Genomic DNA, 226,450 nt, shown 5'->3' on the forward strand with positions numbered 1-226,450 from the left:
TTCAACAAGTCCAGCCCAAGTCGCGGTGAAAAAGCCGCCTCAACCATCCGCGCCGGCTCGCTGGCGGCAAACGCGCAATCGCGCTCATGAATAAGACGGGCTAGTCGCAGGCGACCTTGAAGATGCCTTGGTCCATTTCACACACGCAAGAAAGGTAGAGAAGCTGGAAAAAGCTCCCGCTAGCCACAAAGCCAGACCTACATGGGAGTATGTCGACTACATCGAAAAAATGAAAATATCTGAAGCAAAAAACCTTTACTCCGAACTATGTTCAATAGTTCATCCCGCCGCTGATTCTGTCTCGATGCTATTTTCATCCGACGGCGATTTCTTTACGGCGTCTCCGAATCATGAAAAAAGGATATTAGAACACAGCGTTGCCAAAAGCCGGGGTGTGCTCTCCGACGTACTGATGGCGTCTTGCAATCCGCCACTGCTGATATTGAAAGTGCTCCACAAATTCAAATTGTTTACGCCGTTGCATAGCCTGAATAGCTACAGCTTCGACAATATTACAATTTGGCCAAAAATCGAAAAGGCTTTGCGCAATTAAATCTGTTGAGCGAACACGCTTCCGACTCGGCATCCAGCGCGGTCACAGTTTCGCCATTCCTTCGACAGATGCCAATTGTGACAACGACATCCTAAACAAAAACAATGGTAGACACGCTCACCCCCGCCGAGCGCTCGGAGCGCATGTCCCGTATCCGATCATCGGATACCTCACCCGAGCTATCAATTCGCAAGGCGCTGCATAGGCTCGGCTTGCGCTATACGCTTGCAAACAGGGACCTGCCAGGTAAGCCGGACATCGTTTTCCGGCGCAAGCGTATCGCGGTGTTCGTGCACGGCTGCTTCTGGCATCGCCATGAGAACTGCAGGGTCGCCAACATGCCCAAATCAAATACAGCTTTTTGGCAAGAAAAATTCGACCGCAATGTTGCGCGAGACCAGAGGGCTCGCGCGCAACTCCAGAAATTAGGCTGGAGGGTCGAAATCCTCTGGGAGTGCGAGCTTGGCCCCACGAACGTCGCACGGATAGCGAATTTGCTTGCATTAATCGTAAGAGCTAATGAACCGCAATAAAAACTGTATCCGCAGTACTTTTCTCTAGACTTTTCCCAAGCACTATCGAAGTTTAGGCGCTTGGGGGAGCGATGGCGGTGACGCCACTATCTTTTGGGTCGGTCAACGACGCGATAAACGACATCTTTTTCGATGGGCGCTTTTCTGCGCAGCCCGTTTACTTGTCCATGGACAACGGCATGCGCAGCGAGTTCGCTGAGCGCTTTGGCATTGACCCTAATACGGCCGAATCCGCGATTTGCGACAGTGTCAGGCCGACATTGGCGCGTGCGGGCGACCCCTACGCAAGGTATGCTCTCGACACGCGGATATGGAAGCGGTCTGGAATGCGGAGGCCACCGCCGTTCTCAGCGCTCCTCTTTTCGTTGGCCTACGCCGCCGAGCTTATGGAAGCCGAGGGTGACTTCGCCAACAGCAATTACTATTACCGGCTCTCGCAAGTCACCGGCATCGAGCGCGATATCCTGAAGCGCTACCGCAACTCGCCCGAGCCCCTTTGGCTCGCGTTGAACGATTGGCTCGTGGCCAACAACCATCTCCTTGGACGCCCAACCGCACGACCAATGAGTTCGACATGGCGATACGTCGGATGGTCGATCTCGCAAGCGATTGTGCGCGCAAGCGACCGGGACCTTTTTCACGACCTGTTCGAGGGCTTCGGATTCTCTGGAAGCGAGGCGATTTCGAAGCGGGACATGGTCCACTACCTCGCCAACTGGATGCTGACGAGCAGGCCAAATGCGCGCCTCAAGAACGCCTGGAGCAAGCGTGAGCTAAGAGAGCGTGTAGCCGAGGCCGCAATCGCGGAGCTTGCCAGCTGGAACAGCGGCTCGGGCACGACCATAGCAGGAACGCAGGCACGCGCGACAAGGCTCTCGCTGCTCGCCAACCTCGTCCCGCGGCTTGCGGGCCCAGTCCTCGAACTCCATCTTGGCCACCTCGGCGAGGAAGCCAGCCCAGCGACCCTTGTGAATGAAGTCGGGTCCTTTCAGATAGCCAACGACGAATTCGGCAACTTCGCAACAATTAGCCCATCACCATTCCTCGCCGGGGACGCGGCGCTCGGGCAGCTGCATGCGTTCAAGCAAATCGGCTCCGCCCGCAGGCTTGAATGGCAACCACGACTGGTCGTCCCCTTCGCCAAGCCGGAACAAGGCGCCCTATGGGTCGAGGCAACGCGAGTAGGCTTCGGCGTACAGCACCTCCTGCTTGTCCGCGATACAGGCAGACTGCCAAAAATGGTGGAGTCCTACCTTATGAAGGCAGCGTCGCGGCTGCCGACTATTGCAACGGCAGGGAAGCTTAAGGGCCTGCCCGCTGGCTGGATACTCTATGGCGACGTCCAGATCAGCCGGACAGATATTCACCCGGACTCATATGACCTCGAATGCCTTGTGCCGTTCGGCGAAGGCAGCGTCCTCGACTTCCAAGGCGGCTTGCAGCTACTGCCTAGCTTTTACCATTCCAAGTCCAGTCCGGTTGCTCGTCTTGCCGTGCCAGCCGGACCCGCGCGCCTCGAGGCAGCCGCGCCAGTTGCGGAAGGCACTATCGCGTCCACGCCATCGGCAGGCAAGGAAGTCGAGCTACGGCTTGGCTCCAACATGGGCGAAGCCCTAGTGCTGCGTGGCTATGAGGGAGAGGAGCTAGTTGAGGAAACGGAGGTCTTTTTCAGGGACGCAGACAATCCCACGCCGTTGCATCGCGATGGCCGCGGCCAATTGGAATATGCCTCCATCTTGTCAACGGGCAAGCCCGCGTTCACGCCATCGGTTGCCGTCCGTGGCATGTCGGTCGCGGGCGAGGTCACGCATCCAGGCAAGGTCGACCAAGGAAGCGGTGAACCGGCCGCCGTGCTACCCGAAGGCGGCGCTGTGGAAGATGTCCAGGATGCTACCTACTCGCGTGCGGTCGAGCAACATGTGGCCCGCGAAGCGTGCATAGAGAACGGCTACCACGTTTGGCGCTTCCCCATGATTCCCGCGGACACGCCACGCGGGACGCCGGTCGAGGGACGCTGCACGAGCTGTTCACAATCGCTGGTCATCGTGTACCGGCAAAGGAAAAAGGTGCTGCCGGCGGCGGCCTTGGCTGCCCGCATACCACTCCCTCCCATGCCGTTGCCTACGAACGATGACACTCATCCAGTCGACCACGACTTGCTCCTAGATGCCTTGTCATTCTTCGGTAGCGGATCGTGGAGCAAGTTCGTGGCCTTGCTGGATGCGCTTACGACGGAACCGCAATTCGCACGACAGGTTGCCGAAGAATACGCGGCACTCGGCCTCGTTGATGTCGAGCTGAGGCCAGGTTCCAGCGCCATCCGGTCGTGGAGTGTGCCTGCGCCTGCCATTAACTTCTTCGGCGATAGGCAGGCCTTCCTTTCTGGATTCCGTTCTGGCGACCTAGTCCAGCAGCTACAGCAAGCTGTGGTGGATGCTGGAGGCAAACTTTCAAGCGCGCCGCAGGGTGGCGGGCCCTCGGCCCTCTTCTTCGAGGGCATCGACGACAGCGTCTTGCGGACAGCCATCGATGGAATCCATGACCCGCACGGCCGGCAGGTTGCGATCAACGTGCAGCCGGCACTTTCCATCGCGGGTGCGTGCCTCGCGATGCCGCCGTTGGAACAAAGCCTTGTCCCGGTATCCATAGGGCGCGCAAGAAACCTCCAGCAGTTCAACCCGCAGTCCGCACACTGGAAGGACGTTGAAGGGGTCCGTGGCAACGGTTGCTACCGATGGAACGAGGGTTCCCAGGCCTACGCATATGTAGGTGCCGACGGAACCGCCAAGGGCGGCCCATACCAAATCACCAAGTTACTCGCCGCGCGCGCGTCGCGGATGCGGCTGCACGCATACGATGCGAGCAAGCACGCGTTCCGGTCGACACTCGGCTGCGAACCGCCCGGGCTCCTCTCACGCGCCCTTGTTGCTTGCTCCGGCCGGCTGCCGGCGAGGGACCGTGGCATAACGATCCATACCAGCGTCACCCCAGAAGTCGGGCTGGCGACCATGAAGGTGCTTTACGGGGAAGTGTAGATGATCAGCGCAAATCCAAACAGCGTAATAGACTACATCCGCGAAGCCTACCTTCGATACTACGATAGCGCCTTCTGGATGCGCGATCCCAAGGTTATGGAGGAACGACGGAACATCCTGCTCGCCGACGGCGTGATGTCACGCAATCCGCTCATCGAGGCCATACCACAATATCCCTCCACCGATCCAATCGAAGACGTTTGCAAGCGCGCGGGACTCGACCCCTTCGTGGCCCAACACCTTGCACGGGTGGTCTTCGGGTCCACAGGCCCTGTGAAGCTACGCAGGCACCAAGCCCAGTCCCTCGAGACCGCCACAAAGGGAACCGCAAGCGGCGCGCGGAACGTAGTGGTCACCTCTGGCACTGGCTCCGGCAAGACTGAAAGTTTCCTGCTCCCCCTCCTCGCCAGCCTCTTGCAGGAGCGCAAAGACGGTGCTGGCCTTGGCACGCTCAACCGTTGGTGGGCTAAGGAGTATGGTCCCAACGACACTCAATGGAGGCACTCGCGTACGTCTTCGAGCAACCAAGTCGTGCCCGCTGTCCGCGCGCTCGTACTGTATCCGACGAACGCACTGGTCGAAGACCAAATATCCCGCCTGCGGCAGGCCGCATCGCGCGCTCGGGATATATTCGGGAAACCGCTGTTCTATTTTGGCCGGTATACCGGCGCTACGATTGGCTCTACCTTTACGCCACCCGCAACCCTCAATGCGTCTGCCCGCACGCGGATAAATGAAATCGGTCGGGAAGTCCTCGGCATAGAAAACGACGTCGCGGCAATCCGCAAGCATATGGAATCCCAAGGCCGTTTGACGGCTGACATCCTCACGACATGCAGCCAGTTCCAGGATCCTTCCATCGGCGAGATGCTGACGCGCTGGGACATGACCTCGGCCGCACCCGACATCCTCATCACCAACACGAGCATGCTCAACATCATGCTGATGCGCGATGTCGAGGCGCCTATCTTCGAGCAGACGAAGTCATGGCTCCAATCAAACCCCGCGAACACATTCACGCTCGTGGTGGATGAACTCCACAGCTATCGCGGAACGCAAGGCACCGAAGTCGCGCTTGTGGTCCGCAACATGCTCGACCGCCTAGGTCTGGTCCCGGGATCCAAGCAGCTGCGTTGCATCGGCACGAGTGCCTCCCTGGATGGGGAGGCCGGCAAGGAGTACCTTGAACAGTTCTTCGGGGTGGATCGGCAGTCGTTCTCCATCTTCGCTGGCGAGGCACGGAAGTTCCCTGCTTCGCTTCCGGTCGACCCGGAAGCAGTCCGGGTGAAGGAATTGCTGAGCGGAACCGAGAACGAGGCCAGGGAAGCACTTTCGGGCATGGGCTTCTCGCCCCGCGAGGCCATCGCCGCTGCCTGCGCCACGGCCGGCAAGGCAACAACGATCGATCCCACTACTGGCAAAGACGTGCAAGTAACGAGGCCCGTCCCGCTCCCAGCGTTGTCGCGCGCGGTGTTCGGCAAGGATGTTGACGAGGACGTGCTCACCGCCTTGTTCATCGCTGCTAAGCTCGAACAGAAGGAAGGCAGTCAGGCATTTGAAGAGCCCCTGCCCACCTTCCGCTCGCACATGTTCCTGCGCCAAGTGCAAGGCATGTGGGCTTGCTCCAATCCAGGCTGCACAGAGGTGCAGGAGGAGTATCGCTCCGAACGCCGCAAGTTCGGTCGCTTGTTCAAGTCACCAGCGATGAAGTGCGAATGTGGTGGCCAGGTACTGGAGCTGCTCTATTGCTACGACTGCGGGGAAGCATTCCTCGGCGGGTACATCGTGCCAGCGACTGATCCCCAACTTGCCGCGATGAACTTGACGTTCCTTGAAGCCACGCCACCAACTGGCACGACTGACAAGACTAGTCAGGTCAACGAGCGCACGTGGGATGAATTCCGCTGGTACTGGCCCAGCGGCACGCTTGGCCAGGGTCAGCGCGCGACCTGGACCCATGAAACGCCATCCAAGAAGCAGGTGCGCTTTCAGTTCCAGCGAGGTACCCTCAACCACTACTCAGGCGAGCTAAGCACCGACACCTCGGCCGCGACCGGCCTCACACTGGCCGTTTCGGGCAACCTTGCCGCGAATGAAAGCGTCGCGGCGCTCCCCGAGGTTTGTCCGTGCTGCCAGAGCGACAAGCGCAGCCTCAATTCCATGCCCAAGAACAGGAAACCGTTCTTCCGCGGAATCGTCATCAGTCCTGTCCGCGGACTCCGCACCGGTCTCAACATCACCACGCAGTTGGTGGCCGACCGCGCGATGTACTCTACGGGCGACGGCCAGCAAGTCGAGAAGATGATTGCCTTCACTGACAGCCGCGACGATGCGGCCGATTTGGCGGCCGGGCTTGAACTAAACCACTTCCGCGACCTGGTGCGGCAGCTTGTCTACTCGACGATCCAACCACGCAAGGTCCCGACTAGCGACGAACTATTGCAGTTCATCGGGATGGACACCCAGGACCCCGCCTTCAAGCCCATCTTCGAAGCCGCCGAGAAACTCACGCCCGGCATCTTCGACGCGGTGCAGCTCAACAAGTTCGTCCCCACGCAGCAACGCAAGGACCTAATCGCACGCCACGATGCCGCCGCCACGAGCCAGCGTACCGGCTGGCCTACGCTGGTCGTTTCCATGCGCGACGCCTTGGTCGGGCTCGGGCAGAATCCCGCCGGACCAGCCGCAAGCCTAGCCACGGACAACGGACGCGACACCGGAACTCCGTGGTGGAAGTTCTTCGACCCACCTACCAACGATGAATGGGAGATGGTCGCACCCAGCGTCGCAATACAAGGGCGCCGACGGTTCGTAGAGGAATTCTCCACGCAACTGGCAAAGTCCCTTTTCGATCGTGCCGGACGCGATATGGAATCCATGGGAGTCGCGCGCATCGAGGTCGACGGCACGCATGGCACAAACCTCGGCATGGACGAGGCCAAGGCAAGTTGCGTCATCTCCAACGTAATCCGCATGCTCGGACTCGCGCAGTACATGGTCGGCGAAAAAACCCGCAACTCGACGGCCGTGCCCAATGTTCTCAAAAGCTACATCGAGCGCGTTGCCAGTGATCTCAACCGCGATCCAACGGAATTGGGAACCACCATCGGCGACCGCTTGGATGGCCTCGGCGTCATCAATGCTAACTGGCTCCTGCATATCGAGAAAGAAGCCACGCTGAAACTTGCCGTAGTGCCGCGTGGCGACCGCAAGTTACACCGGTGCAACAGCTGTTCGCGCTTGACGATGTCCATCGAAGTGCCGGTCTGCACGACGCCGCATTGCCTGTCAAAGTCGTTCAGCGTCGTCGACAATCCAGGCGATGACTACTACGCCTGGGTCTCGAAAGAGCCGCCACACCGGCTGTCAGCGGCGGAGCTCACCGGCCAGACGAAGCCGATTTCCGAGCAGCGCAACCGCCAGCGCCTATTCAAGGGCACCGCGTTCCTTGACGGCGAATCGCCGCTGGTCAACGGACTTGACGCACTTTCAGTTACGACCACGATGGAGGTCGGCGTCGACATCGGCTCGTTGAAGCTCGTGATGATGGCCAACATGCCGCCCCAGCGCTTCAACTACCAGCAACGCGTTGGCCGCGCGGGGCGTGCTGGTCAGGCGTTCTCGTATGCCGTCACGATTTCCCGAGGCGCTGCTCACGATGATTACTATTTCAACAATCCCGAGCGCATGACGGGCGACCTGCCTCCCCAGCCGAAGCTCGACTTGTCGCGCCCGGAAATCGTGCGTCGCGTTATTGCGGCCGAGTGCCTGCGCCGCGCGTTCCTCCAAGCCACGCCATTGCCGGAGCGTAATGAGGAAAGCCTCCATGGCATCTTCGGCCGCGTCGGCGAATGGGTTTCCACCTACCGCAGCCAAATAGCCAGCTGGCTCGCAAGCTCGACCGAGGTTGACAGCGTGGTCGAGCGCCTTGCCGCGCACACGCCGCTCGCGGGGTTCACGGCCCAGCTCGCGAAGGTCATCCGCGATGAGCTCGTTCCCGCAATCGACGCGGCCGCTTCGAACCAACGCCTGATCCAGGAGGAACTGAGCCACCGTCTGGCGGTCGCGGGCATCTTGCCGATGTTCGGCTTTCCGACGCAGGTCCGCAGCCTCTTCCAGGACAAGAGAGCGTCCAAGCTAGATGAGGTCGTCATAAGTGACCGACCAATCGACCACGCCGTTTGGGCGTTCTCGCCAGGTTCGGAGATTCCTAAAGACAAGCGGCTGAACACCGTCTCTGGCTTTGTCTTGCGGCGCGAAGGGCCTACGGGCGTGTTTAATGAACAACAGCCACTCGGCAGACCCGTCACCTATACGCGCTGCACGGACGATGCATGCGGCACGATTGCCGCCACTACCGACACGGTTTGCGCTATGTGCGGCTCGCCATCGCGGCCTTTCCCTCTGTACCAGCCACGCGGCTTCCTCTCCTGGTTCAAGCGCAAGGACTACGATGGGCAACGGCAACGCGGCCGCGCCTTACCGCCGCCGGTTAGGGCCTTCGAGCAGGCGTATGGCAACGAGGGCTGTGGGGCCATGAAGATGGCCCACGACTCGGGCGCAGTCGCGGTCATCAACGACAATGGCAACCGCCTCTTCGAGTTTTACCAAGAACCATACGAAATTGTCTCCGTGCGGGAGCCCAGCCTCTACCGGGATGAATCCCCCTGGGACAACGCACCCGCTGCAACGCCGTTCGATACCGGTGCTGTCGGTGCTATCTTCACGACGGATGTCCTCAGCTTCTACATCGGCGGTGCTGATGGCGTTGGACGCCAAGGCATGCTCGATGCCAAGAACCAGCCTTCGGCACGTGCGGCGATCGCTTCGTTCGCCGAGTTCGTGAAGCTTGCACTCGCAACCGCCCTCGACGTCGACCCTGCTGAGTTCAGGGTTGGACGACAGTTGCTCAAGAAGGATGGTTGCGAGACCGAGCAGGTCTTTATCGCGGATGCGCTCGAGAACGGCGCTGGCTACGCGCGCTGGGCGTCTGATCCCGCGAATATGCGCTCGGCCTTGCTCGCTTACTATGACGTCGTGGCGAAGAAGTGGCAGGACCCCAAGCATGCCCATGATTGCGACCGGTCTTGCCCCGACTGCCTGCGCAACTACGCCAACCGCTTCAGCCACGGAATTCTGGACTGGCGGCTTGCGCTCGACCTCGCCGACTTAGTATTGGGCAATCCGCTCCAGCTAGGGCGGTGGATAAACGGCGCAGAAGACGCTGCTGCCAAGGCGTTTACCCGCTTCTGCAAGGATGCAGGAATGGAGGTGGCCTTCGACTATTCCGAGTCCGGCCTTGCCATGGTCGTGCGGGGGGGGAAGGCCCTCGTCATTGGCCATCCACTCTGGCACGTCAATGACGGCTTCCTGCAACCCGCGCAGCGCGAGGCCCGTGACCAGCTGCGCCTCCAGGGTATCGACCCCATCTTCGTCGACGTCCGCGACTTCGCCTCGCGGCCAGCAACCCACTACCTGAGGCTTCAATCGTGATCGAGGTCATCGGAGAGGAAGGAACGCCGGAACACGATGCGGCCATTGCTGTAAAGGAGGCACTTGCGAAAGCATGGCCGGGGCTAGACACCAGCCCTAATACCGATAATCACGTGAAGATTGCCGCGAGCGTGAAGATCTCCGGCCACAAGGTTAGTGACATTGACGTGGTGGTTGTCGGCCTGTTCAGGACGAAGCACTACATCATCCCGAAATCCCAGGCACGCGATGCCGATGGCAACAGCCTCGTTGGTAAACAGGTCCGCGTGCGCTCGTTCGTTGCCGCTATCGAGGTGAAAAGCCAGGGAGACAAAGGGCTGCAGATCTCTGCTGGCGGCGTGAAGGCGAAATATCCAAGTGGCTGGAAAGACGCCACCGGGCAGAACGATGCCCAGAAATACGCGCTCGCCCAATACTTGCAGGAAACGACCGGGACCAATCCTTGGGTCTACCGTTGCGTCATGCTCACGGGCATTCCTGAGCTACCCAAAGACCGGGGCCGCATCCAGCCCGCTGCAGGTGCCGTCGCCGCAAATTTCGACGCGACGAGCCTTCTAGTTGCAATGGCCACGGTGAATGGCATTCAGCAACAAGCGGCCGGGCCTGTGATAAGTTCTGGTGACCAAGGCACACTCGAAAGGATACTCGAGGATCCACTCTTCAGGTCCATCGTGCCATCCTCGCTGGATCGCAAGAAGATGGACCGCATTGCGGCGCGGCCCGCCGAGGCGAAGGAGCTCGCGGCGCTCCTCGGTGAGCATCGCATCCATCTTCGGGGACACGGTGGCACTGGAAAGACGGTCCTGCTGTTGCAATCGGCCTACGAGGCCTATCTTGCCCAGGGAAAGCGCTCCCTCGTCCTGACCTACAACACAGCGCTCGCCGCGGATATCCAGCGGACGCTGGCCCTGATGTCCATTCCAAGCGATGGCGAAGGTGGCGGCATTGCCGTTCGGACAGTTATGTCTTTCCTCTACTTATGGCTCAACAAGCTTGGCTTGGCACCCAATGAGGAAGGTGTCTTCGACGACTACCTACCCCGCTGCAAGGAAGCACTCGACTATTTCAGCAAGGGTGCGCTCGGTGACACGGAGGTTGCTGGATTGAAAGCAGCTAACCCGCTCGAGTTCGGTTTCGATGCAATCCTTGTCGACGAGGCACAGGACTGGCCGCAGCCAGAGGCGGATCTCCTTGTGCGTTTGTACGGTGGCAATGCGATTTCGCTTGCAGACGGCATCGCCCAGTTAGTTCGTGGGTCCGCCACCAATTGGAAGGATTCCGTCGCCAACACGCCGAACGTCGGGAGACGCCACCTCGACGATGGCTTGCGAATGAAATCCAACCTTTGCGCATTCGCAAACGCATTTGCCGATGAGGCTGGGTTGCCTTGGCACGTAGGCATGAACCAGAGGGCGCCGGGCGGCAGGGTCCTTGTCATCCATGGGCGCTACGACCAAATGCCCGACCTGCAAGATTCGCTGCTGGAAGACGCCCTGCGCGCAGGAAACATGCCCATCGACATGCTCCATTGCGTCATGCCAACGACGGTGATTCAGGATGGTGACAGAAGGTACAGCCTCTTGGCCCGCGCCTTTGAAGCCAAATCGTGGGAGGCATGGGACGGCGTCGACGAAATCGCGAGGCGCAACTTCCCGCGATCGGTGACCGCTTTGCGGGTGCTCCAGTACGAGTCCTGCCGAGGTTTAGAAGGCTGGACCACGGTGCTCGACGGCTTTGATGGATTCTGGGAGCGGAAGAAGCAGGAGGCGTTGGTCGATCAGGCGGCCGCCAAAAGGACGGAGTTGCCAGACGCAGCCAGACAAGCTGAGGCTATCGCCTGGCGCTGGTGCATGATCCCAATTACACGTCCCATCGACACACTTGCGATTACGTTACGCGATCCTTCAAGCACGGTGGGATCCCTGCTCAGCAGGGTGGCCAAGGCACTACCCGACCTCGTGGAGATCATGGCCTGAAGTAATCCTCCACCGGTTCATCTTGAGAAGTTGGACATTCATCCAGCCGCGGCCGTCACGTGCGGCTCTTGTGTTCCAAATATCCTGCTGTTTATCTCAGCTTCATCCAAAGTGGCTCGGATCGCCACTCCGATAGCTCTCGCCAGATACGGGGGCACTGCGTTCCCTACCTGAGTATAGCGGGGGCACTCGCGTGTCCGACGATCCCCTCCAGTTGTGTATTTACCTCTGAACTTGAACCAATCGGGAAAGGATTGAAGTCGAGCACTTTCCCTAACCGTCAAGATTCGAGGCTCGGAATAGTGCAATACGTCGTCCGGCAAAGTCGTAATGGTTGGCGCTGGGTCGTTCGGCGCCATCGGATAGATGCGATGCTTTTTCAAGCCGTACTCACGACGGGCTTCGTCATTCATTCGCACGCCTTTTCGACACTCGGCCAGAATCCGTGCAAACCGATCTCTGACATCATCGCTGTGGCGCGCAAGCCGCATGCTGTTGGGCGTGTCGTTCGAGCCCTCACGCATGAGCTTCTGGTAGACGCTGGACGGAGGCCTAGGGAGTGCCTCATAGAAGCCTTTGGGCGACTCTGCGTCGTGGCAAATCGCAAGTGGACGGCCACCTATCTCAAGGTCGGAAATCGCCTCGCGCGCGGTAACTCCGTCGCTCAAATGCAGGTCGCGAAGCTGGTCTTGGCGGGCTGTTTCTATCCACTCAAAAGCGCGTCCAGCACCACCCTCCAGCGATCTGGCCACATCCTTCCGTATACCAATCGCAATGAGTCGTGATCGCTTTTGAGGAACCCCAAAACTTGATGCGTCGAGAAGTCGTGCCTCCACATCGTAGCCCACCGCATCAAGGCTATCCGCTAGCCTCTGGTAAAAGGACTGCCTTTGTGGTTGCGGCTGACCAAAGAGGTCGACTACGACGGCGCTCCGGTGAGCAATCCTCATGCCTGGAACATTCTCAAGGATCAGCGCCGAGGGTCTCAGGAGCCCAACAGCTTCAACGTATTTGTTGAAGAGCAGATTCCGCGGATCATCCTCCGACCTTCTTCCCGCAAAACTAAACCCCTGGCACGGTGGTCCGCCGGCCAGTATGTCGACGTCGCAACTCACCTGAGCAAGGTTGCCCTTATGGTCGCGGAGTAGGTCGTCAATCCCCCAAGCCTGCTGCTCCAACCACGTCGGCCAATCGAAGCGATAGGCTGATGGCGAAATGTCGCTGACCAGATTTGATGAAAATGTCTCGAACGCCATCCGATCGCGCTCGATTGCAAATACCCCCTTCAATCCTGCTTGGGAAAGCCCAAGGGACAGCCCACCGCAGCCCGCGAATAGATCCACGAATCTCCGAATGGTCTCTGCCCCTCTCGCGGCCTTTTTTGCCGGTGATCTGCGACTCTAGGTCTTCGCAGGATGATAACAGCGTCGGAGTCATCTGAACTAATTTGGGAGCGCATGCAATGGCAGCTCTTAGTATCACACAACTCAATTCTATCACGCATCGATTGTCTGCTTCGAGATTATCGACGAGAGTGCCGCTTTCTTCGGCATTAAAAACGGGGCAAGGCAGCCATGGCAGCTTTCGAGGTTGGGCAAACCTACACGCGGGCCCACGTGCAGGGGACTCTGAATGTCCCACACGAAAGGCGAGGCGGAAACTGGGATACCGGCTACAGCGAATATGAAGGCGCGTTCTATGTTTTCTGCAATATCGGCACAGCAGGGAGAACGGGGCACGACTATGAAAATTATTGGGATGGAGACGTTCTGGTTTGGCGTGCGAAAAACGGATCGAACGTTCGGCAGCCGCAGATCGTCAAGTTGCTCTATGGCAATCTCCCGGTCCATGTATTTTACCGTGAAGAGGATCGGCGTCCGTTCACATATGCTGGCTGCGCACGAGCAATCGAGATCAAGGACGTTACGCCTGTTAAGGTTTCCTGGTTGTTCGATATCTGAAGCGTCACCGACAAAGCGCTCGCGTGAACGCAGTCAGGAAATTTTTGCAACGGGGTGCAAAACCCGGCTGGATCGCGGCGGACGCACTAAGCGCCGTTCGACCTACCGAGCCTAGGCCTTGTGCGGCAGCTTTAGGGGAATGGAAGGTTCTCGCCACTGACTTAGGCCTAACAGAACCCCTGCTCCAGCGCTTTCCTCCTTCACAATCCGAAGCGAGTTGAAATTAAGAGCTTCGCACTGGACGCACACATGCCCGTGTGACTGATCGCACTGCCGCAAATCTCCAAGATAACCCCGAGTGAACTTGGCCGCGGTAGGAATATAACCCCTACCCTTAGCCGGGCCAGCAGGCACCAACCATTTGTCAACCGCCATGAGGCCTCGTATAGGCCCTCCCGGGCCGGGTCAGCCCCATTGAGCCGGAAGGAACCGGCCGGGGCAAGGGACTCTCTGGAAAATGTCGGCAATGCCGGCCCCGTGCTGGGCGCGCAGGTTAGCAGCTAGGTCTAAAGGCTCCATAGATGGGCCTCAGAACCACTCCGCTCATGTTACGGCATACCCAAAGCCTTTCGATGAAAGCTAAATCCGGCCACCCCGAAGCGACCGTCTTCGTTTCGCCAGCGCACGATCAGTCGTTGACGATTATCTAATAATCGGCTCTTTCCGGGCCTGGCGCAGAGTCAGGGGCTTTCTTGCGTTGCTTGCGAAGATCGTCGGCGAGTACCCGCAGATGCTTCTCGATCAGACAGAGCGCAGCGAGACCGCCGCAGAAGATCGCGGCCACCACGAAGCCGATGATCAACCCGAATACGACGCCTCCGCCCTGCCCGAGGAAGGCATTCCCGAGGATGCTGAAAATAAGAATGATGGCCACCGCTAAGATAGCATTGATGGCAGACAGTGTGCCGACGAGTGCCCGGTTCATTTCTCCCCCGCAGTTGCTTGCCGCGATGGCGGTAGTGCCGCCCGCAATATCTAATTTTTGGATAATCCAGATATCGGATTACCGGCAGGTTGATCACTGGTCAACCGTTCAATGCCGAAGTCAGTTCACTCCGAACGCCACAGAATGATTGCGGCGGCGCTGGCAAGTCAGCGGCGGGCAAAAGGGCTATCGCAAGCCGAGGTCGCCAAAGTTCTCGGCAAACATCAGCCATTCATTGCGAATATCGAAAGCGGCGAGCGCCGAGTCGATCTCGTTGAACTCATGGATATCGCCAAGATCATCGATTTGGATGTGGTTGCGCTGGTGCGCGATCTCCAAGACAGCCCGGATTGACGCTGCCAGCGAGCGGGCAACGTGCACGAGGTGAATTTCCTCAACCCTTGTGACTTTTAGCAAGCACAAACTATTTGCCAACCGACCCCACGGCTGGCGATAGGGTCGTGGCGGGCAGTGCTAGGCACGCTGGAGAGCGGCAATATTGTTCGGAGGGAAAGGGGCTCTCCTGAAGACATCGACGATATGAGCCCCGTGCTGACACTGGGCGCGTAGCATTGCGGCTAAGTCAATTTGCTTCAGGGCGAGTGCGCAAAACCACTCGTCACCAGTTACGGCGTACCTTTCTACGATCCGGTTCCAAGGATCGGGTTGCCGGAACCGCCGATGCAATGCCATGTGAATTGGCTGGCAGATCGGGATTGGGGCCCATGGCGAATAGTAATTCTCGGAGTGATATTGGATGTTGCTGGCGACACCCGAGACCGAGCACCTCTCGGGCTTTGCCAGCCAGCCATTGTCAATGAAGTGGTGTGCAAGTTGCCAGCCGCGAACTCGCTCCTCGTGTGTGAAGCCGTTGTAGATTGGCAATCGCGGCCACTTCCATTCCGGCAGGCCAGCAAGTGAGAGGAGTTCCATAGGGTTTGCAACCGGTTTCAAAATCCGAATTTTTGGCTGGCTAGGAGGCCGAAGGTAGCTATACATTTTGCTATACAAAGCGCAATACGTGTACCGGCTAACTTGTTGAATTTGCTTATTATATTCTTTTCAATGGCTCTGGCCCGGGGAGCCACTATCATCAGAAATGTCTTGAAACCCAAGGATTGCAAGGGTTTCCGCTTCCCCAGAGATACACTGCGCGATACACTGCGGGGTACCCTGAGCATGAAGATTGACGTGAAGCACATACAGATACGCGGCAAAGCCGGATGGCGCTACAGACGCAAAATCCCTGAAGAACTTCGGACCGTTTTGGGCAAGCGAGAACACCTCGTGCCGCTTGGGGCCACCGAGCAGGAGGCCCTCAGGAAATATCACCCTGGACGAGGTTGCAGCCATATGCGAGCGATAGATCAATCGCGCTTTCTCTGCCTCATCGGTGACCTGACTGGATGCGATGACATTGACGGGAGGACAGATCAGGAGCAAGTTGACCGCACCGACCGAGCCCGGGCGGGCCCGGCCGAGACCGCGTGTGCGATGAAAACCTCGAGCAGCACGGAGACTGACGGGAGGAAGAAATGAGCCGGGTCAAGGACGTTTGCGATCGAGCACGATCGCTATGGCTGCGGGTGGTGCGATCGACCCACCCTGTCGACGATGTCGAGAACGACGAGCTGTATCGGCTGATCGACGGCAAAAACAAGGTCATCACCGGCACCAACTTCGAGGCGTCCCGCTTCGACATCGAGACCGCTCTATCGCGGTGGGAGAGCTACACGCCGCCGAACGTTAACTGAAAACTACCATCGGCCTCGAAATACTGTACAGCGCGTACCAAGAGTTGCCTCGAATAATCATAGAGTGCGCCCTCGTTTGCCGAGGACAGTGTCTCTGCTCTGGCGTCCATGTCTTCAAGCATGGCGTCCCTGAGTTCATCAAGTTGTACCCTCATCCTGCTGCGCAATGCCTGTACATGGTCATCAGCCACCTGCAGTCGCCAACTGACAAAGAGGTAGGCATGCGCTCTGAGTTGGTGGACCGATATGGAAGCCGTAAAGGCCTATGCGGGCGAACAACCTGAGCGGGCCTACTACTATCCCGAGGACGATCACTACCTGATCAATAAGCCGGAACTCGTCGAGCATCATGTCGTCGTCTATGGCAACCTGGTCAGCCCGTAGGACTGGGCAGAATGTCAGAACGACTTAGGCGGATCGTGTTTTGAAAGCTATTGTGATCGACCTCTTTGCGAAAACAGCTCGGCAGTGATTTCGTCTCTGTCCCCATTATGCCTAGCGATCAAAGCCAGCGCTTCCTGGCGGCCAATGTTGCCGAGCTTCATGAGGTACGGAACCTCAAACGTTCTCTTGTTGAGGCGCCATTCTGGCACGTACCGTGTTGCTGCTTTTCGCGCTGTTGTTCCGTCTTGACGCATCATTTTGACTCCTCTCCCTGATATGACGATGCAGTCGCGAATTCCGTGCCACGTCCCGCTTCGGAGGGGTATGAAAAACCTTTGGGTTTCGCGGTGGCAACAATTGGCCAAGCGCGTCGCGCTTTGATTCCCAGACGGTTTCCTGCGACTATCGGCAAGTCTTGTGCGACCTGGGAGCCGGCAAGAATGGATCCAGTGACCTCGGCAGTGATGATTTTGCTTTTATGCAGCCCAGATGCCTCGGTCTGCCGGCCTATTAATTTGGTGCCGGCAATGTATTCATCGCTTGAGGAATGCCAAGCATCCCTGACCGACAGGCTGGCAAGCTCTCCCAACGGTGAAATCGTCGGCCGATGCCAACTTGTCGGCTCGACCGCGCCACACGAAGGGGACTAGGCCCGCCACCGGGCCTATCGTTGCGGAAACTTTACCCGACACTTACGTCAATGGCCTACCTATAATAGTACCTGTGGTGGTAGTGGTGCCTGTGATGGTGGTGGTAGTGCCTGTGATGGTAGTAGTAATGGTGGCGGTAGTGATACCGGTGTGGATAGTAATACCGATGGTAATACCTGTGGTGATATCGGTAGTGCGGGCGGTATGGCGCATAATACGGATCGTAATATGGGTCGCCGTAGTAATCCCGGCTATAATAGTGGCGATATGGCAGGGGGAAATCTCCGTAGCCACCATAATAGCCCCCGAAGGGCGAGAAGAGAAATTGCGCTTGCGTCGGTGAAGTGACAGCGGCTGTGGTGGCAAATGCGAGCACGGATGCGAGTATCAGCTTCCTCACGGTTACCTCCATCGGTTCGAATCGTGAATAACGCGAACGCTGGCCGACTCGTTCCTTTGCGCTTTTATGCAGAAGCCCGCCGCCGTGAGGCAGCGGGCGAAAGTGCCAGGTCATCGCACCCCTTGCCCCCTACTTCCAATGCATGTGCCGATTACCCCCAATCTCTAATTGTTCGGACGACCCTGTTCTTTTAGTCTGCCAAAATTAGCGCTCGTAGCTCAATCTAGGACAGAGCGGGACCTCTCCCGGGCAGATGCAGGTTCGAGCCCTGCCGAGTGCACCAAAGTCCTAAAAGCCCGCCACCGTGAGGCAGCCCGCCTCTAGGGTCTGGCCTATTCCAAAGGTGTTTCTTCGGGCGGCGGCGCCAAGACTGTGATGTCCATTCTGGCGATCTTCGAAGCGGCGTTGCCCTGCGAGTTCGGATCTGTGTCGCCCGTTTCGGCAACCATTGCCTTGGCACGATGTCCAACGCTGTCGGCGCTCTTGCCTGGCGCAAATCCTTCGCCTGTTTCTGGCTTTGCCGCTTTCAATTGAGTTTCCGGTACCTGCCGATGCTGACTTGCAATAGCCGAAACCATCGATCCCTCCTTTGGTGAGGGCACCATGGTATCTGCCATGGCTGTTGCGAGACTTACCATACGGAAAGCCCGCCACCATTCGGTAGCAGGCGAAAGTGCCAGCTCACCGCACCTTGACCTACGTCCAATGCATGTGCCGGATACCCCAATCTCTAAATTGCTCGAACGACCCTGTTCTTTTAGCCTGCCAAAATTAGCGCTCGTAGCTCAATCTAGGACAGAGCGGGACCTCTCCCGGGCAGATGCAGGTTCGAGCCCTGCCGAGGGCACCAAAGCCCTAAAAAGCCCGCCACCGTGACGCAGCCCGCCTCTAGGGCATGTCGCTCAAAAGTGGTCCCGGTTTTGAGCGACATGCATTAGCCACCAGTTATGGCCGAATGCCCTTCGACAGAGTGAAAGTCAAAAGCCAATTGTGAACCACGGACTGGCTTCGTATCCGAGACGCGGCTTTGCCGGCTGTGCGCCATTGTCTGACGACGTGGCAGTTCCGGTCAAACTGCAGTCCAACTCTGGAACCGGCTTCTTGGCCGAATGTTTGGTCGAGCACAAGGCAGCAGCGTCACTGACTGCCACCTTCTTCTCCTTGGCAACGGCGACACCACTCGCAGCGATCACGATAGCAGCGCAAAATATAGCCACTTTCATTGGAACCCCTCCATTGCGCATCCCCAGACGCGCAGACATGACGTCACGTCATTTTTATATTAGCATTGGCGAATATAATAGATAGCGCCATCTTGCGCATGACGACGCCGCCAGCGGAAAGGGTGAAGGCACGCCAGGCAGCAGCCTTATCGACCATTGACGGACCTCATGGCGTCTTGAATGCCAAGAGCTGTCTGTCTGCGCATCTCTGCCTGACTGGCCGGTGATGGCGTGACGCCAACGGAACGCACATTTTGCATATGGTGGATGATGATTGGCTGCTGTGGCTTTTCGGCCTTGGTTTCGCGCATCGCGTCCATTTGCTTGGGCGTAAAGATGCCCAGGCCCAGCGGCCACCGCGCTAGTCCCCTAGCAAGCTGCTGGACCGCCCCGGTAAAAAAACCGGTCCCGTCAGCGCTTTACCTTCGGCGTGATCTCACCAACCCGGACTTAAAAGGCAGCGCCGATCTCGGTATGCGGCGCAAAGAAACAGCGGGTGTCACCCTTTCTGAAACTTCCCTGATCCAGGTTGAAAAATTCCGATTGATAGATGCAACGGTGGAACTGCCAATCATGGCTATGCTGTACGCGAAGATACGGGATGAACTCGCCGGTGGGGAGATAGATATAGCCGCCCGGCATTTCTTTGACTTCAGATTCCGGGATCGGTGCGCACTCTGACCCTGCGCAGCAGTCAAAGCCTGTGACGGGGTCCATCTTCCCCGTATACCACTCATGAGCCATGACCTCAGTCGAAACGACGGCCAAGGCTGGGATGAGAATTTTGACAGACCTGCGCATATATCCTCCGCGTAATCCAGCTTTGGCAGTTCGATCCTCTTGCATTCCTTCATTCATGCTTCGCGTACATTAGTATTGGCGCATATGCTTGCAAGCCGCGCCGCCCTCTCAAGAGTAGTCACGCAATTAAGACTGATGTCCTTGGTTTGCCGGCCCTAAAGACCCGCTTTCGCGGTGTGCGGACTTCGCGCAAAAACGACCGGTCTTCCGTCTGATGATGACGGCGCCAAAGTGAGCCACGACATCGTCACACAGCGGGTGCTGCGATCCCCTCGAGCGCAATGATTCTGGTACTTGCGCAACGCTTGCGGATCTCGATAAGGCGGGCGTATTCCGGCGAATTGTACCAGCCCATCAATGACGCCATGTCGGGGAATTCGATAATAACCAAACGGTGTGGCTCCCAATCACCTTCCAGAACCTTAGTCGCACCGCCACGACCCAGGTATCGCCCACCGTAGCGCTCCTCGGTGGCCGGCACATCCCGCCGGTATTCCTCGAACACGGCAGCGTCTTTTATGTCTACATCCGCGATCAGATAGGCGGCCATTTGTGCTCCCTCCTTCTCAACAGCGGCCCGAACCTTTGCGCGCTCCGAGCTTTAGCCCGGCACAAGAGGCCGCCCCGTATCGCTGCATGCTTCGCTTACATTAGCATGAGTGCATATTTATGCCAGTCGAGCGCGCGTCTAGCACCGCTCTCCTGGTGTCTTCGGATGGCTTGGTGAACGTCGTAATGAGCTAACCGAAAGTCGGCTTCCAGTCGCGATTCCGCTCCGACTTGCGCCCTGCGCGGACTATCGCCCCGAGCAATGTTAAAAGTAGCGATTTCCGCTTCCTCCCCCTACTCCATTGTGACACCCCTTAGTCAAACGGCTTATATTAGCAGTCTCTTGACTAACGGGCCAGCCGGGTCAGAATCCTCTGCTTGGCGCCGGAGATCAATACCGACCGATGACAGGTTGGCGATCAGCGCCACCGTGGGCAAGCGCATCGAATGGCGGGACGGTGGGACATATGGCTGGGAAAGAGGTGATCGCGGTCAAAGACTGGGCTTGCGCCATGAGCGACGAGCTCGGCCGTGTGGTCCTGACGATCAACCCGACTGAGGGCGAGTCTATCTTCGTTTTGATGACATCTTTCCAGGCAGCAAAAATGGCCCAGGAACTGCGGTCGCCGAAACTCGTCCACCTATCCCCTCAATGACACTAAGCGCCATCCCTAGATGCGCGTAGTGCCATTCTCCCGGCTACCAAAATGGCGTGCCGGCGGCGGGAGATCGGCACTTCGCGCTTGGTCTGATCCGCAACCCACCTCAATGATCCCGACCAGTGCGCGAACAAATGCAACCATATCGTTTGCCGTGATGGCTGCCTCGTCGGGACTTTGCCCAATGTGCTCGGCGGCCGCGCAACATGAGAGGCGAATGAGATCGTAGTGTGAATCCCTCTCATCCTCCGGCAACGCCGCCAATTTCATGGCTCGGCGATAAATCAACCGCAGCAATTGTTCGAGAGCTGTTCCGACACTCATGCGTTTGCTCCGCATTTGGTCAAGCGTCCCGCTGCTCCAAGGGCGCGTTGGAACGTCGATGAGGAGGTGTTTCCCGTCCCCTTGGGGAAAGGCTGCATCACAGCCGTTAATATATCGTTTCTAGCTAATATAAGGCGCTTGGCAGAAGCCGCCTGCACAGGCCGGGCGGCCCCCGGTGCCTCCTGGCGAGCAATAGCCCTGGCGACAATACCGTTCGTCACATCCAATGCCCGCAAAAGCTATTCAGCAATGAAACTGTGGTACACGCAGATCGCCAAGCGAACTCGGCCCTGCGACGTGAGAATCCCATGCGAATATTGTTGCGCACCCTCTTCCTCGGCCTCGCCGTTGCCGATCTGTCGCCCGGCTGGGCCACGGCCAGCGATTGCGGCGATGTTGTCGCCCTGGTGCTGCAGGCCTATCCCAAGGCACAGAGGAGCATCGACGGCGCTTCGTTGACCCTCGAACCCCATATCAGCATCCCGCTGACGCTCCCAGACGGCGAAACGCCATTTGGCCTGGTCTGCAAGATCTGGCCTGCCCATGATGAGCTGCTGCTGGTCGCAGTGCCGCTGATGGACAGCGTCGAAGCCAGCGAAGACAGGCATGTTGGCGATATCGAGCTTCTGGTCGTCGACAGGAAGAGCCTGGAGGTGCGCCAGCGCCTGCTCCAGCCCGGGCTGATGACCGATGATGCCATCGCCATCCGCAAGGTTGAATTCGATACCGGTCGCTATGGGCTGGCGCCCGACGTCACGGCCTTTGGCCTGCGCATCGAACTGGCAACCCATTCGCAGGCCACTCCTTTCAACGAAACCGGCTTGCGGCTCTATGCCCTCGCCGGCGATGCCCTGCGTCTGGTGCTCGGTGGCCTTGCCGTGGCCGGCAATGGCGGCGAAGGCGACGCCAGTTGCGCCGGATCCTTTCATTCCAGCCAGGTCAGCCTGGCGATGGGCGCGGCGAGCCATCACGGCTATCGCGACATCATCGTGGTCGAGCGGGCGGATACCGACGAACCCTCCCCCGACAAGAATGGCGAGTGCCAATCCCATCCCGGCAAGTCCGTGAAGCGGACCTACCGGCTGCGCTACGACGGCAGCCGCTATCCGGTTCCGGCGGCGCTCAAGGCAATGGAGCCGTGAGAAAGCCGCTCGCATCGATGGATCGTCGTTCCAATCGGACAAGGCGCAAGCGGAGTGAGGGGCATGCCTTGCATGCGGATGGCCGCCGAGCGATGCTGGCGCGGGGGTGGAGTGAATCATGCGAAAAATTCTGATGTCAGGGCTGCTGCTGGCGGTCGCGTCATTTGCACCCCCCGCCCTCGCGCTGGACAGCAGCGGCACCCCCGTCGTCGTGACGCCGCTGGCATCACGCACGACAACCGCATCCGGCCAGCCGATCACGCTGCCGCAGAAGAACGTGCAGGTTCTGGTGTCGACTTTTGACATCGCGCCGGGTGCGACCTTGCCGGTCCACAGGCACCCCTTCCCGCGCTATGCCTACGTTCAGGCCGGGACGCTGAAGGTCACCAATGTCGAGACCGGCAACAGCAATACCTACAAGACCGGTGATTTCATCATCGAAATGATCGGCCAGTGGCACCAGGCCACCAACATCGGCGATGGTCCGGTCAAGCTGCTGGTGATCGATCAGGTCGAGGAAGGCGCCAAGAACACGGAGTTGCGCCAGTAGCGGCCAAGGGTGATCCGCGACCGGTTGGGCCGGGAGGTGTGCGTCGCGCACAACCACCCGACCCGGGGCTCACCCCCAGGCGCCGACCATCTGCCGCGTCGTGGCGTTCAGCCGGTTGAAGGCGTTGATCAGGGCGATCTGGATGACCAGGGCGGCAAGCGCCTTTTCGTCATAGTGCCGGGCGGCTTCGTCCCAGACATCGTCCGGCACCGCATCGGGCCGGTCGGCGAGCCTTGTGCCGGCCTCGGCCAGCGCCAGGGCCGCGCGTTCGGCATCGGTGAAGTACGGCGTCTCCCGCCATGCCGCGAGGGCAAAGATACGCTCGTCCTTTTCGCCGGCCTTCCTCAACTCGCGCGCATGCATGTCGACGCAGAGGCTGCAGCTATTGATCTGGCTGGCGCGCAGATGGATGAGCTTGCGCGTCACATAGGGCAATTCGGCCGCCTCGGTCGACTTATCCAGCGCCTGCAGCGCCTGCAGGGAGCCGGGAATGAGCACCACCGGATTCTTGATTCTTGCTTGCATGGTCTTTCTCCTTTTGAGGTGTTTCATCAGGGCGTGTCTTGTCGGTCCGGATGCCGCGCATCCAGGCTTTTGAGTTTGATGGGTGTCGTCTGGTGATGTCGGGCTTCAGCCCTGTTTTGCGGCGACCTGTTCGAGCCGCTCGAGGATACGCGGCCAGCCGCTTCCCATGCCGACATATCCGCGCTCATCGGCGGGCCGGAATCCCGACTGCTCCATCCGCACCCGGGTTGCTGCGCCCTCGGGCGTGAGCGACCAGGTCACCACCGTTTTCAGCCCGCTGTCCGATTCCGTCCCGTCACCCCAGCTGTAGGCCAGCAGGCGCGGCGCCTCGACCCGCAGCACCACACAGTTTGTCACGCCGGACCAGCCGGGCACCGGCGTCGCCCGCAAGGTGAACCGATGTCCCTCTTCCGCCACGAAGTCATTCTGCATCAGCCATTCGGCGACGAGCTCGGGCACGGTCAGCGCCCGCCAGATCTTTTCGGCCGCATGCGGGATCAGACGTTCGACGACGATCGATTTGGTTTCAATCATGGCCACTCTCCTTGTCGATCAAGAACGAAACCGCGTTGTCCAAGCGAGATCAATAACCCGCCGGCTATGGGTAAATCCATAACTTATTGGTTATGAGAGTGTCAATCGGGGAAATGCCGCCTGGCCCAAATAGCGGCGCGCTGTTCGCGCTTTCGCGCCAACCGGCCTGATGCTAGGGCTGGCGGCGATATCATGGAACTGGATCGCCCCCTTGACCAAAGAAACTCGCCTGCCGCTTATCGAAATCTGTGTCGAAGGCATTGACGGCCTGCTGGCCGCACAGGCTGCCGGCGCTGACCGGGTCGAACTGTGCGCCAGCCTCATCGAAGGCGGCGTCACGCCGAGCCTCGGCACGGTGCGCGCCGCCCTCGACCAGGCGACCGTGCCCTTTCATGTCATGGTGCGGCCGCGCGGCGGCGACTTTCTCTACAGCGACACCGAATACGCCTCGATGCTCGCCGATGTCATCGCGTTGCGCGACCTCGGCGTGCCCGGCGTGGTGTTTGGCTGCCTGAACGCCGACGGAACCATCGACGAGGCGCGCATGAGTGAATTGACGAAGGCTGCCGGCTCCTTGAACGTCACCTGCCACCGCGCCTTCGACATGACGCGCGACCCGGTCGAGGCGCTCGAAGCGCTGATCCGCAGCAAGGTCGGCCGCGTGCTGACCAGTGGCCAGCGCGATACGGCGGTCGAGGGCATGTCGCTATTGGCGGATCTGGTGCGACAGGCCGGCGACCGCATCGTCATCCTCGGCTGCGGCGGGCTTGACCTCAGCAACATCGCCGAGGTGCGCAGACAAACCGGGCTGGCCGAAATGCATTTCGCCGCCCTCAAGGACGTACCGAGCGCCATGGATTACCGCAACCCGCATGTCGGCATGGGCGGCTCCGACCTCGACCGCGAATACCGCAACACCTTGACCGACACGGACCTGGTGGCGGCCACCATTGCGGCTGCGAAGGCATGAGCGCGACCCCTGCTCCGATCAGCCGTGTATCGGCGCAAGACGAAGCGGCGATCCTTGCACTCAACAACGAGCACGCGGCCGAACTGTCGTGGCTGGAGCCCGAACGGCTGTCCTTCCTGCTCGGCGAGGCGTTTTACACGCGGCGCATCCGCGATCTCGAAGCCTTCATCATGACCTTCGACCAGGATGCCAATTACGACAGCCCGAATTTCGTCTGGTTCCGCGAACGCTACCCCCACTTCGTCTATGTCGACCGTGTCGTCGTGGCGGCACAAGCGCGCGGCCGCGGCCATGCGCGCCGGCTCTATCAGGATCTGTTCAGCCATGTTGAGCGCGCCGGCCACACGCTGGTCACCTGCGAGGTCAACACAAATCCGCCGAACCCCGCCTCGGATGCCTTCCACGCCGCACTCGGCTTCGCCGAAGCCGGCGACGCCGTCATCCACGGCGGCAAGAAGGCGGTGCGCTACTACGTCAGGCGAATCTCCGCCTGACCCGCTGGTGCTGGCCACACAAAGACGCCGCAGCTAAAATGAATGTTTCCGCCAACCGGAGGAAACGCGATGCCGAGCAACGTCTTCCGCTTCGACGAAAGCTGGCACATCCCTGAGGGCACGCCGCAGGAAGTGTGGGAGGTGCTCTCGGATGCCGAATTGCTGCCGCTCTGGTGGGGCGACGTCTACAAGGAGGTGGTGCCGCTCGACAGGAAGGGCAAGGCGACCATCGGTTCGCGCGCAAGAGCACGGGCTCGCGGCGCCCTGCCCTACGAGTTGAACTTCATCATCGAGGCCGCTGAACTCGAACCCGGCCGGCTGGTGGTGGTGAAAACCCTTGGCGATTTCGACGGGCTGTGGCGGGCGGAATTGTCGCCGTCCGGCACCGGCACTCATGTGCAATTGACCTGGCAGGTCACGGTGCTGAGACCGATCCTCAAATTTCTCGCACCGCTGCTGCGGCCGGCCTTCGCCTGGAACCATCGCTGGACAACGCCGCGTGGTGAAGCCGGCCTGCGACGGTATCTGATCGATAAAAAGAGCCGATCGGCTTAACCGCGGCCTCTAAATTCCAATATACGACTGCCGTGTAGACGTCACCAGTTGCGGTTAAGCCATTCGCGTGCCGGTCGCTCGATGATGTAGTAGCTGCAGAGCGCACAGACAAAGACCCCGGCCAGCATCGGGATCGGCGCGCTGCCTTGCTCGTAGACGAATTTGTAGAACGGCTGCTGCCACAGATAGAGCGAATATGACCACAGCCCCAGCGTTGCCATTGGCCAGGAGGACAACAATCCGGTCAGATAGCGCGGGCTGAAATCGAGCGCGTTGACGGCCAGCGCCAGCAGCGGCACCGCGAAGAGATAGTGGATCGGCGTCGGCACCGGGTCGAGGAACAGCAGAACGGCGCAGATCGATGCCGCCAGCGCCACATGCTTGCCGCTGAACACCGCCGGCAGCCTGCCATCGGCCTTGAGCAGGCAGATCGAGGCCGACAGCAGGATCGACGCGATATGCACATCGGTGCGCCAGTAGGTGGTTTCGTAGTCCATTCCGAAGACCCAGTACGAAACCGCGCCGTTGGCCATGGCAAGCAAGGCCAGCGCCAGGAGCAGCACGACGACGCGAGAGCGGCTTAGGACGACGACGCTGATCAGCGCCAGGATGATATAGGCGTGCTCCTCGATGCAGAGCGACCAGATATGGTCGAGCGCTCCCGCTCGCGTAACGAGGATGCCGGCATAATTGTAGGTGAATGTCAGCGCGGTCAGCGCCGCCTTCCATTTGAAGGCGATGAATGTGCCGGAGAGCGCAATCATCACGACGACCACGAAAACCAGAAGCGCCGGATAGATGCGGGAGAAGCGGCGCTTGAAGAATTTCTTCAGCGGGTAGCGCTCGATGAACAGGATCTCGCCCATCAGCCGGCCGCTGAGCACGAAGAAGAATTCGACGCCCAGCACGCCCAGATTGATTCCGGGAACGGGAAAGAAATGGCCGATCAGCACCAGGGCGATCGACAGGCCGCGCCAGCCATCGAGATAGGCCAGTCTTGTTCTGGCCGCTCTGTCGGCGACGGGTCGGGACGGGACGACATGCGTCGCGGAGATGTCGGTCATGCCGCTCCCTTCGCATTGAAATATGCGAAAAGGGTCGCAGGTCGTGATGACACCCCGAACCCGGCTCGCGCTTGGTCACCGGTATAGTGCAGTGCAATATCGCTTTGTGCAAGTGCGAGATTGCCGCTGGCGCGGGTCCAGGGAAAGTATCGGTCCGGACTGTTTGAAACAAAGGGTTGGTGCGCGGAGCGATTCCATCAGGAACTGGACAGCTACAGGCCGCCGCACGCGAAAAGGGGCCGCTGTGGCCCCTTTCCTTGTCCGCACTGCTAAGCAATGCCAGGAAAACTGTGAAACGGTTTTCCTGGAAAAGCGCGTAGCGCTTCCCCTAGGGAATTGCGTCAAAACAAAGAGATAGAGCGGTTCGGCGTGTCCGTGAAACGGCGAACCGCGCTAGCGTCAGGCGTTGGCGGCAGCCACCGCGCGCTTGGCCATCACCGCGATCAGATTGGCGCGGTAATCGGCCGAGGCGTGGATGTCGGTCATCAAATTCTTCGCCGGCACCTTCACGCCTTCGAGCGCCGAGGCCGCGAAATTCTTGGCCAGGGCTGCCTCGATCTCTTTCGAGCGGAAGACGCCGTCGTCGCCGGCGCCGGTGACGGCGACACTGACGCCATCCTTGCCCTTGGCCACGAACACACCGACGATCGCATAGCGCGAGGCCGGGTTGCGGAATTTTTCGTAGGCCGCCTTGGCCGGCGCGGTGAAGCTTACCGCGGTGATGATCTCGCCGTCCTTCAACGACGTCTCGAACAGACCCTTGAAGAACTTGTCGGCGGCGATCGCGCGCTTGTTGGTAACGATGGTGGCGCCGAGCGCCAGCAACGCCGCCGGATAGTCGGCCGCCGGATCGTTGTTGGCGATCGAGCCGCCGATTGTGCCCCGGTGGCGCACCGCCGGATCGCCGATCAGCGACGCCAGATGGGCAAGCGCCGGGCAGGCCTTCTTCAGCTTCTCGTCATTGGCAACGTCAAAATGCGTGGAGGCAGCACCGATGGTGACCGTCTTGCCCGACACCTTGACGCCCTGCAGCTCCTTGATCTTCGACAGGTCGACAAGGTCGGAGGGCGCGGCAAGCCGCGTCTTCATCGCCGGGATCAGCGTCATGCCGCCCGAAAGCAGCTTGGCGTCACCCGCCTTGATCAGCTTGGCGGCATCGGCGACCGAGGCGGCGCGGTGATAGTTGACCGAATACATGCTCTTCCTCCTCAGTGTTTCGTCGTCGCACGAATCGCTGCCCACACGGTGGACGGCGATGCCGGCATGGCAAGATCGTTGCTGCCGATGGCGTCGGTGATGGCGTTGATCACCGCCGGCGGCGAGCCGATGGCGCCGGCCTCGCCGCAGCCCTTGATGCCAAGCGGATTGCCCGGGCATGGCGTGTTCGAGGTCGAGACCTTGAACGACGGCAGGTCGCCGGCGCGCGGCATGGTGTAGTCCATGTAGCTCGCGGTCAGCAGCTGGCCGCTGTTGTCATAGTGGGCGCCTTCGAGCAGCGCCTGGCCGATGCCTTGCGCCAGCCCGCCATGCACCTGGCCCTCGACGATCATCGGGTTGATGATGTTGCCGAAATCATCGGCGGCGACGAACTGGATGATCTCGGTCATGCCGGTTTCCGGGTCGACCTCGACCTCGCAGATGTAGCAGCCGGCCGGAAAGGTGAAGTTCGACGGATCATAGAAAGCCGTCTCCTTCAGCCCGGGCTCCATGCCGCCCGGCAGATTGTGGGCGGTGTAGGCAGCGAGCGCCATCTGGAACCATGGCACGTTCTTGTCAGTGCCGGCCACTTTCAACGCGCCGTTCTCGATGATGATGTCGCCCTCGTCCGCCTCGAGCAGGTGGGCGGCGATCTTCTTGGCCTTGGCCTCGACCTTGTCGAGCGCCTTGACGATGGCCGACATGCCGACCGCGCCGGAGCGCGAGCCATAGGTGCCCATGCCCATCTGCACCTTGTCGGTGTCGCCATGGACGATCGAGACGGAATCGAGCGGCACGCCGAAGCGCTCGTTGACCAGTTGCGCGAAAGTCGTCTCATGGCCCTGGCCATGGCTGTGCGAGCCGGTCAGCACCTCGATCGTGCCGACGGCATTGACGCGCACTTCCGCCGATTCCCATAAGCCGACGCCGGCGCCAAGACTGCCGACAGCCGCCGACGGCGCGATGCCGCAGGCCTCGATGTAGCAGCTCATGCCGATGCCGCGCAGCAGCCCCTTCTTGGCGGCGGCGGCCTTGCGCTTGGCAAAGCCGGCATAGTCCGACGCCTGCATCGCCGCGTCGAGCGAAGCGGCATAGTCGCCGGCGTCGTAGCACATGATGACCGGAGTCTGGTGCGGGAACGAGGTGATGAAGTTCTTGCGGCGCAACTCGGCGGGTGAGACGCCGAACTGGCGCGCAGCGGTCTCCATCATGCGCTCCATGACGAAGGTTGCTTCCGGCCGCCCTGCCCCGCGATAGGCATCGACCGGCGCGGTGTTGGTGTAGATCGCCTTCACATTGGCGTGGATGGCGGGGATGTTGTACTGGCCCGACAGCAGCGTCGCATAGAGGTAGGTCGGCGTCGCCGACGAGAACAGCGACATGTAGGCGCCGAGATTGGCCTTGGTTTCGACCTTCAGGCCGAGAATCCTGTGATCATTGTCGAAGGCCATTTCAGCATGGGTGTGATGGTCGCGGCCATGCGCGTCGGTAAGAAAGCTCTCGGTGCGATCGGCCACCCATTTGACCGGCACGCCGGTCTTCTTCGACGCCCACAGGCAGACGATCTCTTCGGGATAGATGTAGATCTTCGAGCCGAAGCCGCCGCCGACATCGGGCGCTATGACGCGCAGCTTGTTTTCCGGCGCGACATTGTAGAAGGCGCTCATCACCAGCCGCGCCACATGCGGGTTCTGTGACGTCGTCCAGCAGGTGTAGTGATCCTCGGCCTTGTCGTAGTGGCCAAGAGCCGCGCGCGGCTCCATGGCATTGGGCACGAGGCGATTGTTGATGATGTCCATCTTGACGACATGGGCCGCCTTCTTGAAGGCCGCGGCCGTCTCGTCGGCATTGCCGATGTCCCAGTCGAAGATCAGGTTGTTGTCGGCCTCGGGGTGGATCTGCGGCGCGCCCTTGTCCATCGCCTTCGACGCATCGACGACGGCCTTGAGCTCCTTGTAGGTGATCTCGACCGCCTCGGCAGCGTCGCGCGCCTGCCCCTTGGTCTCGGCCACGACGACCACGACGGCATCGCCGACATAGCGGACCCGGTCGAAAGCGAGTGGCGACCACGCCCCCATCTTCATCGGCGAGCCATCCTTGGAATGGATCATCCAGCCGCAGATGAGGTTGCCGATGCCGTCGGCCTTGAGCTCCTTGCCGGTCAGCACGCCGATGACGCCGGGCATGGCTTGCGCCTTTTTGACGTCGATCTTCTTGATCTGCGCATGCGCGTGCGGGCTGCGCACGAAGGCCGCGTGCTTCATGCCGGGAACCACCATGTCGTCGACATAGCGGCCGGCGCCGGTGATGAATCGTTTGTCTTCCTTGCGCGCAACCCGAGCGCCAACACCTTCAATGCCCATCAGAAATTCCTCCCGAAAATTTTAGGGGAGCAGGTGAGTAGGGCAGTAAGGCAGTAGGGAAATTGGCTGCTGGTTCCCTACTGCCTTACTGCCTTACTGCCCTACTGCCTTGTCTATCTCACGCAGCCTGTTTCGCTTTGCCTTTCGACCCCTTGGACATCGTCTTCGATGCGGCGAGGATCGCCTTGACGATGTTGTGGTAGCCGGTGCAGCGGCAGATATTACCTTCGAGCTCGGTGCGCACCGTCGCTTCGTCGAGGCCTTCGGGGTGGCGGTTGATCATGTCGGTCGCCGTCATGATCATGCCCGGCGTGCAGAAGCCGCACTGCAGCCCGTGATGTTCCTTGAAGGCGGCCTGCACCGGATGCAGATCGGCGCCATTGGCCAGGCCCTCGATCGTCACCACGGTCGAGCCCGAAGCCTGCACCGCGAGCATCGAGCAGGACTTGACCGCCTTGCCGTCGACATGGACGACGCAGGCGCCGCATTGCGAGGTATCGCAACCGACATGCGTTCCGGTAAGACCGAGATTCTCCCGCAGGAAGTGAACCAGAAGTGTTCGGTCCTCGGCAGCACCGCTGACCCGCTTTCCGTTCACTATCAACGAAACGTCCGACATGGTTCCTCCCTGGGTATCAACCTTGGTCATCACGCTGCCGACGCGGTGTTGGCGCTTCGGCCATGCGTTATTCGTACACTGCACAACGGACAAAAAACAGCACGTCTAAAAATCGTTACATTGTACTTTCGGTCATGGCCGAGCCCAAACGTGAAGCCCCGGTCGCCCCATTGCCAAAACATGGTTTGAGGGCAACAATGTTGTCAGACGCCCGCGCGCCCGACGCGCATAAAACAGCGTCGGAGGAAATGCGGAGAACGCAGCTGGCCAGTTCACGGACGCGCTATGCATGCGGCCTGTCGGCGCTCACCACGGATGAGCCCGACATGGACGCGTTCGCCACTGCGATCGCGTTGGAGGCTGCGGCAATCGATGCCGGCTTCGCCCTGCTGTTCTTTTCCCAGAGCCTTGTCGAGGCCGACACTCTTTCCCAGGCGCTGATGACCCACGCACCGGCGCTCCACCACGCGGGCTGCTCGACCGCCGGCGAGATCACGCCGCAGGGCCTCGAGGACGGCCATGTGCTCGCCATGCTGCTTCCGTCCGCCGCGTTCACCGCCGTCAGCGTGATGGTCGACAACCTGTCCTCGTCGGGCATGGACAGCATCACCAGCGAGGTCGAGGCTTTGCGGCGGTCGCTGCGCGCGCGCCTGGGTTGCGACCGCACCAAAGGCACGTTCGCGCTCTGCTTCATCGACGGGCTTTCCTATGCCGAGGAAGCGGTGAGTTCGGCCATCCACTGGGGCCTCGACGACATACCGCTGCTCGGCGGCTCGGCTGGCGACGACCTGAAGTTCGAGACGACGCGCCTGATCTGGAACGGCAAGGTCACCTCCGACAGCGCCATCATCGTGCTGATCGCCACCGAAATTCCCTTCCACGTCTTCAAGACCGACAATTTCGTTCCCACCGACGAGAAGCTGGTGGTCACGGCGTCCGATCCCGATCACCGCATCGTGCGCGAGTTCAACGCCACCAACGCCGCGGAGGAATATGCCGCATCCGTCGGCATTGTCCCGCAGACGCTGACGCCGCTGAGTTTTGCTTCGCATCCGGTGGTGGTGAAGGTGGGCGGCGAATATTATTGCCGGTCGATCCAGAAGATGCATCCCGACGGCTCGCTGTCGTTCTTCTGCGCCATAGACGACGGCGTCGTGCTGTCGATCGCCCAGCCCAAGGACATGGTCGAATCGACGCGCGCGGCACTGCGGGATGTCGAGGAGCGGCTTGGCGGCATCGACATGATCCTCGGCTTCGACTGCGTGCTGCGCCGGCTGGACGCGCGCAACCGCCAGGTCTTTCGCGACATCTCGGAGCTCTACCGGGTCAACAATGTCATCGGCTTCGGCACCTATGGCGAACAGTACCGGTCGATGCATTTGAACCAGACCTTCACCGGCATCGCCTTTGGCCAACGACAGGCGGCGGAATAAGATGCCGCTGAGGGACATAAACGACCTTGAAAAGCTGAAGAAGATCAACGCGGCACTGGTCAGCCGCGTCGAGCGATCGATGGACCAGCAAGGCAATGCCTTCTCGCTGTTCCAGACCGCGATTTCGCTGGAAAATCGGGTGCGTACGCGCACCGAGGAGCTGCACTCGACCTTGCGCCGGCTGGAGCAGTCGAACATCGACCTCAGTGCCGCCAAGGAAAACGCCGAACTGGCGAACCTGTCGAAGACCCGCTTCCTTGCCGCCGCCAGCCACGACGTGCTGCAGCCGCTGAACGCTGCCCACCTCTCGGTTTCGGCGTTGGCCGAAGTGCAGACCAGCGACGAGGGCAGGAAGCTGGTGCGGCAGGTCGAGCGCTCGCTGGAGACGATGGAGGACCTGCTGCGCACGCTGCTCGACATCTCCAAGCTCGACGCCGGCGTGGTGCAACCCGACACTAGCGACGTCAGCCTCGAAGCGCTGTTCTCGTCGCTGCGCTCGGATTTCCAGCCAGTGGCGGAACTGAAGGGGTTGTCGCTGAAATTCAGGCCGGTCAACGCCGTGGTCCGCTCCGACCGCACGCTGTTGCGCCGCATCCTGCAGAACATTCTCTCCAATGCGCTGGGCTATACACGCTCGGGCGGCGTGCTTGTCGGCACCAGGCATCGCGGCGACACCATCCGCATCGACGTCGCCGATACCGGCTGCGGCATTCCCGAAGACCAGCGCGAGGCGGTGTTCGAGGAATTCCACCGGGGCACCTCGCCGGCCAATGCAGAACTAGACGGCGGCGGTCTCGGGCTCGGGCTTGCCATCGTGCGCCGCATGGCCAGTGCGCTCGGCCATCCCGTGACATTTTCATCGAAGGTCGGCCGCGGCACGATCTTCCACATCGATGTTCCCGTCGGCATCGGCGCCCCGGCCGACGCCATCGCCAACAGCGCCGACATGGAACGGCCGCGCGGCTACGGCCTGTTCGGCACCAAGGTGCTGCTGATCGAGAACGATGTCGAGGTGCTGCAGGCCATGACCTTCCTGCTCGAGCGCTGGCAATGCCTGGTGCGGGCCGCGACCTCGACCGACGACGCGCTGGACATGCTTGGCGACACCGACTGGGTGCCCGACATCGTCATTGCCGACCAGCATCTCGACGGCGGCGATCTCGGCACCGCCACCATCGCCGAGGTCCGCGACTATCTCGGCCGCGCCGTGCCGGCCCTGATCGTCACCGCCGACAGTTCCGAAGCCGTCGCCAAAGCGGCGCGCGCGGGCGGCATCGAACTGATGCGCAAACCGCTGAAGCCGGCGCAGTTGAGGGCGCTGCTGGCGCATTTGCTGGCTTGATGCATGTCGCCCAAAAGTGCGCAGCGGTTTTGGGACAACGACATGCATAAAAACAGAGATCTAAAGCGCGACGCGCTTTAGATCCTTATCCCGCATTATCCGATCGTCTGGAGGAATCGCGCGCCCGCAAATAATTCTGTGGATATTTGTGTTGTGACGAGCTGGTGTCGTATCGGCCAAGTGAAGGAGGAGTATCTATAAGCAACTGGGTCGGGGGAATTCATGAAGCGGTTGCTTGTTGGCGCGGCTTTTCTTGCCGCTGGTGTATTCGGCGCGGATACATCGTTTGTTTCTTATATTAGAGGAAATGCAGGGATAGGTGCTCTTGCGCAAGAGGAGCAAGGCACTTCGCCTCAACCTGGTGCGCCTGCGGGCTTCGGCAATGGTGGAGCGGCACTGGGCAACGGGCAGCCGACGGACGGCACGTCAGCGTCGCCCACTGCGACACCGGGTGCGGATGCAGGGGCGGGTGGAGCGGCCGCCAGCAGTCCGGATGCGGCGGCGAAGATCGGCGCCGAGCCGGCCGATGCCGAGGCAACCGACAGCAAGGCGGCAGACGGTACGACAGCGAAGACGACCGATACCGAAGCCGCGCCTGAGGAGCCGGCCGCGGCACAGGCGGCAGCCGCTACTGCTACGACCGACAGCGGCGATCCCGAGGCCGTCGGCACGCCGAAGGTAGACCTGCCGAAGACTGCCGGCAATGGCAATCTCGGCTATACCATCGGCATCGATGTTCCCGCCTTCCATGGTATCGAGCCGCAGATAACACTCACCTACAACTCTTCACGCAAGACCAAGCTTGGCGGCCTCTACCAGGGCTGGCTCGGCTATGCCTGGGGGCTCGATGGCTTCGATGTCATCGAGCGGGCAAGCCCAGGCTATGGCATGCCGAACTTCGATGCGACCGATGTCTATCTGCTCGATGGTCAGGCCATGGTCGCCTGTGTCGCTGGCATGGTGTCTCCGTCCTGCTCGACCGGCGGCACGCATGCGACGGAGAATGAATCCTATCGCCGCGTCACGCGCATCGACGCCACCAATGAATGGAAGGTGACCGATCGCGACGGCACTGTCTCGACCTTTAGCTCGGTGGCTGCGGTGGCCAACCTGACGCCAGCTGCCGGCACAGCCTATGACCTTGCCATGCGTTATCGCTGGCTGCTGACCTCGGTCACCGACACCAACAACAACAAGGTCACTTACAGCTATACTTGCCTGCCCAGCCCGGTCTGCTACCCCGCCAGCATCAGCTACAACGGTGTCTCCGTCCTGTTCTATTACGAGACGCGGCCCGACCCAATCCTGATGGGCAATGGCCGTGATATCTCGGTGACCAGCCAACGCATCAAGACGATCGGCGTGACGGTCAACGGCGTGGTGCGCAGCGCCTATAAGCTGATCTATGACCAGGCGCCATTCTCCGGCACCTCGCGCCTGACCCAGGTCACCCGCTACGGCACCGACGCCACCGGCACCGCCGACGGCACCATCACCGGCGGCACCGCAAAAGTCCTCGGCCAGATGACATATCAAAACGCGGGCTGGAACTACACGACCATCAACACACCGATCTTCGAGCACATCGCGCCCAGCTCTGCCCCCGACGGTGCTTCGCAATACGTCAACCCGCGAGAAGTTGGCGATCTCGACTTTGACGGCCGCGATGAACTGTTTGGAGAATATTCTGAAGCGACCTGGACAACGAGCGGCGGGGACCATACGACACATACAACGACCACAAGGAACAGGTATGAACGAATTATAAAATTTGGCCAGAACGGCACGCCAAGCGACATAAAAACGGTTGGTGTTGGCACGTCGATTGATTACAAACCTTACGATGCAAATAATATTCCGATTGCAGATAATATATTTCATGAACATGGCCGTTTCAAAAGCCTGAAGAATACATCTGATTTTGCCGGATATCTTATACACTCTTCAGCATACACAGACGGGGCCACCGGGAGAGTAACCTACACACGCTCTGTTTCTAGCTATCTCATTTTGACTGACCCGCAGCTTGCTCTAACCAACGTCGGTTGTGGGGCGAGCCCACCGGCTGGTTATGAAGCGATATGCGCCAGTCTGCCCATATTGAATCCGAGCAGCGTAGCTCCGGGCGATACCGTTTCGCCTCCAGTCGCAAATTATCAGAACTCTGTAGTTGCAACTCCGTATGTCGTTGCGGATCACAACGGGGATGGAGTTGACACGCTGGATTTGAAGGGTGGCTCTACCTCCAATACGATTGTGGGCCTCGGGGACTTTCTCGGCAATGGCAAGCAGCAGCCTTTGTTCATAACGGGAACCTCCATCCAGAAAGGCGTCCTGACGAGTGGAGTATGGCAAGCTGGCGGAACGTCATCCGGAATCGATTGCAGTGGCTCTACATCTAGCGCTGGCACTTGCGTATTTGCCGACATAAATGGTGACGGCGCAACTGATGTTGCCCGCTACGCCACCTATGACAATCAAATCACAGTGTACCTGTCGACAGGGGTTGGCTTTAAAAGCTACGCAGCCGCTACCAATGTTTGGGGTCGCGACGCAATATTTCGTGATTTTGATAACGACGGGAAGACGGACGTCTTCACCCTGAGCGATTTCACAGTTGGCTCGGATTATACGCGCGCGATAGAGGTCTTCTCTCTCCGGCCTTCTTCATCCACCGCATACATTGCTTCTGGTTCTGCGGGAGCGATTGGCCCTGTCGGCGACGTTGTCGGCGACTTCAACGGCGACGGCCTGCCCGATTTCACCGACTACAACAACATGTTCATCTCCAACGCCAATGGCGGCAATCCGAACCTGCTGCGGAACATAACGACAGAACTCGGCGGAACAGTCGCGGTCGACTATGCGCCGTCATCGACCTGGCAAAACAACTACCTGCCGCAGGTCGTACATGCCGTATTGAAGCTGTCGGTCGGCGATGGCCGCGGCCAGACGGCGGTGAGCACCTACACCTATGCCGGCGGCAAGTACGATCCGGCGGCGCGCAAGTTTTTGGGCTTTGCCTCGATCGTCGAGACCAGGCCGCTGGCCAATGGCGAGACGGCGGCACCCTCGAAGATCGAGACGACGTATCGCCAGGACCTAGCCAGCTACGGCCTGCCGTCGCTGACGCTGTGGAAGGATGGCGCCGGCGTGGTGCACAAGCGGGTGGCCGAGACCTATGCGGTCAACACGGCGACAAAACCCTATTGGGTGCAAAACACCTCCACCGACACGACGCTGACCGAGAACGGCTCGCTGTCGACCAGGGTCGAGCGGGACTTCGACGCCTATAACAACATCACCGAGATCAGGGACTATGGTCGCACCGACACCAGCGGCGACGAGACCTGGACGTCGCGGCGCTTCGTCGCCAACACGGGGGCCTACATCGTGTCGCTGCCCCGCGCCGAGAGCGTGCGGGCGGGCATGGACGATGCCTTGCCTATCCTGCGCTATCACTTGAACTTCTACGACGGCAGCACCGACACCAGCGACGCCCCGGTGGATGGCGACCTGACGTGGACGGTTGACTACAATGATCTCTACGGAACACCGCAGAAGGCAACAAATCAGTTCTTCACTTATGACAGCTACGGCAACAGGACTGTGGCGACAGACCTCTGCCACAGGACCGAGTGGGATTACGACACCACTTATCACCTCTATCCCATAACCGAGCGAGCGCCGAAATACTTCGCGACCTGCGGACAGGCCGACACGCGCTTTGTCTCAAGGGCAACGTACAATCCTACGTGCGGCCTGCCGGCGACCAAAACCGACTTCAACGGCCTGGTCAAAACCTTCACCTATGATGCGTTCTGCCGACCTTTGCAGGTGTCGCAGAGTGTGACCGGCGCCTATGTCAAGACGCAATTCTTCAGTGAAGGTGATCCGAACAATCAGCGGCTGATCAAATACACGTCGCTGCCCAATAACGCGGGTGAGGATTTTACCGTCTCTCGCTATGACGGGCTCGGCCGGGTCTATCGCGTGGAAACCCCCGGCGATACGGCGGCTGCCGCAAGGCGCTTCACCGAGACCGAGTACGACCTGCGCGGCAATGTGCTGCGCACCGCCTTCCCGCATTTCGACGGCGAGGCGGCGCAGTGGACCACCAACTCCTATGACTGGGCCGACCGGCTGGTGAAGACGGTCAATCCGGATGCCAGCCAGCGCACCTATGCCCAGGTTCTCAACGGCTCCACCGGGATCACGAACCCTCGCTTCCAGGGCGTGCTTGCCACCGACGAACTCGGCCACAGGACCGATACCTACAATTGGGTGCATGGCGAAACGGTGGCCATCGCGCGCGATGGCACCGGCCTCATCTTGGTGGAGCGGCGCAACTACGACCCGCTCGGCCGCTTGATCGGCGTCACCGATCCCGGCGGTGCGGACTGGACCTACACCTACGACATGCTCGGCAACCGGCTGTCGGCCTCGGATCCCGATCTGGGCACCTGGACCTATTCCTATGACGGCGCCAACCGGCTGGTCAGCCAGACCGATGCCAGGGGCACGGTCACGACATTGGCCTATGACCAGATGGACCGGCTGACGCTGAAGACAGCGACAGCACCCGGCGGCAGCACGGTGACACTGGCACAGAATACCTATGACCAAGCATTGGCTGGCTACTACAACATCGGCCAGCTCACCACGTCACAGAATGCTGCTGCGACGCAGGGTTACAACTATGACGGTCTTGGCAAGCTCGCTCGTCAGGTCACGGACTTTGCCAGCCCCATCCTCCAGCATGCCACCTACGACGTCCATGATCGCTCCGGCCAGACCGTGAGGAAGGTGTATTACCCGGCGCAGTTGGAGTTCGGCACCTCGGACAACCCGCTGCAATACACCGCCGGCAACAGGCTCTACTCGGCTCCCGGCTTCATCGCCTCAACCGTTTACGAGGCGGATGGCCAGACCAAGGAGATCACCTACGCCAACGGCGTGAAGACCTCCTTCACCTATTCTCCGTACCGCCGCTGGCTAACGCGCGTCAAAACGGAAAAAGGCGCCACCGTCCTGCTCGACGATCAGTATGCGCGTGACACCCTTGGCCGGATTATCGCCATCACCGGGCGGACGCCCGCCGACAGCTGGACTTATGTCTATGACGGCGCCGACCGGCTGACCTCATCCAACAATGCCGGCAACAACGCGCTCGACGAAAACTTCGTCTATGCCGCCAACGACAACATGACCTCACGAACGCGGGTGGGCACCTATGTCTACCCCTCGGGGGGCGCAGCTCGTCCGCATGCGCCGGTCACTGTCGGCGCGAAGACGCTGGCCTATGACGCCAATGGAAACATGACATCAGACGGCGCCAGAACGCTCATTTGGGACGAGGCCAACCGGCTGAAGACCGTCACGCTCTCATCCAACACCGTCAATCTCGCCTATGGGCCAGACGGAGCGCGGGCGAAGAAGACCTCCGCTTTCGCCACCACGCTCTATCCCGACGCCTCCGTCGAGATCGATCCGAAAACACCGGGAGCGGAAATCTACACCCGCTATCCCCATCCCGACATCAAGGTCGTCAACGGCGCCATATACTTCCTGCACCGCGACCATCTGGCCTCGGTCCGCATGGTCACCGATGCCGCCGGCGCCATTTTCGAGCAGACCAACTACGCCAGCTATGGCGAGCGCCTCAACACCGGATTCCAGACGCAAAAGTCCTACATCGGCGAGCGCTTCGATCCCGAGACAGGGCTGCTGTATCTCAACGCCAGGTACATGGATCCGGTGCTGGGGCGGTTCATTTCGCCGGATGATTGGGATCCGACGCTGCCTGGGGTTGGTACAAATGGATACGCATATGCCCAGAATGATCCGGTCAACAAGAGTGATCCGAACGGGCACCAGAGTCTTGTTGCGACCTTGGCAGAAGATCCACGAGGGCGCGTTGCGGCTTTAGGCGGCATGGCGGTAGCCTATGCTGCCATGAAGATGACCGAAGGTCTAATAGCCGGTGCAATAATTAGCAGTCCGCCGGATTTAGGGCTATCCGCACCTGCTCCAAACCCAACAGGTCCGAGTGTATCGGCAAGAACGTGGGACACCTACAAAGAGGTCCAGGCTCAAAATAAAGCGCTAGCACAAAGCGCGACCAACAACGAAACCAGGCAAGCCCACCATATCGTTCAAGACGCTGCTGTAAGAGATTTGCCTGGTTATAACCGCAATATGGCTCCGTCAATATCAGTAACAGCTTCACAGCACTATCGGATGACAGCGTTCCAGCGAACCACCTCGCTTCCCAGAGGAACTCTGGTAAGGGAGTATGCCGTCAGTTATGCTACCCAAGTATATGGGGGTATCAATCCGTCGGAGGCCGCACGAAACACAAAGAGATCTAAAGACTATTTTGGCGGTTATCTTGGCCTGCCGGGAAACACGCCGACAAGAACGCCTAGTGGCCCATCCCAGTCTGGGGGATCGGGTTCGGGAGGGAGCGGAGGACCTGGTCCGGGAGCGAGCGGAAGTGGTCAAACCACCAACGTGAGTCCGCGAGCGTCGTACTAAGAGACCATCTACAGCAGAAGGAAAAATATGCACGATCCTGAAATTAGCCCAACCGAAGAATCTAGAATAGATCGAATAATTCAGGCGGCCTTCTTGGGCTCGTGGGATGAATTTGTTCGGCTCACCGATGCGCCCTTCCCAAACAACGAGTCGATGAGAGAGCAGTTTGACGATTCCTCCGTCCGGCTTCGGCGAGCAGGGAAAAATTGGAAAAAAACCTCAGGTATCGAGATACTGGATGACGGCATACGGCTGATAATAGTGAGAATAGAGGAAAAGCCAACAGTAGACATTATATTGTCTCTAAATAGCACAAGTGAATATAGCAACAGTACAATAAGTATTATGACATTTCTTCAGCAATTGAATTGGGATGATTAGCTGTATAATTTTGTTGCATACCGATAGTTTTCGTGTTACGCTTGTTGTTTGCTATGAATTACGATATTATGGTGACAGTGCACTTTTCACCATATTCGCCTTGCCATCATAGTGTGTAGACTGACCGCATAGCGCGCCTTGCCCGTATTGTCGTTCCTGGTCTGCCGCACCACGTGACGCAACGCGGTAACGGGTGCGCCAAGGTGTTTTTCTCGCCCGAAGACTATGCGCTCTACAAGAAACTGCTTGTCGAGCAGGCGTGGTGCCTGATGCCGCCCCTCCGTATGGCCTGCGACGCATAGAGCCGGAGTGGTCCATCTTTGGCGCCCCCACCCCGCTCCGCTTCGCGGATCGCCCCCCCTAAAGGGGGAGGGTAAAAAAAATCAAAACCCCGCCTGGTCGCGAAACAGCTCCGCATTGTCCAGCTTCGACACCTCGATCACCGCTTGCGTGCGGCTGTAGACATTGAGCTTGCGCAGGATTTCCGACACATGCGCCTTGACCGTGGTTTCGCCGACCTGCAGCTCATAGGCGATCTGCTTGTTGAGCAGGCCCTGGCGCAGCATCTGCAGCACGCGCAGCTGTTGCGGCGTCAGCGTCGACAGGCGCTGCACCATGTCGGCGCGGTCGATGCTGTCGGCGTCGGGCGTGCGGCCCTCATAGGTTTCCGGCACGTAGATCGCGCCTTCCATCACCGAACGTATGGCGGCGGCGAGGTCGCTCTTGCGCGCCGATTTCGGGATGAAACCGGCGGCACCATAGGACAGCGCCTCGGAAATGATTTTTGGCTCCTCGTATCCTGAAACGATCACCACCGGCAGGCGCGGATAGCGGGTCCGGAGCTGCAGCAAGCCTTCGAAGCCGTGCACGTCGGGCATGCTGAGGTCGAGAAGCGCGAGATCGAAGGGCTTGGCGCCGGCCAGAAGATCGAGCGCCTCGGTGATCGAACGTGCCTCCATCGTGTCGACTTCCGGATAGGCCATCTGCACGGCGCTGTGAAGCGCCTCGCGAAACAGCGGGTGGTCGTCGATGATGAGGAACCGGGCGCGATCGTGGATTGCGGTCATGGGCTTCATTTCAGTTCAGGAGCGATTAATGCATGTCGCCCAAAAGTGGCCCCGGATTTGGGTGAACGCCATGCATGAGACAAAAACCTAACGCGCGGCGCCTCAATCCGTTTCAAACGCGACGCGCTTTAGAATAACCTCGCCACCATGGCCAGATTATTGCCAAATAGTATATCGCCATCTCCGTCGGAAAGCGCCGCCGGCGCTTTCTCGATTGCCCGGGCGCCCAAATCGGTCGAATGTTCCGGCAACCAAGCAGAGACCCACATGACAGAATTCGTCCTTCCCTCGCCCGCAATCTCATCGGTGGCCGTTGCAGGCTCGCCCGCGCGTTTTGCGGTGCGCCGCATCTTCTGCGTCGGCCGCAACTACGCCGCGCATATTCGCGAACTCGGCAATGACGAGCGCGATCCGCCCTTCTTCTTCACCAAGCCGGCCGACGCGGTGGTCGATTCCGGCGCGGCGATTCCCTACCCGCCGCTAACAGCCAATCTGCACCACGAGATCGAGCTGGTTGCCGCGATCGGCAGACCGGGCTTTCGCATCGCTCGCGAGCGGGCGCTGGACCATGTCTGGGGCTACGGCGTCGGCATCGACCTCACCCGCCGCGATCTGCAGGATGAGGCCAAGAAGATGGCGCGGCCCTGGGACTGGTCGAAGGCGTTCGACCGCTCCGCGCCTTGCGGCCCGCTGGTCCCCGCAGCGAAATCCGGCCACCCGCAAAAGGGCCGCATCTGGCTCGCCGTCAATGGCAAGGTCAGGCAGGATGCCGACCTCGCCGAGCTGATCTGGCCGATCGCCGATATCGTGTCGATCTGCAGCGAAGCGATGGAGCTGGAACCTGGCGACCTGATCTTCACGGGCACGCCGGCCGGCGTCGGCGCGGTTGGTCCGGGCGACACGATGACCGGCGGCGTCGACGGCATCGGCACGATCGAAATCACCATCGGCAAGCCGAAGTGAGCGCATGAGCGACATCGTCCTGCACAACTACTATCGCTCCTCCACCTCCTATCGGGTGCGGATCGCGCTGGAGATGAAGGGGCTGAGCTACGACTACGTCCCCCATCATCTGCGCCATGGCGAGCATCTCGAGCCTGCCTATCTCGCGGTCAATCCGCAGGGTCTGGTGCCGGCGCTTATCTGGAACGACGGCACGTTGCTGACGCAATCGCTGGCGATCATCGAATTCCTCGACGAGACCAAACCCGAACCACCACTGCTGCCGAAGGACGCGCTTGGCCGGGCGCGGGTCAGGATGCTGGCGCAGATGATCACCTGCGATATCCATCCGGTGAACAATCTGCGCGTGCTGACCTCGCTGCGCACCCTGTTCGGCGCCGGCGACCAGGACATCACCAACTGGTTCCGCCACTGGGTGAACGAAGGCTTTCAGCCGCTCGAAAAAATCCTGGCTGCCTCGGCCGAGACCGGCACATTCTGCCATGGTGAGGCGCCGGGCCTGGCCGACATCTGCCTGGCCGCGCAGGTCACCAACAATGCCCGCTTCGGCGTCGACATGACGCATTACCCGACGATCGCGCGCATCAACACCGCCTGCATGGCGCTGCCGGCCTTCCAGAAGGCAGCACCTGAGAACCAGATCGATGCCGAATAAGGCCGCCGACGCCTAGCGTCAGCGCGCCGGCGCGACCGGCCGGTCCGTCTGGCGGAATCGATTTCCGCTTGACCGGACAGGGAATCGGCTATCGTTTCCTGCAGGGCGTGTGAAGGTGGGAGTTGCCAATGAAAGCCGTCGTGTTCGAGAAATTCGGCGAAGCGCCGACGATCCAGACCGTTCCCGATCCGAAGCCGGCCGCCGATGGCGTCGTCATCAAGGTTGAGGCGACCGGGCTGTGCCGCAGCGACTGGCACGGCTGGATGGGCCATGACGACAGCATCCGGCTGCCGCATGTGCCGGGCCATGAGCTGGCCGGTGTCGTGGTGGCAGCCGGCAAGCATGTCACCCGCTGGAAGGCCGGCGAACGCGTCACCGTGCCGTTCGCCGTCGGCTGCGGCCGCTGCTTCGAATGCTCATCGGGCAATCACCAGGTCTGCGAGCATCAGACGCAGCCCGGCTTCACCGGCTGGGGTTCGTTCGCCGAATATGTCGCCATCGAACACGCCGACACCAATCTCGTGCGCTTGCCCGACGAGATGGAGTTCGCCACCGCCGCCAGCCTCGGCTGCCGCTTCGTCACCTCGTTTCGCGCCATCGTCGACCAGGGCCGGGTTACACCCGGCGAATGGGTGGCGGTGCATGGCTGCGGCGGCGTCGGCCTGTCGGCGATCATGATCGCCAGCGCCATGGGCGCCAATGTCATCGCCATCGACCTCACCGACGAGAAGCTCGATTTCGCCAAAAAGATCGGCGCGGTCGCCACCATCAATGCGTCCAAAACGCCGAATGTGGTCAAGGCCGTCAAGCAGATCACCAATGGCGGCGCCCATATGTCGATGGACGCACTCGGCCACCCCACCACCTCGTTCAACTCGATCGCCAATCTGCGCCGGCGCGGCCGCCATGTGCAGGTCGGCCTGATGCTGGGCGAGCACGCCCGCCCGCAGGTGCCGATGGACAAGGTGATTGCCTTCGAGCTCGAAATCCTCGGCAGCCACGGCATGCAGGCCTACCGCTACCAGGCGATGATGGAGATGATCCGCACCGGCAAGCTCAAGCCCGAACTGCTGGTCGGCAAGAAGATCAGCCTCGACGAGGCGCCCGCGGCCTTGATGGCGATGGGCGGCTTCGAAGGCATCGGTATCGGTGTGGTGACGAAGTTCTAAAGCAATTCCAGGAAAAGTGTGACGCGGTTTTCCCGGGAAAAGCGCGTAGTGCTTTCCCTTAGGGAATTGCGTCAAAACAAAGAGACACTGTGACGGGAGCCGCCCTCCCGAACTATCTCGCAAACTTCTTCGCGCCGAACACGCACAGCACCACGCCGAGCGTGACGACGACCATCAGCGAACTGACCTGCTCATGCAGCAGCGTCGCCGCCAGCGTGAGGCCGAAGAAGGGTTGCAGAAGCTGCAACTGCCCGACGGCGGCGATGCCGCCTTGCGCCAAGCCGCGATACCAGAAGACGAAGCCGATCAGCATGCTGAACAGCGACACATAGCCGAGACCGATCCAGGCGTTGGAGCCGACGCCGGCAAAGGATGGTGGCAGCGTCGCGAAAGTCAGCACCAGCATGATCGGCAGCGACAGCACCAGCGCCCAGCAGATCACCTGCCAGCCGCCGAGCTTGCGCGACAGCGCGGCACCCTCGGCATAGCCCAGGCCGCAGGCGACGATGGCGGCCAGCATCAGACCGTCGCCGACCGGCGAGGCCGTCACGCCCTGCATCAGGGCAAAACCCGCGACGAGCGCGCTGCCCACGCACGAAAACAGCCAGAACGCCGGGCGCGGACGATCACCGCCGCGCAGCACGCCGAAAATGGCCGTCGCCAGCGGCAGCAGGCCGACGAAGATGATGGAATGGGCCGTGGTGACGTGCTTCAGCGCCAGAGCGGTCAGCAAGGGAAAGCCGACCACCACGCCAAGGGCTACGATCACCAGCGACAGCAGATCCCCGCGCTCCGGACGTTTCTGCCGGAACAGGAACAGCATTGCCAGACCAAGCAATCCGGCAATCGCCGCTCGGGCCGACGTCAGGAATATCGGATCGAAATCCATCACCGCCACACGCGTCGCCGGCAGCGAGCCGCTGAAGATCAACACGCCGATGAATCCGTTCACCCAGCCGCTCGCGGTCTTGTCCATTGCAGGCTCCATTTCTTCCGCCCTCTATCGGGCCGCCACCTATGGCGTCACCAGAGACAATGGAGTACAATTTCACAAAACTGTAATGGTAGATCGAGTAGTACGGATGACGGAACTCACGCTGGAAACTGAAGGCACACTCACCCTGGTCGAGAGCGTGATGGCGACCATCCGCCAAAGGATTGCGGCGCGCAGCCTGACGCCCGGAGCGCGATTGCCGTCGATCCGCGCCTTCGCCAAATCCATGCAAGTTTCCAAATCCACCGTGGTCGAAGCCTATGAGCGGCTCGCCGCCGAAGGCGCGATCCGTTCCCGGCCGGGCTCGGGCTTCTATGCCGCCGGATCGCTGGCGCCGCTATCTCTGGCCGAGATTGGTCCCCGGCTCGACCGCGCCGTCGATCCACTCTGGATCTCGCGCCAGTCGCTGGAAGCAGGCGATGACAGTCTGAAACCCGGCTGCGGCTGGCTGCCGGCCGCGTGGATGCCCCAGGCAGGGTTGCGCCGCGCGCTGCGCACGGTGGCGCGTGCCGATGATGTCGCGCTCGCCGACTACGGTACGCCGCTCGGCCTGCCGCCGCTGCGGAACCTGCTGGCGCGGCGTATGGCCGAACATGGCATCGAAGCCTCTCCCGAACAGATCATGCTGACGGAATCGGGCACGCAGGCCATCGACCTCCTGTGCCGTTTCCTGATCGAACCCGGCGATACAGTACTGGTCGACGACCCCTGCTATTTCAATTTTCACGCTTTGCTGCGCGCCCACCGGGCCAAGGTCGTCAGCGTTCCCTACACGCCGTCCGGGCCTGATATCGACCTGTTCGCGCAGGCGTTGGTCGAGCACCGGCCGCGCCTCTACATCACCAATTCCGCCATCCACAATCCGACCGGCGCGATCCTGTCGCCGGTCACGGCGCACCGGCTGCTGAAGCTCGCTGACCAGTCGGAATTGACCATTGTCGAGGACGACATCTTCGCCGATTTCGAACATGCGCCCGCCCCCAGACTGGCGGCGTTCGATGGCCTGAGCCGGGTCGTCCAGATCGGCAGCTTCTCCAAGACGCTGTCGGCGTCGGTTCGCTGCGGCTACATCGCGGCGCCCCGCAACTGGATCGAGCGCCTGACCGACCTCAAGATCGCCACCACCTTCGGCGGCGGGCGGCTGGCGGCCGAACTGGTGCTGACCCTTTTGAAGGATGGCAGCTACCGCAAGCACATGGATCTGTTGCGGGCGCGGCTTTCGCGCGCCATGGGCGAGACGAGCACCCGCCTGAAGGCAATCGGCATCACGCCCTGGATCGACCAGCCGGCCGGGCTGTTCCTGTGGTGCGGCCTGCCGGATGGCGTCGATGCGGCCGAAGTCGCCCGCCGCGCCCTGGCCGACAACGTCGTGCTGGCGCCCGGCAATGCGTTCAGCCTGTCCCAGACAGCCAGCCGTTTCCTGCGCTTCAACGTCGCCCAGTGCGCGGACGAGCGGATTTTCAAGGTGCTTGAGGCGGCGATGGCGCGGTGATTGCGCACGGTTGTCGATCAGCGGACCGCACAGACCTCCCGCACGCAGTCGCGCAGCCAGCGCTGCGCCGGATCGGCATCGAGACGCGGGTGCCAGAGCATGGAGATGGTGACCTCCACGGTGGCAACCGGTAGCGGAAAGCAGTGCATGCCGGCGCGCGCGCCTTCCGTATGCCGCTCGGGCACGCTGGCGATCAGGTCGGATGCGCGCGCCATGGCAAGCGTGGCCGAAAAGCCGGAAACCATGCACACGACTGTCCGCTGGAGGCCAAGCCGCTCCAGGGCTTCATCGATCGGCCCTTTCTCGCGGCCACGTCGCGAAACACTGATGTGGCGGCCGGCCGCGTAGCGCTCGGGCGTCACGACGCCCTCGCTCAGGGGGTGGCCAGATCGAACGGCACCGATGAAGCGGTCGCGAAACAGGGCCTGGATGCGCATCTCGGGTCCGGTTTCGCCGGCGACGCCGATTTCCAGGTCAATCGCCGCCTCGCGCAGCGAAGTGACATCCTTGTCGAACTTCGGCGCGAAACGCAGCCGCACGCCAGGCGCCTCCGCTTCGATGCGGGCGACAAGGCGCGGCGCGAACTCCTCGACGAAGCTTTCATTGGTGCGCAGCGTGAAGGTCCTGGCGAGGCCCGAAAGGTTGAGGAGCTTGGCAGGGCGCAGCAGTGCTTCCGCATCCTGAACGACGCGACCGGCCTGCTGCTGCAACTCCTGCGCACGCGGTGTCGGAACCAGGCCGCGACCGGCGCGAACCAGCAGCGGATCGCCCGTCGCCTCGCGCAGCCGCGCCAGCGTCCGGCTCGTCGCCGAGGGGCTGAGGTGCAGCCGGCTGGCGGCGCGCGCCACGCTGCCTTCGGTCAGCAGTATGTCGAGAGCGACGAGCAAATTGAGATCGGGCGATGCCATCGGCGAATCATAGCACGTGATATGGCGTTTGGTGCATGAATAAGATGCAAATGCTGCGCCTTCCGCCACATCAGCCAAGAGACTAGGTCTCCCATAGCTCCGGTTCTGGAGCCGATGGAAAGGAGATCGCCTTGGCAATCGCTGAGCAAAATCGGCGCGTATCGGCGCCGCCACAAGTCCAATCCGACCGCTGGGCGCTGGCAAGCCTTTCGCTCGCCACGCTGCTGTCGTCGCTTGGAACCAGCATTGCCAGCGTCGGCCTGCCGTCGCTGATGCAGAATTTCGGCGCTTCGTTCCAGTCGGTGCAGTGGGTTGTTCTCGCCTATCTGCTCGCCATCACCACATTGATCGTCAGCGCCGGACGGCTGGCCGACATGTTCGGGCGCCGGCCGTTGCTGCTTGGCGGCATCGCATTGTTCACGCTGGCATCGGTGCTCTGCGGCCTCGCGCCAACACTCTGGCTGCTGATCGCCGCGCGGGCCGTGCAAGGACTTGGCGCGGCGCTGATGATGGCGCTGACGCTGGCTTTTGTCGCCGAAACCGTGAGCAAGGCAAAAACCGGCAGCGCCATGGGCCTGCTCGGCGCCATGTCCGCGATCGGCACGACACTTGGGCCGTCGCTCGGCGGCATTTTGATCGCGGGCTTCGGCTGGCGGGCGATTTTCCTCGTCAACGCCCCGCTGGGCGTGCTGACCTTCGCTCTCGCCTATCGTGCCTTGCCGGCCCGCAGCAAGGCAGCGCAGACTGCTCAAGGCAAGTTCGACGCCGTGGGCACCGCCTTGCTGGCCCTGACGCTGGCCGCCTATGCGCTGGCCATGACGCTTGGCAGAGGCGATTTCGGCGCACTCAACATCGGACTGCTGATAGCTGCCGGCATCGGCGTCGCTCTCTTCGCCACGGTGCAGATGAAAGTGAAAAACCCCTTGATCCAGCTTGCCAGCTTCCGTGACCTGCAGCTGAGCGCCAGCCTCGCCATGAGCCTCATCGTCGCAACCGTGATGATGGCGACCCTGGTGGTTGCCCCGTTCTATCTGTCACGCGCGCTTGGGCTTGATGCCGCAATGGTCGGCGTGGTGCTGTCGACCGGTCCGCTTGTCTCGACCCTGGCGGCGCTGCTGGCCGGACGCCTGACCGATCGCTTCGGAGCCCATAGGATGATGGTCGCCGGCCTGCTCAGCCTCGCCACCGGCACGTTCCTCCTGTCGCTCGCCATGACGAAACTCGGCATTGCCAGCTATGTCGTTCCGATCACCGTCACCTGCATCGGCTACGCGCTGTTCCAGACGTCCAACAATGCGGCCGTCATGACCGGTGTTGGCGCAGGCGAGCGCGGCGTCGTCTCCGGCCTGCTCAATCTTTCGCGCAATCTCGGCCTCATCACCGGCGCGTCACTAATGGGTGCCGTCTTCGCCATTGCATCGGCCGGGGAACGGCAAGGCATTGGCCAGGACATTCTGAGTTCAGAGGCCGCCGCCCACGGGATGCAGGTCACCTTTCAGACGGCAACGGCGCTGGCGCTGGTCGCACTGTTGCTTGCGCTGCTCTCGGCCCGCGCCGCTGGCCGCGCGGAGTCCAGAGTTTCGTAACGCACGACCTGACTGGCGGCCGTTCAGGCCCCTGCCCGCTTGCGGCGCTCATAGAGCATGACCAGCGTTTCAGCCGTCAGCGCCGGCTTTTCCTCGCCTTCGATCTCGACGGTATTGGCCGCCTTCATCAGATACTGGCCGGGCCCCCTGTCCTCCATCGAAAGAAGAGTAGAGCGCAGCCTGATGCGCGCGCCGACCTTGACCGGGGCCAGGAAACGCACCTTGTCGAAGCCATAGTTGAAGGCAGCCTGGGTGTTTTCGGGCACGATGCCCATGTCGAGTGCCAGCGCGCCGATGATCGACAGCGTCAGGTAGCCATGTGCGATCGTGGTGCGGAACGGGCTTTGCCGTCGCGCCCTCTCGGGATCGACATGGATCCATTGATGGTCGCCGGTGCATTCGGCGAACTGGTCGATACGCTTCTGGTCGACCGTCGTCCACTCCGACACGCCAAGCTCCTGCCCGACCATCGCCCTCAATTGCTCGTAGGTCGGCGGCGTCTTGGGCCGTATTTCAGTCATTCCTGGTTTCCCGATCGCTTCCAACGCCTCCGGACCACGAACTGGCGGCCCCTGTCAATTCGCTCTGCGCGAATCCGTTCCGCCGATTTCGGCCGCAATCGTGCCATGCCGCCCGCGCAGTGGCAGGGCAAATCGGAATTTCCTGGCTTTTCGGGTTGCCGGCGGCAACAATGCCACCTTGGCCGGAGACCGCTACTTCTTGTCGTAGCCGGCGCGGATTTCCTCCATCGCCTCCTTGATGCGCGTGCGCAGGATGTCAATCGATTCGGTGCCGGATTTCCTGACCAGTTCAGCCACTTCGCCGGCATTCTTCAACGCGGCCTCGAAGGACTTCTTGGCGAACTCCGTCTGTTTGGTCATCAATTCCTGCGGATTGCCCGGCGCTCTGTAGCCTTGCGCCATCTCGGTGACTTCGCGCAGCGTGTCCTGCAGCATTTCGCGCTGCCTGGACAACAGCGAGGATGCGCCAGCGGCACTGGCTCGGGCCGATTTCTCCAGCGCTTCGAGGTTCTTGCGATGATGCGTGAGGATTGCCTCGACATCGACGTTGGGCACTTTCAGGTCTCGGCCGAACTTGCCGAACATATCCATGAAGGAATCGGATTCCGGTTGCTTGGCCATGATGGGCTTCTCCCCCTGTCGCCGCCGATTGGGCTCCCGGACGGGAGAATAGCACCGAAGTGCCGGGTGTCCATTCGAACGCAGTGGAATCGGCCCAGGCTCGAACGCGTCAGCCGACGAGGAACAGCCGCTCAGCAACATAGAGCACGACACCGGCAAGCCCACCAATGATCATGCCGTTGAAGCGGATGTATTGCAGGTCCCTGCCGATGTTCATCTCGATCAGCCGCGTCAGCTGCGCCAGGTCCCAACGCTTGACCTGGTCGGCGATGAATTTCGACACGCCGCTCTTCTGGCTCTCCACGAACGAAGCCAGCGCCACCACGAAGCCCTGGTTCATGTCGGCTCGAATCTGCGCATCGCCGGCAAGATGGCGGCCGACCTCGACGAACATGTTGGCGAGATGCGAACGGATAATCGACTCGGGCGCCTTGGCGTCCTGCTCGATGAACTGGCTGAGGCTCGCCCACATGTCGCCGGCCAATCCCCTGACCTCCGGCCGGGCGAGGAAATCGCGCTTCAGCTTCTCGGCACGTTTGGCATATTGCTTCGATGTCCTGAGCTTCTCGATGAAGGCCCGCGCGAAACGGTCGAATTCGGCGCGCATCGGGTGGTCGGGATCGGCCCGCACCTCGTCGAGCAGCGAGCCGGCCGAAGCGACGATCTTCTTCAGGAGATAAGCGTCGGCGCGGAACAGGTTGAACAGCGACGGCAGTTCCTCACGGATCTTCTCGCGCATCGTCGCCAGCGCCTGCTCGTCGTTGAGGAACCGGCCGATCACCTTGGTGAATTCGTCGAACAGTTTCTGGTGACGGCGATCGTCGGTAAGCGCCGACAACAGCTCGGCGGCCAGCGGCGCCAGCGGCACCTTTTCGATCTGCTCGAGCATGCGGCTGGTGACGAAGCCACGCAGGCCGGATTGCTCGACGGCGGCGAGCGTCTGCGGCACCAGCCGCACGACGAAGCGCGACAAGCCGGCGGCACGTTCGGCGTCGGCGAGCCAGTCGGCGACGAGCGCCGAGAAATCGACCTCGGCAAGCTTTTCACGCACCGGTTCCGGAGCCAGGAAATTGACCTCGATGAAGCGGCCGAGATTGTCGGCGATGCGGCTCTGGTTCTCGGGGATGATGGCGGTGTGCGGGATCGGCAGCCCCAGCGGCCGCCTGAACAGCGCCACCACCGCGTACCAGTCGGCCAGACCGCCGATGGTCGCGGCCTCCGCAAAGGCAGCGACGAAGCCGAGCCACGGATAGGTGGTCTCGAACGATTTGGCGACCGCAAACACCAGCACGCAAACCGCCAGTGCCGCCGCCGCGACGAACTTTGTCCACCGCAAGGCGGAAAGCTTGGCATCCGCGTCGGCATCGAAACCGTCAGACGCCAGGGACTGGGCCGATTGTGACATGGATGAGCCGCTCCTCGTCAATCTCGGGCCTATTTAGTGTTTCATCAGGCAAAATGCCCGTGACAGCCGGTTTCGCCCGCGCCTTGCCCGGCTGCGCACACAAAGTTGACGAGAATGTTCATCTATTGTGCCGGCTAGTCTGGAATTGTTCCAAGGTATAGGCCATATTCCGCTCAGGCCAATGTGGCGAATCCGAATTTCGGGTCAAAGCCGCATCAGCAAAGTTTTGAAATCTGGCGTGGTTCTACCGCACCAGAGCCTTGTGAGGACAAAATGCGGCTTACGCGCCAGACCAACTATGCCATGCGCATCCTGATGTATTGCGCCGCCAACAATGACCGATTGAGCCGCATCCCCGAGATCGCGGCTGCCTACTCGGTGTCGGAGCTTTTCCTGTTCAAGATCCTGCAGCCGCTGGTCGAGCACGGCCTGGTCGAGACCGTGCGTGGCCGCAATGGCGGCGTCAGGCTTGGCCGTGCCGCCGAATCCATCAGCCTGTTCGATGTCGTGCGCGTGACCGAAGAGAGTTTCGCCATGGCCGAGTGCTTCGAGAACGATGCCGCCGAATGCCCGCTGGTCGACAGCTGTGCGCTGAACTCGGCATTGCGCGAAGCGCTGAACGCGTTCTTCGCGGTGCTGGAGCGCTACACCATCGCCGATCTCGTGGCGGCGCGGCCGAATGTGCGCAGCCTGCTCGGCATCGACATGCTGGCAGAGCGCCGCGCGCCCGCTGCCTGATTCCGGCCATCCCGTGTCTGGGTTAGGTCTGTTGAGATTCAGGTCAGGCCTAAGCCGCTGATTGCGGCAATACGAACGGCATGTTGCCGGCCGGCAGCACGCCGACCCTGAGCCGGCAGTCGAACACTTTTTCGATCAGGTCGTCGCTCAGCACGTCCTGCGGCGACCCGGTGGCGGCAAGCCTGCCGCGATGCATGACAAAGATCCGGCCGGCGAACATGGCCGTCAGATTGAGATCGTGCAGGATGGCGACCACGCCGCCACCCCGTCTGGCGAAGTCGCGGGCGATGTTCATGATGATCAGCTGGTGCTTGATATCGAGACTGGAAACCGGCTCATCTAGGAACAGATAGCGCGGCTTGCCGTCGAGCACCGGCGCCCAGACCTGGCACAGCACGCGCGCAAGCTGGACGCGCTGTTGCTCGCCGCCCGAAAGCTCCTGGTAGAAACGTCCGGCAAAACCGTCGAGGTCGACGCGCTCCAGCGCCCGTTCCGGCAGCCGCGCATCCTCGCCCGGCAGGACGCCCGAGCGGCCGCCGACAAGGCCAAGCTTGACCACCTCTCGCACCGTGAACGGGAACGACAGCGTCGTCGCCTGCGGCAGCACCGCTCGCTGGATGGCAATTTCGGCCGGCTTCATGGCCGACAGATCGCGGCCGTTGAGGGCGACATGTCCGGTGTAAGCGAGTTCGCCGGACAACGCCTTGAGGAAGGTCGTCTTGCCGGACCCGTTGGGACCGACGATGGCTGCCACTTCGCCGGGGCGTGCAGCGAAATCGACACCGGTAACGATGCGCTTGCCGGCGATCGCCACCGAAACATCCCTTGCCTCGATCATCCAAGCCTCACAGGTCCCAAATCTCACAAATCCCAAATCTTACAAATCAATGACGCCGCGCTTGCGCAGCAGGATCCACAGGAAGAACGGCGCACCGGCGATCGCGGTGACGATGCCGATCGGCAACTCGGCCGGCGCCACGATGGTGCGCGCGACAGCGTCAGCCAACAGCAGCAGCGACGCGCCGAGCCGCCGACGCCGGCAGCAGGTAGCGATTGTCGGGACCGATCAGCAGGCGCAGCAGATGCGGCACGACAATGCCGACGAAGCCGATGCCGCCGCTGACGGCGACGGAGGCGCCGACCGCCGCCGAGACGCCGATGATGGCCGTGTACTTCAGCCGTTGCACCGGTATGCCGAGATGACCTGCGGTCGCCTCGCCCAGCGCCAGTGCGTTGAGGCCGCGAGCCAGGAACGGCATTGCCGCCAGCGCCAGCACGATGATCGGCCCGACCGAAGCGATCTTCGCCCAGGTCGCGCCGCCGAGCGATCCGAGTTGCCAGAAGGTCAGGTCGCGCAACTGGCGGTCGTCGGCCATGAAGATGAGGATGCCGGTCAGCGCCATGGCAAGCGCCGCGAGCGCAATGCCGGCGAGCAGCATGGTGGCGACCGAGGTTTGTCCCCGTCGCGTCGCAACCTGATAGAGCACCAGCGTCGTGGCGAGCCCGCCACAGAATGCCGCCAGCGGCAGCGCAAGCGTGCCGAGCCAGGCCGTCACCGGTGCCAGCACCGTGGCGCCGAGCACGATGACGGCAACCGCGCCGAGGCTGGAGCCGGCCGAAACGCCGATCAGACCGGGGTCGGCGAGCGGATTGCGGAACAGCCCCTGCATGACCGCGCCGGAGACGGCAAGTGCAGCGCCGACCAGCATGCCGAGGATGACGCGCGGCAGGCGGATGTCGTAGACGATCAGGCTGTCGCGGGCACTCAGCGCGGCGTCATCCGGCACGGTGCCGAACAGCCAGTCGCCGATGACGTTGACGGCCGATGCGTCCGACGCTCCCGACGTGAGCGACAGCAGCACGGCAGTGACGAGCCCCAGGCACAGCAGAAGGATGACGATGCGGGCGCGGCCTGAGCGGTCGCCTTCGGACGTGCCGGTCATCCCCTTCACCGGGCCGGCGATCGATTGATCGACCATCGTCTGCCCGCTCAGTCCGTGACCTGCCCGCCATAGAGCGAGACGGCGAGGTCGTGGATGGCGTCGGCCGTGCGCGGCCCGAAGCCTAGCAGATAGCCGCCGTCGATGCGGATCAGCTTGCGTGCGGTGCCAGCCGGCGTCGAGGCGATCGACGGGTTGGCGAACAGTTCGTCGTCCGATACCGGAGGCCCGGCATTGCTCATCATCAGGATCACGTCCGGCCTGGCGGTGATGATCGCCTCGTCGGACATTTGCTTGTAGCCGGAAAAGCCTTCCACGGCATTGACCCCGCCCGCCAGCTTGACCATGCCGTCGGCGGCGGTCTCGCTGCCAGCGGCCAGGATCTTGCCGCCCTGTATCGACAGCACGAACAGGATGCGCTTGCGCTGCTTGATCGATGCCGTCTGCTGTTCGGCGGCGGTGAGCTTGGCATCAAGCTCCCTGGCCAGCACCTCAGCCTTGGCGTCGACGCCGAGCGCCTTGCCGACGATGCGGACCTTCTCCAGAATGCCTTCGTGGCTATAGCGCTCCGGCACTTCTATGAACGGGATGCTCGTCTTCTTCAGCACATCGACGGCTTCCTTGGGGCCGCTGCCGTGCAGCGCCAGGATGCCGGTCGGATTGACCGACAGGACACCCTCCGGCGACAGCTGGCGCATGTAGCCGACATCAGGCAGGTCAAGCGCGGCTTTCGGATAAAGGCTGGTGGAATCGCGAGCCACCAGATGCTTCTCCTCGCCGAGCGCATAGACGATCTCGGTGATGGAGCCGCCAATGGCCGCTATCTTCGAGGGATCGGCAAAGACGGTCGCGCCCTCGGTGGCGTTGCTAGATTGCAGCGCGACAAAAGCCAGGGAAAGACCGATCGCCGGCCCAAGCGCCAACCTGAGAACAAGCGCCAGTCTGGAAAAGGAAACCATTTCTATCGTCCTCAGGCTGCGGTCGGGCTTGGGATGCGCGGCAGGTTTTCTGCCAGGAATCGCCAGTCGTCGCGCTCGCTCTCGCCCTCATGGCGCTTGCCGAAGAACTGGATGATCATCTTGCCGTCGACATCATAGATTTCGAGCGAGGTGACATGACCGTCCTTGGTCGGCTTGCGCACCGCCCAGACCTCGTGGATGTGGTCGGTTCGCAGATGCAGGTGGAAGGTCTCGTCCAGCACGTTGATCCATGGTCCCATCGGCTTGATGGATTTGATCGGACCGGAATGGATCTGGATGCAGCCGCGATTACCGACAAAGCACATGATCGGCATCTCGCCCTCGGCGGCATGATGGAACATGGCGCGGACGGCATCGTTGTCGAGCAGCCAGGCATAGTCCTGGCCGACCATGCGCACAGCCTGCCGACGGCTGAGCTTCAGCGTCTTCAGCATACCGAAAAACTGGTGCACGTCGGTCAGCCGGCTCCAGCGGTCGCGCAGGTCGTCGAGATTGGCGGTGGTTTCCCCGCCATGGACCTCGTCGTCTGGGATGTGCCCTGAAATATCGGCCGTCGGCTCCTGGTTCGACGATTCGAGCGCGGCGACCAGCTTCTGATAGGCATAGAGGCTGGGGGCCGGCCGCAGATGCACCTTGTGCACCGCCTCGCCGGCCGCGTCGAAGAACTGCAGGCTGCGGCGGATGTCGTCGCCATCGCGCTTTTCCACGGCAAAGCCATGCGCCCAGATTTTTGGGAAGATGCGCAGGTCGATGTTTTCGCCGAGCACCATGGCATTATGGTTGCCGGTGACGACCTTGTCATAGACGCCGATCTTCTCGTGCACCGCACTTTCATTGCGGGTCAACGCCATGACTTCGCCGACAGCTTCGAGGCCGGTCAAGAGATCGTTGACGCGCGGCTCGATGCGGACGACGCCGTCGCCGCAATGCGCGGCGACTAACTCGGCCTCCGAAATGCCGAGCTGAGCAGCCAGATCCCGCTCGCGCGTCTTCGGATTCTCTGTCCGTGCCCGCCGGATTTCATGCGGGGCGGGTTTTACGCGCTGGTCCATGTCTCGTCCCTACTGCCTTACTTGTTGAGAATGAGCTTGCCCTGGCGGGTGATCTTCAGCCGGTAGAGCGCACCCTGATGCTCGATGCCGATCTCGTGCTCGCCCTGGAACAGCGTGTTGCTGGAGAGAGTTCGCACCGCCAGCGGAACCCGGTCGAAACGGGCGGAGGTATCGTCGGAACGGCGGACGCGATAGCGAAAGTCATTGGGATTGTGCGTGTTCATCTGGATCGATCCCTTTCCTGTGCCGGGCGTCTGGCTAGGCGTTGCATTAATGCCGATTCATTTCTTGACTTGAATAATCATGTTTATTAGTCAGTGCAATACCAGAGCAAACGAGTCAAGATTTAAGACGCCGGACACGATCAAAAATGCCAGCCAGCCCCGGGCCAGCCAGCATCGAACCTGGACTTTGGAGTTGGGGCATGGGGTTGATGAATTGGGAATGGCGCGGCCGGTTTGACATCGGCCCGTCTGATCAAGGTCTTGGCGGGCGATCCACGACAAGAGGAATGGCGGCCTTGCTGGCAAGCGTGGCAGCAGTCGCTTTGCTGACGCCACCGGCCAGCGCCCAGCAGGCGGCCGAGCCGACCGCGGAACAGCAGGCGGCCGAGCCGACCGCGGAACAGCAGGCGGCGCAATCACAGAAGGCTGAAGAGGCCAAGCCTGCCCCGGCGGGCGCAACGCTGCTCGACAAGATCCTGGTGCTGAGCCGCACCGGTGAGACGGCGATCGAATCCCTGGCTTCGGCCAGCCATGTCGACCAGATACAGCTCGACCGCCGCATGGCGACGACGCCGAACGAGATGCTGCTGGGTGTGCCCGGTGTCGCGGCGCAGGCCGACGCCAGGCGCGTCAGCACCAGCATCAACATCCGCGGTCTGCAGGATTTCGGCCGCGTCGCGGTCATCGTCGACGGCGCGCGACAGAATTTCCAGCGTTCCGACCACGGCACGCAGTCGACCTTCTACATCGATCCGGAGCTCGTCAAATCCGTCGACGTGATCCGCGGTCCTGTCGCCAACACCTATGGCTCGGGCGCCATTGGTGGCGTCGTCTTCTTCGACACCAAGGATGCTGAGGATTTCCTCAAGCCGGACGAGACATGGGCTGGTTCCGTCACCGGACGCTATGAGAGCAACGGCAAGGGCTGGACCACCAGCGCCTCCGGCGCCTATCGTTTCAACGAGAACTGGGACGCGCTCGGCAACATCGTCTACCGCAACTATGACGACTACAAGGATGGCGGTGGCGACACCGTCAAGGGCACCGGCTTCGATGTGCTGAGCGGCCTGCTCAAGACCACCATCCGGCCGACCGACAACAGTGAACTGAAGCTCGGCTGGGTCGGCTCAAGCGATGGCTGGAGCGAGATCAGCCGCGGCGTGCCGGTGAATGATGTCGACCTGAAGTCGAACACCTTCACGGCCCGCTACAACGTCACCGACGAAGACAAGAGCTGGCTCGATCTCCACATCAACAGCTCCTACAACAAGACCAACCTCGACCTGACCAGCCTTGTCCCGCAGAACCGCTTTGACCCAGTCACCGGTCTTCCCGTGGTACTGCCGACAGGTTCGACGTCGACCTTCGATGTCGGCACGACCAGCATCGACATCTGGAACACGTCCAGATTCGAGACTGCCAGCGTCGCGCACGAACTGACCTATGGCGGTGACTGGGTAGGCGACAACGTCAAGACCGGCGGCACAGCCGGCGGCGACAGTTTCTACACGCCTTCGGGCAAGCGCAACGTTTCCGGCGCCTATGTCCAGGACAAGCTCACCTGGGACTGGCTCGAAGTCATCGCCGGGCTGCGTTACGACAATTACAGCCTCAAGGATGACACCCACGAGACATCGGGCGACAGGGTGTCGCCACGCATCACCGTCGGCGTCTCGCCCTTCGAAAGCGCTGGCCTTGCCGGCCTGCAGTTCTACGGCACCTACGCGGAAGGCTACCGGTCGCCCTCGCTGACGGAGACGCTGATCAGCGGCAACCATCCGGCGGGCGTCTCTTTCCCGTTCCTGCCCAACCCCAATTTGCGGCCTGAAACCGGCAAGACGACGGAATTCGGCGTCAACTACAAGCAAAATGACATCCTGGAGGCCGGCGACGCGCTCCGTCTCAAGGCAGCCTATTTCAACAACAATGTCGACGACTATATCGAAGGCGTGACGCTGTCGCCGTTCGACCCGACCAGCGGCTGTCCGTTCGGCCCGGGCATCCCGATCTGCTTCCAGTACCAGAATTTCGCCAAGGCCAAGATCAACGGCTTCGAGATGGAAGGCGTTTACGATGCGGCGTGGGGCTACGCCGGACTTTCCGCCTCGATCATCAATGGTCACACCATATCCTATGAAGGTGACCGGGCTGATCTGGCCACCATCCCGTCCTCCCAGGTCACCGCCCAGCTCGGCCTGCGGTTCCTCGAGGACAAGCTCACCGTCGGCGGCGAGGTGCAGTACAATGGCAAGCCGAAGGGCAATGCGGTGGCCAAGGACTATACGCTGGTCAACGCCTTCGCCAGCTATCAGGCGACCGACAATCTGAATGTCGATTTCCGCGCCGACAATCTGTTCGATGTCAAATACGCCAACCCGTTGAACGGCAGCACCACGGTTGCGGTCTACGAACCGGGCGTCACGCTGAAGCTGGCGGCAACCATGCGCTTTGGAGGCTGACGGCAATGACGAGCTTGACGACATCGCTTCGTCTGCTGACCTCGGCGTTGGCGATGTCGCTTGCGATGGTTCCGGCGTGGGCTGAGCAGTCCGTGCCGGTCCCCGCACTGACCCTCGAACTCAATGGCGCGCAAGCCTCCGACAAGGGCTGCCGCCTGACCTTCGTGGTCAGCAACAATCTTGGCGCCGACCTTTCCAAGGCGGCGTTCGAGATCGCATTGTTCAACCAAGCCGGTGTCGTCGACCGGTTGACCGTCCTCGACTTCAAGGAACTGCCGGCGGGCAAGACCAAGGTGACACGTTTTGACCTGGCCGGCACCGACTGCGCCAAGGTCAGCCGCGTGCTGATCAACAGCGCAACAGAATGCGCTGGCACCGGCGTTGAACCGAATGCCTGCATGCGCAAGCTGAAGTCGGACACCAAGACCGGTATCGCTTTCGGCGTCTGAAGTGGGACTGCATCCCGCATTCCTGCAAAACGCAGTGGCATGGCCTCTGGCCGGCTTGTCGTTTGGACCAAGCGATCTTGATTTGACAAATCCGCACGGGTCGCTGCAGGTCTCGTCCCGCGATATGCGTGACATCAGTCCTCTCCCCGAAGCCGGCGCTGAGCTGGCGATAGCACCAGCCGAGCCGCTTGCGCCGCCGCGGCCATCGGCCTGGAACCGCAAATGGACGGCGGCGATCGTCGCCTCCTGCCTGCTCCATGCCGCGGTGGCGGCGGCTTTTCTGATTTCGCCTTCAGGGACATTCGATACCCAGGGCGCCATGCAGTCGGAAGGCAGCGATCAGTCGGGCACAAATGTTGTCGGCAGCGCACTGGATCGGGACCCGGCAGTAATGAAGGTCACGCTGGTGCCGAACCCGCAACCGACCAAACCAGAGCCGGTAAAGGCAGCCAGGCCGACGCCACCAACCGAACCTTCCCAGCCCGCGAGGGACGCGACAAAGCAGCCCGTCGAGCCTTTGCCGGAAGCCGTTAAACAACCAGCGGTGACGCCGGACATACTGGTGGCCGGCGCCCCACGCTCCGATGACCAGAGCGTGGCTCCGAAGACTGAGACGCCGGCACAGCCGACTGTTCAGGCCGAAAGTACCGAGGCGCCTGCCGCCGTTCCAGAGCAGCCACCGATCCCAAGCGCCAGGCCAAGTCCGGCAGCCGCGCCGCCCAGAACCAGCCAATCGGATGAGAAGCGCGGCACGGCGGACGGCCAGGACCGGTTGGCGCAGGCAGCCAGCAAGGGCAAAAAGCAGAAAGAGGCAGGCCGCGCCGCGGAAGACAGCTACCGCGGCGACGTCATCAGAAAGCTCAGCCGTGTCAATCGTGGCGTTCCGCCTTCAGTGCAATTGGCCGCTCGCAACAATGCCGTTGTGACATTCGCCATAGGCAGCCGTGGCGGCATCGACGACCTGCGCATTCTGCAAAGCTCCGGATCGCCAAACTTCGATCAGGTCGTGCTCGGCATCGTCCGCAAGGCAGCGCCCTTCCCGCCAATTCCATCACAAGCCGCAAGCAATAGTTTGGTGTTCGAGGCCGAAATCGGCCCATTTTGAATGTGCACAGAACAATCTGCTGCGGCGCCAACCATCAACATCCGCATGAAAGGAACCGCCATGTACATCGCCATGAACCGCTTCAAGGTGCAGAACGGCTCGGAGGCTGACTTCGAAGCCGTCTGGAAGAACCGCGATTCCAGCCTTGCGGAGATGGCAGGCTTCCGGGAATTCCATCTGCTGCGCGGCCCGGTCAACGAGGCTGAAGGCTACACGCTGTTTGCCTCCCACACGGTGTGGGCGAGCCACGATGATTTTGTCGCCTGGACCAAATCGGAGAATTTTCGCGCCGCCCACAGAAATGTCGGCACGACGAAAGTCCACTATCTCGGCCATCCGCAATTCGAGGGCTTTTCCGTCGTGGAAGGTGCCTGAGGTGACAAAGCCTCCCGAGGACCCCGCGCGCAGCATTCCGGTCCTGCCCTCACCCGACATTGTGGAGACGCGCGATTTCTATCGCGACGAGCTCGGCTTCGGTGTCGTCGAGCCGGAGATGGACGACTATCTGATCGTGCGCCGTGGCGACATCGAGATCCATTTCTGGAAGAGCGACGACCGCAAGCTTCCAGAAGTCTCGTCCTGCTACATCAGGGGCGGCGAGGTGCCGGCACTGCATACCGAATTTTCAGCGCGCGGGGTGGGGCAGCTCAGTCCGTTCACCTTGCGGCCGTGGAACATGAAGGAATTCTATATCCGGGACCCGCACGGCAATTTGCTGAGGTTCGGCTGCGCACCCGAAGAGGTGTGAGCAGCCGGCCATTGGAGCAATTCCAGCAAAAATGTGAAACGGTTTTCCCGGGAAAAGCGCGTAGCGCTTTCCCTTAGGGAATTGCGTCAAAACAAACAGATAGAGCGGCTCTGCGTTTCCGTGAAACGATGAACCGCTCTAGGAGCCGGCCAGCAGGCTGGCATTGCCGCCTGCCGCGGTGGTGTCGACGCAGACGGCGCGTTCATGCGCATAGGCCGCCGGGTTGAGCACCTCGCTGACCAGCGGCACGATCGGGCCGGTGCGGTCGGCGATGACCTTGCGCACGATGCGGGCAGCCTCCGGTGTGCCCGAGAAAGCAACGACATCGACGCGCAGCGAGCGCGCTTCGACCGGATCGGGCCGGCCGTCTATGGCGGCCAGCGGCAGGCCCTTACCGGTCAACGCCGAGAGTGCCGCCGGTGCGCCGGGCGCCACCGCCAGCACCGCATTGCCGGCAGCGAGCGCCTGGATCGTCTGCGCGAGCAGCGTGTCGCCATCCGGGCCAAGGCACAGCACCCTTCCGCGCGGTGACAGCGACAGCGTGTTGGCCTCGCCGGTCGGCCCGGGCAGGTCGACCTGGCCGAAGTCGATGCCGGCGGCGGCACCAATCGCCGCCGCACCCTTGCCGCGCAGATGCTTCCTCAGAATGGCGACCCGGTCGGGCCGCGTCGACCAGCCGCCCAACGTCGGATCGGGCAGATTGTCGGCAAGCTCGGTCGCCGTCACCTTGTGGCCTTCGGCAATGTGCGTGCCGGCCTCCGGCCCTTTGCGGAAGCGGCGGAGATAGTGCGGGCCGCCGGCCTTCGGCCCGGTGCCTGACAGCCCCTCGCCGCCAAATGGCTGCGAACCGACGACGGCGCCGATCTGGTTGCGGTTGACGTAGATGTTGCCGGCATGGATGCCGTCGACGAAATGCTGGACGCGGCCCTCGATGCGGGTGTGCAGGCCGAAAGTCAGGCCATAGCCCTTGCGGTTGATGGCGGCGATGACCGCATCGATCTCGTCGGCGTCGAACGTCGCGACATGCAGCACCGGCCCGAACACCTCGCGCTCCATGTCCTCGATGCCCTTGACCCGGAAGACATGCGGCGCGACGAAGCGGCCATCCTTCGGTGCTTCGAGCTTGGCGATCAGCCGGCCCTGCAGTCCCATCTTCGTGCAGTACTCGCGGATCGAAGTCTGCGCCTCGTCGTCGATGACCGGGCCGACATCGGTCGAAATCCGCCAGGGGTCACCGATGCTGAGCGCCTCCATGGCGCCCTTCAGCATCTCCAGCATCTTCTTCTCGACGTCCTTCTGCACATAGAGCACACGCAGCGCCGAGCAGCGCTGGCCGGCGCTCTGGAAGGCCGAGGCCAGGATGTCGCGCACCGCCTGTTCGGGCAGCGCGGTGGAATCGACGATCATGGCGTTGAGACCGCCAGTCTCGGCGATGAGCATGGCGTCGGGCGCGGCTGTCTCGGCCAGTTGCTTCTCGATCAGCTTGGCGACCTCGGTCGAGCCGGTGAAGCAGACGCCGGCAATGCGTGGATCAGCAGTCAGCGGGCCGCCGACCGAGGGGCCGTCGCCAGGCAGAAGCTGGATGACATCTTCCGGCACACCGGCCTCGCGCAGCATTTCGACGGCGCGGAAAGCGATCAGTGGCGTCTGTTCGGCCGGCTTGGCGATCACCGAATTGCCGGTGACGAGTGCCGCCGCGATCTGGCCGGTGAAAATGGCGAGCGGAAAATTCCATGGTGAAATGCAGATGATGGCACCGCGCGCCTGCGTGCCCGGTTCGGCATTGGCCGCCTCGGCAGCGTAATAGCGCAGGAAGTCGACCGCCTCGCGCACCTCGGCCACACCGTCGGCCAGCGATTTGCCGGCTTCCCGGGTGGCCAGCGCGAAGAACTCGACGGCGTTGGCCTCATAGAGATCGGCAGCGCGGTTGAGGATGGCGGCGCGCTCGGCGGCAGGACGCTTTGCCCAGGTCGGCTGTGCCTCGACGGCAATGCGCACGGCGGTCGCCACCTGCTTGGCGGTGGCTTCGCTGACCGTGCCGACCACTTCGGAAGGCTTGGCCGGATTCACGATCGGCCGCTGCTTGCCATAGCCGGCGGCCCGCGTGATCGGCTTGGCATGCCAGCGGTCGGGGCCTGCGAACGCCGCCCTGGCCTTGTCGATCGCCGCCAGCGTCACCGTGTCGGTGATATCAAAACCCTTCGAATTGCGGCGCCCAGCGCCGAAGATCTGGGAAGGCCGGGCAATCGCCGGATTGGCGGCGGGGCCTTGGTCCTCGACCGTTTCGAGCGGATCGCGGGCGATGTCCTCCGGCTCGACCTCCTCGTCGGTCAGCTGATGCACGAAGGAGGAATTGGCGCCGTTCTCCAGCAGCCGCCGAACCAGATAGGCAAGCAGATCGGAATGCGCGCCGACCGGCGCATAGATGCGGCAGCGCGTGCCTTCGGACCGGCGCACCGTCTCGTGCAGCGCCTCGCCCATGCCGTGCAGGCGCTGGAACTCGAAGGAATCGCGGTCTCCCGACATCGACAGGATAGCGGCAACGGTGTGGGCGTTGTGGGTGGCGAATTGCGGATAGATGCGGTCGGTCATCGACAGCAGCTTCTTCGCGCAAGCCATGTAGGAGACGTCGGTGTTGACCTTGCGGGTGAAGACTGGATAGCCCGTGAGCCCGAGCGTCTGCGCCCGCTTGATCTCGGTGTCCCAATAGGCGCCCTTCACCAGCCGCACCATGATGGTCCGGTCGTATTTCTTGGCCAGCGCATAGAGCCAGTCGATGGCAAAGGCGGCGCGCGGGCCATAGGCCTGGACGACGACGCCAAAGCCGTTCCAGCCGGCAAGCTCCGGCTCGGCCAGCACGCGCTCGATCACATCGAGCGACAGATCGAGGCGGTCGGCCTCCTCGGCGTCGATGTTGAGGCCCATGCGCGAATGCCGCGCGGCGAGTGCCAGCGACAACAGCCGCTCGGCCAAGACAGGCAGCATTTCGTCCTTCTGCGCCACCTCGTAGCGCGGATGCAGTGCCGAAAGCTTGACCGAGATGCCGTGATTCTGGCGAATGTCCGGCCCGTTGGAACCCGCGTCGAGCGAGGAAATCGCGTCGGCATAGGCCTTGTGATAGCGCAGCGCGTCAGCCTCGGTGCGGGCCGCCTCGCCCAGCATGTCGAAGGAATAGAGATAGCCCTTCTGCGTCATCGGCCGGCCGCGCTTGACGGCCTCGGTGATGGTACGGCCGAGCACGAACTGCTCGCCCATCTCACGCATGGCTGCGGCCACCGCCTTGCGGATGACCGGCTCGCCCAGCCGGCGCACCATTGAGCGCAGCGTGCCTTCGATGCCGCCCTCGCCTTCATCGAGGACGCGGCCGGTCAGCATCAGCGCCCAGGTCGAGGCATTGACGAAGATGGAACTCGAACCACCGGAATGCGCCGACCAGTCGTGCGGCGCAATCTTGTCGGCGATGAGATCGTCCATCGTCTCGGTGTCGGGCACGCGCAGCAGCGCCTCGGCCAGGCACATCAGCGCCACACCTTCCTTGGTGGAAAGGCCATAGGCGGAGAGGAACACTTCCATCAGCCTTGGATCAGATGAGCCGCGCACCGCCCGCACCAGATCGGCGGCGCGGGCCGAGATCGCCTTGCGGTCTTTCGCGGAAAGCCCGGTCGCCTCGGCCAGTCGCCTCACGGCTTCGTCTTCGTCGGGCAGATAGTTGGCGCGGATCTGCTGGCGGATGGCATCAAGCGCTGGCATGGCGGTCCCATGGATCGAGCAAAGGGGATCGGGCCGGCGGTCACCGGACCGAATGGCGCAAGCTAGCACAGGTGCGAATTTCAGTCGGTCCGAAGAAATCGACATTTTGGGTCATTCGATCTATCATTGCGGTCCAGAATTGGCAGATGGACTGCACTTTCGATGACAGAAGACCAATTGGACCGCATCGACAGGAACATCTTGTCGGCATTGGCAAGCGATGGCCGGCTTTCGATGTCCGAACTGGCGGCAAAGGTCGGCCTGTCGAAGACGCCGGTACAGGCGCGGGTGAAGCGGCTGGAGAAGGACGGCTACATCAGGGGTTACCAGGCGATCATCGACCGCGAGCGCATGGGCGAAGGCCATGTCGCCTTCGTCCAGGTGAAACTGTCCGACACCCGATCAGCCGCGCTCGATGCCTTCAATCGATCCGTGCAGGGGGTGCCGGAGATCGAGCAGTGCCACATGATGGCGTCGAGCTTCGACTATCTGCTGAAGGTCCGCACCCGGGATATCGCCGCCTATCGCCGTGTGCTGGGCGAGCGCATCTCGGCCTTGCCCCATGTCGCCCAGACCTCGACCTTCGTGGCGATGGAGACGGTGAAGGACCGGTAGATCACTCCGCCAGCGTCTTCAGGAAGGCCACCAGTGCCGCACGTTCGCGGTCCGACAGCTCCAGCGGATGGATTTCGGATGTCCCCTCGACACTGGGCGCTGCCTTGGCGTAATGCGCGACCACCTCGTCAAGCGACGAGAATTGCCCGGCATGCATATAGGGTGGGCGCGTCGCCGCGCCGCGCAACGACGGTGTCTTGTAGGCCCGGATCAGCTGCGGCGCGTCCTTGACCATGAAACGCAGTTCGCCACAGGCGCTGGCATCGCCGTCACGGAAGGCGCCTAAACAGTTGAACGGGTCGGCCTCGACCTGCGCCACCGCATCGATGCGGCCGCGATCCGGCGGCAGATCCGCAACGGGCGGCACGCCGGTGTTGTGAAAACTGTTGTCGGTGAAGCGCGGGCCATCGTGACAGGTCACGCAATTGGCCTTGCCGATGAACAGTTTCAGACCGAGGATTTCCTCCTTGGAAAAGGCCGCATCGCCTTTTGGCTCGGCGCCGGTGACGAGGTCCAGCGCAAAGCGGTCGAAGCGCGTCGGCGCCGGCTCGATCGATCGTTCGAAGGCGGCTATCGCCTTGCCGATATTGGCATAGACGCCGTTGATCGCGTCGCGCTGCGCGCCGCTCATCGCGTTCCAGGCGGCCTTCTCGGCATCGTTTCCGAGCGGGCTGGCATTCAACGGCATGCCGGCGAAATCGGGCAGCGGCCCGAAGATGCGCTCATAGCGCTCGCCGAATCGCGCCTTGATATAATGCGCATAGGCGGCGCGGTTTCCCGCCTGCTCCAGCGGGTTTTCGAGCGGCGTCAGCGCTTGCGCCCACAGGCTGTCGCGGCGGCCATCCCAGAAGAACCAGGGATCGCGCGCGACGCCGGCCAGCGGCATGGTGCGCCGATTGGTGTGGCCGACGCCGACTGCTTGCGGCAGGTCGTCCTGGAACTGGCGGTCGATCTTGTGGCAGGTCGAGCACGACACCGTGCCATCACGGCTCATCCCCTGGTCGAAGAACAGCGTCGAGCCGAGAGCGGCAGCGGCCGGCACATCGGCAAAACGATTGGTGGTGTCGGGCTTCAGCGACGGCAGCGCCGACAGCGCCAGCGAGGCGATGGTCTTCTTTTCGGTATCGGAAAAATCCGGCTCTCCGCACCCGGTAAGGATGACCGCCACCATCAGCGTCAGAACACGCGGAAAGTGCCTCATCGGTCGCTCACAGCACCACGTTGAACAGCACCGTGTCGGAGCCGGCCGTGGCCGAGATGGCGAAGTGCAGTTGCCACCAGCCACTCATCGTGAATTTCACCCCTTCGATCCGATAGCGCCCGTCGCCGAGATAGTCGGTCGCTTGCGGGCTGGTCGGCAGGCCGTGATTGTGCTGCGGCATGCCGCCGGAAATCGCGATCGCGGCCCCCTCCACCGGCGCGCCGGCTTTTGTCTTCAGGGTCAGCAGCCAGGATTCCAGTTCGCCTTGCCGCACAACGCCCCGCTCGGGCGAAAAGCTTGCCACGAAAAGCCCGTTGTCGGTGTTCTTCGTCCGCGACACATCCGGGACGGCAGGCTGCGACGATCGCGGCGCCGTCAGATAGACGACCGCGAGAATGCCGACCAGCAAGGCAGCCAGACCAAGACCCGCCAGAAGATAACGCCATAACGATGCCAAACCGGTTCCTCTTCTGCAGACAACGTTTTGCCGGACGGATCGCGTCCCGCCAGCTTGTGGGAAAACGCTGTGGCGGAAAAAACCCTGCTTGCCAAGCATGGCGCTGCCGGTGGCAAAAAGCTACAGCACCGGGATCATTGGAGGATTGCAGATGGCGGGAAACGGCGTCGCCTCGATCGGCGAATGCATGCTTGAACTGTCGGGCCAGACGGGGCCGAACTGGCGCATGGGCTTTGCCGGCGACACGTTCAACACGCTGTGGGCGCTGCACGCGTTGAGCACTGAGCGGCCAGCCACCTATGTCTCGGCCTTCGGCGACGATCCCTTCTCGCAAGGCCAGATCGGTTTCTTCGCCGAAAACGGCATCGGCATCGGCTCCAGCCCGATCATAGCGGGGGCAAGGCCCGGCCTCTATGCGATCACACTGACCGGTGCCGAGCGCTCCTTCACCTACTGGCGCGGCGACGCCGCCGCCCGGCAGCTCGCCTCGGATCCGGCCGCATTGTCGAAAAACCTGGAAAATCAGTCGCTTGTATATTTTTCCGGTATCACTTTGGCAATTCTGGAGGACGCCGCGCGCGCCACGCTATTGGCGGCTGTGGCCAAGGCGCGCGCGGCTGGCTCGACTGTCGCCTTCGACCCCAACTACCGGCCGCGGCTCTGGCGCCGGCGCGAGGATGCGCAGGCAGCGATCGCCGAAGCGCTTGCCGTCTCCGACATCGCCTTGCCGACCTTTCCCGACGAGCAGATGCTGTTTGAGGATGCAACGCCGCAAGCGACCGCCGAACGGCTCGGGCAAATGGTCAGCGAGGTCGTCGTCAAGAACGGCGAGGCGCCGGCGCTAATTGCCGAAAACGGAACATTGCACGACGTGCCGGCGATCCATGTCGAGGCACCCGTCGACACAACCGGCGCCGGCGATTCCTTCAATGGCGCCTATCTGGCCGCACGCCTCGCCGGCCACGCCCCGGCAAATGCCGCATTGCGCGCCCATCGCGTCGCCGCCGCCGTGGTACAGGTGCGCGGCGCGCTGGCGCCGTTCGAGACGTTGCGAGCGGCGTTCGAAAACGAATGACCTGAAGAACTACGGAAGCCGGAACCGATACTCCGTCACATGATGGTAGATCGCGCCCGGCCACAGCGTTGCCTGCGGGAAATACGGCCGGTTCGGCGCATCCGGCCACACTTGCGGCTCCAGGCAGAAACCGCAGAAGGCCTTGTAGTCTCGTCCTTCCAACCCCTTGCGCGGCGTCACGTACTGGCCGGTGTAGAGCTGGACTCCGGGCTCCGTGGTCCAGACCTCCATCTCGACACCGGAACTCGCCCCTTGCGTCCAAGCCGCCTGCTTGAGCGGCCCGCGCGTCGGAGCGAGGCAGAAATTCTGGTCGTAGGGCAGCTGTTCGCCCTCGGTCTCCATGCGCAGCGACCGCGCCTGACGAAAATCGAAGGGCGTGCCGTCAACCGGCTTGACCACGCCGGTCGGGATCATGTCGCCATCGACCGGCAGATAGGCGCCGGCATTCAGCATCATCCTGTGGTCGAGAATGTCGCCAGCGCCACCATCATCCAGGTTGAAATAGGAGTGCTGGGTGAGATTGCACAGCGTCGGCTCCTCGCAGGTCGCGGTCAGTTCGACGCTGAGCGTGCCGGGGATCTTCAGCCGGTAGGTGCAGGTGACGTCGAGCGCGCCGGGAAAGCCCATCGTGCCGTCGGGATCATGCAGCGTCAGCGTGACGAAATCCCTGCCATGCAGCGAAACCGTCCACGGCCGGTGGAAATAGCCTTGCGAACCGCCATGCAGCGTATGCTTGTCGAGGAAGTTGCGTTCGGTCTGATAGCGCTGGCCGGCGATGGTGAAGCGGCCGTCTCGGATGCGATTGGCATAGCGGCCGACAACCGCGCCGAAGAAGGCGGTGTCGGTCTCATAGGCTTCCAAATTGTTATAGCCGAGCACCAGCGGCGCATCGTGCCCGGTGAGGCGCAAATCCTGAATGATCGCGCCCAGCCCGATGATGTTGGCGGTGAGACCACCGCCCCTGATCATGAAGCGACGCACCGGCTCGCCTGCCTGCGTCGTGCCGAAAACCTCGCCGTCCTTCATTGCCATGCCCGCAAACGCCAGTTGATCCAGAGGATTTCGGCTGGTTTTCTCGACCCAGGTGAGCAGGTCACATATCTGCCCATCTGGGGATAGTGTATCAGAGGCCGAGGCCGCCGATGCAGACATATTTGGTGTCAAGGTAATCCTCGATGCCCTGATGTCCGCCTTCCTTGCCGAGGCCGGATTCTTTGACGCCGCCGAACGGCGCCTCGGGCGTGGTGATAAGGCCTTCATTGACGCCGACCATGCCGTATTTCAGCCCTTCCATGACGCGGAAGGCGCGGCCGAGATCGCCGGTGTAGAAATAGCAGGCGAGGCCGAATTCGGTGTCGTTGGCGAGCGCGATTGCCTCTTCCTCGGACTCGAACTTGAACACCGGGGCGACCGGGCCAAAGATCTCTTCCTTCATGAAGCGCATCTTGGGTGTCGCGTTGGCAATGACCGTCGGCTGAAAGAACGAGCCGCCGAGCGCGTGGCGCTTGCCGCCGGCAACGATCTTGCCGCCCTTGGCAGTGGCGTCGGCAATCAGCTCTTCGACCTTCTCGACTGCCTTCTCGTCGATCAGCGGTCCCTGCTGCACGCCGTCCTCGAGGCCGGAACCGACCTTCAACCCGTTGCTGGCGGCAGCGAGCTTCTCGACGAACCTGTCATAGACGCCAGCCTGAACCAGGAAACGGTTGGTGCAGACGCAGGTCTGGCCGGAATTACGATATTTGGCGGTGATCGCGCCGGCGACCGCACGTTCGAGGTCGGCGTCGTCGAAGACGATGAACGGCGCGTTGCCGCCGAGCTCCATCGACACCTTCTTGACGGTGACGGACGACTTCTGGATGAGAAGCTTACCGACCTCGGTCGATCCGGTGAAGGTGATCTTCGACACCAGAGGATTGGCGCAGATCTCGTCGCCGATCTCGCTGGCCGAACCGGTCAGGATGTTGATGACGCCCTTGGGGAAGCCGACTTCCTCGGCAAGCGCGCCCCAGGCCAGACCCGAGTACGGCGTCTGCGACGCAGGCTTGACGACCGCGGTGCAGCCGGCGGCAAGTGCCGGTCCGAGCTTGCGAGCCAGCATCGAGGACGGGAAATTCCACGGCGTGATGGCGGCGATGACGCCGACCGGTTCCTTGGTCACCAGGATGCGGCGGTCGGCCCAAGGCGACGGCACCACGTCGCCATAGGTGCGGCGGCCTTCCTCGGCGAACCACAGGATATAAGAGGCGGCCGAGCCAATCTCGCCCTTCGATTCGAACAGCGACTTGCCCTGCTCGATGGTCAGCAGCTCGGCCAGCACATCCTGATTGTCCATCATCGCGTCGTGCAGCTTGCGCAGCAGCTTCGAGCGCTCGAGCGCGGTCGTCTTGCGCCACGACTTGAAGGCGGTTTCAGCGGCCTCGATGGCGCGGCGGGTCTCGGCCTTGCCCGACTTCGGCACGGTCCCGATCTTGAGGCCGGTGGCCGGATTGTTGACATCGACCGTCTGGCCGCTGTCGGCCTGCACCCATTCGCCATTGATGAGATTGGCCTGCCGCATGAAATGGCTGGTTTTCTGAAGCATGGTCTATCCTCCGTTTGGCGCACTGACGGGCCGGTCTGTGAAGTCTTCGGCGAGCGTGCGCAATGGACTGAAGCCGGCACGCCAAAGCCACTGCTCTTTACCTAGGGCAAGGCCGGCAAGCAATCGCAAGATGGCATATAGGGGTTGGGCCAGCGGGAGACGAGGGCTGGCAGGCATGAACGGGTCTCAAATATCCCTACCCGAAAACCTGCACGACCACCGTCAGCCAGAAAGCCGTGGTGACGGCGGCGCAGGCCGTGGCGATGGTCATCTGGTTCGACGCCAGCGCCTGGCCGGTGTTGAACTGGACGGCGATGAGATAGGAATTGATGCCGGATGGCAGCGCCGCCACCACGACCGCCACCTTGGCCGTCAGGGGCGGCAGGCCGAGCAGCCAGACGAAGGCAAGAACCAGCGCCGGCATCAGGAACAGCTTCAGCACCGAAAGCGCCAGCGCCGGCCGGACATTGCCGGAAATGCCGAAACGGCGCAGGCTGAGCCCCATGGCAAACAGCGCCACCGGCCCGGCCGTAGCGGCCAGCGCATCGACCAGCCGCATGACAAGGTCGGGCAGCGGCGCGCCGCTGAGGCGCCAAGCGAGCCCTGCCAGAATGCCGATGATCAGCGGATTGATGAACAGCCGTCTCAGGAAACTGCGGATGATGCGCAGGGGATGCATGGTCTCGACGCTGCCGCGACCGAACATCTCGAAGAGGACGATCGAAGCCATCATCATGATCGGCAGGTGCACGGAGACGAGCAGCGACAGCACTTCGAAGCCGCTCGGGCCGAAAATGCCGAGAATGAAGGGAGCGCCGAGCAACACGACATTGGAGTAGGCCGACGACACGCCGCCGACGACCCCGGCACGTGCATCCCGTCCGAAGATCCGCGTGGTGACGAGATGGCCGGCGGCCCAGGTGATCGCTACTGCCGCGAAATAGGCGCCCCAGAGGGACCATGGCGCGACACCGTGGAAATCGGCATTCACCATGGTCTGGAACAACAGCAGCGGCATCGCCACGCTGATCGCAAAATCGGATATCCCCTCGCCGCTCGCCGGTCTGAGATAGCCGGTGAACCCGGCGAGATAGCCGATCGCGACAAGGCTGAAGACGAAAAGGACGGTTTCGGTGAGCGGAGACATTTTTCCCGTGATAGGCGAGCCACGGTCGCGGCGCAATCGCGCCTGAATTTGATCATGCCCGAATTTGATCATGGTAGACTGGCAGCGTTATAGAGGGTTTGGATTATCAGGGCGGGCGCGAACGACGGGTTGATCACTGGCGAGCGGCGGCAGCTGCTGTTGACCATTTCCGACCTGCCCGACCCTAAGCGGGCGCAAGTAGAGCTGGCCTCGCTGCAGGAAGGCGTGCCGCTCGACGCGCTCTATGGCGTGCTGAAGGCGCTCGGCACGGAAAAAATCCCCGAGGATCCGACAGATCTGCAAAAGGTGCTCGACGCCCAGGCCGAGCGCCTGAAGAAGATGATGTCCGAGCGCGCCGCGCTGCGCACCGACGATCCCGAGATCAAACGCTTGGTCGCCTCCGCCGACAAGGCCATCGGCCAGGGCGCCATCGTGACGGCGCGCAAATTCCTGGATGACGCGGTCGGCCGGGTCGAGCAGACAAGCGATGTGGTCGATGAAGCTGAAGGCCTCGTCAAGCAGAAGCGCCTTGCCGATGCCGCGATCTACGCCAGGCGGGCCGATGCCTCGGCGCTGGTCTTCGACTACAAGTCCGCCGCCGGCGATTACGCCAAGGCGTTTTCGCTGGCCGAAAAGTGGGACGACAAGCTGCGCTGGAACTACAAGAGCCAGGAAGCCGAGGCGCTCAACGCTTCCGGCAATGCCACCGGCGATCTCGATGCCCTGCAGCATTCCATCGAGGCCTATCGCGTCATCCTGAACTTCATCCCCAATGGCGAACAGAACCGCGAGCGCGAGACCGAAACCGCGCATCTCGAAGAAGCGGCGCAGATCTTTCGCGATTCGCTTGTCGTGTTCGAACGCGTGAAGGATGACATCAACTGGGCTGCGGCCCAAGGCAATCTCGGCAATGTCCTGTTGACGATCGGCGAACGGCAGAGCGACCCGAAGCGATTGAATGAAGCGGTGACGGCAATGCGCGCCGCGCTGGAGAAACGACGGCGCGACAAGGTACCTCTTGACTGGGCGTCGTCGCAGATGAATCTCGGCATCGTGCTCTACGCGCTGTCCGAGCGTGAGCCAGCCGGCGAACATCTGGCGCAAGCGGAGGCTGCCTACCGGCTGGCACTTGAGGAATACACACGCGAGAAAACTCCGGTGGAGTGGGGGATGGTCGAGAACAATCTCGGCAACACGCTTGTGACGCTTGGCATCCAGCTCAACGACAAGGCAAAGATCGATGAGGCGGCCGATGCGTTCCGCGCAGCGCTCAAGGTGCGAACCCGCGAAACCTTTCCGGTGGCGTGGGCGACTACCCGGCTCAACCTCGGCAACGCGCTGAGTGGCGTCGCACGCTTCGACATGGGCACCGATGCGCTCGAAGAGGCTGCCTCAGCATATGGCGATGCGCTGACGGTGTTTACCCGGCAACGATTTCCGAAGGACTGGGCATCCGCCCAGAACAATCTCGGATCTATCTATCAGACGCTTGGCCAGCGCACCCGCGATGTGGCCATGCTCGATCAGTCGGCAGCATCGTTCCGGGCAGCCCGACAGGTCTATGTCAGACGAAAATTCCCGCTCGACTGGGCAGCAAGCCAGCACAGTCTTGGCAACACGCTGCGGGTTCTCGGCGGTGTGACCGACAAGCCGGAATACTATGGCGAGGCCATCGCCGCCTTTCGCGATGCGTTGCGTGAATACAAGCGCGAGACGAACCCGCGGCAATGGGCGCTGACCCAGGCAGGCCTCGGCTCGACGCTGCACTGGCTGAGCATGAGCAACGCCGACCCTAAGACCTTGCTTGAGTCCATCACCGCGCGGCGGGCGGCACTTGAAGTGTTGACCATCGAAGCCGCACCCGTCGACTGGGCCAACGCCCAGAACGGCATCGGCATGAGCCTGCTCAACCTTGGCAATCTCCAGCGGACCGACAAATATCTCAGCGATGCCGAGGCAGCCTTCACGGCAGCGCTGAAGGTGTTCACCCGCGAAAGCCAGCCGATGCAGTGGGCCTTCGAACAGAATAATCTCGGCGACATCCATTGGAACCGCGCCAGCTATGGCGGCGGCAAGGCCGAATATCGAAAAGCGATCGAATTCTTCGAGAGCGCCAAGCAGGGCTTTACCGAAGCCGGCTACACGATGCCCATCCCGCTGACCGACAAGAAGATCGATCTGGCGAAGAAGCAAATGGCGAAGAAGTAGGGCTCCACCCGACCGCGCCTTGTCTTTCGACTGGCTTTACCTTCCCTATATGCCCGGTCACCGGAACCCATTGCCGGGAACCGGAGAAGGATGGCCTATGATTCGATTTGTGCTGGCTTTGCTTCTGCTCGCCATCCCGGCCGCAGCCCACGCCACAGACGCCGGCTGGGCGCTGTTGCGCGATGGCGGCCATGTCGTGCTGCTTCGCCATGCCATGGTCACCGGCACCACCGATCCGGCCAATTTCGACATCGACAGCTGTGCCACCCAGGTCAACCTGTCGGCGCGCGGTAAGCAGCAGGCGAGCAAGATCGGCGCCCTGTTTGCCGCCCGCGCGGCACCCATCGAGCGTGTGCTGTCCAGCCGCTATTGCCGCTGTCTCGACACCGCGCGCATCGCTTTCGAGGCCGAGCCGGAGCTCTTCGCGCCGCTCGATCTCCTGAAGGGCGATGAAACGCAGAAAGCCGCGCAGATCGCGGCGATCATGAAGGAAATCCGCGCCTATTCCGGCTCCGACAATCTGGTCATGGTCACCCATCTGGAAGACATCGTGGCGCTGACCGGCGTCTCGCCGCGCGAAGGCGAGGCCGTGGTCGTCGAGCCGCAGGGCGACGGCCTGCGCGTGCTCGGCCGGGTCACCTTCTGACAGGCTGGCGCTTCGTCGTCGACGTTGGGCGCGGTGTTGCCGAAATGCCACCGCCGAAAGAAGCCGTAAATAGGCCACGACAAAGCCGCTTGCGACAACCCGTCGCAGGGTCTATAGGCGCGCACCCGGTCACGAAAACCGAAGTGAGCACAACGGTTGGAGCTTTCGTCTCCGCCCGTGCAGGCGGCTTTGCCGCCCTGTATACGGTGCCGCTTAGGGGATTGGGATCGTGGATGTAGCTCAGTTGGGAGAGCGCCGGACTTGGGTCCGGAGGTCGGGGGTTCGAGTCCCTTCATCCGCACCACGGATAGCTCAGTTTGGTTAGAGCATCAGATTCATAATCTGACTGTCGAAGGTTCGATTCCTTCTCCATTGGCTGACAAGCCAGCACCCTGCCAGGTGTTATCTGAAAACGGTCCGGGGACTGGAATGCGAAAGACCTGACGGACGATCCAAGCCCTCGGGCGCGGATCATCTTGAGAGTCTTTCGCCATCGGCTTGCGGCCAGGCCCGCGGTGATGGTCAAGGCGCAGTGTCGCCGGCAAGGGAGGCCAAGGCCTCCGGCGCCCGCTTCCCTGCCCCGCGATCCGCTCCCGAGGGCCCGCCACGGATTGATGCCACCAGTCCCCGGATCATTCGTGCCCGGACCATGACGTTAGAGACGATGTGAAACGAGAAACGAAAGGAACGATCGACGCATGACTTGACGCCTCGCATGGGGCCATGCCCGACAGGAGTAAGACAATGACCATTCTCGACAAGGTTCTTGGACGCGAGCGCGTCCTCGTAAAGGAAAACGAACGTGCCCTCACCCTCCACAAGGGTGAGATCAAGGCTGTCCTGCTGCCGGGCGAATATTGGCTCGCCAACCGGCGCGGAAGCCTTGAGGTGTCACGGCACGATCTGAAGAACCCGGAATTCGTTTCGGCATACGAGAAGGCGTTGTTCGACAAGCTCCCGAATATGGCCGCGCGTCATTTCACCGTCGTTCGCACCGGGCGCACGGACGTCGCCGTCATCGAGCGTGACGGCAACCTGCATGCCGTGCTGGCGCCGGATCGCAAGCTCGTGCTGTGGACGGATGCCGGTCCGTGGAAGGTGACGTCGATCGACACGTCGGCCGATCTCGCCATCGATGCGGCGGTCATGCGCCGGCTCGGCCAGGCCCGGAAGACGGAATTGATGTCCGTCCATCCGGTCGTCGACGGCCAGGCCGGACTGCTGTTCATCGACGGTGTCCTGGTCAGGACGCTGACGGCGGGCGTGCATGCTTTTTGGAACGTCGGACGCATGGTGCAGATCAAGGTCGTCGACCTCAAGCGCCAGTCGCTCGACGTTGCCGGGCAGGAAGTGCTGACCAAGGATCGCGTCACGATCCGCGTCAACATCGCCGCCGAATACCGGGTCGTCGATCCGGTCAAGGCGGTGAGCGCTGTCAAGGACTTCTCCGAAGCCCTCTACCGCGCCCTGCAGTACGCCTTCCGCAAGACGCTGAGCGCGCTGACGCTCGACCAGATCCTTGAAAAGAAGGTGACGGTCGACGAGGAAGCGGCGGCAAAGGTCCGCGCCGACATGGCCGAGATCGGTGTGGAGGTCAGCGATATCGCCCTCAAGGATGTCATCCTGCCGGGCGAGATGGGCGAGATCCTCAACCAGGTGGTGTCGGCTGAAAAGCAGGCCGAGGCCAACATCATCCGCCGCCGCGAGGAGACGAACGCCACGCGTTCGCTGCTCAACACGGCCCGGGTGATGGCGGAGAACCCGGTGATGCTGCGGCTGAAGGAGCTCGAGGCTCTGGAAACCATCGCCGGCAAGGTCGAGCGGCTGACCGTCCACAATGGAACGGGCGGACTGCTCAACGACCTGGTCAAGCTCCGCGACGGCTGAGCTGACGTAACGTCAATGGGAAGAGCCGCCGGTCAACCGGCGGCTCTTCTTGCGTTTCCATAGGGCGCTTCCCATCTGCGCCCGGCGTATCAGGCCTTTTCCTGCCGGGAAAAACCGATTAGACAGCGCCCAAACACATGCGGACAGATTCCGCCCGCAACCGAAGGAAAAGCCCTTGTCCACCACGTTCGACAAAGTCGCCAAGATCATTGCCGACACCAGCGAGATCGATATCGACACCATTACGCCCGAGAGCCACACGATCGACGATCTCGGCATCGATAGCCTCGATTTCCTCGACATCGTCTTCGCCATCGACAAGGAATTCGGCATCAAGGTGCCGCTGGAAAAGTGGACCCAGGAGGTCAATGACGGCAAGGCTTCGACCGACGATTACTTCGTCATGAAGAACCTGTGCGCCAAGATCGACGCGCTGGTCGCCGCCAAGACCGCCTGACGTCAGTTGAGCGCGCGACCTTGACGCGCTCTGCCGCCTGACCCACAAAGCCGCCCATGAGCAGCCCCCACGACGTCGTCATCACTGGTATCGGCCTTGTCTCCTCGCTGGGAGAGGGTCCGGACGCCCATTGGCAGAAGCTCGCGCAGCCGGGTCTGCAGCCGGTGCTCGAAGCCGCGCGTTTCGCGCCCTACACTGTCCATCCGCTGCCCGAGATCGACTGGAACCTGCAGATCGCCAAGCGCGGCGACCAGCGTCAGATGGAGACCTGGCAGAGGCTCGGCACCTATGCTGCCGGCCTGGCGCTGGACGATGCCGGCATCAAGGGCAATGACGAACTCTGCGCAACCATGGACATGGTGGTGGCCGCCGGTGGCGGCGAGCGCGACGAGGCGGTCGACGCCGCCATTCTCGCCGCTTCGGAAAGCCGCAACGACCGCGACGTGCTGCTCAACGAGAAGCTGACCACCGAACTGCGGCCGACCCTGTTCCTGGCCCAGCTTTCCAATCTGCTCGCCGGCAACATCTCCATCGTCCACAAGGTGACCGGCTCGTCCAGAACCTTCATGGGCGAGGAAGGTGCGGGCGTCGCCGCCGTCGAGACGGCCGCCGCGCGCATCCGCTCCGGCCAGTCGACGCATATCCTGGTCGGCGGCGCCTTCCAGACCGAACATTCCGACATGCTGCTCGGCTACGAGCTTGCCGGTTATTTGCATCGCGGCCCGTGGAAGCCGGTCTGGCAAAGACAGGGCGCTGAAGGCGGCGGCGTGGTGTCAGGCTCCGGCGGTGCCTTCCTGGTGCTGGAGCAGCGCGAACACGCGACAAGCCGTGGGCGCAAGATCTATGCCGAGCTCGGGCCGATCGTCTCCGGCCGCGCCAGGCGGCGGCGGGGCGAACTCGACGCGGAGATCGCCGCGCTGCTCAGCCAAGCGGCGCTGCCGAACGGCAAGCTGCTTGCCCTGTCGGGCGCGTCGGGCGCGCATGCCGCAACCACCGCCGAGAAAGCAGCGCTCGATGCCAATCCGGCGATCGCTTCTCGCGGCTTCTCGACGCTGACCGGACATATGAAGGAAGCGCAGTTTCCGTTCGCCGTAGCGCTGGCCGCACTCGCCATCGACCGCAAGGCCGCCTACCCCGTTTTTGATGCCGCTGCCGAGACGCCATTCGAAGGCGTTCCCGCAACCGTCCTTGCAACGGCTATCGGCTATCACCAATTCGAGGGCATGGCGCTGGTCAACGCCGCCTGAGGCGGTGCTCCGCAATCCATGCTGTAACGATACTAGAAGGTCGAGGGCTCCCGGATGGCCAATCTGAACGATCACATAGGCAGGCCAATCGTCGCCGTCACCGGCATCGGCGTGGTGACCTCGCTTGGCGTCGGCAAGGCCGACAATTGGGCAGCGCTGACTTCCGGCAAATCGGGCATCCACCCGATCACCCGCTTTCCGGTCGACCATCTCAACACCCGCATCTCCGGCACCGTCGACTTCCTGGCGTCGAGTTCGAAGGGTGCCAGCCCCCTCACCTATGAGCTTGCCGAAACCGCCGCGCACGAGGCCGTGGCCGAAGCCGGTCTCAATTCCAGTGACTTCGGTGGTCCTCTGTTCCTTGCTTCGCCACCGGTCGAACTCGACTGGCACGAACGCTTCTCGCTCTACAATTCCGACAAAAAGGATGCCGGCGCCGAAAGGCTGCTGCGGGTGGCGCGCGGGCTGAAGGTGACAGACATTTTCGAGACCACGCAATTCGGTTCGATCGCCGACCGGCTCGCCGACCGCTTCGGCACGCGCGGCCTGCCGATCACGCTGTCGACCGCTTGTGCCTCCGGCGCCACCGCCATCCAGCTCGGCGTCGAGGCGATCCGCCGCGGCGAATGCGACCGGGCGCTGTCGATCGGCGCCGACGGTTCGGCGACCGCCGAGGCACTGATCCGTTTCTCGCTGCTGTCGGCGCTTTCCACCCACAACGACATCCCGGAAAAAGCATCAAAACCCTTCTCCAAGGATCGCGACGGCTTCGTGCTGGCCGAAGGCTCCGGCGCGCTCGTGCTGGAATCGCTGGAAGCAGCACTTGCCCGTGGAGCGACTGTTCTAGGCATTCTGCGCGGCTGTGGCGAAAAGGCCGACGACTTCCACCGCACCCGCTCCAAGCCGGACGGTTCGCCGGCGATCGCCGCGGTTCGTGCCGCCCTTGCCGATGCCGGCCTGAGCAAAGACGAGATCGACTACGTCAACGCCCATGGCACCTCGACGCCGGAAAACGACAAGATGGAGCACCTGTCGCTGTCGACGGTGTTCGGCGAGCGGATCGGCTCGATGCCGGTCTCGTCGAACAAATCGATGATCGGCCACACGCTGTCGGCGGCCGGTGCTGTCGAGGCGGCGTTCTCGCTGATGACGATGCGCGAAAGCGTCATTCCGCCGACCATCAACTATGACAATCCTGACCCGGCGATCGTGCTCGACGTGGTGCCGAACAAGAAGCGCAACGCCGAGGTCCGCAGTGTTCTGTCGAACTCCTTCGGCTTCGGCGGCCAGAACACTTGCCTTGTCATGGCGCGGGAACCGGTCTAAGCGACCTTTTTCCGCCAATCAGAACCGACAGGCTCCATGCGCGCACTGCAACTTATCGAGGACCGCCGTCTTGAGACGGTGGACCTGCCGCCTCCTCCGCCGCCGGCACTCGGCGAAGTCACACTGCGCATAAAGGCGGTGGCGCTGAACCACATCGACGTCTGGGGCTGGCGCGGCATGGCCTTCGCCAAGCGCAAGCTGCCGCTGGTCGTCGGCGCGGAAGCCTCCGGCGAGGTCGAGGCGGTCGGTCCCGGCGTTTCCAGTCTCTTGCCCGGACAGTTGGTGTCGATCTACGGCGCGCGCACCTGCGGCCTTTGCCGTGCCTGCCGCGAAGGCCGCGACAATCTCTGCGAACATGTTTCGGGCGTTCACGGCTTCCATCTCGACGGCTTCGCGCAGGAGAAGATCAACCTGCCGGCGCGCCTGCTGGTCCCCGCCCCGCCCGGCGTGACCGATATCGGCGCTGCGGTGGCGCCAGTCACCTTCGGCACCGTCGAGCACATGCTGTTCGACAACGCCAGGCTGCAGCCCGGCGAGACCATCCTTGTCCATGCCGGCGGCTCCGGCATCGGCTCGGCGGCCATCCAGCTGGCGAAGCGGATGGGCTGCACGATCATCACCACGGTCGGCTCGAACGACAAGATCGACAAGGCCAAAGCGCTCGGCGCCGACCATGTCATCAACTATCGCGACGACCGCTTCGAAGGCGTCGTGCGCAAGCTGACCAAGAAGAAGGGCGTCGATGTCGTCTTCGAACATGTCGGCGCCGACACCTTTGCCGGCTCGATGCTGTGCCTGAAGCGCGGCGGTCGCCTGGTAACCTGTGGCTCGACCTCGGGCGTGTCGACGCAGATCAATTTGATGCAGCTGTTCCAGCAGCAGTTGAAACTGCTCGGTTCCTTCGGCTGCCGCATGGAGAACATGGCCAACGCCATGCAAAAAATGGCGGCGGGACAGGTCGCACCGGTCATCGACACCGAAGTCGGCTTCGGCGATATCGATGCCGCGCTGAAGCGCATGGAAGGCCGCGACGTGTTCGGCAAGATCATCCTGCGCGTCACATAGAGCCTTGACCTCAGTGTTCAAGAAGTTTCGCCGGGATCTCAAATTTCGTTATGGCAGGCAGCTGCGCCAGTTGAACTACTGGCTGGTTGCGCGTGCGGCGATGCTGATCATCTCGGTCCTGCGCCTGCTACCGGCTGACAGCGCGCTGAATTTCGCTGACCGCGTCGCACGCCGCGTCGGCCCCCGGGTGGGGCGCCATCAGGTCGCCGTCGACAATTTGCGCAAGGCCTATCCGGAAAAGAGCGAAGCCGAGATCCAGGCCATCGCCTCGGACATGTGGGGCAACATGGCCCGCCTCGCCGCCGAATACATCTTTCTCGACGCCCTGTTCGACTACGATCCCGCCGCCACCAGCCTGGGACGCGTCGAGGTCAAGGGGATAGAACACTTCATCGAGATCGCCGCCGAAAAGCAGCCGCACATCGTCTTCACCGGCCATCTCGGCAATTTCGAACTGCTGCCGGTGGCCGCGGCAACCTTCGGTATGAACATCACGGCGCTGTTTCGCCCGCCCAACAACCCCTACCTTGCCGACTACATCCTTTCGACGCGCCGCTCGACCATGGGCTCATTGCTGCCATCGATGGCCGGCGCTTCATTTGCGTTGGCCGGCGTCCTGGAGAACGGTGGCAACATCGGCGTCTTGGTCGACCAGAAATTCTCCAACGGCCTGGAGACGACATTCTTCGGCCGTCCCTGCCAGAGCAATCGCGTCCTGGGCACCCTTGCCCGTCACTACGACTGCGACGTCTATCCGGCGCGCTGCGTCAGGCTTCCGGGCAACCGCTTCCGGCTCGAGATCGAGGACAGGCTAATCTTGCCGCGCACCGCTGACGGCATCGTTGATGTCCACGCCACCACACAGCTTCTCAACGACGTAGTCGAGCGCTGGGTACGCGAAGATCCCGGCCAGTGGATGTGGTTCCATAAAAGGTGGGAGATCGGCGGCGGCCGGCGGGGAAAGCGGCCCACGCAGGCAAAAGCGCCAGTCGCTGGTGCCTGAGCCCATTGATTGGCTTACCGGTCCTGACATTCGTAGCTTTGTTGGTCAGGGAATCTTAAACGGCCGGGGTGCAAATATCTCAGCGATATTCATCGGCTGGACCCGTTGCATGGTTAGTCTCGAAACGCGTCGCCTGGACCGGGATAGCCTCGAGGACCGTTCGTTCGGCCGTTTTGGCAGGGCCTGGTCCTATATCCGCCAGCGGGGCTTGCTGGAGCCGATCAGGCTCGTTCGTCGGCATGGGTTCGGCGCAAGCGTTGGCTTTGTCCTGCGAAACGTCCGTTATATCGTCGCCGACCGCCTCGCGCGAAAATGGGATCGCCGGCACGATGTCGATACAGCTGGCTCGATCCAGCTCGCCGCGCTGGATGTCGTTGGCCCGCATCGCAGCAAGGGCAACGAAGCCGTATGCACCTCGCCCAAAACCTTTGATTTCATCATGAAGTCGCTGCCCCAGGATCTCCAGGGCCATACATTCATCGACATCGGCTCTGGGAAATCGCGAACGCTATTGCTGGCGTCGCGATATCCGTTTGCCGAGATCATCGGGGTGGAGTTCGCACGCGAGCTGGTCGAAATCGCCAGAAGCAACATAAAGCGCTTCCGGGATCCGTCGCAGAAATGCCGGGCACTCAGTGTCGTCGAGGCGGATGCGGCAGCTTACGAATTTCCCGATGCGCCCCTGGTGGTTTATTTCTACAATCCTTTTTCGAAGGACGTTTTCGACATCGTGCTGAAAAATCTCGTGTCGTCGCTCGAACGGCGCCCGCGGAACTGTTTCATCGTCTACGGAAGCTCAAGCCACCGCGCCATCGATTGGGCAAGGCCGGCAATCCGCGAAGCCGGCATTTTCGTGGAACTTTCCGTACCGCCGATGCCCGGTTTCCTCGACGCGATCCGAACCATCGACTACGCGGTCTTTCAGTTTCGCGCCGCGGCGTAGCCCTTGCCTCTGGCCTTGACGAAACGGGTGACGTTGCGCGCGGCGTAAGGCGTGCCGGCGGTGAAACGCATCAGCGGGCCAAAACTGCCGACGGCGCTCGCGCCAACGAAATGCAGGCCAGGAATGCTCGACTCGAATCCCGCGGAGAGCACCGGAGCGCCTTCCCGGCGCGTAATCGCGGCAAGCACATCGGGCGCGAACAGCCCCAGCCTGGCGATATCGATCTGGTAACCCGTGCCCAGCAGGACGTGATCGAAGGTAGCGGCATCCTTCTCGAACCGCAGTTCGATGGCATGGCCTTTGGCGGCTGCGCCAACAATCCTGCTGCCGGCATTGACTTTTATTCCGTCGAAGTCCGGCTTCAGCCAGCCTGACGCGCCGGCCCCAAGGCTGCGCGTGTTGAGCCCATCTCTGGCTGCCTCCGGAAACCGGTGCACAAAGCCTGGGACTTCGACCAGCCATGACAGTGGGAAGGGGCCGACCCTGGAGGGCGACGCAAGGCGCTCCGAAGCGAAGTCGCGCAAACTCCAGCTTTTGTTTCCCGACAGCGTTCGATACCCAAGCCAATGGATGTCGCCACGGCAGACAAGTTCGACATCCGCCCCGCTTCGCTTGAGCAGCACCGCGGATTCGCAGGCGCTCTGCCCGCGCCCGATGACGGCGACCCGCTTGCCGCGGAAGGCCTCGTAGCCGGCATGTTCGCTGGCATGGCTGACCAGTTCGGCGGGCAATCCATTGAAGACGGCGGGGATCATCTGCTGGTTCATCAGCCCGGTGGCAACGACGACACGCCGCGCATGGACGGCATCGCCATCGGCAAGAGCGAGGCGAAACCCTCCCTTCGCCGTCTCGATGCGGCTAACCCAGCGCGTATCCAGATCGGCAACCGTCTGGGCCTGTATCCACAGTCCATAGTCGATGAAGTTTTCGAGCAGCAGCGGTTCGCGCGGCGAGATTCCAAGAACCGCTGCGTAGGAATCTAGCGAGAGCGCACCTTTGGTCTGGCCGATATAGGTCGCATGCCAGGGTGAGCGCAGCCTCATGCCTCTTGGCATGTGGTCGCGCCAGAAGGACATCGCACCGCCAAGGGCAAGCGTTTCAATGCGCGCCGCCTTGAGCGCGGAAGCAACGGCCAGCCCGAACGGTCCGGCACCGATTACAGCCACCTCGCAATCGGTCCTGGGCATGGGAGCGGTCATGTCATGGTTCTCGTGGATCTCTGCAAGCCGGATCTCTGCCCGGAAACTTACTCAGTCACGTCGCCGTCCTAAACGTCCTTGAGTTAAGATTGCGGAAATAGACAGCGTTCTTCTACCTGACCGGCAGCTTATCCGGCATTGCCAGGCACTGATTTCACCGCATACGAAGTATCCGCCTCGTCAGCACTCTCCATGCAGTCAATGGTATGTCGATCAGGCCCGGCATCGGGTCGCTTGCCGTGAATGTCGCCCATGCCCGTACCGAGCCAAATGAGCGCAAATAGGCCCCCTTTGTCAGCCGGCCACTTGAGATCAACTTGCTGACGGCCACCATGTCCCGAACCAGATACATCCAGGACGTATTCGGCCGCGCCGAGACCGCCCCGACCTCGTGGCCCGACTTGATTGCCCAAAGCATGGCGCCGAGATCGACGCCCGCGGCAGCGGCAAGCCCAAACCATGTCCAGGGCCGCGGATTGACATCGAGTATCTTCAACGAGCCATCGCGGGGGTCGCGCTTGAATTCGACCTCCACCAGTCCGTGGTGTGCGATCGATCCAAGAAGCCGGCGCGCGGCGTCGATCAGTTGCGGTTCGTCGACGACCTCCGCGAAGGTGCTGGTATAGCCGAAATCGACCGGATATTGCCGGCTGCGACGGGCGGTAAACTCGGCCACCGGCGCGCCCCGGTTCCACAGCGCCGCGTAGGAAAACTGGCTTTCTCCTCCCCCCGGTATCATTTCCTGAACGACGACATTCTCGAAACCGATCTGTTCGGCGGCCCATTTATAGGCTGCCAGGAACGACGCCTGGTCGTTGGCGAGAATGGCTTTTGCGCGAGCAAAACGGCTGCGCCCGCCCATGTTCGGCTTCAGGATGACGGGAAAGCGAAGCGCGGCGGCCGTTGCCTGCTCCAGCGAAGTGAACTCGTAGGTCAGCGGAATGGCGAGTGCCAGTTCGCGGGCACGACGATACAGAAGCGGCTTCTCACAAACCCATTTCAGCTGCTGCCATGGTGGCAGCACCACGTCGAATACATCGGACAGTTGCTCGATGGCTTGCGACACAAAGCGAACTTCAGGGTCGCCGCCGGGAACCAGAAGAAAACCGTCCAACCCCTCGGTCTCAGCCAGCTTGAGCAGGAAGGCAACGGCGCCGTCATCCTCGGGGCCGGGCCACGTCATCTGCCGACGAGCGTAACGCGAAAAGCGGGGCAGAGGCGTGTCGGCGCTTATCAGCCAGACCGGCACTTTCTGCGCGCCAAGGCTCCTGGCCAGCGCCAGCGTCCCGTGCGCCCCACCAAGAATAACCACCCCGGCGGGCCGACTGGAAACACGATCGTCCATTTTTAGCTGGGAGAGCATCTGTCAATTCCGACAATCGGTACGCAGCGGCTAGACTTCCGGTTGCCGATTGACTGGCCTGCAAAAAAATAAGAGACGTCTAATATAGAAAACTGGTCGCCCAAGTGCTGCCGCTACCGGCGGAAAGTCTCATACCAATGCTTTCTACATAGTAATGAAAAATCGTCGCCGCTTAGAAAGAGGCCCCAGCAGTCGGCATTGACTATGCCAGGAATGTACGCGTTCCAACTTGCCGTTGGCTTCGGCGGCCAAAGCAATTCAGGAAAAATGCACGTAAAAACAAACAGTTGGGTCGGTTCAGCGACCCACCGACGTTGAACCGGCTAACACAGGACAAGACTGCGCCGCCATCCGGACGATGCCCGACGGCACTAGTTCGTCACGACAATCCGCGTGTTGCCGAAACCCACTTCCCGCACCATCGAATAGAAGGCTGCGGCGTTGGCCGTGTGCAGCCGCACGCAGCCATGCGATGCCGGTCTGCCGAGCTGCCTGACGGCGCCGGTTCCGTGGATGGCATAGCCACCACGGAAGAACACGGAATAAGGCATTGGCGACATATGGTATTTGCGCGAATACCACATCCGGGCCGTGCGTTGCGGCCGATAGGTGCCGCGCGGCGTGAAATAGCCGGGTCGCGCGGTGGACACGCTCCATCGATAAACCGAAAAGCCATATCTGACCGTCATCGTCTGCGACGACACGTCTATGCTTGCAACGAGGCTGGCTGCCCAACCCTGCCCCGCGGCACCGAACAGCATCGCGACAAACACGGCTGCCATGAGAACTGTCTTTTTCATGCGATCAAACCCCTTTGATTGCCCCTTACTTGCCTGCCATCACGTTGTTTTTCATCTTTTTAATGGCAGGTGAACGGATAGCACACACTCCTTGACCAATTCGCCAATCCAAAGCAGCGAATTTGATCGATTTCGCGCGATAGTTGCCGCAACGACACGCCGCACGGGCCTGATCACCAGCGGGCTTGCAAAATCGCAGATATCGCTGCTCAACTCGTCGCATGAACGAGCGACTCCTCAAGGCAATCGATGACCGGCGCGACGATGTCGTCGCGCTGACCGCTGACCTGATCCGTTTTCCGACCATCAACCCACCGGGCGAGGCCTACCGGCCATGCGCCGAATATCTCAGTGCGCGGCTGAAGAAGAGCGGCTTCGAGACCGAATTCATCCGCGCCGAAGGCACGCCCGGCGACACCGATCGCTACCCGCGTGTCAATGTCGTTGCCCGTTTCGACGGACGCTCGCTTGGCGCCTGCGTCCACTTCAACTCGCATATCGACGTTGTCGAAGCGGGCGAAGGCTGGACCGTCGATCCCTTTGCCGGCGTCGTCCGGGACGGCAAGGTCTACGGCCGTGGTGCCTGCGACATGAAGGGCGGTCTGGCCGCCTCGGTCATTGCCGCCGAAGCCTTCTTGGAGGTGTTTCCCGACTTTCCCGGCGCCATCGAAATATCGGGCACCGTCGACGAGGAGTCCGGCGGCTTCGGCGGCGTCGCCCATCTGGCCAGGCTCGGCTATTTCTCGAAACCCAGGGTCGACCACGTCATTATTCCCGAGCCGCTGAACAAGGACCGCATCTGCCTTGGTCATCGCGGCGTCTGGTGGGCGGAGATCGAAACCAAGGGCGAGATCGCGCATGGCTCGATGCCGTTTCTCGGCGACAATGCGGTACGCCATATGGGCGCCGTGCTGCAGGCCTTCGAGGATGAATTGTTCCCCGCGCTCGACCGCAAGATGACGCGCATGCCGGTCGTGCCCGAAGGCGCCAGGCGCTCGACCATGAACATCAACTCCATCCACGGTGGCCAGACCGAGGATTTCCGACCCGGCCTGCCCTCGCCCAACGTGCCCGATTCCTGCCGGCTGACCATCGACCGCCGCTTCCTGCTCGAGGAGGACCTCGGCACGGTCAAAGGTGAAGTGACCGGCATTCTCGACCGGCTGAAGCGCGAGCGGAAAAAATTCGACTACGAGATCCGCGACCTGATGGAAGTGCTGCCGCTGATGACCGAGCGCGACGCGCCCGTGGTCAAGGCGGTGGCGCAAGGCATCATGGCGATCTTCGACCGTGAACCGGACTATGTCATTTCGCCCGGCACCTACGACCAGAAGCACATTGCCCGCATCGGCCATATCTATGATTGCATCGCCTATGGCCCGGGCATTCTCGACCTCGCCCACCGCCCGGACGAATGGGTCGGAATATCGGACATGGTGGAATCGGCCAAGGTGATGGCGATCGGGCTCAACGTGCTGCTACGCGGCACAGCCTCGGGATAGCTCCGCATCACAACAAGCTTCGACCTGCCGGCAGGGCTGCCACGGCAAAAACATTCCCGGCCATCCTGCCGGGCAGAACGAAACGCAATTTACTCCGTGGCAAAATCACGCTTCTATCGCCCGGGTTTGAGCACGTGTCTGAAACGCATGGGGAGTTGCACGATGAGATTGTGGAAAACCATTCTGGCGGCGGCGGTGCTGTCGCTGGCCACTGGCACCTCGGCGTTTGCCGCGCGAACCGACCTGGTCATCGGCATTCCGCTCGAACCGCCGCATCTTGATCCGACCGCCGGTGCTGCCGCGGCCATCGATGAGGTTCTCTACGCCAATGTGTTCGAGGGCCTGACCCGCATCGGGCCGAATGGCGAGGTGCTGCCGGATCTGGCCGAAAGCTGGACCATTTCCGATGACGGCAAGGTCTACACCTTCAAGCTGCACACCAGCGTCAAATTCCACGACGGCACCGATTTCGACGCCAGCGACGTGAAATTCTCGCTGGACCGCGCCCGCGCCGACAACTCGGTCAATGCGCAGAAAGGCCTGTTCGCCGCCATCGAAACGGTCGACGTGGTCGACCCGGCAACGGTCAAGGTGACGTTGAAGAACCCTCAAGGCTCCTTCCTCTACAATATGGGCTGGGGCGACGCAGTGATCGTGGCGCCTGAATCGGCCGACACCAACAAGGAGAAGCCGATCGGCACCGGCCCGTTCAAATTCCAGAGCTGGGCCAAGGGATCGTCGATCACGCTGGTCAAATCGGACAATTACTGGGGCACGCCGGCGTCGCTCGACAAGGCCGAGTTCCGCATCGTGCCGGATGCCGCCGCCTATGTGCCGGCGCTGCTCTCGGGCGACATCCAGGCTTTCCCGTTCTTCGATGCCGACAGCGTCGCGCAGGTCAAGGACGACCCGCGCTTCAAGGTGGTGATCGGCGCAACCGAGGGCGAAACCATCCTGTCGATCAACAACAAGAAGCCGCCTTTCGACAAGCTGCAGGTGAGGCAGGCGATCTCCTATGCGCTCGACCGCAAGGCGATCATCGACGGCGCCTCGGCCGGCCTCGGAGTGCCGATCGGCTCGCACATGTCACCGGCCAACAAGGACTATCTCGACCTCACCGGCCGCTATCCGCATGATGTCGCCAAGGCCAAGGAACTGCTGAAGGAAGCGGGACTGGAGAACGGCTTCAAGGCGACGCTGAAATTGCCGCCGCCCTCTTACGCGCGGCTCGGCGGCGAGATCATCGCCTCGGAACTTCGCGACGTCGGCATCGATCTCGAGATCATCCCGGTCGAATGGGCGCAGTGGCTGGATCAGGTGTTCACCAAGAAGGATTACGACCTGACCATCGTCTCGCACACCGAGCCCAACGACATCGATATCTATTCGCGCAAGGATTATTACTTCAACTACGACAATCCGGCCTTCGACAAGGTGATTGCCGATCTGAACCTCACCTCCGACGAGGCCAAGCGCAAGGAATTGCTGGGACAGGCACAGAAGATCCTGGCCGATGATGCCGTGGTCGGCTTCCTCTTCGAACTGCCCAAGGTCGGCGTCTGGGATGCCAAGCTGCAAGGGTTATGGGAAAACGCGCCGATCCAGGCCAATGACCTGACCAAGGTGAAGTGGAGCGAGTGAGGCTGTTGGCCAAAAGGCGACGCTTGCGCTCCTTCGCGCCCCAGCGACAGTGTGGGCGCTCGATCTCTTCAGTTCACCTTCCATGACCGCCTATCTCCTCAAGCGCCTTGCCATCGCCGTCGCCACACTGGTGCTGGCATCCATGGTGGTGTTCGCCGTGCTGGAGATCCTGCCCGGTGATCCGGCCCGGCTGATGCTGGGCATGAACGCCAGCGCCGACCAGGTCGAGCTGTTGCGCAACCAGTTGGGCCTCAACGCGCCGCTGCCTTGGCGCTATCTGCATTGGACCGGCGGCCTGCTCAGCCTCGATTTCGGCCGCTCCTACACCTATTCGGTGCCGGTCATCGATCTGGTGCGCGAGCGGCTGGCCGTCTCCCTGCCGCTGGCGCTGATTGCGCTGGCACTCTCCACCGTCATCGCCATTCCGGTCGGCCTGTATTCCGCCAGCCGTCGCGGACGGGCCGGCGACACGGTGGCGATGGGCGCCGCTCAGCTTGGCGTCGCTGTCCCCAATTTCTGGTTCGCGCTGATGCTGATCTATGTCTTCGCCGTCTGGCTGCGGCTGGTTCCCGCCGGCGGCTTTCCCGGCTGGAGCGCCGGCGTCTGGCCGGCGCTGAAATCGCTGCTGCTGCCGGCAGTGGCGCTTGCCTTGCCGCAGGCCGCGATCCTGGCGCGCGTCACCCGCTCGGCGCTGATCGAGGTGCTGAACGAGGACTATATCCGCACCGCCCGCGCCAAGGGCTTGCCCTACCGCGCCGTGTTGTGGCGGCACGCGCTGCGCAACGCCATGATTCCGGTGCTGACCATTCTTGGCCTGCAGTTCGCCTTCCTGCTTGCCGGCACCATCATTATCGAGAATGTCTTTTATCTGCCCGGCCTAGGCCGGCTGGTGTTCCAGGCGATCACCCAGCGCGACCTGATCGTCGTCGAAAGCGTCGTCATGCTGCTGGTCGCCGCCGTCATAGCCGTCAACCTCCTCGTCGATCTCTCCTATGCGGTCGTCGATCCGCGCCTTAAGAGCCGGCAATGACGCTGCACATCGACATCCCCGAGGAGACGTTCGGCAGCATCCTGGCCAAGGCGTTCAGGAATACCGCTTTCGTTGCCGGCTTCGTCATCACCTTGCTGATCCTGGCGATGGCGATCGTCTCCTACGCCTGGACACCCTACGACGTCACGAAACTGGTGATCGCCGACAAGACGCAAGCCCCCTCGCTGGCGCATTGGTTCGGCACCGATCATTTCGGCCGCGACATCCTGTCGATGGTCATGGTCGGCGCCCGCAATTCGATTGCCGTGGCGCTGGTCGCGGTCGGCATCGGCATGGGGATCGGCGTGCCGCTCGGCGCCTTTGCCGCGGCCCGCGGCGGCCTCGTTGACGAGGCGCTGATGCGGCTGAACGACCTCGTCTTCGCCTTCCCTGCTCTGCTGTCGGCCATCATGATCACCGCCATCTTCGGGCCGGGCGCCGTCAATGCCATCATCGCCATCGGCATCTTCAACATTCCGGTGTTTGCGCGCGTCGCCCGCGCCGGCGCGCTGGCGATCTGGCCGCGCGAGTTCATTCTTGCCGCGCGCGCCGCCGGCAAGAGCAGCACGCAGATCAGCATCGAACATGTGCTGCCCAACATTGCCACGCTGCTCCTGGTGCAAGGCACCATCCAGTTCGCGCTGGGCATCCTGGCCGAAGCCGGGCTTTCCTATCTGGGTCTGGGCGCGCAGCCGCCAATGCCGAGCTGGGGCCGCATGCTGTTCGACGCGCAGACCCGCATGGTGGTGGCGCCATGGATGGCGATCTTTCCCGGCATGGCGATCGTCGTCACCGTGCTTGGGCTCAACCTCCTGGGCGATGGCATCGCCGACATCCTCGATCCGAAATCGCGGCGGCAGAGATGAGCCTGCTCGACATCGAGAACCTGTCGCTGACCATCGGCGACACGCAGATCCTCACAGGCATGGGGCTTTCCGTCGCGCCCGGCGAAGTGATGGGGCTGGTCGGCGAATCCGGTTCGGGCAAGTCGATGACCGCGCTGACGGTGATGCAGCTTCTGCCTCATGCCGCGCGCGCCACCGGGCGCGTCTCGTTCGACGGCATCGACATCCTCGCGGCAACCGAGGACCAGATGTGCGCGCTGCGCGGCGACGACATCGGCATGGTGTTCCAGGAGCCGATGACGGCGCTCAATCCGGTCAAGACCATCGGCGAACAGGTCGCCGAAGGCATACGCTGGCACACCAGGGCAAGCCGCGCCGAGGCCGAGGAGCGGGCGCGAAAAATGCTCGACCGCGTCGGCCTGCCCTCTGCAAAATTCCCACTGTCGCGCTATCCACACGAACTGTCCGGCGGCCAGCGTCAGCGCGTCGTCATCGCCATCGCCTGTGCGTTGAAGCCGAAGCTGCTGATTGCCGACGAGCCGACGACGGCGCTCGACGTGGTGCTGCAGGCGCAGATCCTTGACCTGTTGCGCGACCTCGTCGCGGAGAGCCGCATGGGCCTGCTCCTGATCTCGCACGACCTCGCGGTGGTGACCGAGATGGCCGACCGCATCACCATCCTGCGCCGTGGCGAGGTGATGGAAGCCGGAGACACGGCGCGCACGCTGTCCGAACAGCTCCACCCCTACACGCGCCAGCTGGCGCAGGCCTCGATGCATGTGCCGGCGCGCACCAGGCCGCATGGCGTTGGATCGGGCCAACCCCTGCTCCAGGTCGAGGGCGTGACCCGCGACTATCACGGCCGGCGCACTTCGCTGTTCAAGCGCGCGCCAGCGATCCGCGCCGTCGATGACGTGTCCCTGTCGATGGCGCCGGGCCAGTCAGTGGCGTTGGTTGGCCGCTCCGGCTGCGGCAAGTCAACGCTCGCCCGCATGATCCTGGCGTTGGACCGACCGAGCTCGGGCACGATCCGGTTTCGCGGCGAGACCATCACCGGCAAGAGCGAAGCGGAACTGAAGCCTGCCCGACGTGACATGCAGGTCGTCTTCCAGGATCCTTACGGCTCCTTCGACCCGCGCCAGAAGGTCGAAAAACTGGTCGCCGAACCCCTGCATGTGCTGGACAAGAAGCCGACGCGCGCCGAGCGCCGCGAGATGGTTGCGCATGCGCTGCACGAAGTCGGCCTCGACCAGCGCGACATGGACAAATATCCGCATGAGTTTTCCGGTGGCCAGCGCCAGCGCCTGTCGATCGCCCGCGCCATCATCACCCGCCCCAAGCTGGTCGTCGCCGACGAGCCGGTCTCGGCGCTCGACGTCTCGATCCGCGCGCAGATCCTCGACCTGTTTGCCGAGCTCAACCAAAAACTCGGCATCGCCTATCTCTTCATCACCCACGACCTAACCGTCGCCCGCGCCATCACGGACGAGGTGCTGGTCATGCATGACGGCAAGATTGTCGAGCGCGGCAAGACGAACGAAGTGCTGGATCACCCGCAATCCGAGGCGGCCAAGGCGCTGGTCACGGCTGCCCCGGACCTGCACCGGGCAATCACCCGGCGGATGCAGGAACAAGGTTAGAGCGTCTCAGAGACTGTTTCGAAATTCGCTCTGGCGAGTCATATGGTGGTTGTTTCGGGGTCGCGGAGCGACGAGCGCAGCGGACATTTGGGTCCGTGAGCACCGGAAGCGCAGAAAACGCCGCTAGATGGCCACCGGAGTAGAATTTCCAAACAGTCTCTTAGATCATCTGGAATTTTCCGGTGGTCTTGAACCGGAGATAGGCGTCGATGCTGCGCGCCATGTTGGGCAGCATCGACGGCAAGCCGTCGGGCGTGAACCAGCCGACGGCACTGCTCTCGTCATCGGTGACTGCCGGTTCGCCTTCAAAGGAGCGCGTGTAGAACATCAGCGCGAAAAACTGGGCGCGATCGCCATTCGGAAACTGGAAGGTTTCATAGTGCGGGTCACAGCCGAACCCGAACGGCTCGACATCGCTGACGATCAACCCGGTTTCCTCGAGTACCTCCCGGATCACCACGGTCTCCAGGCCCTCGCCTTCCTCGGCATTGCCGCCTGGCAGGCCCCACAAGCCAAAATCGGTTCGTTTCTGCAACAGGATGCAGCCGTCGGCGCGTTCAATGACGATGCGAGCGCCCGGCATCAGCACCAGGCGATCACCGATCAGCGCCCGCAATTGTCCCAGATAGCTATCGGCAAAGCTCACACAAACGATCCCTCAGCGCCGGCGATTGGTTCTGCCATGCAGCGCCTCAGCCTCCCGGCTTGACCACGTCGACCGGACTGATGTCGAGCAGGTCGAGCGTGCGGCGAAGCAGCCGCACCTCGCTCTCGGCCAGTTGCGAATCCGCCTTGGCGATCTCCGCCATATGGCGGGCCAGTTGCCGGCGCCGCTCAATGTCGAGGTCGCGGAACAGCGCAATCGCCTGCGAGCCGTTGGTTTCGTAGCCGAACTCGTTGAGATATTCGATGACGCTGTCGATGCTGGTTTCGGCAATGCCGAAGGCTTCCTTGCAGATGCGCCGGAAGGCAACCATCTCGCTCTCGCTGACCGACCCGTCGGCCAGGATCATACGGAAGAGCATCAGAAGTTCCGCCGACAAGACCGGATCGTCCGCCACCTTGCGCACGCCCGGGTCGCCGTCGAAGATCGAGCGTATCTGGTCCAGCAATGCGAATGCCATCAGGAGCCTCTTTCCGATTCAGATGCGACGCGGTTGGAATAGGTAGCGCGGAATCGGCCTTGCGCAAACAGGGCGGTCGTGGTCGAACGCCCGATATCTCAGCCCACCGGACATTTCCATACATCAGATGATCGATCTCACCACCCAGACCGTCGCCATGCTGGCGTTCGCCGGCTTTGCCGCGGGCTTTGTCGACTCGATCGCCGGCGGCGGCGGCTTGATCACCATCCCGGCGCTGCTGCTTGCCGGGTTCTCGCCGGTCGAAGCGCTTGGAACCAACAAGCTGCAAGGCATGTTCGGCTCCGGGTCGGCGACCATCCACTATGCCTCAAAGGGCCATGTCGACCTGCGACGGCAATTGCCGTCGGCGCTGCTCGCGCTTGCCGGAAGTGCTGTCGGTGCGTTGCTGGCGACGATCGTTCCAGGCGATCTCCTGCGCGCCCTCCTGCCCCTGGTGTTGATCGCCATCGCGCTCTACTTCGCGCTCAAGCCCAACATGAACGATGTTGACCGGGCCGAACGCCTGTCGCCATTCCTGTTCGGAGTGACCCTGGTGCCCGCCATCGGCTTTTATGATGGCTTGTTTGGACCCGGCGCCGGCTCCTTCTACATGCTGGCCTTCGTCGCACTTGCCGGTTACGGCGTGCTCAAGGCGACGGCGCATACCAAGCTGCTCAATTTCGCCTCCAACATCGGCGGCTTCATCGTCTTCGCCGCCGTCGGCGTCGTCTACTGGAAGATCGGCCTGATGATGGGCGTTGCCCAGTTCCTCGGCGCCCGCGTCGGCGCCAGCCTGGCCATGCGCATCGGCGCAAGACTGATCAAGCCATTGCTGGTGATCGTCTGCCTGGCGCTGGCCGTGAAGCTCCTGGCCGACCCGGCGAACCCGCTGCGCGTCATGATTGGTGTGTGATCACGCGCCCTGATAGAATGCCGCTGTTCGAATCATGTTGGAGGGAACCAGACATGAATCTTAGCGCACCCACCCAGATCGTTTTTATCATTTCCGTTGTTATCGCCATCATCGGCGTTCTCGCCGCGCTTGGCGTTCTTGCGTTCATTCCACTCGCATCGGTGTGGATCGTTCTTATTGCCTTCATCGTGCTTGCCGGCGGCTGCTTGATGCGCGGCGCCTGACACGTTTCCCTTGAAGTGGGGATCAGGAGCGCCCGGCCAAAAGCCGGGCGCTTTTGATTCTGGTCTGGGGTCTGCTAGATTTCTCTCCGCGGAAGGATGGCAAATGCCAGTTGAGATGCAACGCCGGAAGGAACAGGACCACTCCATCGCCGGGCGGTTCGAGATGCGCCGGCGTCTTCCCAATGCTCCACTTGAAGGCATCGTCACCGACATTTGCGGCTATCGCGAAACGGCGCCGGGCCATTTCCACAATGTCGAATATGCATCGCTGACCGTGCCGCTGGTGATCAGCTTTGCCGAACCCTTCGCCATCGGGCTCGGCAAGGCGCCGGGCGACAATGACCGCTTCGCCAGTTTCGCTGCCGGCCTTTATGCCGGGCCGGTGGTGATTGAGTCCTTCGGTGGCGCCTGCTGCGTCCAGGTCAACTTCACGCCGCTCGGCGCACGCCGGTTCTTCCGCCAGCCGATGAGCGAACTGACCGACAGCATGGTCGTCCTCGATGACGTGCTCGGCGCAGAAGGCATGGCACTGCGTGAACGGCTTGGCAACGCGCCGGACTGGACGGTGCGTTTCGATCTTGCCGAAGCCTTCGTCGCCGCCCGTATCGAGAATGCCGCCGAAACGCTGCTCGAAATCGCCTGGGCCTATGACCGCATCATCACGTCTGGTGGCCGGACCCGCATCTCATCGCTTGCCGAAAGACTGGGCTGGAGCCGCAAACATCTCGCCAGCGGCTTTTCCGATGCGATCGGTATCGGTCCCAAGACGCTGTCGCGCATCGTGCGCTTCAACCGGGCGCTTGGCCTGTCGAGGCAGCAGGCAGCCGACTGGGCGGATATCGCCGCCGATTGCGGCTATGCCGACCAGGCGCATCTGGTGCGCGAGTTCCGCGACCTTGCCGGCGAGACGCCGACCGCACTTTCGGTCAGGTAACATTTCTTCAAGACGGTGGAACGGCCTTCGACCAAATAGGGATATCGACCAACCCAACTGAAGGAGTTCCCATGCCCACCACCACGGAAGCGCCCCGCCTCTACCCCGCTTTGCGCTACAAGAACGCGGCAAAAATGATCGACTGGCTGTGCGATGCCTTCGGCTTCAGCGTTCGAGCCCGCTATGGCGAAGGCGATGTCGTGCATCATGCCGAACTGGTTTTCGGCTCTTCCATGATCATGCTGGGCACGGTGCGCGACGACGACTACGGCAAGATGGTCGGCGAGCCCGGCTCGGGCGGCGGCAAGTCGATCTACATTGCCGTCGACGATGCCGATGCCGCCTATGCCAAAGCCAGGAAGGCCGGCGCCACGATCATCCAGGAATTGACCAACCGCGACTATGGCAGCCGCGAGTTCATTTGCCGCGATCCGGAAGGCAGTGTCTGGTCGTTCGGCACCTACTGGCCGAAGGCCGGCGAAAAGGCATAGGCAAGGTCTAGCGCGCCAAAGCAAAAATCGCGTCGCAGTCGAGGTGGGTTTCCAGCTCGGCTGCGACCTCGTCCAGCGCCCGCTCGACCTCGGCCCGATAGTCGCTGCCGCCGCCCTTGATGCCGAGACTTTCAAGGAATTTCCCGCGAAAGCTGTCGGCGCCGAACAGGCCATGCATATAGGTGCCGATCACCTTGCCGTCGGCGGAGACAGCGCCATCCTCGACGCCATTGATGATTGCCGACGGTCGCATCGTGTCCGGTCCGGTGGTGCGGCCGAGATGGATTTCGTAACCCTCAAGCGGCAGGTCGAATTGTACCGAGCGCGCGCTGACATTGCGCACCGTCTTTTCCGGTTCCATGACCGTTTCGACGTCGAGCAGGCCGAGCCCTTCGGCCTCGGTGACGCTGCCTTCGATGCCGTCGGGATCGCGTACCGTGCGGCCAAGCATCTGGAAGCCGCCGCAAATGCCGACGACATGACCGCCCCGCTTGCGGTGGGCAAGAAGGTCCCGGTCCCAACGGTTCTCGCGGAATTTCAAGAGATCACCGATCGTCGACTTGGAGCCGGGAATGACCACCAGTCCGGCATCGGCCGGCAGCGGCTTTCCCGGTGGCACGAACACCACCTCGACCCGCGGCTCGGCCTTGAGCGGATCGAGATCGTCGAAATTGGCGATGCGGCCAAGCATCGGCACGGCCACCTTCAGGGCGCGCGGATCGCCGGAAGCCAGCCGCTCCAGCACCACCGAATCCTCTGACGGCAAGCGTGCTGCCGCCTTCAGCCACGGCACGACGCCAAAACAGCGCCAGCCGGTGAATCTTTCGATCGATTTTATGCCATCATCGAACAGCGAGACGTCGCCGCGAAACTTGTTGATGAGGTAGCCGACGATCATGCGCCGGTCCTCTTCCGGCAGGATCAGATGCGTACCGGCCACCGAGGCGATGACGCCGCCGCGATCGATGTCGCCGACCAGCACCACCGGCACGTCGGCGCGCGTCGCAAAGCCCATATTGGCGATGTCGCGGCTGCGGAGGTTGATCTCGGCCGGCGAGCCGGCGCCCTCGACGATGACCAGGTCGGCGCCCTCGCCGACCTTGTCCCATGAGTCCAGCACGGCGTCCATCAGCCGGCCCTTGAGCGCCTGATAGTCGCGCGCCCGCGCTTCGCCAAACACCTTGCCCTGCACGATGACCTGAGCGCCGACATCGGTCTGCGGCTTAAGCAGCACCGGGTTCATGTGGACCGATGGCGCCACACCGCAAGCGATCGCTTGCAGCCATTGCGCACGGCCGATCTCGCCGCCGCCGGCATTGTTGTCGCCGGGAATGTCGGCCACGGCGGCATTGTTCGACATGTTCTGCGGCTTGAATGGCCGCACCTTAAGCCCGCGCTTTTTTGCTGCCCGGCAGAGGCCTGCGACCAGCACCGTCTTGCCGACATCCGAGCCCGTGCCTTGCAGCATGATCGCCTTGGCCATCAGCCCCTGCCCTGCGCCACGGTTCCGGTGATGTTCGATTTCTGCGCCAGCGGCCCGCCGCGCCAGATGAAAAGCGCCAGCAATGGCTCTTCGGCCGTTCGCATGGCGTGGTTGACGTTGGAAGCGTGGTGGACGACCTCGCCGGCCGCGCGCCGGCGAAAGCCGCCCTCACCCATGCGCCATTCGGTCCCGCCGGTCAGCGGAATGTAGATTTCCTCGGCAACGTGATGATGGTCCGGATAGACGATATTGGGGCCAAGGATCAGCAGGCCAGCAGCGACCTCTTCATTGGCGAAGTGGCCACGCGTGCCGAACACCTCCAGCCAGCCATAATTGTCGATGAACGTCTTGCCGAAATCCGCCTCGCTATAGGTCTGCCCCCAGCGGAGGTCATTCCGACGCTCCGCAAGCAATCGCACCAGCGGCTTCGCATCCGGCGGCGCCAATTCGGCGGCGCGATCGAGGTGGCGCAGGCACCCAAGTGGATATGGCTCCAGCGCGCGGGCTGGCATGTCCCAGGCGATCCGCGCCGAGGCGTCGCGCACCAGGGCGTCATCCACGGAAGCGAGATAGGCGTGGAACCGTCCCAGCAGTTCATCGAATTTTGTCGTCACATCTCGCTCCGGACATGCATTGGTGCACAGCCGCTCCCCAAATGGCCGGTTGACGGGGTTGGGTTGCGCGGCGGCATCATTGGTCTAGATTGGTGCGCGCGCAAAGCCAAAAACAACAGGCCAGCGGGCTTAAGGTGTGTTGAGATTCAGGTCAGGTCGAGCCGAAAACGGCGGTTTTCGAGAACCGGAGCGGAGCGTACTTAGAGTACGTGAGCACCGGAAGCGCAGGAAACGGACGTTTGCAGGCCGGCATCACCTGAATATCAACATAACTTAGCTGGCCAACACATAGGGAGCACGCCATGGACGCCGCGGTCGATGCGAGCACCAGCCAGTTCGAACTCAATGAGGAGCAGCGCGCCATCCAGGAGATGGCGCAGGCCTTCGCCGCCGACCGCGTCGCGCCGAATGCGCTCGATTGGGACCGCAGGAAACACTTCCCCGCCGACGTGATCCGCGAGACCGGGCCGCTCGGCCTCGGCGGCATCTATATCCGAGACGATGTCGGCGGCTCCGCGCTCGGCCGGCTCGACGCTGTGCTGATCTTCGAGGCGCTCTCGCACGCCGATCCGGCCTTTTCGTCGTTCATCTCGATCCACAACATGGTCGCCTCGATGATCGACCGTTTCGGCAATGACGAGCAGCGCCAGCGCTTTCTGCCGAAACTCACGTCGATGGAATGGCTGGCGAGCTACTGCCTGACAGAACCGGGCTCCGGGTCGGATGCAGCGGCGCTGAAGACTCGCGCGGTGAAGAGCGGCGGCGACTATGTCCTGAACGGCACCAAGCAGTTCATCTCGGGCGCCGGCGACAGCGATGTCTACGCCGTCATGGTGCGCACTGGCGCCGACGGGCCGAAAGGCATTTCCACCGTCGTCGTGCCCAAGGACGCGCCCGGCCTCTCCTTCGGCGCCAACGAGCACAAGATGGGTTGGCACATGCAGTCGACCCGCCAGGTCATTTTCGAGGACTGCAAGGTGCCGGCGGAAAACCTGCTGTCGGGCGAAGGCGCCGGCTTCGGCATCGCCATGGCGGGGCTCGACGGCGGCCGGCTGAACATCGCCGCCTGCTCGCTGGGCGGCGCGCAATCGGCGCTCGACAAGGCACTGTCCTACACCGCCGAGCGCAAGGCTTTCGGCTCCAAGATCAACCAGTTCCAGGCGCTGCAGTTCAGGCTGGCCGACATGGAGACCGAGCTGCAGGCGGCGCGAATCTTCCTCTATGCCGCCGCCTCGAAACTCGACCGCAAGGCGCCGGATGCCGGCAAATGGTCGGCGATGGCCAAGCGCTTCGTCACCGATACCGGTTTCAATGTCGCCAACGACGCGCTGCAGCTGCTCGGCGGCTATGGTTACCTGCACGACTACGGCATCGAGAAGCTGGTGCGGGACCTGCGCGTGCACCAGATCCTCGAAGGCACCAACGAGATCATGCGCGTCATCATCGCGCGGGCGTTGGTTGGACGGCAGTAGGCAGTAGGCAGTGGGCAGTGGGCAGTGGGCAGTAGGCAGTAGGCAGTAGGCAGTAGGCAGTAGGCAGTAGGCAGTAGGCAAAAGATGACCGGCAAGATCGATTCGTACAAGGATCTCATTGTATGGCAGCAGGCGATGGATCTGGCTGTCGCCACCTATTCGTTGACCAAGGCGTGGCCAAAGGAAGAATTGTATGGGTTGACCAGCCAAATCCGCCGTTCAGCGACCTCTATCCCTGCAAACATCGCCGAAGGTTATGGCCGAGACAACAGAGGCTCTTATCAGCAATTTCTCCGGATCGCCCAAGGCTCACTGAAGGAGTTCGAGACACACCTTCAGATCGCCGAACGCATTGGCCTTTCCACGCATGATCAAGCTGATCACTTGCTGACATCGACCGAGGGCATCGGCAAAATGCTTCGCCAACTCATTCTCAGACTTACGCCAGAATAGACACCCCTACTGCCTACTGCCTACTGCCTACTGCCTACTCCCTACTCCCTACTCCCTACTGCCTACTGCCTACTGCCAATCCCGGAGCACCACTATGACCACCATCGCCTTCATCGGCCTCGGCAACATGGGCAATCCAATGGCCGCCAACCTGGTCAAGGCCGGGCATGCCGTGCATGGCTTCGACCTGATGCCGGAGAATCTCACGGTCGCGCGCGAGCATGGCGTCGTCATCATGGCCAACGCGCCGGCCGCGGTGAAGGACGCCGATGTGGTGATCACCATGCTGCCGGCCGGCAAGCATGTGCTGTCGGTCTATGAGGACATCGCGCCCAAGGCCAGAAAAGGCGGGTTGTTCATCGATTCCTCGACCATCGATGTCGAATCGGCCCGCAAGGCGCATGCCATCGCCGCCAAGCACGGGCTGCTGTCCATCGATGCGCCCGTCTCGGGCGGCACCGGCGGCGCGGCGGCCGGCACGCTGACCTTCATGGCCGGGGGCTCCGACGATGCCTTCGCCGCCGCCGAGCCGATCCTGAAGCCGATGGCCGGGCGCATCGTCCATTGCGGTGGCGACGGTGCCGGACAGGCAGCCAAGATCTGCAACAACATGATCCTCGGCATTTCGATGATCGGCGTCGCCGAAGCCTTCGTGCTGGCGGAAAAGCTCGGCCTGTCGCACCAGGCGCTGTTCGATGTCGCCTCGACGTCTTCAGGCCAGTGCTGGTCGCTGACCACCTACTGCCCGGTTCCCGGCCCTGTGCCGACCTCGCCCGCCAACCGCGACTACAAGCCCGGCTTTGCCGCCGCTCTGATGCTGAAGGACCTGAAGCTGGCGCAGGAAGCAGCACAAGGTTCCGGCGCGGTGACCCCGCTTGGTGCCGAGGCGGCTCAGCTCTATGCGCTGTTCAACGCCCAGGGGCACGCCGGCGCCGATTTTTCCGGGATTATTAATTTTCTGCGCGGAGCCAATCCATAAGCTCCTAAAATAATTGGGCTTTTCGCATAATTTGAGAGAAAACCCCGTCAAATTTAGGTTTGCTTAAGCTCTCGATAACCCCCCGGTAACGATGTCTCTGTAAAACGGAATGCGAGGCGGACATATCGCGTCCGCCCGGCGCTCCGGATCAGGTCTCGCGTACCGGAGCCCGTAAGTTTCGCCGAGTTGTTTGAGTAGCGAAGCGCCATGCGTATCTGGCAAAGCCGCGTTCCCGATGGAGCGCGGTTTTTGCGTTTCTGCCGGTTTATCTGTGCAGCCGGGTTTTATATTCCGATCGCTGCATTCGGGATCGGGACATGATCTTCGTTGATCAGCACGATCGGCGCATCGGCCCCCTCCACCCTGACGACAAGCAGGCGCATGCTCCATTTGCCTGCCGTACGAACGGCATGCGAATATGCTGTACCTCTGCCCTTGGCACCATGGACCGGAATGCTGAACTGGGCGTCACCCGAGCCATTTGCATTGATGAAGACACTGCCGCCAACCCAGAAATTGTCGGCCAGATCCTCGCCAATCGCTGTCTTCACCCGATCGTCGGCGCGAATGGCATCCATGGTCATGTGATAGGCGTCGCCGCCTTTCAGGATGTAAGGAATGGTGCCGAACATGGCTGCAACGCCGCCCATCCCGACCACCCAGACGACAAGCCCGGCGATTGCCCAGTTGCGTTGCGTCTTGCGGAACTGTTCCGCGTCGCGCCAAGCGCGGTTCTGCCAAGCCCAGCGGCTGCCGCGCGCGCCAAGCACGATGATCATGATGATATTGACGAACGGGATCAGCGCCAGCAGCGCGATGAAGGTGCTGTTGCCGATGCCCCAGATCCAGTTGAGGAAGAACGCGCCCCAGTTCCAGCGATCGAGTTCAGCCGGAATCTCGGCGGGCTGATTGAGCGGTTGTCCGGCCATGATGTTCCCCATCGGCAGATGTGCTTGATGGGTTCTAACGTATGGCCTCGAAAAACGGGAATCGGTTTTTCCGGGCCGGCCGTCAGGCCTTGTTGGAAAGCCGGCGAAAATTCGCCTTCACCGCACGGCTGGCCGGCTTCAGCGCGGCGCTGATCGACCGTTCCGCCGCGACGCCGTTGAACAGCGACGGCGTGCGGCCGGCAAAGATTTCCGGCCAGAACCGCGATGCCGACTGCAGGAAAGACATTTGCGCCGCAAACGCGCCTTCGGCCACCGCCACGGTCTTCTCGTTTACCGCGCGCGCCGTCTCCGTTCCCCATGGCTGGCTGCTCCCGGCATCCATCGCCATCAACGGCAGTCGCATCAGCGCCACCATCGGGGCCAGCATCAGGTCACCGCCGATGCTGGCTGCTTCTTGCACGCGTCGGCTCTTGCCGGTCTTTCTCATGGAAACAAACCCCTTGTCGCGGCCGAATCAGCCGCTGCCCCAACACACTACGCGCTGGGGATGGAATTCGTTCCCCATCGCGACAGCATGTTTCTCGAGGCCGGGCGTTCCTGTCGAAGAACGCCCGGTCAAGGTTTCCGATCCCTACCGCTTGCGCAGATCCGCCTGCGCCAGATCCAGCGCCTTTGAGATGCGGTCGCAGGCCATGTCGATCGTGTCGCGGGTCCAGATCAGCGGCGGCGACAGGATCATCGTGTCGCCGGTGGCGCGCAGCATCATGCCGTGCGCGATCGCATGGTCGCGCACGGTCACCGCCGCACTCCCCGACGGCAGGAACCGCTCCTTGGTCGCCTTGTCCTTGACGATCTCGATCGCGCCCATCAGCCCGATCGAGCGCACCTCGCCGACCAGATCATGCCCGGCAATGCGCTCCTGCAAGGCCTTGGCGAAATACGGGCCGGTATCGTTCCTGACGCGATCGATCAGCCCTTCCCGCTCGATGATCTCGAGGTTCTTCAGCGCCACGGCACAGGCCACCGGATGACCGGAATAGGTGTAGCCGTGATTGAACTCGGCGCCCTTCCCGACCAGCGTCGCGGCGATGCGGTCGCCGACCAGCAATGCCGACAATGGCTGGTAGCCCGAGGTCAACGCCTTGGCCGTGGTGATGGTGTCCGGCTCGATGCCGAGTGTTTGTGCTGCGAACCACTCGCCTGTGCGGCCGTAGCCGGTGATGACCTCGTCCAGCATCAGCAGGACATCGTATTTGCGGCAGATGCGCTGCACTTCCGGCCAGTAGCTGACCGGCGGTATCTTCACGCCGCCTGCCCCCATCACCGGCTCGCCGATGAAAGCCGCAACCTTGTCGGCGCCGGCTTCGAGGATCGCATCCTCGACAGCCTTGGCCGCGCGCAGGCCGAAATCATGATCGCTCTCGCCCGGCAGTGCCAGCTCGTAGGCATAGGGCATCATGACATGGACGATGTTGGGCACCGCGCCGCCGAGCTGCTTGTGCATGGCATCCATGCCGCCGAGCGAGGTGCCGGCAACGGTCGAGCCGTGATAGGCCATCTTGCGCGAGATGATGCGGTTCTTCTCCGGCTTGCCTTCCAGCACCCAGTAGTGGCGCACGAGACGCAGCGCCGTGTCGTTGGCTTCCGAGCCGGACGAACCGTAGAACACCTGGTTGACGTGCTTCGGTGCGATCTCGGCCAATTTCTTGGACAACAGCACCGGCGTCGGCGTCGAGCATTTGAAAAAGGAGTTGTAGTAGGGCAATTCCTTCATCTGCGCATAGGCGGCCTCGGCCAGCTCGTCGCGGCCATAGCCGATGTTGACGCACCACAGCCCGGCCATGCCGTCGAGGATCTCAGTCCCCTCGGAATCGTAGATGAACGGCCCGTTGGCATGGGTGATGATGCGCGAGCCGGCTTCGCGCAATTCCTTGTGGTCGGTGAACGGGTGGAGATGGTGCGCGGCATCGATCTGCTGAAGCTGCTTCAGCGAATAGTTCTGATAGGTCATGGATCTGATCTTTCCTCTGGATTCTATCCGGCCGTGCCGGAGGCGAATGCGTCAGAGGCAAGCAGGTGGTGAATAGCCGATGCGGGCGCACAGCCGCAAAAGCTCGGCGCGCAGCGTGCGCGGTGACGGTGTCACCGCGACCCGGAATGCACGAGCCGATATCCTGACGAGAGCCATGGGCGGCACCTTAAGCAATTCCAGGAAAAGTGTGAAACGGTTTTCCCGGGAAAAGCGCGTAGCGCTTTCCCTTAGGGAATTGCGTCAAAGCAGAAGAGCGAGCAAAGGGCGGTCGGGGTGAACACCCTTTGCGTCGGCGACGCCCAGACTTCGACTCAGGACCCGCCGTTCAGCGCCCGCTGCAGAAACACATACTTCATCGCCGTCTGCGCCGCCTGCGGCCGGCGGTCGCCGCGGCCGCCATGTCCGCCTTCGGTCTCCTCGAAGAACAGCGTCCGCGCATGGCCGGCCTCCTGCAGGCGGGCGGCCATCTTGCGCGCATGACCGGGATGGACCCGATCGTCCGCGGTCGAGGTGGCCAGCAGCACCGGCGGATAGGCGGCACCGGCATTGACATGCTGGTAGGGCGAGTAGGCTGAAAGCCACTTCGCATCTTCCGGTTTCGACGGATCGCCGTATTCGGCCATCCACGAGGCGCCGGGCGGCAATTCGGTGTAGCGCAGCATGTCGAGCAGCGGCACCTCGATGATGACGGCGCCGAAAAGCTCGGGATGCTGCGTCAAGGAAACGCCGGTCAGCAGGCCGCCATTCGAGCCGCCCTGGATGCCGAGCGAAGCGGCCGTGGCAATGCCACGCTTGACGACATCCTGGGCGACCGCGGCGAAATCGTCGAAAGCGTTCTGGCGATTGCCCTTGAGAGCGGCCTGATGCCAGGCCGGACCGAATTCGCCGCCGCCGCGGATGCAGGCCTGCACATAGGCGTTGCCCTTCTCCAGCCACAGCCTGCCGCGCACGCCGGCATAGCCGGGCAGCAGCGGCACTTCGAACCCGCCATAGCCATAGAGCAGCGTCGGCACCGGACCCTTCTGGTCGCGCCGCCGGACGACGAAATAAGGGATCATCGTGCCGTCCTTCGAGCGCGCCTCGAACTGTTCCGAGATCAGCGGCGACGCATCGAAACGCGCTGGCTGCGACTTCACGGTGGTGAGCGTCTTGCCATTGTCATCCGACCAGATGATCGAGCTCGGCGTCAGGAAGTCGGTGAAGGAGAAGGAAACGCTGGAGCCGAAATGCTCGGCGTGACTTATGCCGACATTGCCGTTTTCGGGCAGCGCCACAGGTTTCAGCGCCCAGCGGCCATCGCTGCGCTCGCAAACGACGACCTTGCCACGCACATTGTCCATCAAATTGATGAACAGGCGGTCCTGCGTGCGGGCAATGCCGGCAATCGACACGCGATACGCCGGCTCCAGCAACGTCTCCGCCGGACCGAGCGTGCCGGTCTCGACCCAGTGCGCCAGATCCAGCGAATAGAGGCCGTCAGGCTTGCACGACGTGCCGTCGGGCGCCGTCCACGGGCTGCGCACGCCGAAGACGAGTTGATCCCTGAAGATCGCCGTATCGGTCGTGTCGTCAGGCAGCGGCAGACGTCTGTTCTCGCCGGAAGGCAGCCGCAGGAAGATATGCGAGGCGAAGAAATCGAGTGTCCGGGCCAGGATCAGATAGCGTCTGTCGCCGTCGAACTCGACGGCGGCGCCAACAGCGAGATCCTCCTTCTGCGCCTCGAAGATCGGTGTCGCATCTTCCAGTTTGGTGCCGCGCTTCCACAGCTTGACCACGCGCGGATAGCCGGATTGCGTCTTGTCCGCCTCTTCGAATGCCGCCGAGACGATGACGGTGTCCTTGTCCAGCCAGCTGAAACCCGACTTGGAAGCTCGCGCGTGAAACCCATCTTTGACAAACGACTTCGTCTCGATATCGAATTCGCGCATCTCGCTGGCGTCACCGCCATCCGGTGACATCGAGACGAGGCACAGGTTGAAGTCCGGATAGAGCCGGCTGGCGCCGCTGAACACCCATTTGATCCCGTCCTTCGCCGCAAGCTGGTCGAAGTCGATGATCGTTTCCCAGTCGGGCTTCTCGGTCTTGTAGGAAGCGACCGTCGTGCGGCGCCACAGGCCGAGCACATTGGTCTTGTCCTGCCAGAAATTGTAGACATGGCCGGCAATGGCGGCGCCGACCGCGATGTTGTCCTCGGCCGTCATCAGATCGAGCGCGGTCTGGAAAGATGCCTGATAGGACGGATCGCCCTGCAACTCACCTGTAGTGACCTCGTTCTGACCATGCACCCAGTCGAGCGACTGCTTGGCTGTCCTGTCCTCCAGCCAGAGAAAGGTATCTTCGGCCGAAGGGGTGGAATTTGGCGTCTTGGTGATGGGCTTGGTCATAAGGTCTCCGATAAACACGTCGCTTTTGGCACTGCCAACATCGATATCCCGTATCCGATATTCAATGTTCAGCCGATGATTGAGGCTTTCCGTCGGCCAATGAGACTCGCAACCGCCAGCGCCAGGCACATCAGGCCGAGCGTGATCGGCAGGCCTCTTGCGCCCAGAATATCCATGGCAGCGCCGGCCAGCGGCGGCACGGCAATGCCGCCAACGCCCCACATCAAGGAAAATGCAGCGTTGCCGGCAACCAGTGTCGAGCCGGTGAAGCGTTCGCCGAGCTCGATGATCGACATCGTGTAGATGCCGTAAGAGAGAGCACCCCAGACAAAGATCATCGGCCAGATCACCGTCGACTCGATGAGGAGCGGAAGCAGGACACACCCGAGAACCGTGATCGCGACACACGCAAGCCGCACCAGACGCGCGGACAGCCTTTCCGCCAGCAGGCCGAGCGGCAGCTGCATGGCGATGTTGCCGGCGATCATCACCGAAAGCAGCGCCGACATGCGGGTCTCAGTGATGCCATAATGGGTGCCGTAGACCGGCAGCAAGGCCAGCGCGCCCTGTTCGAAGCCTGCGGCAACGATAACGGCAAACAGAAGCAGCCACGCCAGCGGCACGAAGCCCAAGACGGAAACCTGATGCCCGGCCTCGTCGACCTTGGGCAAGCGCGGCAGCACCGAGGCAAGGCAGATGCCGCACAGCACGAAAGCGAAAATGCCGACGAGGAAGGGCGGCCAGCCCTCCGTGCCGACGGCAAGCAGGCACAACGGCCCAGCCGCGAAGCCAGCCGAGATGATCGTCGAATAGACGCCCATGACGCGGCCGCGCCGCGCCGGCGGCGCCAGTGCGATCACCCAGATCTCGCTCAGCACGTAGAGCGGGTTGGTCACCACGCCGATCAGAAAGCGCAGCGGAAACCACAGATAGACATCCTGCGACCAGCCGATCAGCGCCAGCACGATCGCCGAAAGCGCCGCGCAGGTGAGCGCCGTGCGCCCTGCCCCGAACTGGCGCGCCAGCGCCGGGATCAACGGTGACGAGACGATGAAGCCGATCGGTGTCATTGCCGCCGACAGGCCGATCATTGCCGGTGAGACGCCCTGGCGCTGCAGGATGAAGCTCAGCAGCGGATAGGACAGCCCCTGCGCGATGGCGAACACCGACACGGTCGCGATCACGCCGGTGATCGCGGCCCACTGCATCCCCGTCTCACTGTTGCTCGAACCGTTCGCGATCATGCCTTGCCGCTCCGGCGCACGGACGAGCGATACAGCGCGAACATCACCAGCAATGCGTCGAGGCCGGCGATCACGACCGGCAGGCCAAGCGGGCCGATGCCATGCATGAGCAGGCCGGCACCGGGCGGGCCGACAATACCGCCGGCGCCCCACATCAGCGCGAAGGCGGCGTTGCCGGCGACCAGCACCGAACCTTTGAAGCGGCTGCCCAGTTCGACCAGCGCCATCGTATAGACGCCGTAGCCGACGGCGCCCATCACCAGCAGCACGACCCAGATCAGCGGCGTCATGATCAGCAGCGGCAGCAAAAGCGCGCAGGCGGCGGTTGCCAGCGCACAGACGATGATCATGGCACGGCCACCAAAACGCTCAGCCAGCAGGCCGAGTGGAATCTGCAGCAGGATGTTGCCCAGCGAAAGCGCCATCACCAGCGAGGCAAGCACGGCTTCGGCCAGGCCGTAGCTTGCCCCGAAGACCGGCACCAGCGCGTAGGTGCTCTGCTGGACCGCGGCCGAAACCAGGACGGCAAGCAGCAGCGCCGGCGCCACCTTGGCAAAGCCGACAAGGCCGCTGGCAGGCTGGCCATCATCCTCGAAACCGGTGAGCTTCGAAGAGACGGCGTGCAGGATCACCGCACAGAGCGTGAAGCCGGCGACACCGACCAGGAAGGGAGCCCAGCCCGACGTGCCCAGCAGGGTCAGCGCGAATGGCCCGGCCGCGTAACCGGCGCCCATCAATGTGTTGAACACGCCCATGACCCGGCCCCGCCGCGATGGCGGCGCCAGCGACAGCGCCCAGACCTCGCCAAGGATGTAGAGCGGGTTGATGACCACGCCGATGATGAAGCGGATGACGAACCAGGCCACCCAGTCCTGCAGATAGCCGATGCCTAAAAAAACACGGCGCGCCGATCAGCGAGCAGCCGACCGCCAGCGTGCGCGCACCGACCAGCCGTACCGCCGCCGGCACGAAGGATGCCGAAAGGATCAGGCCGAGCGGCATCATCGCCGCCGAGAGGCCGATCAGCGCCGGCGACATGCCTTGCTTCTGCATCAGCAGCGTGAACAGCGGCGAGCTTGCGCGGCGCCGAACATGGCAAGTGCTGCGGTGACGCCGGCAAGCGCTGCCCACTGCGTTCCCGCTTCGCCTTCGCTCGAGCCGGTCGCGACCATGCTGATACTGTCATCCATATGAAGTGCTGGCCATCCGGCCGGCAAGCCCGACTAGCTACTGGTTCGATCCGGGGAAAGGAAGGGCCGGACGGCGAAATCCGCTTGCGCCAATGGGACGGCGCGATCAGGGCGATGTCACAGCCAGGCAACTGCCGTTCCGGCATGTCGCTTCCCTCGCCCTAGTGGTCGCCGCCTCCGCAATGGCCGGCGGGTCGCCGGTCCATTATGCCGCCCGCTATCGCATCGTACGAGGACCATCATGACCGCCGCTCTACAACCTGCAGAACCGGCATTGGCCACCGACCGCGCCCGTCGCGGCGGCCGCGCCGGAAAGCGCGCCGGCGGCTCGGCGGCGTTCGAGCAGCCGGCTTTCCGCCAGCTGAAGAACCCGCTGACGCCAACAAAGCTGGTTTCGGACGACGAGCTGGAATCGATCCATCTCGCCTCCTTGCGCGTGCTGAGGGAAATCGGCGTCGACGTTCTGCATGACGAGGCCCGGAGCATCATGAAGGCGCATGGCGCCGACGTGCGCGAAGGCAGCGAGCGGGTGCGCTTCGACAGCGACATGATCCTCGAGCTGGTGTCGCACTGCCCGTCGGAATTCACCATCCATGCCCGCAACCCCGCGCACAATGTGCGCTTCGGCGGCAATAATTTGATCATCTCGATGATGGCCTCGGCGCCCAATTGCTCGGACATCGATCGCGGTCGCCGGCCTGGCAACCAGCAGGACTACCGCAACTTCCTCAGGCTCGCGCAGATGCACAACATTCTGAACTGCACGGGCGGCTATCCGGTCGAGCCGACCGATATCCATCCCTCGGTCCGCCACCTCGAATGCATTCGCGACCTCGCCACGCTGACCGACAAGGTGTTCCACATCTATTCGCTCGGCAAGGAGCGCAACGTCGACGGCATCGAGATCGCCAGGATCGCGCGCGGCATCAGCCACGAGCAGATGCTGGAGGAGCCATCGGTCTTCACCATCATCAACACCAATTCGCCGCTCAAGCTCGATGTGCCGATGATGGAAGGCATCATCCAGATGTCGAGCAAGGGCCAGGTCGTCGTCGTCACGCCGTTCACCCTGTCGGGTGCCATGGCGCCGGTCACCATCGCCGGCGCGCTGGTGCAGCAGAACGCCGAGGCGCTGTCCGGCATGGCCTTCGCCCAGATGGTGCGCAAGGGCGCGCCCGTCGGCTATGGCGGCTTCACCTCCAATGTCGACATGAAGTCCGGTTCGCCGGCCTTCGGCACGCCGGAATACATGAAGGCGCAGTTGGTCGGTGGTCAGCTTGCCCGCCGCTACAACATCCCCTACCGCACCTCCAACACCTGCGCCGCCAACACGGTCGATGCGCAGGCGGCTTACGAGTGCGTGTTCTCGCTGTGGGGCGCCATCCAGGGCGGTGGCAATCTGATGATGCACGCCGCCGGCTGGCTCGAGGGCGGCCTGCGCTGCTCCTACGAGAAGACCATTTTGGACATCGATTTGCTGCAGATGGTGGCGGAGTTCCTGACCCCGCTCGACCTGTCCGAAGAAGCGCTCGGCTTCGACGCCATCCAGTCGGTCGGCCCCGGCGGCCATTTCTTCGGCACCCAACACACCCAGGACCGCTACAAGACCGCCTTCTACTCGCCGATCCTCTCCGACTGGCGCAATTTCGAGACCTGGGCGGAAGCCGGCTCGCCGACGGCGCTCGAAAAGGCCAACAAGGTGTGGAAAGAGCGGCTGGCATCCTACGAAGAGCCCTATATGGACCCGGCCATCCGCGAAGAGCTCAACGCCTTCGTCGAAAAGCGCCGTTCCGAGGGCGGTGCGCCGACCGATTTCTAAACGGCACGCGGCGCGCCGTGTTTGACTTCAGCACCGCGGCGTCCCCACCGCCGACCCAAAAAACCTGATACAGTTTACGCAAAAACGGACCTATCTTGATGAAATCTCATGTAAAAGCGGTTGTCATCGGCGGCGGCGTCGTCGGCTGCTCGGTCCTCTACCATCTGGCCAAGGCCGGCTGGACCGACATCATGCTGATCGAGCGCTCTGAGCTCACCTCAGGCTCATCCTGGCATGCGGCAGGCGGCTTCCATACGCTGAATGGCGACCCCAACGTCGCCAAGCTGCAGGCCTATACGGTGCAGCTCTACAAGGAGATCGAGGAGATTTCCGGCCAATCCTGCTCGCTGCACCTGACCGGCGGCGTGATGATGGCGGATACGCCCGAGCGCATGGACTTCCTGCGGCTTGCCCACGCCAAGGGCCGCTATCTCGGCATGGACACCGAACTGATCACGCCGTCCGAAGCCAAGGCGATGTTTCCGCTGATGGACGAGACCAATTTCGTCGGTGCCATGTGGGATCCGGTCGAAGGCCATCTCGATCCGTCCGGCACGACGATCGCCTATTCCAAGGCGGCCAAGAAGCTCGGCGCCGAGATCGTGCTGCGCAACCGCGTCGTCGAGCTGACGCAAGAGGTCGACGGCACCTGGAACGTCGTCACTGAACAGGGCACGGTCAAGGCCGAACATGTCGTCAACTGCGGCGGCCTGTGGGCACGCGAGATCGGCCGCATGGTCGGCGTCGAACTACCGGTGCTGGCCATGGAGCACATGTATCTGCTCACCGAGCCGATGCCGGAAGTCGAGGAATTCAACAAGTCGACCGGCCGCGAGATGATCGGCGTGCTCGACTTCAAGGGCGAGATCTACACCCGCCAGGAGCGCAACGGCATCCTGCTCGGCACCTATGAAAAGGCCTGCAAGCCGTGGTCGCCGGTCAACACCCCCTGGGATTTCGGCCATGAACTGCTGCCGCCGGACCTCGACCGCATCGCGCCGTCGCTGGAGATCGGCTTCAAGCATTTCCCCGGCATCGAGAAGGCCGGCATCAAGCAGATCATCAATGGCCCATTCACCTTCGCACTCGACGGCAACCCGCTGGTCGGCCCGGTGCAGGGCCTGACCAATTTCTGGTGCGCCTGCGCCGTCATGGCCGGTTTCAGCCAGGGTGGCGGCGTCGGTCTGGCGCTGTCGAATTGGATGGTCCATGGCGATCCCGGCTTCGACGTCTGGGGCATGGATGTCGCCCGCTTTGGCGAATGGGCCGGCCTGCGCTACACCAACGCCAAGGTGCGCGAAAACTATTCGCGACGCTTCTCCATCCGCTTCCCCAATGAGGAACTGCCGGCGGCGCGCCCGGCGCAGACGACGCCGCTCTACGACACGATGCTGGCCAACAACGCCGTCATGGGCGACAGCTGGGGTCTCGAAACCCCGCTCTGGTTCGCGCCGAAGGGCAAGGAGCCGAAGGACATCGTCTCCTTCCATCGCTCCAACGATTTTGGGCCGATCGGCGAGGAAGTGCGCGCCACGCGCGAGCGCGTCGGCGTCACCGAGATCGCCAACTTCGCCAAATACGAAGTGTCGGGACCAGGGGCGGAAGATTTCCTCAACCGGCTGATGACCAACCGCATGCCGAAGACCGGCCGCATCGTGCTGACGCCGATGATCAACGAATTCGGCAAGCTGATCGGCGACTTCACCATCGCCAAGGCGGGCGAAGACCGCTTCATGATCTGGGGCTCGTCGGCCGCGCAGAAATATCACATGCGCTGGTTCGAGAAACATCTGCCCAAGGATGATTCAGTGCGCATCCACCGTTTCGACCAGACGCTGGTCGGTCTGTCGATCGCCGGGCCTAAGTCCCGCGACCTCTTGCAGAAGCTCGTCGATGTCGACATCTCGACAAAAGCCTTCCGCTTCATGGATTTCCGCGAGATGGCGGTCGGCGGCGCGCCCTGCCTGGTCAACCGCATCACCTACACCGGCGATCTCGGCTACGAGATCTGGATGGCGCCGGCCTACCAGCGCCTCGTCTATAAGGCGATCAAGGATGCCGGCGAGGAGTTCGGTCTCGTCGATTTCGGCATGCGCGCTCTGCTGTCGATGCGCCTGGAAAAGAACTTCCCGACCTGGTTCCGCGAGTTGCGCCCGATCTATGGACCGTTCGAAGGAGCGATGGACCGCTTCATCAAGCTCGAGAAGAACGACTTCATCGGCCGGGAGGCTGCCGCCAAGGAACAGGCGGAGGGGCCAAAACTGCGCCGTGTCTCCTTCATCGTCGATGCCGCCGACGCCGACGTGATGGGCGACGAGCCGATCTGGGCCAAGGTCAGCAAGGATTACGGCACGGTGGAAAAGCCGCATGGCTACGGCGCGCCGCGCTTCGACACAGGCGGCAAGGAAATACGCGGCTCCAAGGCTGCTGAAGGCGCTTCCGCCGTGCGCGGCATCGTCGACGGCGACTGGCGCGTGGTCGGCTGGGTAACCTCAGGCGGCTATGCACACTATGTGCAGAAGTCGATGGCGCAGGGCTACGTTCCGGCAGCACTCGCCGAGGACGAAAGTGCGGGACTGTTCGAGATCGAGATCCTCGGACATCGCCGGTCGGCCCGCATCAACGTCGAAGCGCCGTTCGACCCGAGCGGCGAGAAGATGCGGACCTGAGCCCATGGACAGCGCGGGGCCGAAGGGCAACTTTGGCCGCCATCGCAAGATCATGCCGTTCGAGCCTGGCTCGATCGAGGCGCTGCGCGACGCCTCCCGCCAGAAGGCGGCTTCGCTCAACCAGCATGTGCTGGGCTATGGCGCGCAAGCGGAAGCTGAATGGGCAGCGGCAGGTATTGCCGCTCCCGATCTGCCGGCGATGCGCCAATACCGGCTGGAGCGCATCCGCGCCGAGCTGAAGCGCCGAGACTATGCCGGCGCCCTGCTCTACGACCCCGTCAACATCCGCTACGCCACCGATTCCACCAACATGCAGCTGTGGGTGGCGCACAATCCGACGCGGCATTGTTTCGTCGCCACCGAAGGGCCGGTGGTGCTGTTCGACTATTTTTCCTGCGAGCACCTGTCTGACCATTCCGGCGTCGTCGATGAGGTGCGGCCGGCTGTCTCATGGATGTATCTCTATGGCGGCGAGTTGACCGAGCAAAAAGTCCGCCGCTGGGCTGCCGGCATCGCCGATCTGGTCAGGGAACATGGCGGCGGCAACAGCCGCATCGCCGTCGATCACATCAATCCGGAAGGCCTCGAGGAACTCGCACGCCTGGGTGTGACGATCGGCAATGGCGAAGCGGTGATGGAAAATGCGCGCCTGATCAAATCATCAGACGAAATTCTCGCCATGCGCCGCGCCATCGTCGCTTGCGAGGCGGCGATGGGCGAGATGGAGCGGGCTTTGCAGCCAGGGATTTCCGAGAACGAGCTGTGGGCCGAACTGCATCGCGGCAACATTGCGCGTGGTGGCGAATGGATCGAGACGCGGCTGCTGACGTCAGGCCCGCGCACCAATCCGTGGTTCCAGGAATGCTCGTCGCGCAAGATCGGAGCCGGCGACCTCGTCGCCTTCGACACCGACCTGATCGGCCCCTACGGCCTCTGTGCCGACCTGTCGCGCACCTGGCTGTGCGGCGATGCAAATCCGACTAACGAACAGCGCGACCTGTTCCGCATCGCCGCCGATCAGATCGGGCACAACACGCAATTGATGCAGCCCGGCATTTCGTACCGCGACCTTGTCGAGCGCTCGGCGGTACCGCCCGGAGATTGTTTTCCGACCCGCTACGGCGTGCTTTATCACGGAGTCGGCCTGGCTGATGAATACCCGACCTTGCCGCATGCCAGCGACTGGACATCAGACACTCCGGACGGTGTACTGGAACCCGGCATGGTGCTGTGCGTGGAAAGCTATATCGGCAGGCTTGGCGGGCGCGAAGGCGTCAAGATCGAGGAGCAGATCCTCATCACCGAAACCGGCAACGAAAAACTTTCAACCTACCCGCTGGATGCGAGGCTGCTCGGCTAGTCCCGCTAGCGCCTCGCGCAGCGCCCTGACCGTCTTTTCCGGCGTCGTTGCGGCGGTGATGAACGGCAGGCCTTTGCGCCGCCCTGTCCAGCCAACGATCACGACTTCCCGCGCCGCAGGTTCGAAACGCTGCGCCTGCGCCCAGCTTTCGCAGTCGATGGCCGCGACATCCGCCTTACCCTCGGCCACAGCGACGATCGAGCCGCGATGGCCGCCGCTTTCGCTGCGTGTCGAGAAAATGTCCAGGCTTTCGCCGGCCGCTTGCAAGTCGCGCGTCAAAGCAATGATGCCCGACATGGAATCGAGGCTGTTGAAGGTGAAGCGCTTGCCGCGGATCAGATCGAGCGGGATGAGAGCGCGGCCATCCGCAGGCGATCGAACCTCCGGCCCCTCGCCTGCCCGCATCACCAGCGCGCTCGAATAGAGTTCGCCCTGCCCGCCTTCATAGGCGTCGTAGCTCGGCTGGCCGACCACCTGAACGTGCCTGGACAGCCCGAGCCCCATTGGTCCCCAGCAGGTCTGTGCGAACAGCAGTGCCGGATGCAGCCAAAGCTTGTGAGAATCGAGTTCGTCAGGTGGCAATGTCGCCGGGTCTGGCGCGATCAGCTTTCCCTGGGCATCGTGAATGCCACCCGGCACCGGCGGCAGGTCGGCATTGCGGCGCACAATCGATTGTGGCGCGTCGATCCCCTTTTTCCGGAAAGCATCGCGCAATCGCGCCCATTGGGCGTCGACCTCGTCGCGCGCCTCGGGCCAGTCATACATAGGCAACGCCGCAACCAATTCGCTCATGTCGGAATCTGACCGTAATATCTGTGATTGAAGGGAACCGACTGCAGCCAGTCTAGCAGGCAGCACCCGCTCGCCGCAAAACTCATTCCTTGGGCGGCTCGGCGGGAACCGGCGCGGTGCCGCGACCATTGATGCTGCGCGCCCTGATGCGTGGCTTGAACGCCCTGCCCGGCTCCGGCGCACGCCGCAGCACCGGGTGCACGATCGGCTCCTTCGCCTTGAAGGCATAGGCTTTGATCAGCGCGAAATAGTTCGGATAGGCATAGCCATTGTTCATCCGCAGCCATTCGTCGCGACGGTCGCGAAACATTTTCGGCAGCCGGTACCACGCCACGGTCGGGCTCTTGTGGTGGACGAAATGCAGATTGTTGTTGAGGAACAGGAACGACAGCGGCGAGCGCTCGACGATCACCGTGCGGCCTTCCGGATGTTCGGACCATTGATGCTCGGCGAAGGTGCGGATCGAAATCAGCGACTGGCCGAGCCATACCGGCACCAGGATGTAGAGCCACAGCGGGATGCCGAAGCCGAACTGGACGATGGGCATCACGATGGCGAGGCCGATCGCATGCAGCAGCCACGCCTTGCGGATCGCCTTGTCGCCGGCGATCATGTGCTTGGCGTCGTCGATGAAGAAGCCGACGCAGGACAGCCAGGGGCCGAGAAAGAAGCGGCCGGCCATGGTGTTGTTGATCTTGAGCAGGAATTTCATCGTCGGCGGCAGGTCGTCATGCTGCCAGAGCGCCTGGTAGTAGCTCTCGGGATCATCCAGCGGATCGGTCAGCCGCTCGTCGGCATGGTGGCGCAGGTGAATGGTCTTGAAGCGGCGGAATGGCCAGACGAGGCCGATCGGCAGGAAGACGAAGGCTTCGTTGACCCGCGCGTTGCGCGTCGGATGACCGTGCAGCACTTCGTGCATGATCGAGGATTGCAATGCTGCGGTGAAGGCCAGGACGGCGAGCGCTGGGATCGGGTAGGATGGCCAGAGCAGGAAACCGGTGGCGAACCATGTTGCGTAACAGAAGAAAGCGAGAACCACGGTCGGCCATTCGATGGCTGGTACGCTACGCTGTCTGATGCTCTTGCCCGTCATGCTATCGACCACTGTCCTCAGTCGCCGGAACCCCAATTGGTTCCTGACATTATTGTGTCAGGAGAAGTGATTCCACTCAACGAGACAAAGTGTACAAAATGTTGCGATTGCGCATTTTTGACCGCACATGTTACACATTGTGAACAACCTTAGGGATTCATTTACGCCTGAGACGCCAATTCGGCAGCTTTGGCGCAAATTTTTCCTCCCGATTCGCGGAGTCAGGTGATGGACAAACGAGATCTGTCGGCAGTCTTTCGGGAGCGTCTGAAGCTGCTCCTGACAAGGTCCGATCTTAACCAGTCAGCATTCGCGACCGCGGTCGGCATCGATCGGTCGGCATTGTCGCAGCTGCTGTCGGGCGCCTCGACACGCCTGCCCCGGGCGGAAACGCTGCTCAACATCGCCGCCGAGTTCAAGGTGTCGCTCGACTGGCTGCTCGGCCTCAGCCAGGACGAGGGTGTCACCGGTGAAATCCGCGAAAGCCTGGAGATCGAGGAAGCGCGCGATGGTTTCGACCGCACGCTGCTGGCAAAATGGTTCGCCGAGGCGGCCGGCACCAAGATCCGCTATGTACCGGCCGGCATTCCCGATCTTCTGCGAACACACGCGCTCGTCGACTACGAAGCCAACATCACCAACAGAAGCCGTCTGACGCAGGCCAACGAAACCCAATACCGCATCGACTATAACCGGCGCCCGGAAACCGACATGGAAGTCTGCATGCCGCGCCATACGCTGGAGATCTTCGCCCGCGGCCTGGGCGTGTGGGACCGTTTTCCGGAGGTCGACCGCCGACAACAACTCGCCCATATGGCAACGCTGCTTGACGATCTCTACCCGACCTTCCGCCTGTTTCTCTATGACGGCCGCATGCGCTACTCCATTCCCCTCACCATCTTCGGCCCCTATCGGGCGGCCATTTATGTCGGCGACATGTATGTGGTGCTGAACGCTACCCAGCCGGTCCAGGCCCTGACCCAGCATTTCGACAATCTGATCCGTGCCGCCGACGTCAACCCGCATGAGGCCGCCGCCTTCGCGCGCAATCTGGCTGACATGTCGTTCGCATCAGGCTCTGCCTGATCGACGGCAATCGTGGTCGTCTGAATGGCCCTTGGCCATCGAAATGGCCGAGGGCGCCACCGCTATTTCATTGACTACACATAAAGACTTCTTTATATCCTTATTCGAATTCAAAACATGAAAGCCAATCCGATGACGACGACCAACCCTATCGATGCGCTGCTGGCTGAAAAGGGCGTGCTGCTGGCCGATGGCGCCACCGGCACCAACCTCTTCGCCATGGGGCTCGAAGCTGGCGAAGCGCCGGAGCTGCTGAACGAGACGGCGCCCGACACCATCACCAGCCTGCATCAGAATTTCGTCGATGCCGGTGCCGACATCATCCTCACCAATTCCTTTGGTGGCACCCGTCACCGGCTGAAGCTGCACCATGCGCAGGACCGAGCACATGTGCTGAACAAGCGCGCCGCCGAGCTCGCCCGTGCCGTCGCCGACAAGGCCGGCCGCAAGGTGATCGTCGCCGGATCCGTCGGTCCGACCGGCGAATTGCTGGTGCCGCTCGGTGCCATGACCTATGACGAGGCGGTCGATGCCTTTGCCGAACAGATCGAGGGTCTCAAGGCCGGTGGTGCAGAAGTCGCCTGGATCGAGACCATGTCGGCTCCCGACGAGATCCGCGCTGCCGCAGAGGCCGCTATCCGTGTCGGCCTGCCTTACACCTACACCGGCTCTTTCGACACCGCCGGCCGCACCATGATGGGCCTGCTGCCGAAGGACATCCACGGCGTCACCGACGGGCTGTCGCAAGCGCCGCTCGGCGTCGGTGCCAATTGCGGCGTCGGCGCGTCCGACATCCTGGCCTCGCTGCTCGACATGACCGAGGCGAACCCGGAGGCGACTGTCATCGTCAAGGGCAATTGCGGCATTCCCGAATTCCGCGGCACCGAAATCCATTATTCCGGCACCCCGGAACTGATGGCCGACTATGTCAGGCTTGCCGTCGATGCCGGCGCGAAGATCGTCGGCGGCTGCTGCGGCACCTCATTCCAGCACCTTGCCGCGATGCGCAAGGCACTCGACGCGCACACCAAGGCAGACCGTCCGACTGTTGGCGCGATTGTCGAGCGTATCGGTCCGATGCGCAACAAGGTGGCGACGGAAAACACCGCCGAGACCAGCGAAGCCCGCCGCGAGCGGCGTCGCAGCCGGGCCTGACCTTATCGTCTCTGGTTATTCGCTGTTGTCGGCGTAGCTCGACTGCGCCGACTTGAAATCGGTGCCGGCACCAGCTGCTGTATCGCCGCGCATCGTCATCAGCGCGCCGGATGCGCTGGGGTCGGTGATCTGCTCCAGCATGACGCGAAAGCGGTCATTGTTCAGCGCTGACAAGGCGGTGTGACGCGCTTGTGCGACATCGTCGCTGATGCGCCTGGATTCCGCCGACGGCGCGGACGAAGCCGCCGATCCTAGTGCCGGCATATCTCGTGATATCGAGTTCGCAACAGTCCTGATCAGCAATTCCGGCCCCCTCAAGCCCAAACATCAGCCTCTACGTAACAAGAGGAAATTGCGATCATGTACCGGAAATCCAACGCAATTTAACAATCCGCAAAAAAAGGCCGGCAAGGGAAGAATCCCTCGCCGGCCTGCCTCACCCGCCCGTGGGTCGGTTTCCCGTATCAGAACGATCCCATCTGAAAGAAACCGGCCGTCATCACCACTACCGATTACCGCCCAGCGCCGAGGCAAGGCGCACAAGCGAGAGGAACTCGGACCTGTACCCAAACGGGTCGGCTCCTCGAGCGGCAGTGGCGATCTCCATGATCTTGTCGTAACCGAACTTCGCGGTCGCATCCTCGTCGCGCAGCTTCTGGCCGAAGGCCGCGACTGCCACGGCGAAGCGCTGGTCGGTGCTGGCCTGGTCGAAGGACGCTACCTCGTTGGCCGAAGTCACAGGCGTGGTGATCAGCTTCGAGACGTCCTCGTTGGGCAGCTTGTAGCGGATCTTGACGAAGGCATATTCGCCCGCATTGGCGACGCCGCCATTGTCCACCGACGCCTGACCGTAACGCAGCGGATCGATCTGCTCGCCACCGCTGCCCTTCGGCGTGATCTCGTAGATCGCGGTGACCGAATGACCGGAGCCGATATCGCCGGCATCGACGCGGTCATTGTTGAAATCCTCGCGGTTCAAAGCCCGGGTCTCGTAGCCGATCAGGCGATATTCCGAGACCTTGTTCGGGTTGAACTCGACCTGGATCTTCACATCCTTGGCGATGGTGAACAGCGTCGAGGAGGCATCCTCGACCAGCACCTTTTCGGCTTCGGCGAGCGTGTCGATATAGGCGGCGGTGCCATTGCCGTTCTGGGCGATGGTCTGCATCATCTGGTCGTTCAGATTGCCGCGGCCAAAGCCGAACACCGACAGGAAGACACCGGTCTTGCGCTCCTTCTCGATCAACCGCTTCAGATCGTCGTCGTCGCTCTGGCCAACATTGAAGTCGCCATCGGTGGCGAGCATCACCCGGTTGACGCCGTCCTTGACGAACGATTGCTGGGCAAGTCTGTAGGCTTCCTTGATGCCGGCCTCGCCGGCCGTCGAGCCGCCTGGCTGCAAATTGTCGATGGCATTGAGGATCTTGTCCTTCTCGGCAGCCTTGGTCGGCATCAGCACGGTGCCGGCGTCACCCGCATAGGTGACGATCGAGATCGTGTCGTCTGCCTTCAGCTTGCCGACCAGCAGCCGGAAAGCCGACTTGAGCAGCGGCAGCTTGTCCGGCTCGTCCATCGAGCCCGAGACGTCGATCAGGAAGACCAGATTGGCCTTCGGCTGCTCGGTCGGCTTGACGTCAAAACCCTTGATGGCGACATGCATCAGCTTGGTATGCGTGTTCCACGGCGTCGGCATGACGCTGACCGTCGAGTTGAACGGCGTCGTGGCGGAGTCCGGCCCCTTCCAGCCATAGGGGAAGTAGTTGATCATCTCCTCGACGCGAACCGTGTCGGCCTTCGGCACGAACCCTTCCTTCAGCGAACGCCGCACGAAGGAATAGGAAGCGGTATCGACGTCGATCGAGAAGGTCGAGATCGGGTCTTCGAGCGCGGCATGCACCGGATTGGTCTTGAAATCCTCGATGCGGTCGCGGTTTTCCTCTTGCTGGGGCACCTGATCGGCCGGCATCATCGCAGGCTGCTGCGGCGCCATCAGCTTGGACTCGGCCGGCTTGAGACCCCCTGACACCCTGGGCGCGCTCACAGTGCCATCCAGCGCGAACTCGCCCGTCGGGGCTGGCGCCGACTTGTAAGCCTGCAAAGTGCGCGCCACACCACGTCGCAGCGCATTCTGCCGTGCACCGCCGACAGCAACGGTCGATTCGGATTTCGGCGGCGAGGCCGGCGCGACAAGCGCATCGGTGGCGTCGCGGCTTTCCACATCCGCGTCGGCCTTCTTGTCTTTCTCCAGCTCGGTGCGGACCGGCTTGGGCTCGGTGGTCGTCGGCTTGAGGCTCGCCGGCTTGTCGGCCAGCGTTTCGGTGATCTTCTCGTCGCCGCCGAACTTGGGCGGCTGTTCCCTCAGCATATGGAAGGTGGCGTATCCGGCGATCGGCAGGGCGACGAGCCCGGCAAGGGCCGGCGCGGCAATGAGTTTCTTTTGCATGATCTCGCTCCAGAGCTTTTGTGCTCGCTCTGTAAGACGAAGCCCGCCAACCGATCCTTGGGTGAGCGCCGAAATATTTTCCTGATCGTATGCGCGCAGGGCGGCCTCGAAGGCACGTGCCTTGGCGTCCTGGGTGGGCGCCGGTGCCGCGATGCCGCGCAGTCTGTTGAGTTCGTTGTCGTCGACCATGGTCACACTTCCCCGGCCGAGCGCATCAGCGTCTTCAGCCGTTTCTTCGCTTCATGGATGTGCCAGGAAACCGTCGTCTCCGAGATCGCCATCGCCTCGGCGGCGGCCGCGTGGCTCAAGCCCTCGCCATAGACCAGCAGCACCGCGTCGCGCTGCTTGTCCGGCAGTTGCCGCACCGCCACCCACAACGCTTCGGCCGGGTCTTCCGGTTCGGCCGAAGCCTCGCCCGAGATCAGCGCGTGAACGCCGTAGGCCTCTGTCTTGGCCATGTCGCGGGCGGACTTGCGCATCATGTCGCGCGCGGCGTTCAGGGTCACGGAGTAGAGCCATGTCGTGAAGGCGCCGCCGCCGCGATAGTCGCGGATCGCCCGGCCGAGCCGGACGCAGACTTCCTGGGCGATGTCTTCGGCATCGGCCTTCTTGCCGCACCAGCGATAGGCGGCGCGATAGACGAAGTCGTAGTGCCGTTCCAGCAATTTGCCGAAGGCCCCCCTGTCTCCGCCCTTCGCCCGCCCGATCAGTTCGGCGTCGGAGGCTTCGCTCTCATCCAGCATCATCGCCATCATTTGCCTGTTGGACGAAGGCTAATGGCGATTCCTTGGGGCAATGGAAAGATTTTTTTGGAAACGGGCAGATAGCGGCCATCGCTGCCCCTGCTTGACACATACATATCTCTGCGGTTATACGTCAATCAATAGCCGCCGAGTTATCGATCCCAAAATGACCAACGCTCACGATGTCCTCTTCAGAACGCTCTCCGATCCGACGCGTCGGGCGATCTTCGAACGCCTGTGCCGGGAAGGCGAGCAGACGGTCGGCGCTCTGACAGCTCAGTCCGGGGTCTCGCAACCGGCCGTGTCAAAGCATCTCGGCGTGCTCAGGCAGGCCGGACTGGTCCGCGACCGCCATCAGGGACGGCAGACCCATTACAGCGCCCAACTCGGCGCGCTTGCACCGCTGACTGACTGGACAAACCAGATGAATGCGTTCTGGCAAAGCCGGTTCGACGACCTCGAAGATCTGCTAAAAAGAATGGACCAATGACCAACATTGCGACCGAAACGCGCTCCGTCGTTGTCGAACGGGAGATACCTCATCCGCCGGAAAAGATCTGGCGCGCGCTCACCCAACCGCATTTGATCGAGGAGTGGCTGATGAAGAATGATTTCAAGCCAGTCGCGGGTCACCGTTTCAATCTGCGAAAGGACCCGCAGCCTGACGTGAGCATTGTTGTTGACTGTCAGGTAACAGCAGTCGAGCCGAACAAAACACTGTCCTACACCTGGCAGGCCTATGGCCTCGAGAGTGTCGTCACCTGGACTCTCATGCCGACCAGCACGGGCACCCGATTGCGCATGGAACAGTCCGGCTTCCGGCCGGATCAGGAGCAAGCGTACCGGGGCGCGACGATTGGGTGGCGGCAGTACTTTGCAAACCTGAATCAGGTCCTGGCGCGGATAGATTGAACCGCCGGGCGGATAGCTGGGCTCGGCTCGTTTTGATGGGAGGTTCCATTGGACTGGAACAAGTGGGTTCGGCAAATTCATCGCTGGCTGTCGATCATATTTACGCTGACCGTCATCGCCAACTTCGTCGCCATGGCATTGGGACAACCTCCCGCCTGGATTGTCTACTCGCCGCTCTTGCCGCTCTTCTTGCTGCTGTTCAGTGGCTTGTACATGTTCGTGCTGCCGTATGCCGCCAAGGGGCGCAGCGGGCAGCGTGCGGGCGGATAGGATGGGTAGAATGGCCAAGACGCAGGGGCAATCGACCAAGGTCGCAGCCAAGGCTGCACCGGTCCTGCTCTCGGGCGGCAACCCGCAAATCGCGAAGCGAGATGGCGACGCCCCGGTGCAGGCCTACATCGCTGCAATGCCGGGCTGGAAGCGCGGCCTCGGCGAGCGCCTCGACGCAGTCATCGTGCGCAATGTGCCTGATGCACGCAAAGCCGTGAGATGGAATTCGCCGTTCTACGGCATCGAGGGCCAAGGCTGGTTCGTCACGTTCCATGTCCTGACCCACTACGTGAAGGTGACCTTCTTCAGCGGCATGTCGTTGCGACCGGTCCCGCCCGGCGGAACGGCGAAAAGCAAGGACGCACGCTGGATCGACATCCGCGAAGGCGACGAGTTCGACGAGGCGCAGATGGCGGACTGGGTGAAGCAGGCCGCAGCCTGCCAGCACAATTCAAAACCACGCCCTGCCGACAGGGCGAACGCTACAGAGGAGAAATAGCGATGAAGATCAAGCTCACCAGCATCTATGTGGACAACCAGGAAAACGCCCTGCGCTTCTATACCGACGTGCTGGGCCTCACCAAGAAGGCCGACTTTAGCAATGGGCCCTATCGCTGGCTGACCGTGGCCTCGGCCGAAGAGCCTGATGGAACCGAGCTGCAGCTCGCGCTCAACGACAACCCGGCCGCCAAGGCCTATCAGCAAGCCGTCTTCAAGCAGGGTCAGCCCGCGGTCATGTTCTTCACCGACGACGTCAAGGGCGACTACGAGCGCATCAAGGCGAGCGGCGGCGAGTTCGCCATGCCGCCGACCGAGGTGACCGGCTCGACCATCGCTCAATTGAACGACACCTGCGGCAACCTCGTTCAGATCACCCAGCTGGCGCGCTGGTAACGGTCGGCAGTTGAAACGCGTCGAGACAGAGGAAGGCACCCAATGACTGCATCGCAACAGATCGACCAGTTGATCGCAGGCCTCACGGACTGGCGTGGCAAGACGCTCGCCGGCGTCCGCAAGGCCATTCTTGAAGTCGATGGCGAGATCATCGAGGAGTGGAAGTGGATGGGCAGCCCGGTGTGGTCTCGCGACGGAATGATTGCCGTCGGCAACGCCCACAAGGACAAGGTGAAGCTGACCTTTTCCCACGGCGCCAGCCTGCCGGATCCCGAAAAGCTCTTCAATGCGGGTTTTGGCGGCAAGGTGTGGCGGGCGATCGATCTTTCAGAGGGCGATGCGCTGGATGAGCGCGCGCTGAAAGACCTCGTCCGGTCCGCCATCGATTACAACCAGGGCAAAAAGGAGAAGAAGAAAGTGCCGTCGGGCGCCTGAGCGAAACTAGGCCGCCTGCCCCGCGACCCAGCCCGACGACCACGCCCACTGGAAATTATAGCCGCCCAGCCAGCCCGTGACATCGACGACTTCGCCGATGAAGAACAGGCCCGGCACGGACTTCGCCTGCATCGTCTTCTGGTCGAGTCCGTTGGTGTCGACCCCGCCAAGCGTCACTTCGGCTGTACGGTAGCCCTCCGAACCGGCCGGCTTGATGCGCCAGTCGTTGACCGCCGCGGCGATGGTTTTGGTCTGGGCGTCTGAAAGATCGGCGAGGTTGCCGTCGATCCCGGTGCGCTCGGCGATCGACTGTGCGAGCCGTTTCGGCAGGTGATTTGCCAGCACCGTCTGCACCGCTTGCCGCCCGTTGCCGCGCTTGGCGGTACGAATGAGGCCGCTACATCCACCCCTGGCAGCATGGCCATACGGATTTCGTCGCCCTCGCGCCAATAGGACGATATCTGCAGGATGGACGGTCCGCTGACGCCGCGATGCGTGAACAGCATCGCTTCGGAAAACCGTGTCTTGCCGCAGGCGACTTCCGCTTCGACGGCATTGCCGGCCAGGGGCGCCAGCCGCTCGAGTGTTTTTGCGTCGAAGGTCAGCGGTACCAGCGCCGGCCGCGTTTCGACAATGGCAAGGCCAAACCGTTCGGCAAGTTCGTAGCCGAAGCCCGTCGCCCCCATCTTGGGGATCGACTTGCCGCCGCACGCCACGACCAGGGACTGGCAAGTGACCGTGCCGGTGGAAAGGGTGAGCACAAACCCTTCCGCGGTTTTGCGGACATCCCCGACCTCTGTCGACAGTGCCAGCTCCACGCCCCTGCCGCGCATTTCCGCGACCAGCATGTCGATGATCTGGCGTGCGGAGCCGTCGCAGAACAACTGCCCCAGCGTCTTTTCGTGATAGCCGATGCGGTGGCGTTCGACGAGCGCGATGAAATCGCGCTGCGTGTAGCGGCTAAGCGCCGAGATGCAGAAATGCGGATTGCCCGAGAGAAAGTTCTTCGGACTGGCATGGATGTTGGTGAAATTGCACCGGCCGCCGCCGGAGATGCGGATCTTTTCGCCAGGCATCGCCGCGTGATCGAGGATCAGCACCGAACGGCCGCGCTTTGCCGTCTCCAAGGCGCACATCATTCCGGCAGCACCCGCGCCGATGATCACGACATCATAGGATTGCATCAGGCTAAATCGTTCCCGCTGACGGCGCCCTTTTAGCAGACGCGCCAATCCTGCAGTCTCTACCCGTTCGGTGCGACTGCAGGCAACGCCTCGATCGGCGTTTTAGAGCATGATCCCGAAAAGTGGGAACCGGTTTTCGGAAAAGATCATGCTCCACAAACGGATAGAGCCCCATCCCGATTCAATCGGGATGGAACGGGCTTTAGATCAGCGTCTCGGCAAACAGCGTCGTCAACCGCTTCCAGTGGCGCTCGGCACCCGCGGCATTGAAAACGCTGTGATCCGGCACGCACCAGCCATGCGCCATGCCGACATAGTTCTCGATGACATGGTCGACTTCCGCCACCCGCAGCGCCTCCGCAAGCCGTGCCGACTGCTCCGGCGGGAAGCTGCGGTCGACGCCGGCAACGCCGACATAGACACGCGCCTTGATGGCGGCCGCCTTGCGATGCGGGCTGTCGGCGGCGTCGCTGGCCAGATTGCCGCCATGGAAACTGGCGGCCGCCTTTATCTGCCCGGGATAGGATGCAGCGGCGTTCAATGCGCGGCCGCCACCCATGCAATAGCCCACCGTCCCGATCGGCCCGGTAACACCTTCAGCCGCCAGCGCATCGAGGAATGCACCGCTGTCGCTGATGGTCATCTCCTGCGTCGTGCCGGTCACCAGCGCCATCAGCGCTGCCTTGGTCTTTTCCTCGGTGAAGGCGGTCTTGGCGTCGAACGGCCCGTAGGGCGCATTGCGGTAGAACAGGTCCGGCACCAGCACCGCATAGCCTTCGCCCGCCAACCGTTCCGCCATGCCATCGAGCGCAGCGCGCGGCCCGAACGCGTCCATATACAGGATGACGCCGGCCTTGGCCGGGGACGCGTTTGCAGAGCGGAAAAGCTCTGCTGTTGCCGTTCCGTCCCTGGTGTTGATCTGAAGGTCCTGCTTCGTCATTGCCTGCTCCGTTCGTCAGATGCGCGATACATATCCGCGCGAGCCGCCAGAGCAAGGCGTTCCCTGAACCTGGCAGTCAACATTTCGTGCAGGATCGCGCGACGACTACAGATCGGCGAATGCCGCCATATGAAACGCCTGGACCTCCGCGGGGTAGCGATAGGCCGTCCCGTAGGGACAGGCGTTGCGGTCGAGGCAGCCGCCAGTCCGGCACGGTCCGCCATTCGCTCCCCGCACATGCGCCAGGCAGGACTGGTAGGCGAAACCTTGCGCGGAATATGCGTCGACCGGACAGGATTTCAGGCAGGGTTTTTCGACACATGAATCGCAAAGGTGAATTGGCGCCTCGGCGGCTTCAATCGGAAGCTGTTGCTCGAACAGCAGCGCACCACGATAGGCGTGCCAAAGCCCGTATCGTGGATGCATGAGGATGCCGAGCGGTGACCGCTTCAGCCCCTCCGCCAGCATCGCCCATTGCTGGAAAGGCAGATAGGGCTTGTCGGAAGGCGAAACGGCCCGCGCCCCGAATGTCTCCGCCACCGCCCCGATCACGTCGCGTGACCAGGTATCGAGCGGATTGGCGATGATCCGCGATTGCTTTTCCTGCCAGCGCAGGAAATGCGGCCAGGGCGCAGCACCCGCCTGCCCCACCAGCAGCACGGATTTGGCGGGAGCGCCTGACTGGCCCGGTGGCGGCGCATCGCCCAGTGTGAAATTGAAGCCGCCACGAAGAATAAGGCCGTTGGCGAGAAGCGCCGAAGCGATACGGTCAACGCTGCCGGCGGGCGCAATCATTCCTTCTTAACCGGATCGGAGAAAGCGCTCCGCCAGACTTCCTTGTGGATGATGTTGGCGACTTTAGCCCCGCCTGACTCGGGCTCCTTTCAAGTGAAGGCGTCGGGCATCGACCCCTTCTTCTTGGCGATGAAGTCCTTCAAGGCTTCGTCGACGCTCGGATCGAGGTACGGCGCCTCGTAGCTTTCCAGCCAGCGGCGGGCGAGTTCGTTGGCGCGCTGCGGCGCGGTCTTCTCGCCCTCGGCCAGCCACTGCTCGTAGGAATTGTTGTCGGCGATGTTGGAGCGGTAGAAGGCGGTCTGGAAATTGGCCTGGGTGTGGTCGCAACCGAGATAATGGCTGCCCGGGCCGACCTGGCGGATGGCGTCCATCGCCTGGCCGTTTTCCGACAGGTCGACGCCCTCGGAAAACTTCTGCGTCATGCCGAGCTGGTCGATGTCCATCATGAATTTTTCGTAGCAGGAGGCGAGCCCGCCCTCGAGCCAGCCGGCCGAGTGCAGCACGAAGTTGGTGCCGGCAAGGATCGTCGAGTTCAGCGTGTTGGCGCTTTCATAGGCCGCCTGAGCGTCCGGAACCTTGGACGCGCAGAGCGAACCGCCGGTGCGGAATGGCAGGCCGAGACGGCGGGCGAGCTGTGCCGCGCCATACGACACCAGCGACGGCTCCGGCGTGCCGAAGGTCGGCGCGCCCGATTGCATCGAGATGGATGAAGCAAAGGTGCCGAACAGCACCGGCGCGCCCGGCCGGATCAGCTGGGTGAACGAGGCGCCGGCCAGCACCTCTGCCAGAACCTGCGTCAGCGTGCCGGCGACCGTCACCGGGCTCATCGCGCCGGCGAGGATGAATGGCGTGACGATGCAGGCCTGGTTGTGGCGCGAATAGACTTTCAGCGCGCCGAGCATGGTCTCGTCGAACACCATTGGCGAGTTGGCATTGATCAGGCTGGTGAGCACCGTGTTGTTTTCGACGAAGTCGTCGCCGAACACGATCTTGGCCATGGCGACGGTGTCTTCGGCGCGCTCCGGCGCGGTCACCGAACCCATGAACGGCTTGTCCGAATATTTGATGTGGCTGTAGATCATGTCGAGATGGCGCTTGTTGACCGGCACATCGACTGGCTCGCACACCGTGCCGCCCGAATGGTGGATCGACGGCGCCATATAGGCGAGCTTCACGAAATTCTGGAAATCCTCGATCGTCGCATAGCGCCTGACGCCGTTGAGATCGCGCACGAAGGGCGGGCCGTACACCGGCGCGAAGACGGTGGCGTTGCCGCCAATCTGCACCGAGCGCTCGGAATTGCGGGCGTGCTGGGTGTAGACGGACGGCGCGGTCTTCAGCAGCGAGCGGCAGAGGCCTTTGGGGAAGTGCACACGCTCGCCCTTGACGTCGGCGCCGGCCTCTTTCCACAACTGCAATGCTTCCGCATCGTCGCGGAAGATGATGCCGATCTCTTCGAGCACCGTGTCGGTGTTCTTCTCGATCAGCGCCAGACCTTCCTCGTCCAGCACCTCGTAGACGTTGATCTTGCGCTTGATGTAGGTGAGCTGGGTGCCGGGCCCGCCGCCCGAACGTGCTGCACGCCGGGCAGCCGCTCCGCCGCTGGCGCCGCGCCCGCGTCGCGCGTTTGACGCTTCCTGATCGACTGCCGCGTGTTCGCTCATGATCGCTCTTCCCTGAATTTGTTCTTGTCCGGAATCCATTGCGGCAGCGTATCGCCGCTTCTTGCCGGATCGTAGCCATGCACCCTATTCGAAACGGCCCGCCAGCGCCAACGCCTGTCGCAAAATCGACAAGAATTCCAAGAGAGTTACGGTCGCTTTCCTTTTGCGGGAAGTCGCAAATCAGCTATGGATACATGCCCCCAGCGGGTTAGGTATGAACGCGAATATTGTGTGCCTTGCGACGCAGTCGCGATGCCGGCAGGAGCTCGATACAAATGTCCGACGACGAGATCATCCTTTCCGAACTTTCCGACGACGAGTTGGTGCAGCAGATGCACGACGATCTCTATGACGGGCTGAAGGAAGAAATCGAGGAAGGCACCAACATCCTGCTCGAGCGCGGCTGGGTGCCTTACAAAGTGCTGACGGAAGCGCTGGTCGAAGGCATGCGCATCGTCGGCGAGGATTTTCGCGACGGCATCCTGTTCGTTCCGGAAGTGCTGTTGTCGGCCAATGCGATGAAGGCCGGCATGTTCATCCTGCGTCCGCTGCTTGCCGCCACCGGCGCGCCCAAGCAGGGCAAGATGGTCATCGGCACCGTCAAGGGCGACATCCACGACATCGGCAAGAACCTCGTCGGCATGATGATGGAAGGCGCCGGCTTCGACGTCATCGACCTCGGCATCAACAATGCGGTCGAAAAGTATCTCGATGCGATCGAACAGCACCAGCCCGACATCATCGGCATGTCGGCACTGCTGACCACCACCATGCCCTATATGAAGGTCGTCATCGACACGATGAAGGAAAAGGGCATCCGCGACGACTATGTCGTGCTGGTCGGCGGTGCGCCGCTGAACGAGGAATTCGGCAAGGCCGTCGGCGCGGACGCCTATTGCCGCGACGCGGCGGTGGCGGTCGAGACCGCCAAGGACTTCATGAAGCGCAAGCACAACGTCCGCGCTTCGGCCTGAAAAAGAAAAGGCCGCCCAATCATGGCGGCCGTTTCACTTGGGCAGAGCTGGCTCCCGCGAGGCTAGTTCGCGGCGGTGGCAACTCTCTTGCCGGCGTTCTGGGTAGCGTTGACGGTGTTGGCAGCATCCTTGCCGACGCCACGGATTGTGTTTGCGCAGGCCGAAACCAAAAGCGCACTGGCGAGCAGCGCGATGACTGCATATGTGGATGTTTTCATGGACGGTTTATCCCTCTCTCGGTAGACTCGCCCCATAGCAACGAAAGCCGGCTCAGCTGGTTCCATGGCCAAGACACAAAAAAGGAAACCAGACCAAGCGGACAGGCTGCTCGTCATCGCCTGCGGAATGATTGCGCGCGAGGTGTTGGCCGTCAAGGAACAGCTCGGACTCAATCACCTGGAATTGACCTGTTTGCCGGCGGAATTTCATTTCTATCCGGACCGCATCGCGCCGGCCATGGACAAGGCTATCGAAAAGGCCAAGGCGGAGGGCTACGAACACATCTTCGTCGGCTATGCCGATTGCGGCACTGGTGGCCTGCTCGACCGGATCTGCGAGAAGCACGGCGTCGAGCGCATGGCCGGCCCGCATTGCTTCGCCTTCTATCAAGGCATGGAGGCCTATGCGAAAATCGCCGATGACGACATGATGTCCTTCTACATGACCGATTTCCTGTGTCGTCAGTTCGACGCCTTCTTCATGAAGCCGCTCGGCCTCGACAAGCACCCGGAGCTGATCAAGGATTATTTCGGCAATTACGAGAAGCTGATTTATCTCGCCCAGACCAACGATCCGGAGCTCGACAAGGTCGCCGAAAAAGCAGCCCAAATGCTCGGCCTTGCCTATGAGCGCCGCGCGACGGGCTATGGCGACCTGACGGCGGGAATGGCGCAGGCAGCGGCACACGCCGACTAGGTCGCCACTTCCTCCGCCCGCAGCTCCGCAAGCACATCGGCAAAGCTGGTCTTGCAGACGAAACCCAGTTTCTCCCTTGCCCGCGACGCGTCATAGACGCGGTCGATGGAGGAAAACATCGTCCAGCCTTTTCGCGCGTAGAGGGCCGGAAATTCCGGAAAATAGCGCGCGACCACCGACGGGGCGTCGGCGATCAGTGCCGCGCAATCATCGGGCCGGAACGGCGTCGGCGCCGACACGATGAAAATGTCGAAACCAAGCTGCGGCGCCTTTTCGAGGGCAAGGATGTGGGCAGCGGCCGCGTCCTCCACCGTCAACCGGCGAAACAGCAGTTCATTGGCCTTGGTGTTGGCATCCGACTGCTCGATCGCATGTGCCATGTCGTCGGCTTCGGGAAAGAAGCGGGCGGTGCGCAGCACCACCACCGGCAGCCCAAGCTCGATGTGATAGAGGCGGCAAAGATGTTCGGCCGAAAGCTTGCTGACGCCGTAGATGTTGCGCGGCTCGGGCGACATCGCCTCCGTCAGCCAGGCGGCCTTGCGCGCACCACCTTTGAACCCGTCGCGTATCGCCTGCGAAATCATCAGCGAGGTCGTCGACGTGAGGACGAAGCGGTCCACGCCGCCCGCCATCGCTGCATCGAGCAGGTTGAGCGTGCCTTGCACGTTGGTGGCGACAAAATCGCTGTTGGCGCGGTTCTCGATATTGGGCTTGTGCAGCGCGCCGCTGTGGATGATGGCTTCTATGCGGTTCTCGCTGACCGTGCCCAGGACCAGATCACGATCGGCGATCGAGCCGACGATCTGGGTCTCTGCTGATGGAACGGGATCGAGGCCGATCACCTCATGGCCAAGTTTCCGCAGGCGCGGCGCCAGCGCGCTGCCCAGCCAACCCGACGATCCCGTGAGCAAGATTCGCATTTGTCACACCATGATTTCTGACCGTGACGCTGTTAAGCACGGATGACAGGCGCCAGCGACCCGATAAGTTATGCACCAGGGTGGCATTGGCGCTGCTCCAGACATCAACAGGGAGGCCTCTTATGATCCTTCGCCCGCTGCTCGCCGCTATCGGTCTGCTCTGCTGCACCCTTCCCGCCCTTGCCGATGGTGAGGTGCAGAAACTCATCACTGCCGCCGACAAGGCACGGCTCGACAAATATGGCGAGACCCGCAAGGCGGCGCTGGCCGAGGCGAAAGCGGGAGATCCCGCCGAGGTCAAGCAGCTCGACGCCTTGCTGGCAAAACCGCTGGTGGCCTTTTCCGACAAGGACCTGACCGGCAACTGGCAGTGCCGCACCATCAAGGCCGGCGGACCTTTGCCGCTCGTCATCTATGGCTGGTTCAAATGCAAGGTGACCGACGACGGTTCCGGCTGGCGTCTGGAAAAGATCAGCGGCTCGCAGCGCACCAAGGGCCGCTTCTTCGACGATGGCGAGAAACGCGCGATCTATCTCGGCTCGGCCTACGTCAACAGCGATCCGGCAAAACCCTATGGCAGTGGCCCGCAGACCGACCAGGTTGGCTATGCCTTCCGCAACAGCGCCAGCCAATGGCGCATCGAATTTCCCGCGCCCTACTACGAATCGAAGCTCGACGTCCTCGAATTCAAGCGCTGATCCTGCAACCACAATCACCAAGGATTAACCCGCACGCCCTAGCATGCCACAAGCCAAGGCCGATACCGGCCGCATCTTGTCCAACGGTGCGTCGCGAACCATGGATCCCCTGAAGTCGAACATCGTCGTCGTCACCGAAGGCGGGCCGCACATCTGGGCGGTCATCAACGCCATCGTCGACCGGTTGGGGCAGGTCAGCGTCATCCTCGAAGCTCCTGAATCCAAAAAACAATTGCTGCTCAGGCGTGCCCGCCGGCTGGGCTGGGTATCAGCCATCGGCCAGCTGGGCACGATGGTGCTGACGCGCCTGGGAAAGCGCTTCTTTGCCGGCCACGCGGCTCAAATGATCGCCGAGCAGAAGCTGGAGACGGAACCGCGGCCGGGCCAGTCCATCATCCACGTTCCCTCGGCCAATGCGTCGGAATGTCTGGACGCCATCGCACGGATCCAGCCAGGCGTCGTGTTTCTCGCGGGTTGCCGCATGCTAACGCGGGAAACGCTGTCGAAAATCTCTTGCCCCGTCATCAACTACCATGCCGGCATCACGCCCAAATACCGCGGCATGAACGGCGGCTACTGGGCGCTGGCGACCAGAGATGCCGAAAACTTCGGCACCACCGTGCAGCTGGTCGATGCCGGTGTCGACACCGGCGGCGCGCTCAGGCAGGTGCGCGGCAAGCCCGAGCGCGGCGACGGCATCTCGAGCTACGCGCTGCGGCAGGCTTCGTTCTCGCGCGACATCTGCGTCGAGTCGGTCAGCGACGTGCTGGCCGGAAAACTCGCCACCATCGACCCGGGCCTGCCGTCGCGACAATGGTATCACCCGACGATCTGGTTCTATCTCTGGACAGGCCTGAGAACCGGCATCTGGTAGCGCATCCGTGGTGCGCGATCGCGCGCACCACGCAGGCTTTTCCGACGCGTCGAACCTGCCGCCGGCACACGCAGCAAACGAATAAACGCACCTTTCATTTTACGACATCCAAATGCGTCGCTTTTGAATGCGCGCGCGTCGTCCCATAACAAGCGGCCCAACTGCGCTTCCGGCAATGCTCGCTTCATTGAGGAGTGAGAATTCATGGCCGATCTGATTGTCGTCTACTGGCGCGACATCCCTGCCCAAATCATCGTCAAGAAGGGCCGGCAGAACGCCAAGCGCGAACTGCCGCTGCGCTTCACCGAGGCGATCGACATGTGCGCCATGCGCACCGGCGCCGGCGGCACCGACGACTATCTGGCCGAATGGCGCAAGGCCGAGCCTGTTCCGGTCGGCGACGACCTCGAAGCCGAGGTCGAAAAGGCCTTCCAGGACATCGACACGAAATACGACCGTGAGCGGCTGGTCGCTCTGGTCAAGGCAGGCGGCAAAGAAAATGTCTGAAACCCAGCCGGCGGTTACCCAGGCCACTCTGGTCAAGAAGGCAGCGCCAAAATCCGACTACAAGCCGGCCGATGTGTCGCCGCAGCGGCGCGTGCAGCGCTCCTTCGCGGTCAGGCTATGGTCCGTGCGGCACTCGCGCCTGCTCGAATGGTTCTACGCCAGATTCGCCGACATGTTCCTGCTCCTCCACCCCTTGTGGAAGGGTCTTGGCTACGGCCGTGTCGAAGGGCCGGTCAAATTTGTCGAGAAGCGCGTCAAGGGCTTCATGTTCGACTGCCGGATGTGCGGCCAATGCATATTGTCCTCGACCGGAATGTCGTGCCCGATGAACTGCCCCAAGCAATTGCGCAACGGCCCGTGCGGCGGCGTGCGCGCCAATGGCAATTGCGAGGTCGAGCCTGATATGCCCTGCGTCTGGGTCAAGGCCTGGGAAGGCTCGCAGAACATGGTCCACAGCGACAGGATCCTGACCGTGCAGAAGCCGGTCGACCAGTCGCTGCGTGAAACCTCGGCCTGGCTGCGGGTCACCGCACAGGCGGCCGCCGCGCGCGAAGCAGCCGCTGCCGCCAAGAATGGGGCGGCAAACACCGGGGCATCGGCATGATCGGAGGCCAGCGCGACGAGAACCCGGCCGGCATCCATCTGCCGCTCGACCCCCTGCCCGGCCACACTTCGCGCGGCCGGCTGGAACGCGTCCTGAGGCGCGGCGAATTCGCCGTCACGACCGAACTCAACCCGCCCGACAGCGCCGATCCGGAAGACGTCTACAACCGGGCGAAAATCTTCGACGGCTGGGTCGATGCCATCAACGCCGTCGACGCCTCGGGCGCCAACTGCCACATGTCGTCGGTCGGCATCTGCGCACTTTTGACCCGCATGGGCTATGCGCCGATCATGCAGATCGCCTGCCGCGACAAGAACCGCATCGCCATCCAGGGCGACGTGCTGGGCGGGGCTGCGATGGGCGTCGCCAACATGCTGTGCCTGACCGGCGACGGCGTGCAGGCCGGCGACCAGCCCGGCGCCAAGCCGGTGTTCGACCTCGACTGCATGTCGCTCCTGGAAACCTGCCGCATCATGCGCGACAATGGCAAGTTCCTGTCCGGCCGCAAGCTGACGACGCCGCCGCAGCTTTTCCTCGGAGCGGCGATCAACCCGTTCGCGCCGCCGATCGACTTCCGCCCGCATCGGCTGGGCAAGAAGATCGCCGCCGGCGCGCAATTCGTGCAGAGCCAGTATTGTTTCGACGTGCCGATGTTCCGCACCTACATGCAGAAGGTGCGCGACCTCGGCTACACCGAACAGTGCTTCATCCTGGTTGGCGTCGGACCGCTGGCCTCGGCCAAGACAGCCAAATGGATCCGCTCCAACGTGCCGGGCATTCACATCCCCGATTCGGTCATCAAGCGGCTGGAGGGCGCGCAGGACCAGAAGAAGGAAGGCAAGCAGCTCTGCATCGACATCATCAATGAGGTGAAGGAAATCTCCGGCGTCTCCGGCGTCCATGTTATGGCCTATCGCCAGGAGGAATATGTCGCCGAGATCGTCGATGAATCGGGCGTGCTGAAGGGCCGCCAGCCATGGAAACGCGAGACCCGTCGCGACGACCAGATGGTCGCCGACCGGCTCGAGCACATACTGCACGACGACATTACCGAAACGCAGGTGGACATGGTGAAGACCGCGCACTGACGGCGCGGACGACCACCCATTCGCTTGAACGAAACCAGACAACGATATAAAGAAATCTTTATATCACGGCGGAGAGAATTCATGACCCGGACGATCGTCGCCTCGGCGACACGAGAAATCATCATCGGCTTCGACCAGCCGTTCTGCGTGATTGGCGAACGCATCAATCCGACCGGCCGCAAGAAGCTGGCCGCAGAGATGATCGCGGGCAATTTCGAGACGGTCATCAGGGACGCGCTCGAGCAGGCAGCCTGTGGCGCCACCATGCTCGACGTCAATGCCGGCGTCACCTCGGTCAACCCGAACGAGACCGAACCCGGCCTGCTGGTGCAGACGCTGGAGATCGTCCAGGGCCTGGTCGACCTGCCTTTGTCGATCGACTCGTCGGTCACCGCCGCGATCGAGGCCGCACTGAAGGTCGCCAAGGGCCGGCCGCTGGTCAACTCCGTCACCGGCGAGGAAGAAAAGCTCGAAGCCATCCTGCCGCTGGTCAAGAAATACAACGTGCCTGTCGTCGCCATCTCCAACGACGAGACCGGCATTTCGATGGACCCGGACGTGCGCTTTGCCGTCGCCAAGAAGATCGTGCAGCGCTGCGCCGATTTCGGCATTCCCGCGCATGACGTCGTCGTCGACCCCCTGGTGATGCCGATCGGCGCACTCGGCGATGCCGGCCGCCAGGTGTTCGCGCTGCTGCGCCGGTTGCGCGAAGAGCTCAAGGTCAACACCACCTGCGGCCTGTCCAACATCTCCTTCGGCCTGCCGCACCGCCACGGCATCAACGCCGCCTTCATCCCGATGGTGATCGGCGCCGGCATGACGAGCGCCATCATGAACCCGGTGCGCCCGCAGGAAATGGAAGCCGTGCGCGGCGCCAATGTGCTCAACGGCACCGACGAGAACTGCACCAACTGGATCCGCACCTACAAGGACTACAAGCCGGCCGAAGGCGGCCAGGCTGTCGCCGCCCCGACGCAGGTCAATGCGCCGGGCGAAGGCGCCAACAATGGTGGCCGCCGCCGTGGCGGCCGTGAAGCCCGGATGGCTCGGGGATAAGCGCGCAATCGTGGACTGTCCTGCAAACCTCACCGAACCGATCGTGCAGATGATGCCGTCGGGCCGGTGTGCGTTTCGGTCAGGCCATGCCCAAAATGGCGTCGAACAGCACCATTCCCGCCCACGACCCGAAAATGCCGGTCAGCCCGCCGACAATGAAGTCATCGTCGGCGGCCGGCCAGAACCCGTGCAGCAGCAAGGCTCCGACAATCGCACCGACAATACCGGACGCCAGATATTGCGGATTGCGCAGCCATGGGCCGCGCAGCAGGCGCACCATGGTAACAGCAGTGAGTATGGCGGACACGAGGAGATCGGACATGACTGGCCTCTGGACCATCAGACACTCCGCCCATTAGTGAAACGATCCGTTAAACGGCATCGACAATCGTCATCGAGACGCGTGCAAGCATGAATTCACCTGCCAACATCACCGATCCGCTCGTGCTGTTCATGCCGTCGGGCAAGCGCGGGCGGTTTCCGGTCGGCACGCCGGTGCTGGATGCCGCACGCCAGCTCGGCGTCTATGTCGAAAGCGTCTGCGGCGGGCGTGCCACGTGCGGGCGCTGCCAGATCGAAGTGCAGGAAGGCAATTTCGCCAAACACAAGATCATTTCCTCCAACGACCACATCACGCCCAAGGGTGCCAAGGAAGAGCGCTATGAGCGCGTTCGCGGCCTGCCCGAACGGCGCCGCCTCTCCTGCTCGGCGCAGATCCTCGGCGACCTCGTCATCGACGTGCCGCAGGATACCGTCATCAACGCGCAGACCATCCGCAAGGATGCCGACACCAGGGTGATCGCCCGCGATGCGGCGATCCGCATGTGCTATGTCGAAATCGAAGAGCCCGACATGCACAAGCCGCTCGGCGATCTCGACCGCCTCAAGATCGCTTTGATGAAGGACTGGAACCTCAAGAGCCTGGACTTCGATTTTTATCTCTTGCAGCAAGTGCAAGGCATTCTACGCAAAGGCAACTGGACCGCCACCGCCGCCATCTACAAGGATGCCGACTCGGAGACCGCGCGGGTCATCGCTTTGTGGCCAGGTCTCAAGAACGAAGCCTATGGGCTGGCTTGCGATATCGGCTCGACCACCATCGCCATGCATCTGGTGTCGCTGCTGTCGGGCCGCGTCGCCGCCTCCTCCGGCACGTCGAACCCGCAGATCCGCTTCGGCGAGGATCTGATGAGCCGCGTCTCCTATGTGATGATGAATCCCGATGGCCGCGAAGGCATGACGGTCGCCGTGCGCGAGGCGATCTCCGGTCTTGTCGACAAGGTCTGCGCCGAAGGCAACGTCCAGCGCAACGACATCCTGGATTCCGTCTTCGTCGGCAATCCGATCATGCACCATCTGTTCCTCGGCATCGACCCGACCGAACTCGGCGGCGCGCCCTTCGCGCTGGCCGTTTCGGGCGCGGTGCATATCAAGGCATCCGATATCGGCCTGAAGCTCAACCAGGGCGCCCGGCTCTACATGCTGCCTTGCATCGCCGGCCATGTCGGCGCCGATGCGGCGGCGGTGACGCTGTCGGAAGGCCCGCATCGCCAGGATGAGATGATGCTGATCGTCGACGTCGGCACCAATGCCGAGATCGTGCTTGGCAACCGCACGCGCGTCGTCGCCGCCTCCTCACCCACCGGCCCGGCCTTCGAGGGTGCGGAAATCTCCGGCGGCCAGCGCGCCGCCCCCGGTGCCATCGAGCGCGTGCGCATCGACCCCGACACGCTGGAGCCGAAATACCGCGTCATCGGCTCGGAGCTGTGGTCCGACGAGCCGGGTTTCCTCGACAGCGTGCAGGCGACCGGCGTCACCGGCATCTGCGGCTCCGGCATCATCGAGGTCGTGGCCGAGATGTACCTCGCCGGCATCATCTCCGAGGACGGCGTCATCGATGGCGGGCTTGCCGCCCGCTCGCCGCGCGTCACCGCCAGCGGCCGCACCTTCTCCTACGTGCTGAAGGAAGGCGAACCGAAGATCACCATCACCCAGACCGATGTGCGCGCCATCCAGCTCGCCAAGGCAGCGCTTTATGCCGGCACCAAGCTGTTGATGGAAAAGCAGAACACCGACCATGTCGACCGCATCCATTTCGCCGGCGCCTTCGGCTCCTTCATCGATCCGAAATACGCCATGGTGCTGGGCCTGATCCCGGATTGCGATCTCGACAAGGTTTCGGCCGTCGGTAACGCCGCCGGCGCTGGTGCGCGCATGGCGCTGCTCAACCGCGGCTATCGTCGCGAGATCGAGGACACGGTCAGCAAGATCGAGAAGATCGAGACGGCGCTCGAACCAAAATTCCAGGAGCATTTCGTCTACGCCATGGCGCTGCCGAACAAGGTTGATCCGTTCCCGAAACTGTCGGCGGCGGTGAAACTGCCGCCGCGCAAGACGGTCAGCGAGGATGGCGTCGCCGGCGACGCCGCCCCGCGCCGGCGTTCGCGCGAAGGCCACGCGGCCCGGCGCGGCCGGGAATAGAAAGTGCGGCGTTACAACGGATTCAGGTACCCCGCCTTACACCTGTGTTTCAATCTGCGGCAGACGCAAGTCAGACTGCGGCCTGACCTGCGGCAGGCTTTTGGCGCGTGACGGATTTGAGCAAACCGGTCAGCGGTTTTTCAACAATCAGATAGAGCGCCGCGGAAATCGCAATGCTTACAAAGGCAATCGACGCCGGCTGCCAGATTGACGGAACTCCAAACCGCAGCATGATACCGGTCACCACGACAGCCACCAGCACGTGCCAGATGTAGATCGAATACGAGGCATTGCCTAAAAATGTGAGCAAGGCCATGGGCCTGAACGGGCTCGCGCGCTCGGCAAAAACCGCGCCGGCAACGACCAGGGTCGCCGGAATGCCCCAACGCAAGACGCGGGGCATTTCAGGGTCAAGCATCTGGGCCGTCATCAGCAAGAGAAATCCGCCAACAAACAGCGCCAGCGCAGCCGAATATCCTTCATCCACAGCCGCCCGACGACAACACCGGCCGCGAACTCGAGCACGATGGGAGAGGTAAAGGCCCCGGGGTACCCTTGCAGCAGGAAAAAGTTCATCGCGACCATCGCCAGCATCGCGCCGATCAGCGCGCCAAAACGCTGCTTCTTGGCCAGCAAGAGCGACAAGGCGAAAACGATGTAAAACATCATTTCATAGCATAGCGTCCAGCCTTGGATCACCACGGGATGAAGTGACCCGTTCTGCATCATTGGAAAAAACAACAGCGACCCGAAAAAATTAGCAGGGCTCAACACGTGTCCGAAGAGAAACTGCGGCTTGACGAAAATTGCCAGCGCAGTCAGCAACGTAACTATCCAATAAAGTGGCACGATGCGAACAATTCGCTGCCACATGAAGCGCTGTGCAGCGACAGGGCGATCGACCGTCGAGACCCACATGATGAAACCGCTAATTACAAAGAAGATGTCAACACCTGCTGCACCAATCGCGAACGGGCCGTTGAACTGCTCGTTGATATGAAAACAGACTACTGCGGAAGCGGCCAACCCACGAAGATACTGAATACTATGGATTTCATTCACGCTTTTACCCTTTAACGCCCCTCCCACCAAAAATGCTGCACTGCACAATAGCGAATATCTGCCGCCATTTGTCAACTCGGCAAATCTTAAGGTAGAATTTCAGCATTCCTTTTGATCGTTTATCACGCATCCGACGATAGCCCGCCCCGGCGTCGATCAAATGCAATTTCATTTGTATGCAAATGTTTCCGGATCGGCTGATCCGGAAACCGAAACGCTGTTTTCGTGAAATCCGCTGGAAACATGCGCGGCGCATTTAAGCCGCCATAGAAGGCTGGCCGGAAATGTCTTCCTGCCGCAGTGACCTTCCGGAGGAGACCAAAATGTCGATGTTCGAAAGCCTCGGCCGCTATGGTGTGGCCATCAAGATTGCCCACGACAGGAAGAAGTCGATCCGGGCCTTGAACAACCTGCCGGCGCATGTCCAGAAGGACATTGGTTGGCCGGCATCGCCGCCGAACGACCCGCAGGCCGCGCTCATCTCGCTGCTTCTGGGTACGGCGCGCTGATGACATTCGCCGACAAATGCAAGCTGCTCGTCAGGCGTCGGAGCCCACATGCGGCCTCGGCGCCTGGCAACACCCGGCTGCGCGCCGCGCTTCTGCCGCGGCGTTGACCGCCGCAGAAGCACCGAGGCGCGGATCACACCACCGTGTAGACATAGCGTAAAACTTGACATTTTCGGCCACGGCACGATCTTCGCAAGTGAGGGGAATTCTCTTAGTCGGCTGCAGCCGAAGTTCGTGTATCCGCATGCCAAGTTTGAAAAGCCACGTCGTGTCGTTCGTGCTCCGGCACAGCCGCAAGAAGGCGTTTTCCAGCCCGGAAAACCTGCAGCGCTGGATCGCTGCCGCGCGCAAGACCGAGAACCACCAGCCGCCCGCCTCGCTGCATCAGCGTCTCGACATCGAGATGCATACGGTCGATGGCTTTCCCGTCTATGAAATCGCCCCCAAGGCCGGCGAGCAGAAGCGGATTCTCTATCTGCATGGCGGCGCCTATGTCTTTGAAATCACGCCCTATCATTGGCACCTGATCGCCGACATGGCCGACCGGCTGGGCTACGGCATCACCGTGCCGATCTATCCCATCGCCCCCGAACACGATTTCCACGCCATGTTCGGTATGGTCGGCGATGTCTACCGCCAGATGCTCGACGAGACGGAGGCCGAGGATATCGTCTTCATGGGCGATTCCGCCGGCGGCAACATGGCTGTGGTGCTGACCATGATGGCCGCGGAACAGGCCCTGCCCCTGCCGTCGCGCCATGTGCTGATTTCACCCGGCCTCGACATGTCGCTTTCCAACCCCGAAGTGTTCGAGGCCGAACGCCGCGACCCCTGGCTGGGCATTTCGGGCGGGATGGAGGCAGTCCGGCTCTACAGCGCCGGCTTCGATCGCAGCGACTGGCACATCAGCCCGCTCTATGGCGACCTCTCGGTGCTGCCGAAAACGCTGCTCCTAACCGGCTCGCACGACCTCCTCAGTCCTGACAATCTGATCTTCGCGCAAAAGGCGCGCGCCGTCGGCGTCGAGGTCGAGGTCGTCTACGAAGAAGGTATGTTCCATGTCTGGCCACTGATCGACATGCCTGAAGCACGGCGGGCGCGCGACAGCATCGTGACCTTCCTGGTCGGGGAAAAAACCCTTGGTCAAGCCGAGATCGAGGCGATCACCTGGTCGGTCAAGGCTTCATCTAGCGAGCCATTCAAGACCGGATTGGCCAGCACGTAAATTGCTTCCAGTATTTCTTCATCTCGTTCTGGCTGGTAGTCGATATCTTCCCTGCATTCGATCAGGTCTGCCCACGCCTCCACGTCCGCAGCGGTGAGTTCTCCTGCCTGGAACCGTCGGAGCACACTCAAAATATGATCAGTGGTCAGGACGACTACTGGCGTCTCGGACCAACCCAGGTCGCTTACGATTGCAGCCAGAACATCAATCGGCTTCCCGCATGTGATAAGATCGGTGAGCACTGAAACGCGGCTCACAGCAGGCCCATCAGAACTTGCCGGTTTCCCGGAACACTTCGAAGGTCGCGCGGATATGATCGGCGACGGCCTTGACCGGCGCGCTGGCGTCCGGCGCCACCACCATCGCCAGATTGTAGGTGCCGATGTCGGGCATGCCGTCCTTCGGGGAGAGCTCGACCATGTCGTTGCCGAGGAATGACTTCGGTAGCGGCGCCACGGCGAGATCGGACATGATCGCGGCGCGCTGGCCGGCCGTGTGCGCGCTCATATAGGCGATACGGTAGTTGCGGCCTTCGCGGCCAAGCGCGTCAAGTGCGCCGGCCCGCCAGGCGCAGCCCTCTTCCCACAGCGATACCGGCAAGGGTTCGCGCAGATGCGCGCAGCCGCCCTTGGCACCGGCCCAGACGATCGGCTCGGTGAGCAGCACCTCGGCGCCGAGCGCACTGGTCTTGTAGGAGTTGGTCAGGAGCGTGATGTCGAGAGCCCGGTCGTCCATGCGCCGGCGCAGATTGCTGCTCTGGTCGATGGTGACATCGACGGCGATCGACGGATGCGATTGCGCAAAACGCTTCAGCACATGCGGCAGCACACGCTCGCCATAGTCGTCTGGCGAGCCGAGCCGGACAACGCCGACAATCTCGGGAATGATGAACTTCGACACCACCTCGCGGTTGATCGACAGCAGCCTGCGGGCATAGCCGAGCAGCATTTCGCCATCCGTGGTCAGCGACACCGAGCGGGCATCGCGCGCGAACACCGAGCGGCCGAGAATATCCTCCAGCTTCTTGATCTGCATGGAGACGGCCGACGGCGTGCGGAACACAGCATTGGCGGCGGTGGTGAAGCTGCCGGTCTCGGCAATCGCCACGAAAGTGCGCAAAACGTCGAGATCGAGCAGTGGCAGTGGATGGTTGAGCGGGGCGTTCATGGGAAGTGACCTTCAATTTTTCTGATACAAAGCATCATCCCATTTCGTTTGATTGAACATCAGATTGGGAGGATAGTCAACACCATCGAGGCAGGACGCATTGGAAGTGGCCCCGAAACGGCCACGAGACAAACCTGCAATCGACATGAGATGGGGTTGAAACACGCAGCGTGCAACGCCTCACATCCAGGGTCGGACTGTTCCGGCCCAGCATCAAAGGAGAATGAAATGTCTATCCTGTCGTCCATCGGTCGGATCGCGACCGAATTCAGCGCGGCCCGCGCCCGCTACCAGACCGAACGCGCCATCCACTCCCTGCCGATCGAATTGCAGAAGGATATCGGCTGGCCTGAAGCTGCAGACACCAAGACCGGTCTTCGCAATGGCGTCGGATCCTGGGCTGGAGCAAAGTAGATCGTGTGTATCAAGTGCTGAAGGCCTGCCGCGCAGCCCACCCGGCAGGCCTTCTCTGTTTTATTTGTATTCAAATGAGTTTTGAAGCCATGCCGCCGGCGCATGACGCATATGAGCAAGCCGCATAGCGACCCAATTTCCCGATTAGTGCCTTGTAAACAATCGTAAATTTCGGGCATCCTGCCCAAAATTGTCGCAATCGGTGTCGCATTTCATATCAAGCGCTTCGCTTTTGCGATTTAGTTTTACGCAGCACAAGCCTATATCAGCGGCAGCAAACGAGCTGCCCCACTCCATCAAGCGAAGGCGACCCGTCTGAGCAACCGAATGGAGATGATCATGAAGCTTTTTGCCCGCCTCTTCGCCCGCCGCGAAATGAACCTGACCACAGCTCTCGAGCGTCAGCGCCTCGCCAACACCATGCCCGGCCAGACCGGCGCGATGGCTGCGGCGCGCCTCGGCTTCGTCGCCTGAACTTTTTTCCAGGCAACGCTTCCCTGCCGCTGCTTTTAAAACTGTAACGCCGCCTGGCTCCAGCCAAGGCGGCGTTTTTGTTCTGCCGCAGGTCGCATGTTTGCACGGCCCCTGAACAGCTGGTCGCCGCTTCCAGGGCTCACTGCACGCCGATTGCCCATTTGCGACCCATGTCGCAAATTTATTCGTGACCTGGCGGCGTAGCCGATTGACAGACATGGTTTTTCCTGATGTCGCTATGCTATTCGCGACATCCTGTTCGCGCCATGGCTGCGTGAGGTTCCCTTGAACGCCGTAAAGCATCCGATCAAGCGATCGTTTGTATTCTTCCTTGTTCCCGATTTCACCATGATCGCTTTTGCGACCGCGCTCGACCCGCTGCGCTCGGCCAACCGCATGCTTGGCTATGAGGCCTATCGCTGGCGTCTCGCCAGCATCGACGGCAAGCCGGTGCGCGCCTCGAACGGGGTCGAATGCGCGGTCAACACCTCGCTGGAGGAAGAGCGCAAGAAGATGGCAGGCCCTGACCGGCCGAACATGGCCATCGTCTGCAGCGGCATCAATGTCGAGCGCTATCAGAACAAGTCGGCCTTCGCCTGGCTGCGCGAGGAGTACAATCGCGGCGTCGCCGTCGGCGGCCTGTGCACTGGCGCGCATATCCTTGCTGCCGCCGGCCTTCTGTCCAACAAGCGCTGCGCCATCCACTGGGAGAACCTGCCGGGCTTTTCCGAGGCATTCCCGAAGGCCAATGTCTTTGCCGACCTCTTCGAAATCGACCAGAACATCTACACCTGCGCCGGCGGCACCGCCGCACTCGACATGATGCTGAAGCTGATCGGCGACGATTTCGACGATAACCTCGTCAACCGTGTCTGCGAGCAGGTGCTGACCGACCGCGTGCGCAGCCCGACCGACCGCCAGCGCCTGCCGCTGCGCGCCCGCCTCGGCGTCCAGAACTCGAAGGTGCTGACCATCATCGAGCTGATGGAGGCAAACCTGTCCGAGCCGCTGTCGCTGATCGAGATCGCCGACCATGTCGACCTGTCGCGCCGCCAGATCGAGCGGCTGTTCCGCACCGAGATGGGGCGCTCCCCTGCCCGCTACTATCTCGAAATCCGGCTCGACCGCGCCCGGCACCTGCTGATCCAGTCGTCGATGCCGGTGGTCGAGGTGGCGGTCGCCTGCGGTTTCGTCTCGGCCTCGCATTTCTCCAAATGCTACCGCGAACTCTACGCCCGCTCGCCGCAACAGGAGCGCGTCGACCGCAAGCAGTTGCTGGCGGCCTGAGCCGGCACATCAAAATAGCCTAGGCCGGCTGCGTCTGCACCGTCCGCATCGCCTCGACGCGGATATCCTCGGTCAGCCGCGCCTTCAGCGCCGAGAATTCCGGGCTGGTCTTCAGCGTGTAATGGCGCGGATGCGGCAGGTCGATGGCGACATCCGACTTGATGCGGCCGGGCCGCGCCGTCATCACGATGACGCGCGAGGCCATGAAGATGGCCTCCTCGATGTCGTGGGTGACGAACAGCACCGTTTTCTTGCGACGCTCCCAGATGCCAAGCAACAGCTCCTGCATCAAACCGCGCGTCTGGTTGTCGAGCGCGCCGAACGGCTCGTCGAGCAACAGGATCTCGGGATCGTTGGCCAGCGCCCGGGCGATCGCCGTGCGCTGTTGCATGCCGCCGGAAAGCTGCTTCGGCCAATGGTTCTCGAACCCTTTCAGGCCGACGAGGTCGACATAGGAAGCGACAATCCCGTCCCGCTCCTTTTCGGCCATGCCGCGCTCACGCAGGCCGAAGGCGATGTTCTCAGCCACCGTCAGCCAGGGAAACAGCGTATAGGACTGGAAGACCATGCCGCGATCCGGCCCCGGCCGGGTCACCGCCTTGCCATCGAGCAGCACCCGGCCTTCGCTTGGTGCTTCCAGGCCGGCGACAATTCTGAGCAGTGTCGACTTTCCGCAGCCCGATGGACCGAGGATGGTAATGAAGTCGTTGGCGGCGACCGCCAGGTCGACCGGCATCAGCGCCTTGACCGGCTCTCCGCCACGCACGCCGGCGAAAGTGCGCGAGACGCCCTCGATGAGAAGCTTGCTCACGCCAGGCTCCACGGAAAGAGCCAGCGGTTGAAGGCCTTGAAAGCGAAATCGGACAACAGTCCGATCAGCCCGATGACAATGATGCCGAAGATGATCTGCCCCGTCGCCAGCCGCGACTGGCTGTTGATTATCATGTAGCCGATGCCGGAGGACGAGCCGATCAGCTCGGCGACGATGACATAGGTCCAGGCCCAGCCAAGCACCAGCCGCAGCGTCTCGGCGATCTCCGGCGCATTGGCCGGCATGATCACGCGGCTGACGATGCCGTTGTTGGTGGAGCCCAGCGTATAGGCCGCCTCGACCAGGTCGCGCCGTGTGCTGCCGACCTTGACCGCGATGATGAGGATGATCTGGAACACCGAGCCGACGAAAATGACGAGCAGTTTTTCCAGCTCGCCGATGCCGGCCCACAGGATGAGCAGCGGGATGAAAGCCGAGGCCGGCAGGTAACGGGCGAAGGAGACGAATGGCTCCAGAAACGCCTCCACCGGCTTCCAGGCGCCCATCGCGATGCCGAGCGGCACCGCGACGACCGAGGCCAGCAGGAAGCCGCCGAAGACGCGCCATATGGTGATCAATATGTCGAGCCAGAAACGATCCTCGACCAGCAGCCGCCAGCCATCTCGGAGCATCGACAGCGGATCGGCGAGGAAGATTCGGTTGACGTGCCCACCAAGCGTGATCCACGCCCAGAAGGCAACGAACAGCACGAAGAAGGAAATGCCGAGCACGGTTCGGATGCCCGGCGAGACTGGATGCAAGGGGCGCATCTTCAAATCGTCCCCATCTTCAAATCGTCATTTGTCCAGGAGAAAACGGCGGCGCCAGGCGCCGCCGCGTGATGGCCAAAGGCCGGACTGTCAGTTCGACACCGCGCTGGTATCGGCCAGCGTGCTGACGTCGGGCGCTTCCTTGATCAGCCCCATCTGCAGCAGCAGATCGCCGGCGGTCTTGGAAAAGTCCTGGAATTCCTTAGTGAAGAACTGCTTGTTGTCGGCCTTGTCGGCCCATTTCAGGTACTTCGCCGAATCCTCGAACTCCTTGGCCGACTGCTTCACGTCCGCGCCCATGATCTCGTAGGATTTCTGCGGATCGTTCTTGATCAGGTCGAGCGCTTCGAAATAGCTGTCGGCAAGTGCCTTGGCGGCATCGGGATTGGCCTTGAGGAATTCGGGCGTGCAGCCGACCGTGTCGAGCACCATCGGATAGTCGAGCGTCGTCGCCAGGATATGGCCCTGGTCGGACTTGTCGCGCACCGCCGAGATGAACGGCTCATAGGTGACGGCGGCATCGTTCTGGCCGGCGAGGAAGGCTTGTGCCGCCGCATCCGGCTCCAAATTGACGACGGTCACATCCTTGGTCGACAAGCCGTTCTTGTTCAGCACCCAGGCGAGCATGAAATAGGGCGACGTGCCCGGTGCCGAGGACGCGACATTCTTGCCCTTGAGATCGGCGACGGTCTTGATGTCGTTGCGCGCGACGATGCCGTCGGCGCCATAGGATTTGTCGAGCTGGAAGATCTGCTTGGTGGTGACGCCGCTGGCGTTCCACACCAGCCAGGTCTCGACCGTGGTAGCGGCGCATTGCAGGTCGCCGCTGGCGATGGCGAGCGGCCGGCTTGCTTGCGGCACCTTCTTCAAGATCACGTCGAGGCCGTGCTTCTCGAAAATACCTGCCTGCTTGGCAAGCGTCAGCGGTGCGAAGCCCGTCCAGCCGCTGATACCGATGGTGACCGAGGTGGCGGCCATCGCCGGTGCGGACAAGCCGGCGGCAAGTGTCAATGTTGCGGCAAGAACGGCGATCCTGGTCATGTCAGTTCCCCTTTTGTTTTCTCTGAGGAAATTGTCTCACAGACGCCAATCGGCTTGTCAATGAACAGGATGGTGAGCGGCGATAGGCAACTGGATCGGCGGCCGGCCGCCGAAACGGAAACCGGTCGCCGGAAATCCAACATGGCTTCAGTAGCCGTCGCAATAACACTCCGCCGACGAGATGCGGTCGTTCCACTCGCTGTCGCCGAAATCGCGGACCCTGCGCCTGATCTCGATCGAACGGCCCCCCATCCGCGAGTCCTCATAGGCAACGAGCGTACAACCACGGCGAACGATCACCGACGACACACGGTCGTTCCAGAACTGACCGCCGCGAAAATTCACGGAATCGTCGGACCCCATACCGATAGACCGCCCGCGAAAATTTGCGTGCTCGAACATGATACAGGCGGGCTCATCATTGTATTGGGCGCTGGCGCCGTCAGCAAAAAGCACGGATGCGAGAGCAGTCAGGATGGCAAGACGTTTCATCAGGTGTTTTCCTCGGTTCTGACCGCGGCGCCCCCGCCGCGGGATCGCGCGGCCTGGCCAGTTTGCCATTGCTTCGGCCAGAGAGGCAAGCCTCGCGGCCGCCGAAGAGGCAAGCCTAGCGGCTGTCGAACATCCAGCTGCGGTTGCGCCACATCTTCTCGCCGACCAGGCAGTCGCTGGCGGGCGCGTCCTGCGCCAGCACCACCGGCGGATGCGCAGCTTCTTCCGCTGCCCATTGCGGTGAGGCCGGACCGGCAAGCTCCAGCACCAGCTTGCGGCGGATGGCTTCGGGAAATTGCGTCCAGTCGTTGACCGGGATCATGAAGGCACCGGGGCCGCCGATGACGCAGTCGCTGTAGTAGCGATCGAGATTATTGACGTCGTAGGCGCCGGAAAAGCCGCCTCGGGTCATCAGCGGCAGTCCGTTGATGACGATGCCTTGCTTGACCAGCCCGTCGCGCGTGAGATTGACCGGCGCGCCCTGGTTGTTGGGACCGTCACCCGAAATGTCGATGACCCGCTTGTCTCCCTGGTAGCCGCTTTCGGCGAAAAGATCGTAGCCGAACTCCAGCGCGCCGGAGATCGAGGTGCGCCGCGCGCTGCCGGGCGGCTGGGCGGACAATTGCGCAACCACCCGCTCCGCGTCGGCGCGGCTGGCGATCACCGTCCACGGCACGATGACGCGCTGCCAGGTGGTGCCGGCCCATTCGACATAGGTAACGGCGATCTTGCCATGAGCACCATCGGCGATCGCCTGCAGCACATTGTCGTGCGTCAGCGCCGCCGCATAGCCGTGCCGCTGGATCTCGAGTTCATCCGGCGACATCGACAGCGAAACATCGACGGCCAGCACCAGCTCGACATCGACCGGCTCATCCGCAAGGGACACCGGCGTCAGCCAGAGCGTCAGCGCCATCGCGGCGCTGCCCGACAGGAGATGTCTTGCACAGGCAAAAGCAGACATGCCGCAACGGTAAGCGAGAATCGCCGGTTTAAAAAGAGAAAAGCCCGGCCATGAGCCGGGCTTTTCATTCACGCCGTTTCGCCTTGCCCGGCGATCAGCTGCGCGGCTTGAGGTTCTCCGGGTCGTAGAGCGGCTTGTAGCCAACAGCGGCGACTTCGACCGGATAGGTCTCGCCGAAATACTCGATGGCGAGCTTGCGGCCTTCCTGGGCATACGCCCACGGCAGATAGGCGAGACCGATGTTCTTGCCGATGGTCGGGCCATACGCCATCGACGTCGTGAACGACCGGCGGCCGAGTTCGTCGACCAGCGTTTCGCCCGTCTTCGGGTCCATCACCGGCATCGTGCCGACGGGGTAGCGGGCAACACCTTTCGCATCGACATTGCTGGTCATCACCAGCGTGCACAGCATGGCCGGCTGGTGCTCGCGGGCGCGGTACTCGACATGCTTGGCCTTGCCGCTGAAATCGTTCTCCTTGACCTTCGGGCGAGCAAGATCGGCTTCGAGCAGATTGTACTCGGTCAGAAGATCGGCATTCTGCAGGCGCAGGCTCTTTTCCATGCGGCGGGTGTTGGCATAGGTCTCGACGCCAAAGGGCATCACGCCGGTCGAGCGCAACGCGTCCCAGACGGCCAAGCCGTCCTCGTAGCGCATATGCAGTTCCCAGCCTTGCTCGCCGACATAGGAGATGCGGAAGGCGGTGACGTCCTTGCCGCCGATCCTGACCGGTTTGATCGCCGCGAACGGGAAGTTCTCAAGCGAGAGCCCGTCCGGAGTCTCGACCACCTTCTGCAAGGTCGCCCGGGCGTTCGGACCCCAGATGCCGATGGTAACGAATTGCTCGGTCACATCCGTGATCGTGACGTCGAAACCTTTGTCCTGCGCCGTGCGGCGCATGTACTGGAAGTCGCGCGGGCCGGCATCGGCGCCGTCGATCAAACGACAGCGGTCGGCCATGCGGATGACGGTAAAGTCGGCGCGCACCATGCCTTCCTCGTCGAGGAAGTGGGTGTAGATGCCCTTGCCGATGTTGTTGTCGCCGCCGATCTTGGCCGCGCACAGCCATTCCAGCAGCGCGACATGATCCGGACCTTCGACGTCGTACATGGCGAAATGCGACAGGTTGACGATGCCGCAATCCTCGCTCATGGCGAGATGCTCGGCATTGGAGACGCGCCAGAAATGGCGATTGTCCCACTCGTTCTCGCGCACCGGCACGCGGTTGCCGTATTTTTCCAAAAGATGCTCGTTGGCGGCATAGCCGTGGGCGCGCTCCCAGCCGCCGAGTTCCATGAAATAGCCGCCAAGTTCCTTCTCGCGCTCCCAGAACGGCGAGCGCCTGATGTTGCGGGCCTTGGAGAAGGGTTCGCGCGGATGCACAGCGGGATTGTAGACCTTCATCGCCGTCTCGGTGCAGCGATCCCAGATGAACTGCTCCTTGGTCTGGTGCGGATAGAAACGCGCATAGTCGATGGCGTGGTGGTCGATCGCCGTGCGGCCGTCGGTCATCCAGTCGGCGATCAGCTTGCCCATGCCGGGGCCGTCCTTGACCCAGATGGCGACGGCATACCACAGGCCCCTCACCTTCTGGCTTTCGCCCATCGAAGGGCCGCCATCCGCCGTCACCTGTAGAAGTCCGTTGAAGGAATGGCTCTCGTTGTAGCCCAGTTCGCCCAGGATCGGCGTCAGCTCCATGGCGCGTTCGAGCGGCCCCAGGATCTGCTCCATGTCGAGATCGCGCTGCGAAGGCGAAAGCCGGGCCTGGTCCTTCTCCAGCAGGTCGCGCGGATGGCAAAGGCGCGGATTGGTCTCTTCGTAATAGCCCCATTCGATCTGCCCGCCTTCGGCGGTCTTGGGATCGCCGGTGTCGCGCATATAGGCCGAATTGCCCTGGTCGCGCAGCAGCGGCCAGCCGATCTCCTTGCCGGTGCCGGCGAACTCGTTGTACGGGCCAAAGAAGGTGAGCGGATGGTCGATCGGCATGACCGGCAGATCCTCGCCGACCATCTCCGCGATCAGCCGGCCCCAAATGCCGGCGCAGACGACCACGTAATCGGCCTCGATGGTGCCGCGGTCGGTCACCACGCCGGTGATGCGGCCATTCTTGACGACCAGCGATCTGGCCGGCGTGTTGGCGAGGGATTTGAGCTTGCCGGAGGCTTCCGCCTGGTCGACCAGCTTGCCGGCAACGGTCTGCGAGCGCGGGATGACGAGACCGGCATCGGGATCCCACAGGCCGCCCTGCACCATCTCTTCTTCGATCAGCGGAAATTTTTGCTTGATCTCGGCGGGTTCGATCAGGCGGGCGCGCGTGCCAAAAGCCTTGGCCGAGGCGATCTTGCGCTTGATCTCCTCCATGCGGCTGTCGTCGCCGACGCGAGCCACTTCGAGGCCGCCGATGCGCGCGTAATGGCCCATCTTCTCGTAGAAATCGATGGAGTAGAGCGTCGTCCAGCACGACAGGAAATCATGGCTTGTCGTGTAGCAGAAGTCGGAGGCGTGAGCGGTCGAGCCGATGTCGGTCGGGATGCCGGACTTGTCGATGCCGACAATGTCGTTCCAGCCGCGTTCGATCAGGTGATGGGCGATCGATGCGCCGACAATGCCGCCCAGGCCGACGATGACGACCTTCGCCTTTTTCGGAAACTCTGCCATTGCCCGCGACTCCTAAGTGATAAAGCGGGCGGACTATAGGGCGGAGCGATGGACCTGATGAAGCCTGTTTGCGACATTGGCAAAAAGCCGAGCGACCAGACAGGCGAATGCTTCACATCGGGCGCCTTGGGCGGTTCTCTTTTCGCTCGAAACGCCAGCTCAAGCGAAGGCCCACACATCCTCGGCCTGGAAGCCGACCTGGTAGCCTGATGTCTTCAGCTTGACGACGACCTGGCCAATTTCGGCGGCCGGCAGCGCGCCGACCTCGACCTTGATCATGCCTGGGCGATAGCGCTTGAGGTCGAGCTGTTCGAAGACGACCCAGTCGGCGCCCTCGCAGTCGACGAGGAAGGCGTCGATATGGCTGATGCCGTTGCGGTCGAGCAGCGTCTGCAGCGTTTCCGACGGCACCTCGATATCCCTGAGATGCGGCGCGAACTTGTTGAAGTTGGCGTCAGCCTCGCCCCAGGCATTCTTGCCCGACATCAGATTGGTGTCGGTCACCGACGAGCAGCCGATGAACTCGATCGGCAACGCGCCGGCCTCGAGCGCGGCGGCATCGAAGGTGTGGACGGTGATCGTGCCCTTCGTCTTGGTGACAGCCACCGGCTCGATGATGAACCGGCTCGTGTCGGGATAGTTGGCGCGCAGCCGTTTCTGATTGTACGGGATCGGCTCGACCAGCATGGCGCGTGCGCCAGCTATGCGGTGCAGCCACGGCGTGACGTCGTCGAACAGCGCACCGTCGCAGGCGCCGACATTGACCATCTGGAACGGTCGTCCTGATCCACCGAAGCGCGCCTTCAGCGCCGCCTTGGCCAGGAATTTTGTGCCGCGCAGCGACGGCCCGCGATCGAGAAGTCCACTGGGAAGACCGAGCGACAGAGCAATACGCGCCAGGTTGGATACGGAACTCATGACTTGTCTCCGGGAATGACGTGCAGGGCGGGGCGATGCTGGCCACGCGCCACTGTCGCCCACAGCGCCATCAGCGGCGTTGCCAGCAGCAGGAAAGGCGGGATCAGATTGGGGAAATAGATGCGTGTGTCGTGAATCGGGAACACGGCGAATTTCGCCAGCACGCCGAGCACCAGCGCCGCAAACAGAATGCCGGCGCGGCGCTCGAGGCGGAAGCCGGCGCGGCCGGCCGCATGCCAGCCGGCCAACGCCAGCACCGACACGCCGACCCAACTGTTCAGGCTGACGGCGCGCAGCAAGGACGTGCCAACCGCCCTGAGATAGGCAACGATCGAGAATGGCGGCTCGAACCCATCCATATTGTAATTCTGCTCGATGCTGGAGAACCACAGATGTGGCCACCAGCCGGGATGATGGGCCCAGTGCGAAATGGCGAAATAGGCGACGAAGGACGCGGCAAAGCCGGCCAGAGCGCCCCACGCCTTCTGCCGGAACACGACCAGCAACACGGCGAAAATGGCAAGGAAAACAATGTTGTCCGGCCGCGCCATGAAGGCGAGGAAGAGCAGGATCGCTGTTGCCGCCTCGCGGCCGCGGACATAGGCGTAAAGCCCGCCGAGGAACAGCGCCGAGCACAACAGATCGGGCGTCGAGGCGCGCGCCACGTCGCCGAAATCGGCCATGATCAGCACCGCGCCGACCAGAGGCGCCAGCGCCAATGCCCGCTCCGAGCGCAGCCAGAGCAGTGCGATCGCGCCGAACAACAGCACGGAGAACACCGAGACGAGCCGCATCGCCTCGACCGGCGACATCACCGAGCTCATCGTCGACAGGATCTCGGCATAGAGGAACTTGATCCGGTACATGCCGAGCAGCGAATGGAAGTCGGCGGCATTCTCCGCCATATGGCTGCGGAAGCCGCCGCCATCGTCGGTCAGCGTCTTGTAGTCGCCCGCCGACACGCCGGCCTTGACGGTGCTGTAGGCATAGTCGTGCAGCGCCTGCGCATCGGGATAGGCGCCTTCCTCGGCGATAGCGAGATAGGGCAGCATGTCCCAGTTGGCGTCCGGCATCACCCATGCCGTGAACGCCGTCAACAGGATGTAGAGCGCGAAAGCCCCCGCGCCGATGGGTGCTGCCAGCCGCGCATAGGTCCCCTCGCCCCACGCCAGGCCGGCCTCGGTGAGCCGGTCGAGCGGGTTTTTCGCAGCGGGAGACTTGGTCAGCATGATTTTGCTCAGCGACCTTCGCTTAACGGACTTGGCTTTTGACGAAATCCTTGACGATCGATACGATACCGCGCGACAGCAGGCTGTCGAAGGCATCGACGAAGCGGTCGACATGCTCGCGCTGGCAGATCAGCGGCGGCTCCAGCCGGATGACGTTGCGGTTGTATTCGGTGAAGGCGACGAGCACGTCGTAGTCACGCAGCAAGTGCGCGCCGACGAAGCCGGACAGCGAGCCTTTCAGCTTGTCGTCGAGCACGCTGACGATCGGCCGCAGCACCATCGGCAAGGTCTGCGAAAAGTCATGGAACTCCAGCCCGACCATGAAACCTTTGCCGCGCACGTCCTTGATGATCTTGGGGTATTTGTCTTTGAGCGCTTGCAGCCGCTGCAGCAGGTAGTCGCCGGTAACGGCTGCGTTGTCGATCAGCCCCTCGTCATAGAGCACGTTGAGCCCCTCGATCGAGGTGATGCAGGCCTCGCCCATGCCGCCGAAGGTCGCCATCGCATGGATCATCGCCGTCTTCGGCGTGCCATAGGCCTTCATATAGACTTCGCGTCGGGCAATCATTGCCCCGACCGCCGCCTTGCCGGCGCCAAGCGATTTGGCCAGCGCCGTCACATCCGGAACGACGCCATAATGCTCGAAGGCATAGAAGCGGCCAGAGCGGCCATAGCCGCACTGCACTTCGTCGGCGACCCACAGCACGCCATACTGGTCGCAGAGCGCGCGCAGCTTCTGCCAGTATTCGGCCGGCGCCTGGATGATGCCGCCGCCGCCCTGGATGGTTTCGAGCACGATGACGCCGACCTCCGGGTCGGAGCGGAACAGGCGCTCGACCGCCTCGATGTCGGCAAAGGGAATACGGACCGTATTGTCCGCCACCTTGAAGTCGGCGCGATAAAGCTGGCCGTCGGTGATGCCCAGCACGCCCTTGGTCTTGCCGTGGAAGGAATTCTCGGCATAGACGATTTTCGGCCGCTTCGGACCGGCGGCGCGCTCGGCGAGCTTGACCGCCGCTTCCATCGCCTCGGAGCCCGACGAGCCCAGGAACACCATGTCGAGATCACCGGGTGAGCATTTGGCGATGTTGTGCGCCAGCGCCGCCGCATATTGCGACATGAAGGCGATGGCGATCTCCTGGCGCTTCTCCTCCTGGAATTTTCTGCGCGCTTCCAGAATGCGCGGATGGTTGTGGCCGAAGGCCAGCGAGCCGAAGCCGCCGAAGAAGTCGAGGATCTTGCGGCCGTTCTGGTCGATGTAGAACATGCCCTCGGCACGCTCGATCTTGATCTTGTGGAAGCCCAGCAGCTTCATGAAATGCAGCTGGCCAGGGTTGAGATGCGCCTTGAACAGGTCGGTCATGCGCGCGACGTCCATCGCCTTGGCCTGCTCGACGCTGATCAGGTCGGGCTTGGCGATGGTGACGGGCGACAGCGCGGGTGCGCTGACCATGGTGCGCGCGCTGGTCTGTTCGGGCTTGGCCATGACGGTCATTTCAATCTCCTGTCTGCGCGCATGACCAGGATCGTGCGCAACGAAAGCTGTTTTTGCGAGCCCGCTATTCGGCGGGCACATGTTTGGTGGCGACGGCGTGACCGGCCTTCTTGGCCCGGTACTCGCTGTAGGCGGCGATCAGCATGTCCTCGTCGCGATATTGCGGCACCCAGCCGAGTTGGCGCTCCGCCTTGGAGACGTCGAGCACGCACTCTTCGTCGGCAATCAGATATTGCTCCGGATCCATGATCGGCATGTTCATCAGGTCGAGCAGGTCGAGCGTGCGCTTCACCGCCCAGCCCGGTGTCGGGATCAGGATCGATTTCGAACCTGCATGCCTGATCAGGTCGCCGAGCAGTTTCTTCACCGGCGGCGGGTTGAGCGAGCCCAGATTATAAGCCTCGTTCGGCACACCCGCCTTCCAGGCGGCACGCGCGGCCTCGGCGCAGTCGAACACCGAGATGAACTGATAGGGGTTTTTGCCCGAACCAATCATAGGAACCGGAAAACTCCAGTCGATCAGCTTGAACAGCTTTTCCAGAATGCCGAGCCTGCCCGGGCCGATGATCAGGCGCGGGCGAAACAGCGAGATCGACATGCCGCGCTTGCGCCATTCGGCTGCCAGTTCCTCCGTCTTCTGCTTCGACCAGCCATATTCGCCAAGCGGCGCGACCGGATGCTCCTCGGTCATCGGCTGGGTGACTGTGTGGCCGTAGATCATATCGGTCGTGTAGTGGACGAGCTTGGGCGCACCGGCCTTGTCCATCGCCTGCATGATGTGCTCGGTGCCATGGAAATTGACCGGAAAGAAGAAATCGTGCCGCTTGGCCCGCACCTGGATCGGCGACAGCATCTTGGCCGACAGGTTGTAGACCATGTCGTCGGCCTTCAGCCCAACCGCGGCGACCGAAGCCGGATCGGTGACATCGCACTTGATAAAGCGGACAGTGCGGTAATGCGGCAGGTCGCTCCTGACGATGTCTGCGACGACAACCTCTTCACCATCGGCCACAAGCTTCGGGGCAAGGTGGCGGCCGACGAAACCGTCGCCACCGAAAATCAAATGTCTCATCGAATGATCTCGCTGTGAATCTTATCGGACGAAAGCGAAGCCGTTTCCTCCTCATGCACGCGCCCGCTTTGCGCGATGAGCACCGTGCCGACGCAGATGCAGGCGATGCCGGCGATGCGCCAGCCATTGAGATCCTCGCGGAAGACGAAATAGGCGAAGATGGCAACGGCGACATAGGCGAGGCTGAGGAACGGATAGGCGAAGGAAAGCTCGACCTTGGACAGCACATAGAGGTGCGAGGCCATCGAGATGACGAAGGTGCACAGGCCGAGGAACACCCAGGGGCTGAAGACGATCTGCAACAGCTTGACCAGGGGATTGACGCCCTCGAACGAGATCGGCCCGAGCGACATCATGCCTTGCTTCAGCATCAGCTGCGCAGCGGCATTGGTCATGACCGTAAAGAGAATGAAGACGATGTATTTCATGTGTTCCCAACACCCCTTCACGCTTCCTATTACAAACCCGCAAACATTTCGTGAAGCCACAAGAATGTTTTGAGTGAACTGTAGAGTTAGCGATACGCTAACCAAGCTTATTTCAAATTTTATCTATTCCGCAGCCTCGACGGCACTGCGCCGCATGTCGAGCTTCTTTGCCGTCCGCGCCCAGAATGACGACATGAAGGCGGGATCGCGAAGCGCCTCCAGCCGTGGCCATTCGGGAAAGGACGAAGCGAAGATGTCGGCGCCCATACGGGCATCCTTGTAGGGGTTGACCGCGCCGCCGGCCTCGACCGTGATGCGATCGAGCTCCCGCAGCAGCGCCAGCGTCGCCGATCCCCTGTTGGGGAAATCCAGCGTCAGCGTGTAACCAGGACGCGGGAACGACAGCAGCGCCGGCGAACGGATGGAGCCGAAGCGTTTCAGCACGGTGAGGAACGACCCCTGCCCGGCTCGCCTTGCAGCCGCCAGCAGCGCCGGCACCGCCTCGCGCGCCGCCTCTTCCGGCACCACGCTCTGGTGCTGGAAAAGCCCTTTCGGTCCGTAAAGCCGGTTCCAGTCGCGCACCCCGTCGAGCGGAAAGAAGAAGCCCTGGTATCCGACCTGGCGCGGCGCCGCAGACCGGCCCTTCTTCCACCGGTAGGCTGCATTGAACGCGGTCAGGAACGGGCGGTTGAGGACATTGAATGGCGGCCGGACCGGCACCGAGAGGGTGCCGCCGGCGCGCGAGGCGGCATGCGAGCCGTGCTCGGCGTGATTGCCGGTGAACAGCAGGCCGCGACCACTGTTGCGGCCGCCGGCCAGCTGATCGATCCAGGCGACCGCGTATTCATTGACCTGGTCGGCCGCCTCGGCCAGATCGAAAAATTCGCCGAGATCGCGAAACGGCGTCGCTGTCTCGACGATGTCGAGCGAAGGCACCCGCATCAGCCGGATCGAGGCCGAGAGGATGAGGCCAGTCAGCCCCATGCCACCGATCGTCGCCCGAAACAGCCGGGCATTATCGGTCGCCGAACAGCGATAAGTCTTTCCGTTAGACCTGAGCAGCGTCAAGGTCTCGACATGGCAGCCGAAGGTGCCACGCCGGTGATGGTTCTTGCCATGCACGTCATTGGCGATGGCGCCGCCGAGCGTGACGAATTGGGTGCCTGGAATAACCGCCGGGAAGAGGCCGTAAGGGGCAGCGTGTGCGATGATGTCGGACAACAGCACCCCGCCATCGGCTTCAAGAAGGCCTGTCTCTGCGTTGAAGGCACGGATCCGGTTCAGGGATCGCATGTCGACGACCGTGCCGGCCTCGTTCTGGCAGGAATCGCCGTAGGAACGGCCGTTACCATAGGCGAGCAGCGACGCTGGCTTGGCCTGGCCGCCCTTCAGCATCGCAATGCCATCGTCGGCACCGATCCCGCGTGGCGCCGGCGGCGTGGCAAGGCCAAAGCTCTGGAAGCGTTCGGCGGCCATCCCTACCAGCCTCCAATGACCAGCATCACTGCACCGATCAGCACCACGATCTGGCTGCGCCAGTCGCGGATGATGAAGACGACCGGGTCGTCATGCATCTCGTCGCGGCGCGCCAGGATCCAGACGCGCATGGTGAGATAAAGCACGATCGGCGCCAGCGGCCAGATCAGCCACGGATGCGGATAGAGCTCGCGCACCGCGACGCTGTCCATGTAGAGCGCCAGCACCAGCGCCGAGGAGAAGGCCGAAGCCATGCCCGCCTGGGCGACGATCTCCTGGTCTTCGGTGCGGTAGCCGCGGCCGGCAATGCGCTCGCCAGGCGGGATGGCGGTGGTGCGCAGTTCGACGAAGCGCTTCACCAGCGCCAGCGACAGGAAGAAGAAGATCGAGAAGGCGAGCAGCCAGAACGAGACGTCGACACCGGTCGCGGCCGCACCCGCCAGGACGCGGATCGTGTAGAGGCCGGCAAGCGTCAGCACGTCGACAAGCAGCATGCGCTTGAACGACAGCGAATAGGCCGTCGTGACCACCATGTAGCCGCCAAGCACGGCCAGGAATTCGGGCGACAAAAGCAATCCGGTGCCGATGCCGATCGCCAGCAGCACTGCGATCGCGCCAAGACCGAACGGGATCGTCAGCGCGCCGCTGGCGAACGGCCGGTTGCGCTTGGTGGCGTGCTTGCGGTCGAGCGCGAGGTCGAAGAAATCGTTGAGGATGTAGATGGCCGACGCCACCGCGCTGAACGAGACGAATGCCAGCAGGCATTCCCAGATCATGTCGGTGTTGAAATATTCATGCGAGAGCACCATCGGCACGGCGATCAGCGAGTTCTTCAGCCATTGATGCACGCGCAGCATCTTGACGACAGTCCGCAACGTCGGCTTCGGCGTCGGCATCGTCTCGGCGCCGTGTGCGGCCTGCCAGCGCGCGGCATGACGGTCGGGCGCCACGACGATTGCCGTGCGCGCGGCGTCGAAGACCTGGAGGTCGTGGCGGCTGTTGCCGGCATAGTCGAAGCCGCCGTCGCCATAGGCTGCGATCAGTGAGGCGCGCTTCTTGCCGGAGGTGAGATTGTCGAAACCGTCGGTGGCCAGCACCCGGTCGAAAATGCCGAGATGAGCAGCGATGGCGTCGGCGAACTTGCGCGGCGTGCCGGTCGCCAGAACGATCTTGCGGCCTTCGGCGTGCTCGGTCCGGAGGCGGCAGAGCAGCCCCTCGCGATAGGGCAGTGATGCCGGATCGATGTCGATGCGTTGAGCGATCGCCTGCTTCAACCGGGCCGCGCCGCCGGCGGCCCAGAAAGGCACGAGGAAGATATAGAGCGGGTTCTTCTTGAGAAGGATGAACAGCCCTTCCCACAACAGGTCGGTCGCGATCAGCGTGCCGTCGAGATCGACCGCAAACGGTATTGCGTTCCTGTCCGACCGCGCATCCATAGCCCGTCCTGCCCTGCCAGCGTGTGATCCGGAAAACCGGAATCTCGTTGCGCGCCGCGTCTCGGCGTCTTGAAGCTGGTATAGCTAGGAACGGCATAGCGAATGTTAAAACGCCCGGTGCGGGCCTGTCCGGATCACGGTATTTCCCCCGTCATCGTTAAGCAGCAATGACCGGAAACAATAAAAGGCCGAGCAAATGCCCGGCCTTTCCTGTCATGCCGTCGGAACTACTTGATGCGGGCAACGCCGCCCGAGATCTCGACGGTTTCCGAGCCGGTAAGAGCTTCGAGATCGCCATTGGGCAAGGTGACGAAGCAGCCGTTCGGGCAGAATTCAACGGTTTCGCCAGCAGCCAGCGCAAGGTCAGACTTGCTGCCGCCCTCCGTCACGATCAGCGTGCGGGTCTCGGCGTCCTTGTTGACCGCGCTGGCGGCATGGGTCGAGCCGATGGCGGCGGCCAGGGCGACGGCAGCGACGAGAGACTTCCACATGTTGCAATATCGGTGTTCCCACCGCCTCTGTTGCATTTCGCAAGGCATTTTCGCCTTTGCATGGGAGCTTATATGAGATGGAAGCTGAACCGCAACTGAATGCCGCATTCATGCCGCAATTGGCTTTGGCCGGTTGCGAGCGCGCCTGTTCGAAGGCCAGTTGACTGTCAGCACGCCCTAGTCGGGATCGGGCTTGCGCACCTTGCGTCCCGATTTGGCGAGCCGCTTCGCCTCTGCAGCGGCCTCCACCTTGGCCTGCTCCTGTTCAACGAAATCGGCTTCGATCTTGTCGTCGTCGGTCGGCCAGGCCTTGGGCTTGTGGACCTCGACGACGGCGCGCGGCGTCGAGGGAATCTCGATGTGCTCGCCGCTGAATTTCTCGAGCACGGCAAACCGGATGTCGTTCTGCGCGATATTGCCGTTCATCACATCGGCCAGGAACACGCGGATCTCGAATTCGAGTGCGGCCGTGCCGAAATTGGAAAACAGCACGAAGGGTTCCGGGTTCTTCAGCACCAGCGGGTGGCTGCGTGCGATGTCCAGCAGGATGGCGTGAACCTGTTTGACGTCGCTGCCATAGGCGACGCCGACCTTGATGTCGACGCGGCCGAGCTTGTTGCGATGCGTCCAGTTGCCGACGGCGTTGTTGATCAGGTTCGAATTGGGCAGGATCACCGACTGCCGCTGAAACGTCTCGATCTCGGTGGCGCGCACGCTGATCTTCTTGACGGTGCCGCTGACATCGCCGGCGACAATCCAGTCGCCGACCTTGAATGGCCGCTCGGCCAAAAGGATCAGGCCGGAGACGAAATTGGACACTACATTCTGCAGGCCAAAGCCGATGCCGAGGGAAAGAGCACCGGCGACCAGCGCAAGATTGGACAGGTCTATGCCCGCAGCCGAGATGCCGACGAGTGCCGCCAGCGCAACACCGGAGTAGCCGACCGCCAGCCGGATCGAGTTGCGCACCCCGGTATCGACCTTGCCGCGCGCCATCACCGAACCGTCGAGCCAGCCCTGGAACCAGCGCGTCAGGAAATAGCCGATGATGAAGACGACGATGCCGGAGAGGATGCCGGTGACCGAAATCGTCACCGAGCCAATGGTGATCCCGGTTGCCAGCTTGTAGGCCCAAGCCTCGATGTCGCCGGGCTGAAAGCCCCACATCAGCAGGATCAGCGGCAGAAAAACCAGCACGATCATTAGATTGATGGCGACGCTGACGACGAGGCCGAGCTGATCGAGGGCGGCGTCTTCGTAACTCGAATTGGCCGACAGCCAGCGCCCGACGGAGGTGTCGGCGAAAGCGCCCTCCTCGCCGATCGCCCGCGCCGACAGGAAGCCGATATACGCAGTGATTAATACGGTGCCGGTGACGACGACCTGCAGCGCGACAAACAGGGCAAGGCCGATATAGCCGAGCAGCGCCGCAACGATAGTGAACAGGCCGAGCGCAATCGCCATGTAGCGCAGCCAGGCCGGCCACGGCCGCCAGCTTCCGTCATGCGCCTTGAACGGTCTCAGCATCGCCATCAGGATCAGGATGACGCCAACGATGATCGTGGAGCCGAAACTGCGGGCGATGGTCAGCGACAGCGGCGAGCCCATCTTGTCGTTAACGATCGACAGGAAATAGTTGACGCCAATGACCACGGCCATGGCAGTCGTCAGCCGCACCAGCCAGCGTGCCGGGCCGGTTTCGACGGGAATGAGCCGCCAGTTCGGCAGCCGCGGCTCGAGCGCCGCATTGGTCAGCCGGTTGACGCAGAACACCACCGCGATGACGGCCGCCAGCGCATTCAGGAAGACGCCGATGTCGCCGCGCAACACATTGTAATAGTTGAAAAAGAACACCGTGGAGGCCAGGAATACGCCGACCGCCAGCGACGGCAGCAAGGTCGACCAGAACGCCACCGACAGGCGGCTGAGATAGGACGGGTCCTCGACCGTCGGGTCAGCTTCGAACACCCGCCCGAACAGGCGCCGGCCGCCGACCAGCAGCACCAGCGCCAAGCCGAGCGCCACGAAGGTCGCTGCCAGGATGGCCTTGAACTTGAACTTGAAGGCAAAGGTCAGCCAGGACGACACCGCCTTGTACAGGTTGGCGTATTCGTCCTGGGCGTCGGAGAAGACCTGCGGGCTCAGCGCGTCGGACAGCACGTAGCGCTTGGTGAGCACATTGCGGAACAGCGCGCTGCGCATATTGCCGATCTTGTCGATCAGCCCGCTGATGCGGATCGACAGGTTCTGCGCGCTGGCGACGACCGCGTTGATCTCGGCCTTTTCCGACGCCAGCGCCTGGCGTTCGCCGGTCACTATGTCGGGCTCCTGCGGCTGCCCCGCCGCCGGCGGCGGACCCAGCATCTCGATCCGATTGTTGATGTCGGTAAGGCGCGAACGAAACGCCAGCGCACTGGTAAGTGCCGCCCGCGACAGATCCTCCAGTTGCAGACGGATATCAACGAGTGCGGCATCGTCCTCACCGTCCTGCTGTATTCTCTTTTCGAGATCGTCAGTCTTGGCCGTCAGGCCCTGGATGACTTTCTGCTGATCGGTGATCAATCCGGCAGCGCCCTGACCGAGCGCTTGCGCCATCGCGTCAAACGAAGGCGGCGCCGAGACAACAAGCGCGAGGATCAAAATGAGGCGAAGCAATCGGAAAAGCATGATTTGTTGGCGACTCACGGGCGGCAAAGGCAATTTGAAAGCCTGTCCTTGATAAAGACGGCCATATCATGGGGCAAGCCGTCGCATCCGATCGCTCACCTCATCCGATCGCGGGCGTCGGCCAGTCGAAAGGCAATGGCGCAATATTGGCTTTGCGGATGCGGCCTGCTCTATAGTCTGCCGCATCGCCCGAACCGGATGACAATTATGGCAGAGTACTCGGCCTTTTCGCTGCTCGCGAACGCGCTCAAGGGAAACAAGGATTGGAAGCCGGCCTGGCGCAAGCCGGATCCGAAGGCATCCTATGATGTCATCATCATCGGTGGCGGCGGTCACGGGCTGGCAACCGCCTACTATCTCGCCAAGGAACATGGCATCACCAATGTCGCGGTGCTGGAAAAGGGCTGGCTCGGGTCCGGCAATGTCGGCCGCAACACCACGGCCGTGCGCTCGAACTACCTGCTGCCCGCCAACACCCGTTTCTACGAGCATTCGATGAAGCTGTGGGAGAACCTGTCGCACGAGCTCAATTACAATGTCATGTTCTCGCAGCGCGGCTGCCTGAACCTCGCGCACACGCCGGCCCAGTTCGACGACTATGCAAGGCGCGGCAATGCCATGCGCCATCTCGGCGTCGACGCTGAATTGATGACGCCAGCGCAGATCAAACGCCTGATCCCGGCGCTCGATATCTCCGACAGCGCACGCTTCCCGGTGGTCGGCGGCCTGATGCAACGGCGCGCCGGAACCGCCCGCCACGATGCCGTCGCCTGGGGCTATGCGCGCGGCGCCGACCGGCGCGGCGTCGACATCATCGAGAATTGCGAGGTCACCGGCTTCCTGCGCGATGGCGACCGCGTCACCGGCGTCGCGACGTCGCGCGGCGACATCCGCGCCAAAAAGGTGGCCGTCGCGGTCGCCGGCAGTACCGGACGCGTCATGCAACTGGCCGGCGTCGAGACGATGCCGATCGAGAGCCACGTGCTGCAGGCCTTCGTCACCGAATCGCTAAAACCCTTTATCGACACCGTCGTCACCTTCGGCATGGGCCATTTCTACATGTCGCAGTCGGACAAGGGCGGCCTCATCTATGGCGGCGACATCGACGGCTACAACAGCTACGCCCAGCGCGGCAATTTGCCGATCGTCGACGAGGTAATGAGCGAGATGCTGGCGCTGTTTCCGGGCCTTGCCCGCGTGCGCATGCTGCGCTCCTGGGGCGGCGTCTGCGACATGTCGATGGACGGCTCGCCGATCATCACCACCGGCCCCCTGCCCGGCATGTATCTCAACTGCGGCTGGTGCTATGGCGGCTTCAAGGCGACGCCGGCCTCGGGCTGGTGCTTTGCCTGGACCATCGCCAAGGATCAGCCGCACGACCTCAACGCCCCTTTCACGCTCGACCGCTTCCACCGCGGCCTGCTGATCGACGACAAGGGCCAGGGCGCCAACCCCAGGCTTCATTAGACATGATCCGGAACCGAAGGACCGCGCCAGCGAAAAGTGGAAACCGGTTTTCCGACAAGATCGTGGTCAAACAAGAAGATACAATTCGATGCTGATCACCTGCCCCTACTGCGGCCCGCGCGACGTCATCGAGTTCACCTATCAAGGTGACGGCAACCGCGAGCGTCCCGACCCCGCCTCGCAGAATTTCGAGGCATGGAACGCCTATGTCTACGATCGGCTGAACCCGGCCGGCGACCACAACGAAATCTGGCAGCATTCCGGCGGTTGCCGCGCGCATCTGCGGGTCGTGCGCAACACGCTGACGCATGAGATTTTGAGTGTCGCCTTTATGCGCGGCGCTCATACCTCGACCGCGCGCCGCAAGGCGGAGGACAAGTCATGAGCCCGCGCCGCACCGACACCGGCGGCCGCATCGATCGGCTGAAAACCATCCGCTTCACCTTCGACGGAGCGGCCTATACCGGCCATGCCGGCGACACGCTGGCATCGGCGCTGCTGGCCAAGGGCGTCACGCTTTACGGGCGCTCATTCAAATATCACCGCCCGCGCGGCCTGCTCACAGCAGGCGTCGAGGAGCCCAACGCGCTGGTGACGGTGCTGAAGGGCGAGGTTCGCGAGCCCAACATTCCGGCGACCATGGTCGAGATCCATGACGGGCTGGTCGCCATCAGCCAGAACCGCTTTCCCTCGCTTGCCTGGGACGTCAACGCCGTCAACCAGCTCGGGGGCAAGATCCTGTCGGCCGGCTTCTACTACAAGACCTTCATGGGGCCGGTGATCGGTCCGCTCAAAGGTACGCGCTTCTGGATGTTCTGCGAGCATTTCATCCGCCGTGCCGCCGGCCTAGGCAGCGCCGGATCGGCGAAGGACCCGGCGCGCTACGAACGCATGAACGCCTTTTGCGACGTGCTGGTGGTCGGCTCCGGCCCGGCCGGTCTGATGGCCGCCAAGGCCGCCGCCGATCAGGGCGCCCGCGTCATGCTGGCCGATCTCGAGCCGCGTTTCGGCGGCTCGGCCAACTGGTCTGATGAAACCATCGATGGCGCGCCGGCCGCCGACTGGGCCCGCCGCACCATCGCCCAGCTCGAAGGACGCGATAATGTCCGGCTTTTGCCGCGCACCACGGTCTGGGGCTATTATGACAACAACACGCTTGCAGCACTCGAAAGGGTCAGCGACCACAAGGAGCAGCCCGGCAAGGGTGAGCCGCGCCATCGCTACTGGGCGATCCGCGCCGGATCCGTGGTCCTGGCCACCGGCGCCTTCGAACGGCCGCTGGTGTTCCCGGGCAATGACAGGCCGGGCGTGATGCTGGCGCATGCCGCCGAGCGCTACGCCAACGAGTTCGGCGTGCTGCCGGGCGAGCGGATCGCGCTGTTCACCAACAATGACAGTGCCTATCGGGCGGCCGTGGCCTTGAAGAAGGCGGGTGCCGCGGTCGTCGCCATTGCGGACGTCCGGCCAGAGCCTTCAGCCGAGATGCGTAAGCTGGCCGCGGAAGCCGAGGCCGAGATCTTCGCCGGCCATGCCGTCGTCGCCACCGAGGGCGGCAAGGCGCTGTCCGGTCTCAAGCTGCAGCGCTTCGACATGGCCAACGGCACGCTTACCGGCGAGGCCCGCAGTATCCATGCCGATTGCCTGCTGATGTCGGGCGGCTGGTCGCCGACCATCCATCTGGCCAGCCAGGCCGGTGCCAAGGCGGAATGGAATGCCGCGCGGCAGGCTTTCCTGCCGCCGAAGTCGACGCAGCAGTGGCCAACACAGCATTGGATCGGCGCCGGCGCCTTCACCGGTAGTTTTTCCACCACTGAGGCCATCGCCGAAGGCCGCGCCGCCGGCCTTGCCGCCGCCGGTGGAACGAGCACGCCGGCGGCGTTGCCCACTGTCGAAGCCATCCCTTGCGATCCCGATCCGGCGCCTGTGTTCGAGATCAGGGCCAAGGGCAAGAGCTTTGTCGATTTCCAGCACGACGTGACTGCCGAGGATGTGCGGTTGGCGCATCGCGAAGGCTTTGTCTCGGTTGAGCACCTGAAGCGCTACACCACGCTCGGCATGGCGACCGACCAGGGCAAGAGCTCCAATGTTCCCGGCCTTGCCATCATGGCCGAGGCGCTGGGCAAGCCGATCCCCGAGGTCGGCACGACGCGCTTCCGCCCGCCCTTTGCGCCGGTGTCGATCGGCTCGCTGGCGGCGGAACGTTTCGGCGACCTGAAACCCGAGCGGCTGACGCCGATGCATGACTGGCATCTCGCCAATGGCGCGACGATGTATTCGGCCGGTCTCTGGTACCGTCCGATGATCTACGGCCATGCCGGGGAGACGGTCGAGCAGGCCTATGTGCGCGAAGCCAAGGCGACGCGTGAGAGCGCCGGCATCGTCGATGTCTCGACACTGGGCAAGATCGCCGTACAAGGGCCCGACGCCGCCGCATTCCTCGACCGCGTCTACACCAACATGTTTTCGACGCTGGCCGTCGGCAAGGCGCGCTACGGGCTGATGCTGCGCGAGGACGGCCTCGCCTTCGACGACGGCACCACCTGGCGGCTTGGCGAGCAGGATTTCCTGATGACCACCACCACGGCGAACGCCGGCAAGGTGATGCAGCATCTGGAATATTTCCTTGACGTGATCTGGCCGGAACTCAAGGTGCACGTCACCTCGGTGACCGACGAATGGGCGGGGGCCGCGATCGGCGGACCCAACGCCAGGCAGATCCTCGCTGCCTGTGTGACCGGCACATCAGTCGACAATGCCACCTTGCCCTTCATGGGCATCGTGCGCGGCGAGATATCTGGCGTGCCGGTGATGATTTGCCGGCTGTCTTTCTCCGGGGAAATGGCCTTCGAGGTCTATTCCGGTGCCGGCTACGGTACTCATGTCTGGGAGGCGCTGATCGAGGCCGGCAAGCCGTTCGGGCTGGTCACCTACGGACTTGAGGCACTGGGCACGATGCGCATCGAAAAGGGCCATGTCACCGGCGCTGAGATCGACGGCCGCACCACGGCGCGCGACCTGCATCTCGACTGGATGCTGTCGAAGAAGAAGCCGTTCATCGGCTCGGCGATGATGGACCGCGAGGGTCTGATCGCGTCTGACCGTCTGGAACTCGTCGGCCTGATCGCGCTCGACAACCGGCCGCTGAATGGCGGCGCGCACATCGTCGAGCAAATCGACGAGGTCAATCCGCACGGCTCGATCGGCCACATCACCGCCTGCTGCTACTCACCGGCACTCGGCAAGCATATCGCGCTGGCGCTGGTCAAGGGCGGCAAGGCACGACACGGCACGCGCGCCAATGTCTCCGATCCCTTGCGCAACCGGTTCGGACCGGTCGAGATCGTCTCCAACCACTTCTTCGATCCGGATGGGAGCCGCATGCATGGTTGAGCGCCAATCTCCACTTGAGCCGGAGTTTCACGTCGGCTCGCATGGTAATTTCGAACATGGCGTCGAGATCATCCTGACCGAAACCGGGCCGGGCTCGATCATGCAGCTCGCCGCCTGGCCGGGCGAAGAAAAGAAGCTGATCGCCGCCATCCGCACCGTCACCGGGCTTGCGCTGCCCGATGGCGCAGGCGGCGGCCTAAGTGACGGCGTGAAGTCGGTGTTCGGCTTCGCGCCGGGAAAATTCACCGTTGCCGATGAAGCCGAAGGCCTGGCCGGCGCCTTTGCCAAGGTGGTCACCCCGGCCATCGGCACAGTGACCGACCTGTCGCATGGCCGCACCGCCATTCGCATCGCCGGGCCGAAGGCCGAATGGGTGCTGGCGAAATTCTTCGCCATCGACTTCGCGCTGCCGGCCTTTCCGGTCGGCGCCGGCCGCTCGACCACCCATCACGATGTCTTCGCCCAGATCCAGCGCACCGGCTCCGACCAGTTCGATATCTATGTCTTTCGCTCGTTCGCGCGCTCGTTCTGGAAGGCTCTCTGCCATGCCAGCGAGGAAGTCGGCTACGAGGTGCAATAGGCGGCGCGGTCGGATGGCCGCATCGCCTCTGCTTCTGGCATCAAGGCCAGCCGGTTCTGCCGCTAGAGAATCGCGCCGCAGGCGGCCATGATGGGAAACGTGGCCGCCAGACCGGCCCAAGGGGTATGAAAATCCCGTCTCAGGCTCGGCACATTCGTTTGGTTCGAACATCCCAATGACCGCAGAAATATCCGCCGGCGCCACCGATCGCGCCGATGTGTCGGCCAGAGCCATGCTCCTGCTGCCGCTGACGGTTGCCTGCGGCGTCTTCATGACCAGTCTCGACCAGAATGTCGTGGTGACGGCGCTGCCCGGTATCGGCGAAAGCCTCGGCCGCCCACCCAGCCAGCTCGGCCTCTTGATCACCGTCTATGTCGCCAGCCTGATCATCTCGATGCCGCTTGGCGGCTGGGCCGCCGACCGCTTCGGTCTGCGCAATGTCTATTGCTTTGCCTTGCTGGTGTTCGCCACCGCATCGGCCCTGTGCGGGCTGTCTGATAACATCTGGATGCTGGTCGGCGCCCGCGCGCTGCAAGGGTTCGGCGGCGCGCTGATGGGCACGCTCGGCCAGGTCGTCATCCTGCAGACCTTTCCGCGCAGCCGCACGCTGAAGATCAACATGTACATCTCGCTGGCCGGCCAGTCCGGGCCGCTGGTCGGCCCGCTCGTCGGCGGCGCGCTGACCACCTACATTTCCTGGCGCTGGATCTTCTTCATCAACGTGCCGTTCGCACTGGCGGCGGCTTTCCTTGCCGCATCGCTGTTTCCGACAGTGACCAAGCCGGCGCGCACGCCGTTCGATTTTCCGGGCTTTCTGCTGGTTGGAAGCGGTATGGTGCTTCTGGTCTTTGGCATGGATTCACTTGCCGCCAAGGACGCTGCCGGCGGCGTCATCGCCAGTGAACTGGCGCTGGCGCTGGTCATCCTGACCGTCGCCTCGTTCTACTGCCTGCGCGTGCGCAATCCGCTGCTCGACCTCAAGCTCTTGCGCATCCGCACCTTCCGCATCTCCTTCCTCACTGGCGGCGGGCTCGACACGATCGGCCTCAGCTCGGTCGTCTTCCTGCTACCTCTGATGTTCCAGCTGGGCTTCGGCATGAGCGCGGTGCAGGCGGGATCGCTGACCTTCGTCGCCGCGGTCGGCTCGGTGGCGATGCGGTTCTTCATGCCGCGCGTTCTCAACCGTTTCGGCTTCCGCCGCGTGCTGGTCTACAACACACCGATCGTCGCCGCCATGGTCGCCGGCTTTGCCTTGATGCAGGCAACCACACCGGTCTGGATCGTGCTTGCCTACATCTTCATCTTCGGCGTCTTCCGCTCCGCGCAATGGGCCTCGACCGGCAATCTCGCCTATTCCGACATCGCGCCCGAACAGCTCGCCCGCTTCAGCGCGCTCTATTACATCCTGTGGCAGCTGGCGGTGGCGATCAGCGTCGGCCTCGCCGCCGCTGCACTGTCGTTTCTGGCCAGCGGCGGCCCGGCCGTGACCAACGATTTCCGGATCCTGTTCGTGATCGAGGGCGTCATCACGCTGTGCGCGCTGCTCGCCTATCTCAAGCTGACGCCGCAGGACGGCGCCCATGTCAGCGGCCACGGCGCACAGATGAACACCGAATAGCAAGGCCAGACTTGGGCCACCACGTCGGTCCTACTCAAGGTGGCTATTCGCTGAACGTCACCCACTCTTCCAGCGGCACGCGGTCGGTGCGGAAGGCGTTTTCGGGTTTGGACGTGTCCTCATGGCCAAGCGCCATGCCGCAGACGACGATCTCCTCGTCAGGGATGTTGAGCACCGGCCGGATCTGCCGGTGATAGGGGGCGAACGCTGCTTGTGGGCAGGTGTGCAACCCCCTGCCCCGCGCCGCGACCATGATGTTCTGCAGGAACATGCCATAGTCGATCCAAGAGCCCTGGTTGAGCCGGCGGTCGATGGTGAAGATCATGCCGACCGGCGCGTCGAAGAAGACGAAGTTGCGGTCGTGCTGGGCACGCATCTTGTCGACCTCGCGGCGGCCGATACCGAGCGCGCCATAGAGCCCGAAACCGTTGGCGCGGCGGCGGGTCAGATACGGCTCGAAGAACTGGGTCGGATAGTAGCGGTATTCGTCCCAATCGGCCTTTTCGGCGCGGATGCCCGAGTTGAGAATGGCGTCGGTGATCTGCTGTTTGATCTCGCCCTTGGTGACGTAAACCTTCCATGGCTGCATGTTGGTGCCCGATGGAGCGCGCGCCGCAACCGCCAGAATGGCGCGGATGGTGTCGTCGTCGACCATGTCGGGCAGAAATGCACGCACCGAGCGGCGCGACAGGATCGCCTCGTCGACAATCTCGGCTTCGTCCGCAATTAGGGTGTTGTTTTCCAGCATGGGCCGTCCTTACCCTTTGTCTCGATCGGACATCCCCACTCGCCGCTCGTGGCCGAGCCTTTGCATGAACCGCCAAAATCCTGCAAGCAAATCTTGAGCATTGGTGAAAATCCACTTGATTTTTTCATGAGCTTGTTTTCTCATGAAATTTGACTGGAACTTTTCATGAAGTGAGCGTTTTGCCTTCACCTATCCCAAGAACATTGCAGGGACCTGACGAACGCGTGCTGGCCAGCGATATCAGGGCGCTGCGCAAGGCGCGCGGGCTGACGCTTGCCGAGATCGCCCTGAAACTTGGCCGTTCGGTCGGCTGGGTCAGCCAGGTCGAACGTGGCCTCTCGACGCCCTCGCTCAGCGATCTCAGAGCCTTCGCCGAACTGTTCGGCGTGCCGATCAGTCTGTTCTTCAGCCATGACGTGCCGGTCGAAAGCGAGCGTGGCGTGGTTGTGCGCGCCGGCAGGCGCCGCACGCTTGGCACAAGCGAATCCGGCCTGGTGGAGGAGCTTCTGTCGCCCGATCTCGGCGGTAGCTTCGAGATGGTGCGTTCGGTCTTCGCGCCGGGCGCGGAACTGAAGGCCGAGGCGCGTAGGCCGACCGAGGAGGCCGGATACGTCGCGTCCGGACTGTTCGACATCGAGATATCAGGCGTCTGGCATCGGCTTGGCGAAGGCGACTCCTTTCGCTTCGAAGGCAAGCCCTACCGCTGGCGCAATCCGGGTACCGAGCCGGCGGTTGTCATCTGGGTGGTTTCGCCGCCAGTCTATTGAATGCATGTCGCCCAAAAGTGTGCAGCGCTTTTGGGACAACGACACGCATCAAAAACAAAAAATAGAAAGCGCAACGCGCTTTGGGTTTTGTCAGGGAGAAGAACATGGCGGGTTTGCCGAGCACGGCACGCGTGGTGATCATCGGCGGTGGTGCGGTCGGCACTTCCGCGCTCTATCATCTCGCCAAGGCGGGCTGGACCGACTGCGTGCTGCTCGAAAAGAACGAGCTGACCTCCGGCTCGACCTGGCATGCAGCCGGCAATGTGCCGACCTTCTCCTCGTCCTGGTCGCTGATGAACATGCAGCGCTATTCGACCGAGCTTTACCGTGGGCTGGCCGAAGCGGTCGACTATCCCATGAACTACCACGTCACCGGTTCGCTTCGCCTGGCCCATTCGGTCGAGCGCATGCAGGAATTCCAGCGTGCCAAGGGCATGGGCCGTTATCAGGGCATGGACATCGACATCGTTGGCGTCGACGAGATCAAGCTCCGCTACCCCTTCATCGAGACGCATGATCTGAAAGGCGCGCTCTACGATCCGAGCGATGGCGACATCGACCCGGCGCAGTTGACCCAGGCGCTGGCCAAGGGGGCGCGCGACATGGGCGCCAGGATCATCCGCTTCTGCCCGGTCACCGGCGTGCGCCGCGAGAACGACGAATGGGTGGTCGAGACCCCGCAAGGCGAGATCCGCTGCGAGATCGTCGTCAATGCCGCCGGCTACCGCGCCGCCGAAGTCGGCAAGATGTTCGGTCGCGAGGTGCCTATGATGGTGATGAGCCATCAGTACATATTGTTCGAGGAGATCCCCAAACTGGCGGCGTGGTCGAGAGAACAGGGCAAAAAGCTGCCGCTGCTGCGCGACGTCGACACCTCCTACTATCTGCGCCAGGAAAAGAACGGCATGAATCTCGGCCCCTATGAGCGCAATTGCCGCGCGCATTGGGCGACCCACAACGATCCGATGCCGGATGACTTTTCCTTCCAGTTGTTCCCCGACGACCTCGATCGGCTGGAACATTATCTGGCCGATGCCGTCGCCCGCGTGCCGATCCTGGGCACGGCCGGCCTGTCCAAGATCATCAACGGTCCGATCCCCTATACGCCGGACGGCAATCCGCTGATCGGCCCGATGCCCGGCGTTCCCAATGCCTTCGAGGCCTGTGTCTTCACCTTCGGCATCGCCCAGGGCGGCGGCGCCGGCAAGGTGCTGGCCGAATGGGTGACACAAGGTCAGACCGAATGGGACATGTGGTCGTGCGACCCACGCCGCTTCACCTCCTTTGCTGCGGCGCCGGACTACTGCGTCGCCAAGGGCATGGAGATCTACGGCAACGAATACGCCATCCAGTTCCCGCGCCATGCCTGGCCGGAGGGCCGTGACCGCAAGCTGTCGCCAATCCATGATCGCATCAAGGCGCTCGGCGCCCGCTTCGACGCCTATAATGGCTGGGAACGCGCCACCTGGTACGCGAAAGACGGCGACGACATCTCCGAGGAAGCGACACTGACCTTCCGTCGCGAAGGGCCGTGGCAGCATCGCGTCCGCGAGGAATGTCTCGCCGTCCGCGACGCGGCCGGCATTCTCGACCTGCCGGGCTTCTCGCGCTTCAACCTCGACGGTCCGGGTGCTGCCGAATGGCTGAGCCTGCAGGTCACCGGGCTGGTGCCAAAGCCCGGCCGCATCGGCCTCGTCTATTTCGCTGATGACAAGGGCCGCATCGTCACCGAAATGTCCGTCGTGCGCCATGACGAGAACCTGATGACGCTCATCACCGCGGCGGTCGCGCAATGGCATGATTTCGAGTGGCTGAAATCGCGCATGCCCAAGGATGCGCCGTTCAAGCTGATCGACCGCACCGAGGAATTCGCCACCCAGATCCTGGCCGGCCCGAACTCGCGAAAAATCCTCGCCGATGTCTGTGACGCCGACCTCACTTTGCCGTGGCTGACGCATCAGGAGACGAAGATTGCCGGCCGCTGGGCGAAGCTGGTGCGCGTCTCGTTCGCCGGCGAACTCGGATGGGAAATCCACACCAGGGTCGACGACACCGCCGCCATCTTCGACGGCATCTGCGCGGCAGGACAGCAGCATGGTCTAAAACCGTTCGGCATGTACGCGCTGGATTCGCTCAGGCTCGAAAAGGGCTACCGCACCTGGAAGGGCGACCTGTCGACCGACTATTCGATCTTGCAGGGCGGGCTGGAGCGCTTCGTCAAATGGGACAAGCCCGACTTCCGCGGCAAGGCGGCACTGCAGAACGAGAAGCAGCAAGGCGTGAAGAAGCGCTTCGTCACTTTGGTCGTCGAGAACCCCGGTGACTGCGACGCCCCTTCTGTTTCCACACTCTGGCACGACGGCAAGATCGTCGGCGAAACGACATCAGGCGGTTGGGGTCACCGGATCGACAAATCGATCGCGCTCGGCATGCTGCGCGCCGATCTGGCGGAACCGGGAACAGCGATCGAGGTGGAAATCTTCGGCGACCGTTTTCAGGCGGTCGTGCAGAAGGATGAGCCTTTGTGGGATCCGAAGAACGAGAGGCTGCGCGCATGAAGAAAATCATCCTCACGGATGGCGGCATGGGCCAGGAACTGGTCCGCCGCAGCAAATCCGAGCCGACGCCGCTATGGTCGGCCAGGGTGCTGATCGACGAGCCGGATCTGGTGCGCGACCTGCACGCCGAATTTATCCGTGCCGGCGCCCGCGTCATCACCATAAACACTTATTCGGCGACACCCGAACGCCTGGCGCGCGAGGGCGCGGATGACCTCTTCAAGCCTTTACAGAAGCGCGGCATCGAATTGGCCAAGCAGGCCCGCGACCAGGCCGGCGATGCAGCGATCGCCGGCTGCCTGTCACCGCTTTTCGGCAGCTACGCGCCCGCGCTGACCATTTCATATCAGGATACGCTCGACATCTATCGCCGCATCGTTGACGAGCAGGCGGATGGCGTCGACCTGTTCCTGTGCGAGACCATGGCGTCGGCCGAGGAAGCGCGCGCGGCGGTCACAGCCGCGTCGGAAAGCGGAAAACCCATATGGGTATCGTGGACACTGGCCGATCACGGCAAGCCACGACTGCGCAGTGGCGAGACAATAGCCAACGCGGCAAGCGCGCTCGACGGCCTGGCGGTCGCCGCGCGGCTGCTCAACTGCTGCCGGCCGGAAGCGATCGCCGCGGCTTTGCCTGAACTGATCGACCTCGGCGGCCCGGTCGGCGCCTATGCCAATGGCTTCACCTCCACCGAAGCGCTCAAGCATGGCGGCACGGTGGATGTGCTGCACGCACGCCACGACCTTGGTCCGGACGCCTATGCCGACCAGGCGATCGGCTGGGTGGAGGCCGGCGCGAGCATTGTCGGCGGCTGCTGCGAAGTCGGACCGCCGCATATCGCCGCGCTGCGCGACCGGCTCGAACAGGCCGGTTACGAAATTTCTGGAGGTACACATGCCTAGACCATCGTCGCGCATTTCCGGCATCGTGCCTTCGGGCAAGGACGGCTGGGAAGTCCATTCGGCCGCTTGGGCCCGCAAGGCGGCCGGCGAAGACATCATCATGCTGTCAGTCGGCGACCATGATTTCGACACGCCTTCCGAAACGATCGAAGCCTGTGTGACCGCGGTTCGCGGCAGCAATCACCACTACACCCCGCTTCCCGGCCTGCCGCGCCTGCGCAAGGCAATGGCGGCAGCCTCGAGCGCCTGCACCGGCGTCGAGACGACGCCGGATCAGGTCATCGCCACGCCGGGCGGCCAGGCCGCACTCTACGCGGCCGTGCAAGCTGTGCTCGATCAGGGCGACCATGCCATCGTGGTGGCGCCCTACTACGCCACCTATCCCAACACGTTCAGCGCCGCCGGTGCCAGTTTCACCGTGGTCGAGACGCCAGCCGAGGATGGCTTCCAGCCGCACGCCGACATGATCCGCGCAGCGCTTCGGCCGAACACGCGCGCCATTCTGATCAACACGCCGAACAACCCGACCGGTGCGGTCTATTCGCGAGAGCGGCTGGAACAGCTGGCTGAGGTCTGCAGGGAGCATGACCTCTGGCTGCTGTCGGACGAAGTCTACTGGACACTGGGCGGCGGCGAGCACGTCTCTCCGCGCTCGCTGCCCGGCATGGCCGAGCGCACCCTGGTCATCAATTCGATGTCGAAGAGCCACGGCATGACCGGCTGGCGCATGGGCTGGCTGACTGGTCCGCAGGAGATGATCTCGCTGCTGATCAATCTCAATCTGGTGACGACCTATGGTTTGCCGGCCTTCATCTCGATCGCTTGCGCCGAGGCGCTCGAGAACCGCTATGGCGTCAAGGAGATCGCCGAACGCTACGCCGCGCGCCGCACGGTCTTCCTCGATGCCGTGCGCGGCATGAACGATGTCACCGTGCGCGGTTCTGAAGGCGGCATGTACGTCATGCTCGACATATCAGCCGTCGAACCCGACGACGAGAAATTCGCCTGGGCCTTGCTCGACAAGGAAAACGTCGGCGTCATGCCCGGCTCCAGCTTCGGCGAGGCGGCCGCCGGTCACATTCGCATCAGCCTCTGCCAGCCGGAGCCCGTGCTGCAAGAAGCAGCGCTTCGGCTGCGCCGTTTTGCTTCCAGCTATCGCCGCGAGGCCGCATGACCGCCAAGGCTATACCCACGAAAGCCCGAGCCGTCATCATCGGCGGCGGCGTCTCAGGCTGTTCAGTCGCCTACCATCTGGCCAAGCTCGGCTGGACCGACATCGTGCTCCTGGAACGCAAGCAGCTGACGTCGGGTACGACCTGGCATGCCGCTGGCCTGATCGGCCAGTTGCGCGGCTCGCAGAACATGACGCGGCTGGCGAAATATTCGGCCGACCTCTACGTCAAGCTGGAAGCCGAGACCGAAGTCGGCACCGGCATGCGCCAGGTCGGCTCGATCACCGTGGCATTGACCGAGGAGCGCAAGCACGAGATCTACCGGCAGGCGTCGCTTGCACGTGCGTTCGATGTCGACGTGCGCGAGATTTCACCGAATGAAGTCAAGGAGATGTACCCGCATCTCAATGTGTCCGACGTCGTTGGCGCCGTGCATCTGCCGCTCGACGGCCAGTGCGACCCGGCCAACATCGCCATGGCGTTGGCCAAGGGCGCGCGCCAGCGCGGCGCCACCATCGTCGAGAATGTCAAGGTCACCAAGGTCCATACCAGGGCCGGTCGTGTCTCCGGCGTGTCGTGGGCGCAAGGCGAAGAACAAGGCACCATCGAGGCCGACATCGTCGTCAACTGCGCCGGCATGTGGGCGCGTGAGCTTGGCGCTCAGAACGGCGTCACCATCCCGCTGCACGCCTGCGAACATTTTTACCTCGTCACCGAGCCGATCCCCGGCCTCTCTCGTCTGCCGGTGCTGCGTGTGCCGGACGAGTGCGCCTACTACAAGGAAGACGCCGGCAAGATGATGCTCGGCGCCTTCGAGCCGGTGGCCAAGCCCTGGGGCATGGACGGCATCCGCGAGGATTTCTGCTTCGACCAGTTGCCGGAGGACATGGACCATTTCGAGCCGATCCTCGAAATGGGCGTCAACCGCATGCCGATGCTGGCGACCGCCGGCATCCACACCTTCTTCAACGGTCCCGAGAGCTTTACCCCCGACGACCGCTATTATCTCGGAGAGGCGCCGGAACTGTCCGGCTACTGGATGGCGACCGGCTACAACTCGATCGGCATCGTCTCCTCCGGCGGCGCCGGCATGGCGCTGGCGCAGTGGATCAATGACGGCGAAGCACCCTTCGATCTGTGGGAAGTCGACATCCGCCGCGCCCAGCCATTCCAGAAGAACCGCCGTTACCTCAAGGAGCGCGTCTCCGAAACGCTGGGCCTGCTCTATGCCGACCATTTCCCCTATCGGCAGATGGCGACGTCGCGCAATATCAGGCGCTCGCCCCTGCACGAGCATCTGAAGGCGCGTGGCGCCGTGTTAGGTGAAGTCGCCGGCTGGGAGCGCGCCAACTGGTTCGCCCGCGACGGCCAGGAGCGCGAATACCGCTATTCCTGGAAGCGGCAGAACTGGTTCGACAACCAGCGCGAGGAACATCTGGCGGTCAGGAACGGCGTCGGCCTGTTCGACATGACCTCGTTCGGCAAGATCCGCGTCGAGGGCCGTGACGCCTGTGCCTTTCTGCAGAAGCTCTGCGCCAACGACATGGATGTGGCACCGGGCAAGATCGTCTACACCCAGATGCTCAACCAGCGCGGCGGCATCGAGAGCGACCTCACCGTCTCGCGGCTGTCCGAGACGGCGTTTTTCCTCGTCGTCCCCGGCGCGACGCTGCAGCGCGACCTCGCCTGGCTGCGCAAGCATCTGACCGACGAATTCGTGGTCGTCACCGATGTCACCGCCACCGAAGCCGTGCTCTGCCTGATGGGACCGGACGCACGAAAATTGATCCAGAAGGTCAGTCCCAACGATTTCTCCAACGAAGCCAACCCGTTCGGGACGTTTCAGGAGATCGAGATCGGCATGGGCCTGGCCCGTGCGCACCGCGTCACCTATGTCGGCGAACTCGGCTGGGAGCTCTATGTCTCGACCGACCAGGCAGCCCATGTCTTCGAGGCAATCGACGAGGCTGGCGTGGATGTCGGGCTAAAACTCTGCGGCCTGCACACGCTGGATTCCTGCCGCATCGAAAAGGCCTTCCGGCATTTCGGCCACGATATCACCGATGAGGACAATGTGCTGGAAGCCGGCCTCGGCTTCGCGGTCAAAACGGCCAAGGGCGACTTCATCGGTCGCGATGCGGTGCTGCGCAAGAAGGAAGTCGGCCTGTCACGCCGGCTGGTGCAGTTCCGCCTGAAGGATCCGCAACCCCTGCTCTTCCACAACGAGGCGATCCTGCGCGACGGCAAGATCGTCGGCCCGATCACCTCAGGCAATTACGGCCATCATCTCGGTGGTGCCGTCGGGCTTGGCTATGTGCCGTGTCATGGCGAAAGCGAAGCGGATGTGCTGGCCTCGTCCTACGAGATCGAGATCGCCGGCGAACGTTTTGCTGCGGAATCATCGCTGAAGCCGATGTACGATCCGAAGTCGGAACGGACGAGAATGTAGCGCTCTTCCCTTCTCCCCGTTTCACGGGGAGAAGGTGGCCCGAAGGGCCGGATGAGGGGCGGCGTCAGAGTCCGGAGAGTTTGTGCCGCCCCTCATCTGCCTGCCGGCATCTTCTCCCCGTGAACGGGGAGAAGGACGCTAACCCCTCAAAACCGCTCCAGCTTCCCTCGCACTTTCGCCAGAAACGCGGCCCGCGTCTGTGGCGTCGAGGCATCCATCAGATAGTGCGCCAGGAAGAAGGTCCGGCAGCGCGTCGCGCACAGCGCCCGCATGCCGCGCAGCAGGGTCTTGCGTCCAGGCTGGCCGACGACGACGCTCCACCAGGTCGGCGCGCCGCAGGTGGTGATGACACCCACCTTGGTCACATGCGTCATCAGCGACTTGATCCGCCCCTTGCCCGCCGGCAGCTTGAAGGCGACGTCCGTCGCCCACACCCGGTCGAGCCAGCCCTTCAGCATCGCTGGCAGCCCGTACCACCAGGTCGGATAGACGAACAGGATCGCTTCGGCCCAGTTGAGCAGCTCGAAATGCGGCTTCAGCGCCGGATCCTGCGGCGCCTGGTCATTGTAGGAGCGCCGCTCGTCGCAACCCATCACCGGGTCGAATTTCTCGGCATAGAGGTCGAGCAGCCGCACCTCCCAGCCCCTCGCCTTCAGCACGTCGACAGCAGTGTCGCGGATTGCGGCACAAAAGCTTTCCGGCACCGGGTGGCAGTAGACCACCAGCGCGCGCATCAGAAGGCGTCCATGGTGGCCGCTACCTTGGTCATGAAAGCCTTACGCGTCTCAATGGTCGACAGGTTCATCGCATAGTGCGCGAGGTAGCTCACCGGCGCGCCGGGTCTTACCGTGGCGCGCAGCATGCGCTTGATCAGCTTGCGCGGGGGATCACCCATCAGCATGGCACGGAACCGGCTGCCGCCATAGGTGGTGACCGCCGCGATCTTGACTATGTTATGCAGCGACGGCTGCACCTTGCCATTGACCAGTTTGAACGACACGCCGGGCAGAAAGACACGGTCGAAGAAGCCCTTCAGGATCGCCGGAAAGCCGTAATTCCAGACCGGATAGGAAAGCACCAGCGCATCGGCCCGAAGCAGCCGCTCGACATAGGGCGCCACGGGGTCAGCCGGGCCGCGCTGATTGTGATAGTCCAGCCGTTCCTGGCGCGTCAGCCGCGGATCGAAATCCTCGGCATAGAGATCGCAATCATCGATCGTATGGCCCGCTGCCGTCAGCCGCTCGACGATCATCCGGTGCAGGCCGGCGTTGAAGCTGGCTTCGACCGGATGGGCGTGGAGGACGAGGATGTTCATCAGCCGGCCTTTTGCAGCCCCTTGAACAGGAATGTCCGGCCTGAACGGTAGTCGTAATCCGGGTTTTCCCAGGCGATCATCTTGCCGGGGTTGAGCAGGCCTTGCGGGTCGGTCTCGCGCTTGAAGGCAAGCTGCACCGCGTCGGTCTGCTTCATGCCGCCCTCTTCCAGCGTGTAGCGGTGCGGGTTGAAGATCGGGCAGCCATTCTCCTCATGCAGGCGCACGATCTCGTCGAGCCTTTCCTCCGTGGTGAACTTGACCAGCGGCAGGCCAAAGCAGGTGATGTTGCCGTCCAGCCGCACGAATTCGAGATGCGAAAAGACTTCGCCGGGAAACATAGCATCCATCTTTTCGACCAGCGCCAGCTGGTTGGGAAAGGGATAGAGCGATTGCAGATAGGTGATCGAGGGGTCGACGCGCAGCGCCCTGAGCGTGGTGTGGTTCCAGGCCAGCTCATAGGCCGGCGGCAGACCCTTCTTATCCTCCGGCGTTGCTGTGGCGGCATTGAAGATCACCTCGCCGCCGGCACGGCGGGTGAAGGCCAGGAAGGCGTCCAGCCCATGCTGCGCCACCATGACGACGCAGATGCTCTGCCCATCGCTGAGGAACTTCTGGTGCCGCTTGAAATAGAGCTGCGGCACGGGTGCCGCTATCGGCGTGATTAGCTTGGTCAGGATGCCGTCCTGGCAGGCCAGGGCATTGCCATAGCGGGCCGCATCCATGAAGGCGTCGAAGCCGACAATGACATCGACCCAGTCATAGGCTGATGTCAGCGGCATCTCGACTTCAGTGATGATGCCGTTGGTGCCATAGGCGTGGGTCACCTTGTGCAGATCCTCGCCGGTGAGTTCGAGCGCCTTCGGCTCGGCCTCCATGGTCACCACGCGCAGCCGCAACACATTGCCGAAATCGCGCAGGCCGCCGAAATTGATCGAGCCGACGCCGCCCGAACCGCCGGCGATGAAGCCGCCGATCGAGGCCGTGTTGTAGGTGGACGGCGACAGACGCAGTTCCTGGCCGGAATGCGCCCGCGTTGCTCTGTCGATGTCGGCCAGAACCGCACCCGGTCCGGTCACCACGCGCCCCGGCGCGATCGACTTGATCTCGTTCATCTCGGCAAGGTTGAGCACCACGCCGCCGGAGAGCGGCATCGCCTGGCCGTAATTGCCGGTGCCGCTGCCGCGCGGCGTCACCGGCACGCCATGCCGATGACAGGCGGCAAGCACACGGACCAGTTCAGCCTCGTCCTTCGGCGTCACGATCAGGTCGCCGGTGACGTGGTCGAGCTGCTGCTTCAGCACCGGGCTGTACCAGTAGAAATCGCGGCTCTTCTGCTGGACGATGGCCGGATTGTCGTCGAGCTTCAGCCCGTCGAGATCGCGTTTGAGCGCCGAAACGTCCATCATTCCACCATCAGTCCGTCGAGTTCGGCATAGTCGGGCAATTGCCGGTCGATCGCGCGCCCGCCGCGCACGACGATGCGATCCGATTCGGGCCGCGACAGCAATTCCGTCCAGCTCCGGCCCTTGAACACGACGAAGTCGGCATCGCCGCCAGCGGCCAGCGTGCCGAAACCGTCGAGCCGCATCACCTTGGCCGGTGTCGCGGTCACCGCTTGCGGCCAGTCGGCGACAGGATGATCGAAATGCAGGATGCGAGTCGCCATGCGGTAGACCTCCAGCATGTCGAGATCGCCATAGGCATAGAACGGGTCGCGTGTGTTGTCGGAAGCAACCGCCACCGGAATGCCACGCGCCTTCATCTCGTGCAGCAGCGTTACGCCGCGCCAGCGCGGCGTGGTGTGGTCGGCGCGCCGATCCTGCAGATAGAGGTTGCACATCGGCAGCGACACCATTGCGAGCCCCGCCTTCGCCACCTTGTCCAGCGTGTCGAGCACATCGAGGTCCGGCTGGCGCGCCAACGAGCAGCAATGACCGACGAGGATGTTGCCCTCGAAGCCGTTCCACAGCGCGGCCTCGGCAATCTTCTTCAGCGAGATCGCGGCGATGTCGTCGGTCTCGTCGGCATGGAAATCGAGATCGAGGCCATGCTTGATCGCCTGCGCGAAGACGTGGTCGAGCAGTTCTTCCAGATCCGGCACCATATAGGTGACGACGCCGAGCACACCCTTGGCCGCGGCAACCCGTTTTGCCAGCCTGTCGAACCACCTCCTGTCGCGCACGCCCTCGATTCCGATCAGGCACGCGCCCTGCAACTCGATGCGGCCGCGCCATGTCTCGCGCATCGTCTCGAACACCGGCCAGGAGATTTCCTCTTGCGGCGCGACGCTGTCGAGATGGGTGCGCAGCGCCCTGGTGCCATGCGCATAGGCTGAGCGCAGGGAAAAATCCATGCGCCGCGCCACGTCCTCGGCGCTCCAGCGCGCGGCGCGGTCGGCGCCAGTGGCGTTCAGCGCACCCATGAAGGTGCCGTCCGGGTTGGGCTTGCGCGGCCAGATATGACCCTTGTCGATATGCGTATGGCAGTCGACGAAGCACGGCAGGATGATGCGGCCGGCAAGGTCGACGGCGTCCACCGGCACTGCTGTTCGGCCATGCTCGGCAATGCCTGCGATTTTGCCGTCAGCGACGGCGATGTCGGCAAGCGCAAAGCCATCGCTGTCGAAAGCAGCGCTAAGTCCCGGCGTCAGCGACGCGTGAAGCCGGGCGTTGGCGAGGCGGTATGAACCTGTGTTCGGTACCAAGAAACTACCGCTCCTGCTTCAGCGCGCTTTCGTGCCAGCGCCTTAGAATGAGATGCGAAATCAGCGACAGCACGAGGAAAATCAGGATGCCGGTGAGCGAGATCAGGAACAGCGCCGCGAACAGCCGCGGCGCGTTGAGCCGGTAGCCGGCCTCGATGATGCGCGAGGCAAGCCCCGAAGACTGGCCGGTCGTGCCGGCGACGAACTCGGCCACCACGGCGCCGATCAGCGACAGGCCGCCGGCGATCTTCAACCCGCCGAGGAAATACGGCATTGCCGCTGGCAGCCGCAGATAGCGCAACTGCTGCCAGCGTGTCGCGCCATTGAGCTTGAACATATCGCGCAGATTGCGGTCGACCGAATTGAGGCCGAGCGTGGTGTTGGACAGGATCGGAAAGAAGGCGACGATCCAGGCGCAGAGCAGAAGCTTCGTCGTCTGGTTGTCGACATAGATGTTGATCAGCGGAAAAATCGCCACGATCGGGGTCACCTGCAACACGATGGCGAACGGGAAGAACGACATCTCGACCCATTTCGATTGCGCGAACAGCACCGCCAGCCCGACCCCGCCGACAACAGCGAGGAGCAGACTGAGGAAGGTGATGCGCAAGGTGACCAGCAGCGCGGAAAACAGCAGGCCGGCATCGTTGTAGAGCGTCCACAGCACCACACCGGGGCGCGGCAGGATGTATTGCGGGATCGCGTTCCACACGCAGATGCGATCCCATAGCCAGATCGCCAGGATCATGATCGCCAGCGGCAGAACCCAGCGGCCGATCCGCTCGAGCCGCTCCTGGCGCACACGGCGCGCTTCCTCGGGATCGAGTTTGAGCACCCCTTCGTCAATGGCCGTCATGATGGGCGCCCGCCGTTGAATTGATGGCCTTGACCAGCACGTCGGAGGCCTGCCGGCACAATGCTGCATAGTCCGGCGAGGTGCGAAACGCCTCGTCGCGCGGATAGGCTGCCTCGATCGCCAGTTCGTTGAACACCCTGCCCGGCCGCGCCGCCATGACGACGACGCGGTTGGAGAGAAACACGCTTTCGAAGACGCTGTGGGTGACGAAGACGACGGTGAAGCGTTCGTCCTGCCACAGCTCCAGAAGATCGTTGTTGAGCTTGAAGCGGGTGATCTCGTCGAGCGCGGCGAACGGCTCGTCCATCAACAGCACGCGCGGTTTGGTCACCATGGCGCGCGCGATCGAAACGCGCATCTTCATGCCGCCGGACAGTTCGCGCGGCACCGCGTCTTCGAAGCCGGTGAGGTGAACCCGCGCCAGCATTTCCGTCACCGCCGGCGCCGCCCTGGCGCGCGAAACGCCTTTGAGCCTGAGCGGCAGCCAGACATTGTCGAAGACGCTGCCCCAGGGCAGCAACGTCGGCTCCTGGAACACGAAGCCGATGTTCGAGCGGTCAAGCGAGCCGCCGCCGCGCCAGTCGAGCACGCCGGAGGTCGGCGTCGACAGGCCGGCGATCAGCCGCAGCGCCGTCGACTTGCCGCAGCCGGACGGTCCGAGCAGGCTGAGGAAATCGCCTTCCCGGATCGTCAGATCGACATCGCTGAGCGCCGTCACGCCGTTGGAAAAGACCTTGCCGACGCCACGCAGCGCCAGCAATGTCGGAGCGACATCCGACGCGCTCGCCGGCGCTTGCGCCACATTCTCCTGCATCATGCCGGAACCGGCCTATTTCTTCAGGTCGAGCCCGACGCCCTTGTTGACGAAGGTCAGCGTGTAGGCCTTCTTGATGTCGATACCGGCTGGCGTGACCTTGGCCTTGACCATCTTGTCATAAAAACTCTGGATACGCGCGTCGGCCATGGCGCCGATGCCGAGCTTCTCGGTGTCGCCTGAATCGGCAAGGCCGAACTTCTTCATCTGCTCGATCGAGAAGGCGATCTGCTCGTCGCTCATGTCAGGATTGTCTTTCTTGATCATGTCGTTGGCGGCCTTGTTGTCGCCGTAGAGATATTTGTACCAGCCCTTGGCCGAGCCATCGACGAAGCACTGGACCACCTCCGGCTTCTTGTCGATCGTGTCCTGCATCACCTCGATCGTCGTCGAGTAGGTGTCCCAGCCATAGTCGGCAAGCAGGAACTGGTTCGGTACGAAGCCGCCTTCCTTCTTGACCGCGAACGGCTCGGAGGTGACGTAGCCCTGCTGGATCGACTTCTTGTTGGCGAGGAAGGGAGCGGTGTTGTAGGTGTAGGGCGCGCGCTTGGCGGCGTCGAAGCCGAGCTCGATGACCATCCACTGGAAGAAGGTCTGTACGCCTTCGTCGCCCAATATGTACTGGTCGGCGTTCTTCAGGTCTTCCCATTTGTCGAGCCCCTCGCCGGGGTGGGACATCATGACCTGCGGGTCCTTCTGGAAATCCGCCGCCACCACGCGCATCGGAATGCCTTGCTGGACGGCGTCGAAAGCCGACAGCAGATTGCCGCCCATGTAGAAATCGATCTTGCCGGCGAGCAGCATCGGTCGGCCGCTGACCTGCGGACCGCCCTGCATGATGGTGACGTCGAGGCCGCAGGCGGCGTAAGTGCCGTCAGCCACCGCCTGATAATATCCGCCATGTTCCGGCTCGGCCAACCAGTTGGTGCCGAAGGTGACTTTCTCATTCGCCGCGGCACCCAGCGTGCTGGCCGCAAGCAGGGCCACCACCGCCACCGAGATCTTCTGTTTTCCGTACATCGACACCACCCTTTGTTTGCTCCGGCGCGCCACGCGCCAGGCTCGACACCAGAGATTCAAGAAGCAAGACACATGCCACCGGCGTCTTGCGCCGGGACCACCCGCTTGCACCACAGCCATCTGTGAAAGCCGGACGGGTCGTGCTGCACCGGAGGCATCGTGCCTATTTTTTGAACGCCTGTCCACAATCGCCCCAGCGACATGCACCGACATCTTGAAGGTACGGTGCATCCGGTCTTAGGCTACCGACAAACCGGAGATTGCCATGTTCAAGTTCCTCACCCCGAAGTCGATCAAGCCACCCTTTGCCCGCTACAGCCACGGCGTCGAGGTGCCCGCAGGCAAGCGGCTGGTGCTGTGCTCGGGCCAGGTCGCCATCACGGCGGACGACCAGATTCCGGAAGACGCCGGGACTCAGGCCGAACTCTGCTTCCGCAACATCGAAGCAGTGCTCGGCGAGGCCGGGCTGAGTCTGCAGGACATCGTCCGCATCAACGCCTATGTCACCGACCGCGCGCACCTGCGACCCTATATGGATGTCCGCGACCGGCTGTTTTCCACCCCGGCGCCGGCCTCGACACTGATGATCGTCTCTGGTTTCGCCCGACCCGAATTCAAGGTCGAGGTCGAGGCCATCGCGGCTGGGTGATCGACAGGCCGCCCTTGCCGCGCTAGAGCAATTCCAGGAAAAGTGTGAAACGGTTTTCCGTCCGGAATTGCGTTAAAACAAAGAGATAGAGCGGTTCGGCGTTTCCGTGAAACGGTGAAACGCTTTAGGTCTGGCCCGTTCATCGAAGAGGCATGACATGACTGTTGCGAAGAAGCGCGTGTGGTGGGGCGACTACCGCACAACCGAATACGCCTCGATCGATCCGGAGGCGACGATCGCCGTGCTGCCGCTGGCGGCGATCGAGCAGCATGGTCCGCATCTGCCGGTCTCGACCGACACCTCGATCATGAACGGCATGCTCGACACGGTGATTGCCCGCCTGCCTGACGATCTCGACATCCGCATCCTGCCGGTGCAGGCGGTGGGCAAGTCGAACGAGCATCTTCACGCACCGGGCACTCTCACCCTGCCGGCAACGACGCTGGTCGAGGCCTGGACCGAACTTGGCCTGTCGATCGCGCGGGCCGGCGTGCGCAAGCTGATCGTCGTCAACTCGCATGGTGGCAATGAGGAGATCATGGGCATCATCACGCGCGAATTGCGCGTGCGCGAAAACATGCTGGCGGCGAAGACCAGCTGGCAGCGCTTTGGCCGCCCCGCCGGCATGTACACCGAACTCGAGGACCGCCACGGCATCCATGGCGGCGATGTCGAGACGTCGCTGATGCTGCATTTCAGACCGGATCTCGTCGACATGGGCAAGGCTGACAATTTCGTTTCCAATGTCGCGAAGGCCGAAAAGGAATTTTCGCTGCTGCGCCACACCGGCACCCATGCCTTTGCCTGGATCGCCAGCGACCTCAACCCGAACGGCGTTGTCGGCGACGCCAGCATTGCGACGGCCGAGAAAGGCCGGCTGACCGCCGAACATCAGGCCGATGGTTTCATCAGCCTGCTGCGCGATGTGCGCAAGGCAAAGCTCGCCGAGTGGCTGAAGTAGCTGGTTTTAGTTGTCGATCTTCAGCGCGAAAGGCGTGCCTTCGAACGCGTCGGCGCCGCGCCCGATCGCCTGGATCGCCTCGATCATGCGGCCGTTGCGGTCGAGCAACATGTCGGCCACCGCAATCAGCCGCGGATTGGGCGTCGCTGAAGGTGACAGCGCCCGCAGCATCTGCGCCAGTTCGGCTTCGTCGCGTTTCGGCGCCAATGCTGCGGCGATAATGTAGGCAGAGGCGGTCGAGCGGCTGATGCCGGCATAGCAATGCACGACCATCGGCTTTGCCCGGTCCCATCGGCGCGCGAAATCGAGCAGGTTGCGGACATGCTCTTCGCCCGGCATGGTCATACCGTCCTGCGCCACCGCAATATCGTGCATGACCAGATGCAGATGGTTTTCCCGGGCGATCGAGGCCGGGCGGATCACCTCCGTTCCGGCGGCGAGCAGCGACAGCATGCGGTCGGCGCCGGTTCTTGCCACCGTTTCCTCGACCTTTGCCAGCGAGCAGACATGGATCATTGTTTCGAACCCTTCGATCGATCCTCGCGCCGCGATGCCCATTCGGCAAGAGCGGAGTCGAGCCGCTGCCATCCCTCCTGACTCCCCGGCAGGCCGGCGCGCAAGACACCCGGACGGTCGGCGAAATGGCGCAGCAGGATGCCGCGCTCGCCAAGTGCGGAAAACAGATCGTCGGCATCGGGCAAGCGGAGATAGCGGAACAATGTGGTGCCGCCCTCGACAGGAGCGCCGAAGCGGCCGAACAGCGCATCGAGCCGCGCCGATGCCTCCGCAAGGGATGCCCGCATCGCGTGCTGCCAGTCGATGTCGGCAAGCGCGCGAATGCCGTATTCCAGCGCCGGGCCGGCGACGGCCCATGGTCCGAATTGCGTGTCCAGCCGGTCGACCGTCGCTGCATCGGACAGCGCAAACCCGAGCCGTAGCCCGGCCAGGCCAAAGAACTTGCCGAACGAGCGCAGCACAACGATGCCGCCTAGGCCGACATCGCCGGCGAGACTGTGCTGACGTGGGCCGACATCCATGAACGCCTCGTCGACGACCAGCAGCCCGCCCTTGGCGCGCAGCCCTGCAGCCAGCGCCAGCAGCCTGTCGCGCTCCACGATGCGCCCATCCGGATTGTTGGGATTGACGATGATGGCAAGGTCGGCCTCCGCCAAAACTTCGAAGTCGCCGACCTCCGTCACCTCGTGTCCTGCGATCACAGCTGCCCGCGCATGTTCGGCATAGGTCGGACCCAGCACCAGCGCCTTGCCGGGCGCGATCAGCGATGCGACGCGCGGCAACAGGATCTGCGTGCCGGGTGCCGCCGCGACGTTGGCTGGAGAAGGCGCGCCATAGGCGTTCGCCGCGACCTCCGTCAGGTCGCGGGCGCGCCCGGATTCCGGCAGTCGCGACAGGGTGGTGGCGGGCAAGTCGAAAAGCGGGTAGGAGTGCGGATTGATACCGGTCGAGAGGTCGACGAAAGGCAGCACGGCGTTGGGGAAAAGCGCCCTCGCCCGGCCAAGACTTCCACCATGGTCCACCGCCGCCCCATCAAGAAGCTTCATGTCAATCCTGATCGCTTTCCTGTCATTGGCCGTCGAATTCGTCCTGGGCTACCCGGACTGGCTGTTTCGCGCCATCGGCCATCCGGTGACGTGGTTCGGCAGGCTGATATCCTTTCTCGACCGCAGGCTCAACCGCGCCACTGATCCCGACGCGCTGCGTCGCAAGCGTGGTGTCCAGGCACTGCTGGTCATCGTGCTGGTGCCGGCGGCGATCGGGCTCGGCGTGCAGATCCTGCTCTGGTTCGTTCCCATGGGATTGATCCTTGCCGCGCTTCTGGCGACATCACTCCTGTCGCAGAAGAGCCTTTACGAGCATGTCGAGGCCGTGGCCGACTCACTCGACACCGGTGGCCTAGCTCTGGGCCGTGTCGCCGTCTCGCGCATCGTCGGCCGCGATCCGGAAGCGCTGGACAGGGCCGGTGTCTGCCGTGCGGCGATCGAGAGCCTGGCCGAGAATTTTTCCGACGGCATTGTCGCTCCCGCCTTCTGGACCGGCGTCGGCGGGCTGGCCGGGGGCGCCGCCTACAAGGCCGCCAACACCGCCGATTCGATGATCGGCCACCGCACCCCGCGCCACGAGGCCTTCGGCTGGGCGGCGGCGCGCTTCGACGATTGGATCAATCTGCCGGCGTCAAGGCTGACGGCGCTGCTGATCGTATCGGCTGCGTTCCTCGTCAAAGGCGCGGATGCGAAAAATGCCTGGCATGCAGTGTGGCGCGACGCGAAAAAACACCGCTCGCCCAATGCCGGCTGGCCGGAAGCCGCGATGGCCGGCGCGCTCGGCCTGGCGCTCGCCGGACCGCGCAGCTACGGCGGCGTGCTGGTCGACGACGTCTTCATGGGCGAAGGCGGCCGGCGCGAAGCCGACAGCATCGACATAAGGCAGGCGCTGAAACTCTACCGCATCGCCGACTATCTGCTGATCGCGCTGTTCGGTTTGGTATCGGCAATCGTCATTGTAGCGTGATTGGGCCTTAACCCTCCCCACGTGGGAAGGGTAAAGCTCTCAGAATTCGATGCCTTGCTGCGCTTTCACGCCCGCGGAAAAATGGTGCTTGGTCACGCCCATTTCGGTGACGAGGTCGGCCGCCTCGACCAGCGCCGGCTTGGCGTTGCGGCCGGTGACGACGATATGCAGGCCCTCGCGACGAGTCTTCAATGCCTCAACCACTTTGTCGAGATCGAGATAATCATAGCGCAGCGCGATGTTCAGTTCGTCGAGCACCAGCAGGCTGATCGATGGATCGGCCATCAGCTCGAGCACTTTGGCCCATGCGGCTTCGGCCGCGGCGATGTCGCGCTTCAGATCCTGGGTTTCCCAGGTGAACCCCTCGCCCATCGCGTGCCAGACGACGCGGTCGCCAAAGGCGGCGAAGGCTTCCTTCTCGCCGGTGTGCCATTTGCCCTTGATGAACTGGACGACGCCGACACGCTTGCCGTAGCCAAGCATCCGCAGCGCCAGACCAAAGGCAGCAGTGGTCTTGCCCTTGCCGGGCCCGGTGTTGACGATCAGCAGCCCCTTCTCGACCGTCTTGCTCGCCACCTCGGCGTCCTGCACCGCCTTGCGCTTGGCCATCTTGGCGCGGTGGCGTTCTTCATCCCGGTCTTCGATGGGCTTGTTGTCGATATCGGTCATCTCATTTCACCTTGAGCGGCAGTCCCGCCACCATCAGCAGCACCGTATCGGCGATAGCGGCCACCTGCTGGTTGAGCCGGCCGGCGGCATCGCGAAATCGGCGCGCCAATGCGTTGTCCGGCACGATGCCTTGCCCGACTTCGTTGGACACCACGAACCAGGGCCCGCGCGGCCGCGACAGCACGTCAGCCAGCCGACGGTATTCCAGATCGAGGTCGTTTTCGGCCAGCATATGATTGGTCAGCCACAGTGTCAGGCAGTCGACAAGCACCGGCTGATTGTCCGGCAAGGCCTCGAGCGCGCCTGCGAGATCGAGCGGTGCGTCGATGGTCGTCCAGCCTTCACCGCGCCGCGAGCGGTGCAACGCTATGCGCTCACGCATCTCGTCATCATAGGCTTCCGCCGTGGCGATATAGGCCCATGGCGGCGGCGAGGTCGTCGCCAGGGTTTCGGCGTGCGCGCTCTTGCCGGAGCGCGCACCACCGATGATGAAGGTCAGCGTGCTGCGATCAGGCAAAGCTGTCGCGCAGGCTGGTCGCGGTGCCGGTGAAGCGGCCGCGCGCCACGCCGACGACCGCGCCGAGCACCAGCCAGAACACCAGGTTGGTCACGGTCACCGCAACCACGAACTGGTGGTGCAGGCCTTCCGGGATCGGCGTCTCGAAACTGTCGGGCTGCGGTGCGCCGACAACATGCGGCGCGACGATCAGCAAGACGGCAAGGATCACAAGCGGCAGCGACTTGCGGAAGGCGATCAGGCCGAGACCCGCCGCGGTCGCCACCACGGTTGCCCACCACCAGATCTGGCGCTGCGTGAGATCGGCCGCCGGCATGGCAGGCAATTCCGGTGGCAGACCGAGACCAGGCGCCAGCGTGAACACGGCAAAGCCGGCCAGGCCCCAGAACACGCCCTGGCGCCAATTGCCGATGCCACCGGCGAATTCGGAAACCGCAACCAGGATCAGCGCGAAACCGATGCCGGTGACGATGTTGGCAACCACGCTGAAGGCGAAACGCTCGAAACCGTCGGCCGGCGCCCAGCCTTCGTCTTCCGCTGCCGGAGCGGCTGCTTCCGCCGGCGCCGGGGCGGCAGAGCTCATGGCATTCGCCGCCGGAGCGGCTGTGCTCATGGCATTGGTATCCGTTGCGGCCGGAGCTGCATGTTCATGGTGATGGCCGCCGCCGGCCTGCTCGTAGACTTCCGCCTTGAGGATCAGCGGCACGGTGGCATAGGCCTGCATGCAGGCGAGAACGACGCCAGCCACGAGCCCTGCGATCGCCGCGATGAACACGACGTTGCGAAACAGGTTCATGATGTCAAATCCTCGTCAGTGGCAGGGAAACGCCATCGAATGGCGATAGTCGTGAGCCGCATTGTGGACCGCATCGATATGCGAGAAGCCGACAAAGCCGACAACGAAGATGCCGAGCAGTGCCACGAGCGCAAGCTGCATGAAGCGCGACTGCGAGGAGACGGAGGCGCCGAGGGAGACGGAAGCGGTAGTCATGTCTTGTCCTTTCGCCCTCCACCCGAGGGCATCGAAGTCAGTTTCCTGTCGCCGGCAGGTCTCCTGGCTCGCGGATCAGCGCCCTTCTCCACCTTCCCGAAGAAAAACCTTCAGTGGCATATGGAGAGGACTACCGCACACAGTTGCGGGGGCAGCCACGGCATTGGGCAACAAGTCAGCCCGCACCGCATTCCCTCTTGGCTCCAAACGGAACCGACGACAGCGCGACTATAGGGAAAATCGCCGCGACCGGCAAACCAAATTCCGACAATGCATGTCGCCGAAAAGTGCACAGCGGTTTTGGGAAAACGACATGCATGAAGCAAGAACGCATGTCGCCGAAAAGTGCGAAGCGGTTTTCGGAATAACGACCTGCGTAAGCAAGAATGCATGTCGCCGAAAAGTGCGCAAATCGGTCACCGGCACGACAATTGACAATTCCCGCGGTCGGGTGTCGGCTGACAATTTCACAGGAAGCCAGCCATGCAGCCCATTGCCAGCGAGCGCGATCCCTACAACGGCCTGACCCGGGCCGAACCGACGCTGCCGTCCTCCGCCTATTGGGATCCAGGGAGCTATCAAAGAGACCTCGACGCCATCTGGTACAGAAGCTGGCTGCTCGTCTGCCGCGAGGCCGATCTGGCCCAGCCGCTTTGCTTCCGCACCTTCCGCATCGGCACGCAGGAAATCGTCGTGCTGCGTGACGAAACCGGCGAACTGCGCGCATTTCACAACACTTGCCGCCATCGCGGTTCGCAGCTTTGCCAGGAAAGCGAAGGCCGGCTGAAGGCGCGGCTCATCACCTGCCCCTACCACGCCTGGTCCTATTCGCTGCGTGGCGATCTCGTGCGCGTGCCGTCGAAATCGCTGCCGGAAGGCTTCGACAAGGCCAATCATCCGCTCTATCGCGTCGCACTCTCGGTGTGGCGCGGTTTTGTCTTCGTCAATCTCGCCGAGGACGCTACCGGCTCGGCGGAGACATCCTTCGATCCGGCGTCCGGCAGTCTCGCCAACTGGCCGCTGGAAACGCTGGTTACCGGCCATGCGTTGCGCAAGGTGATGAACTGCAACTGGAAAATCTTTTGGGAAAACTTCAACGAGTGCCTGCATTGTCCGGGCGTCCACAAGGATCTGTCGCGGCTGGTGCCGATCTATGGCCGCGGCCTGATGGGCCGCCATGACGATCCCGAATGGTCTCGCCACGCCGACAATGACGCGCCCGAGTTTTCCGGCGGCCTGCGCGCCGGCGCCGAGACATGGTCGCGCGACGGCCAGGCGCATGGGCCGGTCTTTGCCGGTCTCACACCAGCCGAGCGCGCCGCCGGCCAGACCTATGCCACCAACCTGCCGTCAATGTTCGTCGTCGGCCATGTCGACTATGTCAGAACCGTGCGGCTGGTACCGCTCGGCCCCGAGCAGACCGAGCTTGTCGCCGAATGGCTGTTTGCGCCCGAGGCACTGATGGCAACCGATATCGACAACATCGTCGCCTTCGGCAAACAGGTGCTGGAGGAGGATGCGGCGATCTGCGAAATCAACCAGAAAGGCCTGCGCTCGATGCGCCACGAAGCCGGTGTGCTGATGCCCGAGGAATACGACCTGCACCGCTTCCACAACTGGGTCCGCGAACGGCACACAGCGGTTACCCCCAAGCCCTGAAGATCACAGCGATTTCGGCAGGTATCGCCAGGTCACGAAGCCGCAAACCGCCGCCAGCAGGCCGAGCGTGACGAACACCGAGCCCAGCCCAAAGAACGCCAGCACCACCGAATAGACCAGCGGTGGCGTCAGCTCCGAAAAGTCGAGATAGGTGCGGTAGACCGCCGCCATCTGCGACCTTTCATAGGATCGCACCGAGCGCATGAAGGCGGTCGAGCCCAGAGCGTCGAGCGCAATGGTGAAGAAAGCGCCGCAGAGCAGGAAGGCACCGGTAAGCAGCGGCACTGTTTCGCCAACCGCGCCCGCCGCCAGAAGCATGGCCGACATGGCGAAATAGGCAAATGTCATGGTTCGCCGGCCACCAAAGCGCTTTCCCGCATTGCCCCAGAAAATGGCCATGAACAGCAGCGCATTGCCGGCCGAAACCAGCAGGCCACCGGCCAGCTTGCCCTCTCCGGTGATGACCATGAACAGCGGCCCGTAGACGAAGAACGTCGTCCAGAAGCAAGAACGGCCGAAGGCGATCAGCCAGGCCAGCCTCAGCCTGGGCTGGGCGACGAAGCGGCCGATATTGGCGAGCGGGTTGGCCGGCCGCGTCTTGCCGGGGCGGATCGACGGGTTGTCGCCAAGCCGGTAGGTCCAGAACAGCGCCAGCAAGGCCATCGCGAACACCGCCACTGCACCATGCACGGCATAGATGCCGAAGCGCGTGTAGAGGAAAATGCCGAGCGTTGGCCCGCCGGTCCAGGCGAACATCGACCACGCCATGCGCAGCGATTCGGCCTGCATGAAGTCGGTCTTGCGGATGTGGTCCATGATGTAGAGGTTGAGCGTGATCGACAGTGCGCTGGCGCCCATCACCCGGCACAGCATGCCGGCAAGTTGCCCGGCAAGCGTATGGGTGACGAAGAACAGGGAACCGATCGCCAGCAGGCAGGCGCCTGCGGTGTAGACCCAGCGCCGGGCAAAGCGGCGGATCAGCATCGGCATGAACAACGTCACTGACAGGCCCAGCATCGCCACAATGGTATAGAGGATCGAGACGATCTGCTCGTTGTGGAGGATCTCGTAGGCCTGGATCGGGATGACGCTCGACACCGTGGCGCGGGCGAAGGATTCGACCGCATAGAGCGAAGCAAAGGTGCGCGCATCCGCGGCCTTGAGGGCCGGTAGCCAGATCGGATGGCGCACATGGGTGGACATTGCTTCCCCAAAGCAGAATCACCGGGTCAAATCTGCCGTGGTGATTCCTGGGCCGGTAACAGGAAACCGACGCCTACCCGGCAAAAAGCGAAGTCGGCCAAAGGCTTTCCGGCACTGGCCTAAAGCGGCGCCTGATCCGGCGTCTGCAGCGCTGCCCATACCGAAGCGCCCGGCCTTCTTTTGTCCGGGGCAACCGTGATAGTCGTCTTGCGGGGCTGAATCAGAATCCGAGACCATGAGCATCCACACGCCGACCGCACCCGTCCAGGATCAATCGAAGCGCATCGTCGCCATCGACATCGTGCGCGGCATCGCGCTCATCGCCATGGCGAGCTATCATTTCACCTGGGACCTGGAATTCTTTGGCTACACCGATCCCGGCCTCACCGCCTTCGGCTGGTGGAAGATCTACGCGCGCTGCATCGCTTCGACCTTCCTGTTCCTGGTCGGCGTCAGCCTGTACCTCGCCCATGGCCGAATAATCCGCTGGAATGGCTTCTGGAGGCGTTTCGCCATGGTCGCCGGAGCGGCGATCGCCATCTCGGTCGTCACCCGCATCGCCACGCCGGACGGTTTTATCTTCTTCGGCATCCTGCACGAGATTGCGCTGGCCAGCCTGCTCGGCCTCGCCTTCCTGCGGCTGCCGGCGCTGCTGACGTTGCTTGTGGCAGCGCTGGTCATCGCAGCGCCCGTCTATCTGCGCTTCGAGGCCTTCGACCATCCGTGGCTGTGGTGGGTCGGCCTGTCAGCGGTCAATCCGCGTTCCAACGACTACGTTCCGCTGTTTCCGTGGTTCGGCGCCGTGCTTGCGGGTGTCGCGGTGACGAAACTCGCCTCCGCTTCGGGCCTGCTTGCCCGGCTTGCCGAATTGGCACCCGGTCGCTGGGCCAACCCGCTGGTCTTCATCGGCCGCCACAGCCTGGCCTTCTATCTGATCCACCAGCCGCTGCTGATCGGTTGTGTGTGGCTGTTTTCGCAAATCATGCCGGCGCAGGTCGAAACCCCGCAGGTGAATTTCCTGAAAACCTGCCAGCTGTCTTGCGAGCAGTCGCGCGACACCGAGTTCTGTTCGAGCTACTGTGTCTGCATGCTCGATACGCTGGAGGGCGAGGCCTCGCTTGATCGGCTCTACAACAACGACCAGACTGCCGAATGGAAGGCGCACTTAAGTGATCTCGCCGGCATGTGCACCGCCAAGACCGACAGCAAGATGATGGAGGAAGGGGTCAAATGACCGAGAACCAGCCGAAGGCAGGGCTCATACCGTGGCCGCCGCTGATCTACACTGCCGCCATAGCCATCAGCATCGCACTCGGCCTGCTCTATCCCCTGCCCTGGATCGGCGACCTTCTGGGTGATATTCTTTTCGCCGCTGGCTGGGTGGCCCTGTTCGGCGTCGCGGCGCTCTGGTTCACCGCCATCCGCACCATGATCCGGGCCAAGACAACGCTCAACCCCAACGCGGTGCCCGATCACCTGGTCACCACAGGTCCCTTCGGCATCACCCGCAATCCGATGTATCTGGCCAACACGCTGCTGTTGATCGGCGTCGCCTTTGTCTCGGGGATCGCATGGTTCCTGCCGCTGGCATTCATCGCGGCCTATGCCACGCAGAAAGTCGCCATCGAGGGCGAGGAAAAGGTGCTGGCGGCGAAATTCGGCAAGAAATACAGGGACTACGCCAAAAGGGTGCGGCGCTGGATTTGAACTGGCCAGTCAGGCCTTTTTCAGAATTCGCTCTGGCGAGTCAGATAGAGCGGTTTTCGAGAACCGGAGCGGAGCGTACGTTTGGGTACGTGAGCACCGGAAGCGCAGAAAGCTGCGCTAGATGTTTGATCCCAGGCTTTGATGGGGCATCCTTGTCGTCCGAATCAAGGGATGCGCTATGGGCCAGGTTCTTCATGGGAGCGCCACGACGACAGAGGCGATCCGTAGAGCGATACAGCATAGTCAAGAGAGCCTGAGGGCCCTGGCCAAACGCTACGGGATCAACCAGAAGACTGTCGCCAAATGGCGGGAACGGACTTCGGTGAGCGATCTGCCGACCGGTCCGAGAGAGCCGAGGTCGACGGTTCTGTCTGTCGAGGAAGAGGCCGTCATCGTCGCCTTCCGCCGGTACACGCTGCTGCCGCTGGACGATTGCCTCTACGCCTTGCAGCCGACAATCCCGCACCTGACGCGTTCGTCATTGCATCGTTGTCTGCAACGCCACGGCATCGGCCGCTTGCCGGACGTAGAGGGCGACAAGCCGGCGAAGAAGAAATTCAAGAGCTATCCGATCGGCTACTTCCACATCGACGTCGCCGAGGTGCGCACCGAGCAGGGCAAGCTGCACATGTTCGTCGCCATTGACCGAACCTCGAAATTCGCCTTCGTCGAACTGCATGAGAAGGCCACCACCGCCGTCTCGAGAGACTTCCTGCTGCGCCTGATCGCGGCTGTTCCCTACAAGATCCACACTGTGCTCACCGACAATGGCATCCAGTTCACCACCCCCGGCACCGGCGGCTCGGCCGTGCCACTGATCAAGGAGGCCATAGCAAACGGCGAACTCTTCCGCGCCCATGCCTTCGAATACGCCTGCGCTAGGAACGACATCGAACACCGGACAACCAAGGCAAGGCACCCGTGGACTAACGGCCAGGTCGAGAGGATGAACCGGACCATCAAGGATGCGACCGTCAGGCGCTTCTACTATGAGAGCCACGACCAACTCCGCCAGCACCTTGCCGACTTCGTCTCGGCCTACAACTTCGGACGCAGGCTCAAGACCCTCAAAGGCCTCACCCCCTATGAGTTCATCTGCAAGGCTTGGGCCACACAGCCCGAACGCTTCAAGCTTAATCCGCTCCAGCAAATGCCGGGACTAAACATCTAGGTGGCCGCCAGAGTAGAATTATCAAAAAGGCCGTTAGGTATTGACGCCGAGCTCGACCAACCGCTCCACACAGGATTCCTCGGCCTGGTCGAGTTCGGCCAGCGTCTCTTCGAGGTCGCGGCGCTTCTGCCGGAGATCCTCGCGCTTTTCCTCGATGCGCTTGATCATCAGCTTGAGTTGACCGACCTCGCCGGGCGGCTCCTTGTACATCTGGATGATTTCGCGGATCTCGTTGATCGAGAAGCCGAGCCTTTTTCCCCGCATGATCTGGCGGATGAGGTGGCGGTCGGACGGGCGAAACAGCCGCGTGCGGCCACGCCGCACCGGCTGCACCAGCCCCTCATCCTCATAGAAGCGCAGTGTCCGCGTCGACACGTCGAATTCGCGGGTCAGCTCGGTGATCGAATAATATTCCCGCATTGTCACTCCCAGACGCCGGAACCCCCGGCGATCAACCTACGGCGTCGCCTTCTGTCCCGAACCAAACCCATGCCGGAATCGACATGACGCCCCGCGCAAGCCTCGCACGGCGTTTACGTAAAAGTCAATTGAGCACCCTTCACGGCACTCCGAACCACCACGTGGCAATGCCGAGAAAGGCAAAGAAGCCGACGACATCGGTGACCGTGGTAACGAAGACCGCCGAGGCGACGGCCGGATCGACCTTGAAACGGTCGAGCAGCAGCGGGATCAGGATGCCGGCCAAGGCGGCCGCGAACATGTTGATGATCATCGCCGCCGCAATGATGCCGCCCAGATTGTTGTCATGGAACCAGGTCGCAGCGACGATGCCGATCAGGATGGCAAAGACAATGCCGTTGATGAAGCCGACGCCCATCTCGCGGCGGATGATGCGGCCGGCATTGTAGATGTCGATATCCTTCGTCGCCAGCGCCCGCACGGTGACGGTCATGGTCTGCGAGCCGGCATTGCCGCCCATGCCGGCGACGATCGGCATCAGCACTGCCAGCGCCACGATGTGCTCGATCGTGCGGTCGAACAGGCCGATCACCGACGCCGCCAGGAACGCGGTCAAGAGGTTGACCAGCAGCCAGGGAACGCGCGAGCGCGAAGTCGAGAGGATGCTGTCGGAAAGCTCTTCGTCGCCGACACCGCCCATGCGCAGGAGATCTTCTTCCGCTTCCTGCTGGATAACGTCGACGACGTCATCGATGGTCAGCACGCCGACCAGCCGCTCGTTCTCGTCGACGACGGCGGCCGACAGAAGATCGTACTGCTCGAATTCCCGCGCCGCCTCTTCCTGGTCCATGGTGGCGGGAATGGCGTGCCGCGTCTCATGCATGACTTCCTCGACCTTGACCGTGCGCTTGGTGCGCAGGATCTGGTCGAGGTCGATGGCGCCGAGCAGCTTGAAGGTCGGATCGATGACGAAGATCTGGCTGAAGCGCTCAGGCAGGTTCTTGTCCTCGCGCATGTAGTCGATGGTCTGGCCGATCGTCCAGAACGGCGGCACCGCGACGAACTCGGTCTGCATGCGCCGCCCGGCCGTCTCTTCGGGATAGTCGAGCGAGCGGCGCAGCCTGATCCGTTCGGTGAACGGCAACTGCGACAGGATCTCGTCCTGGTCTTCCTTTTCAAGGTCTTCGAGAATGTAGACCGCGTCGTCGGAATCGAGCTCCTGCACCGCCTGGGCGATCTGCGCATTGGGCAGATTGTCGACGATCTCCATACGGATCGCCTCGTCGACCTCGGTCAGCGCGGAGAAGTCGAAATCGGCGCCCAACAACTCGACCAGCGCGCGGCGCTGTTCGGGATGCAGCGCCTCGAGCAGGTCGCCGAGTTCCGACTGGTGCAGGTGGTCGACTTCATGCTTGAGCGTGAGCGTGTCGCGGTCGGCGATCGCCGCGCCGATCTGGGCAAGGAAGGACGAAAGGACGGCGCCGTCCTCGCCATAGATATCGGCGTGGGCGTCTTCAGCGGCCCTGGTGCCGGTCGTCCGTTGGTCCTGGCCTTCCACCAGCGCCTCCCGCCATCGCAATCCCGGAAAAGGTGCGTCTCAGGTCTAGAGCATCGGGCTCAAAAGTGGAAACCGGTTTTGGGAAAAATCCGTCGCTCGATCCAGAGATGGCGCGGCTGTACGATTCGATTTGCGAACCTATGGCTCTAGCGCACGGAATATCAAACGAAATACGCGCTTTCCTACCAGCTTGACTTCACGGGAGACGGACAGCGCAGAGCCCTGGCCGACAATGCCGATCCTGTCAAAACCAACTGGATACCGGTTCAGGTGGCGCGACAGCGCATGTCGCTGGGGAAAGAGCACCCCTGCGCGGTTGCGACGATTGTCATGGCACAGGGTCCGGATATCAGCCGGATCCGCCCATGTCCGCAACCAGTCCAGAACGGAAGCCCTTGAACGCAAGGTCGGCGAGAACGAACGAGGCACCATCAGGACAGCAACGCGTTCGCGTCGTTGTCGCCGAGCGCAACCCGCTTGTCATATCGGCGCTCCGCGGAATGCTGGAATGCGACGGACGTTTCGAATTGCTGGGCGCCGTGCAGAGCGGCAAGCAACTCCTGGAACTGGCCGTGAAGACCAAGTTCGATGTCGCTGTCATCGGCTGGAGGCTCGCCGATATGGACGGCGCGGATGTTCTGGCCGAGGTCCAGAGCCGCAAGCTCGATGTGCGCATCACGGTGTTCTCCAACGACCATGACATCGGCATCCTGAAGCAGTGCGTGCGGCTTGGTGCTCAAGGCTACTGCTTCCAGTTCGACGATCCGCATATCATCTTCGAAACGATCCTGGCGGTCGCGCACGGCCGCATCTGCATCCCCTACATCGACATCAACAAGGTCAACGACACGCCCTTGGCGCAGCTCACGGTGCGCGAGCGCGAGTTGCTGGCAGTGCTTTCCGACGGCTGGACCAACCTTCAGATCGCGACGCGCACGGGGATTTCCGAGAATACGGTGAAATACCACCTCAAGAATCTCTACGACAAGCTTGACGTCCGCAACCGGGCGATGGCCGTCGCCCTCTATTCGAGCGAGAAGCGCCGCACTCCCAGGCTGCCCATCGGGTAGGACGACCGGGTAGGCCGAGTGGGTAGGCCAAGTGGGTAGGCGAGCCCCACCCGCGCGCGGCGAGAACTTACCCACCAAGGTGTTGTTGTCCCTCGCCGCCGAGACGACACTCCCTCCACAAATCTCTAACATTCGGAGGAGTTCGCGCATGGCTGGGTTCACCCACCTTTTTATTCCAGGACCCACCAACATTCCGGAGCAGGTCCGGCAAGCGATGAACCTCCCGATGGAGGACATGCGCGCCGGATCATTCCCTGATTTCACACTGCCGCTGTTCGAGGACATCAGAAAAGTCTTCAAGAACGAAACCGGCCGTGTCTTCATCTACCCATCGTCGGGCACCGGCGCCTGGGAGGCGGCCATGACCAATGTGCTCAGCCCCGGCGATCGCGTCCTGATGTCGCGCTTCGGACAGTTCTCGCATCTGTGGGTCGACATGGCCGAACGCCTCGGCTTCGAGGTCGACGTGATCGACTGCGAGTGGGGAACCGGCGTGCCGCTCGACCTCTACGCGGAAAAGCTGAAGGCGGACAAGGCACACCGCATCAAGGCAGTCTTCTGCACGCAGAACGAGACCGCGACCGGCGTCACCAGCGATGTCGCTTGCTGCCGGGCCATACTCGACGCGGCGAACCATCCTGCCCTTCTGTTTGTCGACGGCGTGTCGTCGATTGGCTCAATCGACTTCCGTCAGGAAGAATGGGGTGTCGACTGCGCCGTCAGCGGTTCGCAGAAAGGCTTCATGCTGCCGGCCGGCCTCGGCTTCCTCTCAGTCAGCAAGAAGGCGCTCGTCGCTTCCAGGGTCGCGACCCACCGGCGCTGCTTCTTCTCGTTTGAGGACATGATCCGCGCCAACGACGCCGGCTATTTCCCCTATACGCCAGCGACGCAACTGCTGCGCGGCCTGCGCGCCTCGCTCGATCTGATCGCCGAGGAAGGGCTCGACAACATCTTCGTCCGTCACCATCGCCTCGCCGAAGGCGTGCGCAAGGCGGTCGACGCCTGGGGCCTTCAGCTTTGCGCGAAGGCGCCGAAATGGCACTCAGACACCGTCAGCGCCATCCTGGTGCCGGAAGGCATCGACAGCGCCGACATCGTCAAGCGCGCCTACCAGACCTACCGGACCTCGCTCGGAGGCGGTCTCAACAAGGTGTTCGGCAAGGTCTTCCGCATCGGCCATCTCGGCTGGCTGAACGAGGTGATGGTGCTCGCCTCGCTGTCGGCGGCGGAAATGGCGCTGCTCGATTGCGGCGTCCGGCTGGCGCCGGGCTCGGGCGTCGGCGCCGCCATCCAGCACTTCCGTGCCTCGGCCGAGGCATCTGTCGCAGAGGCGGCGTGAGAGGAACGAGACCATGAGCCACACGATCAACCATCTGAAAAAACTCCGGCTGCAGCGCAGCGAACTCGCGGTTCCCGGCTCCAGCCCGGAGATGATCGACAAGGCGGCGAACAGCGCCGCCGACTTCGTCTTTCTCGACATCGAGGACGCGGTGGCGCCGCCGGACAAGGAACGCGCCCGCAAAAACATCATCCAGGCGCTCAACGACATCGATTGGCGCGCCAAGGGCAAGACCGTTTCGGTGCGCATCAACGGCCTCGACACGCACTACATGTACCGCGACGTTGTCGACGTGATGGAACAGGCCGGCGACCGGCTGGACACCATCCTGGTGCCGAAAGTCGGCGTTCCGGCCGACCTCTATATGGTCGAGGCCATGGTCAACCAGATCGAGATGGCCAAGGGCTACAAGACCGGCGTCGGCCTCGAAGCCCTGATCGAGACGGCGCTCGGCATGGCCAATGTCGAGGCGATCGCCGCAACGCCCGGCCGCTTGGAGGCTATGCACTTCGGCGTCGCCGACTATGCCGCAAGCAACAAGGCGCGCACCGTCAACATCGGCGGCCTCAATCCCGACTATCCGGGCGACCAGTGGCATTTCGCCTTGTCGCGGATGACGGTTGCCTGCAGGGCCTACGGCCTGCGCGCCATCGACGGGCCGTTCGGCGATTTCTCGGACCCTGAGGGCTACACGGCGGCGGCAAGGCGCGCGGCGGCACTTGGTATCGAGGGCAAATGGGCGATCCACCCCTCGCAGATCGCGCTTGCCAACAGTGTGTTCTCACCGCCGGAAAAGGAAGTCGTCCGTGCCAGGCGCATCCTGGAAGTGCTGAGGGAAGCAGAGGCGCTCGGAAAGGGCGCGGCGGCGCTCGACGGCAAAATGATCGACGCGGCGTCGGAACGCATGGCGCGCAATGTGCTGGTGGTCAACGAAGCAATCGAACGCGCCGGCCAACTTGATAGCTAACAATAGCCGCACGCCGCCACGCACTGAAGCTTCCTGGGAGGACAAGATGGACATTCACGAATACCAGGCCAAGGAACTGCTTGCCCGCCACGGGATCCATGTTCCGCGCGGCGGCCTCGCCTACAGCCCCGAGCAGGCAACTTATCGGGCGCGTGAGATCGGCGGCGGCAAATGGGTTCTCAAGGCGCAGGTTCATTCCGGTGCCCGCGGCAAGGCCGGCGGCATCAAGCTCTGCACCAATGACGAGGAGATCTCCAACGCGGCCGAAGCCATGCTCGGCCGCAAGCTCGTGACCCAGCAGACCGGCCCGCGGGGCAAGCTGATATCGCGGCTCTATCTCGAGGAGGCGGTCGACATCGCGCAGGAGCTCTATGTCGGCTTCGTTCTCGACCGCAAAGAGGAGCGCGTCATGATCGTCGCGTCGGCCGCCGGCGGCATGGAGATCGAGGATATCGTCGAGAGGGCGCCGGATTCCATCATCCGGACCACGGTCGATCCGGGAGTCGGCATGCAGCGCTTCCAGGCGCGCGAGATCGCCTTCGGGCTCGGCCTGGATCAGAACCTGATCGGCAAGGCGACCGAAACCATCTTCAGCTGCTACCAGGTGTTCCGCGACTACGACGCCTCGATGCTGGAGATCAATCCGCTGGTGGTGACCCGCGACGGCAACCTCGTCGCGCTCGACGCCAAGATGTCGTTCGACGAGAACGCGTTGTTCCGGCGGCCGGAAATCTCCGAGCTGCGCGATAAGAGCCAGGAAGACCCGCGAGAGACCTTTGCCAGCGACCGCGGCCTCTCCTATGTCGGCCTCGACGGCAATATCGGCTGCATCATCAACGGCGCCGGCCTCGCCATGGCGACGATGGACATGATCAAGATCGCCGGCGGCGAGCCGGCGAACTTCCTCGACATCGGCGGCGGCGCCTCGCCGGAGCGGGTCGCGAAATCGTTCCGCGCCGTACTTGGCGACAAGAATGTCGAGACCATCCTGGTCAACATCTTTGCCGGTATCAACCGCTGCGACTGGGTCGCCGAGGGCGTCGTTAAGGCGATCCGCGAAGTCGGCGTCAACGTGCCCCTGGTGGTGCGGCTTGCCGGCACCAAGGTCGAGGAAGGGCGCCGCATCCTGGCCGATTCCGGCGAGGCGGTGATCGTCGCCGAAACGCTGGCGGAAGCCGCCGAAAAAGCCGTCGCCGCCTGGCGTTCGGCAACGCTCAAAAAAGCAAGCTGAGGGAGTTCAAGACATGGCAATCCTGCTCAACCGCGGCACGCGGGTCATCGTCCAGGGCTTCACCGGCAAGATCGGCAGCTTCCATGCCGAGGACATGAAGCGCTATGGCACCAAGCTCGTCGGCGGCGTGACGCCAGGCAAAGGTGGCCAGAAGCATCTCGGCCTGCCGATCTTCAACACCGTCAAGGGCGCCGTTCGCGAAACCCGCGCCGAGGCCAGCATCGTCTTCGTGCCGCCGCCTTTCGCCGCCGACTCGATCATGGAAGCCGCGGATGCCGGCATAAAGCTCTGCGTCTGCATCACCGACGGCATTCCCTCGCAGGACATGATGCAGGTGAAGCGCTACATGCTTCGCTACCGTTTCGAGGACCGCATGCGGCTGATCGGGCCGAACTGCGCCGGCGTGATCACGCCCGGGCAGGCACTGATGGGCATCATGCCGGGCAGCATCTATCTCCCCGGCCGCGTCGGCATCGTCGGGCGCTCGGGCACGCTCGGCTATGAGGCGGCCTCGCAGATGAAGGCGCTTGGCATCGGTGTCTCGACCAGCGTCGGCATCGGCGGCGATCCGATCAACGGTTCGTCCTTCAAGGACATGCTGAAGCTGTTCGAACAGGACGACGAAACCGACGCCGTGGTCATGATCGGCGAGATCGGCGGACCACAGGAGGCGGAAGCCGCGATCTGGGCGCGCGACAACATGCGCAAGCCGCTGATCGCCTATATTGCCGGTCTTTCCGCGCCGAAAGGCCGGCGCATGGGCCATGCCGGCGCCATCATCTCGGCCTTCGGCGAGTCGGCACAGGAAAAGGTCGAAATCCTGAAAGAGGCCGGCGTCGTCATCGTGCCGACGCCATCGTCCTTCGGGGAGGTCGTCGCCGATACTCTGGCCGGGATGAAGAAGGCCGCGTGATGGCCGACCGGGCGAAGGGCGCATAGCGCAAAATGTGAAGTCTGTTTCGGGGTTGGCGAATGCATCGCGGCCCATCGATCGGCAGGAAATTCGATGAAACCGCGTTTGATTATCACCCGGAGATGGCCGGCCCCCGTTGAAGCGATCCTCGCCGAGCGCTTCGACACGACGCTCAACGCCAGCGATACGCCGCTGAGCCCTGCCGCAATGACATCGGCATTCGCGCATTTTGACGCGATCCTGGCAACGGTCAGCGACCGCTTGCCTGTTGCGGTGTTTCCCGAGAACGCCGCCCGCACCCGGATCATCGCCAATTTCGGCGTCGGCTTCAGCCATATCGATGTCGCGGCAGCCCGCGAACGCGACATCGTGGTGACCAACACCCCGGGCGTGCTGACCGATTGCACCGCCGACCTCGCCCTCAGCTTGCTGTTGGCTGTCGCGCGCCGGACCGGTGAGGGCGAGCGGCAGCTGCGGGCCGGAGAGTGGCGGGGTTGGTCGCCAACGCATATGGCCGGCGCGAAGGTGTCGGGCAAAACCTTGGGTATTGTCGGCATGGGGCGCATCGGCAAGGCGACAGCCAGGCGCGCGCATTTCGGCTTCGGTATGAAGATCGTGTTCTTCAATCGGTCGCCGGTCGATGATGACGAGACGCGCGCCATGGGCGCGGTGCAGACGGCAACTTTGGAAGATGTGCTCATAGCGTCTGATTTCGTGTCGCTGCACTGTCCGGGCGGTGCGGAAAACCGCCATCTCATCAATGCTCGAAGCTTGCAGTTGATGAAAGGCGACGCGTTCCTGATCAACACGGCGCGCGGCGACGTCGTCGACCAGGATGCCCTGATCGGTGCACTGGAAAGGCGCGAAATCGCGGGGGCGGGTCTCGACGTCTTTGCCGACGAGCCGGCCGTTCCGGAGGCGCTGAAGCAGTTGGAGAACGCAGTGCTGTTGCCGCATCTCGGGAGTGCGACCGAGGAAACGCGGGAGGCAATGGGCATGAAGGTGGTCGAGAACCTGACCGCCTTCTTCGAGGGTCGCCCGGTCCCCGATCGGGTCGCCTGACAGCAGCCGCCGCCCTCGATTCAGGGCGCGGCTACTTGGGCATCGATGCGGACGAATCAGGAAAACGGTTTGGAACAGAGCAGACGCATCAACTTTCGTGAGGACGAGCGCAGCCTTCTGTTGCGCTTGCTGCTTCAGGTCGCAAGCGCGCGTGAGCCCGAGATCGCCGCCGTTCTGACCGGACGTAGGTCGCTTGTCTCCCTCGCCGCGGAGCAGCGCATTCCGGCGCTTCAGGCGAGCGGCGTATGGTTCCAGTTGCTGGCGATAGCAGACGAGTTGCTTGCCATGCGGGCGCGCCGCGAACTCGAACAAGGCGCGGGTGTCGACGAAGTGCCCGGGTCCTTCGCTAGCGTGATCGCGCAGATGGCAGCGAACGGCCACTCAGCGGAGGAAGTCCAGGCGACGCTCGATGAGCTTTGCGTCGGCCCGACCATGACCGCGCACCCGACCGAGGCCAAACGCGTCACGGTGCTGGAGATCCACCGCCGTATCTATCGCAAGCTGACCGAGCTCGACCAGCCGCGCTGGGCTCCGCGCGAACGCTCCCTGTTGGTCGCCGATCTGGAAAGCGAGATCGAGCTTCTGTGGATGACGGGCGAGCTGCGGCTGGAGCGCCCGACGGTCGAACGCGAAATCGCCTGGGGCCTGCATTTCTTTCGCGAAGTCATCTTCGAGGCAACGCCGCAGCTCTATGGCAAGCTTCAGGGCGCCTTCGAGCGTCACTATCCGGGAGAGCCGATCAGAATTCCCTCATTCATACGCTATGCCTCGTGGATCGGCGGCGACCGCGATGGCAATCCAAATGTGACTGCCGCAGTCACCGCCCATGCCATGGCCGAATACCGCAATACCGCCATAGGCTGGTATCTGACGCAGGTGCAGCGGCTGGTGACGGTGCTCAGCGCCAGCTCGAACGTCATCGACCTGCCGGCCAGCTTCAAGCCGGTGCTGCAAACGGCGCTTGATAAAAGCGGACTGGCGCACGTGATCGCCGCCCGCAACCCTGACGAACCGCTTCGCCAGTTCGCTTCGGCCTTGTTTGCCCGGCTGGTGGCCACGCGAGACGGCGGTACGGCGGCGTATCTCTCGGCAGAGGCGTTTCGTGCTGATCTGAACCGGCTGTCTTCCGTTCTCGAAGCGATCGGAGGGCGCGCGGTAGCCAAGCGTTTCATCCAGCCTCTGCTTTGGCAAGTCGGAAGCTTCGGCTTCCGTACGGTCTCGCTCGACATCCGGCAGAACTCCACGGTCGTCAACCGGGTGCTGGCCGAGCTGTTTGCGCTGACAAATCCCGCCGATCCGGTCGCAGCCGGCACGCCGCAATGGTCGGCGCGCATTCGCGCAGCCGTCAGCCAGGGCGAGCGGCTGGAGATCGACGCAGGCCGGCTCTCGCCTGAAGCAGGTGAACTGCTTTCGACATTCTCCGTTATCCGCGAGCACATCTCCAGCTCGGATGCCGACGCTGTCGGCTCTTTCGTTCTCAGCATGACCCGCTCGGCCGACGATCTGCTCGCGGTCTATCTGCTGGCGCAATATTGCGGACTTTCAACCGCGCCCGGTGGCGGCGGCACAATCAGGCTGCGGATCGTGCCATTGTTCGAGACCATCGCCGATCTACAGGCCGCACCGAGCATCCTGAATGGATTGCTCGGCGTTTCGCTGGTGAGGCAGACGGTGCGGGATTTCGGCGCGCGCCAGGAAATCATGCTCGGTTATTCAGATTCCAACAAGGACGGCGGTTTCCTGGCTTCCAATTGGGAACTGGCAAAAGCGCAAAAGCGCCTCGCTGCCGTCGGGCGCAAGCACAACGTCAGGATCAGTTTCTTTCACGGTCGCGGCGGCTCTGTCAGCCGTGGCGGCGCGCCGACCGGCCGGGCGATCGCGGCACAACCGGAAGGCACTGTCGCCAGAACCATGCGGGTAACGGAGCAGGGCGAGGTCGTATCGTCGAAATTCGCCAATCGCGGCACCGGCCTCAACCAGCTCGAGGTTCTCGCCGCCGGCGTGCTGGCCCACGGTGTCGGATCGCCCGGTGATGTCGAGCCGAAGGAAACGCCGGAGTTCGACGAAGCGCTGGAAGCGCTGGCAGGCATGTCGCAGGCATCCTACGCCAGGTTGATGGCTGAGCCCGGTTTCCTCCATTATTTCAACCAGGCGAGCCCGGTCGCGGAGCTGGCGCTCCTGAAAATGGGGTCACGGCCGGAGCGCCGTTTCGGCGCCAGCGGCATTGCTGACCTGCGCGCCATTCCATGGGTGTTCGCCTGGAGCCAGAACCGTCATCTGTTGACCGGCTGGTATGGCATCGGCAGCGCGCTTAGCTCTTTCGTCGCTGTGCGCGGCGAGGCCGGGCGCGAACTTCTGGCTCGCATGTTCGAGCACTCGCGCTTCTTCCGCTTGATCGTCGACGAGGCCGAGAAGACGCTTTACCAGTCCGACATGGAGATCGCGGGGCTTTACGCCTGCCTGGTGTCCGACAGCGATGCGGCCCGACGAATCTACGCCCGCATCGCCGCCGAATACGAGTTGACGCGACGCCTGATTGGTGACGTCACGGGAGGCGATCTTTCCGCGCGTTTTCCGATGTTCAAGCGGCGTTTCGACAATCTGCGGCGACAGATGGATGACATTCACCGACTGCAGGTCGATCTGCTGCGTGAAGTTCGGGCAAATACCGGCGCGGCGGATCAAAAGCGGTCGACCGACGCTCTGCTTGTATCGATCAATTGCATCTCGGCTGGCCTTGGGTGGACGGGATAGGTCCGGCCTTTTGCCGAGCGACCTATGAGTCGGCGCAGGAAAAGGTCGAAATCCTGAAGGAGGCCGGCGTCGTCATCGTGCCGACGCCATCGTCCTCGGGTAGGTCGTGGCCGATACCCTGACCCGGGTGAAGAAAGCCGCCTGATTTCCACGATCAGGCTGGCTTTCGGGGCAATTGAAAAAAGCGAAGCGGCGGCGTGGTCTGAATGACGCGCCGCCGCTGTCGTTTCGATCCTCGGGCAGCCCTGTGGCCGCGACGTGTCATCGCTTGCCGCCCCGGCTTGCCAGAAGCAATCTGTCAGGGAAATTTTGGTGCGGTCGAGAAGACTCGAACTTCCACGGGTTGCCCCACAGCGACCTCAACGCTGCGCGTCTACCAATTCCGCCACGACCGCACGTGGTAGGAGCCGGAACCGACCGGCTCGCGGCGTGTAGCAAATCGTTTCCGGCGAAACAAGTGCGCGGCAAGCAATAATCGCCAGCGATTGGCATAACGCTCCACAGGATTGGAATGCGTAGCCGGAACTGGACGTTTCGGCCCGATATCGCCATATGGGAGGCAAATGCATGTCGCCCAAAAGTGCAAGCCGGTTTTGGGATCACGACATGCATAATGGAAAAAACGAAAAGCCATGCCAGAACGCAGCCAGATCGCCACGTCGTTCCTGCCGCTCCCCGGTTCAGCACCGGTCGAATGGCGCATCGAGCCTGGCCTCACCGCCTATCCCGATGCGCTTGCCTTCATGGAGGCGCGCGCCGAGGCGATCCGAAGCGGTGCCGCTGGCGAAATGGTCTGGCTGGTCGAACATCCGCCGCTTTACACCGCCGGCACCAGCGCCCGCAGCGAGGACCTGATCGACGCCAACCGCTTTCCGGTGTTCGCGGCCGGGCGCGGCGGCGAATACACCTATCATGGGCCGGGCCAGCGGGTCGCCTACGTCATGCTCGACCTGAAGCGGCGGCGCGAGGATGTTCGCGCCTTCGTCGCGGCACTCGAACAATGGATCATCGGCACGCTCGCCGCCTTCAACGTGCAGGGCGAGCGCCGCGAGGACCGGGTCGGCGTCTGGGTGGTGCGGCCTGATCGCCCTGCCCTGCCGGACGGCTCGCCGGCCGAAGACAAGATCGCCGCCATCGGCATCAGGCTGCGGCGTTGGGTAAGCTTTCACGGCATCGCCATCAATGTCGAGCCGGACCTCGACCATTTCAGCGGCATCGTGCCGTGCGGCGTGCAGGAACACGGCGTCACCAGCCTTGTCGACCTTGGCCTTCCCCTGACGATGGCTGATCTCGACCTGGCGCTGAAATCCGCCTTCGAGGACGTGTTCGGTCCAGCCACGGCTTCGCCTGTCGAAGCCGCCCGCAAGGCCGGTTGAAGCTTCCCGCCTGAGAACTGCTTAAGGTGTGTTGAGATTCAGGTCAGGCCGCGCCGAGAATGGTGGATTCCGAGAACCGGAGCGGAGCGTACCTTTGGGTACGGAAGCGCAGGAAGCCGCCGTTCGCAGGCCGGCATCACCTGAATATCAACACACCTCAGATGAGCCGCGCGGATGCCCACAGGACGCCGTAACCATGGATGGCAAACACGGCCAGTAATGCGCCGGCAATGACGAAGCGGTCGACGGTGCGGATCGGCTTCAACTCGTGGCGCGGCTTGACCCCGCTGCTCATCGTCAGCAGGCTGAGGATTGAAAAGACCGCGCCCGCAGCGAGCAGAAAGCCTGGGGAGAAGCCGGCCTGTCGGCCAAGCGCCAGGAAGGCCGAAAGCAGGGAGAACGAAGCCAGTGCCAGCACGATCGGCCCCGGGCAGATCTGGCGCAGCACCTGGCCGCCATCGAACTTCCACACCGGCACCAGATTGGCGATGTTGAACAGGGCAGCAAAGCCCGCCAGCGCCGCCAGCAGCAGCGCCGCCAGCCGATGTCCCTCCGCGCCTGCAAAGGTGCTGGCGGCGATGACGACCGGCACCAGGAAGGCGGAGAAGCCGGCGCCCATCAATGCCACGAAGGCCACTTCGAAACGACTGTCATACGGCCGCCCGCCAATGGCGATGCCGCCGAGCAGAGGAATGAAGATCATGCGCGCCTTGCTGTGACCCATCAGGCGAAACGCGGCCATATGGCCGAGTTCGTGCAGGGCCACCACCGACGTCAGGATCGCGGCCAGCGCCAGCCCGCCGAGGTGAAGACCGAAGAACGGCCACAGGATCAACGCCGACAGCGCGGCGAAGCCGACCTGGCTGAGCGGATGCTCGAACCAGCCGCCCTTGCGATACTGTCCGGTCCTTGCCCAGCGCTGCAGCTTGGAGAGTTCACGGCGCATGGCGAAATAGCGGAACACCAGGAAGGCAAAGCCGCGATAGCGATCGGTCTGGCCAAGCGTGACCCGCGTGCCGCTGCCTTCGGAAACGAGCTCGGTGGTCTCGCGAAAATCCTTCCAGAACGAGGTATCGAGCGCGGTATCCTCGATGACGCGCATCGAGAACCGGCTGCCCTCGACAACGTCTTCAAACCGCGACTTGCGCTCGATCGGCTTGCCGTCGCGGCCTTCCCAGGACAGCATGATGCGGGCCATGCCCTCGCTGTCCAGCGCCTCGGCCGAAAGAATCTCACCGGACCAGCCGGCATCGCTGCCGAGTGGCCACAGCGCCTGCCAGAGGCGCTGCCGGTCCATTGCCACGACACGGCTGAGCCTGATCGTGCGCAAACCAAGCGGCACGGTCATCAAGAGAAAGATCAGCCCGAGATTGCTGGCCACCAGGATGGCCGTGACGATGGGCGACACGCGACGTTGCTCCCTGTCTTGGAGGCACACCCTAACGTCGTGGCGGCAAGAAAAGCTTAACAGGAAAACTCGGTTCCCGGTCGCAAGCCATCCGCGTCAGCGTTCAATGAAAGGCATGACGCCAGCGTTGAAGTACCCTCTCCCCGTTTTTGACGGGGAGAGGGTAAGCGTGAGGGGCGGCGCGACGAAGGGACGCGTGCGTTCGCGCCACGCCCTCAACGCCAAATCACATGGCTCCGATCCAGATCGCCATGGAAATGAGAAAGGTGCTCATGCAAACCAGCGAGACGACATCCTGAACCAGATCGGTCATAACTCTCTCCTGTTGTTGATATGTTCGTATTTTGTTCTAATTTTGTTCGAATGTCAACGACCGGAATCCGGCGGCATCCGGAATTCCGGGCGAACAAATCGGCAGGGTTAAGGAAAGGTTGACGGGCGTGCGTCGGCTATCAATGGAGCGAAAACGCGCGCTGGTGGCGGACTCCTGGCGAGCCCGCCAAGGTCTGCCGAGATTGAGGTCAGCCCGAGCCGAGCGGCACCACTTTGCCGTCGGCCAGCGTGACGCGCCGGTCCATGCGCGAGGCCAGTTCGTGATTGTGGGTGGCGATCAGCGCCGCGAGGCCCGATTGCTTGACCAGCGCCGCCAGCGCCTCGAACACATAGGAGGCGGTGACCGGGTCGAGATTGCCGGTCGGCTCGTCGGCCAGCAGCACCAGCGGCGCATTGGCAACCGCACGCGCAATGGCGACGCGCTGCTGCTCGCCGCCGGAAAGCTCGGACGGACGGTGCGACGCGCGCTTGCCGATCTGCATGTAGTCGAGCAGCTGCGCCGCGCGCTCGGACGCCTCCTTGCGGCTCAGCCCTTTGATGAGCTGCGGCATCATGATGTTTTCCAGCGCCGAGAATTCCGGCAGCAGGTGATGGAACTGATAGACGAAGCCGACATCGTTGCGGCGGATCGCCGTACGCTCGTCATCGGAGAGCCGCCCACAGGCACGGCCGGCCAGGATGACGTCGCCGGCGTCGGGACGCTCAAGCAGGCCGGCAGTGTGCAACAGCGTCGACTTGCCGGTGCCCGACGGCGCCACCAGCGCCACCATCTCGCCGCGCCTCAGCGAGAAATCGGCGCCGTTGAGAATGGTGAGCTTGCGCGGCCCCTGAACGTAGTGCCGCTCAACGCTCTTCAGCTCGATAATGGCCTCGGCCATCATTCATACCTCAAGGCTTCAACGGGATCGAGCCGGGCGGCCCGCCACGCCGGAAATACAGTTGCCAGGAAGGACAGCCCGAGCGCCATCAGGATGACATAGGTCGTCTCGCGCGGATCCATTTTCGCCGGCAGCTGGCTGAGGAAATAGAGTTCCGGGTTGAACAGCACCTTGCCGGTCATCCAGGAGAAGAACTGGCGGATGGATTCGATGTTGGTGCAGATCAGAACGCCGAGCAGAACGCCGGCGATCGTGCCGGTCACGCCGATCGCAGCCCCCGTCATCAGGAAGATGCGCAGGATGGCGCCGCGCGACGCCCCCATGGTGCGCAGGATGGCGATGTCATGCCCCTTGTCCTTGACCAGCATGATCAGGCCCGAAATGATGTTCAGCGCCGCCACCAGCACGATCAGCGTCAGGATCATGAACATGACGTTGCGCTCGACCTGCAGGGCGGAAAAGAAGGTCTCGTTGCGCTGGCGCCAGTCGACGAGGTCGATCGGCCGCTGCGCCGCCTCCTCCACCTTCGGTTTCAGCGCGTCGACATCGTCGGGATTGTCGACATAGATCTCGATCGTCTGCGCGCGGCCGTCCATGTTGAAATAGAGCTGCGCCTCCGAGAAGGGCATGTAGACGATGGAACTGTCATATTCCGACATGCCGACTTCGAAGATCGCGGTGATCGGATAGCCCTTCATGCGCGGTGTCGTGCCGAGCGGCGTCACGTCGCCGTCGGGCGAGATCAAGGTGATGGTATCGCCGAGCGCCAGGCCGAGATTCTCGGCCATGCGCTTGCCGATGGCGACGCCCTCGCCAGTGTCGAAACCGGCGATCGAGCCCTGCTTGACGTTGGCGGCGACGATGGCAATCTTGCTGAGATCCTCGCCGCGGATGCCGCGCACCAGCGCGCCGGTTCCGCCGCCGACATTGCCCTGCGCCAGCACCTGGCCGTCGATCAGAGGGATGGCGTATTTGACGCCGGGCACGCCGTTGATGCGGCCGGCGACCTGCGCATAATCCTCAAGCGGCGAATCGAGCGGCTGCGCGATCAGATGGCCGTTGACGCCGAGAATGCGCGTCAAAAGCTCCGCCCGGAAGCCGTTCATCACTGCCATCACCACGATCAGCGTGGCGACCCCCAGCATGATGCCGAGGAAGGAGATCGAGGCGATCACCGAGATCACCGTCTCCTTGCGTCGCGAGCGCAGGTAGCGCCAGGCAACCATGCGCTCGAAGATGGAAAAGGGCCCGGCGCCCGCTGTTCTTGCTGCCGCCACTTCGCTCATGCGGCGACACCGAATCGTTTTTTCGCATCGGCGATAGGCAGCGTCTCGCGCTCGCCGGTCTTGCGATTCTTGATCTCGATCTCGCCGCTAGCCACGCCGCGCGGTCCGACGATGACTTGCCACGGCAGGCCGATCAGATCGGCGGTGGCGAACTTGCCGCCGGGCCGCTGGTCGGTGTCGTCGTAGAGCACATCCTTGCCGGCGGCGACGAAAGCGGCATGCAACTCGTCGCAGACGCGGTCGCACTCGGCGTCGCCCGCCTTCATGTTGATCAGTCCGATGTCGAACGGCGCCACCGCTTCCGGCCAGATGATGCCGTTGTCGTCATGGCTGGCTTCGATGATCGCTGCGACCAAGCGCGACGGACCGATGCCGTAGGAGCCGCCGGAGACGAAATGATCCTTGCCGTCGGGCCCGGTAACCTTGGCGCCCATCGGCTTGGAATATTTGTCGCCGAAATGGAAGATGTGGCCGACCTCGATGCCGCGCGCCGAAACCTTGTCGTTGTCGCCGATCTTTTCCCACGCCGCCTCGTCATGCATCTCGTCCGTGGCGGCGTAGGGCGTCGTCCATGTCTTGACGATGTCGCCGATCTCGGCGTCGTTGGCGAAGTCGGTCTTCTCTCCGGGCACATCGAGCGAAAGATAGTCGCGATGGCAGAAAACCTGGCTCTCGCCGGTGTCGGCGAGGATGATGAATTCATGGCTGAGGTCGCCGCCGATCGGCCCGGTGTCGGCCCGCATCGGAATCGCCTGCAGCCCCATGCGCGTAAACGTCCTGAGATAGGACACGAACATCCTGTTGTAGGCCGCCTTGGCGCCCTCAAAGTCGAGGTCGAAGGAGTAAGCGTCCTTCATCAGGAATTCGCGCGAACGCATGACGCCGAAGCGCGGCCGCACTTCGTCGCGGAACTTCCACTGGATGTGGTAGAGATTGAGCGGCAGGTCCTTGTAGGACTTCACGTAAGCGCGCACGATCTCGGTGACCACTTCCTCATTGGTCGGACCGTAGAGCATGTCGCGGTCCTGCCGGTCCTTGATGCGCAGCATCTCCTTGCCGTAATCGTCATAGCGGCCGCTTTCGCGCCACAGATCCGCCGACTGGATGGTCGGCATCAGGATTTCCAGCGCGCCGGCGCGATTCTGCTCCTCGCGGATGATCCGGCAAACCTTGTCCAGCACCCGCTTGCCGAGTGGCAGCCACGAAAAACTGCCCTGCCCCTGCTGGCGGATCATGCCGGCACGCAGCATCAGCCGGTGCGAGACGATTTCGGCCTCGCGCGGATTTTCTTTGAGGATCGGCAGGAAATAGCGCGACAAACGCATGGACTGGTCCGTGAGTGAGGATGGCCGCGCGGGAATCGGCGCGACACGGGCTTGCTTGCCCCGGCTTCATAGCCATTTCATGGCGGAATGGAAACCCGGACGCATCGGCCCGAAAATCGGAAATCGGCTTTCGGAAGGGCACGATGCGTGGGGTCGAACGTGTCGGAGGTCCTTTGCGCGGCCCGCGGACGCGCGGCGCTCCAAGGGCGCCGCAGTGCCGTACGCATCTTACTGGTCGTTTCCCAAGCAAAGCCTGCCACACTATTGTGCAGTGCAGCACGAGAATGCCCGTTTCAAGGCAAAATTCTTCGTGACATTTTCATTCGCGTTGGTCTAATGTGCCCCGATAACCGAGAGGGTAGAGAAAAATCTGCTCTCCTACGCGGTCAAAGTCTTGGGAGGATGCGATCTAGGCGCGGTTACTCGCTGCCGCCGGAAACCGGAAACAGATCGGACGCGTTTAAATTGCAAGGCCTCGTGCCTTGCATTTTTTTTGTGCAAACATCTGGTTAGCAGCAGAGATTGACAAACTGGATGACCCTGCGTCAACCGGCGCAAGGCCAGAATCGCCGTGGGCCTCCAGGCGATCTCGTGTCGATCTCGAATGTGCTGAAACGCGGGCCGGAAAACGGTCTATTTCGTTGGGGTCTGACTGAATTCCGGAATGATGTGCGGCACCTCGTCGAGGCTGTATCCCAACCCTTTCGTCAGGCCATAGAAAATGCCCATGAGAACCGCCGTGGCGACGGTGGTTCGAAGGACGGCGCGCAGCATATGCGGGCCGCGTGGCGCACTTGGAACCGTGCCCAGCGTCACGTCGTGATCATCGTCCTGTGTCCTGATGCTGAACGGCAGCACGACGAACAGCACGATCCACCAAGTGGCGAAGAAAAGTGCGGTGAACGAAACCCAGCTCATGATTGCTCCAGTTCGATCAGCGTGCCGAAGAAATCCTTCGGATGCAGGAACAGCACCGGCTTGCCATGCGCCCCGGTCTTCGGATTGCCGTCGCCCAGCACGCGCGCGCCGGCGGCCTTGAGCTGGTCGCGCGCGGCCAGGATGTCGTCGACCTCGTAGCAAAGATGGTGCATGCCGCCGGAAGGGTTCTTCCCCAGGAAGGCGGCGATCGGCGAGTTCTCGCCCAGCGGCTCCAGAAGTTCGATCTTGGTGTTGCCGACATTGACGAACACCACCGTCACACCATGCTCCGGCAGTGCCTGCGGCTCCGTCACTTCGGCGCCGAGCGTGTTGCGATAGGCGGCAACGGCCGCCGCCAGATCCGGCACGGCAAGCGCGACATGGTTCAGGCGTCCGAGCATATCCGAGCTTTCCCTCCTGGGTCCCGATGGCTGGCGTCATACGTCAAATCGACGGATACCAACAGCCTTTCACGAGGCGCGCACTGTCGCACTTTGACGAGCCGTCTTCGAATTCCCTCGAACGAGTGGAAAGTTTCAAAATCGCGACCCAGGCTGTTCCAATCGGCAACTGCGAAGTACAAATGGCAATGTTCGACACCCGCCCTGCCCGCCCACACGTTTTCATATTCAGCCTTGGCTCATTCAAAGTTGCCACTTTGCTCGATGCCGTCGATGTTCGCGACAACCTTGCATCGGCCCTGGCACCCGGACACTCGCCAACCGCAGTGCACGAACTCGCCGCCTCGAACTTCATCGACCGCGATCGCTACGAGCACTGCTTCATCCCAACGCTGATCGACACCGGTTCCGAAAAGATCCTGTTCGACACCGGATGCGGAGACGAGGACAGTTCACTTCTGGAATGCCTACAGGACCTTGGGCTCGGACCGGGTGACATCGATGTGGTGATTATCACCCACGGGCACCCGGATCACATCGGAGGGCTTGTGAAGAATGGCGAACCCGTTTTCAGGCGGGCACGCTATGTATTCGGCGCGGCGGAATTCAGCTTCTGGACCGGGGGGAATGCGGTGCGCGAGGCCAGATTGGCCAACCGTGATCTATTCAGACGAATTTGCAGCAGCCTTACAGACCAGGTGACATTCATAGCGCCCGGAGATCAGGTTGTGCCAGGCATTACCGCCATCGACGCAGCCGGTCATTCCCCCGGGCTCCTGGCGTTTCTCGTCGAAAGCGACGGCCAGCAATTGCTCATCTGGTCGGACGCCTTCCTGCATTATGTCGTGTCCATCCAACGGCCGGAGTGGCGTGCTGATCTGGATGATGACAAAGAGCAAGCCGTCGAGACCCGCAAGCGACTGCTAAAGATGGCCGCAGAGCAGCGTCTGCTGATCGCTGGCCATCACATGCCATTTCCAGGACTGGGCTACATCGAGCCAGTGAACGGTTCTTTTCGTTGGCTTCCCGTCAGCTACCAGCTGAACGTGTAGCGACCGGCTGCCACCCTCACCGGGTGACAAACACCGTCACCAGCGGTTTCTTGCCCCAGGCTTCGTTGGCAGCGCCGCGCACAGCGCGCCGTACCGCCTCTTGCACCAGGTCGAGGTCTTTTCGGCGCTGACGGGGGATCGAATCCACCGCGCCGACAGCCGCATCGATCATCAGATCCTCGAGCGTCTCACCGCGCGCATCGGCCTCGGCGATGCCGATGGCGACCAGATCGGGATCGCCGGCAAGCTCATATTTGTCGTCGAGCACGACATTGACCGCGACATGGCCGGCAAAGGACAGCTTGCGCCGGTCGCGAATGCCCATCGCCTGATCGGTGCCGATCAAATTGCCGTCCTTGTAGATGCGGCCGAACGGCACCTGGTCGATGATGGTGGCGGGGCCGGGAGCGAGCCTGAGCATGTCGCCGTCGCGCACCTGCGCCACCTGGCCAATGCCGGAGGTCGACATCAGCGACCCCTGCGCCACCAGATGCGCCGCCTCGCCATGCACGGGAACGCCGATCTGCGGGCGCACCCATTCGTACATCTTGCGCAATTCGCTGCGCCGCGGGTGGCCGGAAACATGCACCAGCGCGTCGCCGTCCTCGATGATCTTGATGCCGAGGTCGATCAGGCGGTTCTTGATCTCGAGGATCGCCTTTTCATTGCCGGGAATCGTGCGCGACGAAAACACCACCGTGTCGCCAGCCGTCAGCGACACCGACTTCATTTCTTCGCGCGACAGCTTGGCCAGCGCCGCCAGCGGCTCGCCCTGGCTGCCGGTGCAGATGATCACCAGGTTTTCGCGCGGGATGAAGCCAAAATCCTCTTCGGCGATGAACTCCGGCAGCCCGTCCATGTAGCCGAGTTCATCAGCCACATCGATGACCCGCTTCAGCGAGCGGCCGAGCACCAGGCACTGGCGGCCGGCATCGCGCGCCGCCTTGGCAATGGAGACGATGCGGCCGACATTGGAGGAGAAAGTGGTGACGGCGACGCGGCCCTTGGCGGCCTGGATGACGCCCTTCAGGCCCTCGCCGACAGCGACTTCCGAGGGTGACTCGCCTTCCCGCAGCGCATTGGTCGAATCGCAGATCAGCGCCAGAACGCCCTTGTCGCCGTAGGCGCGGAACCGCGCCTCGTCGGTCTTTGGGCCGATCGTCGGCTCCGGATCGATCTTCCAGTCGCCGGTGTGGATGACGGTGCCGGCCGGCGACGTGATGGCCAGCGACATCGGCTCGGGGATGGAGTGTGCGACCGGAATAGCCTCGATCTCGAACGGGCCGACAGTGAATTTCTCGCCCGCCCTGTAAATGGTCAGCGGGATCTTCGGCGCGCCCTGCTCGCCCTGCCGCTTGGCTTCGAGCAGGCCGGCGCTGAACGGCGTCATCCACACCGGCGCCTTCATCTTCGGCCAGGTGTCGAGCAGCGCACCATAATGGTCTTCATGCGCATGCGTGATGATGATGCCGCGCAGATTGGCGAGGTTCTCCTCGATGAAGCGCGTGTCGGGCAGCACAAGGTCGACGCCGGGCAAGCTGGCATCGGGGAAGGTCACGCCGACATCGATAACGATCCACTCGCGCGCGCTCGGCGGGCCGTAGCCGTAGAGGGCGAAGTTCATACCGATCTCGCCGACGCCGCCGAGCGGCACGAAGACGAGTTCGGCGTTTTCGGCTTTCGCCATGATTTTTCCCTTCCTGGCCCTCAGGCCAAGCCCGTTAGACGCGGGCAGACGCGACCGCGCCAAAATGCACGTCGCCGGCGGCGATCGTCAGAATAGAACCTTCATCGTCGCGGATCACAAAACGGCAGTCCTCGTCAATGGTTTCAAACACCCCACGCACCACATTACCGTCAATTCTGACAGCAACCTCGCCGCCTAGCCCCGCCGCGCGTGCCAGCCAGCGTCGCCTGACGGCGGCAAGTCCGCGCCCCTCGTCCCACAACCGGGCATTCTCGCTCCAGGCATCCGACAGCGCCAGAAACAATGTTTCCGCATCGCATGTCGCGCCCAGCGCGCGCAATGATGTTGCCGGATAAGGCAAATCCTCGGGATATGCCACAACATTGACGCCGATGCCGACCGCCACCGCGAAACGGCCGCCGTCCAGGATCGCCGATTCCAGCAGGATGCCGGCCAGCTTGGCGCCGGAGGCAAGCACGTCGTTCGGCCATTTCAGCTCGAAACGGTTTTTGCCAGCACTTGCGCCGTCGAGGCCGATGGCGATCCGCCCCTTCGGCACGACCGCGTCGAGTGCATCGGCCAACGCCAGCCCGGCAACGAAGCCAAGCGTCGCGGCAAGGCGAAGCTCGGCAGTGGTGATGACAAGCAGCGTCGCCGCCAGATTGCCTTCCGGCGTCGCCCAGACGCGGCCTCGCCGTCCGCGCCCACTCTCCTGCTTCTTGGAAACGACCCACAATCTGCCCGGGTCGCCTGCCCGGGCATGGTCCAGCGCCAGCGCGTTGGTGGAGCCGACGCTGTCATGCGCCTCGAGCCGGAACCCTTCCGACGCCGAGGTTGGAGCCAGCCGAAATGCCATGCCGTTTAGAAAAATGTCTTGGCGGCGGCTTCGGCATAGGTGCCGATCGGCCCGCCGATCAGCACATAGAACAGCACGAAGGCGCCACTGACGCCGAGCACGAGGCGCAATTCCGTCGCCATCGGCACAAAGCCGCCAACCGGCTCGTCGAACCACATGATCTTGATGATGCGCAGATAGTAATAGGCGCCTACCACCGAGGCCAGCACGCCAATGATCGCCAGCGCGTAGAGATTGGCGTTGATGGCGGCGAGGAAGACGTACCATTTCCCCCAGAAACCGGCGAGCGGCGGAATACCGGCCAGCGAGAACATCAAGATGGTCAGGATCGTCGCCATGATCGGGTTGGTCGACGACAGGCCGGCCAGGTCGCTGATCTGCTCGACATTGCCTTCCTTGCGCCGCATGGCGAGGATGAAGGCGAAGGTGCCGAGCGTCATCACCAGGTAGATCAGCATGTAGATGGCAACGCCCCGCACGCCGGCCTGGCTGTTGGCGGCAAGGCCGACCAGCGCATAGCCCATGTGGCCGATCGAGGAATAGGCCATCAGTCGCTTGATGTTGGTCTGGCCGATCGCCGCGAAGGCGCCGAGCGCCATCGAGGCGATCGAGATGAAGACGATGATCTGCTGCCAGTCGGACGCGATCGGCTTGAACGCGCCCATGGTGACGCGCACCATCAGCGCCATCGCCGCCATCTTGGGCGCCGCAGCCAGGAAGGCCGTCACCGGCGTCGGCGCGCCTTCATAGACGTCGGGCGTCCACATGTGGAACGGCACCGCCGAGATCTTGAAGGCAAGGCCGGCCAACACAAACACCAGGCCGAAAACAAGGCCAAGCTGGCGCTCGCCGCTGCCCAGCGCCGAAGCAATCTCCTGGAAGCCGGTGTTGCCGGTGTAGCCGTAGACCAAGCTGATGCCGTAGAGCAGCATGCCCGACGACAGCGCGCCGAGGACGAAATACTTGAGGCCAGCTTCGGTCGAACGCAGATTGTCGCGATTGATCGCGCACAACACATAGATCGCCAGCGATTGCAGTTCGAGGCCGAGATAGAGCCCGATCATGCTGTTGGCCGAGATCATCAGCATCATGCCGAGCGTGCTGAGCAGCACCAGCACCGGATATTCGAACTTGTCGAAATGCTCCGCCTTGGCAAAGCGCATCGACATCACCAGCGTCACCGCCGAGCCGGTCAGCGCCAGCACCTTCATGAAGTGGGCAAAGGAATCCTGGATGAAAGCGTTGCCGTAGGCGCTGCCCTGCCCGGTATGGAAGATCAGCCAGGCGCCTGATATCACCAGCACGGCGACGGCAAGGCCGGTCACCGTGTTGACGGTGTTGGCGCGCGAATAGGCGCCGACCATCAGCAGCGCCAGCGCACCGATGGCAAGGATCAGCTCTGGCGTCGAGAGCGACAGGCTGGAGAGAAGGTCCGGCGTCATGGTTCGCAAAACCCCTGGTCAGTTCGCCGCCGCGGTCTGCGCGGCGCCGATGGATGCAGTGACATTGGTGACGAGCGACTTGACCGATTGGGCCGTCGCGTCGAAGACGGGCGCAGGATAGACGCCGAAGAAGATGACCAGCACGACCAGCGGGTAGATGATCACCTTCTCGCGCGGCGACAGATCGAGCAGGCCCTTCAGGCTGTCCTTGGTCAGCGCGCCGAAGATCACCCGGCGATAGAGCCACAGCGCATAGGCTGCCGACAGGATGACGCCGGTGGCGGCGAAGAACGCCACCCAGGTGTTGACCCGGAAGACGCCGAGCATTGTCAGGAACTCGCCGACGAAGCCGCTGGTGCCGGGCAGGCCGACATTGGCCATGGTGAAGACCATGAACACGGTGGCGTATTTCGGCATGTTGTTGACGAGGCCGCCATAGGCGTCGATCTCGCGCGTGTGCATGCGGTCGTAGATGACGCCGACGCACAGGAACAGCGCGCCGGAGACGAGGCCGTGGCTGAGCATCTGGAAGATGGCTCCCTGCACGCCTTCCTGGTTCATGGCGAAGATGCCCATGGTCACGAAGCCCATATGGGCGACAGAGGAATAGGCGATCAGCTTCTTCATGTCGTCCTGCATCAGCGCCACCAGCGAGGTGTAGATGATGGCGACGACAGACAGTGTGAACACCAGCGGCGCGAACATTTCCGACGCCAGCGGGAACATCGGCAGCGAGAAGCGCAGGAAGCCATACCCGCCCATCTTAAGCAGGATTGCGGCCAGGATCACCGAGCCTGCCGTCGGTGCTTCGACGTGCGCATCCGGCAACCAGGTATGCACCGGCCACATCGGCATCTTCACCGCGAAGGACGCAAAGAAGGCGAGCCACAGCCAGGTCTGCATGTTGGCCGGGAAATTGTGCGTCAAAAGCGTCGGGATGTCGGTCGTGCCGGACTGATAGAACATCGCCATGATGGCGAGCAGCATCAGCACCGAGCCGGCCAGCGTGTAGAGGAAGAACTTAAACGAGGCGTAGACGCGCCGCTTGCCGCCCCAGACGCCGATGATGATGAACATCGGGATCAGGCCAGCCTCGAAGAACACGTAGAACAGCACGATGTCCAGCGCGCAAAACACGCCGATCATCAGCGTTTCGAGCAGCAGGAAGGCGATCATGTAGGCCTTGACGCGCTTCTCGATCGCTTCCCACGAGGCCAGGATGCAGAGCGGCATCAGGAAGGTCGTCAGGATGACGAACAGCATCGAAATGCCGTCCACACCCATATGGTAGGAGATGCCGGAATCGAGCCAGGCAACCTTCTCGACGAACTGGAAACCGGCTTGCGAATTGTCGAAGCCGGTCCAGATGAACAGCGAGATGATGAACGTGAACGTCGTCGTCAACAGTGCGATGGCACGGATGTTGCGGCGCGCATTGTCACTGTCATCATTGATGAACAGGATAAGCAGCACACCAACCAGCGGCAGGAAGGTGACCAGCGAGAGGATTGGCCAGGCGGTCATCAGAGCATCATCCAGGTGACGAGTGCGGCAACGCCGATCAGCATGGCGAAGGCATAGTGGTAGAGGTAGCCGGTCTGCAGCTTGACGACGCGGTCGGTGACATCAACGACGCGCGCCGAGATGCCATCAGGACCAAGACCGTCGATGATGGTGCCGTCGCCGGTCTTCCACAGGAAATGGCCGACGCGCTTGGCGGGCCGCACCAACAGGAAGTCGTAAAGCTCGTCGAAGTACCATTTGTTGAGCAGGAAGGCGTAGAGCCCGCGATGGTGCGCGGCGAGATTGACGGGCATTTCCGGCGAGCGGATGTAGAACTTCCAGGCGATCGCAAAACCGATGAGCATGGCGATGAACGGCGCCAGTTCCACCCACAGCGGCAGTTCGTGGATCTCGTGCAGGATGTGATTGTTCGGCAAGGTGAACAACGATGCCTTCCAGAACTCGGCATAGCCCTCGCCGATGAAGGCGTTGTGGAAGATGATGCCGGCGAACAGCGCGCCGGCGGCCAGGATGAACAGCGGCACCAGCATCACAGGCGGCGATTCATGGACGTGGTGCATCACCTCATGGCTCGCCCGCGGCTTGCCATGGAAGGTCATAAAGATCAGCCGCCAGGAATAGAAGGAGGTGAAGCAGGCGGCGATGACCAAAAGCACGAAGGCCAAGGCCGCAACCGAATTGTGACTGGCAAAGGCGCTCTCGATGATGGCGTCCTTGGAGAAGAAGCCGGCCGTGCCGATGACCGTCACCGGAATGCCGACGCCGGTCAGCGCTAGCGTGCCGATCACCATCATCCAGTAGGTGGTCGGGATCAGCTTGCGCAGGCCGCCCATCTTGCGCATGTCCTGCTCGTCGGAGACGGCATGGATGACCGAGCCCGAGCCGAGGAACAGCAGTGCCTTGAAGAAGGCATGCGTGAACAGGTGGAAGATCGCTGCACCATAGGCGCCAAGGCCGAGCGCCACGAACATGTAGCCGAGCTGCGAGCAGGTCGAATAGGCGATGACGCGCTTGATGTCGTTCTGGACGAGGCCGACGGTCGCCGCGAAGAAGGCGGTGAAGGCGCCGATGAAGGTGACGACCGTCAGCGCCGAATGCGACAGTTCGAAAAGCGGCGACAACCGCGCCAGCATGAACACACCGGCCGTCACCATGGTGGCGGCATGGATCAGTGCCGAGACCGGCGTCGGGCCTTCCATGGCGTCCGGCAGCCAGGTGTGCAGCGGCACCTGAGCCGACTTGCCCATGGCGCCCATGAACAGCAGCAGGCAGACGACCGTCATTGCCGACTGCTTGTCGAGCGCGTGGCCGAGGAAGGTCAGGACGGCGGCACCTTGCGGCGCGCCTTCAGCGGGAATGAAGGTCGCCGCATTGGCGAAGATGGTGCCGAGATTGACCGAGCCGAACAGCACGAAGACGCCGAAAATGCCGAGCGCGAAGCCGAAATCGCCGACGCGGTTGACGACGAAGGCCTTGATGGCGGCGGCATTGGCCGACGGCTTCTTGTACCAGAAACCGATCAGCAGGTAGGACGCGAGACCCACCCCTTCCCAGCCGAAGAACATCTGCACCAGATTGTCGGCGGTCACCAGCATCAGCATGGCGAAGGTGAACAGCGACAGAAAGGCGAAGAAGCGCGGCCGGTTCGGATCATGGTGCATGTAGCCGATCGAATAGATATGGACCAGCGCCGACACCGTGTTGACCACCACCAGCATCACC

At 62.5% G+C, this 226,450-nt stretch carries 204 protein-coding genes, 5 tRNA genes, 5 pseudogenes and 1 riboswitch (1 of these 215 cut by a window edge); of the genes and pseudogenes, 109 read left to right on the forward strand and 105 right to left on the reverse strand.

Annotated features, from left to right (window positions below; genetic code table 11):
- Positions 1 to 127 precede the first annotated feature (127 nt).
- From ACFFNA_RS00750 to ACFFNA_RS00770, 5 genes are all read left to right on the forward strand, one after another.
- Positions 128 to 553 (forward strand): hypothetical protein, encoded by a 426-nt coding sequence (locus ACFFNA_RS00750; RefSeq protein ID WP_378914848.1) that lies wholly within the window; start codon positions 128 to 130, stop codon positions 551 to 553.
- A gap of 104 nt (positions 554 to 657) precedes the next feature.
- Positions 658 to 1,086 carry a very short patch repair endonuclease gene (locus ACFFNA_RS00755; protein ID WP_378914849.1) on the forward strand — a complete coding sequence of 143 codons (429 nt, stop codon included), beginning with the start codon at positions 658 to 660 and terminating at the stop codon, positions 1,084 to 1,086.
- 71 nt (positions 1,087 to 1,157) lie between these two features.
- Positions 1,158 to 4,121, forward strand: a complete 2,964-nt coding sequence (locus ACFFNA_RS00760; protein WP_378914851.1) for a hypothetical protein — start codon at positions 1,158 to 1,160, stop codon at positions 4,119 to 4,121.
- Positions 4,122 to 9,614 carry a DEAD/DEAH box helicase family protein gene (locus ACFFNA_RS00765; protein WP_378914853.1) on the forward strand — a complete coding sequence of 1,831 codons (5,493 nt, stop codon included), beginning with the start codon at positions 4,122 to 4,124 and terminating at the stop codon, positions 9,612 to 9,614.
- Entirely contained in the window at positions 9,611 to 11,590 is a 1,980-nt protein-coding gene (locus ACFFNA_RS00770) for a DEAD/DEAH box helicase (protein WP_378914855.1), read from the forward strand. Before ACFFNA_RS00765 ends, ACFFNA_RS00770 begins: the two co-directional genes overlap by 4 nt.
- A gap of 38 nt (positions 11,591 to 11,628) precedes the next feature.
- On the opposite strand, the gene ACFFNA_RS00775 is transcribed toward ACFFNA_RS00770, so the two are convergent.
- Positions 11,629 to 12,933: a DNA cytosine methyltransferase gene (locus ACFFNA_RS00775; protein WP_378914857.1), complete on the reverse strand. Its 1,305-nt coding sequence runs from the start codon at positions 12,931 to 12,933 to the stop codon at positions 11,629 to 11,631.
- A 231-nt stretch (positions 12,934 to 13,164) separates the two neighbouring features.
- Here ACFFNA_RS00775 and ACFFNA_RS00780 point away from each other — a divergent pair, with 231 nt between their 5' ends.
- The gene (locus tag ACFFNA_RS00780; protein WP_378914859.1) at positions 13,165 to 13,551 is read left to right on the forward strand and encodes a DUF3427 domain-containing protein; all 387 of its coding nucleotides are present in this window, start codon (positions 13,165 to 13,167) and stop codon (positions 13,549 to 13,551) included.
- A gap of 646 nt (positions 13,552 to 14,197) precedes the next feature.
- On the opposite strand, the gene ACFFNA_RS00785 is transcribed toward ACFFNA_RS00780, so the two are convergent.
- Positions 14,198 to 14,476: a hypothetical protein gene (locus ACFFNA_RS00785; protein WP_378914861.1), complete on the reverse strand. Its 279-nt coding sequence runs from the start codon at positions 14,474 to 14,476 to the stop codon at positions 14,198 to 14,200.
- A 111-nt stretch (positions 14,477 to 14,587) separates the two neighbouring features.
- Here ACFFNA_RS00785 and relB (ACFFNA_RS00790) point away from each other — a divergent pair, with 111 nt between their 5' ends.
- Positions 14,588 to 14,830 carry a type II toxin-antitoxin system RelB family anti-toxin gene (gene relB, locus ACFFNA_RS00790; protein WP_378914863.1) on the forward strand — a complete coding sequence of 81 codons (243 nt, stop codon included), beginning with the start codon at positions 14,588 to 14,590 and terminating at the stop codon, positions 14,828 to 14,830.
- A gap of 708 nt (positions 14,831 to 15,538) precedes the next feature.
- Here relB (ACFFNA_RS00790) and ACFFNA_RS00795 read toward each other — a convergent pair.
- Positions 15,539 to 15,919: a hypothetical protein gene (locus ACFFNA_RS00795; RefSeq protein WP_378914865.1), complete on the reverse strand. Its 381-nt coding sequence runs from the start codon at positions 15,917 to 15,919 to the stop codon at positions 15,539 to 15,541.
- Between the two features lie 92 nt (positions 15,920 to 16,011).
- Between ACFFNA_RS00795 and ACFFNA_RS00800 the strand changes: the two genes are divergently transcribed.
- On the forward strand, positions 16,012 to 16,230 hold the full coding sequence (locus ACFFNA_RS00800; protein ID WP_146606166.1) for a hypothetical protein: 219 nt from the start codon (positions 16,012 to 16,014) through the stop codon (positions 16,228 to 16,230).
- 246 nt (positions 16,231 to 16,476) lie between these two features.
- Complete coding sequence (locus tag ACFFNA_RS00805) at positions 16,477 to 16,614, forward strand: hypothetical protein (RefSeq protein ID WP_378914867.1); 138 nt, start codon at positions 16,477 to 16,479, stop codon at positions 16,612 to 16,614.
- 253 nt (positions 16,615 to 16,867) lie between these two features.
- On the opposite strand, the gene ACFFNA_RS00810 is transcribed toward ACFFNA_RS00805, so the two are convergent.
- A complete protein-coding gene (locus ACFFNA_RS00810; protein ID WP_378914869.1) occupies positions 16,868 to 17,203 on the reverse strand; it encodes a hypothetical protein in 336 nt (111 codons plus the stop codon).
- Between the two features lie 668 nt (positions 17,204 to 17,871).
- Here ACFFNA_RS00810 and ACFFNA_RS00815 point away from each other — a divergent pair.
- A tRNA-Gly gene (locus tag ACFFNA_RS00815) sits at positions 17,872 to 17,947 on the forward strand.
- A gap of 49 nt (positions 17,948 to 17,996) precedes the next feature.
- On the opposite strand, the gene ACFFNA_RS00820 is transcribed toward ACFFNA_RS00815, so the two are convergent.
- On the reverse strand, positions 17,997 to 18,242 hold the full coding sequence (locus tag ACFFNA_RS00820; protein WP_111547646.1) for a hypothetical protein: 246 nt from the start codon (positions 18,240 to 18,242) through the stop codon (positions 17,997 to 17,999).
- 196 nt (positions 18,243 to 18,438) lie between these two features.
- Between ACFFNA_RS00820 and ACFFNA_RS00825 the strand changes: the two genes are divergently transcribed.
- Positions 18,439 to 18,514 (forward strand) — tRNA-Gly (locus tag ACFFNA_RS00825).
- A 127-nt stretch (positions 18,515 to 18,641) separates the two neighbouring features.
- Here the strand turns inward: ACFFNA_RS00825 and ACFFNA_RS00830 are convergent.
- From ACFFNA_RS00830 to ACFFNA_RS00840, 3 genes are all read right to left on the reverse strand, one after another.
- Entirely contained in the window at positions 18,642 to 18,887 is a 246-nt protein-coding gene (locus ACFFNA_RS00830) for a hypothetical protein (protein ID WP_111547647.1), read from the reverse strand.
- A gap of 450 nt (positions 18,888 to 19,337) precedes the next feature.
- Positions 19,338 to 19,688: a hypothetical protein gene (locus ACFFNA_RS00835; protein WP_378914871.1), complete on the reverse strand. Its 351-nt coding sequence runs from the start codon at positions 19,686 to 19,688 to the stop codon at positions 19,338 to 19,340.
- A 247-nt stretch (positions 19,689 to 19,935) separates the two neighbouring features.
- Complete coding sequence (locus tag ACFFNA_RS00840; protein ID WP_378914873.1) at positions 19,936 to 20,238, reverse strand: DUF1330 domain-containing protein; 303 nt, start codon at positions 20,236 to 20,238, stop codon at positions 19,936 to 19,938.
- A 466-nt stretch (positions 20,239 to 20,704) separates the two neighbouring features.
- Between ACFFNA_RS00840 and ACFFNA_RS00845 the strand changes: the two genes are divergently transcribed.
- Entirely contained in the window at positions 20,705 to 20,893 is a 189-nt protein-coding gene (locus ACFFNA_RS00845; protein WP_378914875.1) for a hypothetical protein, read from the forward strand.
- A gap of 15 nt (positions 20,894 to 20,908) precedes the next feature.
- On the opposite strand, the gene ACFFNA_RS00850 is transcribed toward ACFFNA_RS00845, so the two are convergent.
- Positions 20,909 to 21,220, reverse strand: a complete 312-nt coding sequence (locus ACFFNA_RS00850) for a hypothetical protein (protein WP_146606171.1) — start codon at positions 21,218 to 21,220, stop codon at positions 20,909 to 20,911.
- A 308-nt stretch (positions 21,221 to 21,528) separates the two neighbouring features.
- On the opposite strand from ACFFNA_RS00850, the gene ACFFNA_RS00855 reads away from it, so the two are divergent.
- The gene (locus ACFFNA_RS00855; protein WP_378914877.1) at positions 21,529 to 22,362 is read left to right on the forward strand and encodes a PA3715 family protein; all 834 of its coding nucleotides are present in this window, start codon (positions 21,529 to 21,531) and stop codon (positions 22,360 to 22,362) included.
- 118 nt (positions 22,363 to 22,480) lie between these two features.
- Positions 22,481 to 22,912: a cupin domain-containing protein gene (locus tag ACFFNA_RS00860; protein ID WP_111547403.1), complete on the forward strand. Its 432-nt coding sequence runs from the start codon at positions 22,481 to 22,483 to the stop codon at positions 22,910 to 22,912.
- Positions 22,913 to 22,981: 69 nt separating this feature from the next.
- Here the strand turns inward: ACFFNA_RS00860 and ACFFNA_RS00865 are convergent, their stop codons facing one another.
- Positions 22,982 to 23,437 (reverse strand): carboxymuconolactone decarboxylase family protein, encoded by a 456-nt coding sequence (locus ACFFNA_RS00865; protein ID WP_378914879.1) that lies wholly within the window; start codon positions 23,435 to 23,437, stop codon positions 22,982 to 22,984.
- A 105-nt stretch (positions 23,438 to 23,542) separates the two neighbouring features.
- Positions 23,543 to 23,971, reverse strand: coding sequence for an SRPBCC family protein (locus tag ACFFNA_RS00870; RefSeq protein ID WP_378914881.1), 429 nt, complete (start codon positions 23,969 to 23,971; stop codon positions 23,543 to 23,545).
- Positions 23,972 to 24,140: 169 nt separating this feature from the next.
- Between ACFFNA_RS00870 and ACFFNA_RS00875 the strand changes: the two genes are divergently transcribed.
- The 3 genes from ACFFNA_RS00875 (at position 24,141) to ACFFNA_RS00885 (ending at position 25,990) form a co-directional block, all read left to right on the forward strand.
- The gene (locus ACFFNA_RS00875; protein ID WP_111547406.1) at positions 24,141 to 24,941 is read left to right on the forward strand and encodes a copper homeostasis protein CutC; all 801 of its coding nucleotides are present in this window, start codon (positions 24,141 to 24,143) and stop codon (positions 24,939 to 24,941) included.
- Positions 24,938 to 25,435 (forward strand): GNAT family N-acetyltransferase, encoded by a 498-nt coding sequence (locus tag ACFFNA_RS00880; RefSeq protein ID WP_378914883.1) that lies wholly within the window; start codon positions 24,938 to 24,940, stop codon positions 25,433 to 25,435. The genes ACFFNA_RS00875 and ACFFNA_RS00880 overlap by 4 nt, the downstream gene beginning before the upstream one ends.
- A 69-nt stretch (positions 25,436 to 25,504) precedes the next feature.
- Positions 25,505 to 25,990: an SRPBCC family protein gene (locus ACFFNA_RS00885; protein ID WP_378914885.1), complete on the forward strand. Its 486-nt coding sequence runs from the start codon at positions 25,505 to 25,507 to the stop codon at positions 25,988 to 25,990.
- Between the two features lie 41 nt (positions 25,991 to 26,031).
- On the opposite strand, the gene ACFFNA_RS00890 is transcribed toward ACFFNA_RS00885, so the two are convergent.
- From ACFFNA_RS00890 to ACFFNA_RS00905, 4 genes are all read right to left on the reverse strand, one after another.
- A complete protein-coding gene (locus ACFFNA_RS00890; protein WP_378914887.1) occupies positions 26,032 to 27,054 on the reverse strand; it encodes an acyltransferase family protein in 1,023 nt (340 codons plus the stop codon).
- A gap of 399 nt (positions 27,055 to 27,453) precedes the next feature.
- Positions 27,454 to 28,251 (reverse strand): FAD binding domain-containing protein, encoded by a 798-nt coding sequence (locus ACFFNA_RS00895; protein WP_378914889.1) that lies wholly within the window; start codon positions 28,249 to 28,251, stop codon positions 27,454 to 27,456.
- An 11-nt stretch (positions 28,252 to 28,262) separates the two neighbouring features.
- Positions 28,263 to 30,614, reverse strand: coding sequence for a xanthine dehydrogenase family protein molybdopterin-binding subunit (locus ACFFNA_RS00900; RefSeq protein ID WP_378914891.1), 2,352 nt, complete (start codon positions 30,612 to 30,614; stop codon positions 28,263 to 28,265).
- Positions 30,615 to 30,732: 118 nt separating this feature from the next.
- Positions 30,733 to 31,233, reverse strand: a complete 501-nt coding sequence (locus ACFFNA_RS00905; RefSeq protein ID WP_378914893.1) for a (2Fe-2S)-binding protein — start codon at positions 31,231 to 31,233, stop codon at positions 30,733 to 30,735.
- Positions 31,234 to 31,481: 248 nt separating this feature from the next.
- Between ACFFNA_RS00905 and ACFFNA_RS00910 the strand changes: the two genes are divergently transcribed.
- The 4 genes from ACFFNA_RS00910 (at position 31,482) to ACFFNA_RS00925 (ending at position 40,926) form a co-directional block, all read left to right on the forward strand.
- Entirely contained in the window at positions 31,482 to 32,666 is a 1,185-nt protein-coding gene (locus ACFFNA_RS00910) for an FIST N-terminal domain-containing protein (protein WP_378914895.1), read from the forward strand.
- A 1-nt stretch (position 32,667) separates the two neighbouring features.
- Positions 32,668 to 34,008 (forward strand): hybrid sensor histidine kinase/response regulator, encoded by a 1,341-nt coding sequence (locus ACFFNA_RS00915; RefSeq protein ID WP_378914897.1) that lies wholly within the window; start codon positions 32,668 to 32,670, stop codon positions 34,006 to 34,008.
- A 222-nt stretch (positions 34,009 to 34,230) separates the two neighbouring features.
- Positions 34,231 to 40,545 (forward strand): RHS repeat-associated core domain-containing protein, encoded by a 6,315-nt coding sequence (locus ACFFNA_RS00920; protein WP_378914899.1) that lies wholly within the window; start codon positions 34,231 to 34,233, stop codon positions 40,543 to 40,545.
- A 27-nt stretch (positions 40,546 to 40,572) separates the two neighbouring features.
- Positions 40,573 to 40,926, forward strand: a complete 354-nt coding sequence (locus tag ACFFNA_RS00925) for a hypothetical protein (RefSeq protein ID WP_378914901.1) — start codon at positions 40,573 to 40,575, stop codon at positions 40,924 to 40,926.
- A gap of 383 nt (positions 40,927 to 41,309) precedes the next feature.
- Here the strand turns inward: ACFFNA_RS00925 and ACFFNA_RS00930 are convergent, their stop codons facing one another.
- On the reverse strand, positions 41,310 to 41,993 hold the full coding sequence (locus ACFFNA_RS00930) for a response regulator transcription factor (protein ID WP_378914903.1): 684 nt from the start codon (positions 41,991 to 41,993) through the stop codon (positions 41,310 to 41,312).
- 267 nt (positions 41,994 to 42,260) lie between these two features.
- Between ACFFNA_RS00930 and ACFFNA_RS00935 the strand changes: the two genes are divergently transcribed.
- From ACFFNA_RS00935 to ACFFNA_RS00945, 3 genes are all read left to right on the forward strand, one after another.
- Positions 42,261 to 42,956: a fumarylacetoacetate hydrolase family protein gene (locus tag ACFFNA_RS00935; RefSeq protein ID WP_378914905.1), complete on the forward strand. Its 696-nt coding sequence runs from the start codon at positions 42,261 to 42,263 to the stop codon at positions 42,954 to 42,956.
- A gap of 4 nt (positions 42,957 to 42,960) precedes the next feature.
- Entirely contained in the window at positions 42,961 to 43,611 is a 651-nt protein-coding gene (gene maiA / locus ACFFNA_RS00940) for a maleylacetoacetate isomerase (protein ID WP_378914907.1), read from the forward strand.
- 128 nt (positions 43,612 to 43,739) lie between these two features.
- The gene (locus tag ACFFNA_RS00945) at positions 43,740 to 44,780 is read left to right on the forward strand and encodes a zinc-dependent alcohol dehydrogenase family protein (protein ID WP_111547420.1); all 1,041 of its coding nucleotides are present in this window, start codon (positions 43,740 to 43,742) and stop codon (positions 44,778 to 44,780) included.
- A 112-nt stretch (positions 44,781 to 44,892) separates the two neighbouring features.
- On the opposite strand, the gene ACFFNA_RS00950 is transcribed toward ACFFNA_RS00945, so the two are convergent.
- Complete coding sequence (locus ACFFNA_RS00950; RefSeq protein ID WP_378914909.1) at positions 44,893 to 45,756, reverse strand: DMT family transporter; 864 nt, start codon at positions 45,754 to 45,756, stop codon at positions 44,893 to 44,895.
- Between the two features lie 106 nt (positions 45,757 to 45,862).
- On the opposite strand from ACFFNA_RS00950, the gene ACFFNA_RS00955 reads away from it, so the two are divergent.
- Complete coding sequence (locus ACFFNA_RS00955; RefSeq protein WP_378914911.1) at positions 45,863 to 47,266, forward strand: aminotransferase-like domain-containing protein; 1,404 nt, start codon at positions 45,863 to 45,865, stop codon at positions 47,264 to 47,266.
- A 17-nt stretch (positions 47,267 to 47,283) separates the two neighbouring features.
- Here ACFFNA_RS00955 and ACFFNA_RS00960 read toward each other — a convergent pair whose 3' ends face one another.
- Positions 47,284 to 48,174 (reverse strand): LysR family transcriptional regulator, encoded by an 891-nt coding sequence (locus ACFFNA_RS00960; protein WP_378914912.1) that lies wholly within the window; start codon positions 48,172 to 48,174, stop codon positions 47,284 to 47,286.
- A gap of 131 nt (positions 48,175 to 48,305) precedes the next feature.
- Here ACFFNA_RS00960 and ACFFNA_RS00965 point away from each other — a divergent pair, with 131 nt between their 5' ends.
- On the forward strand, positions 48,306 to 49,760 hold the full coding sequence (locus ACFFNA_RS00965; protein WP_378914913.1) for an MFS transporter: 1,455 nt from the start codon (positions 48,306 to 48,308) through the stop codon (positions 49,758 to 49,760).
- A 23-nt stretch (positions 49,761 to 49,783) separates the two neighbouring features.
- Here ACFFNA_RS00965 and ACFFNA_RS00970 read toward each other — a convergent pair whose 3' ends face one another.
- From ACFFNA_RS00970 to ACFFNA_RS00980, 3 genes are all read right to left on the reverse strand, one after another.
- The gene (locus ACFFNA_RS00970; protein ID WP_111547425.1) at positions 49,784 to 50,281 is read right to left on the reverse strand and encodes a MaoC family dehydratase; all 498 of its coding nucleotides are present in this window, start codon (positions 50,279 to 50,281) and stop codon (positions 49,784 to 49,786) included.
- 192 nt (positions 50,282 to 50,473) lie between these two features.
- On the reverse strand, positions 50,474 to 50,902 hold the full coding sequence (locus ACFFNA_RS00975; protein ID WP_378914914.1) for a phasin family protein: 429 nt from the start codon (positions 50,900 to 50,902) through the stop codon (positions 50,474 to 50,476).
- Positions 50,903 to 51,011: 109 nt separating this feature from the next.
- Positions 51,012 to 52,307 (reverse strand): DUF445 domain-containing protein, encoded by a 1,296-nt coding sequence (locus ACFFNA_RS00980; RefSeq protein ID WP_378914915.1) that lies wholly within the window; start codon positions 52,305 to 52,307, stop codon positions 51,012 to 51,014.
- Positions 52,308 to 52,580: 273 nt separating this feature from the next.
- On the opposite strand from ACFFNA_RS00980, the gene rirA reads away from it, so the two are divergent.
- The gene (gene rirA, locus ACFFNA_RS00985) at positions 52,581 to 53,045 is read left to right on the forward strand and encodes an iron-responsive transcriptional regulator RirA (protein ID WP_111547428.1); all 465 of its coding nucleotides are present in this window, start codon (positions 52,581 to 52,583) and stop codon (positions 53,043 to 53,045) included.
- Between the two features lie 49 nt (positions 53,046 to 53,094).
- Here rirA and ACFFNA_RS00990 read toward each other — a convergent pair whose 3' ends face one another.
- The 5 genes and pseudogenes from ACFFNA_RS00990 to hemP all read right to left on the reverse strand — a co-directional run bounded on the left by ACFFNA_RS00990 (position 53,095) and on the right by hemP (position 57,241).
- Positions 53,095 to 53,883: a heme ABC transporter ATP-binding protein gene (locus ACFFNA_RS00990; RefSeq protein ID WP_378914917.1), complete on the reverse strand. Its 789-nt coding sequence runs from the start codon at positions 53,881 to 53,883 to the stop codon at positions 53,095 to 53,097.
- A 39-nt stretch (positions 53,884 to 53,922) separates the two neighbouring features.
- Positions 53,923 to 55,024, reverse strand: a pseudogene (locus ACFFNA_RS00995) (FecCD family ABC transporter permease).
- Positions 55,025 to 55,035: 11 nt separating this feature from the next.
- Positions 55,036 to 55,944, reverse strand: coding sequence for a heme/hemin ABC transporter substrate-binding protein (locus tag ACFFNA_RS01000; protein ID WP_378914919.1), 909 nt, complete (start codon positions 55,942 to 55,944; stop codon positions 55,036 to 55,038).
- Positions 55,945 to 55,955: 11 nt separating this feature from the next.
- Positions 55,956 to 57,017: a hemin-degrading factor gene (locus tag ACFFNA_RS01005; protein ID WP_378914921.1), complete on the reverse strand. Its 1,062-nt coding sequence runs from the start codon at positions 57,015 to 57,017 to the stop codon at positions 55,956 to 55,958.
- A gap of 17 nt (positions 57,018 to 57,034) precedes the next feature.
- Positions 57,035 to 57,241, reverse strand: a complete 207-nt coding sequence (hemP, locus tag ACFFNA_RS01010; RefSeq protein WP_378914923.1) for a hemin uptake protein HemP — start codon at positions 57,239 to 57,241, stop codon at positions 57,035 to 57,037.
- Between the two features lie 200 nt (positions 57,242 to 57,441).
- Between hemP and ACFFNA_RS01015 the strand changes: the two genes are divergently transcribed.
- From ACFFNA_RS01015 to ACFFNA_RS01035, 5 genes are all read left to right on the forward strand, one after another.
- On the forward strand, positions 57,442 to 59,700 hold the full coding sequence (locus ACFFNA_RS01015; protein ID WP_378914925.1) for a TonB-dependent hemoglobin/transferrin/lactoferrin family receptor: 2,259 nt from the start codon (positions 57,442 to 57,444) through the stop codon (positions 59,698 to 59,700).
- Between the two features lie 5 nt (positions 59,701 to 59,705).
- Entirely contained in the window at positions 59,706 to 60,149 is a 444-nt protein-coding gene (locus ACFFNA_RS01020; RefSeq protein ID WP_378914927.1) for a hypothetical protein, read from the forward strand.
- A 124-nt stretch (positions 60,150 to 60,273) separates the two neighbouring features.
- Complete coding sequence (locus ACFFNA_RS01025; protein WP_378914929.1) at positions 60,274 to 61,254, forward strand: TonB family protein; 981 nt, start codon at positions 60,274 to 60,276, stop codon at positions 61,252 to 61,254.
- 60 nt (positions 61,255 to 61,314) lie between these two features.
- The gene (hmuQ, locus tag ACFFNA_RS01030; protein WP_111547652.1) at positions 61,315 to 61,629 is read left to right on the forward strand and encodes a heme-degrading protein HmuQ; all 315 of its coding nucleotides are present in this window, start codon (positions 61,315 to 61,317) and stop codon (positions 61,627 to 61,629) included.
- Position 61,630: 1 nt separating this feature from the next.
- On the forward strand, positions 61,631 to 62,002 hold the full coding sequence (locus ACFFNA_RS01035; RefSeq protein ID WP_378914931.1) for a bleomycin resistance protein: 372 nt from the start codon (positions 61,631 to 61,633) through the stop codon (positions 62,000 to 62,002).
- A 138-nt stretch (positions 62,003 to 62,140) separates the two neighbouring features.
- Here ACFFNA_RS01035 and putA read toward each other — a convergent pair whose 3' ends face one another.
- Positions 62,141 to 65,752, reverse strand: a complete 3,612-nt coding sequence (gene putA, locus ACFFNA_RS01040; protein WP_378914933.1) for a bifunctional proline dehydrogenase/L-glutamate gamma-semialdehyde dehydrogenase PutA — start codon at positions 65,750 to 65,752, stop codon at positions 62,141 to 62,143.
- 162 nt (positions 65,753 to 65,914) lie between these two features.
- Here putA and ACFFNA_RS01045 point away from each other — a divergent pair, with 162 nt between their 5' ends.
- Positions 65,915 to 66,367, forward strand: a complete 453-nt coding sequence (locus ACFFNA_RS01045) for an Lrp/AsnC family transcriptional regulator (RefSeq protein WP_111547436.1) — start codon at positions 65,915 to 65,917, stop codon at positions 66,365 to 66,367.
- 1 nt (position 66,368) lies between these two features.
- On the opposite strand, the gene ACFFNA_RS01050 is transcribed toward ACFFNA_RS01045, so the two are convergent.
- The gene (locus ACFFNA_RS01050) at positions 66,369 to 67,568 is read right to left on the reverse strand and encodes a cytochrome-c peroxidase (protein WP_378914935.1); all 1,200 of its coding nucleotides are present in this window, start codon (positions 67,566 to 67,568) and stop codon (positions 66,369 to 66,371) included.
- A gap of 7 nt (positions 67,569 to 67,575) precedes the next feature.
- Positions 67,576 to 68,025 (reverse strand): FixH family protein, encoded by a 450-nt coding sequence (locus ACFFNA_RS01055; RefSeq protein ID WP_111547438.1) that lies wholly within the window; start codon positions 68,023 to 68,025, stop codon positions 67,576 to 67,578.
- A gap of 151 nt (positions 68,026 to 68,176) precedes the next feature.
- Here ACFFNA_RS01055 and ACFFNA_RS01060 point away from each other — a divergent pair, with 151 nt between their 5' ends.
- Positions 68,177 to 69,100: a sugar kinase gene (locus ACFFNA_RS01060; protein WP_378914937.1), complete on the forward strand. Its 924-nt coding sequence runs from the start codon at positions 68,177 to 68,179 to the stop codon at positions 69,098 to 69,100.
- Between the two features lie 9 nt (positions 69,101 to 69,109).
- Here ACFFNA_RS01060 and ACFFNA_RS01065 read toward each other — a convergent pair whose 3' ends face one another.
- From ACFFNA_RS01065 to ACFFNA_RS01075, 3 genes are all read right to left on the reverse strand, one after another.
- Complete coding sequence (locus ACFFNA_RS01065) at positions 69,110 to 70,132, reverse strand: aldose epimerase family protein (protein WP_378914939.1); 1,023 nt, start codon at positions 70,130 to 70,132, stop codon at positions 69,110 to 69,112.
- Between the two features lie 91 nt (positions 70,133 to 70,223).
- The gene (locus ACFFNA_RS01070; protein ID WP_378914941.1) at positions 70,224 to 71,681 is read right to left on the reverse strand and encodes an NAD-dependent succinate-semialdehyde dehydrogenase; all 1,458 of its coding nucleotides are present in this window, start codon (positions 71,679 to 71,681) and stop codon (positions 70,224 to 70,226) included.
- Positions 71,682 to 71,877: 196 nt separating this feature from the next.
- On the reverse strand, positions 71,878 to 72,828 hold the full coding sequence (locus ACFFNA_RS01075; RefSeq protein WP_378914943.1) for an AEC family transporter: 951 nt from the start codon (positions 72,826 to 72,828) through the stop codon (positions 71,878 to 71,880).
- Positions 72,829 to 72,987: 159 nt separating this feature from the next.
- On the opposite strand from ACFFNA_RS01075, the gene ACFFNA_RS01080 reads away from it, so the two are divergent.
- From ACFFNA_RS01080 to ACFFNA_RS01130, 11 genes are all read left to right on the forward strand, one after another.
- Positions 72,988 to 75,036 (forward strand): tetratricopeptide repeat protein, encoded by a 2,049-nt coding sequence (locus ACFFNA_RS01080; RefSeq protein WP_378914945.1) that lies wholly within the window; start codon positions 72,988 to 72,990, stop codon positions 75,034 to 75,036.
- A gap of 97 nt (positions 75,037 to 75,133) precedes the next feature.
- Positions 75,134 to 75,682: a histidine phosphatase family protein gene (locus ACFFNA_RS01085; protein ID WP_111547444.1), complete on the forward strand. Its 549-nt coding sequence runs from the start codon at positions 75,134 to 75,136 to the stop codon at positions 75,680 to 75,682.
- Positions 75,683 to 75,911: 229 nt separating this feature from the next.
- Positions 75,912 to 75,986 (forward strand) — tRNA-OTHER (locus tag ACFFNA_RS01090).
- Position 75,987: 1 nt separating this feature from the next.
- A tRNA-Met gene (locus ACFFNA_RS01095) sits at positions 75,988 to 76,054 on the forward strand.
- 372 nt (positions 76,055 to 76,426) lie between these two features.
- Positions 76,427 to 77,569 (forward strand): slipin family protein, encoded by a 1,143-nt coding sequence (locus ACFFNA_RS01100; protein WP_378914947.1) that lies wholly within the window; start codon positions 76,427 to 76,429, stop codon positions 77,567 to 77,569.
- A gap of 175 nt (positions 77,570 to 77,744) precedes the next feature.
- Positions 77,745 to 78,026 (forward strand): acyl carrier protein, encoded by a 282-nt coding sequence (locus tag ACFFNA_RS01105; RefSeq protein WP_010909964.1) that lies wholly within the window; start codon positions 77,745 to 77,747, stop codon positions 78,024 to 78,026.
- A 56-nt stretch (positions 78,027 to 78,082) separates the two neighbouring features.
- Entirely contained in the window at positions 78,083 to 79,273 is a 1,191-nt protein-coding gene (locus tag ACFFNA_RS01110) for a beta-ketoacyl-ACP synthase (RefSeq protein ID WP_378914953.1), read from the forward strand.
- 54 nt (positions 79,274 to 79,327) lie between these two features.
- Entirely contained in the window at positions 79,328 to 80,599 is a 1,272-nt protein-coding gene (locus tag ACFFNA_RS01115; protein ID WP_378914955.1) for a beta-ketoacyl-ACP synthase, read from the forward strand.
- A 36-nt stretch (positions 80,600 to 80,635) separates the two neighbouring features.
- On the forward strand, positions 80,636 to 81,664 hold the full coding sequence (locus ACFFNA_RS01120) for a zinc-binding dehydrogenase (protein ID WP_378914957.1): 1,029 nt from the start codon (positions 80,636 to 80,638) through the stop codon (positions 81,662 to 81,664).
- A gap of 13 nt (positions 81,665 to 81,677) precedes the next feature.
- Positions 81,678 to 82,667 carry a lipid A biosynthesis lauroyl acyltransferase gene (locus tag ACFFNA_RS01125; RefSeq protein WP_378915615.1) on the forward strand — a complete coding sequence of 330 codons (990 nt, stop codon included), beginning with the start codon at positions 81,678 to 81,680 and terminating at the stop codon, positions 82,665 to 82,667.
- A complete protein-coding gene (locus ACFFNA_RS01130) occupies positions 82,660 to 83,610 on the forward strand; it encodes a class I SAM-dependent methyltransferase (RefSeq protein WP_378914959.1) in 951 nt (316 codons plus the stop codon). The genes ACFFNA_RS01125 and ACFFNA_RS01130 overlap by 8 nt, the downstream gene beginning before the upstream one ends.
- Here ACFFNA_RS01130 and ACFFNA_RS01135 read toward each other — a convergent pair.
- The 3 genes from ACFFNA_RS01135 to ACFFNA_RS01145 form a co-directional block, all read right to left on the reverse strand.
- Positions 83,589 to 84,809, reverse strand: coding sequence for an NAD(P)-binding domain-containing protein (locus tag ACFFNA_RS01135; RefSeq protein ID WP_378914961.1), 1,221 nt, complete (start codon positions 84,807 to 84,809; stop codon positions 83,589 to 83,591). The genes ACFFNA_RS01130 and ACFFNA_RS01135 overlap by 22 nt on opposite strands.
- Before the next feature lie 154 nt (positions 84,810 to 84,963).
- On the reverse strand, positions 84,964 to 86,172 hold the full coding sequence (locus ACFFNA_RS01140) for a carboxylate--amine ligase (RefSeq protein ID WP_378914963.1): 1,209 nt from the start codon (positions 86,170 to 86,172) through the stop codon (positions 84,964 to 84,966).
- Between the two features lie 371 nt (positions 86,173 to 86,543).
- Complete coding sequence (locus ACFFNA_RS01145) at positions 86,544 to 86,972, reverse strand: L,D-transpeptidase (RefSeq protein WP_111547450.1); 429 nt, start codon at positions 86,970 to 86,972, stop codon at positions 86,544 to 86,546.
- Positions 86,973 to 87,193: 221 nt separating this feature from the next.
- Here ACFFNA_RS01145 and ACFFNA_RS01150 point away from each other — a divergent pair, with 221 nt between their 5' ends.
- The 5 genes from ACFFNA_RS01150 to ACFFNA_RS01170 all read left to right on the forward strand — a co-directional run bounded on the left by ACFFNA_RS01150 (position 87,194) and on the right by ACFFNA_RS01170 (position 93,630).
- Positions 87,194 to 88,474, forward strand: a complete 1,281-nt coding sequence (locus tag ACFFNA_RS01150) for an acetylornithine deacetylase/succinyl-diaminopimelate desuccinylase family protein (RefSeq protein WP_378914965.1) — start codon at positions 87,194 to 87,196, stop codon at positions 88,472 to 88,474.
- Positions 88,475 to 88,636: 162 nt separating this feature from the next.
- Positions 88,637 to 90,115: an ABC transporter substrate-binding protein gene (locus ACFFNA_RS01155; protein ID WP_378914967.1), complete on the forward strand. Its 1,479-nt coding sequence runs from the start codon at positions 88,637 to 88,639 to the stop codon at positions 90,113 to 90,115.
- An 82-nt stretch (positions 90,116 to 90,197) separates the two neighbouring features.
- Entirely contained in the window at positions 90,198 to 91,145 is a 948-nt protein-coding gene (locus tag ACFFNA_RS01160) for an ABC transporter permease (protein ID WP_378914969.1), read from the forward strand.
- Positions 91,142 to 92,011, forward strand: coding sequence for an ABC transporter permease (locus tag ACFFNA_RS01165; RefSeq protein ID WP_378914970.1), 870 nt, complete (start codon positions 91,142 to 91,144; stop codon positions 92,009 to 92,011). The genes ACFFNA_RS01160 and ACFFNA_RS01165 overlap by 4 nt, the downstream gene beginning before the upstream one ends.
- Positions 92,008 to 93,630: an ABC transporter ATP-binding protein gene (locus tag ACFFNA_RS01170; protein WP_378914972.1), complete on the forward strand. Its 1,623-nt coding sequence runs from the start codon at positions 92,008 to 92,010 to the stop codon at positions 93,628 to 93,630. The genes ACFFNA_RS01165 and ACFFNA_RS01170 overlap by 4 nt, the downstream gene beginning before the upstream one ends.
- Positions 93,631 to 93,790: 160 nt before the next feature.
- Here ACFFNA_RS01170 and ACFFNA_RS01175 read toward each other — a convergent pair whose 3' ends face one another.
- Together ACFFNA_RS01175 and ACFFNA_RS01180 are read right to left on the reverse strand one after the other, a co-directional pair.
- Entirely contained in the window at positions 93,791 to 94,276 is a 486-nt protein-coding gene (locus ACFFNA_RS01175) for an NUDIX domain-containing protein (RefSeq protein ID WP_378914974.1), read from the reverse strand.
- 46 nt (positions 94,277 to 94,322) lie between these two features.
- Positions 94,323 to 94,754, reverse strand: coding sequence for a TerB family tellurite resistance protein (locus ACFFNA_RS01180; RefSeq protein ID WP_111547457.1), 432 nt, complete (start codon positions 94,752 to 94,754; stop codon positions 94,323 to 94,325).
- 127 nt (positions 94,755 to 94,881) lie between these two features.
- Here ACFFNA_RS01180 and ACFFNA_RS01185 point away from each other — a divergent pair, with 127 nt between their 5' ends.
- The 4 genes from ACFFNA_RS01185 (at position 94,882) to ACFFNA_RS01200 (ending at position 97,316) form a co-directional block, all read left to right on the forward strand.
- A complete protein-coding gene (locus ACFFNA_RS01185) occupies positions 94,882 to 95,667 on the forward strand; it encodes a TSUP family transporter (RefSeq protein WP_111547458.1) in 786 nt (261 codons plus the stop codon).
- A gap of 53 nt (positions 95,668 to 95,720) precedes the next feature.
- Complete coding sequence (locus ACFFNA_RS01190; RefSeq protein WP_023812274.1) at positions 95,721 to 95,891, forward strand: hypothetical protein; 171 nt, start codon at positions 95,721 to 95,723, stop codon at positions 95,889 to 95,891.
- 103 nt (positions 95,892 to 95,994) lie between these two features.
- Complete coding sequence (locus tag ACFFNA_RS01195; protein WP_111547459.1) at positions 95,995 to 96,825, forward strand: helix-turn-helix transcriptional regulator; 831 nt, start codon at positions 95,995 to 95,997, stop codon at positions 96,823 to 96,825.
- Between the two features lie 71 nt (positions 96,826 to 96,896).
- Positions 96,897 to 97,316, forward strand: coding sequence for a VOC family protein (locus ACFFNA_RS01200; protein ID WP_111547460.1), 420 nt, complete (start codon positions 96,897 to 96,899; stop codon positions 97,314 to 97,316).
- Positions 97,317 to 97,323: 7 nt separating this feature from the next.
- On the opposite strand, the gene ACFFNA_RS01205 is transcribed toward ACFFNA_RS01200, so the two are convergent.
- Together ACFFNA_RS01205 and ACFFNA_RS01210 are read right to left on the reverse strand one after the other, a co-directional pair.
- Positions 97,324 to 98,799, reverse strand: coding sequence for a cobyric acid synthase (locus tag ACFFNA_RS01205; protein WP_378914978.1), 1,476 nt, complete (start codon positions 98,797 to 98,799; stop codon positions 97,324 to 97,326).
- A complete protein-coding gene (locus ACFFNA_RS01210; RefSeq protein ID WP_111547462.1) occupies positions 98,799 to 99,413 on the reverse strand; it encodes a dimethylsulfonioproprionate lyase family protein in 615 nt (204 codons plus the stop codon). Before ACFFNA_RS01210 ends, ACFFNA_RS01205 begins: the two co-directional genes overlap by 1 nt.
- A gap of 302 nt (positions 99,414 to 99,715) precedes the next feature.
- Between ACFFNA_RS01210 and ACFFNA_RS01215 the strand changes: the two genes are divergently transcribed.
- From ACFFNA_RS01215 to mmsB, 3 genes are all read left to right on the forward strand, one after another.
- On the forward strand, positions 99,716 to 100,885 hold the full coding sequence (locus tag ACFFNA_RS01215) for an isobutyryl-CoA dehydrogenase (RefSeq protein WP_378914979.1): 1,170 nt from the start codon (positions 99,716 to 99,718) through the stop codon (positions 100,883 to 100,885).
- Between the two features lie 84 nt (positions 100,886 to 100,969).
- A complete protein-coding gene (locus ACFFNA_RS01220; protein WP_111547464.1) occupies positions 100,970 to 101,338 on the forward strand; it encodes a four helix bundle protein in 369 nt (122 codons plus the stop codon).
- A 94-nt stretch (positions 101,339 to 101,432) separates the two neighbouring features.
- Positions 101,433 to 102,317 carry a 3-hydroxyisobutyrate dehydrogenase gene (gene mmsB / locus ACFFNA_RS01225; protein ID WP_111547465.1) on the forward strand — a complete coding sequence of 295 codons (885 nt, stop codon included), beginning with the start codon at positions 101,433 to 101,435 and terminating at the stop codon, positions 102,315 to 102,317.
- A 284-nt stretch (positions 102,318 to 102,601) separates the two neighbouring features.
- Here mmsB and ACFFNA_RS01230 read toward each other — a convergent pair whose 3' ends face one another.
- The 7 genes and pseudogenes from ACFFNA_RS01230 to ACFFNA_RS01260 form a co-directional block, all read right to left on the reverse strand.
- Positions 102,602 to 103,246, reverse strand: a complete 645-nt coding sequence (locus tag ACFFNA_RS01230) for a cytochrome c oxidase assembly factor Coa1 family protein (RefSeq protein ID WP_378914982.1) — start codon at positions 103,244 to 103,246, stop codon at positions 102,602 to 102,604.
- Between the two features lie 82 nt (positions 103,247 to 103,328).
- Positions 103,329 to 103,694 (reverse strand): hypothetical protein, encoded by a 366-nt coding sequence (locus tag ACFFNA_RS01235; protein ID WP_378914984.1) that lies wholly within the window; start codon positions 103,692 to 103,694, stop codon positions 103,329 to 103,331.
- Between the two features lie 144 nt (positions 103,695 to 103,838).
- Positions 103,839 to 105,218, reverse strand: a complete 1,380-nt coding sequence (locus tag ACFFNA_RS01240) for an aspartate aminotransferase family protein (RefSeq protein WP_378914986.1) — start codon at positions 105,216 to 105,218, stop codon at positions 103,839 to 103,841.
- 51 nt (positions 105,219 to 105,269) lie between these two features.
- Positions 105,270 to 105,395 carry a capsid protein gene (locus tag ACFFNA_RS01245; RefSeq protein WP_111547657.1) on the reverse strand — a complete coding sequence of 42 codons (126 nt, stop codon included), beginning with the start codon at positions 105,393 to 105,395 and terminating at the stop codon, positions 105,270 to 105,272.
- Between the two features lie 155 nt (positions 105,396 to 105,550).
- Positions 105,551 to 107,623, reverse strand: a complete 2,073-nt coding sequence (locus tag ACFFNA_RS01250) for a prolyl oligopeptidase family serine peptidase (RefSeq protein WP_378914988.1) — start codon at positions 107,621 to 107,623, stop codon at positions 105,551 to 105,553.
- A gap of 68 nt (positions 107,624 to 107,691) precedes the next feature.
- Positions 107,692 to 108,867, reverse strand: a complete 1,176-nt coding sequence (locus tag ACFFNA_RS01255; RefSeq protein ID WP_378914990.1) for an MFS transporter — start codon at positions 108,865 to 108,867, stop codon at positions 107,692 to 107,694.
- A pseudogene (locus ACFFNA_RS01260) lies at positions 108,864 to 110,039 on the reverse strand (MFS transporter). The gene ACFFNA_RS01255 and the pseudogene ACFFNA_RS01260 overlap by 4 nt, the downstream one beginning before the upstream one ends.
- Positions 110,040 to 110,298: 259 nt before the next feature.
- Here ACFFNA_RS01260 and ACFFNA_RS01270 point away from each other — a divergent pair.
- From ACFFNA_RS01270 to ACFFNA_RS01280, 3 genes are all read left to right on the forward strand, one after another.
- Positions 110,299 to 111,876, forward strand: coding sequence for a trimethylamine methyltransferase family protein (locus ACFFNA_RS01270; RefSeq protein ID WP_378914996.1), 1,578 nt, complete (start codon positions 110,299 to 110,301; stop codon positions 111,874 to 111,876).
- Between the two features lie 98 nt (positions 111,877 to 111,974).
- Positions 111,975 to 114,545 carry a GcvT family protein gene (locus ACFFNA_RS01275; RefSeq protein ID WP_378914998.1) on the forward strand — a complete coding sequence of 857 codons (2,571 nt, stop codon included), beginning with the start codon at positions 111,975 to 111,977 and terminating at the stop codon, positions 114,543 to 114,545.
- A 4-nt stretch (positions 114,546 to 114,549) separates the two neighbouring features.
- Complete coding sequence (locus ACFFNA_RS01280) at positions 114,550 to 115,905, forward strand: M24 family metallopeptidase (RefSeq protein ID WP_378915000.1); 1,356 nt, start codon at positions 114,550 to 114,552, stop codon at positions 115,903 to 115,905.
- Here the strand turns inward: ACFFNA_RS01280 and ACFFNA_RS01285 are convergent.
- The gene (locus ACFFNA_RS01285) at positions 115,870 to 116,697 is read right to left on the reverse strand and encodes a phosphate/phosphite/phosphonate ABC transporter substrate-binding protein (RefSeq protein ID WP_378915002.1); all 828 of its coding nucleotides are present in this window, start codon (positions 116,695 to 116,697) and stop codon (positions 115,870 to 115,872) included. The two genes, ACFFNA_RS01280 and ACFFNA_RS01285, sit on opposite strands and share 36 nt — an antisense overlap.
- 82 nt (positions 116,698 to 116,779) lie before the next feature.
- A complete protein-coding gene (locus tag ACFFNA_RS01290) occupies positions 116,780 to 117,790 on the reverse strand; it encodes a fatty acid desaturase (RefSeq protein WP_378915003.1) in 1,011 nt (336 codons plus the stop codon).
- Between the two features lie 228 nt (positions 117,791 to 118,018).
- On the opposite strand from ACFFNA_RS01290, the gene ACFFNA_RS01295 reads away from it, so the two are divergent.
- Together ACFFNA_RS01295 and bmt are read left to right on the forward strand one after the other, a co-directional pair.
- Positions 118,019 to 118,876, forward strand: coding sequence for a helix-turn-helix domain-containing protein (locus tag ACFFNA_RS01295; protein WP_111547473.1), 858 nt, complete (start codon positions 118,019 to 118,021; stop codon positions 118,874 to 118,876).
- Between the two features lie 132 nt (positions 118,877 to 119,008).
- Positions 119,009 to 120,031, forward strand: a complete 1,023-nt coding sequence (gene bmt / locus ACFFNA_RS01300; protein WP_378915617.1) for a betaine--homocysteine S-methyltransferase — start codon at positions 119,009 to 119,011, stop codon at positions 120,029 to 120,031.
- 15 nt (positions 120,032 to 120,046) lie between these two features.
- Here the strand turns inward: bmt and ACFFNA_RS01305 are convergent, their stop codons facing one another.
- The 3 genes from ACFFNA_RS01305 to ACFFNA_RS01315 all read right to left on the reverse strand — a co-directional run bounded on the left by ACFFNA_RS01305 (position 120,047) and on the right by ACFFNA_RS01315 (position 123,226).
- Positions 120,047 to 120,295: a hypothetical protein gene (locus tag ACFFNA_RS01305; protein ID WP_378915005.1), complete on the reverse strand. Its 249-nt coding sequence runs from the start codon at positions 120,293 to 120,295 to the stop codon at positions 120,047 to 120,049.
- 241 nt (positions 120,296 to 120,536) lie between these two features.
- Positions 120,537 to 122,663 carry a YfbK domain-containing protein gene (locus ACFFNA_RS01310; protein WP_378915007.1) on the reverse strand — a complete coding sequence of 709 codons (2,127 nt, stop codon included), beginning with the start codon at positions 122,661 to 122,663 and terminating at the stop codon, positions 120,537 to 120,539.
- A 2-nt stretch (positions 122,664 to 122,665) separates the two neighbouring features.
- A complete protein-coding gene (locus ACFFNA_RS01315; RefSeq protein WP_378915009.1) occupies positions 122,666 to 123,226 on the reverse strand; it encodes an RNA polymerase sigma factor in 561 nt (186 codons plus the stop codon).
- Between the two features lie 157 nt (positions 123,227 to 123,383).
- Between ACFFNA_RS01315 and ACFFNA_RS01320 the strand changes: the two genes are divergently transcribed.
- The 6 genes from ACFFNA_RS01320 to ACFFNA_RS01345 are packed head-to-tail and all read left to right on the forward strand — an operon-like array spanning position 123,384 to position 125,728.
- Positions 123,384 to 123,707 carry an ArsR/SmtB family transcription factor gene (locus tag ACFFNA_RS01320; protein ID WP_378915619.1) on the forward strand — a complete coding sequence of 108 codons (324 nt, stop codon included), beginning with the start codon at positions 123,384 to 123,386 and terminating at the stop codon, positions 123,705 to 123,707.
- Positions 123,704 to 124,129, forward strand: coding sequence for an SRPBCC family protein (locus ACFFNA_RS01325; RefSeq protein ID WP_111547477.1), 426 nt, complete (start codon positions 123,704 to 123,706; stop codon positions 124,127 to 124,129). The genes ACFFNA_RS01320 and ACFFNA_RS01325 overlap by 4 nt, the downstream gene beginning before the upstream one ends.
- A gap of 48 nt (positions 124,130 to 124,177) precedes the next feature.
- Positions 124,178 to 124,399: a hypothetical protein gene (locus tag ACFFNA_RS01330; protein WP_111547478.1), complete on the forward strand. Its 222-nt coding sequence runs from the start codon at positions 124,178 to 124,180 to the stop codon at positions 124,397 to 124,399.
- Positions 124,400 to 124,409: 10 nt separating this feature from the next.
- Positions 124,410 to 124,898, forward strand: a complete 489-nt coding sequence (locus ACFFNA_RS01335; protein ID WP_378915011.1) for a DUF1801 domain-containing protein — start codon at positions 124,410 to 124,412, stop codon at positions 124,896 to 124,898.
- Between the two features lie 2 nt (positions 124,899 to 124,900).
- Entirely contained in the window at positions 124,901 to 125,293 is a 393-nt protein-coding gene (locus ACFFNA_RS01340; protein ID WP_378915013.1) for a VOC family protein, read from the forward strand.
- 42 nt (positions 125,294 to 125,335) lie between these two features.
- On the forward strand, positions 125,336 to 125,728 hold the full coding sequence (locus tag ACFFNA_RS01345) for a DUF1801 domain-containing protein (RefSeq protein ID WP_378915015.1): 393 nt from the start codon (positions 125,336 to 125,338) through the stop codon (positions 125,726 to 125,728).
- 6 nt (positions 125,729 to 125,734) lie between these two features.
- On the opposite strand, the pseudogene ACFFNA_RS01350 reads toward ACFFNA_RS01345, so the two are convergent.
- The 4 genes and pseudogenes from ACFFNA_RS01350 to ACFFNA_RS01365 form a co-directional block, all read right to left on the reverse strand.
- Positions 125,735 to 126,912, reverse strand: a pseudogene (locus ACFFNA_RS01350) (BaiN/RdsA family NAD(P)/FAD-dependent oxidoreductase).
- A gap of 202 nt (positions 126,913 to 127,114) precedes the next feature.
- The gene (locus ACFFNA_RS01355) at positions 127,115 to 127,852 is read right to left on the reverse strand and encodes a dienelactone hydrolase family protein (RefSeq protein WP_378915017.1); all 738 of its coding nucleotides are present in this window, start codon (positions 127,850 to 127,852) and stop codon (positions 127,115 to 127,117) included.
- Positions 127,853 to 127,957: 105 nt separating this feature from the next.
- Positions 127,958 to 128,647 (reverse strand): hypothetical protein, encoded by a 690-nt coding sequence (locus ACFFNA_RS01360; RefSeq protein ID WP_378915019.1) that lies wholly within the window; start codon positions 128,645 to 128,647, stop codon positions 127,958 to 127,960.
- Positions 128,648 to 128,736: 89 nt separating this feature from the next.
- A complete protein-coding gene (locus ACFFNA_RS01365) occupies positions 128,737 to 130,311 on the reverse strand; it encodes a trimethylamine methyltransferase family protein (protein ID WP_378915021.1) in 1,575 nt (524 codons plus the stop codon).
- 275 nt (positions 130,312 to 130,586) lie between these two features.
- Between ACFFNA_RS01365 and ACFFNA_RS01370 the strand changes: the two genes are divergently transcribed.
- Positions 130,587 to 131,285, forward strand: a complete 699-nt coding sequence (locus ACFFNA_RS01370) for a cobalamin B12-binding domain-containing protein (RefSeq protein WP_027029468.1) — start codon at positions 130,587 to 130,589, stop codon at positions 131,283 to 131,285.
- A gap of 62 nt (positions 131,286 to 131,347) precedes the next feature.
- Here ACFFNA_RS01370 and ACFFNA_RS01375 read toward each other — a convergent pair whose 3' ends face one another.
- The gene (locus ACFFNA_RS01375) at positions 131,348 to 131,503 is read right to left on the reverse strand and encodes an entericidin domain-containing protein (RefSeq protein ID WP_111547486.1); all 156 of its coding nucleotides are present in this window, start codon (positions 131,501 to 131,503) and stop codon (positions 131,348 to 131,350) included.
- A 64-nt stretch (positions 131,504 to 131,567) separates the two neighbouring features.
- Here ACFFNA_RS01375 and ACFFNA_RS01380 point away from each other — a divergent pair, with 64 nt between their 5' ends.
- On the forward strand, positions 131,568 to 132,200 hold the full coding sequence (locus tag ACFFNA_RS01380) for a DUF1638 domain-containing protein (RefSeq protein ID WP_378915024.1): 633 nt from the start codon (positions 131,568 to 131,570) through the stop codon (positions 132,198 to 132,200).
- Here the strand turns inward: ACFFNA_RS01380 and ACFFNA_RS01385 are convergent.
- Complete coding sequence (locus ACFFNA_RS01385) at positions 132,197 to 133,120, reverse strand: NAD-dependent epimerase/dehydratase family protein (RefSeq protein ID WP_378915026.1); 924 nt, start codon at positions 133,118 to 133,120, stop codon at positions 132,197 to 132,199. The genes ACFFNA_RS01380 and ACFFNA_RS01385 overlap by 4 nt on opposite strands.
- A 122-nt stretch (positions 133,121 to 133,242) precedes the next feature.
- Between ACFFNA_RS01385 and ACFFNA_RS01390 the strand changes: the two genes are divergently transcribed.
- The 6 genes from ACFFNA_RS01390 (at position 133,243) to ACFFNA_RS01415 (ending at position 137,947) form a co-directional block, all read left to right on the forward strand.
- Positions 133,243 to 133,818, forward strand: a complete 576-nt coding sequence (locus ACFFNA_RS01390) for a DUF4893 domain-containing protein (RefSeq protein ID WP_378915028.1) — start codon at positions 133,243 to 133,245, stop codon at positions 133,816 to 133,818.
- Between the two features lie 100 nt (positions 133,819 to 133,918).
- The gene (locus ACFFNA_RS01395) at positions 133,919 to 134,692 is read left to right on the forward strand and encodes a formyl transferase (RefSeq protein WP_378915620.1); all 774 of its coding nucleotides are present in this window, start codon (positions 133,919 to 133,921) and stop codon (positions 134,690 to 134,692) included.
- A 204-nt stretch (positions 134,693 to 134,896) separates the two neighbouring features.
- Positions 134,897 to 135,199 (forward strand): virulence factor, encoded by a 303-nt coding sequence (locus ACFFNA_RS01400; protein WP_111547490.1) that lies wholly within the window; start codon positions 134,897 to 134,899, stop codon positions 135,197 to 135,199.
- The gene (locus ACFFNA_RS01405) at positions 135,192 to 135,803 is read left to right on the forward strand and encodes a methylenetetrahydrofolate reductase C-terminal domain-containing protein (RefSeq protein ID WP_111547491.1); all 612 of its coding nucleotides are present in this window, start codon (positions 135,192 to 135,194) and stop codon (positions 135,801 to 135,803) included. Before ACFFNA_RS01400 ends, ACFFNA_RS01405 begins: the two co-directional genes overlap by 8 nt.
- Entirely contained in the window at positions 135,800 to 136,891 is a 1,092-nt protein-coding gene (locus ACFFNA_RS01410; protein ID WP_378915030.1) for a methylenetetrahydrofolate reductase, read from the forward strand. Before ACFFNA_RS01405 ends, ACFFNA_RS01410 begins: the two co-directional genes overlap by 4 nt.
- Before the next feature lie 81 nt (positions 136,892 to 136,972).
- Entirely contained in the window at positions 136,973 to 137,947 is a 975-nt protein-coding gene (locus tag ACFFNA_RS01415; protein ID WP_111547493.1) for a methyltetrahydrofolate cobalamin methyltransferase, read from the forward strand.
- 79 nt (positions 137,948 to 138,026) lie between these two features.
- Here ACFFNA_RS01415 and ACFFNA_RS01420 read toward each other — a convergent pair whose 3' ends face one another.
- Positions 138,027 to 138,269 (reverse strand): hypothetical protein, encoded by a 243-nt coding sequence (locus ACFFNA_RS01420; RefSeq protein WP_378915032.1) that lies wholly within the window; start codon positions 138,267 to 138,269, stop codon positions 138,027 to 138,029.
- Between the two features lie 89 nt (positions 138,270 to 138,358).
- Here ACFFNA_RS01420 and ACFFNA_RS01425 point away from each other — a divergent pair, with 89 nt between their 5' ends.
- Positions 138,359 to 140,428 carry an ASKHA domain-containing protein gene (locus tag ACFFNA_RS01425; protein WP_378915034.1) on the forward strand — a complete coding sequence of 690 codons (2,070 nt, stop codon included), beginning with the start codon at positions 138,359 to 138,361 and terminating at the stop codon, positions 140,426 to 140,428.
- A gap of 70 nt (positions 140,429 to 140,498) precedes the next feature.
- On the opposite strand, the pseudogene ACFFNA_RS01430 reads toward ACFFNA_RS01425, so the two are convergent.
- Positions 140,499 to 141,517, reverse strand: a pseudogene (locus ACFFNA_RS01430) (acyltransferase family protein).
- A gap of 296 nt (positions 141,518 to 141,813) precedes the next feature.
- Here ACFFNA_RS01430 and ACFFNA_RS01435 point away from each other — a divergent pair.
- Both ACFFNA_RS01435 and ACFFNA_RS01440 read left to right on the forward strand, forming a co-directional pair.
- The gene (locus ACFFNA_RS01435; protein WP_111547664.1) at positions 141,814 to 141,999 is read left to right on the forward strand and encodes a hypothetical protein; all 186 of its coding nucleotides are present in this window, start codon (positions 141,814 to 141,816) and stop codon (positions 141,997 to 141,999) included.
- Positions 142,000 to 142,243: 244 nt separating this feature from the next.
- Complete coding sequence (locus tag ACFFNA_RS01440) at positions 142,244 to 143,224, forward strand: alpha/beta hydrolase fold domain-containing protein (RefSeq protein WP_111547497.1); 981 nt, start codon at positions 142,244 to 142,246, stop codon at positions 143,222 to 143,224.
- On the opposite strand, the gene ACFFNA_RS01445 is transcribed toward ACFFNA_RS01440, so the two are convergent.
- The gene (locus ACFFNA_RS01445; RefSeq protein ID WP_146606173.1) at positions 143,143 to 143,466 is read right to left on the reverse strand and encodes a hypothetical protein; all 324 of its coding nucleotides are present in this window, start codon (positions 143,464 to 143,466) and stop codon (positions 143,143 to 143,145) included. The two genes, ACFFNA_RS01440 and ACFFNA_RS01445, sit on opposite strands and share 82 nt — an antisense overlap.
- Before the next feature lie 25 nt (positions 143,467 to 143,491).
- Positions 143,492 to 144,391 carry a LysR substrate-binding domain-containing protein gene (locus ACFFNA_RS01450; protein WP_111547498.1) on the reverse strand — a complete coding sequence of 300 codons (900 nt, stop codon included), beginning with the start codon at positions 144,389 to 144,391 and terminating at the stop codon, positions 143,492 to 143,494.
- 228 nt (positions 144,392 to 144,619) lie between these two features.
- Here ACFFNA_RS01450 and ACFFNA_RS01455 point away from each other — a divergent pair, with 228 nt between their 5' ends.
- The 3 genes from ACFFNA_RS01455 to ACFFNA_RS01465 all read left to right on the forward strand — a co-directional run bounded on the left by ACFFNA_RS01455 (position 144,620) and on the right by ACFFNA_RS01465 (position 146,566).
- Complete coding sequence (locus tag ACFFNA_RS01455) at positions 144,620 to 144,805, forward strand: hypothetical protein (protein ID WP_378915037.1); 186 nt, start codon at positions 144,620 to 144,622, stop codon at positions 144,803 to 144,805.
- Positions 144,806 to 145,144: 339 nt separating this feature from the next.
- Positions 145,145 to 145,279 carry a hypothetical protein gene (locus ACFFNA_RS01460; RefSeq protein WP_013894968.1) on the forward strand — a complete coding sequence of 45 codons (135 nt, stop codon included), beginning with the start codon at positions 145,145 to 145,147 and terminating at the stop codon, positions 145,277 to 145,279.
- 348 nt (positions 145,280 to 145,627) lie between these two features.
- Positions 145,628 to 146,566: a GlxA family transcriptional regulator gene (locus ACFFNA_RS01465; RefSeq protein WP_378915622.1), complete on the forward strand. Its 939-nt coding sequence runs from the start codon at positions 145,628 to 145,630 to the stop codon at positions 146,564 to 146,566.
- A gap of 19 nt (positions 146,567 to 146,585) precedes the next feature.
- Here the strand turns inward: ACFFNA_RS01465 and ACFFNA_RS01470 are convergent, their stop codons facing one another.
- The 15 genes from ACFFNA_RS01470 to ACFFNA_RS01540 all read right to left on the reverse strand — a co-directional run bounded on the left by ACFFNA_RS01470 (position 146,586) and on the right by ACFFNA_RS01540 (position 164,512).
- Positions 146,586 to 147,377, reverse strand: coding sequence for an ABC transporter ATP-binding protein (locus ACFFNA_RS01470; RefSeq protein ID WP_378915040.1), 792 nt, complete (start codon positions 147,375 to 147,377; stop codon positions 146,586 to 146,588).
- Positions 147,374 to 148,147: an ABC transporter permease gene (locus ACFFNA_RS01475; protein WP_095087985.1), complete on the reverse strand. Its 774-nt coding sequence runs from the start codon at positions 148,145 to 148,147 to the stop codon at positions 147,374 to 147,376. Before ACFFNA_RS01475 ends, ACFFNA_RS01470 begins: the two co-directional genes overlap by 4 nt.
- A gap of 90 nt (positions 148,148 to 148,237) precedes the next feature.
- Positions 148,238 to 149,188, reverse strand: a complete 951-nt coding sequence (locus ACFFNA_RS01480) for an ABC transporter substrate-binding protein (RefSeq protein WP_378915042.1) — start codon at positions 149,186 to 149,188, stop codon at positions 148,238 to 148,240.
- A 147-nt stretch (positions 149,189 to 149,335) separates the two neighbouring features.
- On the reverse strand, positions 149,336 to 149,680 hold the full coding sequence (locus ACFFNA_RS01485; protein ID WP_378915044.1) for a peptidase inhibitor family I36 protein: 345 nt from the start codon (positions 149,678 to 149,680) through the stop codon (positions 149,336 to 149,338).
- Positions 149,681 to 149,795: 115 nt separating this feature from the next.
- Complete coding sequence (locus tag ACFFNA_RS01490; protein ID WP_378915046.1) at positions 149,796 to 150,644, reverse strand: DUF1194 domain-containing protein; 849 nt, start codon at positions 150,642 to 150,644, stop codon at positions 149,796 to 149,798.
- A gap of 94 nt (positions 150,645 to 150,738) precedes the next feature.
- Entirely contained in the window at positions 150,739 to 153,300 is a 2,562-nt protein-coding gene (locus ACFFNA_RS01495) for a GcvT family protein (RefSeq protein WP_378915048.1), read from the reverse strand.
- A gap of 159 nt (positions 153,301 to 153,459) precedes the next feature.
- Positions 153,460 to 154,218 (reverse strand): FkbM family methyltransferase, encoded by a 759-nt coding sequence (locus tag ACFFNA_RS01500; protein ID WP_111547505.1) that lies wholly within the window; start codon positions 154,216 to 154,218, stop codon positions 153,460 to 153,462.
- Positions 154,215 to 155,447, reverse strand: coding sequence for a hypothetical protein (locus tag ACFFNA_RS01505; RefSeq protein ID WP_378915050.1), 1,233 nt, complete (start codon positions 155,445 to 155,447; stop codon positions 154,215 to 154,217). Before ACFFNA_RS01505 ends, ACFFNA_RS01500 begins: the two co-directional genes overlap by 4 nt.
- Before the next feature lie 22 nt (positions 155,448 to 155,469).
- Positions 155,470 to 156,900 (reverse strand): aspartate aminotransferase family protein, encoded by a 1,431-nt coding sequence (locus tag ACFFNA_RS01510; RefSeq protein WP_378915624.1) that lies wholly within the window; start codon positions 156,898 to 156,900, stop codon positions 155,470 to 155,472.
- 106 nt (positions 156,901 to 157,006) lie between these two features.
- The gene (locus ACFFNA_RS01515; protein WP_378915052.1) at positions 157,007 to 158,014 is read right to left on the reverse strand and encodes an NAD-dependent epimerase/dehydratase family protein; all 1,008 of its coding nucleotides are present in this window, start codon (positions 158,012 to 158,014) and stop codon (positions 157,007 to 157,009) included.
- Positions 158,011 to 158,442, reverse strand: coding sequence for an EamA family transporter (locus tag ACFFNA_RS01520; RefSeq protein WP_111547509.1), 432 nt, complete (start codon positions 158,440 to 158,442; stop codon positions 158,011 to 158,013). The genes ACFFNA_RS01515 and ACFFNA_RS01520 overlap by 4 nt, the downstream gene beginning before the upstream one ends.
- A 123-nt stretch (positions 158,443 to 158,565) precedes the next feature.
- Positions 158,566 to 159,918, reverse strand: coding sequence for an FAD-binding oxidoreductase (locus tag ACFFNA_RS01525; protein ID WP_378915054.1), 1,353 nt, complete (start codon positions 159,916 to 159,918; stop codon positions 158,566 to 158,568).
- A gap of 2 nt (positions 159,919 to 159,920) precedes the next feature.
- Positions 159,921 to 161,354 (reverse strand): UbiA family prenyltransferase, encoded by a 1,434-nt coding sequence (locus ACFFNA_RS01530; protein WP_378915056.1) that lies wholly within the window; start codon positions 161,352 to 161,354, stop codon positions 159,921 to 159,923.
- A gap of 227 nt (positions 161,355 to 161,581) precedes the next feature.
- Positions 161,582 to 161,845 carry a hypothetical protein gene (locus tag ACFFNA_RS01535; protein ID WP_167392187.1) on the reverse strand — a complete coding sequence of 88 codons (264 nt, stop codon included), beginning with the start codon at positions 161,843 to 161,845 and terminating at the stop codon, positions 161,582 to 161,584.
- Positions 161,846 to 162,022: 177 nt separating this feature from the next.
- The gene (locus ACFFNA_RS01540; protein ID WP_378915058.1) at positions 162,023 to 164,512 is read right to left on the reverse strand and encodes a mechanosensitive ion channel family protein; all 2,490 of its coding nucleotides are present in this window, start codon (positions 164,510 to 164,512) and stop codon (positions 162,023 to 162,025) included.
- Positions 164,513 to 164,719: 207 nt separating this feature from the next.
- On the opposite strand from ACFFNA_RS01540, the gene ACFFNA_RS01545 reads away from it, so the two are divergent.
- The 5 genes from ACFFNA_RS01545 (at position 164,720) to ACFFNA_RS01565 (ending at position 171,567) form a co-directional block, all read left to right on the forward strand.
- Complete coding sequence (locus ACFFNA_RS01545) at positions 164,720 to 165,979, forward strand: sarcosine oxidase subunit beta (protein WP_378915060.1); 1,260 nt, start codon at positions 164,720 to 164,722, stop codon at positions 165,977 to 165,979.
- Between the two features lie 88 nt (positions 165,980 to 166,067).
- Positions 166,068 to 166,364: a sarcosine oxidase subunit delta gene (locus ACFFNA_RS01550; protein ID WP_378915062.1), complete on the forward strand. Its 297-nt coding sequence runs from the start codon at positions 166,068 to 166,070 to the stop codon at positions 166,362 to 166,364.
- A complete protein-coding gene (locus tag ACFFNA_RS01555; protein WP_378915064.1) occupies positions 166,361 to 169,369 on the forward strand; it encodes a sarcosine oxidase subunit alpha in 3,009 nt (1,002 codons plus the stop codon). Before ACFFNA_RS01550 ends, ACFFNA_RS01555 begins: the two co-directional genes overlap by 4 nt.
- Positions 169,362 to 169,949 carry a sarcosine oxidase subunit gamma gene (locus ACFFNA_RS01560; RefSeq protein ID WP_378915065.1) on the forward strand — a complete coding sequence of 196 codons (588 nt, stop codon included), beginning with the start codon at positions 169,362 to 169,364 and terminating at the stop codon, positions 169,947 to 169,949. Before ACFFNA_RS01555 ends, ACFFNA_RS01560 begins: the two co-directional genes overlap by 8 nt.
- Positions 169,950 to 170,124: 175 nt before the next feature.
- Complete coding sequence (locus ACFFNA_RS01565) at positions 170,125 to 171,567, forward strand: MFS transporter (protein WP_378915067.1); 1,443 nt, start codon at positions 170,125 to 170,127, stop codon at positions 171,565 to 171,567.
- Between the two features lie 43 nt (positions 171,568 to 171,610).
- On the opposite strand, the gene ACFFNA_RS01570 is transcribed toward ACFFNA_RS01565, so the two are convergent.
- Positions 171,611 to 172,315, reverse strand: coding sequence for a nitroreductase (locus tag ACFFNA_RS01570; protein WP_111547517.1), 705 nt, complete (start codon positions 172,313 to 172,315; stop codon positions 171,611 to 171,613).
- A 203-nt stretch (positions 172,316 to 172,518) separates the two neighbouring features.
- Between ACFFNA_RS01570 and relB (ACFFNA_RS01575) the strand changes: the two genes are divergently transcribed.
- From relB (ACFFNA_RS01575) to ACFFNA_RS01595, 5 genes are all read left to right on the forward strand, one after another.
- Positions 172,519 to 173,082, forward strand: coding sequence for a type II toxin-antitoxin system RelB family anti-toxin (gene relB, locus ACFFNA_RS01575; protein WP_111547518.1), 564 nt, complete (start codon positions 172,519 to 172,521; stop codon positions 173,080 to 173,082).
- A gap of 104 nt (positions 173,083 to 173,186) precedes the next feature.
- A complete protein-coding gene (locus tag ACFFNA_RS01580; RefSeq protein WP_378915069.1) occupies positions 173,187 to 175,640 on the forward strand; it encodes a GcvT family protein in 2,454 nt (817 codons plus the stop codon).
- On the forward strand, positions 175,637 to 176,542 hold the full coding sequence (locus tag ACFFNA_RS01585) for a homocysteine S-methyltransferase family protein (RefSeq protein ID WP_111547520.1): 906 nt from the start codon (positions 175,637 to 175,639) through the stop codon (positions 176,540 to 176,542). The genes ACFFNA_RS01580 and ACFFNA_RS01585 overlap by 4 nt, the downstream gene beginning before the upstream one ends.
- Positions 176,535 to 177,716, forward strand: a complete 1,182-nt coding sequence (locus ACFFNA_RS01590; RefSeq protein ID WP_111547521.1) for a pyridoxal phosphate-dependent aminotransferase — start codon at positions 176,535 to 176,537, stop codon at positions 177,714 to 177,716. The genes ACFFNA_RS01585 and ACFFNA_RS01590 overlap by 8 nt, the downstream gene beginning before the upstream one ends.
- Positions 177,713 to 180,163: a GcvT family protein gene (locus ACFFNA_RS01595; RefSeq protein ID WP_378915072.1), complete on the forward strand. Its 2,451-nt coding sequence runs from the start codon at positions 177,713 to 177,715 to the stop codon at positions 180,161 to 180,163. The genes ACFFNA_RS01590 and ACFFNA_RS01595 overlap by 4 nt, the downstream gene beginning before the upstream one ends.
- A 146-nt stretch (positions 180,164 to 180,309) precedes the next feature.
- On the opposite strand, the gene ACFFNA_RS01600 is transcribed toward ACFFNA_RS01595, so the two are convergent.
- From ACFFNA_RS01600 to ACFFNA_RS01630, 7 genes are read right to left on the reverse strand one after another with little or no spacing between them, the layout of a single operon-like run.
- Positions 180,310 to 180,897 (reverse strand): NAD(P)H-dependent oxidoreductase, encoded by a 588-nt coding sequence (locus tag ACFFNA_RS01600; protein ID WP_111547523.1) that lies wholly within the window; start codon positions 180,895 to 180,897, stop codon positions 180,310 to 180,312.
- A complete protein-coding gene (locus ACFFNA_RS01605) occupies positions 180,897 to 181,478 on the reverse strand; it encodes an NAD(P)H-dependent oxidoreductase (protein WP_378915074.1) in 582 nt (193 codons plus the stop codon). Before ACFFNA_RS01605 ends, ACFFNA_RS01600 begins: the two co-directional genes overlap by 1 nt.
- On the reverse strand, positions 181,478 to 182,881 hold the full coding sequence (locus tag ACFFNA_RS01610; RefSeq protein ID WP_111547668.1) for an FAD-binding oxidoreductase: 1,404 nt from the start codon (positions 182,879 to 182,881) through the stop codon (positions 181,478 to 181,480). The genes ACFFNA_RS01605 and ACFFNA_RS01610 overlap by 1 nt, the downstream gene beginning before the upstream one ends.
- Positions 182,881 to 184,182 carry a cytosine deaminase gene (locus ACFFNA_RS01615; RefSeq protein WP_378915076.1) on the reverse strand — a complete coding sequence of 434 codons (1,302 nt, stop codon included), beginning with the start codon at positions 184,180 to 184,182 and terminating at the stop codon, positions 182,881 to 182,883. The genes ACFFNA_RS01610 and ACFFNA_RS01615 overlap by 1 nt, the downstream gene beginning before the upstream one ends.
- A gap of 4 nt (positions 184,183 to 184,186) precedes the next feature.
- Complete coding sequence (locus ACFFNA_RS01620; protein ID WP_111547526.1) at positions 184,187 to 185,038, reverse strand: ABC transporter permease; 852 nt, start codon at positions 185,036 to 185,038, stop codon at positions 184,187 to 184,189.
- Entirely contained in the window at positions 185,025 to 185,855 is an 831-nt protein-coding gene (locus tag ACFFNA_RS01625; RefSeq protein WP_378915078.1) for an ABC transporter ATP-binding protein, read from the reverse strand. The genes ACFFNA_RS01620 and ACFFNA_RS01625 overlap by 14 nt, the downstream gene beginning before the upstream one ends.
- Before the next feature lie 12 nt (positions 185,856 to 185,867).
- Entirely contained in the window at positions 185,868 to 186,872 is a 1,005-nt protein-coding gene (locus ACFFNA_RS01630; protein WP_111547669.1) for an ABC transporter substrate-binding protein, read from the reverse strand.
- 265 nt (positions 186,873 to 187,137) lie between these two features.
- On the opposite strand from ACFFNA_RS01630, the gene ACFFNA_RS01635 reads away from it, so the two are divergent.
- The gene (locus ACFFNA_RS01635) at positions 187,138 to 187,521 is read left to right on the forward strand and encodes a RidA family protein (protein WP_378915080.1); all 384 of its coding nucleotides are present in this window, start codon (positions 187,138 to 187,140) and stop codon (positions 187,519 to 187,521) included.
- Positions 187,522 to 187,678: 157 nt separating this feature from the next.
- Entirely contained in the window at positions 187,679 to 188,482 is an 804-nt protein-coding gene (locus ACFFNA_RS01640; RefSeq protein WP_378915081.1) for a creatininase family protein, read from the forward strand.
- Positions 188,483 to 188,488: 6 nt separating this feature from the next.
- On the opposite strand, the gene ACFFNA_RS01645 is transcribed toward ACFFNA_RS01640, so the two are convergent.
- Together ACFFNA_RS01645 and cobD are read right to left on the reverse strand one after the other, a co-directional pair.
- Complete coding sequence (locus ACFFNA_RS01645; protein ID WP_378915083.1) at positions 188,489 to 188,998, reverse strand: tyrosine phosphatase family protein; 510 nt, start codon at positions 188,996 to 188,998, stop codon at positions 188,489 to 188,491.
- Positions 188,995 to 190,044, reverse strand: coding sequence for a threonine-phosphate decarboxylase CobD (gene cobD, locus ACFFNA_RS01650; RefSeq protein ID WP_378915085.1), 1,050 nt, complete (start codon positions 190,042 to 190,044; stop codon positions 188,995 to 188,997). The genes ACFFNA_RS01645 and cobD overlap by 4 nt, the downstream gene beginning before the upstream one ends.
- Between cobD and cbiB the strand changes: the two genes are divergently transcribed.
- Positions 190,043 to 191,011, forward strand: a complete 969-nt coding sequence (gene cbiB / locus ACFFNA_RS01655) for an adenosylcobinamide-phosphate synthase CbiB (protein ID WP_378915087.1) — start codon at positions 190,043 to 190,045, stop codon at positions 191,009 to 191,011. The genes cobD and cbiB overlap by 2 nt on opposite strands.
- Before the next feature lie 39 nt (positions 191,012 to 191,050).
- Here the strand turns inward: cbiB and cobO are convergent, their stop codons facing one another.
- Genes cobO through ACFFNA_RS01675 form a run of 4 tightly spaced genes read right to left on the reverse strand, consistent with a single transcriptional unit; the run spans position 191,051 to position 193,188 of the window.
- Positions 191,051 to 191,680 carry a cob(I)yrinic acid a,c-diamide adenosyltransferase gene (gene cobO / locus ACFFNA_RS01660; protein WP_378915089.1) on the reverse strand — a complete coding sequence of 210 codons (630 nt, stop codon included), beginning with the start codon at positions 191,678 to 191,680 and terminating at the stop codon, positions 191,051 to 191,053.
- Between the two features lies 1 nt (position 191,681).
- Positions 191,682 to 192,197, reverse strand: a complete 516-nt coding sequence (gene cobU, locus ACFFNA_RS01665; protein WP_378915091.1) for a bifunctional adenosylcobinamide kinase/adenosylcobinamide-phosphate guanylyltransferase — start codon at positions 192,195 to 192,197, stop codon at positions 191,682 to 191,684.
- Positions 192,190 to 192,993, reverse strand: a complete 804-nt coding sequence (locus tag ACFFNA_RS01670; RefSeq protein WP_378915093.1) for a CbtA family protein — start codon at positions 192,991 to 192,993, stop codon at positions 192,190 to 192,192. Before ACFFNA_RS01670 ends, cobU begins: the two co-directional genes overlap by 8 nt.
- A 15-nt stretch (positions 192,994 to 193,008) precedes the next feature.
- Positions 193,009 to 193,188 (reverse strand): CbtB domain-containing protein, encoded by a 180-nt coding sequence (locus tag ACFFNA_RS01675; RefSeq protein ID WP_095087280.1) that lies wholly within the window; start codon positions 193,186 to 193,188, stop codon positions 193,009 to 193,011.
- A 36-nt stretch (positions 193,189 to 193,224) separates the two neighbouring features.
- A riboswitch (cobalamin riboswitch) is annotated at positions 193,225 to 193,421 on the reverse strand.
- A 250-nt stretch (positions 193,422 to 193,671) separates the two neighbouring features.
- Between ACFFNA_RS01675 and ACFFNA_RS01680 the strand changes: the two genes are divergently transcribed.
- Positions 193,672 to 194,847 carry an aromatic ring-hydroxylating oxygenase subunit alpha gene (locus ACFFNA_RS01680; protein ID WP_378915095.1) on the forward strand — a complete coding sequence of 392 codons (1,176 nt, stop codon included), beginning with the start codon at positions 193,672 to 193,674 and terminating at the stop codon, positions 194,845 to 194,847.
- A 3-nt stretch (positions 194,848 to 194,850) separates the two neighbouring features.
- Here the strand turns inward: ACFFNA_RS01680 and ACFFNA_RS01685 are convergent, their stop codons facing one another.
- Positions 194,851 to 196,050: an MFS transporter gene (locus ACFFNA_RS01685; RefSeq protein ID WP_378915097.1), complete on the reverse strand. Its 1,200-nt coding sequence runs from the start codon at positions 196,048 to 196,050 to the stop codon at positions 194,851 to 194,853.
- 235 nt (positions 196,051 to 196,285) lie between these two features.
- Between ACFFNA_RS01685 and ACFFNA_RS01690 the strand changes: the two genes are divergently transcribed.
- The 3 genes from ACFFNA_RS01690 to ACFFNA_RS01700 all read left to right on the forward strand — a co-directional run bounded on the left by ACFFNA_RS01690 (position 196,286) and on the right by ACFFNA_RS01700 (position 198,928).
- Positions 196,286 to 197,284 carry a heparan-alpha-glucosaminide N-acetyltransferase gene (locus tag ACFFNA_RS01690; protein WP_378915099.1) on the forward strand — a complete coding sequence of 333 codons (999 nt, stop codon included), beginning with the start codon at positions 196,286 to 196,288 and terminating at the stop codon, positions 197,282 to 197,284.
- A complete protein-coding gene (locus ACFFNA_RS01695; protein WP_111547539.1) occupies positions 197,281 to 197,757 on the forward strand; it encodes a methyltransferase family protein in 477 nt (158 codons plus the stop codon). Before ACFFNA_RS01690 ends, ACFFNA_RS01695 begins: the two co-directional genes overlap by 4 nt.
- 178 nt (positions 197,758 to 197,935) lie before the next feature.
- Entirely contained in the window at positions 197,936 to 198,928 is a 993-nt protein-coding gene (locus ACFFNA_RS01700; protein WP_378915101.1) for an IS481 family transposase, read from the forward strand.
- A 33-nt stretch (positions 198,929 to 198,961) separates the two neighbouring features.
- Here the strand turns inward: ACFFNA_RS01700 and ACFFNA_RS01705 are convergent, their stop codons facing one another.
- Together ACFFNA_RS01705 and mgtE are read right to left on the reverse strand one after the other, a co-directional pair.
- The gene (locus ACFFNA_RS01705) at positions 198,962 to 199,348 is read right to left on the reverse strand and encodes a MerR family transcriptional regulator (RefSeq protein ID WP_006203215.1); all 387 of its coding nucleotides are present in this window, start codon (positions 199,346 to 199,348) and stop codon (positions 198,962 to 198,964) included.
- Positions 199,349 to 199,487: 139 nt separating this feature from the next.
- The gene (gene mgtE / locus ACFFNA_RS01710) at positions 199,488 to 200,906 is read right to left on the reverse strand and encodes a magnesium transporter (RefSeq protein ID WP_378915106.1); all 1,419 of its coding nucleotides are present in this window, start codon (positions 200,904 to 200,906) and stop codon (positions 199,488 to 199,490) included.
- A 500-nt stretch (positions 200,907 to 201,406) separates the two neighbouring features.
- On the opposite strand from mgtE, the gene ACFFNA_RS01715 reads away from it, so the two are divergent.
- The 8 genes and pseudogenes from ACFFNA_RS01715 to ACFFNA_RS01750 all read left to right on the forward strand — a co-directional run.
- Positions 201,407 to 201,976 carry a LuxR C-terminal-related transcriptional regulator gene (locus ACFFNA_RS01715; protein ID WP_378915108.1) on the forward strand — a complete coding sequence of 190 codons (570 nt, stop codon included), beginning with the start codon at positions 201,407 to 201,409 and terminating at the stop codon, positions 201,974 to 201,976.
- A gap of 148 nt (positions 201,977 to 202,124) precedes the next feature.
- Positions 202,125 to 203,315, forward strand: a complete 1,191-nt coding sequence (locus ACFFNA_RS01720) for an aminotransferase class V-fold PLP-dependent enzyme (RefSeq protein ID WP_378915110.1) — start codon at positions 202,125 to 202,127, stop codon at positions 203,313 to 203,315.
- A gap of 13 nt (positions 203,316 to 203,328) precedes the next feature.
- The gene (locus ACFFNA_RS01725; protein WP_378915112.1) at positions 203,329 to 204,282 is read left to right on the forward strand and encodes an HpcH/HpaI aldolase/citrate lyase family protein; all 954 of its coding nucleotides are present in this window, start codon (positions 203,329 to 203,331) and stop codon (positions 204,280 to 204,282) included.
- Between the two features lie 46 nt (positions 204,283 to 204,328).
- Positions 204,329 to 205,513 carry a malate--CoA ligase subunit beta gene (locus tag ACFFNA_RS01730; protein ID WP_378915114.1) on the forward strand — a complete coding sequence of 395 codons (1,185 nt, stop codon included), beginning with the start codon at positions 204,329 to 204,331 and terminating at the stop codon, positions 205,511 to 205,513.
- Between the two features lie 13 nt (positions 205,514 to 205,526).
- Positions 205,527 to 206,426: a succinate--CoA ligase subunit alpha gene (gene sucD, locus ACFFNA_RS01735; protein ID WP_111547545.1), complete on the forward strand. Its 900-nt coding sequence runs from the start codon at positions 205,527 to 205,529 to the stop codon at positions 206,424 to 206,426.
- Positions 206,427 to 206,519: 93 nt separating this feature from the next.
- Positions 206,520 to 207,488: a 2-hydroxyacid dehydrogenase gene (locus tag ACFFNA_RS01740; protein ID WP_378915116.1), complete on the forward strand. Its 969-nt coding sequence runs from the start codon at positions 206,520 to 206,522 to the stop codon at positions 207,486 to 207,488.
- A gap of 69 nt (positions 207,489 to 207,557) precedes the next feature.
- Complete coding sequence (locus tag ACFFNA_RS01745; protein WP_378915118.1) at positions 207,558 to 210,242, forward strand: phosphoenolpyruvate carboxylase; 2,685 nt, start codon at positions 207,558 to 207,560, stop codon at positions 210,240 to 210,242.
- A gap of 17 nt (positions 210,243 to 210,259) precedes the next feature.
- Positions 210,260 to 210,387: pseudogene (locus tag ACFFNA_RS01750) on the forward strand (succinate--CoA ligase subunit alpha); the annotation flags it as partial.
- A gap of 165 nt (positions 210,388 to 210,552) precedes the next feature.
- Here the strand turns inward: ACFFNA_RS01750 and ACFFNA_RS01755 are convergent.
- Positions 210,553 to 210,637: transfer RNA gene (locus ACFFNA_RS01755), tRNA-Leu, on the reverse strand.
- Between the two features lie 237 nt (positions 210,638 to 210,874).
- Between ACFFNA_RS01755 and lipB the strand changes: the two genes are divergently transcribed.
- Positions 210,875 to 211,618, forward strand: a complete 744-nt coding sequence (gene lipB / locus ACFFNA_RS01760; RefSeq protein ID WP_378915120.1) for a lipoyl(octanoyl) transferase LipB — start codon at positions 210,875 to 210,877, stop codon at positions 211,616 to 211,618.
- Between the two features lie 157 nt (positions 211,619 to 211,775).
- Here lipB and ACFFNA_RS01765 read toward each other — a convergent pair whose 3' ends face one another.
- The 6 genes from ACFFNA_RS01765 to mce form a co-directional block, all read right to left on the reverse strand.
- Positions 211,776 to 213,026 (reverse strand): site-2 protease family protein, encoded by a 1,251-nt coding sequence (locus ACFFNA_RS01765; protein ID WP_111547548.1) that lies wholly within the window; start codon positions 213,024 to 213,026, stop codon positions 211,776 to 211,778.
- Between the two features lie 521 nt (positions 213,027 to 213,547).
- Positions 213,548 to 214,240, reverse strand: coding sequence for an ABC transporter ATP-binding protein (locus ACFFNA_RS01770; RefSeq protein WP_208647156.1), 693 nt, complete (start codon positions 214,238 to 214,240; stop codon positions 213,548 to 213,550).
- Positions 214,237 to 215,523, reverse strand: a complete 1,287-nt coding sequence (locus tag ACFFNA_RS01775) for a lipoprotein-releasing ABC transporter permease subunit (protein WP_111547549.1) — start codon at positions 215,521 to 215,523, stop codon at positions 214,237 to 214,239. Before ACFFNA_RS01775 ends, ACFFNA_RS01770 begins: the two co-directional genes overlap by 4 nt.
- Positions 215,520 to 216,848 (reverse strand): proline--tRNA ligase, encoded by a 1,329-nt coding sequence (gene proS / locus ACFFNA_RS01780; protein ID WP_378915123.1) that lies wholly within the window; start codon positions 216,846 to 216,848, stop codon positions 215,520 to 215,522. The genes ACFFNA_RS01775 and proS overlap by 4 nt, the downstream gene beginning before the upstream one ends.
- 633 nt (positions 216,849 to 217,481) lie before the next feature.
- The gene (locus ACFFNA_RS01785; protein ID WP_111547551.1) at positions 217,482 to 217,766 is read right to left on the reverse strand and encodes a DUF1467 family protein; all 285 of its coding nucleotides are present in this window, start codon (positions 217,764 to 217,766) and stop codon (positions 217,482 to 217,484) included.
- Entirely contained in the window at positions 217,763 to 218,167 is a 405-nt protein-coding gene (gene mce / locus ACFFNA_RS01790; RefSeq protein ID WP_378915125.1) for a methylmalonyl-CoA epimerase, read from the reverse strand. Before mce ends, ACFFNA_RS01785 begins: the two co-directional genes overlap by 4 nt.
- 182 nt (positions 218,168 to 218,349) lie before the next feature.
- Here mce and ACFFNA_RS01795 point away from each other — a divergent pair, with 182 nt between their 5' ends.
- Positions 218,350 to 219,219, forward strand: a complete 870-nt coding sequence (locus ACFFNA_RS01795) for an MBL fold metallo-hydrolase (RefSeq protein ID WP_378915127.1) — start codon at positions 218,350 to 218,352, stop codon at positions 219,217 to 219,219.
- A gap of 16 nt (positions 219,220 to 219,235) precedes the next feature.
- Here the strand turns inward: ACFFNA_RS01795 and ACFFNA_RS01800 are convergent, their stop codons facing one another.
- The 5 genes in view from ACFFNA_RS01800 to nuoL are tightly spaced (at most 34 nt apart) and all read right to left on the reverse strand, a layout consistent with a single transcriptional unit that may run on beyond the window.
- Positions 219,236 to 220,906, reverse strand: a complete 1,671-nt coding sequence (locus ACFFNA_RS01800) for a ribonuclease J (RefSeq protein WP_378915129.1) — start codon at positions 220,904 to 220,906, stop codon at positions 219,236 to 219,238.
- A gap of 34 nt (positions 220,907 to 220,940) precedes the next feature.
- Positions 220,941 to 221,762: a biotin--[acetyl-CoA-carboxylase] ligase gene (locus ACFFNA_RS01805; protein ID WP_111547554.1), complete on the reverse strand. Its 822-nt coding sequence runs from the start codon at positions 221,760 to 221,762 to the stop codon at positions 220,941 to 220,943.
- 5 nt (positions 221,763 to 221,767) lie between these two features.
- Positions 221,768 to 223,204, reverse strand: a complete 1,437-nt coding sequence (gene nuoN / locus ACFFNA_RS01810) for an NADH-quinone oxidoreductase subunit NuoN (RefSeq protein WP_378915132.1) — start codon at positions 223,202 to 223,204, stop codon at positions 221,768 to 221,770.
- A gap of 18 nt (positions 223,205 to 223,222) precedes the next feature.
- Positions 223,223 to 224,728 (reverse strand): NADH-quinone oxidoreductase subunit M, encoded by a 1,506-nt coding sequence (locus tag ACFFNA_RS01815; RefSeq protein ID WP_111547556.1) that lies wholly within the window; start codon positions 224,726 to 224,728, stop codon positions 223,223 to 223,225.
- Positions 224,728 to 226,450 carry the 3' portion of an NADH-quinone oxidoreductase subunit L gene (nuoL, locus tag ACFFNA_RS01820; protein ID WP_378915134.1) on the reverse strand. The gene runs 251 nt beyond the window's last position, so only the last 1,723 of its 1,974 coding nucleotides appear in the window; its start codon lies off the right edge, out of view — the gene reads right to left on this strand; the stop codon is at positions 224,728 to 224,730. Before nuoL ends, ACFFNA_RS01815 begins: the two co-directional genes overlap by 1 nt.

The organism is Mesorhizobium kowhaii (assembly GCF_042431665.1).
Lineage (GTDB): Bacteria > Pseudomonadota > Alphaproteobacteria > Rhizobiales > Rhizobiaceae > Mesorhizobium > Mesorhizobium kowhaii.

Excerpts from the sequence above, each read along its gene's own strand:
- sucD (WP_111547545.1), top strand. The coding sequence starts at position 205,527 with ATGGCAATCCTGCTCAACCGCGGCACGCGGGTCATCGTCCAGGGCTTC.
- ACFFNA_RS00885 (WP_378914885.1), top strand. The coding sequence starts at position 25,505 with ATGCCGAGCAACGTCTTCCGCTTCGACGAAAGCTGGCACATCCCTGAG.
- ACFFNA_RS01500 (WP_111547505.1), bottom strand. The coding sequence starts at position 154,218 with ATGAGTTCCGTATCCAACCTGGCGCGTATTGCTCTGTCGCTCGGTCTT.
- ACFFNA_RS01375 (WP_111547486.1), bottom strand. The coding sequence starts at position 131,503 with ATGAAAACATCCACATATGCAGTCATCGCGCTGCTCGCCAGTGCGCTT.
- ACFFNA_RS01185 (WP_111547458.1), top strand. The coding sequence starts at position 94,882 with ATGATCGATCTCACCACCCAGACCGTCGCCATGCTGGCGTTCGCCGGC.
- ACFFNA_RS01290 (WP_378915003.1), bottom strand. The coding sequence starts at position 117,790 with ATGACGGGCAAGAGCATCAGACAGCGTAGCGTACCAGCCATCGAATGG.
- ACFFNA_RS01070 (WP_378914941.1), bottom strand. The coding sequence starts at position 71,681 with ATGCTTCAGAAAACCAGCCATTTCATGCGGCAGGCCAATCTCATCAAT.
- ACFFNA_RS01680 (WP_378915095.1), top strand. The coding sequence starts at position 193,672 with ATGCAGCCCATTGCCAGCGAGCGCGATCCCTACAACGGCCTGACCCGG.
- ACFFNA_RS01240 (WP_378914986.1), bottom strand. The coding sequence starts at position 105,218 with ATGACCTATCAGAACTATTCGCTGAAGCAGCTTCAGCAGATCGATGCC.
- ACFFNA_RS00925 (WP_378914901.1), top strand. The coding sequence starts at position 40,573 with ATGCACGATCCTGAAATTAGCCCAACCGAAGAATCTAGAATAGATCGA.
- ACFFNA_RS01180 (WP_111547457.1), bottom strand. The coding sequence starts at position 94,754 with ATGGCATTCGCATTGCTGGACCAGATACGCTCGATCTTCGACGGCGAC.
- ACFFNA_RS01190 (WP_023812274.1), top strand. The coding sequence starts at position 95,721 with ATGAATCTTAGCGCACCCACCCAGATCGTTTTTATCATTTCCGTTGTT.
- ACFFNA_RS00955 (WP_378914911.1), top strand. The coding sequence starts at position 45,863 with ATGACGGAACTCACGCTGGAAACTGAAGGCACACTCACCCTGGTCGAG.
- ACFFNA_RS00800 (WP_146606166.1), top strand. The coding sequence starts at position 16,012 with ATGAGCCGGGTCAAGGACGTTTGCGATCGAGCACGATCGCTATGGCTG.
- ACFFNA_RS00875 (WP_111547406.1), top strand. The coding sequence starts at position 24,141 with ATGCTAGGGCTGGCGGCGATATCATGGAACTGGATCGCCCCCTTGACC.
- ACFFNA_RS01380 (WP_378915024.1), top strand. The coding sequence starts at position 131,568 with ATGGCCAAGACACAAAAAAGGAAACCAGACCAAGCGGACAGGCTGCTC.
- ACFFNA_RS01420 (WP_378915032.1), bottom strand. The coding sequence starts at position 138,269 with ATGTCCGATCTCCTCGTGTCCGCCATACTCACTGCTGTTACCATGGTG.
- ACFFNA_RS00850 (WP_146606171.1), bottom strand. The coding sequence starts at position 21,220 with ATGAGTGTCGGAACAGCTCTCGAACAATTGCTGCGGTTGATTTATCGC.
- ACFFNA_RS01060 (WP_378914937.1), top strand. The coding sequence starts at position 68,177 with ATGGCGGGAAACGGCGTCGCCTCGATCGGCGAATGCATGCTTGAACTG.
- ACFFNA_RS01345 (WP_378915015.1), top strand. The coding sequence starts at position 125,336 with ATGACTGCATCGCAACAGATCGACCAGTTGATCGCAGGCCTCACGGAC.
- ACFFNA_RS00950 (WP_378914909.1), bottom strand. The coding sequence starts at position 45,756 with ATGGACAAGACCGCGAGCGGCTGGGTGAACGGATTCATCGGCGTGTTG.
- maiA (WP_378914907.1), top strand. The coding sequence starts at position 42,961 with ATGAGCGACATCGTCCTGCACAACTACTATCGCTCCTCCACCTCCTAT.
- ACFFNA_RS00755 (WP_378914849.1), top strand. The coding sequence starts at position 658 with ATGGTAGACACGCTCACCCCCGCCGAGCGCTCGGAGCGCATGTCCCGT.
- ACFFNA_RS01640 (WP_378915081.1), top strand. The coding sequence starts at position 187,679 with ATGACTGTTGCGAAGAAGCGCGTGTGGTGGGGCGACTACCGCACAACC.
- ACFFNA_RS01540 (WP_378915058.1), bottom strand. The coding sequence starts at position 164,512 with ATGCTTTTCCGATTGCTTCGCCTCATTTTGATCCTCGCGCTTGTTGTC.
- ACFFNA_RS01610 (WP_111547668.1), bottom strand. The coding sequence starts at position 182,881 with ATGGACGTTTCGGCGCTCAAACGCGATCTCGACGGGCTGAAGCTCGAC.
- ACFFNA_RS01335 (WP_378915011.1), top strand. The coding sequence starts at position 124,410 with ATGGCCAAGACGCAGGGGCAATCGACCAAGGTCGCAGCCAAGGCTGCA.
- ACFFNA_RS01325 (WP_111547477.1), top strand. The coding sequence starts at position 123,704 with ATGACCAACATTGCGACCGAAACGCGCTCCGTCGTTGTCGAACGGGAG.
- ACFFNA_RS01455 (WP_378915037.1), top strand. The coding sequence starts at position 144,620 with ATGTCTATCCTGTCGTCCATCGGTCGGATCGCGACCGAATTCAGCGCG.
- ACFFNA_RS01620 (WP_111547526.1), bottom strand. The coding sequence starts at position 185,038 with ATGACGGCCATTGACGAAGGGGTGCTCAAACTCGATCCCGAGGAAGCG.
- ACFFNA_RS00845 (WP_378914875.1), top strand. The coding sequence starts at position 20,705 with ATGGCTGGGAAAGAGGTGATCGCGGTCAAAGACTGGGCTTGCGCCATG.
- ACFFNA_RS01550 (WP_378915062.1), top strand. The coding sequence starts at position 166,068 with ATGCTGATCACCTGCCCCTACTGCGGCCCGCGCGACGTCATCGAGTTC.
- rirA (WP_111547428.1), top strand. The coding sequence starts at position 52,581 with ATGCGGCTTACGCGCCAGACCAACTATGCCATGCGCATCCTGATGTAT.
- ACFFNA_RS01355 (WP_378915017.1), bottom strand. The coding sequence starts at position 127,852 with ATGACGAAGCAGGACCTTCAGATCAACACCAGGGACGGAACGGCAACA.
- ACFFNA_RS01100 (WP_378914947.1), top strand. The coding sequence starts at position 76,427 with ATGACCATTCTCGACAAGGTTCTTGGACGCGAGCGCGTCCTCGTAAAG.
- ACFFNA_RS01775 (WP_111547549.1), bottom strand. The coding sequence starts at position 215,523 with ATGAGCGAAGTGGCGGCAGCAAGAACAGCGGGCGCCGGGCCCTTTTCC.
- ACFFNA_RS01405 (WP_111547491.1), top strand. The coding sequence starts at position 135,192 with ATGTCTGAAACCCAGCCGGCGGTTACCCAGGCCACTCTGGTCAAGAAG.
- ACFFNA_RS01230 (WP_378914982.1), bottom strand. The coding sequence starts at position 103,246 with ATGGCCGGACAACCGCTCAATCAGCCCGCCGAGATTCCGGCTGAACTC.
- ACFFNA_RS00865 (WP_378914879.1), bottom strand. The coding sequence starts at position 23,437 with ATGCAAGCAAGAATCAAGAATCCGGTGGTGCTCATTCCCGGCTCCCTG.
- ACFFNA_RS01140 (WP_378914963.1), bottom strand. The coding sequence starts at position 86,172 with ATGCTCTCCCAGCTAAAAATGGACGATCGTGTTTCCAGTCGGCCCGCC.
- ACFFNA_RS01365 (WP_378915021.1), bottom strand. The coding sequence starts at position 130,311 with ATGAGCGAACACGCGGCAGTCGATCAGGAAGCGTCAAACGCGCGACGC.
- ACFFNA_RS01570 (WP_111547517.1), bottom strand. The coding sequence starts at position 172,315 with ATGCTGGAAAACAACACCCTAATTGCGGACGAAGCCGAGATTGTCGAC.
- ACFFNA_RS00915 (WP_378914897.1), top strand. The coding sequence starts at position 32,668 with ATGCCGCTGAGGGACATAAACGACCTTGAAAAGCTGAAGAAGATCAAC.
- ACFFNA_RS01670 (WP_378915093.1), bottom strand. The coding sequence starts at position 192,993 with ATGAACCTGTTTCGCAACGTCGTGTTCATCGCGGCGATCGCAGGGCTC.
- proS (WP_378915123.1), bottom strand. The coding sequence starts at position 216,848 with ATGCGTTTGTCGCGCTATTTCCTGCCGATCCTCAAAGAAAATCCGCGC.
- ACFFNA_RS01485 (WP_378915044.1), bottom strand. The coding sequence starts at position 149,680 with ATGAAACGTCTTGCCATCCTGACTGCTCTCGCATCCGTGCTTTTTGCT.
- ACFFNA_RS01795 (WP_378915127.1), top strand. The coding sequence starts at position 218,350 with ATGGCAATGTTCGACACCCGCCCTGCCCGCCCACACGTTTTCATATTC.
- ACFFNA_RS00945 (WP_111547420.1), top strand. The coding sequence starts at position 43,740 with ATGAAAGCCGTCGTGTTCGAGAAATTCGGCGAAGCGCCGACGATCCAG.
- ACFFNA_RS01565 (WP_378915067.1), top strand. The coding sequence starts at position 170,125 with ATGACCGCAGAAATATCCGCCGGCGCCACCGATCGCGCCGATGTGTCG.
- ACFFNA_RS01725 (WP_378915112.1), top strand. The coding sequence starts at position 203,329 with ATGAGCCACACGATCAACCATCTGAAAAAACTCCGGCTGCAGCGCAGC.
- ACFFNA_RS00980 (WP_378914915.1), bottom strand. The coding sequence starts at position 52,307 with ATGTCACAATCGGCCCAGTCCCTGGCGTCTGACGGTTTCGATGCCGAC.
- ACFFNA_RS01625 (WP_378915078.1), bottom strand. The coding sequence starts at position 185,855 with ATGATGCAGGAGAATGTGGCGCAAGCGCCGGCGAGCGCGTCGGATGTC.
- ACFFNA_RS01245 (WP_111547657.1), bottom strand. The coding sequence starts at position 105,395 with ATGGCTCTCGTCAGGATATCGGCTCGTGCATTCCGGGTCGCGGTGACA.
- ACFFNA_RS01275 (WP_378914998.1), top strand. The coding sequence starts at position 111,975 with ATGAAATCTCATGTAAAAGCGGTTGTCATCGGCGGCGGCGTCGTCGGC.
- ACFFNA_RS01135 (WP_378914961.1), bottom strand. The coding sequence starts at position 84,809 with ATGACCGCTCCCATGCCCAGGACCGATTGCGAGGTGGCTGTAATCGGT.
- ACFFNA_RS01065 (WP_378914939.1), bottom strand. The coding sequence starts at position 70,132 with ATGGCAATGAAGGACGGCGAGGTTTTCGGCACGACGCAGGCAGGCGAG.
- ACFFNA_RS01075 (WP_378914943.1), bottom strand. The coding sequence starts at position 72,828 with ATGTCTCCGCTCACCGAAACCGTCCTTTTCGTCTTCAGCCTTGTCGCG.
- ACFFNA_RS01410 (WP_378915030.1), top strand. The coding sequence starts at position 135,800 with ATGATCGGAGGCCAGCGCGACGAGAACCCGGCCGGCATCCATCTGCCG.
- ACFFNA_RS01005 (WP_378914921.1), bottom strand. The coding sequence starts at position 57,017 with ATGGACCAGCGCGTAAAACCCGCCCCGCATGAAATCCGGCGGGCACGG.
- ACFFNA_RS01415 (WP_111547493.1), top strand. The coding sequence starts at position 136,973 with ATGACCCGGACGATCGTCGCCTCGGCGACACGAGAAATCATCATCGGC.
- ACFFNA_RS01555 (WP_378915064.1), top strand. The coding sequence starts at position 166,361 with ATGAGCCCGCGCCGCACCGACACCGGCGGCCGCATCGATCGGCTGAAA.
- ACFFNA_RS00870 (WP_378914881.1), bottom strand. The coding sequence starts at position 23,971 with ATGATTGAAACCAAATCGATCGTCGTCGAACGTCTGATCCCGCATGCG.
- ACFFNA_RS01255 (WP_378914990.1), bottom strand. The coding sequence starts at position 108,867 with ATGATCGCGAACGGTTCGAGCAACAGTGAGACGGGGATGCAGTGGGCC.
- mce (WP_378915125.1), bottom strand. The coding sequence starts at position 218,167 with ATGCTCGGACGCCTGAACCATGTCGCGCTTGCCGTGCCGGATCTGGCG.
- ACFFNA_RS01730 (WP_378915114.1), top strand. The coding sequence starts at position 204,329 with ATGGACATTCACGAATACCAGGCCAAGGAACTGCTTGCCCGCCACGGG.
- ACFFNA_RS01000 (WP_378914919.1), bottom strand. The coding sequence starts at position 55,944 with ATGGTTTCCTTTTCCAGACTGGCGCTTGTTCTCAGGTTGGCGCTTGGG.
- ACFFNA_RS00860 (WP_111547403.1), top strand. The coding sequence starts at position 22,481 with ATGCGAAAAATTCTGATGTCAGGGCTGCTGCTGGCGGTCGCGTCATTT.
- ACFFNA_RS00820 (WP_111547646.1), bottom strand. The coding sequence starts at position 18,242 with ATGGTTTCGGCTATTGCAAGTCAGCATCGGCAGGTACCGGAAACTCAA.
- ACFFNA_RS00780 (WP_378914859.1), top strand. The coding sequence starts at position 13,165 with ATGGCAGCTTTCGAGGTTGGGCAAACCTACACGCGGGCCCACGTGCAG.
- ACFFNA_RS01545 (WP_378915060.1), top strand. The coding sequence starts at position 164,720 with ATGGCAGAGTACTCGGCCTTTTCGCTGCTCGCGAACGCGCTCAAGGGA.
- putA (WP_378914933.1), bottom strand. The coding sequence starts at position 65,752 with ATGCCAGCGCTTGATGCCATCCGCCAGCAGATCCGCGCCAACTATCTG.
- bmt (WP_378915617.1), top strand. The coding sequence starts at position 119,009 with ATGACGACGACCAACCCTATCGATGCGCTGCTGGCTGAAAAGGGCGTG.
- ACFFNA_RS00830 (WP_111547647.1), bottom strand. The coding sequence starts at position 18,887 with ATGAAAGTGGCTATATTTTGCGCTGCTATCGTGATCGCTGCGAGTGGT.
- ACFFNA_RS01370 (WP_027029468.1), top strand. The coding sequence starts at position 130,587 with ATGTCCGACGACGAGATCATCCTTTCCGAACTTTCCGACGACGAGTTG.
- ACFFNA_RS01465 (WP_378915622.1), top strand. The coding sequence starts at position 145,628 with ATGATCGCTTTTGCGACCGCGCTCGACCCGCTGCGCTCGGCCAACCGC.
- ACFFNA_RS01675 (WP_095087280.1), bottom strand. The coding sequence starts at position 193,188 with ATGACTACCGCTTCCGTCTCCCTCGGCGCCTCCGTCTCCTCGCAGTCG.
- hemP (WP_378914923.1), bottom strand. The coding sequence starts at position 57,241 with ATGAACACGCACAATCCCAATGACTTTCGCTATCGCGTCCGCCGTTCC.
- ACFFNA_RS00760 (WP_378914851.1), top strand. The coding sequence starts at position 1,158 with ATGGCGGTGACGCCACTATCTTTTGGGTCGGTCAACGACGCGATAAAC.
- ACFFNA_RS00920 (WP_378914899.1), top strand. The coding sequence starts at position 34,231 with ATGAAGCGGTTGCTTGTTGGCGCGGCTTTTCTTGCCGCTGGTGTATTC.
- ACFFNA_RS01340 (WP_378915013.1), top strand. The coding sequence starts at position 124,901 with ATGAAGATCAAGCTCACCAGCATCTATGTGGACAACCAGGAAAACGCC.
- ACFFNA_RS01535 (WP_167392187.1), bottom strand. The coding sequence starts at position 161,845 with ATGTGGAAGTCTCTCGTCGCTGCCGTCGCCCTGGCCGCCGCCATCGGC.
- ACFFNA_RS01220 (WP_111547464.1), top strand. The coding sequence starts at position 100,970 with ATGACCGGCAAGATCGATTCGTACAAGGATCTCATTGTATGGCAGCAG.
- ACFFNA_RS01645 (WP_378915083.1), bottom strand. The coding sequence starts at position 188,998 with ATGATCCATGTCTGCTCGCTGGCAAAGGTCGAGGAAACGGTGGCAAGA.
- ACFFNA_RS00990 (WP_378914917.1), bottom strand. The coding sequence starts at position 53,883 with ATGATCGAGGCAAGGGATGTTTCGGTGGCGATCGCCGGCAAGCGCATC.
- ACFFNA_RS01390 (WP_378915028.1), top strand. The coding sequence starts at position 133,243 with ATGATCCTTCGCCCGCTGCTCGCCGCTATCGGTCTGCTCTGCTGCACC.
- ACFFNA_RS01495 (WP_378915048.1), bottom strand. The coding sequence starts at position 153,300 with ATGGCAGAGTTTCCGAAAAAGGCGAAGGTCGTCATCGTCGGCCTGGGC.
- ACFFNA_RS01695 (WP_111547539.1), top strand. The coding sequence starts at position 197,281 with ATGACCGAGAACCAGCCGAAGGCAGGGCTCATACCGTGGCCGCCGCTG.
- ACFFNA_RS01585 (WP_111547520.1), top strand. The coding sequence starts at position 175,637 with ATGAAGAAAATCATCCTCACGGATGGCGGCATGGGCCAGGAACTGGTC.
- ACFFNA_RS01015 (WP_378914925.1), top strand. The coding sequence starts at position 57,442 with ATGGGGTTGATGAATTGGGAATGGCGCGGCCGGTTTGACATCGGCCCG.
- ACFFNA_RS00935 (WP_378914905.1), top strand. The coding sequence starts at position 42,261 with ATGACAGAATTCGTCCTTCCCTCGCCCGCAATCTCATCGGTGGCCGTT.
- ACFFNA_RS01425 (WP_378915034.1), top strand. The coding sequence starts at position 138,359 with ATGAATTCACCTGCCAACATCACCGATCCGCTCGTGCTGTTCATGCCG.
- ACFFNA_RS01450 (WP_111547498.1), bottom strand. The coding sequence starts at position 144,391 with ATGAACGCCCCGCTCAACCATCCACTGCCACTGCTCGATCTCGACGTT.
- hmuQ (WP_111547652.1), top strand. The coding sequence starts at position 61,315 with ATGTACATCGCCATGAACCGCTTCAAGGTGCAGAACGGCTCGGAGGCT.
- ACFFNA_RS01690 (WP_378915099.1), top strand. The coding sequence starts at position 196,286 with ATGAGCATCCACACGCCGACCGCACCCGTCCAGGATCAATCGAAGCGC.
- ACFFNA_RS01120 (WP_378914957.1), top strand. The coding sequence starts at position 80,636 with ATGCGCGCACTGCAACTTATCGAGGACCGCCGTCTTGAGACGGTGGAC.
- ACFFNA_RS01020 (WP_378914927.1), top strand. The coding sequence starts at position 59,706 with ATGACGAGCTTGACGACATCGCTTCGTCTGCTGACCTCGGCGTTGGCG.
- ACFFNA_RS01170 (WP_378914972.1), top strand. The coding sequence starts at position 92,008 with ATGAGCCTGCTCGACATCGAGAACCTGTCGCTGACCATCGGCGACACG.
- cobO (WP_378915089.1), bottom strand. The coding sequence starts at position 191,680 with ATGACCGATATCGACAACAAGCCCATCGAAGACCGGGATGAAGAACGC.
- ACFFNA_RS01025 (WP_378914929.1), top strand. The coding sequence starts at position 60,274 with ATGCGTGACATCAGTCCTCTCCCCGAAGCCGGCGCTGAGCTGGCGATA.
- ACFFNA_RS01525 (WP_378915054.1), bottom strand. The coding sequence starts at position 159,918 with ATGGCCGCCGAACGCTTCCAGAGCTTTGGCCTTGCCACGCCGCCGGCG.
- ACFFNA_RS01145 (WP_111547450.1), bottom strand. The coding sequence starts at position 86,972 with ATGAAAAAGACAGTTCTCATGGCAGCCGTGTTTGTCGCGATGCTGTTC.
- ACFFNA_RS00905 (WP_378914893.1), bottom strand. The coding sequence starts at position 31,233 with ATGTCGGACGTTTCGTTGATAGTGAACGGAAAGCGGGTCAGCGGTGCT.
- ACFFNA_RS01560 (WP_378915065.1), top strand. The coding sequence starts at position 169,362 with ATGGTTGAGCGCCAATCTCCACTTGAGCCGGAGTTTCACGTCGGCTCG.
- ACFFNA_RS01630 (WP_111547669.1), bottom strand. The coding sequence starts at position 186,872 with ATGTACGGAAAACAGAAGATCTCGGTGGCGGTGGTGGCCCTGCTTGCG.
- ACFFNA_RS01475 (WP_095087985.1), bottom strand. The coding sequence starts at position 148,147 with ATGCGCCCCTTGCATCCAGTCTCGCCGGGCATCCGAACCGTGCTCGGC.
- ACFFNA_RS01770 (WP_208647156.1), bottom strand. The coding sequence starts at position 214,240 with ATGATGGCCGAGGCCATTATCGAGCTGAAGAGCGTTGAGCGGCACTAC.
- ACFFNA_RS00835 (WP_378914871.1), bottom strand. The coding sequence starts at position 19,688 with ATGCGCAGGTCTGTCAAAATTCTCATCCCAGCCTTGGCCGTCGTTTCG.
- ACFFNA_RS01270 (WP_378914996.1), top strand. The coding sequence starts at position 110,299 with ATGACCGCCGCTCTACAACCTGCAGAACCGGCATTGGCCACCGACCGC.
- ACFFNA_RS01250 (WP_378914988.1), bottom strand. The coding sequence starts at position 107,623 with ATGACCAAGCCCATCACCAAGACGCCAAATTCCACCCCTTCGGCCGAA.
- ACFFNA_RS01815 (WP_111547556.1), bottom strand. The coding sequence starts at position 224,728 with ATGACCGCCTGGCCAATCCTCTCGCTGGTCACCTTCCTGCCGCTGGTT.
- ACFFNA_RS01360 (WP_378915019.1), bottom strand. The coding sequence starts at position 128,647 with ATGATTGCGCCCGCCGGCAGCGTTGACCGTATCGCTTCGGCGCTTCTC.
- ACFFNA_RS01395 (WP_378915620.1), top strand. The coding sequence starts at position 133,919 with ATGGATCCCCTGAAGTCGAACATCGTCGTCGTCACCGAAGGCGGGCCG.
- ACFFNA_RS00840 (WP_378914873.1), bottom strand. The coding sequence starts at position 20,238 with ATGGCCGCCTATCTGATCGCGGATGTAGACATAAAAGACGCTGCCGTG.
- ACFFNA_RS01635 (WP_378915080.1), top strand. The coding sequence starts at position 187,138 with ATGTTCAAGTTCCTCACCCCGAAGTCGATCAAGCCACCCTTTGCCCGC.
- ACFFNA_RS00855 (WP_378914877.1), top strand. The coding sequence starts at position 21,529 with ATGCGAATATTGTTGCGCACCCTCTTCCTCGGCCTCGCCGTTGCCGAT.
- ACFFNA_RS01505 (WP_378915050.1), bottom strand. The coding sequence starts at position 155,447 with ATGCTGACCAAGTCTCCCGCTGCGAAAAACCCGCTCGACCGGCTCACC.
- ACFFNA_RS00910 (WP_378914895.1), top strand. The coding sequence starts at position 31,482 with ATGCGGAGAACGCAGCTGGCCAGTTCACGGACGCGCTATGCATGCGGC.
- ACFFNA_RS01320 (WP_378915619.1), top strand. The coding sequence starts at position 123,384 with ATGACCAACGCTCACGATGTCCTCTTCAGAACGCTCTCCGATCCGACG.
- ACFFNA_RS01295 (WP_111547473.1), top strand. The coding sequence starts at position 118,019 with ATGGACAAACGAGATCTGTCGGCAGTCTTTCGGGAGCGTCTGAAGCTG.
- mmsB (WP_111547465.1), top strand. The coding sequence starts at position 101,433 with ATGACCACCATCGCCTTCATCGGCCTCGGCAACATGGGCAATCCAATG.
- ACFFNA_RS01150 (WP_378914965.1), top strand. The coding sequence starts at position 87,194 with ATGAACGAGCGACTCCTCAAGGCAATCGATGACCGGCGCGACGATGTC.
- ACFFNA_RS01490 (WP_378915046.1), bottom strand. The coding sequence starts at position 150,644 with ATGTCTGCTTTTGCCTGTGCAAGACATCTCCTGTCGGGCAGCGCCGCG.
- ACFFNA_RS00900 (WP_378914891.1), bottom strand. The coding sequence starts at position 30,614 with ATGGGCATTGAAGGTGTTGGCGCTCGGGTTGCGCGCAAGGAAGACAAA.
- ACFFNA_RS00960 (WP_378914912.1), bottom strand. The coding sequence starts at position 48,174 with ATGGCATCGCCCGATCTCAATTTGCTCGTCGCTCTCGACATACTGCTG.
- ACFFNA_RS01595 (WP_378915072.1), top strand. The coding sequence starts at position 177,713 with ATGACCGCCAAGGCTATACCCACGAAAGCCCGAGCCGTCATCATCGGC.
- ACFFNA_RS01720 (WP_378915110.1), top strand. The coding sequence starts at position 202,125 with ATGGCTGGGTTCACCCACCTTTTTATTCCAGGACCCACCAACATTCCG.
- ACFFNA_RS01115 (WP_378914955.1), top strand. The coding sequence starts at position 79,328 with ATGGCCAATCTGAACGATCACATAGGCAGGCCAATCGTCGCCGTCACC.
- ACFFNA_RS01800 (WP_378915129.1), bottom strand. The coding sequence starts at position 220,906 with ATGGCGAAAGCCGAAAACGCCGAACTCGTCTTCGTGCCGCTCGGCGGC.
- cbiB (WP_378915087.1), top strand. The coding sequence starts at position 190,043 with ATGTCAATCCTGATCGCTTTCCTGTCATTGGCCGTCGAATTCGTCCTG.
- ACFFNA_RS01155 (WP_378914967.1), top strand. The coding sequence starts at position 88,637 with ATGAGATTGTGGAAAACCATTCTGGCGGCGGCGGTGCTGTCGCTGGCC.
- ACFFNA_RS01305 (WP_378915005.1), bottom strand. The coding sequence starts at position 120,295 with ATGCCGGCACTAGGATCGGCGGCTTCGTCCGCGCCGTCGGCGGAATCC.
- ACFFNA_RS01160 (WP_378914969.1), top strand. The coding sequence starts at position 90,198 with ATGACCGCCTATCTCCTCAAGCGCCTTGCCATCGCCGTCGCCACACTG.
- ACFFNA_RS01685 (WP_378915097.1), bottom strand. The coding sequence starts at position 196,050 with ATGTCCACCCATGTGCGCCATCCGATCTGGCTACCGGCCCTCAAGGCC.
- ACFFNA_RS01215 (WP_378914979.1), top strand. The coding sequence starts at position 99,716 with ATGGACGCCGCGGTCGATGCGAGCACCAGCCAGTTCGAACTCAATGAG.
- ACFFNA_RS00895 (WP_378914889.1), bottom strand. The coding sequence starts at position 28,251 with ATGTATTCGGTCAACTATCACCGCGCCGCCTCGGTCGCCGATGCCGCC.
- ACFFNA_RS01530 (WP_378915056.1), bottom strand. The coding sequence starts at position 161,354 with ATGGATGCGCGGTCGGACAGGAACGCAATACCGTTTGCGGTCGATCTC.
- ACFFNA_RS00975 (WP_378914914.1), bottom strand. The coding sequence starts at position 50,902 with ATGGCCAAGCAACCGGAATCCGATTCCTTCATGGATATGTTCGGCAAG.
- ACFFNA_RS00765 (WP_378914853.1), top strand. The coding sequence starts at position 4,122 with ATGATCAGCGCAAATCCAAACAGCGTAATAGACTACATCCGCGAAGCC.
- ACFFNA_RS00930 (WP_378914903.1), bottom strand. The coding sequence starts at position 41,993 with ATGACCGCAATCCACGATCGCGCCCGGTTCCTCATCATCGACGACCAC.
- ACFFNA_RS01435 (WP_111547664.1), top strand. The coding sequence starts at position 141,814 with ATGTCGATGTTCGAAAGCCTCGGCCGCTATGGTGTGGCCATCAAGATT.
- ACFFNA_RS01165 (WP_378914970.1), top strand. The coding sequence starts at position 91,142 with ATGACGCTGCACATCGACATCCCCGAGGAGACGTTCGGCAGCATCCTG.
- ACFFNA_RS00890 (WP_378914887.1), bottom strand. The coding sequence starts at position 27,054 with ATGACCGACATCTCCGCGACGCATGTCGTCCCGTCCCGACCCGTCGCC.
- ACFFNA_RS01605 (WP_378915074.1), bottom strand. The coding sequence starts at position 181,478 with ATGAACATCCTCGTCCTCCACGCCCATCCGGTCGAAGCCAGCTTCAAC.
- ACFFNA_RS01195 (WP_111547459.1), top strand. The coding sequence starts at position 95,995 with ATGCCAGTTGAGATGCAACGCCGGAAGGAACAGGACCACTCCATCGCC.
- ACFFNA_RS01200 (WP_111547460.1), top strand. The coding sequence starts at position 96,897 with ATGCCCACCACCACGGAAGCGCCCCGCCTCTACCCCGCTTTGCGCTAC.
- ACFFNA_RS00785 (WP_378914861.1), bottom strand. The coding sequence starts at position 14,476 with ATGAACCGGGCACTCGTCGGCACACTGTCTGCCATCAATGCTATCTTA.
- ACFFNA_RS01590 (WP_111547521.1), top strand. The coding sequence starts at position 176,535 with ATGCCTAGACCATCGTCGCGCATTTCCGGCATCGTGCCTTCGGGCAAG.
- relB (WP_378914863.1), top strand. The coding sequence starts at position 14,588 with ATGCCGAAGTCAGTTCACTCCGAACGCCACAGAATGATTGCGGCGGCG.
- ACFFNA_RS01310 (WP_378915007.1), bottom strand. The coding sequence starts at position 122,663 with ATGGTCGACGACAACGAACTCAACAGACTGCGCGGCATCGCGGCACCG.
- ACFFNA_RS01510 (WP_378915624.1), bottom strand. The coding sequence starts at position 156,900 with ATGGTCAGCGCACCCGCGCTGTCGCCCGTCACCATCGCCAAGCCCGAC.
- ACFFNA_RS01285 (WP_378915002.1), bottom strand. The coding sequence starts at position 116,697 with ATGAGCGAATTGGTTGCGGCGTTGCCTATGTATGACTGGCCCGAGGCG.
- ACFFNA_RS01315 (WP_378915009.1), bottom strand. The coding sequence starts at position 123,226 with ATGGCGATGATGCTGGATGAGAGCGAAGCCTCCGACGCCGAACTGATC.
- ACFFNA_RS01205 (WP_378914978.1), bottom strand. The coding sequence starts at position 98,799 with ATGGCCAAGGCGATCATGCTGCAAGGCACGGGCTCGGATGTCGGCAAG.
- ACFFNA_RS01235 (WP_378914984.1), bottom strand. The coding sequence starts at position 103,694 with ATGAGAAAGACCGGCAAGAGCCGACGCGTGCAAGAAGCAGCCAGCATC.
- ACFFNA_RS01050 (WP_378914935.1), bottom strand. The coding sequence starts at position 67,568 with ATGAGGCACTTTCCGCGTGTTCTGACGCTGATGGTGGCGGTCATCCTT.
- ACFFNA_RS01440 (WP_111547497.1), top strand. The coding sequence starts at position 142,244 with ATGCCAAGTTTGAAAAGCCACGTCGTGTCGTTCGTGCTCCGGCACAGC.
- ACFFNA_RS01740 (WP_378915116.1), top strand. The coding sequence starts at position 206,520 with ATGAAACCGCGTTTGATTATCACCCGGAGATGGCCGGCCCCCGTTGAA.
- ACFFNA_RS00805 (WP_378914867.1), top strand. The coding sequence starts at position 16,477 with ATGGAAGCCGTAAAGGCCTATGCGGGCGAACAACCTGAGCGGGCCTAC.
- ACFFNA_RS01280 (WP_378915000.1), top strand. The coding sequence starts at position 114,550 with ATGGACAGCGCGGGGCCGAAGGGCAACTTTGGCCGCCATCGCAAGATC.
- ACFFNA_RS00880 (WP_378914883.1), top strand. The coding sequence starts at position 24,938 with ATGAGCGCGACCCCTGCTCCGATCAGCCGTGTATCGGCGCAAGACGAA.
- ACFFNA_RS01805 (WP_111547554.1), bottom strand. The coding sequence starts at position 221,762 with ATGGCATTTCGGCTGGCTCCAACCTCGGCGTCGGAAGGGTTCCGGCTC.
- ACFFNA_RS01600 (WP_111547523.1), bottom strand. The coding sequence starts at position 180,897 with ATGCGCGCGCTGGTGGTCTACTGCCACCCGGTGCCGGAAAGCTTTTGT.
- ACFFNA_RS01705 (WP_006203215.1), bottom strand. The coding sequence starts at position 199,348 with ATGCGGGAATATTATTCGATCACCGAGCTGACCCGCGAATTCGACGTG.
- ACFFNA_RS01700 (WP_378915101.1), top strand. The coding sequence starts at position 197,936 with ATGGGCCAGGTTCTTCATGGGAGCGCCACGACGACAGAGGCGATCCGT.
- ACFFNA_RS01580 (WP_378915069.1), top strand. The coding sequence starts at position 173,187 with ATGGCGGGTTTGCCGAGCACGGCACGCGTGGTGATCATCGGCGGTGGT.
- cobD (WP_378915085.1), bottom strand. The coding sequence starts at position 190,044 with ATGAAGCTTCTTGATGGGGCGGCGGTGGACCATGGTGGAAGTCTTGGC.
- ACFFNA_RS01515 (WP_378915052.1), bottom strand. The coding sequence starts at position 158,014 with ATGAGACATTTGATTTTCGGTGGCGACGGTTTCGTCGGCCGCCACCTT.
- ACFFNA_RS00970 (WP_111547425.1), bottom strand. The coding sequence starts at position 50,281 with ATGACTGAAATACGGCCCAAGACGCCGCCGACCTACGAGCAATTGAGG.
- ACFFNA_RS01460 (WP_013894968.1), top strand. The coding sequence starts at position 145,145 with ATGAAGCTTTTTGCCCGCCTCTTCGCCCGCCGCGAAATGAACCTGACC.
- ACFFNA_RS01400 (WP_111547490.1), top strand. The coding sequence starts at position 134,897 with ATGGCCGATCTGATTGTCGTCTACTGGCGCGACATCCCTGCCCAAATC.
- ACFFNA_RS01110 (WP_378914953.1), top strand. The coding sequence starts at position 78,083 with ATGAGCAGCCCCCACGACGTCGTCATCACTGGTATCGGCCTTGTCTCC.
- ACFFNA_RS01385 (WP_378915026.1), bottom strand. The coding sequence starts at position 133,120 with ATGCGAATCTTGCTCACGGGATCGTCGGGTTGGCTGGGCAGCGCGCTG.
- ACFFNA_RS01480 (WP_378915042.1), bottom strand. The coding sequence starts at position 149,188 with ATGACCAGGATCGCCGTTCTTGCCGCAACATTGACACTTGCCGCCGGC.
- ACFFNA_RS01715 (WP_378915108.1), top strand. The coding sequence starts at position 201,407 with ATGCTGGAATGCGACGGACGTTTCGAATTGCTGGGCGCCGTGCAGAGC.
- nuoN (WP_378915132.1), bottom strand. The coding sequence starts at position 223,204 with ATGACGCCGGACCTTCTCTCCAGCCTGTCGCTCTCGACGCCAGAGCTG.
- ACFFNA_RS01785 (WP_111547551.1), bottom strand. The coding sequence starts at position 217,766 with ATGAGCTGGGTTTCGTTCACCGCACTTTTCTTCGCCACTTGGTGGATC.
- ACFFNA_RS01045 (WP_111547436.1), top strand. The coding sequence starts at position 65,915 with ATGACAGAAGACCAATTGGACCGCATCGACAGGAACATCTTGTCGGCA.
- ACFFNA_RS01520 (WP_111547509.1), bottom strand. The coding sequence starts at position 158,442 with ATGAAATACATCGTCTTCATTCTCTTTACGGTCATGACCAATGCCGCT.
- lipB (WP_378915120.1), top strand. The coding sequence starts at position 210,875 with ATGCCAGAACGCAGCCAGATCGCCACGTCGTTCCTGCCGCTCCCCGGT.
- ACFFNA_RS01085 (WP_111547444.1), top strand. The coding sequence starts at position 75,134 with ATGATTCGATTTGTGCTGGCTTTGCTTCTGCTCGCCATCCCGGCCGCA.